Origin of the sequence: Prauserella isguenensis, from assembly GCF_014191605.1 — a bacterium.
In the GTDB taxonomy this organism is placed as follows: domain Bacteria; phylum Actinomycetota; class Actinomycetes; order Mycobacteriales; family Pseudonocardiaceae; genus Prauserella; species Prauserella isguenensis.
Genome location: NZ_JACHWU010000004.1, coordinates 172,778 through 401,674, shown reverse-complemented (window position 1 = coordinate 401,674; position 228,897 = coordinate 172,778). Strand labels below are relative to the sequence as shown.

Annotated in this window: 210 protein-coding genes, 3 tRNA genes and 3 pseudogenes (1 of these 216 running past the window's edge); 71 read left to right on the top strand and 145 right to left on the bottom strand. The window is 69.7% G+C overall.

The features are described 5' to 3' along the window. On the bottom strand, positions 1–783 hold the 5' portion of the coding sequence (locus tag FHS23_RS18150; protein WP_183657213.1) for a sulfurtransferase. 156 nt of this gene lie to the left of the window's left edge; 783 of the gene's 939 nt are visible here — the first part of the coding sequence; it begins with the start codon at positions 781–783; its stop codon lies beyond the left edge, outside the window. A 198-nt stretch (positions 784–981) separates the two neighbouring features. Between FHS23_RS18150 and FHS23_RS18145 the strand changes: the two genes are divergently transcribed. From FHS23_RS18145 to galE, 3 genes are all read left to right on the top strand, one after another. Next, positions 982–1,674, top strand: coding sequence for an iron-dependent transcriptional repressor DtxR (locus FHS23_RS18145; RefSeq protein ID WP_183657209.1), 693 nt, complete (start codon positions 982–984; stop codon positions 1,672–1,674). Beyond that, entirely contained in the window at positions 1,671–2,924 is a 1,254-nt protein-coding gene (gene galK / locus FHS23_RS18140; RefSeq protein ID WP_183657206.1) for a galactokinase, read from the top strand. The genes FHS23_RS18145 and galK overlap by 4 nt, the downstream gene beginning before the upstream one ends. Positions 2,925–3,006: 82 nt before the next feature. Then, on the top strand, positions 3,007–4,026 hold the full coding sequence (galE, locus tag FHS23_RS18135) for a UDP-glucose 4-epimerase GalE (protein WP_183657204.1): 1,020 nt from the start codon (positions 3,007–3,009) through the stop codon (positions 4,024–4,026). Here galE and FHS23_RS18130 read toward each other — a convergent pair. Together FHS23_RS18130 and FHS23_RS18125 are read right to left on the bottom strand one after the other, a co-directional pair. Further along, positions 3,992–5,122 (bottom strand): DUF4192 domain-containing protein, encoded by a 1,131-nt coding sequence (locus FHS23_RS18130; RefSeq protein WP_183657201.1) that lies wholly within the window; start codon positions 5,120–5,122, stop codon positions 3,992–3,994. The genes galE and FHS23_RS18130 overlap by 35 nt on opposite strands. Before the next feature lie 220 nt (positions 5,123–5,342). Continuing rightward, a complete protein-coding gene (locus tag FHS23_RS18125) occupies positions 5,343–7,112 on the bottom strand; it encodes a Xaa-Pro dipeptidyl-peptidase (protein WP_343054052.1) in 1,770 nt (589 codons plus the stop codon). Positions 7,113–7,318: 206 nt separating this feature from the next. On the opposite strand from FHS23_RS18125, the gene FHS23_RS18120 reads away from it, so the two are divergent. Together FHS23_RS18120 and FHS23_RS18115 are read left to right on the top strand one after the other, a co-directional pair. Beyond that, complete coding sequence (locus FHS23_RS18120) at positions 7,319–8,245, top strand: serine hydrolase (RefSeq protein ID WP_183657197.1); 927 nt, start codon at positions 7,319–7,321, stop codon at positions 8,243–8,245. A 28-nt stretch (positions 8,246–8,273) separates the two neighbouring features. Next, positions 8,274–10,310 carry a prolyl oligopeptidase family serine peptidase gene (locus FHS23_RS18115; protein ID WP_183657194.1) on the top strand — a complete coding sequence of 679 codons (2,037 nt, stop codon included), beginning with the start codon at positions 8,274–8,276 and terminating at the stop codon, positions 10,308–10,310. Positions 10,311–10,456: 146 nt separating this feature from the next. Here FHS23_RS18115 and FHS23_RS18110 read toward each other — a convergent pair whose 3' ends face one another. From FHS23_RS18110 to FHS23_RS22965, 4 genes are all read right to left on the bottom strand, one after another. After that, on the bottom strand, positions 10,457–11,035 hold the full coding sequence (locus FHS23_RS18110) for a hypothetical protein (RefSeq protein ID WP_183657191.1): 579 nt from the start codon (positions 11,033–11,035) through the stop codon (positions 10,457–10,459). Positions 11,036–11,381: 346 nt separating this feature from the next. Then, complete coding sequence (locus tag FHS23_RS18105; protein WP_183657188.1) at positions 11,382–14,243, bottom strand: vitamin B12-dependent ribonucleotide reductase; 2,862 nt, start codon at positions 14,241–14,243, stop codon at positions 11,382–11,384. A gap of 79 nt (positions 14,244–14,322) precedes the next feature. Further along, the gene (gene nrdR, locus FHS23_RS18100) at positions 14,323–14,784 is read right to left on the bottom strand and encodes a transcriptional regulator NrdR (protein WP_183657185.1); all 462 of its coding nucleotides are present in this window, start codon (positions 14,782–14,784) and stop codon (positions 14,323–14,325) included. A 455-nt stretch (positions 14,785–15,239) separates the two neighbouring features. Continuing rightward, the gene (locus FHS23_RS22965; protein ID WP_221219711.1) at positions 15,240–15,515 is read right to left on the bottom strand and encodes a hypothetical protein; all 276 of its coding nucleotides are present in this window, start codon (positions 15,513–15,515) and stop codon (positions 15,240–15,242) included. Between the two features lie 669 nt (positions 15,516–16,184). Here FHS23_RS22965 and lexA point away from each other — a divergent pair. Next, positions 16,185–16,889, top strand: a complete 705-nt coding sequence (gene lexA / locus FHS23_RS18090) for a transcriptional repressor LexA (RefSeq protein ID WP_183657182.1) — start codon at positions 16,185–16,187, stop codon at positions 16,887–16,889. Positions 16,890–16,985: 96 nt separating this feature from the next. Here lexA and FHS23_RS18085 read toward each other — a convergent pair whose 3' ends face one another. Continuing rightward, the gene (locus FHS23_RS18085; protein WP_183657179.1) at positions 16,986–18,113 is read right to left on the bottom strand and encodes a hypothetical protein; all 1,128 of its coding nucleotides are present in this window, start codon (positions 18,111–18,113) and stop codon (positions 16,986–16,988) included. Positions 18,114–18,300: 187 nt separating this feature from the next. Next, on the bottom strand, positions 18,301–19,746 hold the full coding sequence (gene hflX, locus FHS23_RS18080) for a GTPase HflX (protein WP_246382435.1): 1,446 nt from the start codon (positions 19,744–19,746) through the stop codon (positions 18,301–18,303). 430 nt (positions 19,747–20,176) lie between these two features. Here hflX and FHS23_RS18075 point away from each other — a divergent pair, with 430 nt between their 5' ends. Both FHS23_RS18075 and FHS23_RS18070 read left to right on the top strand, forming a co-directional pair. After that, positions 20,177–21,040 carry an urea carboxylase-associated family protein gene (locus FHS23_RS18075; RefSeq protein WP_183657174.1) on the top strand — a complete coding sequence of 288 codons (864 nt, stop codon included), beginning with the start codon at positions 20,177–20,179 and terminating at the stop codon, positions 21,038–21,040. A gap of 134 nt (positions 21,041–21,174) precedes the next feature. Further along, the gene (locus tag FHS23_RS18070) at positions 21,175–22,170 is read left to right on the top strand and encodes an SGNH/GDSL hydrolase family protein (protein WP_183657171.1); all 996 of its coding nucleotides are present in this window, start codon (positions 21,175–21,177) and stop codon (positions 22,168–22,170) included. A 102-nt stretch (positions 22,171–22,272) separates the two neighbouring features. Here the strand turns inward: FHS23_RS18070 and FHS23_RS18065 are convergent, their stop codons facing one another. The 5 genes from FHS23_RS18065 to FHS23_RS18045 all read right to left on the bottom strand — a co-directional run bounded on the left by FHS23_RS18065 (position 22,273) and on the right by FHS23_RS18045 (position 30,090). Beyond that, positions 22,273–24,954 (bottom strand): valine--tRNA ligase, encoded by a 2,682-nt coding sequence (locus FHS23_RS18065; RefSeq protein ID WP_183657168.1) that lies wholly within the window; start codon positions 24,952–24,954, stop codon positions 22,273–22,275. A gap of 89 nt (positions 24,955–25,043) precedes the next feature. Further along, entirely contained in the window at positions 25,044–25,715 is a 672-nt protein-coding gene (locus tag FHS23_RS18060; protein ID WP_183657154.1) for a GOLPH3/VPS74 family protein, read from the bottom strand. A gap of 120 nt (positions 25,716–25,835) precedes the next feature. Next, positions 25,836–28,370 (bottom strand): M14 family zinc carboxypeptidase, encoded by a 2,535-nt coding sequence (locus FHS23_RS18055; RefSeq protein ID WP_183657152.1) that lies wholly within the window; start codon positions 28,368–28,370, stop codon positions 25,836–25,838. A 150-nt stretch (positions 28,371–28,520) separates the two neighbouring features. Next, complete coding sequence (locus tag FHS23_RS18050) at positions 28,521–28,676, bottom strand: MFS transporter small subunit (protein ID WP_183657150.1); 156 nt, start codon at positions 28,674–28,676, stop codon at positions 28,521–28,523. 46 nt (positions 28,677–28,722) lie between these two features. Next, entirely contained in the window at positions 28,723–30,090 is a 1,368-nt protein-coding gene (locus FHS23_RS18045; RefSeq protein ID WP_183657148.1) for an OFA family MFS transporter, read from the bottom strand. Between the two features lie 106 nt (positions 30,091–30,196). Here FHS23_RS18045 and fdhD point away from each other — a divergent pair, with 106 nt between their 5' ends. Together fdhD and FHS23_RS18035 are read left to right on the top strand one after the other, a co-directional pair. After that, positions 30,197–31,024, top strand: a complete 828-nt coding sequence (fdhD, locus tag FHS23_RS18040; RefSeq protein ID WP_183657145.1) for a formate dehydrogenase accessory sulfurtransferase FdhD — start codon at positions 30,197–30,199, stop codon at positions 31,022–31,024. Then, complete coding sequence (locus FHS23_RS18035) at positions 31,002–31,877, top strand: alpha/beta hydrolase (RefSeq protein WP_183657142.1); 876 nt, start codon at positions 31,002–31,004, stop codon at positions 31,875–31,877. The genes fdhD and FHS23_RS18035 overlap by 23 nt, the downstream gene beginning before the upstream one ends. Before the next feature lie 4 nt (positions 31,878–31,881). On the opposite strand, the gene FHS23_RS18030 is transcribed toward FHS23_RS18035, so the two are convergent. From FHS23_RS18030 to FHS23_RS18000, 7 genes are all read right to left on the bottom strand, one after another. Beyond that, a complete protein-coding gene (locus FHS23_RS18030) occupies positions 31,882–32,811 on the bottom strand; it encodes an anti-sigma factor RsbA family regulatory protein (RefSeq protein ID WP_183657445.1) in 930 nt (309 codons plus the stop codon). A 103-nt stretch (positions 32,812–32,914) separates the two neighbouring features. After that, positions 32,915–33,283: a hypothetical protein gene (locus tag FHS23_RS18025; protein ID WP_183657139.1), complete on the bottom strand. Its 369-nt coding sequence runs from the start codon at positions 33,281–33,283 to the stop codon at positions 32,915–32,917. Positions 33,284–33,300: 17 nt separating this feature from the next. Then, complete coding sequence (gene clpX / locus FHS23_RS18020) at positions 33,301–34,596, bottom strand: ATP-dependent Clp protease ATP-binding subunit ClpX (protein ID WP_183657136.1); 1,296 nt, start codon at positions 34,594–34,596, stop codon at positions 33,301–33,303. 222 nt (positions 34,597–34,818) lie between these two features. Continuing rightward, complete coding sequence (locus tag FHS23_RS18015; protein ID WP_183657134.1) at positions 34,819–35,448, bottom strand: ATP-dependent Clp protease proteolytic subunit; 630 nt, start codon at positions 35,446–35,448, stop codon at positions 34,819–34,821. 25 nt (positions 35,449–35,473) lie between these two features. Then, the gene (locus tag FHS23_RS18010) at positions 35,474–36,085 is read right to left on the bottom strand and encodes an ATP-dependent Clp protease proteolytic subunit (RefSeq protein WP_183657132.1); all 612 of its coding nucleotides are present in this window, start codon (positions 36,083–36,085) and stop codon (positions 35,474–35,476) included. Positions 36,086–36,193: 108 nt separating this feature from the next. Beyond that, positions 36,194–37,603, bottom strand: coding sequence for a trigger factor (tig, locus tag FHS23_RS18005; RefSeq protein WP_183657130.1), 1,410 nt, complete (start codon positions 37,601–37,603; stop codon positions 36,194–36,196). 222 nt (positions 37,604–37,825) lie between these two features. Further along, on the bottom strand, positions 37,826–38,236 hold the full coding sequence (locus FHS23_RS18000; RefSeq protein ID WP_183657128.1) for a DUF3040 domain-containing protein: 411 nt from the start codon (positions 38,234–38,236) through the stop codon (positions 37,826–37,828). 374 nt (positions 38,237–38,610) lie between these two features. Between FHS23_RS18000 and FHS23_RS17995 the strand changes: the two genes are divergently transcribed. The 8 genes from FHS23_RS17995 (at position 38,611) to FHS23_RS17960 (ending at position 46,720) form a co-directional block, all read left to right on the top strand. Then, positions 38,611–39,696 (top strand): sensor histidine kinase, encoded by a 1,086-nt coding sequence (locus FHS23_RS17995; protein WP_183657126.1) that lies wholly within the window; start codon positions 38,611–38,613, stop codon positions 39,694–39,696. After that, on the top strand, positions 39,693–40,508 hold the full coding sequence (locus FHS23_RS17990) for a LytR/AlgR family response regulator transcription factor (protein ID WP_343054048.1): 816 nt from the start codon (positions 39,693–39,695) through the stop codon (positions 40,506–40,508). Before FHS23_RS17995 ends, FHS23_RS17990 begins: the two co-directional genes overlap by 4 nt. Further along, entirely contained in the window at positions 40,505–40,972 is a 468-nt protein-coding gene (locus FHS23_RS17985) for a hypothetical protein (RefSeq protein WP_246382377.1), read from the top strand. The genes FHS23_RS17990 and FHS23_RS17985 overlap by 4 nt, the downstream gene beginning before the upstream one ends. Beyond that, positions 40,969–42,753: a sodium:solute symporter family transporter gene (locus tag FHS23_RS17980; protein WP_183657123.1), complete on the top strand. Its 1,785-nt coding sequence runs from the start codon at positions 40,969–40,971 to the stop codon at positions 42,751–42,753. Before FHS23_RS17985 ends, FHS23_RS17980 begins: the two co-directional genes overlap by 4 nt. Before the next feature lie 93 nt (positions 42,754–42,846). After that, the gene (locus tag FHS23_RS17975) at positions 42,847–43,188 is read left to right on the top strand and encodes a DUF485 domain-containing protein (RefSeq protein ID WP_183657121.1); all 342 of its coding nucleotides are present in this window, start codon (positions 42,847–42,849) and stop codon (positions 43,186–43,188) included. Then, a complete protein-coding gene (locus FHS23_RS17970) occupies positions 43,185–44,795 on the top strand; it encodes a sodium:solute symporter family transporter (RefSeq protein ID WP_183657119.1) in 1,611 nt (536 codons plus the stop codon). The genes FHS23_RS17975 and FHS23_RS17970 overlap by 4 nt, the downstream gene beginning before the upstream one ends. Positions 44,796–44,879: 84 nt before the next feature. Next, positions 44,880–46,091: a cysteine desulfurase-like protein gene (locus FHS23_RS17965; protein ID WP_183657117.1), complete on the top strand. Its 1,212-nt coding sequence runs from the start codon at positions 44,880–44,882 to the stop codon at positions 46,089–46,091. A 182-nt stretch (positions 46,092–46,273) separates the two neighbouring features. Next, positions 46,274–46,720, top strand: a complete 447-nt coding sequence (locus tag FHS23_RS17960; RefSeq protein WP_183657115.1) for a lamin tail domain-containing protein — start codon at positions 46,274–46,276, stop codon at positions 46,718–46,720. 111 nt (positions 46,721–46,831) lie between these two features. Here FHS23_RS17960 and FHS23_RS17955 read toward each other — a convergent pair. Beyond that, positions 46,832–46,905: transfer RNA gene (locus tag FHS23_RS17955), tRNA-Pro, on the bottom strand. 75 nt (positions 46,906–46,980) lie between these two features. Here FHS23_RS17955 and FHS23_RS17950 point away from each other — a divergent pair. Beyond that, positions 46,981–47,051, top strand: a tRNA-Gly gene (locus FHS23_RS17950). Between the two features lie 273 nt (positions 47,052–47,324). On the opposite strand, the gene FHS23_RS17945 is transcribed toward FHS23_RS17950, so the two are convergent. Both FHS23_RS17945 and FHS23_RS17940 read right to left on the bottom strand, forming a co-directional pair. Next, on the bottom strand, positions 47,325–48,647 hold the full coding sequence (locus FHS23_RS17945; RefSeq protein ID WP_221219709.1) for a cytochrome P450: 1,323 nt from the start codon (positions 48,645–48,647) through the stop codon (positions 47,325–47,327). 51 nt (positions 48,648–48,698) lie between these two features. Then, positions 48,699–49,307 carry a TetR/AcrR family transcriptional regulator gene (locus FHS23_RS17940; RefSeq protein WP_183657113.1) on the bottom strand — a complete coding sequence of 203 codons (609 nt, stop codon included), beginning with the start codon at positions 49,305–49,307 and terminating at the stop codon, positions 48,699–48,701. Between the two features lie 327 nt (positions 49,308–49,634). Here FHS23_RS17940 and FHS23_RS17935 point away from each other — a divergent pair, with 327 nt between their 5' ends. The 3 genes from FHS23_RS17935 (at position 49,635) to FHS23_RS17925 (ending at position 51,704) form a co-directional block, all read left to right on the top strand. Further along, positions 49,635–49,994: a hypothetical protein gene (locus FHS23_RS17935; RefSeq protein WP_221219708.1), complete on the top strand. Its 360-nt coding sequence runs from the start codon at positions 49,635–49,637 to the stop codon at positions 49,992–49,994. Beyond that, positions 49,991–50,935: an NAD-dependent epimerase/dehydratase family protein gene (locus tag FHS23_RS17930; protein WP_183657109.1), complete on the top strand. Its 945-nt coding sequence runs from the start codon at positions 49,991–49,993 to the stop codon at positions 50,933–50,935. Before FHS23_RS17935 ends, FHS23_RS17930 begins: the two co-directional genes overlap by 4 nt. A 67-nt stretch (positions 50,936–51,002) precedes the next feature. Then, positions 51,003–51,704 carry a hypothetical protein gene (locus FHS23_RS17925; RefSeq protein WP_183657106.1) on the top strand — a complete coding sequence of 234 codons (702 nt, stop codon included), beginning with the start codon at positions 51,003–51,005 and terminating at the stop codon, positions 51,702–51,704. Between the two features lie 29 nt (positions 51,705–51,733). Here FHS23_RS17925 and FHS23_RS17920 read toward each other — a convergent pair whose 3' ends face one another. Continuing rightward, a complete protein-coding gene (locus FHS23_RS17920; RefSeq protein ID WP_221219707.1) occupies positions 51,734–52,834 on the bottom strand; it encodes an aminotransferase class V-fold PLP-dependent enzyme in 1,101 nt (366 codons plus the stop codon). A 221-nt stretch (positions 52,835–53,055) separates the two neighbouring features. Here FHS23_RS17920 and FHS23_RS17915 point away from each other — a divergent pair, with 221 nt between their 5' ends. Continuing rightward, on the top strand, positions 53,056–53,550 hold the full coding sequence (locus FHS23_RS17915) for an Lrp/AsnC family transcriptional regulator (RefSeq protein WP_183657103.1): 495 nt from the start codon (positions 53,056–53,058) through the stop codon (positions 53,548–53,550). A 174-nt stretch (positions 53,551–53,724) separates the two neighbouring features. On the opposite strand, the gene FHS23_RS17910 is transcribed toward FHS23_RS17915, so the two are convergent. From FHS23_RS17910 to FHS23_RS17890, 5 genes are all read right to left on the bottom strand, one after another. After that, a protein-coding gene (locus FHS23_RS17910; RefSeq protein WP_183657099.1) for an IS3 family transposase occupies positions 53,725–54,905 on the bottom strand; the annotation gives its coding sequence in 2 pieces (ribosomal slippage) (positions 53,725–54,618 and positions 54,621–54,905; 1,179 coding nt in all). Positions 54,906–55,117: 212 nt separating this feature from the next. Then, positions 55,118–55,624: a GNAT family N-acetyltransferase gene (locus FHS23_RS17905; protein ID WP_183657096.1), complete on the bottom strand. Its 507-nt coding sequence runs from the start codon at positions 55,622–55,624 to the stop codon at positions 55,118–55,120. A gap of 185 nt (positions 55,625–55,809) precedes the next feature. Further along, positions 55,810–56,484, bottom strand: coding sequence for a class I SAM-dependent methyltransferase (locus tag FHS23_RS17900; protein WP_183657433.1), 675 nt, complete (start codon positions 56,482–56,484; stop codon positions 55,810–55,812). Between the two features lie 199 nt (positions 56,485–56,683). Then, on the bottom strand, positions 56,684–57,139 hold the full coding sequence (locus FHS23_RS17895) for a nuclear transport factor 2 family protein (protein WP_183657093.1): 456 nt from the start codon (positions 57,137–57,139) through the stop codon (positions 56,684–56,686). A gap of 13 nt (positions 57,140–57,152) precedes the next feature. Next, positions 57,153–58,022, bottom strand: a complete 870-nt coding sequence (locus FHS23_RS17890) for a TIGR03619 family F420-dependent LLM class oxidoreductase (RefSeq protein WP_183657089.1) — start codon at positions 58,020–58,022, stop codon at positions 57,153–57,155. Between the two features lie 230 nt (positions 58,023–58,252). Here FHS23_RS17890 and FHS23_RS23335 point away from each other — a divergent pair, with 230 nt between their 5' ends. Together FHS23_RS23335 and FHS23_RS17880 are read left to right on the top strand one after the other, a co-directional pair. Continuing rightward, complete coding sequence (locus FHS23_RS23335) at positions 58,253–59,044, top strand: C40 family peptidase (RefSeq protein ID WP_343054047.1); 792 nt, start codon at positions 58,253–58,255, stop codon at positions 59,042–59,044. Positions 59,045–59,155: 111 nt separating this feature from the next. Continuing rightward, a complete protein-coding gene (locus FHS23_RS17880) occupies positions 59,156–59,932 on the top strand; it encodes a hypothetical protein (RefSeq protein ID WP_183657086.1) in 777 nt (258 codons plus the stop codon). Positions 59,933–59,971: 39 nt separating this feature from the next. Here FHS23_RS17880 and FHS23_RS17875 read toward each other — a convergent pair whose 3' ends face one another. Together FHS23_RS17875 and FHS23_RS17870 are read right to left on the bottom strand one after the other, a co-directional pair. Continuing rightward, complete coding sequence (locus FHS23_RS17875; protein ID WP_183657082.1) at positions 59,972–60,781, bottom strand: Fpg/Nei family DNA glycosylase; 810 nt, start codon at positions 60,779–60,781, stop codon at positions 59,972–59,974. Beyond that, complete coding sequence (locus FHS23_RS17870) at positions 60,781–61,254, bottom strand: ribose-5-phosphate isomerase (RefSeq protein ID WP_183657078.1); 474 nt, start codon at positions 61,252–61,254, stop codon at positions 60,781–60,783. Before FHS23_RS17870 ends, FHS23_RS17875 begins: the two co-directional genes overlap by 1 nt. 59 nt (positions 61,255–61,313) lie before the next feature. Here FHS23_RS17870 and FHS23_RS17865 point away from each other — a divergent pair, with 59 nt between their 5' ends. Both FHS23_RS17865 and FHS23_RS17860 read left to right on the top strand, forming a co-directional pair. After that, the gene (locus tag FHS23_RS17865) at positions 61,314–62,036 is read left to right on the top strand and encodes a 2-phosphosulfolactate phosphatase (protein ID WP_183657075.1); all 723 of its coding nucleotides are present in this window, start codon (positions 61,314–61,316) and stop codon (positions 62,034–62,036) included. Continuing rightward, a complete protein-coding gene (locus FHS23_RS17860) occupies positions 62,029–62,838 on the top strand; it encodes an MBL fold metallo-hydrolase (RefSeq protein ID WP_183657072.1) in 810 nt (269 codons plus the stop codon). Before FHS23_RS17865 ends, FHS23_RS17860 begins: the two co-directional genes overlap by 8 nt. A 9-nt stretch (positions 62,839–62,847) precedes the next feature. Here the strand turns inward: FHS23_RS17860 and FHS23_RS17855 are convergent, their stop codons facing one another. Continuing rightward, the gene (locus tag FHS23_RS17855; RefSeq protein WP_183657069.1) at positions 62,848–64,014 is read right to left on the bottom strand and encodes a fatty acid desaturase family protein; all 1,167 of its coding nucleotides are present in this window, start codon (positions 64,012–64,014) and stop codon (positions 62,848–62,850) included. Between the two features lie 118 nt (positions 64,015–64,132). Here FHS23_RS17855 and FHS23_RS17850 point away from each other — a divergent pair, with 118 nt between their 5' ends. Beyond that, positions 64,133–65,548 (top strand): ethanolamine ammonia-lyase subunit EutB, encoded by a 1,416-nt coding sequence (locus tag FHS23_RS17850; RefSeq protein WP_183657066.1) that lies wholly within the window; start codon positions 64,133–64,135, stop codon positions 65,546–65,548. Further along, the gene (gene eutC / locus FHS23_RS17845) at positions 65,545–66,267 is read left to right on the top strand and encodes an ethanolamine ammonia-lyase subunit EutC (RefSeq protein WP_183657063.1); all 723 of its coding nucleotides are present in this window, start codon (positions 65,545–65,547) and stop codon (positions 66,265–66,267) included. Before FHS23_RS17850 ends, eutC begins: the two co-directional genes overlap by 4 nt. Positions 66,268–66,285: 18 nt before the next feature. Here eutC and FHS23_RS17840 read toward each other — a convergent pair whose 3' ends face one another. Continuing rightward, a complete protein-coding gene (locus FHS23_RS17840) occupies positions 66,286–66,897 on the bottom strand; it encodes a mycothiol-dependent nitroreductase Rv2466c family protein (RefSeq protein ID WP_183657060.1) in 612 nt (203 codons plus the stop codon). Positions 66,898–67,112: 215 nt separating this feature from the next. Here FHS23_RS17840 and pepN point away from each other — a divergent pair, with 215 nt between their 5' ends. Then, on the top strand, positions 67,113–69,674 hold the full coding sequence (gene pepN, locus FHS23_RS17835; RefSeq protein ID WP_183657426.1) for an aminopeptidase N: 2,562 nt from the start codon (positions 67,113–67,115) through the stop codon (positions 69,672–69,674). Positions 69,675–69,870: 196 nt separating this feature from the next. Here the strand turns inward: pepN and FHS23_RS17830 are convergent, their stop codons facing one another. Continuing rightward, positions 69,871–70,368: a DUF5130 family protein gene (locus FHS23_RS17830; protein WP_183657049.1), complete on the bottom strand. Its 498-nt coding sequence runs from the start codon at positions 70,366–70,368 to the stop codon at positions 69,871–69,873. After that, a complete protein-coding gene (gene ctaJ / locus FHS23_RS17825; RefSeq protein ID WP_183657047.1) occupies positions 70,355–70,576 on the bottom strand; it encodes an aa3-type cytochrome oxidase subunit CtaJ in 222 nt (73 codons plus the stop codon). The genes FHS23_RS17830 and ctaJ overlap by 14 nt, the downstream gene beginning before the upstream one ends. A gap of 294 nt (positions 70,577–70,870) precedes the next feature. Between ctaJ and FHS23_RS17820 the strand changes: the two genes are divergently transcribed. Then, on the top strand, positions 70,871–71,272 hold the full coding sequence (locus FHS23_RS17820; protein ID WP_183657044.1) for a hypothetical protein: 402 nt from the start codon (positions 70,871–70,873) through the stop codon (positions 71,270–71,272). A 150-nt stretch (positions 71,273–71,422) separates the two neighbouring features. On the opposite strand, the gene FHS23_RS17815 is transcribed toward FHS23_RS17820, so the two are convergent. Then, complete coding sequence (locus FHS23_RS17815) at positions 71,423–72,157, bottom strand: HNH endonuclease (RefSeq protein WP_343054044.1); 735 nt, start codon at positions 72,155–72,157, stop codon at positions 71,423–71,425. A 218-nt stretch (positions 72,158–72,375) separates the two neighbouring features. Here FHS23_RS17815 and FHS23_RS17810 point away from each other — a divergent pair, with 218 nt between their 5' ends. The 3 genes from FHS23_RS17810 (at position 72,376) to FHS23_RS17800 (ending at position 74,358) form a co-directional block, all read left to right on the top strand. Further along, positions 72,376–73,368, top strand: coding sequence for a mechanosensitive ion channel domain-containing protein (locus FHS23_RS17810; protein ID WP_183657040.1), 993 nt, complete (start codon positions 72,376–72,378; stop codon positions 73,366–73,368). A 110-nt stretch (positions 73,369–73,478) separates the two neighbouring features. Continuing rightward, positions 73,479–73,883 carry a globin domain-containing protein gene (locus FHS23_RS23330; protein WP_183657037.1) on the top strand — a complete coding sequence of 135 codons (405 nt, stop codon included), beginning with the start codon at positions 73,479–73,481 and terminating at the stop codon, positions 73,881–73,883. A 211-nt stretch (positions 73,884–74,094) separates the two neighbouring features. Then, entirely contained in the window at positions 74,095–74,358 is a 264-nt protein-coding gene (locus FHS23_RS17800) for a hypothetical protein (RefSeq protein ID WP_183657034.1), read from the top strand. A gap of 195 nt (positions 74,359–74,553) precedes the next feature. Here FHS23_RS17800 and FHS23_RS17795 read toward each other — a convergent pair whose 3' ends face one another. The 7 genes from FHS23_RS17795 to FHS23_RS17765 form a co-directional block, all read right to left on the bottom strand. After that, entirely contained in the window at positions 74,554–75,189 is a 636-nt protein-coding gene (locus FHS23_RS17795) for a DUF8010 domain-containing protein (RefSeq protein ID WP_183657031.1), read from the bottom strand. After that, positions 75,182–75,619, bottom strand: a complete 438-nt coding sequence (locus tag FHS23_RS17790) for an acyl-CoA thioesterase (protein WP_183657028.1) — start codon at positions 75,617–75,619, stop codon at positions 75,182–75,184. The genes FHS23_RS17795 and FHS23_RS17790 overlap by 8 nt, the downstream gene beginning before the upstream one ends. After that, positions 75,616–80,556, bottom strand: coding sequence for an NAD-glutamate dehydrogenase (locus FHS23_RS17785; RefSeq protein WP_183657025.1), 4,941 nt, complete (start codon positions 80,554–80,556; stop codon positions 75,616–75,618). Before FHS23_RS17785 ends, FHS23_RS17790 begins: the two co-directional genes overlap by 4 nt. Before the next feature lie 108 nt (positions 80,557–80,664). Continuing rightward, complete coding sequence (locus tag FHS23_RS17780; RefSeq protein WP_183657022.1) at positions 80,665–83,583, bottom strand: hypothetical protein; 2,919 nt, start codon at positions 83,581–83,583, stop codon at positions 80,665–80,667. Between the two features lie 224 nt (positions 83,584–83,807). Beyond that, complete coding sequence (gene ettA / locus FHS23_RS17775; RefSeq protein WP_183657020.1) at positions 83,808–85,484, bottom strand: energy-dependent translational throttle protein EttA; 1,677 nt, start codon at positions 85,482–85,484, stop codon at positions 83,808–83,810. A gap of 129 nt (positions 85,485–85,613) precedes the next feature. After that, complete coding sequence (ssb, locus tag FHS23_RS17770) at positions 85,614–86,054, bottom strand: single-stranded DNA-binding protein (protein ID WP_183657018.1); 441 nt, start codon at positions 86,052–86,054, stop codon at positions 85,614–85,616. Positions 86,055–86,208: 154 nt separating this feature from the next. After that, entirely contained in the window at positions 86,209–88,170 is a 1,962-nt protein-coding gene (locus FHS23_RS17765; protein ID WP_343054065.1) for a bifunctional copper resistance protein CopD/cytochrome c oxidase assembly protein, read from the bottom strand. A 338-nt stretch (positions 88,171–88,508) separates the two neighbouring features. On the opposite strand from FHS23_RS17765, the gene FHS23_RS17760 reads away from it, so the two are divergent. The 4 genes from FHS23_RS17760 (at position 88,509) to FHS23_RS17745 (ending at position 92,027) form a co-directional block, all read left to right on the top strand. Then, complete coding sequence (locus FHS23_RS17760; RefSeq protein WP_183657013.1) at positions 88,509–88,985, top strand: peptidase inhibitor family I36 protein; 477 nt, start codon at positions 88,509–88,511, stop codon at positions 88,983–88,985. A 401-nt stretch (positions 88,986–89,386) separates the two neighbouring features. Continuing rightward, positions 89,387–89,460 (top strand) — tRNA-Arg (locus tag FHS23_RS17755). A 514-nt stretch (positions 89,461–89,974) separates the two neighbouring features. After that, positions 89,975–90,532: a hemerythrin domain-containing protein gene (locus tag FHS23_RS17750; protein ID WP_183657010.1), complete on the top strand. Its 558-nt coding sequence runs from the start codon at positions 89,975–89,977 to the stop codon at positions 90,530–90,532. 19 nt (positions 90,533–90,551) lie between these two features. Next, the gene (locus FHS23_RS17745) at positions 90,552–92,027 is read left to right on the top strand and encodes an FAD-dependent oxidoreductase (protein ID WP_183657007.1); all 1,476 of its coding nucleotides are present in this window, start codon (positions 90,552–90,554) and stop codon (positions 92,025–92,027) included. An 89-nt stretch (positions 92,028–92,116) separates the two neighbouring features. Here FHS23_RS17745 and FHS23_RS17740 read toward each other — a convergent pair whose 3' ends face one another. Continuing rightward, entirely contained in the window at positions 92,117–92,425 is a 309-nt protein-coding gene (locus FHS23_RS17740; RefSeq protein ID WP_183657004.1) for a hypothetical protein, read from the bottom strand. Next, on the bottom strand, positions 92,389–93,225 hold the full coding sequence (locus tag FHS23_RS17735) for a hypothetical protein (protein WP_183657001.1): 837 nt from the start codon (positions 93,223–93,225) through the stop codon (positions 92,389–92,391). Before FHS23_RS17735 ends, FHS23_RS17740 begins: the two co-directional genes overlap by 37 nt. A gap of 354 nt (positions 93,226–93,579) precedes the next feature. Between FHS23_RS17735 and FHS23_RS17730 the strand changes: the two genes are divergently transcribed. Then, positions 93,580–94,461 carry a manganese catalase gene (locus FHS23_RS17730; RefSeq protein WP_183656998.1) on the top strand — a complete coding sequence of 294 codons (882 nt, stop codon included), beginning with the start codon at positions 93,580–93,582 and terminating at the stop codon, positions 94,459–94,461. 77 nt (positions 94,462–94,538) lie between these two features. Continuing rightward, positions 94,539–95,315: pseudogene (locus tag FHS23_RS17725) on the top strand (alpha/beta hydrolase fold domain-containing protein); the annotation flags it as partial. Between the two features lie 171 nt (positions 95,316–95,486). Here the strand turns inward: FHS23_RS17725 and FHS23_RS17720 are convergent. The 4 genes from FHS23_RS17720 to FHS23_RS17705 form a co-directional block, all read right to left on the bottom strand. Beyond that, entirely contained in the window at positions 95,487–97,520 is a 2,034-nt protein-coding gene (locus FHS23_RS17720; RefSeq protein ID WP_183656995.1) for a CocE/NonD family hydrolase, read from the bottom strand. Between the two features lie 93 nt (positions 97,521–97,613). Continuing rightward, positions 97,614–98,882 (bottom strand): ATP-grasp domain-containing protein, encoded by a 1,269-nt coding sequence (locus tag FHS23_RS17715; protein ID WP_183656993.1) that lies wholly within the window; start codon positions 98,880–98,882, stop codon positions 97,614–97,616. Positions 98,883–99,020: 138 nt separating this feature from the next. Continuing rightward, on the bottom strand, positions 99,021–100,169 hold the full coding sequence (locus tag FHS23_RS17710) for a M20 family metallopeptidase (RefSeq protein ID WP_183656991.1): 1,149 nt from the start codon (positions 100,167–100,169) through the stop codon (positions 99,021–99,023). A 54-nt stretch (positions 100,170–100,223) separates the two neighbouring features. Next, complete coding sequence (locus FHS23_RS17705; RefSeq protein ID WP_183657420.1) at positions 100,224–101,732, bottom strand: AbgT family transporter; 1,509 nt, start codon at positions 101,730–101,732, stop codon at positions 100,224–100,226. Between the two features lie 224 nt (positions 101,733–101,956). On the opposite strand from FHS23_RS17705, the gene FHS23_RS17700 reads away from it, so the two are divergent. Beyond that, positions 101,957–102,958, top strand: coding sequence for an Lrp/AsnC family transcriptional regulator (locus FHS23_RS17700; RefSeq protein ID WP_183656989.1), 1,002 nt, complete (start codon positions 101,957–101,959; stop codon positions 102,956–102,958). A 13-nt stretch (positions 102,959–102,971) separates the two neighbouring features. On the opposite strand, the gene FHS23_RS17695 is transcribed toward FHS23_RS17700, so the two are convergent. Then, a complete protein-coding gene (locus tag FHS23_RS17695; protein ID WP_183656987.1) occupies positions 102,972–104,393 on the bottom strand; it encodes a sugar porter family MFS transporter in 1,422 nt (473 codons plus the stop codon). 87 nt (positions 104,394–104,480) lie between these two features. Next, entirely contained in the window at positions 104,481–105,242 is a 762-nt protein-coding gene (locus tag FHS23_RS17690) for a DeoR/GlpR family DNA-binding transcription regulator (protein WP_183656985.1), read from the bottom strand. Between the two features lie 626 nt (positions 105,243–105,868). Between FHS23_RS17690 and FHS23_RS17685 the strand changes: the two genes are divergently transcribed. Continuing rightward, complete coding sequence (locus FHS23_RS17685; protein WP_183656983.1) at positions 105,869–107,458, top strand: glycoside hydrolase family 32 protein; 1,590 nt, start codon at positions 105,869–105,871, stop codon at positions 107,456–107,458. A 141-nt stretch (positions 107,459–107,599) separates the two neighbouring features. Here FHS23_RS17685 and FHS23_RS17680 read toward each other — a convergent pair whose 3' ends face one another. The 7 genes from FHS23_RS17680 to FHS23_RS17650 all read right to left on the bottom strand — a co-directional run bounded on the left by FHS23_RS17680 (position 107,600) and on the right by FHS23_RS17650 (position 115,854). Beyond that, positions 107,600–108,832 (bottom strand): cation:proton antiporter, encoded by a 1,233-nt coding sequence (locus FHS23_RS17680; protein WP_183656980.1) that lies wholly within the window; start codon positions 108,830–108,832, stop codon positions 107,600–107,602. 69 nt (positions 108,833–108,901) lie between these two features. Then, a complete protein-coding gene (locus tag FHS23_RS17675) occupies positions 108,902–109,876 on the bottom strand; it encodes a sugar kinase (RefSeq protein ID WP_183656977.1) in 975 nt (324 codons plus the stop codon). Beyond that, positions 109,873–110,520, bottom strand: coding sequence for a bifunctional 4-hydroxy-2-oxoglutarate aldolase/2-dehydro-3-deoxy-phosphogluconate aldolase (locus tag FHS23_RS17670; protein ID WP_183656974.1), 648 nt, complete (start codon positions 110,518–110,520; stop codon positions 109,873–109,875). Before FHS23_RS17670 ends, FHS23_RS17675 begins: the two co-directional genes overlap by 4 nt. 20 nt (positions 110,521–110,540) lie before the next feature. After that, positions 110,541–111,785, bottom strand: a complete 1,245-nt coding sequence (manD, locus tag FHS23_RS17665) for a D-mannonate dehydratase ManD (RefSeq protein WP_183656971.1) — start codon at positions 111,783–111,785, stop codon at positions 110,541–110,543. A gap of 86 nt (positions 111,786–111,871) precedes the next feature. Beyond that, positions 111,872–113,272, bottom strand: a complete 1,401-nt coding sequence (locus FHS23_RS17660; RefSeq protein ID WP_183656966.1) for an MFS transporter — start codon at positions 113,270–113,272, stop codon at positions 111,872–111,874. 49 nt (positions 113,273–113,321) lie between these two features. Continuing rightward, positions 113,322–114,326 carry an L-idonate 5-dehydrogenase gene (locus FHS23_RS17655; protein WP_183656963.1) on the bottom strand — a complete coding sequence of 335 codons (1,005 nt, stop codon included), beginning with the start codon at positions 114,324–114,326 and terminating at the stop codon, positions 113,322–113,324. Between the two features lie 52 nt (positions 114,327–114,378). After that, positions 114,379–115,854, bottom strand: coding sequence for a mannitol dehydrogenase family protein (locus tag FHS23_RS17650; protein WP_183656960.1), 1,476 nt, complete (start codon positions 115,852–115,854; stop codon positions 114,379–114,381). A 148-nt stretch (positions 115,855–116,002) separates the two neighbouring features. Here FHS23_RS17650 and FHS23_RS17645 point away from each other — a divergent pair, with 148 nt between their 5' ends. Further along, positions 116,003–116,821, top strand: coding sequence for an IclR family transcriptional regulator (locus FHS23_RS17645; protein ID WP_183656957.1), 819 nt, complete (start codon positions 116,003–116,005; stop codon positions 116,819–116,821). 150 nt (positions 116,822–116,971) lie between these two features. Here FHS23_RS17645 and FHS23_RS17640 read toward each other — a convergent pair whose 3' ends face one another. The 8 genes and pseudogenes from FHS23_RS17640 to FHS23_RS17610 all read right to left on the bottom strand — a co-directional run bounded on the left by FHS23_RS17640 (position 116,972) and on the right by FHS23_RS17610 (position 123,370). Next, positions 116,972–117,817, bottom strand: coding sequence for an SDR family NAD(P)-dependent oxidoreductase (locus FHS23_RS17640; RefSeq protein ID WP_183656954.1), 846 nt, complete (start codon positions 117,815–117,817; stop codon positions 116,972–116,974). A gap of 32 nt (positions 117,818–117,849) precedes the next feature. Then, on the bottom strand, positions 117,850–118,449 hold the full coding sequence (locus FHS23_RS17635; RefSeq protein ID WP_183656951.1) for a carboxymuconolactone decarboxylase family protein: 600 nt from the start codon (positions 118,447–118,449) through the stop codon (positions 117,850–117,852). A gap of 4 nt (positions 118,450–118,453) precedes the next feature. Further along, positions 118,454–119,362 carry an alpha/beta hydrolase gene (locus tag FHS23_RS17630; protein WP_183656948.1) on the bottom strand — a complete coding sequence of 303 codons (909 nt, stop codon included), beginning with the start codon at positions 119,360–119,362 and terminating at the stop codon, positions 118,454–118,456. A gap of 12 nt (positions 119,363–119,374) precedes the next feature. Continuing rightward, positions 119,375–119,446: pseudogene (locus FHS23_RS23940) on the bottom strand (twin-arginine translocation signal domain-containing protein); the annotation flags it as partial. Positions 119,447–119,680: 234 nt separating this feature from the next. Next, positions 119,681–120,445, bottom strand: a complete 765-nt coding sequence (locus FHS23_RS17625) for an SDR family oxidoreductase (RefSeq protein ID WP_183656945.1) — start codon at positions 120,443–120,445, stop codon at positions 119,681–119,683. A 13-nt stretch (positions 120,446–120,458) separates the two neighbouring features. Beyond that, positions 120,459–121,850, bottom strand: coding sequence for a TRAP transporter large permease subunit (locus tag FHS23_RS17620; protein ID WP_183656942.1), 1,392 nt, complete (start codon positions 121,848–121,850; stop codon positions 120,459–120,461). Further along, positions 121,847–122,359 (bottom strand): TRAP transporter small permease, encoded by a 513-nt coding sequence (locus FHS23_RS17615; RefSeq protein ID WP_183656939.1) that lies wholly within the window; start codon positions 122,357–122,359, stop codon positions 121,847–121,849. The genes FHS23_RS17620 and FHS23_RS17615 overlap by 4 nt, the downstream gene beginning before the upstream one ends. Before the next feature lie 3 nt (positions 122,360–122,362). Continuing rightward, complete coding sequence (locus tag FHS23_RS17610; RefSeq protein WP_221219703.1) at positions 122,363–123,370, bottom strand: DctP family TRAP transporter solute-binding subunit; 1,008 nt, start codon at positions 123,368–123,370, stop codon at positions 122,363–122,365. A 140-nt stretch (positions 123,371–123,510) separates the two neighbouring features. Between FHS23_RS17610 and FHS23_RS17605 the strand changes: the two genes are divergently transcribed. The 5 genes from FHS23_RS17605 to FHS23_RS17585 are packed head-to-tail and all read left to right on the top strand — an operon-like array spanning position 123,511 to position 128,855. Beyond that, positions 123,511–124,425, top strand: coding sequence for an IclR family transcriptional regulator domain-containing protein (locus FHS23_RS17605; protein WP_183656936.1), 915 nt, complete (start codon positions 123,511–123,513; stop codon positions 124,423–124,425). Next, positions 124,422–125,594, top strand: a complete 1,173-nt coding sequence (locus FHS23_RS17600; RefSeq protein ID WP_183656933.1) for an acetyl-CoA acetyltransferase — start codon at positions 124,422–124,424, stop codon at positions 125,592–125,594. Before FHS23_RS17605 ends, FHS23_RS17600 begins: the two co-directional genes overlap by 4 nt. After that, a complete protein-coding gene (locus FHS23_RS17595) occupies positions 125,591–127,144 on the top strand; it encodes an acyl-CoA synthetase (RefSeq protein WP_183656931.1) in 1,554 nt (517 codons plus the stop codon). Before FHS23_RS17600 ends, FHS23_RS17595 begins: the two co-directional genes overlap by 4 nt. Beyond that, positions 127,141–128,052 (top strand): PCC domain-containing protein, encoded by a 912-nt coding sequence (locus FHS23_RS17590; protein ID WP_183656928.1) that lies wholly within the window; start codon positions 127,141–127,143, stop codon positions 128,050–128,052. The genes FHS23_RS17595 and FHS23_RS17590 overlap by 4 nt, the downstream gene beginning before the upstream one ends. Further along, positions 128,049–128,855, top strand: a complete 807-nt coding sequence (locus tag FHS23_RS17585; protein WP_183656925.1) for an SDR family NAD(P)-dependent oxidoreductase — start codon at positions 128,049–128,051, stop codon at positions 128,853–128,855. Before FHS23_RS17590 ends, FHS23_RS17585 begins: the two co-directional genes overlap by 4 nt. 128 nt (positions 128,856–128,983) lie before the next feature. On the opposite strand, the gene FHS23_RS17580 is transcribed toward FHS23_RS17585, so the two are convergent. Next, entirely contained in the window at positions 128,984–130,003 is a 1,020-nt protein-coding gene (locus tag FHS23_RS17580; RefSeq protein WP_425501137.1) for a YeiH family protein, read from the bottom strand. Positions 130,004–130,073: 70 nt separating this feature from the next. On the opposite strand from FHS23_RS17580, the gene FHS23_RS17575 reads away from it, so the two are divergent. After that, on the top strand, positions 130,074–131,009 hold the full coding sequence (locus tag FHS23_RS17575) for a LysR family transcriptional regulator (RefSeq protein WP_183656922.1): 936 nt from the start codon (positions 130,074–130,076) through the stop codon (positions 131,007–131,009). 48 nt (positions 131,010–131,057) lie between these two features. On the opposite strand, the gene FHS23_RS17570 is transcribed toward FHS23_RS17575, so the two are convergent. From FHS23_RS17570 to FHS23_RS17555, 4 genes are all read right to left on the bottom strand, one after another. Beyond that, the gene (locus tag FHS23_RS17570) at positions 131,058–132,140 is read right to left on the bottom strand and encodes an acetate/propionate family kinase (protein WP_183656919.1); all 1,083 of its coding nucleotides are present in this window, start codon (positions 132,138–132,140) and stop codon (positions 131,058–131,060) included. Positions 132,141–132,163: 23 nt separating this feature from the next. Beyond that, positions 132,164–134,545, bottom strand: a complete 2,382-nt coding sequence (locus FHS23_RS17565) for a phosphoketolase family protein (RefSeq protein ID WP_183656916.1) — start codon at positions 134,543–134,545, stop codon at positions 132,164–132,166. Between the two features lie 128 nt (positions 134,546–134,673). Next, a complete protein-coding gene (locus FHS23_RS17560; RefSeq protein WP_183656913.1) occupies positions 134,674–134,886 on the bottom strand; it encodes a hypothetical protein in 213 nt (70 codons plus the stop codon). A 45-nt stretch (positions 134,887–134,931) separates the two neighbouring features. Continuing rightward, positions 134,932–135,669, bottom strand: a complete 738-nt coding sequence (locus tag FHS23_RS17555) for a GntR family transcriptional regulator (protein ID WP_183656909.1) — start codon at positions 135,667–135,669, stop codon at positions 134,932–134,934. A gap of 149 nt (positions 135,670–135,818) precedes the next feature. Between FHS23_RS17555 and FHS23_RS17550 the strand changes: the two genes are divergently transcribed. The 4 genes from FHS23_RS17550 (at position 135,819) to FHS23_RS17535 (ending at position 140,384) form a co-directional block, all read left to right on the top strand. Then, positions 135,819–137,045, top strand: coding sequence for a CoA transferase (locus FHS23_RS17550; protein WP_183656906.1), 1,227 nt, complete (start codon positions 135,819–135,821; stop codon positions 137,043–137,045). Positions 137,046–137,095: 50 nt separating this feature from the next. Next, positions 137,096–137,836, top strand: coding sequence for a 3-oxoacyl-ACP reductase FabG (fabG, locus tag FHS23_RS17545; protein ID WP_183656903.1), 741 nt, complete (start codon positions 137,096–137,098; stop codon positions 137,834–137,836). Then, positions 137,836–139,065 carry an acetyl-CoA C-acetyltransferase gene (locus tag FHS23_RS17540; RefSeq protein ID WP_246382373.1) on the top strand — a complete coding sequence of 410 codons (1,230 nt, stop codon included), beginning with the start codon at positions 137,836–137,838 and terminating at the stop codon, positions 139,063–139,065. The genes fabG and FHS23_RS17540 overlap by 1 nt, the downstream gene beginning before the upstream one ends. A 101-nt stretch (positions 139,066–139,166) precedes the next feature. Further along, entirely contained in the window at positions 139,167–140,384 is a 1,218-nt protein-coding gene (locus FHS23_RS17535) for an acyl-CoA dehydrogenase family protein (protein WP_183656900.1), read from the top strand. Between the two features lie 11 nt (positions 140,385–140,395). Here the strand turns inward: FHS23_RS17535 and FHS23_RS17530 are convergent, their stop codons facing one another. Continuing rightward, complete coding sequence (locus FHS23_RS17530) at positions 140,396–140,932, bottom strand: pyridoxamine 5'-phosphate oxidase family protein (protein WP_183656897.1); 537 nt, start codon at positions 140,930–140,932, stop codon at positions 140,396–140,398. Between the two features lie 96 nt (positions 140,933–141,028). Between FHS23_RS17530 and FHS23_RS17525 the strand changes: the two genes are divergently transcribed. After that, a complete protein-coding gene (locus FHS23_RS17525) occupies positions 141,029–141,526 on the top strand; it encodes a winged helix-turn-helix transcriptional regulator (RefSeq protein ID WP_183656894.1) in 498 nt (165 codons plus the stop codon). A 39-nt stretch (positions 141,527–141,565) separates the two neighbouring features. Here FHS23_RS17525 and FHS23_RS17520 read toward each other — a convergent pair whose 3' ends face one another. The 5 genes from FHS23_RS17520 to FHS23_RS17500 form a co-directional block, all read right to left on the bottom strand. Continuing rightward, on the bottom strand, positions 141,566–142,615 hold the full coding sequence (locus FHS23_RS17520; RefSeq protein ID WP_183656892.1) for a zinc-dependent alcohol dehydrogenase family protein: 1,050 nt from the start codon (positions 142,613–142,615) through the stop codon (positions 141,566–141,568). Positions 142,616–142,687: 72 nt separating this feature from the next. After that, positions 142,688–143,167, bottom strand: a complete 480-nt coding sequence (rraA, locus tag FHS23_RS17515) for a ribonuclease E activity regulator RraA (RefSeq protein WP_343054038.1) — start codon at positions 143,165–143,167, stop codon at positions 142,688–142,690. Positions 143,168–143,267: 100 nt separating this feature from the next. Continuing rightward, positions 143,268–143,498 carry a hypothetical protein gene (locus tag FHS23_RS17510; protein ID WP_183656888.1) on the bottom strand — a complete coding sequence of 77 codons (231 nt, stop codon included), beginning with the start codon at positions 143,496–143,498 and terminating at the stop codon, positions 143,268–143,270. Between the two features lie 30 nt (positions 143,499–143,528). Next, positions 143,529–144,647: a fatty acid desaturase family protein gene (locus tag FHS23_RS17505; RefSeq protein WP_183656886.1), complete on the bottom strand. Its 1,119-nt coding sequence runs from the start codon at positions 144,645–144,647 to the stop codon at positions 143,529–143,531. Positions 144,648–144,657: 10 nt separating this feature from the next. Further along, the gene (locus FHS23_RS17500) at positions 144,658–145,755 is read right to left on the bottom strand and encodes a ferredoxin reductase (protein WP_183656884.1); all 1,098 of its coding nucleotides are present in this window, start codon (positions 145,753–145,755) and stop codon (positions 144,658–144,660) included. 124 nt (positions 145,756–145,879) lie between these two features. On the opposite strand from FHS23_RS17500, the gene FHS23_RS17495 reads away from it, so the two are divergent. Beyond that, complete coding sequence (locus FHS23_RS17495; protein ID WP_183656881.1) at positions 145,880–146,497, top strand: TetR family transcriptional regulator; 618 nt, start codon at positions 145,880–145,882, stop codon at positions 146,495–146,497. Positions 146,498–146,623: 126 nt separating this feature from the next. On the opposite strand, the gene FHS23_RS17490 is transcribed toward FHS23_RS17495, so the two are convergent. From FHS23_RS17490 to FHS23_RS17480, 3 genes are all read right to left on the bottom strand, one after another. Next, positions 146,624–148,846: a heavy metal translocating P-type ATPase gene (locus tag FHS23_RS17490; protein WP_246382412.1), complete on the bottom strand. Its 2,223-nt coding sequence runs from the start codon at positions 148,844–148,846 to the stop codon at positions 146,624–146,626. A gap of 131 nt (positions 148,847–148,977) precedes the next feature. After that, positions 148,978–149,184 carry a heavy-metal-associated domain-containing protein gene (locus FHS23_RS17485; RefSeq protein WP_183656874.1) on the bottom strand — a complete coding sequence of 69 codons (207 nt, stop codon included), beginning with the start codon at positions 149,182–149,184 and terminating at the stop codon, positions 148,978–148,980. Between the two features lie 42 nt (positions 149,185–149,226). Further along, positions 149,227–149,508 (bottom strand): metal-sensitive transcriptional regulator, encoded by a 282-nt coding sequence (locus FHS23_RS17480; protein WP_183656871.1) that lies wholly within the window; start codon positions 149,506–149,508, stop codon positions 149,227–149,229. Between the two features lie 195 nt (positions 149,509–149,703). Between FHS23_RS17480 and FHS23_RS17475 the strand changes: the two genes are divergently transcribed. Both FHS23_RS17475 and FHS23_RS17470 read left to right on the top strand, forming a co-directional pair. Continuing rightward, positions 149,704–150,144 (top strand): Hsp20/alpha crystallin family protein, encoded by a 441-nt coding sequence (locus FHS23_RS17475; RefSeq protein WP_183656868.1) that lies wholly within the window; start codon positions 149,704–149,706, stop codon positions 150,142–150,144. A 169-nt stretch (positions 150,145–150,313) separates the two neighbouring features. Beyond that, positions 150,314–150,526 (top strand): Rho termination factor N-terminal domain-containing protein, encoded by a 213-nt coding sequence (locus FHS23_RS17470; RefSeq protein WP_183656865.1) that lies wholly within the window; start codon positions 150,314–150,316, stop codon positions 150,524–150,526. A 56-nt stretch (positions 150,527–150,582) separates the two neighbouring features. Here the strand turns inward: FHS23_RS17470 and FHS23_RS17465 are convergent, their stop codons facing one another. The 5 genes from FHS23_RS17465 to FHS23_RS17445 form a co-directional block, all read right to left on the bottom strand. Further along, positions 150,583–150,981, bottom strand: a complete 399-nt coding sequence (locus FHS23_RS17465) for a hypothetical protein (protein ID WP_183656862.1) — start codon at positions 150,979–150,981, stop codon at positions 150,583–150,585. Positions 150,982–151,604: 623 nt separating this feature from the next. After that, complete coding sequence (locus FHS23_RS17460) at positions 151,605–152,738, bottom strand: NAD(P)/FAD-dependent oxidoreductase (protein ID WP_183656860.1); 1,134 nt, start codon at positions 152,736–152,738, stop codon at positions 151,605–151,607. A gap of 82 nt (positions 152,739–152,820) precedes the next feature. Then, positions 152,821–153,699: an RNA polymerase sigma-70 factor gene (locus FHS23_RS17455; protein WP_183656857.1), complete on the bottom strand. Its 879-nt coding sequence runs from the start codon at positions 153,697–153,699 to the stop codon at positions 152,821–152,823. Positions 153,700–153,719: 20 nt separating this feature from the next. Next, positions 153,720–156,314 (bottom strand): ATP-dependent Clp protease ATP-binding subunit, encoded by a 2,595-nt coding sequence (locus tag FHS23_RS17450; protein WP_183656854.1) that lies wholly within the window; start codon positions 156,312–156,314, stop codon positions 153,720–153,722. 751 nt (positions 156,315–157,065) lie between these two features. Continuing rightward, positions 157,066–157,989 carry a cupin domain-containing protein gene (locus FHS23_RS17445; RefSeq protein WP_183656851.1) on the bottom strand — a complete coding sequence of 308 codons (924 nt, stop codon included), beginning with the start codon at positions 157,987–157,989 and terminating at the stop codon, positions 157,066–157,068. 82 nt (positions 157,990–158,071) lie between these two features. On the opposite strand from FHS23_RS17445, the gene FHS23_RS17440 reads away from it, so the two are divergent. Beyond that, positions 158,072–158,512 (top strand): pyridoxamine 5'-phosphate oxidase family protein, encoded by a 441-nt coding sequence (locus tag FHS23_RS17440; protein WP_183656848.1) that lies wholly within the window; start codon positions 158,072–158,074, stop codon positions 158,510–158,512. A 175-nt stretch (positions 158,513–158,687) separates the two neighbouring features. Here FHS23_RS17440 and lpdA read toward each other — a convergent pair whose 3' ends face one another. The 7 genes from lpdA to FHS23_RS17405 form a co-directional block, all read right to left on the bottom strand. Beyond that, positions 158,688–160,088 carry a dihydrolipoyl dehydrogenase gene (gene lpdA / locus FHS23_RS17435; protein ID WP_183656844.1) on the bottom strand — a complete coding sequence of 467 codons (1,401 nt, stop codon included), beginning with the start codon at positions 160,086–160,088 and terminating at the stop codon, positions 158,688–158,690. 109 nt (positions 160,089–160,197) lie between these two features. Further along, a complete protein-coding gene (locus FHS23_RS17430; RefSeq protein ID WP_183657407.1) occupies positions 160,198–160,602 on the bottom strand; it encodes a nitroreductase/quinone reductase family protein in 405 nt (134 codons plus the stop codon). A gap of 50 nt (positions 160,603–160,652) precedes the next feature. Beyond that, positions 160,653–161,603 (bottom strand): threonine ammonia-lyase, encoded by a 951-nt coding sequence (locus tag FHS23_RS17425; protein ID WP_183656842.1) that lies wholly within the window; start codon positions 161,601–161,603, stop codon positions 160,653–160,655. A gap of 24 nt (positions 161,604–161,627) precedes the next feature. Next, positions 161,628–162,782, bottom strand: a complete 1,155-nt coding sequence (locus tag FHS23_RS17420) for a Gfo/Idh/MocA family protein (RefSeq protein ID WP_183656839.1) — start codon at positions 162,780–162,782, stop codon at positions 161,628–161,630. Between the two features lie 100 nt (positions 162,783–162,882). Further along, positions 162,883–163,659, bottom strand: a complete 777-nt coding sequence (locus FHS23_RS17415; RefSeq protein WP_183656837.1) for an ABC transporter ATP-binding protein — start codon at positions 163,657–163,659, stop codon at positions 162,883–162,885. A gap of 94 nt (positions 163,660–163,753) precedes the next feature. After that, positions 163,754–164,776: an ABC transporter substrate-binding protein gene (locus FHS23_RS17410; RefSeq protein WP_183656835.1), complete on the bottom strand. Its 1,023-nt coding sequence runs from the start codon at positions 164,774–164,776 to the stop codon at positions 163,754–163,756. Between the two features lie 39 nt (positions 164,777–164,815). Then, positions 164,816–165,697, bottom strand: a complete 882-nt coding sequence (locus FHS23_RS17405; protein ID WP_183656833.1) for an ABC transporter permease — start codon at positions 165,695–165,697, stop codon at positions 164,816–164,818. A gap of 202 nt (positions 165,698–165,899) precedes the next feature. Between FHS23_RS17405 and FHS23_RS17400 the strand changes: the two genes are divergently transcribed. From FHS23_RS17400 to soxR, 4 genes are all read left to right on the top strand, one after another. Further along, positions 165,900–166,937 carry a LacI family DNA-binding transcriptional regulator gene (locus FHS23_RS17400; protein ID WP_183656831.1) on the top strand — a complete coding sequence of 346 codons (1,038 nt, stop codon included), beginning with the start codon at positions 165,900–165,902 and terminating at the stop codon, positions 166,935–166,937. 253 nt (positions 166,938–167,190) lie between these two features. After that, positions 167,191–168,360, top strand: coding sequence for a DUF993 family protein (locus FHS23_RS17395; RefSeq protein WP_183656828.1), 1,170 nt, complete (start codon positions 167,191–167,193; stop codon positions 168,358–168,360). Further along, on the top strand, positions 168,357–169,172 hold the full coding sequence (locus tag FHS23_RS17390; RefSeq protein WP_183656825.1) for a sugar phosphate isomerase/epimerase family protein: 816 nt from the start codon (positions 168,357–168,359) through the stop codon (positions 169,170–169,172). The genes FHS23_RS17395 and FHS23_RS17390 overlap by 4 nt, the downstream gene beginning before the upstream one ends. Before the next feature lie 168 nt (positions 169,173–169,340). After that, positions 169,341–169,808: a redox-sensitive transcriptional activator SoxR gene (soxR, locus tag FHS23_RS17385; RefSeq protein ID WP_183656823.1), complete on the top strand. Its 468-nt coding sequence runs from the start codon at positions 169,341–169,343 to the stop codon at positions 169,806–169,808. A gap of 42 nt (positions 169,809–169,850) precedes the next feature. Here soxR and FHS23_RS17380 read toward each other — a convergent pair whose 3' ends face one another. Together FHS23_RS17380 and FHS23_RS17375 are read right to left on the bottom strand one after the other, a co-directional pair. Then, on the bottom strand, positions 169,851–170,969 hold the full coding sequence (locus FHS23_RS17380; protein WP_183656821.1) for an alkaline phosphatase family protein: 1,119 nt from the start codon (positions 170,967–170,969) through the stop codon (positions 169,851–169,853). Positions 170,970–171,054: 85 nt separating this feature from the next. Further along, positions 171,055–171,630: a TetR/AcrR family transcriptional regulator gene (locus FHS23_RS17375; protein ID WP_343054033.1), complete on the bottom strand. Its 576-nt coding sequence runs from the start codon at positions 171,628–171,630 to the stop codon at positions 171,055–171,057. 90 nt (positions 171,631–171,720) lie between these two features. Between FHS23_RS17375 and FHS23_RS17370 the strand changes: the two genes are divergently transcribed. After that, on the top strand, positions 171,721–172,620 hold the full coding sequence (locus FHS23_RS17370; protein WP_183656811.1) for an alpha/beta fold hydrolase: 900 nt from the start codon (positions 171,721–171,723) through the stop codon (positions 172,618–172,620). Continuing rightward, complete coding sequence (locus FHS23_RS17365; RefSeq protein ID WP_246382372.1) at positions 172,617–173,354, top strand: VC0807 family protein; 738 nt, start codon at positions 172,617–172,619, stop codon at positions 173,352–173,354. Before FHS23_RS17370 ends, FHS23_RS17365 begins: the two co-directional genes overlap by 4 nt. Here the strand turns inward: FHS23_RS17365 and dhaM are convergent. The 6 genes from dhaM to nucS form a co-directional block, all read right to left on the bottom strand. Beyond that, positions 173,320–174,048, bottom strand: coding sequence for a dihydroxyacetone kinase phosphoryl donor subunit DhaM (gene dhaM / locus FHS23_RS17360; protein ID WP_183656806.1), 729 nt, complete (start codon positions 174,046–174,048; stop codon positions 173,320–173,322). The two genes, FHS23_RS17365 and dhaM, sit on opposite strands and share 35 nt — an antisense overlap. Further along, the gene (dhaL, locus tag FHS23_RS17355; protein WP_183657400.1) at positions 174,045–174,674 is read right to left on the bottom strand and encodes a dihydroxyacetone kinase subunit DhaL; all 630 of its coding nucleotides are present in this window, start codon (positions 174,672–174,674) and stop codon (positions 174,045–174,047) included. The genes dhaM and dhaL overlap by 4 nt, the downstream gene beginning before the upstream one ends. After that, entirely contained in the window at positions 174,674–175,675 is a 1,002-nt protein-coding gene (gene dhaK / locus FHS23_RS17350) for a dihydroxyacetone kinase subunit DhaK (protein ID WP_183656803.1), read from the bottom strand. The genes dhaL and dhaK overlap by 1 nt, the downstream gene beginning before the upstream one ends. Positions 175,676–175,821: 146 nt before the next feature. Beyond that, on the bottom strand, positions 175,822–176,103 hold the full coding sequence (locus tag FHS23_RS17345) for a hypothetical protein (RefSeq protein WP_183656800.1): 282 nt from the start codon (positions 176,101–176,103) through the stop codon (positions 175,822–175,824). Positions 176,104–176,113: 10 nt separating this feature from the next. Then, on the bottom strand, positions 176,114–177,811 hold the full coding sequence (locus FHS23_RS17340; protein WP_183656797.1) for a sodium:solute symporter family protein: 1,698 nt from the start codon (positions 177,809–177,811) through the stop codon (positions 176,114–176,116). 247 nt (positions 177,812–178,058) lie between these two features. Then, positions 178,059–178,718, bottom strand: coding sequence for an endonuclease NucS (gene nucS, locus FHS23_RS17335; protein ID WP_183656794.1), 660 nt, complete (start codon positions 178,716–178,718; stop codon positions 178,059–178,061). 35 nt (positions 178,719–178,753) lie between these two features. Between nucS and FHS23_RS17330 the strand changes: the two genes are divergently transcribed. Continuing rightward, entirely contained in the window at positions 178,754–179,293 is a 540-nt protein-coding gene (locus FHS23_RS17330) for an NUDIX domain-containing protein (RefSeq protein WP_183656791.1), read from the top strand. A gap of 9 nt (positions 179,294–179,302) precedes the next feature. Here FHS23_RS17330 and FHS23_RS17325 read toward each other — a convergent pair whose 3' ends face one another. The 5 genes from FHS23_RS17325 to ehuB form a co-directional block, all read right to left on the bottom strand. Next, positions 179,303–180,019, bottom strand: a complete 717-nt coding sequence (locus tag FHS23_RS17325; RefSeq protein WP_246382408.1) for an enoyl-CoA hydratase-related protein — start codon at positions 180,017–180,019, stop codon at positions 179,303–179,305. 241 nt (positions 180,020–180,260) lie between these two features. Then, positions 180,261–181,040: an ectoine/hydroxyectoine ABC transporter ATP-binding protein EhuA gene (gene ehuA / locus FHS23_RS17320; RefSeq protein ID WP_183656784.1), complete on the bottom strand. Its 780-nt coding sequence runs from the start codon at positions 181,038–181,040 to the stop codon at positions 180,261–180,263. Positions 181,041–181,054: 14 nt separating this feature from the next. Then, positions 181,055–181,720 (bottom strand): ectoine/hydroxyectoine ABC transporter permease subunit EhuD, encoded by a 666-nt coding sequence (gene ehuD, locus FHS23_RS17315; RefSeq protein ID WP_183656781.1) that lies wholly within the window; start codon positions 181,718–181,720, stop codon positions 181,055–181,057. An 85-nt stretch (positions 181,721–181,805) separates the two neighbouring features. Continuing rightward, positions 181,806–182,489 (bottom strand): ectoine/hydroxyectoine ABC transporter permease subunit EhuC, encoded by a 684-nt coding sequence (gene ehuC / locus FHS23_RS17310; RefSeq protein WP_183656778.1) that lies wholly within the window; start codon positions 182,487–182,489, stop codon positions 181,806–181,808. Positions 182,490–182,499: 10 nt separating this feature from the next. Beyond that, entirely contained in the window at positions 182,500–183,408 is a 909-nt protein-coding gene (gene ehuB / locus FHS23_RS17305; protein WP_183656775.1) for an ectoine/hydroxyectoine ABC transporter substrate-binding protein EhuB, read from the bottom strand. Between the two features lie 445 nt (positions 183,409–183,853). On the opposite strand from ehuB, the gene FHS23_RS17300 reads away from it, so the two are divergent. Then, positions 183,854–184,477, top strand: a complete 624-nt coding sequence (locus FHS23_RS17300) for a LysE family transporter (protein WP_183656772.1) — start codon at positions 183,854–183,856, stop codon at positions 184,475–184,477. Between the two features lie 72 nt (positions 184,478–184,549). On the opposite strand, the gene murA is transcribed toward FHS23_RS17300, so the two are convergent. Then, positions 184,550–185,827: a UDP-N-acetylglucosamine 1-carboxyvinyltransferase gene (gene murA, locus FHS23_RS17295; RefSeq protein ID WP_183656769.1), complete on the bottom strand. Its 1,278-nt coding sequence runs from the start codon at positions 185,825–185,827 to the stop codon at positions 184,550–184,552. Between the two features lie 142 nt (positions 185,828–185,969). Here murA and FHS23_RS17290 point away from each other — a divergent pair, with 142 nt between their 5' ends. Further along, the gene (locus FHS23_RS17290) at positions 185,970–186,542 is read left to right on the top strand and encodes a cob(I)yrinic acid a,c-diamide adenosyltransferase (RefSeq protein ID WP_183656766.1); all 573 of its coding nucleotides are present in this window, start codon (positions 185,970–185,972) and stop codon (positions 186,540–186,542) included. A 119-nt stretch (positions 186,543–186,661) separates the two neighbouring features. Here FHS23_RS17290 and FHS23_RS17285 read toward each other — a convergent pair whose 3' ends face one another. From FHS23_RS17285 to FHS23_RS17230, 12 genes are all read right to left on the bottom strand, one after another. After that, positions 186,662–187,096, bottom strand: a complete 435-nt coding sequence (locus FHS23_RS17285; RefSeq protein WP_183656763.1) for a DUF2550 family protein — start codon at positions 187,094–187,096, stop codon at positions 186,662–186,664. Positions 187,097–187,124: 28 nt separating this feature from the next. Next, positions 187,125–187,490 carry a F0F1 ATP synthase subunit epsilon gene (locus FHS23_RS17280; RefSeq protein ID WP_183656760.1) on the bottom strand — a complete coding sequence of 122 codons (366 nt, stop codon included), beginning with the start codon at positions 187,488–187,490 and terminating at the stop codon, positions 187,125–187,127. Between the two features lie 135 nt (positions 187,491–187,625). Further along, positions 187,626–189,050: a F0F1 ATP synthase subunit beta gene (gene atpD / locus FHS23_RS17275; RefSeq protein ID WP_183656757.1), complete on the bottom strand. Its 1,425-nt coding sequence runs from the start codon at positions 189,048–189,050 to the stop codon at positions 187,626–187,628. A gap of 3 nt (positions 189,051–189,053) precedes the next feature. Next, positions 189,054–189,992: a F0F1 ATP synthase subunit gamma gene (locus FHS23_RS17270; protein WP_183656754.1), complete on the bottom strand. Its 939-nt coding sequence runs from the start codon at positions 189,990–189,992 to the stop codon at positions 189,054–189,056. A gap of 12 nt (positions 189,993–190,004) precedes the next feature. Further along, complete coding sequence (atpA, locus tag FHS23_RS17265; RefSeq protein WP_183656752.1) at positions 190,005–191,645, bottom strand: F0F1 ATP synthase subunit alpha; 1,641 nt, start codon at positions 191,643–191,645, stop codon at positions 190,005–190,007. A 61-nt stretch (positions 191,646–191,706) separates the two neighbouring features. Continuing rightward, on the bottom strand, positions 191,707–192,528 hold the full coding sequence (locus FHS23_RS17260) for a F0F1 ATP synthase subunit delta (protein WP_183656749.1): 822 nt from the start codon (positions 192,526–192,528) through the stop codon (positions 191,707–191,709). Positions 192,529–192,540: 12 nt separating this feature from the next. Beyond that, positions 192,541–193,080 carry a F0F1 ATP synthase subunit B gene (locus tag FHS23_RS17255; protein ID WP_183656746.1) on the bottom strand — a complete coding sequence of 180 codons (540 nt, stop codon included), beginning with the start codon at positions 193,078–193,080 and terminating at the stop codon, positions 192,541–192,543. A gap of 49 nt (positions 193,081–193,129) precedes the next feature. Then, positions 193,130–193,366 (bottom strand): ATP F0F1 synthase subunit C, encoded by a 237-nt coding sequence (locus FHS23_RS17250; protein WP_308216334.1) that lies wholly within the window; start codon positions 193,364–193,366, stop codon positions 193,130–193,132. 130 nt (positions 193,367–193,496) lie between these two features. Continuing rightward, complete coding sequence (gene atpB, locus FHS23_RS17245) at positions 193,497–194,279, bottom strand: F0F1 ATP synthase subunit A (protein WP_183656742.1); 783 nt, start codon at positions 194,277–194,279, stop codon at positions 193,497–193,499. Positions 194,280–194,520: 241 nt separating this feature from the next. Beyond that, positions 194,521–195,198, bottom strand: a complete 678-nt coding sequence (locus tag FHS23_RS17240; RefSeq protein WP_425501135.1) for a Cg1360 family ATP-synthase-associated protein — start codon at positions 195,196–195,198, stop codon at positions 194,521–194,523. Positions 195,199–195,253: 55 nt separating this feature from the next. Beyond that, on the bottom strand, positions 195,254–196,417 hold the full coding sequence (locus FHS23_RS17235) for an MraY family glycosyltransferase (protein ID WP_183656739.1): 1,164 nt from the start codon (positions 196,415–196,417) through the stop codon (positions 195,254–195,256). A gap of 117 nt (positions 196,418–196,534) precedes the next feature. Continuing rightward, complete coding sequence (locus FHS23_RS17230; protein WP_183656736.1) at positions 196,535–197,185, bottom strand: L-threonylcarbamoyladenylate synthase; 651 nt, start codon at positions 197,183–197,185, stop codon at positions 196,535–196,537. A gap of 118 nt (positions 197,186–197,303) precedes the next feature. On the opposite strand from FHS23_RS17230, the gene FHS23_RS17225 reads away from it, so the two are divergent. After that, a complete protein-coding gene (locus FHS23_RS17225; RefSeq protein ID WP_183656733.1) occupies positions 197,304–197,645 on the top strand; it encodes a hypothetical protein in 342 nt (113 codons plus the stop codon). Positions 197,646–197,718: 73 nt separating this feature from the next. Here FHS23_RS17225 and prmC read toward each other — a convergent pair whose 3' ends face one another. After that, positions 197,719–198,582 (bottom strand): peptide chain release factor N(5)-glutamine methyltransferase, encoded by an 864-nt coding sequence (prmC, locus tag FHS23_RS17220; RefSeq protein ID WP_183656730.1) that lies wholly within the window; start codon positions 198,580–198,582, stop codon positions 197,719–197,721. Between the two features lie 146 nt (positions 198,583–198,728). Between prmC and FHS23_RS23810 the strand changes: the two are divergent. Then, a pseudogene (locus tag FHS23_RS23810) lies at positions 198,729–198,824 on the top strand (hypothetical protein); the annotation flags it as partial. 89 nt (positions 198,825–198,913) lie between these two features. On the opposite strand, the gene FHS23_RS17210 reads toward FHS23_RS23810, so the two are convergent. The 17 genes from FHS23_RS17210 to FHS23_RS17130 form a co-directional block, all read right to left on the bottom strand. Further along, a complete protein-coding gene (locus tag FHS23_RS17210) occupies positions 198,914–200,062 on the bottom strand; it encodes an ABC transporter permease (RefSeq protein WP_183656727.1) in 1,149 nt (382 codons plus the stop codon). Then, on the bottom strand, positions 200,059–201,249 hold the full coding sequence (locus FHS23_RS17205; RefSeq protein ID WP_183656724.1) for an ABC transporter permease: 1,191 nt from the start codon (positions 201,247–201,249) through the stop codon (positions 200,059–200,061). Before FHS23_RS17205 ends, FHS23_RS17210 begins: the two co-directional genes overlap by 4 nt. 22 nt (positions 201,250–201,271) lie before the next feature. After that, positions 201,272–202,210, bottom strand: a complete 939-nt coding sequence (locus tag FHS23_RS17200; RefSeq protein ID WP_183656721.1) for an ABC transporter ATP-binding protein — start codon at positions 202,208–202,210, stop codon at positions 201,272–201,274. Beyond that, positions 202,207–203,253, bottom strand: coding sequence for a right-handed parallel beta-helix repeat-containing protein (locus FHS23_RS17195; RefSeq protein ID WP_183656718.1), 1,047 nt, complete (start codon positions 203,251–203,253; stop codon positions 202,207–202,209). The genes FHS23_RS17200 and FHS23_RS17195 overlap by 4 nt, the downstream gene beginning before the upstream one ends. Continuing rightward, the gene (locus FHS23_RS17190) at positions 203,250–203,750 is read right to left on the bottom strand and encodes a holo-ACP synthase (protein ID WP_183656715.1); all 501 of its coding nucleotides are present in this window, start codon (positions 203,748–203,750) and stop codon (positions 203,250–203,252) included. The genes FHS23_RS17195 and FHS23_RS17190 overlap by 4 nt, the downstream gene beginning before the upstream one ends. Next, positions 203,747–204,520 carry an alpha/beta fold hydrolase gene (locus tag FHS23_RS17185; RefSeq protein WP_183656712.1) on the bottom strand — a complete coding sequence of 258 codons (774 nt, stop codon included), beginning with the start codon at positions 204,518–204,520 and terminating at the stop codon, positions 203,747–203,749. The genes FHS23_RS17190 and FHS23_RS17185 overlap by 4 nt, the downstream gene beginning before the upstream one ends. Positions 204,521–204,526: 6 nt before the next feature. Beyond that, the gene (locus FHS23_RS17180) at positions 204,527–205,378 is read right to left on the bottom strand and encodes an ester cyclase (protein ID WP_183656708.1); all 852 of its coding nucleotides are present in this window, start codon (positions 205,376–205,378) and stop codon (positions 204,527–204,529) included. Then, a complete protein-coding gene (locus FHS23_RS17175) occupies positions 205,375–205,866 on the bottom strand; it encodes a holo-ACP synthase (protein ID WP_221219698.1) in 492 nt (163 codons plus the stop codon). Before FHS23_RS17175 ends, FHS23_RS17180 begins: the two co-directional genes overlap by 4 nt. Beyond that, entirely contained in the window at positions 205,863–206,768 is a 906-nt protein-coding gene (locus tag FHS23_RS17170) for an acyltransferase domain-containing protein (RefSeq protein ID WP_183656707.1), read from the bottom strand. Before FHS23_RS17170 ends, FHS23_RS17175 begins: the two co-directional genes overlap by 4 nt. Before the next feature lie 20 nt (positions 206,769–206,788). Beyond that, a complete protein-coding gene (locus FHS23_RS17165) occupies positions 206,789–207,670 on the bottom strand; it encodes an alpha/beta fold hydrolase (RefSeq protein ID WP_183656704.1) in 882 nt (293 codons plus the stop codon). Beyond that, positions 207,667–208,911 (bottom strand): NAD(P)/FAD-dependent oxidoreductase, encoded by a 1,245-nt coding sequence (locus FHS23_RS17160; RefSeq protein WP_183656701.1) that lies wholly within the window; start codon positions 208,909–208,911, stop codon positions 207,667–207,669. Before FHS23_RS17160 ends, FHS23_RS17165 begins: the two co-directional genes overlap by 4 nt. Then, positions 208,908–209,627, bottom strand: coding sequence for a nitroreductase family protein (locus FHS23_RS17155; protein WP_183656698.1), 720 nt, complete (start codon positions 209,625–209,627; stop codon positions 208,908–208,910). The genes FHS23_RS17160 and FHS23_RS17155 overlap by 4 nt, the downstream gene beginning before the upstream one ends. Next, positions 209,624–211,813: a beta-ketoacyl-[acyl-carrier-protein] synthase family protein gene (locus FHS23_RS17150; protein WP_183656695.1), complete on the bottom strand. Its 2,190-nt coding sequence runs from the start codon at positions 211,811–211,813 to the stop codon at positions 209,624–209,626. Before FHS23_RS17150 ends, FHS23_RS17155 begins: the two co-directional genes overlap by 4 nt. A 28-nt stretch (positions 211,814–211,841) precedes the next feature. Next, the gene (locus FHS23_RS17145) at positions 211,842–212,918 is read right to left on the bottom strand and encodes a glycine cleavage T C-terminal barrel domain-containing protein (protein ID WP_183656692.1); all 1,077 of its coding nucleotides are present in this window, start codon (positions 212,916–212,918) and stop codon (positions 211,842–211,844) included. Positions 212,919–212,925: 7 nt separating this feature from the next. Next, positions 212,926–213,399: a 3-hydroxyacyl-ACP dehydratase FabZ gene (gene fabZ / locus FHS23_RS17140; RefSeq protein ID WP_183656689.1), complete on the bottom strand. Its 474-nt coding sequence runs from the start codon at positions 213,397–213,399 to the stop codon at positions 212,926–212,928. Positions 213,400–213,469: 70 nt separating this feature from the next. Next, the gene (locus tag FHS23_RS17135) at positions 213,470–213,784 is read right to left on the bottom strand and encodes a phosphopantetheine-binding protein (RefSeq protein WP_183656686.1); all 315 of its coding nucleotides are present in this window, start codon (positions 213,782–213,784) and stop codon (positions 213,470–213,472) included. A gap of 41 nt (positions 213,785–213,825) precedes the next feature. Beyond that, the gene (locus FHS23_RS17130) at positions 213,826–214,572 is read right to left on the bottom strand and encodes a 3-oxoacyl-ACP reductase family protein (RefSeq protein WP_183656683.1); all 747 of its coding nucleotides are present in this window, start codon (positions 214,570–214,572) and stop codon (positions 213,826–213,828) included. A 141-nt stretch (positions 214,573–214,713) separates the two neighbouring features. Here FHS23_RS17130 and FHS23_RS17125 point away from each other — a divergent pair, with 141 nt between their 5' ends. Next, positions 214,714–216,336: an FAD-dependent monooxygenase gene (locus tag FHS23_RS17125; protein ID WP_183656680.1), complete on the top strand. Its 1,623-nt coding sequence runs from the start codon at positions 214,714–214,716 to the stop codon at positions 216,334–216,336. On the opposite strand, the gene FHS23_RS17120 is transcribed toward FHS23_RS17125, so the two are convergent. Together FHS23_RS17120 and FHS23_RS17115 are read right to left on the bottom strand one after the other, a co-directional pair. Beyond that, complete coding sequence (locus tag FHS23_RS17120) at positions 216,320–217,831, bottom strand: AfsR/SARP family transcriptional regulator (protein ID WP_246382370.1); 1,512 nt, start codon at positions 217,829–217,831, stop codon at positions 216,320–216,322. The two genes, FHS23_RS17125 and FHS23_RS17120, sit on opposite strands and share 17 nt — an antisense overlap. Continuing rightward, positions 217,831–219,039, bottom strand: coding sequence for a macrolide family glycosyltransferase (locus tag FHS23_RS17115; protein ID WP_183656677.1), 1,209 nt, complete (start codon positions 219,037–219,039; stop codon positions 217,831–217,833). Before FHS23_RS17115 ends, FHS23_RS17120 begins: the two co-directional genes overlap by 1 nt. A gap of 273 nt (positions 219,040–219,312) precedes the next feature. Here FHS23_RS17115 and FHS23_RS17110 point away from each other — a divergent pair, with 273 nt between their 5' ends. After that, positions 219,313–220,422 carry a DegT/DnrJ/EryC1/StrS family aminotransferase gene (locus FHS23_RS17110; protein ID WP_183656674.1) on the top strand — a complete coding sequence of 370 codons (1,110 nt, stop codon included), beginning with the start codon at positions 219,313–219,315 and terminating at the stop codon, positions 220,420–220,422. Between the two features lie 16 nt (positions 220,423–220,438). Here the strand turns inward: FHS23_RS17110 and FHS23_RS17105 are convergent, their stop codons facing one another. The 6 genes from FHS23_RS17105 to rpmE all read right to left on the bottom strand — a co-directional run bounded on the left by FHS23_RS17105 (position 220,439) and on the right by rpmE (position 228,728). After that, the gene (locus tag FHS23_RS17105) at positions 220,439–221,878 is read right to left on the bottom strand and encodes an NDP-hexose 2,3-dehydratase family protein (protein WP_183656671.1); all 1,440 of its coding nucleotides are present in this window, start codon (positions 221,876–221,878) and stop codon (positions 220,439–220,441) included. A gap of 114 nt (positions 221,879–221,992) precedes the next feature. After that, positions 221,993–222,973: an NAD-dependent epimerase/dehydratase family protein gene (locus FHS23_RS17100; RefSeq protein ID WP_183657483.1), complete on the bottom strand. Its 981-nt coding sequence runs from the start codon at positions 222,971–222,973 to the stop codon at positions 221,993–221,995. Then, complete coding sequence (locus FHS23_RS17095; RefSeq protein WP_183656668.1) at positions 222,970–224,196, bottom strand: methyltransferase domain-containing protein; 1,227 nt, start codon at positions 224,194–224,196, stop codon at positions 222,970–222,972. The genes FHS23_RS17100 and FHS23_RS17095 overlap by 4 nt, the downstream gene beginning before the upstream one ends. 49 nt (positions 224,197–224,245) lie before the next feature. After that, positions 224,246–226,918 carry an AAA family ATPase gene (locus FHS23_RS23805; protein ID WP_183656666.1) on the bottom strand — a complete coding sequence of 891 codons (2,673 nt, stop codon included), beginning with the start codon at positions 226,916–226,918 and terminating at the stop codon, positions 224,246–224,248. Positions 226,919–227,266: 348 nt separating this feature from the next. After that, complete coding sequence (gene prfA / locus FHS23_RS17085; RefSeq protein ID WP_183656663.1) at positions 227,267–228,337, bottom strand: peptide chain release factor 1; 1,071 nt, start codon at positions 228,335–228,337, stop codon at positions 227,267–227,269. A 163-nt stretch (positions 228,338–228,500) separates the two neighbouring features. After that, the gene (gene rpmE, locus FHS23_RS17080; protein ID WP_183656661.1) at positions 228,501–228,728 is read right to left on the bottom strand and encodes a 50S ribosomal protein L31; all 228 of its coding nucleotides are present in this window, start codon (positions 228,726–228,728) and stop codon (positions 228,501–228,503) included. Positions 228,729–228,897: the final 169 nt, after the last annotated feature.

Genomic DNA, 228,897 nt, shown 5'->3' with positions numbered 1-228,897 from the left:
CACCCCCGTGTCTCGCGCAGGGGTGCCGGGCCCGTGCCCGGATCCATGCCGGGGGACGTCGACGCCGACGCGCGCGAAGTGCTCCCGCAGCTGCTCCGGGGAGCGCCAGTGCCCGTCGGGCTCGACGTGCGCCGCGAACGGTGCGTTGCGGGCACCGGGGACGTGGCCGCCCCGCGGGTCGACCGGCTCGTGATCGCCGGTGTAGCGCTCGTGGGCACGCGCGTCGAGGAGCACGCCGTCCCGGGCCAGCGCCGCCGCCCCGTCGGCGTCGAGAACGGGCAGGTGGCCGGGCTCGACGGTGAACTCGCCCGGCTGCGGGTCGGGGACCTCCGCCGTCACGGGCCTGCCCTCGGCCCGCCAGGCCTCGAACCCGCCGTCGAGCACCGCCACCCGGTCGTGGCCCGCCCAGCGCAGCAGCCACCACGCACGCGCCGCGACGGAGGAATCGGCGTCGTCGTACGTGACGACCGGGCGGTCGGCACGCACCCCGGCGGCGCGCAGCACGCGCTGCAGGTCGGCGGGGTCCGGCAGGGGGTGCCTGCCCGCGGGCCCCGGAGCACCGGCGAGGTCGGTGTCGATGTCGAGGAACACGGCTCCGGGCAGGTGCCCGTCGCGGTACGACTCCACGCCGGGCGGGCCCAGGAGCCGCCACCGCACGTCGAGCACGACCGGCCGCCGGTCGATCGGCCCGGCGAGCGCGTCCGCGAGGTCAGCGGTGGTCACCACCGGTCCGAACGGCGCGGGCTGTGCACCTGGCTGCGTTTCGGGGATGGTTTCGGGCATCAGTGGCGTTCCTTACCTCGAGAGCGGTGCCGGAGTCCGGCTGGCCGGATGCAAGCCCGTCCGCCGCGGCGGACGGGCTCCTCGTCGGTCGTCGGTCGGTGATTACCACACCACCGGTGCCCGATGACGGCACGTGACGGCCGACCGCGACGTCGGGGGCGAGGACTACCATGAGTTCGGCGAACAAAGGGGACAGGCGTGAACGATCTCATCGACACCACAGAGATGTACTTGCGCACCATCTTCGAGCTCGAAGAGGAAGGTGTCACCCCGCTGCGCGCGCGGATCGCGGAGCGGCTGGAGCAGAGCGGTCCGACGGTGAGCCAGACGGTGGCGCGCATGGAACGGGACGGCCTGGTCGTCGTCGCGGACGACCGGCACCTGCAGCTGACGGAGCACGGGCGTGAGCTCGCCATCGCCGTGATGCGCAAGCACCGGCTGGCCGAGCGGCTGCTGGTCGACGTCATCGGCCTGGAGTGGGAACACGTCCACAGCGAGGCGTGCCGCTGGGAGCACGTGATGAGCGAGGCCGTGGAGCGCAAGCTCGTCACACTGCTGAACCAGCCGACCACCTCGCCGTACGGCAACCCGATCCCGGGCCTGGACAAGCTCGGCGACGGCGGCGAACCCGCCCCGCCCGCCGAGTCCGACCTGGTGCGGCTCGACGACGTGGCACGTTCGGGCGGCGGCAAGGTGGAGATCCGCCGCATCGCCGAGCACGTGCAGAGCGACGAGAAGCTCATGGCGCAGCTCAAGGCTGTCGGCATCGTGCCGGGCCGGACGGTCCACGTCGGCAAGAACGCGGGCACCTCCGTGGAGGTGTCCGACGACGCGGCCTCGGGCACGGTGAACACGACCGTGCTGCACGCCGTCCTGGCTCAGACCCGGTGACGGCCGCGGACCAGGCGACGACGGCGAACCCCGCCGACACCGCCGACGACGCGTTCCGTTCCGTCCACGGTCGTGCGCCCGCGGGCGTGTGGTCGGCCCCGGGCAGGGTGAACCTCATCGGGGAGCACACCGACTACAACGACGGGTTCGTGCTGCCGTTCGCGCTCCCCCACCGTCTCGCCGCCGCGGCCGCACCCCGTGAGGACGGCAAGCTGACCTTCGCCACCGTCGGCTCGGACGGCCGGGTCCATGCCGAGACACCCGTGGCGGTGGCCGACCTGCAGCCCGGTACACCGGACGGGTGGTCCGGCTACCCGGCGGGCGTCGCCTGGGTGCTGCGCCAGGCCGGTGTCCGCGGCCACGGCACGACCGGCGACGGCGGCACGGCCGACGCGGGGGGATGGAGCGTCGACCGGGGAGCCGACCTCGTGATCGCGGGCGACGTGCCGACCGGTGCCGGCCTGTCGTCGTCGGCCGCCATCGAGTGCGCCACGGCGATGGCGCTGCTCGGCCTCGCGGGCGAGCACGACCAGGACGCCTCCCGGCGCGCCGAGATCGCACGATGGGCTCAGCGCGCCGAGAACGAGTTCGTCGGCGTCCCGACCGGTTCGCTCGACCAGACGGCGTCGATGTGCTGCGTCGACGGCCACGTCCTGTTCCTGGACTGCCGGTCCGGGGAGACCGAGCAGGTGCCGTTCAACGCCACGGGCGCGGGCCTGTCGGTGCTGGTGATCGACACGCAGGTCAAGCACTCGCTGGGCGGATCCGAGTACGGCGACCGACGGGAGGGCACGGAGAAGGCGGCGCGCCTGCTGGGCCTGCCCGCGCTGCGCGACGTCACTCCGGACACGCTGGCCGACGCCCTCGACCGGCTGCCTGCTGACCTCGTTCCGCTCGTCCGGCACATCGTCACGGAGAACGCGCGGGTCCTCGAAGCGTCCCGGTACCTGCGGGACGGCCGGATCGCCGACATCGGTCCCGTGCTGGACGCCTCGCACGTGAGCATGCGCGACGACTACCGCATCTCGTGTCCCGAGCTCGACCTCGCCGTCGACACGGCCCGCACCGCGGGCGCCCTCGGCTCCCGCATGACGGGCGGCGGCTTCGGCGGCTCGGCCATCGCGTTGGTCCGCGAGAACGATCGGCACGCGGTGGAGGCCGCCGTGACCACGGCGTTCGACGCCGCCGGGTACCGCAGGCCGCGCATGTTCGTCGCCGTTCCCTCCGCCGGGGCGGGCCGGGACCGGTGACCACCTCGCCGCAGGGTCACGCGAGGACTGCGGCACACTGTCACCGCCCCACCGCGCTCCCCCGATCAGGAAGGCCCGGAACATGCCCACCGACCCGGCCCCGACCCGCAGTCCGATGAAACTGGTCGTCACCGGCGGCGCCGGCTACGTCGGCAGCGTGTGTGCCGCCCGGCTCGTGGAGGCCGGGCACGACGTCACGGTCGTCGACGACCTGTCCACGGGCCACGCCGACGCGGTTCCGGACGGAGTCCGTTTCATCCAGGGCGACGCAGCCGACGTCGCGCAGACCCTGCTCAGCCAGGGTTTCGACGGTGTGCTGCACTTCGCGGCGAAATCGCTGGTCGGCGAATCCATGCAGGATCCGGGCCACTACTGGCGGGGCAATGTCCTCACCTCCCTGCGGTTGCTCGATGCCATGCGCACGCACGGCACACCGCGGCTGGTGTTCTCGTCGACGGCCGCGACCTACGGCGAGCCGGACGTCAGCCCGATCCCGGAGACGGCTCCCACCGGGCCGACGAACACCTACGGCGCCACCAAGCTGGCCATCGACTACGCGATCACCAGCTACGCCCGCGCGCACGGCCTCGCGGCGACGAGCCTGCGGTACTTCAACGTCGCCGGTGCCCACGGGGAGTTCGGGGAGCGCCACGCCACCGAGACGCACCTGATCCCGATCGTGCTGCAGGTCGCCACCGGCGACCGCGACCAGGTGCAGATCTTCGGCGAGGACTACCCCACCGCCGACGGCACCGCGGTCCGCGACTACATCCACGTCACCGACCTCGCGGACGCGCACCTGCTCGCCCTCGAGCACGCCCGCGAAGGCCGGCACGGGATCTACAACCTGGGCAACGGCACCGGGTTCTCCGTACGCGAGGTGATCGACACCTGCCGCCAGGTCACCGGGCACGAGATCCCGGCAGCCGTGGCACCGCGGCGCGACGGCGATCCGGCCGTGCTGGTGGCCTCGGCCGAGAAGGCTCGTGCGGAACTGGGCTGGAAGCCGGTGCACACCGACCTGCACGGCATCGTCGCCGACGCGTGGCGGTTCACCCAGGAGCGGCTCACCCGGGGCGGTCGTTCCACGACTCGCCGCTGACCGTTCGGCCGGTGGCGGGGTCGGCCCGGTCGGCGACGGTCGAGAACGCGCCGGTGCGATCCTGCGCGAGGCGGGCCATCGTCTCGGGCGGCACAGCGTGCGCCAGCGCCTGGTCGAGGAGCTTCGCCAGGGTGTGCCCCGGTTGGGCCTCGAGTGCCTTCGTCACGGCGACACCGGCCAGTGGGCCGTCGCCCCGCAGGTAGGCCGTGTAGGCGAGCAGCGACGCCGGTTCCGCCCGTTCCGGGGCGGGAACACCGCGCACCAGAACGGTCCACAGCTGTTCGGCCGCCGCGGCGAGATCGGTTCGCGGCGGCCAGCATGCGCCGAACGCCAGGTCCCGCACCTCGTGGTGGGACAGCGCACGAGCCAGCTCGACGATCTCGCGGTCGGACAGTGCCGGTGACGTTCCGGCGCTCTGACCGCTGCGGAACCTCGTCACCGTGTCGTGCACGAGCGCGCAGGCGTGTTCGATCTCCTCGTCCCGGCCGACCCGCCTCGACTCGTCACGGGAAGCGGCCAGTTCCAGTAACGCCGCGCGGCGGGCCAGCGCCTCGTCGGTGTCCGGGTCGAGTGCACGTTCCATCGCCTCGCGGCTCGGATAGGTCAGCTGCCCGGCGTGGGTCGTCACCGCCGCCATGGTCGAGGCCGCCGGATCCGGCAGCTCGCCACCGCACCCCTCGTCTCCGTAGCACCCCCAGCGGGCGCCGAACCGGATCTCCGGTGTCCACAGGGCGTGGTTGATCGGCACCTCGATGTCGGTCAGGACGGTGGCCAGCGCGGCCATCACGTCGCGGTGTGCGGGTCCGTCACCGGTCGGGTCACCGCCGACGAGCACCACGGTCACGGCGGCGGCGCCCGACAGCGGAGCGCGCAGCAACGGCACCAGTTCGGGGACCGACCTCGCGTCCGGGAGGTCGACGCGCATGACGTGGCCGACGGTGTGAGCGTCGGGGCCGTCGGGTGCGTGCACGAGCAGCACGAGCGAATCCGCGGGCGTGAAGCCCAGGAGATAGGGGACGGACGCGATGAGCCGTTCCGGTCTGCGCAGGTCCACCTGGTTACCGAGGTCTGGAGGGGTCGTCGATGAAGTGGTCATGCCTCCACGATGCGGCCGGGCGAGGGCCTGCGGCGGCACTGCGCGAAATCTGTGGACACGCTCGTCCGATGTGGACAACTCGCCGCCCGCGCGGGCAGGAGGAGCGGAACCGTCGGTGGCGGGCGCTATCCTGCCGCGCCCGCCACCGGCGTCCGTGCCTCACCGCCTGCACTCCGGGCGGAGCGGCGAACGACCCGGACGCCGGGCGGCGAGCCGTCACCTACCGCATCGCACCGTCTCCACCGACGACCGGCACGGTGACCGACGAGTGCTTCACGTCCACCGCGACACCGGTACCGGGCCGTGGCCGCAACGTGAAGTCGTGATCGCTCGAAAGCACGACGAACTCGAGCCGGTGCCCCTCGTCCACCACGTAGTCCTGCGGCTGCAGGTCGAACGACAACCGGTACGGCTGCCCCGGCCGTACCGGCCGTGTCGACGCGCGGTCGTGCCGGTTCTGCGGATCGGCCCAGCCACGCGTGACGACGTGGGAGGTGCCGTCGGGAGCACGATCGACGAGTACGCCGGTCACGTTCGCCGCGGGTCGGTCGAACCGCATGCGCAGATCGACCGACGGGGTTCCACTCACTCGCAGCGGCTCCGTGACGGCCTCCGTGGTGTACCGCAGCCGGTGCGGCGAAGTATCGGCATCGACGAGCTGTTCCACGGTCTTCGACGCGTCGTCGGTCAGCTTCTCCGTCACCGGCCTGCCACGCGCCGCACCGTCCTGTGACAGCCCGCCGATGCCGTCACCCCCGGGCCGCAGGTGCAGTTCCGCGTCGTCGGCACCGGCCGCGGGCCAGTCCGCCTCGTCGTGCCACGACTCGTCCTCGCGCTGGATCGTCGCGCGCGGTTCCGTCTCGACGCCGTTGTCGACGTCGTAGAGATAGTGGGAGAACCAGCGGTTCAAGGTGCGCAGCCACTCGTCCTTGCGCACCCCGTAGGGATCCGTGTGCGCGAACTGGTGCAGCCAGATCTTCCGCTCGACGCCGTGATCGGCGAGCGCCTCGTACCAACGGGCGGTCTGGCTCAGCGTCACGTTCCAATCGGACAGGCCGTGCACCGCGAGTACGGAGGCATGCACGTTCTCCGCATCGTCCAGGTAGGACCGTTGCTGCCAGAATTCGCTGTCGTCGCCGGTGATCCGGTCCTGACTCCTGGCAAGTTCGTCGATCACGGGACGGCAGATCTCGCTGTCCTGCCGGGTGTAGACGTACTCGGCGAGCACGTCGGCGTCCTCTCCCTGATACCCGCCGGGTGCGACGACCGCACCGTTCTCGCGGTAGTAGTCGTACCACTCGGAGATCGCCGCGATCGGCACGATCGTTTCGAGTCCTTCGACGCCGGTACTCGCCACGGCGTTCGGCAGCGTTCCGTTGTAGGACACGCCCATCATCGCCGTCTTGCCGGTGGTCCAGTCCGCCTGCACCGCCTCGCCGTCACCGGTGCGCGCCGGTGTACGGCCGTTGAGCCAGTCCACCACCGACTTGGCGCCGATCGTCTCGTTCTCGCCGCCCGTCGTCGGACAGCCGGTCGATGCGCCGGTCCCGAGCGATTCGGCGTACACCACCGCGAATCCTCGCGACAGCAGGTAGTCCTCGTACCGGGACGTCATCTCCGCGCGCGGTACGTACAGTTCGACGTCGACGTCGTGGTTCTGCACGTCGTTGCCGCCCGAGAAGTACGGGCTGGCGGTGTAGACCACCGGCACACGCAGCCCCTGTTCGGTTTCCGCCGGACGCACGACCCGGACGTGCACCTCGTCGTCGGCGCCGTCCCGGTCGCTGTCCACCGGCGCGCGAACCCACAGGTCCTCCCGTACGGCCTCGTCGGGATCGAATACCGGCTGCGCCTCCCCGCCCGTGAAAACGGGACGTTGGAGGGATCCCGCCGAATCGGCGGCCGCCGCGGGCGCGAACAACGGCAACGCGACGACGGCTGTCAGCAACGGGGCGAACAGCCGTGCGGATCTCCACGTGGCTCTCGACACGGAAACACCTCGATCGGTTCGTGGGAACAGGGACGGGGGTGCACTCGGTGCCGCGCACACGAGCGGCCTGACTTTTCCGCCGATCCGCCGGACTGTCAAGATCGTGCGGAATCGGCTTCCGGCTGGGAAATCACCGACGGTGGGCCGGTCGTCCCACTCGGAGACGCAACGCGGCGAAACCGGCCGGGACGTGGTCGGATGGAGCCATGGGACATCGCGCCGTCGCAGCGGGTGTCGTCGCCGGGGCGGTGCTGGCCGCCGGAATCACGCTCACCTCCGGCGCCCTCGGCACGGGCGGGGCGTCGAACGGGCCCACTCCCGGAGACACCCGCGGCAGCCTGACCGCAGCCGCCCCCGGACGCGACGGGAACGGCAGCGCACTCGAACCGCCGGCCACGCCCCGTGACCGCGAGCGGGCGGCCACGGCGGTCGTCCACGCCGTCGACCGTGTCGTACCGGGTTCGACCGCCGGACTCGTGGTCCACGACCGGCGGACCGGGGCCGCGGTCGTCGGCGCCCGCGCCGACGAGCCCTTCTACACGGCGTCCGTCGTCAAACTGCTGATCGCGATCGACGTCCTTCGGGGCCACGACTGGCGTCCACCCGGCGGCACCACGGGATCCGACCTGACGGCGATGCTGTCGGCCAGCGACGACGGCGCCGCGACGAGGCTGTGGGACGAGTTCGGCGGCACCGCCGTCGTCGAGCGCACCGTCCGGCTCATCGGCCTCGACGCCACGACCCCGCCCACCGAGGCCGATGAGTGGGAACTCACCCGCATGAGCCCCCGTGACATCGTGCGCACCTACACGTACCTGCACCACGACCTGCCGCGGCCTGCGCGCGAAGCGGTGCTCGGCAGCCTCGGCGACTTCGACGCGACCGCCGCCGACGGCTTCGACCAGCGGTTCGGGCTGCCCGCCGCGTTCGGCGACCGCACCGTCGCGGTCAAGCAGGGCTGGATGCCGGTCGGTGACGACGTCGTGCTCAACACGACCGGCGTCGTCGGCGACGGTGGCCGCTTCGTCATCGCGCTGCCCGTCGTCATGCCGGGCGACACCGATTTCGCGACGGCACGGGACGCGGTGACGGCGGGCGCACGCGCCCTGGCCCGCGCCCTCGGCGGCGGTTGACCTCCGCACCTGCTGGCAGACTGGGCTCATGACCGACGTGCCCGACCCCGCCACGCCCACCGACGATCCGTACCTCTGGCTCGAGGACGTGACCGGCCGGCGCGCCCTCGACTGGGTCCGCGCCCGTAACGACGAGACGACCGCCGCGTACACGGACCGTGCCCGGTTCGCGACCCTTCAGCAGGAGCTGCGGGAGGTTCTCGACGCCGACGACCGGATCCCGTACGTCGTGCGCCGGGGCGAGTTCCTCTACAACTTCTGGCGCGACGCCCGGCACCCGCGGGGGTTGTGGCGCCGCACGACCCTCGACGAGTACCGCACGCCCGATCCGGACTGGGATGTGCTCATCGACGTCGACGCGCTGGCCGAGGCCGAAGACGAGAACTGGGTGTGGCAGGGCGCGACCGTGCTGCGGCCGTCGCTGGACCGCTGCCTCGTGGAGTTCTCGCGTGGCGGGGCGGACGCCGCGGTCGTGCGCGAGTTCGACCTGGAGCGCCGCGAGTTCGTCGCCGACGGCTTCCACCTGCCCGAGGCGAAGAGTTCCGTCAGCTGGATCGACGCCGACACCGTCTACGTGGGTACCGATTTCGGCGAAGGGTCGCTCACCACGTCGGGCTACCCGCGGGTGGTGAAACGCTGGCGCCGTGGCACCTCTCTCGACGACGCCGAGACCGTCTTCGAAGGCAAGCCCGACGACGTCGCGGTCCGCGGTGTCCACGACCCGACGGAAGGCTGGGAACGCGACCTCGTCCGGCGGAGCATCGAGTTCTACCGCAGCGAACTGCACCTGCGCACCGCCGACGGCCTCGTGCGCATCGACGTCCCCGACGACGCCGTGGCCTCGCTGCATCGGGAGTGGCTGCTGGTGCGCACGCGCAGCCCGTGGGGCGAACACCCCGCGGGCGCGCTCCTGGCGGCCCGCCTCGACGACTTCCTCGGCGGGGACACCACGATGACGGCCCTGTTCACCCCGGACGCCCACACCTCCCTCGACTACTACGCCTGGACGCGCCACCATCTCGTCGTCGGAACCCTGAGCGACGTGAGCACACGGTTGCGTGTGCTCACCCCCACCGAGAACGGCTGGCACGACGAGCCTCTCGCCGGCGTGCCGGACATCGGCAGTGTCGACCTGGTCGACACCGAACCGGACGTCGACGACGAGATCCTGGTGGAGGTCACCGGATTCACCCAGCCGTCGTCACTTCTCCACGGCGTCGTCGGCGACGGGCGGTACGAGACGCTCAAACAGGCACCGGCACGGTTCGACGCGACCGGACTGACGACCGAGCAGTTCTTCGCCACGTCCGACGACGGCACGAGAATCCCGTACTTCGTGGTCCGCAAGGCGGGTGCCGAACCCGGACCCACGCTGCTCGGCGGTTACGGCGGGTTCGAGGTCTCGCAGACGCCGTACTACAGCGGTGTCGTCGGCCGGGGCTGGCTCGCGCGCGGCGGCACGTACGTACTCGCCAACATCCGCGGCGGCGGCGAGTACGGGCCGGATTGGCACAACCAGGCGATCAAGCAGCACCGACACCGCGTCTACGAGGATTTCGCCGCTGTGGCACGGGATCTGACCGAGCGCGGCATCGCCACCCGCGACCGGCTCGGCATCCAGGGCGGCAGCAACGGCGGGCTCCTCATGGGCGTGATGCTCACGCGGTATCCGGAACTGTTCGGCGCGATCGTGTGCCAGGTGCCGCTGCTCGACATGCGGCGTTACCACCTGTTGCTGGCGGGCGCCTCCTGGATGGCCGAGTACGGCGACCCCGACGACCCCGAGCAGTGGGTCCACATCGGGGCCTACTCGCCGTACCAGAACGTCCGGAGTGGACAGCCCTATCCGCCGCTGCTGATGCTCACGTCGACCCGCGACGACCGCGTCCACCCCGGCCACGCGCGCAAGATGGTGGCACGGCTGCTCGAATCCGGCTACGCGCCGGACAGCGTGCGGTACTACGAGAACATCGAAGGCGGCCACGGCGGTGCGGCCGACAACGCACAGTTGGCGTTCAAGACCGCACTGGCCTACGAGTTCCTCTGGGAGCAGCTCGGCGGGTGACGCCGAGGCGGGACACACGCGGGCCCGCGGCGAGCCGTTCCGCAGAACGACGGGCCGGAGACGTCGTTGGTCTCCGGCCCGTCGCCGCGATGGTCACGACCGGTTCTTCCGGTGCGATCGGCGACCCCGCCACGTCGTTGCGCGTGTCAGGCGCCTGCGGAGTCCGGGTCCAGTTCCTGGGCACGGTCCTGCAGCTCGAGCGCGATGGGTTCGGCCTCGTCGTACCGGTCGGGGTAGGCCGACCGCTGCACGGATTGGGCGACCTGGCCCGCGGTGAAGTCGGGATTCGCCGCGTCGATCTCGATCGCCCCCGCCGTGCCGTCCGACGGGTTGCCGTGCAGGAAATCGTACGTCGCGAGCTCCGGGTCCCCGGCGTTGACCCAGCCGAAGTCCGGCCGCTGTTGGAACACGCCGATGGACGAGGCGTGCCCGCAGTCGAGATCGTTGGCGTGCGACTCGACCCACGCGGCCTCGTAGGTGGCCAGCCGCACCTTCTCACTGGCGTCCTGGTCGTCGAGGACGTTCTCGATGATCACCAGAACGTCGTCGTCGGCTTCCGCGGGCACCTCGCAGTTGATCTGCACGGGAGCCTCGGCTGCCGGAATGTGTCCGCCCGGCCGCAGCAGCGCGTCGTAGCCCTCGTCCGCCGCTGCAGGTGCCGCGATTCCCAGTGTCAGCGCCGACACGGCGAGGCCGGTCAGCATTCCTGTCCTCAAGGTGGTCATGCCGTCCCTTCCATAGGTGGTCGTCCTACGAGCAGGTGAAGTGACGTGCTCCGGTCGTGCACCGGGCGACCACTCCTCGGAGTCGGCTCGCCGATGCGACGACCGCGTTCACGTTAGAAGCACCCACAGGTAGACACCTACGGCCGAAAGTTCCTTACGCAGTGAACCGGACAGGCGCAAATATCGCACGTCGTGCCATTTCGGACACCGCACAGTCGGGTGACGACGACATGGGGCCCCGGCGCGCACGGACGAGGGCCGGGGATCGGCGTGATCCCCGGCCCTCGTGATCACCGGTGTGAACCGGCCTCCGGAGGGTCTCCGGAGGCCGGTCCCGACCCTCGGGTCAGCTGCAGCCCGATGTGGCGCCGCAGCCTTCGCAGGCGTAGCAGGAACCGGCGGGGCGCATCTTCGTCCCGCAGGTCATGCACAGCGGGGCGTCCGCGGCCTTGCCGAGCTGCAGTTCCACCAGCTCGGTGGTCGTGTGCGCATGATCCCCGGACTCGGTTCCCTCGTCGGCCGACTGCTCGGCCACCTGGGTACCGCCGAAGTCCACGGTGCTGCGCAGCGTCTCCAGGTCGACACCCTCGCTCTCGGAGGAGCCGCCGCCGTTGTAGTCGGCCTCGACCTGTGCCGCGCGCTCGTCGGCGGTGAAGATGCCGAGCTGGGCGCGCTTGTCGTACGGCAAGTAGTCGAGCGCGAGCCTGCGGAACAGGTAGTCGAGCACGCTCGTCGCCATGCGCACGTCCGGGTCGTCGGTCATGCCCGCGGGCTCGAAGCGCAGGTTCTGGAACTTCTGCACGTAGAACTCGAGCGGAATGCCGTACTGCAGGCCCACCGAGATCGACATCGAGAAGGCGTCCATCACGCCGGCGAGTGTCGAACCCTGCTTGCCGAGCTTGACGAAGATCTCGCCGAGCCCGTCGTCCGGGTACGAACCGGCCGTCAGATAGCCCTCGGCGCCGGCGACGGTGAACGACACGGTCTGGCTCGGCCGCTTCTTCGGCAGGCGCTTGCGCACCGGGCGGTACTCGACCACCTTCTCCGGCTCGGCCTCGCTCTTCTCCTGCTTGCCCGTGGACAGGGGCTGGCCGACCTTGCAGTTGTCGCGGTAGATCGCCAGTGCCTTCAGGCCGAGCTTCCAGCCTTCGAAGTAGATCTCGGCGACCTCGTCGACGGTCGCCGACTCCGGCATGTTGACGGTCTTCGAGATCGCGCCCGAAATGAACGGCTGTACGGCCGCCATCATCCGCACGTGGCCCATTGGGGCGATGGACCGTTCGCCGACCGCGCAGTCGAACACCTCGTAGTGTTCGCTCCGCAGCCCCGGCGCATCAATGACGTGGCCGTGCTGTGCGATGTAGTCGACGATCGCCTCGACCTGCTCCTCCTGGTAGCCCAGGGCACGGAGCGCACGCGGCACCGCGTTGTTGACGATCTGCATCGACCCGCCGCCGACGAGCTTCTTGAACTTCACCAGCGAGAAGTCCGGCTCGATTCCGGTGGTGTCGCAGTCCATCATGAAGCCGATCGTGCCCGTGGGCGCGAGCACGCTGGCCTGCGCGTTACGCCAGCCGGAGCGCTCACCGACCTCGATGCCGCGCTTCCACTCGTCCGTGGCGAGCGCCCGCACGTTCGCGTCGTTGCTGTGCAGCGTCCGCACGAGCTCGTTCGCCGCGGCGTGCTTGCGCATGACCCGCTGGTGCCCCTCGGCGTTGCGGGCGTAGCCCTCGTAGGGCCCGACGACCCCGGCCATCTCGGCGGAACGGCGGTACGACACCGCGGTCATCAGCGACGTGATCGACGCGGCGAGCGCACGGCCGCCGTCGGAGTCGTAGGCGTGGCCGGTCGCCATGAGCAGGGCGCCCAGGTTGGCGTAGCCGATGCCCAGCTGGCGGAACTTCCGGGTGGTGTCGCCGATCGCCTCGGTCGGGAAGTCGGCGAAGCAGATCGAGATGTCCATCGCGGTGATGACCAGCTCGACGGCCTTCGCGAACAGCTGCGCGTCGAACGAGCCGTCGTCGGACAGGAACTTCAGCAGGTTCAGCGACGCCAGGTTGCAGCTCGAGTTGTCGAGGTGCATGTACTCCGAGCAGGGGTTGGACGCGGTGATCCGGCCGGACTCGGGGCAGGTGTGCCAGTCGTTGATGGTGTCGTCGTACTGCAGGCCCGGGTCGGCGCACTCCCACGCGGCCTGCGCCATCTTGCGAAACAGCGGCTTCGCGTCGGTCTGGTCGACGACCTCACCGGTGGTGCGGGCACGCAGGCCGAACTTGTCGTCGGACTCCACCGCTCGCATGAACTCGTCGGACACACGCACCGAGTTGTTCGCGTTCTGGTACTGCACCGACGCGATGTCGCTGCCGCCCAGGTCCATGTCGAACCCGCCGTCGCGGAGCACCCGGATCTTGTGCTCCTCCTTGGCCTTGGTCTCGATGAACTCTTCGACGTCGGGGTGGTCGACATCGAGCACGACCATCTTCGCCGCGCGGCGCGTCGCGCCGCCGGACTTGATCGTGCCCGCCGAGGCGTCGGCGCCGCGCATGAACGACACCGGACCGGACGCCGTGCCACCGGAGGAGAGAAGCTCCTTCGAGGAACGGATCCGCGAGAGGTTCAGACCGGCACCGGAACCGCCCTTGAAGATGCGGCCTTCCTCCTTGTACCAGTCGAGGATCGACTCCATCGTGTCGTCGACCGACAGGATGAAGCACGCCGAGACCTGCTGCTTCGACGTGGTGCCGACGTTGAACCAGACCGGCGAGTTGAAGCTGAACACCTGGTGGAGCAGCATCCAGGTGAGTTCGTGCTCGAAGATCTCCGCGTCGGCTGGCGAGGCGAAGTAGCCGTGCTCGGTACCCGACGTGACGTAGGTCTTCACGACGCGGTCGATCAGCTGCTTGAGGCTGCTCTCCCGCTCCGGGCTGCCGACGGCACCCCGGAAGTACTTGCTGGTGACGATGTTCGTGGCGTTGATCGACCAGGCCTCGGGGAACTCGACACCGCGCTGTTCGAAGTTCACCGTCCCGTCGCGCCAGTTGGTCATGACGACGTCACGCTTCTCCCACGTGACCTCGTCGTACGGGTGCACCCCCTCGGTCGTGAACACACGCTGGACCCGCAGGCCCTTCCGTGCGCCACCGCCGCCACCGGACCGCTTCTTCGACGTCTTCGAGGCCTCGGCGCCGGCTCCGACCGTTTCTGTCATGACTCCCACTCCCGCGATTGGCACCAAGCGGCGACGCCGTGGCGTCGTCCGCATCTACTCCCACTGCCGACTGAGGACCTCAGTCGACTGAATCCGCAATCGCCTGACGAAGGTCCGTGATCTCCTTCTCGAAGTCCTCGATGGAGGAGAACGCGCGGTAAACGCTCGCGAACCGCAGATACGCCACAGCGTCGAGTTCCCGCAGGGGCCCGAGAATCGCCAGTCCGACCTCGTGACTCGGGATCTCCGCCACGCCCGCTGCCCTGATCGACTCCTCGACGCGCTGCGCGAGCTGTTGCAGCGCGTCGTCGTCGACCGGGCGGCCCTGACAGGCCCGGTGCACGCCCCGGATGACCTTGTCCCTGCTGAACTGTTCCGTGACCCCGGAACGTTTGACGACGGCGAGCACCATCGACTCCGAGGTCGTGAACCGGCGACCGCACTTCGAGCACGAACGCCGACGCCGGATCGCCTGCCCTTCGTCCACCTCACGAGAATCGACGACACGGGAATCGGCATGCCTGCAGAACGGGCATCGCATGACCGAACCACCTCCCCTTCTCCGGCGCCTGCGCACTGTGCGCCGCGGCCATCGCCGGACCACGTCCCGTGGCACCGGCTACGGGTGCGTTCCGACGCACCGTCGACGACTCTCGATCACCCCGCCGATCCCGGGGACCGGTGACGAGACCGGTCGTGACGGTGCGGCGAGGACTGTCGATCACCAGGTCGTCCTGGTGATCAATCTGTGGATACCCGGTGGGCAAAGGCCGACGAGCTGTGGATAACCCTGTCCGAGTTTACCCCAATTTGTGGACCAACTACAGCCGTGTAACTACTAGATGTGGGGGTTGACTGTAGGAGCGCACCCACCCGCCACGCAAGCTGACACAGCCATCCGACGAGTGATCACCGACATAGCTCACCACCCCGGGGGAGCCGGTCCGGGCAGCGTCTACGGAAAACCGCAGGAGACCTGCCGGACGGCCGACACGGTCACGACCCGACGGGAACCACCAACGGGGTACCCGCCCTCACCGCACCACTCGCCAGATCGTTGAGCTCCCGAATGCGCGACACGACAGCGGCCGGGTCCGCCTCGGGTGCCGCAGACGCCGCGACGTCCCACAGCGACTCCCCCGCACCGATCGACACGACCGCCGTGTCCGCCGGCACCACGGAGTCTGCGGTGCCACCGGAGCCGCCGGTCGCAGCGAGTGCGTTGGCCAGCAACCCGCACATCACCGCGAAGGAGAACACGCCCGCCGCCACGGCGGTCAGGAGCCACCCCTGTGTTGTGATCCGTGTCCGCGAGCACGCACGCACCGGGACGCGGGTACGCGGCCGCACCGGCCCACTCCGCGTCGGCGGTCGGCGCGATTCGGCAGGCACCACCCGGACCCAGCGGGTCGTTCGCCGATCGCGAACGCCTCCCCTCACCGACGCCGGCACCGGGCGCAGTCCGGACATGCCGTCGACACGCTCGGGAGCGACGTGCTCCCACCCCCGTCGGCCGCGACCGCCGTCCCCGGTCGCGGGAACGCGGGCCGAACCGGAGCGCCCGCCAGGCCGCCCCGACCTGCTATACCTCGCATGCCCACCCTCCAGCGGCCGCTCCCGCTGCAGTACGATCGACATGGTCACCTCCTCGAACATCCGATCGATCGAACGCCTGTACGATGTGTACCACCCGGGTCCGACAAAATCGATACCTGTACGGCGTGTCCCTCGAACAGATGTTTGAGATTCGCGGGCGGGGAGGCTAGCGTCGGAGATGTACGGCGTGCCACCCGGTCATCACGGCCTGTCGCGGCTCGCCGGACACGACCGAGCACACGACGACATCGACCAGACGACACAGCACACGACGAGACGCGGTGCCGGGCGGCACCGCGATCACCGGGCAGTCGTATCCACTGCCCGCGACTGGGAGGCGACACGGTGGCACGCAAGACCCACGACGAGACCGGCGGCAAGCGCGGTCCCGGCAGCACTGTTCACGACCTGCCGGAGGTCACCGAAGAAGGCCTCACCCCGCGACAGCAGCGCGTCCTGGCCGTCATCCGCTGGTGGGTGGACCGCTACGGCTACCCGCCGAGCGTCCGCGAGATCGGCGAGGCCGTCGGCCTGACGTCGACCTCGTCGGTGCACCATCAGTTGGGAGCACTGCAGCGCAAGGGCTACCTGCGACGAGACCCGAACCGCCCGCGTGCGGTGGGCATGCTGACGACCGAGTCGATCTCGAAGCTGAACCCGTCCGAGGACAGGCCCACCCCTGCGTTCGTGCCGATCCTGGGCCGCATCGCGGCCGGTGGCCCGGTGCTGGCCGAGCAGGCCGTCGAGGACGTCTTCCCCCTCCCCAAGGACCTCGTCGGCGAGGGAAACCTGTTCCTGCTCAGCGTCACCGGTGATTCGATGGTCGACGCGGCCATCACCGACGGGGACTGGGTCGTCGTCCGTCAGCAGGAGGACGCCGAGAACGGTGAGATCGTCGCAGCCATGATCGACGGCGAGGCGACCGTCAAGACGTTCAAGCGCAAGGACGGCCACATCTGGCTGCTCCCGCACAACGAGGCGTACGAGCCTATCCCCGGTGACGACGCCCAGATCCTGGGCAAGGTGGTCGCGGTCCTGCGCCGGCTGTGACAGCGGCGGCACCGACATGTGGGCGGGCCCCGCGTCACCGGGGCGGTGGCGTCGGCCGCATGTCATCCCCGCCCCGGCCCGACGTCGGAGCCGATGTCACCGCCGACGCCGGCGGACGGCCACGACCGACGCCGCCATCAGCGCGACCGCGGCAAGTCCTGCCCCGACCGGTATGAGAGGGAAGCCCGCGGAATCGTCCTGCCGTCGGGTGTCAGCCGTAGCCTCCCGGTCCTGCTGGTCGGCGCCGGTGGACCCGGACAGGCCCGCTCCGTGTTGCGAGTCGGCACCGGTTCCGTTCCCCGGCGTGCTCGACGTTTCGTCTCCCGGCCCGCCCACACCCGGGCGTCCTCCGACCAGTCCGGTCGCTCCCGGCACGACGCGCACCGGATTGCCGACGCCTTCGCTCACGGACACGAGCGCTCCGTCGGGCGCGAACGCGATCGCCTCTCCCTGCGGTTCGCCGGGCAAGGGCACGCGCACCGGGTCGCGCTCCAGCGCGGCGACGACGTCGCCGTCCGGCGCGGGATAGAGGTACGCGTCCGTGTAGGTGCGCAGCGCGATGACCCGGCCGTCGTGGCTCGTCGCGCCGCCGGTGATGAGCACGGATCCGGCGGCACCGACCGGGCCGCCCTGCGTCGCGGTCGGCGAGACGCTCACGGTGCCGACCTTCTCGAGCGGCGTCGGCCCCGGGCTGCGCAAGCGCGCGGCCGGGCGGTACACGGCCGACATGCCGGTCATGCTCTTCGTGACGATGTGCGGGGTGCCGTCCCGGTCGAGGATGAGAGCCTCGGCGTCGCGCGCACCGTCGGGGTAGGACAACCGGTACAGGGTCGACCCGTGTCCGGGTCGCAGTGCGTGCAGCGCCACGGTGTTCCGCTGGCCACGGTTGTCGCCGACGTCTGCCAGCCAGAACGTGCCGTCGGCCGCCCGCCCTAAGTCTTCGACGTCGTACGGGTCGGTCGGATCGGTGAGCACGTCGGACACCGCGCAGTTTCGGTCGACCACATGGACCCGCACTTCCGTCCCACCGTCGTTGACGACGTACCACCGGTCGTCGTCGGCGACGAGCCCCGAGGCCTCGGCAAGAGTGGGGTCGTCGAGGCGACACACCGGTTCGGGAACCGGCGGGGTACGGCCGGGGTGCCTGGCTTGGGCCACCGGCGCGGCGTCCGTGACGGCCGGCCCGACGGCGGCGCTCAGGGCGATGACCGAGATGGCCACCACGATCGCGCCGACGAGCCGTCCCGCCCGAGACTCCGCCGTTCGGCGGCGCTGTTCTCCCCCGCCGATACCCCGACCTGCTGCCCCGCCGACGCCGCGACGGCGTGCCGCTCCCCGACGGCCCCTCCGACGACGCTCCGGTCGACGGTTCGGTGTACGAAGACGCACTGTCCCTCGGGGAGCGGTGCCGTCAGGAGGCCGGCTCGGCGGCGCTGTCGGCCGCGGTGCGGTAGGGCTCGAGCGCGCCGGCCAAGTCCGCGTGCACTCGCGCACACATGCGGGTGCCGTCGGCGGTGTGGTCCTCGGTCAGCACCTCACCTTCGGAGTGCGTCCGTGCGACGAGTTCGCCTCGCGCGTAGGGCACGAGCACGTCGACGAGCGTCTCCGGCCGCGGCAGCCTGTCCGCGATCGCGGCGACCAGCTTTTCGACACCCTCCTGGGTGCGGGCCGACACGACGTGTGCGTCGGGCAGCAGGTGCCGCAGGCGTGCCAGTGACACGGCGTCGGCGGCGTCCGCCTTGTTGATGACGATCAGCTCCGGCGGCAGCGATTCGGACCGTTTGCTGCCGATCTCGGCGAGCACCGTCCGGACGGCCTGCACCTGCTCCTCGGGTGCCGGGTCGGAACCGTCGACGACGTGGAGCAGCAGGTCGGCGTCGGCGGCCTCGTCGAGGGTCGAACGGAACGCGTCGACGAGTTGGTGCGGCAGGTGCCGGACGAACCCGACGGTGTCGGTCAGCGTGTAGGCCCTGCCGTCGGGGGTGACGGAGCGACGGGTCGTGGGGTCGAGCGTGGCGAACAGGGCGTCCTCGACCAGCACGCCGGCGTCGGTCACCGCGTTGAGCAGGCTGGACTTGCCGGCGTTGGTATAGCCGACGATCGCCACGCTCGGCACGTCGTTCGCCATGCGGCGCCCGCGTTTGGTCTCGCGGATGGTGTCCATCGCCGAGATCTCACGCCGCAGCTTGGCGACGCGCTTGCTGATGCGCCTGCGGTCGATCTCGAGCTTCGTCTCACCCGGTCCGCGCAAGCCCACGCCGCCGTTGCTCCCCGCGCGACCACCGGCCTGCCGGGACAACGTGTCACCCCAGCCACGCAGCCGCGGGATGAGGTACTGCAGCTGTGCGAGCTCGACCTGCGCCTTTCCTTCCTTCGACCGCGCGTGCTGGGCGAAGATGTCGAGGATCAGGGCCGTGCGGTCGACGACCTTGATGTTGAGCTTGTCCTCGAGCTGACGGAGCTGGCCGGGCGAGAGCTCACCGTCGCAGATGACGGTGTCCGCACCGGTGGCGACGACGACGTCGGCGAGTTCGCGGACCTTCCCCGAGCCCACGTACGTCGCCGGGTCCGGCCGGTTGCGCCGCTGCACCAGACCTTCGAGCACCGTGGAGCCCGCCGTTTCGGCAAGCCTGGCGAGTTCCTCGAGGGAGGCTTCGGACTGGGCGGCCGTGCCTTCGGTCCACACGCCGACGAGCACGACGCGTTCGAGCCGCAGCTGCCGGTTCTCTACCTCGGTGATGTCGGACAGTTCGGTGGACAGCCCGGCGACCCTGCGCAGCGACGCGCGGTCCTCGAGCTCCAGTTCGCCGGTCGACGGTGCGTCGTCGAACACCTCGTCCAGCGTGTCGGCGGGCAGGTCCGCCTGCGACGTCAGCACGTCGCCGCGATTCCGGTTACTCACAAGCCTCCATGTCGGATGTCGTCGCCGCGCTCGCGGCGCCTTCACGTCCATCGTCCCACGTTCCGCCGGATTCGCCGACCCGTTTAACCGCTCGGCTACGGAAACGGCCCGTGACGGACGTGCCAGGCTCCCGGTCTCAGCCGTCCGGGTGTCGGATCCCGCCTTCGCGGCTGCCTGACGCACCGCGGATGGGAATGTGTCGAACGGCCGCCTACCGGCCGTGCCCTCCGCCGGTCGGCGCCTCATCGAGGTCAACGGGCCGATCAGCGGGCCTATTCCCGGTCACACCCGCCCAGGGCGTGCGGCGAGCTCGCGGCGGTCGGTCGGGAAACCCGTACCGTGACCGCCGAACGCGGACGGCGGCGACGAGGAGGCGGAGCGCGACATGGTGGAGGCGGCGTACCAGGGCACGGCGCTGGAGGTGGACCGCGCGTTCTACCGGGGCATCGCCGGTGGCGAGCGCGAGAAGGTCGACGACTTCGAGATCCCGATCCGGTCGGGCCGCGCGTGGGAGGTGCCTGCCGGGCACGTGTGCCGGCTCGTGACGGTCGACGGTCCGCAGGTCGGCGACCTCAACGTGTGGAACCGCCGCAACCCCCGCGAACGGCTCTGGGCCTCGCGAACCCGGCAACTGCAGCGAGCACACGTCTCGACGTTCGACCGGTTGTGGTCGACGCTGCCCTACCTGCGGCCGCTGCTGACCGTCACCTCCGACACGCTCGCCGACCACGGGCCCGACTCGGACGGCGGTCGGGTGCACGACCTGCTCGGCACCCGGTGCGATCCGTACGTCAACCGCATGCTCACCGGCGAGGACTTCGACTACCACTGTCATTCGAACCTCGTCCGCGCCGTCGCACCGTACGGGCTCACCGAGTTCGACGTGCACGACGTGCTCAATGTCTTCCAGTGCACCGGATTGACCGCCGACGACCGTTACTTCATGAAGGCCTGCCCCGCCCGGCCCGGCGACCACTTCGAGTTCTTCGCCGAGCAGGACCTGTTGTGCGCGCTCTCGACGTGTCCGGGCGGTGACCTGTCCGTGCCGCTGTGGGGCCCGGACGCCCGTGACCCGATCGACGTCTGCCACCCGATCGGCGTCGAGGTGTACGCCGTCGACTCCGCGCTGCTGGCGGGCTGGCGGCAACCGGACGTCGCCGCCTACGCGGGCGGGCACGGGCTCACCGCACCCGAATGGGACTCCACGACCACGGAGTGTCACGACCCGGCCGGCCACGACGGCTACTGACCGCGGTGTCGGTCACGGATGGTGATCACTGCGTCCTCAGGTCGGGCGACAGCGTCCACACGTTCGCCGTCTGGCCACCGCCGTTCGAGACCGGATAGGACATAACAGACCTGTCCGACGGCGATCGGGGACGCATGCGGACATCGCTAACCGACCACACCGACCTCCACGCACCGCGTCGTGACCTCACCGCACCGCACGCCCGCTCAGGCGCGCGCCGGGTGAGGCGGCTGTCGGCCACGCTCGGCGCACTGCTGCTGTGCCTGACCTCGACGCTCGCGGTCGCCCCGCCGGCGTCGGCATCGGGGCAACCGCGGTTCGACCACTACGTCGCGCTCGGCGACTCGTACACCTCGGGACCGTTGATCCCGCTGCCGAAACCCACCGCGCCGCTCGGTTGTGCCCGGTCCACGGCGAACTACCCGACGATGCTCGCCGCCCAGCTCCACCTCGGATCGTTCCGCGACGTCAGCTGCGGCGGGGCGACCACCGGCGACATGACCGAGCCGCAACGCACCCCGCTCGGCACGAACCCGCCCCAGCTCGACGCCCTGCGGCCCGGCACGGACCTCGTCACGCTCGGCATCGGCGGCAACGACGAGGGCGTCTTCGGCGACATCATCGGCACATGTCCCGGCCTGCGCGCCCAGAACCCGTCGGGAAGCCCGTGCCGGGACCACTTCACCGAGTCGGGCACCGACACCCTCGCCGAGGCCGTCGCCCGCACCGGGAAGCGGGCCGGAGCGGTGCTCGACGAGATCGCGGCCCGTTCACCGCACGCCACGGTGCTCGTCGTCGGGTATCCGCGGATCACGCCCGCGCCCGGCACAGGCGTCACCTGCCCGGACGTCCTGCCGTTCGCCGACGGGGACCTCGCCTGGGCCGACGACATCGAATCGTCGCTCAACGACGCGCTCCGCACCGCGGCCGAGCACCACGGTGCGTCCTTTGTAGACATGTATCCGGCTTCCTACGGTCACGACGCGTGCGCCGGCCCGCAGGCGTGGATCCAGGGCAAGCACAGCAATCCCCTGGTCGCGATGTCGTATCACCCGAACGCCGCCGGTATGTACGGCGTCGCCACCGAGATCCGCCGCACCCTGAACGCGGCACGCGCACCGACACGCTGAGCCCGGCAACACCGCACTCCACCCGGCCACCCCGCAAACAGCCGTGGCCCGCTGCTCCGCCGGACGCGGAGCCGCGGGCCACGGCGGATGCGGCGGCTGCGGTCAGGAGGCGGGCAACGACTCCAGCCGCGCGGTGATGCGTTCGATGTCGGCGGCTGCCGTGTCACGGCGCACGCGGATCTTGTCGACCACGTCGGCGGGCGCCTTGTCGAGGAACGACTGGTTGCCCAGTTTGCCCTCGGTCTGCTTGAGCTCCTTCTCGGCCGCCGCCAGGTCTTTCTCGAGCCGCTTGCGCTCGGCCGCGACGTCGATGGTGCCCGACGTGTCGACCTCGACCACCGCGGTGCCACCGGCGAGCACGACTTCGATCGACGCCGTGGCCGTGAACTCGTCGCCGGGCTCGGTCAGCTTCGCCAGCGACCGCACCGCTTCCTCGTGCGCCGCGACAGCGTCGAAACCGGGCCCGGACAGTCGGGTCGCGACCTTCTGCCCCGGCTTGAGGCCCTGATCGGAACGGAATCGGCGCACCTCGGTGACAAGCTTCTGCACATCCTCGATCCGGCCCTCCGCGGCCGGATCGGCGGCGGGCAGCAGGTCGCCCTTCGGCCACTCGGCCACGACCAGCGAAGCTCCCCCACCGGCTACGCCCTCATTGGTGGGGGCACCCCCACTGCCGGTCAACGTCGTCCACAGGCGTTCGGTCACGAACGGGACGAACGGGTGCAGCAACCGCAGCACCGTGTCCAGCGCGTGTCCGAGGACGGCCCGGGTGTCGTCGGCCTTCTCCCCGGACAGCTGCACCTTGGCCAGCTCGATGTACCAGTCGCACAGCTCGCCCCACGTGAAGTGGTAGAGCAGGTTCGTGGCCTTGGCGAACTGGAACTCCTCCAGCAGCTCGTCCACTTCGGACAGCACCGTGGACAGGCGGCCCAGGATCCAGCGATCCGCCTCGGTCATGTCCTCGACCGCCGGGAGCGGGCGCGCGGTCGTCGCGCCGTTCATGATCGCGAACCGCGCCGCGTTCCACAGCTTCGTGCAGAAGTTGCGCGACCCGGCGGCCCAGTCCTCGGCCAGCGCCAGATCAGTCCCCGGGTTGGCACCGCGCGCCAGAGTGAAGCGCGTGGCGTCGGCGCCGTAGTTGTCCATCCAGTCGATCGGGTCGAGGACGTTGCCCTTCGACTTCGACATCTTCTTGCCGTGCTGATCGCGGATCAGCCCGTGCAGGTAGATGTGCTGGAACGGCACGGACTGTTCGGCGCCGCGCTGCCCCATCCCGTGGAGGCCGAACATCATCATCCGCACGACCCAGAAGAACAGGATGTCGTAGCCGGTGGACAGCACCGTCGTCGGATAGAACTTCGCCAGGTCCGCGGTGTCGTCCGGCCAGCCCATCGTGGAGAACGGCCACAGGCCCGAAGAGAACCACGTGTCGAGCACGTCGGAGTCCTGATACCACCCCTCGCCCGACGGCGGCTGGTCGTCCGGGCCGACGCAGACCTTCTCGCCGTTCGGGCCGTACCAGACCGGGATCCGGTGCCCCCACCACAGTTGGCGGGAGATCGTCCAGTCGTGCATGTTGTCGACCCAGTCGAAGTAGCGCTTCGCCAGCTCCGGCGGATGGATCTGCACCCGGCCGTCGCGCACCGCGTCACCCGCGGCCTGGGCGAGCGGGCCGACCTTGACCCACCACTGCAGCGACAGCCGCGGCTCGACGACCGTGTCGCAGCGCGAACAGTGTCCGACGGCGTGCACGTACGGCCGCTTCTCCGCGACGATCCGGCCGTCCTCCCGCAGGGCCGCCACGATCGCGGGACGGGCCTCGAACCGGTCCATGCCCTCGAACGGACCGGACGCGGTGATCACCGCCCGCTCGTCCATGATCGACGGCATCGGCAGGCCGTGGCGCCTGCCGATCTCGAAGTCGTTCGGGTCGTGCGCCGGTGTCACCTTCACCGCGCCGGTGCCGAACTCGGGGTCGACGTGCTCGTCGGCCACGATCGGGATGCGCCGTCCGGTGAGCGGCAGCTCGACCTCGGTGCCGACGAGGTGCCGGTACCGCTCGTCCTCCGGATGCACCGCGACGGCCGTGTCACCGAGCATCGTCTCCGCACGCGTCGTGGCGACGACGACCGACGCGTCACCCTCGCCGTAGCGGATCGACACCAGCTCGCCGTCGTCGTCGGAGTGGTCGACCTCGATGTCCGACAGTGCTGTCATGCACCGCGGACACCAGTTGATGATGCGCTCGGCCTGATAGATCAGCCCCTCGTCGTAGAGGCGCTTGAACATGGTCTGCACGGCACGCGAGAGGCCCTCGTCCATCGTGAAGCGCTCACGGGACCAGTCGATGCTCTCGCCGAGCCGCTTCATCTGGCCGAGGATCTTGCCCCCGTACTCGTTCTTCCACTCCCAGACACGCTCGACGAAATTCTCGCGGCCGAGGTCGTGGCGCGAGGCGCCTTCCTTCGCGAGTTCACGCTCGACGACGTTCTGCGTGGCGATACCCGCGTGGTCCATTCCCGGCAGCCACAGCACCTCGTAGCCCTGCATGCGGCGGCGCCGGCTCATCGCGTCCATGAGCGTGTGGTTCAGGGCGTGGCCCATGTGCAGCGTGCCGGTGACGTTCGGCGGCGGCAGTACGATGGAGAACGGCGGCTTGTCAGACGACGCGTCGGCCGTGAAGTAGCCCGCATCTACCCAGCGCTGGTACAGGACGGCCTCTTCGTCGGCCGGGTTCCAGGCGGTGGGAAGGTCCGTGTGCTGCTGGTTCGCGTTCTCCGTCACAGCCGGTAAGTCTACGAACCCGCTCTCGGCGGTTCGTCACCGGCGTACCTCGATCGCGGACGGCCTACGAGGTGGTCACCACGATCGGCCTACGAGGTGGTCACCACGACGGCCGCCATCACCGCGACCATCACGGCCGCCGTCACCTCGTCGATCGCCTTCCGCACGGCGTCACTGCCCCAGTTGCCCTCGGCGACCTGCTCGGCGCGTTTCCTGGTCGCCTCGGCGTCGTCGGTCGGGAACGCGTGCCCGACCGACTTCGTCGCGACGAGCAGTGCGATCACCGCGGCGGTACGGTCGTCGGGCTCCCCGCCCTCCACCAGCACGTGATGCAGCTCGGCACGAAGCCGCTGCTCGTGCCGGCCGTCTACCGCGGGCCAGCGTGTGACGGGGAACAGCTTGAGCACCTTCCTGCTCTCCCGCCGCAGCACGCCGCGATCGGCCAGGCCGGACAACAGCCGGTCGACCGGGCTGTCCTTGGCGAGCCGTGCGACGGCGTCCTTCGGTTTCGCACCCACCTTCTCGGCGAGTGCCGCCAGCGCCCCGTCCAGTTCGGCGTCACCCACGGGGCCGGTGTCGCGCAGCACGATGCGACCTGCCCCGGCCTCGTCGGCCTCGCCGGTGACGTCGACCTTGCCGAGCAGCGTCAGTTCGAGCAGGAGCGCCCCGGCCACGGCGTGGTCGAGGTTCTCGACCCCCGAGACCGGGGTGCCCTCCGTGTCGTCGAACGCCAACAGCAGCAGGTCCTCCGCGATGAGCATGGCCGCACCCTAGCCGCGGCGGCAGGCCCTCACCACCGATTCGCCGCGAGGCGCCCCGCGCACGCCACCGTGCACCGCGGCGCATCCACGGTGCATCCGCGGCGCACGGCCGCCGGAGCCTCAGGAAGTCCAGAACACCGCATCGGCTACCTGCGCGTACAACCCCTTCGGATGGTCGCGGAACATCGGCTCAGTACCGAACAACACCGCCCGCGTGCCGTCGTCCGTGACGCCGGAGACGACGGACGCCTCGCCCGCGGCCTCGGCGGGGCCACCCACGTCCTCACCCGGCCGCCAATGTCCCGAGACGAGCGGGTCCCGGGTGTAGCGCTGCTCGGCAGTCACGGCCTCACCCAGGCCGGTGAACCACAGCGGCGCGTAGACGAACGAATGCCCGGGTGCTCGATCGAGCACGCCACCCTCACCGTCGGTCACCGACACGACACCGTTGGCGTCACCCCGCCCTTCGACCGCGGTGACGGGCAGTAGGCCGGCGGCCTCGTTGAACGCCGCGCCGCCCGCACCGCGGGCCACGACTCCGCCTCCCCCGTCGAGGAACGCCTGCAGCCTGCGCTTCGCGTCCGCCGTCAACGCGTCGTGGTCGAGCCCCGTGGAGACCACCAGCGCGCTCACGCCGTCGAAGTCGAAGCCGTCGTTGAGGACCGCCGTCGACACCGGGCGAACGTCGAAGCCGAGTCCGCGCAGCACGGCGAGTTCGTCGGCGGACGCGGCGGCGGCGATCACCGGCGCCGCCACCGGTGTCCCGGACGAATCCTTGCCCGCCCGGGTGAAGGACACACCGAACCGGTCGGCCGCCGTCGCCGCCTCGCTGCGCGCCGACGCGGGGACGACGAGCGTGCCGTCCTCACCGCGCGTCACCTCGACCCCGCGCTCGAGCAGGTACGTCGCGGCCTGCACGTCGGCACCGTCGGTGAGGGTCAGCGCCAGATCGGCGTTCGGCGACGGCGGGAGCGAACCCGTCGGCCCGGCCGCCGCGACCGGTGCCGTGCGCACCGCGGGCGCCTCGTCGGTGGCGACGTCGACCGTCGCGCCCCACAGCAGGCCGAGGCTCCAGCCGGAGATGTCGTACATCCGCGGGACGTCCCCGGAGATGTCCTGGCCCGCCGACAACATGGCGTTGGCGAGGCCGCGCTTGGGCTGGTGCATGTCGACGACGTACGAACCCTTCCGGTAGCGCTGTCCGTCGAGGTGGAAGGTGTGCTGTGCCCGGGACACGCGCACATCGTGCGCGACGAGGTGGTCGACGAGCCGGGCCGCGGCGGGTGCCGACCGCTGGCCCTCGCCTGCCGGGATGACGTAGGCGCGCGGGAACTCCGCCGAGTAGCGGTCCTCCTCGCCGAACCCGGGGACGTACTCGTCCGGGATGTCGCGCTGCGGCTCGCCCGCCCAACCGCGGCGGTACGTCTCGATCTGGTCGGCGAGCAGCTCGCCGCGATGCTCCTCGGCGTACTCGACGGCCGACGTGATCGTCGCGTCGGCCACGTCGCGGTTGACGCTCGACCGTCGTCGCAGTTCTTCGACCGGCAGCTGTTCGTACTCCGCACGGTTCACCCGCAACGGCACCTCGACGGTGTGTCCCACCGCGCCGTGATAGATCGAGTACATCGGCGTGAAGATGGGCGGCCAGTCGTCCCACTCGCCCGGTGCGAAGTCGCGGAACGGGATGTCGGCCCGCGCGGTCTCCTCGTGACCCAGTTCGCCGATGGCGCGTTCCATACCGAGCGCGTTCTCGTAGGCGTGCTTGATGTACAGGTCGTACTCGTAGTCCCTGCCGTGCGGCGGCGTGCCCGGTTCGATGAGCGTCGTACCCGTGTAGCCGTGCTCGTCGATCATCACCAGCGGCTGCGTCTCGAGCAGCACGTCCCGCACGGCCCGCGACTCCGGCTGACTCGAGGTGAGGTGGTCACGGTTGACGTCGAAACCCGCGGCGTTCGCCCGAGTACCGGCCACGCGACCGTCGGGATTGTTGGTGACGGTCAGATAGATCCGAGTGGACTCGAGCAGCGCGGCCTCGGCCGGGTCGTCGCCGGTGGCGAGGCGCTCGATGACGTCCAGCGCGCCGTCGGTGCCCTCCCACTCGTCGCCGTGGATGTTGGCGTTGATCCACACCGGGGCCTTGTACTCCCGCGCCAGCCGTTCGTTGTCGGCCGCAGCCGTCGGGTCGTCCTCGATCAGCTCGCGCCAGCGCGCCTGCCGTGCCGCTTCCGCGGGCGATTCCGGGGCGGTGAGCGTCACCAGGTACAGGTCGCGGCCCTGCGTGCTCTGCCCGACGACCTCCGCCGAGACCCGGTCGCTGCGTTCCTGCAGCTCGTTCAGCTGCGGCGCGATGTCGTGGTACGGCGTCAGTCCGAGTTTGATCGCCTTGTCGTCGGGGTTCTCGGGGAACTCCCGCAGGCTGGTCTGTCGCGGATAGCCCGCCTGCTGTCCGACCGGCCGGTTCTCCCCCGCCGCCGTGGCCCGCCCGGGTGTGGCCGCGTCCGCGCTCCGACCGGGAAGGCCGGATTCGCGGTAAGTCGTATCTCCGGTCCCGCCCGGGGGCGGCTCCTGCGCCCCGGCGGGTGTCGTCAGCGCGGATACCGTCACGAGGACGGCGAGGGCGGCGAGTCCACGGCGGACGGAGCGGGATACGGCCACGAGAACCTCCGGTCGGCAGCTGCGCCCCTGTCGGGGTCGGCCGCCCAGCCTTTCGCACGGCTAACGACCGCCGCAAGACTCTGCGGGTAACGCGGACGTAAAACCACCCGGCCGCCGCAATCTCCCACCCCGACGGCCGGGCGCGACCGGTCAGCCGCCGAAGAGCTGCACCATCTTCCGCGCCAGTTCGAACGCTCCGTAGGCGAACGGCAGTCCGACCCACAGCCACGCCAGGATCAGCAGGCCCCTGCGACGCTGTGCCGTCCCGTTCGCCCCCTCCGTCGCTCCGTTCGTACCCTCTGCCATTCGATTCACCTCTCCGCCGCTTCGGTCCACACCTCTGCAGCCCGGGTCATCGCCTCTCCCGCGCGGGGTCGCCGGCCTCGGAATCGTCGGACTGACCCTCACCGGGCTCGTGGAAACGTGGATGCACGGGCCGAACGAACTCGTTCGCGACGAAGCCGACGATCAGCAGACCCATCATGATCAGCAACGACATGGAGTACAGACTCGGCCCTTGTTTGCCCGCCGCCTCCTGACTGTCGGCGATCGCGTTGACGATCAGCGGGCCCAGCACGCCGGCCGTCGACCACGCGGTGAGCAGCCTCCCGTGGATCGCGCCGACCTCGTAGGTGCCGAACAGGTCCTTCAGGTACGCCGGGATGGTGGCGAACCCACCGCCGTAGAACGACAGGATGAGCGCCGCGCACAGCACGAACAGCAACGTCGAGGAGTTCGTCGTCAGTGCGATCGTCAGGTACAGCAACGCACCCACACCGAGGTACAGCCGGTAGATGTTCTTGCGGCCCACGATGTCCGACGTGGACGACCACACGAACCTGCCCAGCATGTTCGTCAGCGACAGCACACCGACGAAGCCGGCGGCCGCTGCGACGCTCACGGGCATCGCCGTGTGACGGAAGAACTCCCTGATCATCGGCGAGGCCTTCTCGAGGATGCCGATGCCCGCCGTCACGTTGAGGCACAGCACCAGCCACAGCAGCCAGAACTGGGGCGTGCGCAGCGCGTTGTTGGCCGACACCGCGACCGTGCGGCCACCGGCCTGCTGCACCGGCGCTCCCGGCGGGGTCCAGTCCGGTGCGGGCACGCGCACCAGCACCACCCCGAGGCCCATGAATCCGAAGTAGACGACACCGTGCACGAGCATCGTCGTCGCGATACCGCCGCTGCCGGTGCCGAACCACGCCAGCATCTGGGCCGACCACGGCGACGCGATCAGCGCGCCGCCGCCGAAGCCCATGATCGCGATGCCGGTGGCCATGCCCGGCCGGTCCGGGAACCACTTGATCAGCGTCGACACCGGAGAGATGTACCCGATGCCCAGACCGACGCCGCCGACGACGCCGTAGCCGAGCACGACCACCCAGAACTGTTCCGTGGCCACACCCAGCGCCGAGATCAGGAAACCCGACGAGAAGCACGTCATCGACACGAACATCGCCCAGCGGGGGCCGTTACGCTCGACGACCGTCCCGCCGAAGGCCGCCGACAACCCCAGCATCACGATGGCCAGCTGGAACGGCAGCGCGCTCTGCGTACCGGTCAGCCCCAGGGAGTCCTCGAGCGGAGGCTTGAACACACTCCACGCGTAGACCTGCCCGATCGCCAGGTGCACGGCCAGGGCCGCGGGCGGGACGAGCCAGCGGCTCCAGTCCGGCGGCGCGACGGTCCGCGAACGGTCGAGGAAACCGAGGGCCATTCGCTCATCTCCTACGCTGGAGTCATGGTGCACGCGCCACAGTAGGCCACCCGGCCGTGACGTCGCACCCCCGAATCCCCGAACCACGTCTGGAGTGGACGCACCGATGGGCCGAGTGACGGTACGCAGGCCGGTACGCATGCTCACGCCGAACGGCGAACGCACCCGCCCGGACGCGCTCGCCGCCGAGGAACCCCTGGAACTGCGGGTGGCGGGCACGCCGCTCGCGGTCACGATGCGCACGCCGGGGCACGACGTCGAGCTCGCGCACGGGTTCCTGCTGTCGGAAGGCGTCGTCGGCGGCCGCGAGGACGTCATGACGGCCCGGTACTGCGCCGGTACCGACGACGAGGGCCGGAACACCTACAACGTCCTCGACGTCGCGCTCTCCCCCGGCGTGCCGGGGCCCGACCCCGGTGTGGAGCGCAACTTCTACACGACCTCGTCCTGCGGGGTGTGCGGCAAGGCGGCGCTGGACGCGGTGAAACTCAGCACCCGCTTCTCCCCCGCCGAAGCCTCGTTCCCCGTGACCCCCGAGACCCTGTCGGCCCTGCCCGACGCGCTGCGCGAACGGCAGAAGGTGTTCGCCAGCACCGGCGGGCTGCACGCCGCGGCGATGTTCACCGCAGACGGAACGTTGCTGGACGTGCGTGAGGACGTCGGCAGGCACAACGCCGTCGACAAGGTTCTGGGCAAAGCCCTGCTCGACGGTGCCATACCCGCAGCCGACCGCGGTCTGCTCGTCTCCGGCCGTGCCTCGTTCGAGTTGGTGCAGAAAGCGGCGATGGCGGGTATCCCCATGCTGGCCGCCGTCTCCGCGCCGTCGTCGTTGGCCGTGGAGCTGGCCGCCGAACAGGGCATGACACTCGTCGGGTTCCTGCGGGGGGCCAGCATGAACGTCTACACGAGGGGTGATCGGGTTGCCGGGGACTGATCGCCGTTCCGCGGTGCTCGGCGGGGCCGCGGTTCTGGCGACGGCGGGGATCGCCGCGCTGACGGGGTCGTCCGCGGCGCATCGGTCCGTCGTCGCGACCGCCCCGGACATCCGTTCCGAATCGGTGTTCTCGCGGGCCCGCGGGCAGTACGTCGACCTCGTGCTGATCCTGCCGTCCGAGCGCCCCGCGCACGGACTGCCGATGGTGACGATGCTGCACGCGCGCGGCGGGTCGGCACGCGGAGCGGCGCCGAACGGGATGGCCCGGTACCTGTCGCAGGCCGTCGCGACCGGCCGAGTACCGCCGTTCGGTCTGGCCGCGGTCGACGGCGGCCCGTACGCCTACTGGCACGAGTCGGACCCCGGCGACGACCCGATGGCGATGCTGCTCGAGGAGCTGCCGGTGTGGCTGGCCGACCACGGCCTCGGCGACGACTCCGGACACCCGTTCGCGGCCGCCGGGACGTCGATGGGCGGATTCGGTGCACTGGTCTACACCCGCAGGCGACGCGAACGCGGCAGGCCGCTCGCCGCCACCGGTGTGCTCGCCCCGGCACTGCTGACCGACTGGGAGGAGATGCGCGAACGCGAGGCGTTCCGCGACCGGCGGGCATGGGCGGCTCTCGATCCGCTGCGGCATCCGGAGACACTCGACGGCACGCCGCTCGGAGTCTGGTGCGGCACGTCGGATCCCTTCGTGGCCGGGACGCGACGATTCGTGCGCCGCGCCGACCCGGACGTGGCGGTGTTCAGCGACGGCGGGCACACCGGGGACTTCTACACCTCCGCCATGCCCGGCCTCGTCGCGTTCCTCGGCAGGCACACGCCGATACCGGCAGAGCCCCGTACCTGAGCGACTACCGGTCGAACCACACCCGGGTGGCGGTGTGGCCGGCGCCGCGATAGGTCCGCACGAGATCGGCCAGCCGGTTCACCAGCAACAGGCCGCGTCCGCCGATGCGATCCGGCGGCACGGGAACCCGGCCCGCGAGCAGGTCGGTGTGGCAGCCTGAGTCGTCCACCTGGAAGACGACCGCACCGGTCGAGGCTTCCTGCCACACGCACAGCGTTCCGGTGCCGCCACCGTGTTGCACGCTGTTCGCGGTCAGTTCGCCGACGACGAGCGCGATGTCCTCGAACCTGCCGCGCGGGGCACCGAGGCATTCCGCGTGCGCGATCGCGAAGCGCCGTGCCTCGGCGAGCGTGTGCAGGTCGAACCGGAACGCGGGCCCCGAGGACGGTACGGGCAACGGCCGGTTGCAGCCGTCGATCACCGCGTGCGGATCGTAGGCGGTGCTGTGATGCCTGCCCGTCTCGTCGACGAGGTCCGGGTGCGTCGCCACGGCGTCGTCCAGCACGCCCCGGCCCAGCCGCGTCGCGTCGTAAGGGCAGAGGATCACCGCGGGCTTCCCGGCGAAGGCCTTGTTGATCAACGCCTCGTGCTCCACAGCCGCGACGTACTCGACGGCGGAACGCTCGGGCCAGATCGGTTCGCCGACCACCCGCACGCGGCCGCGATGACTGTCGGCGAAGGCGCCCAGCACCCCGCTCAGGATCGCGCCGGGGTTGCGTCCGGCCGCACTCATGTTCACGAGCTCCACCTCGCGGGCGGTGTCACCGAGGGCGCGGGACACCGTCGCGAGTTTGTCGGCCGGCAATGCCAGCGCGACGGGCTCGCCGTTGGCGACGCCGTCCACCGCGAACGTCGTGATCGCCTGTACGTAGGCGGCCTCGTCGCGGTAGAGCAAGGCCTCGTGCGAGAACTCGCCGGTGGCGAGCTCGCCCATCGTGGTCACAGCGTGACGTCCTCTTCGCGTCGGCACACACCCTACCGGGACGGGCTAGCCACGACGTGAGCCCGCGAAACCTCGTGAGGACGAGTGCGGGCCCTCACCACACCCGGTTGATCATGCCGAGCAGCCAGAAGCCCAGCGCCACCCCACCTGCCATGACCACGAGCCATGCGAAGGCCTGCCGGTCGTCGTCGGCGGTGCGTACCCGCCAGGCCGCGACCGAGGCCCCGGCGAACGACACGAGCGGCAGCAGCGGCCACAACGACATCCTCGTGATCGTGGCGATCACGCACACCACCATGAACACGATCAGGCAGCCTGCGATCGCCAGCTGTACCCGCGGCTGCCGCAGGCGCAGGGCCGCGACCAGACGTGCCGCCACGTCGTCGGATTCGTTCACCATGTCCCCAGCCGTCCGCTGCGACGTCGACGTCTCCCACACGGGCAGGTCCTGCGACGTCGTCATCGGCGGCGTCCGCCCGGTCAGGCGGACTTCTCCCCGCGCTCACCACCGCGGCGCCGGGACGGCTGCCGCGACACGATCGTCGGGTTCACGTTCTCGCGCACCGTCTGCTCGGTGATGACGACCTTCGCCACGTCCTCGCGGCTCGGGATGTCGTACATGACCGGCTGCAGCACCTCTTCCATGATCGCCCGCAGCCCGCGCGCACCGGTGCCGCGCAGCAGCGCCTGGTCCGCGATCGCCTCGAGCGCCGTGTCCGTGAACTCGAGCTCGACGTTGTCCAGCTCGAACAGCTTCGTGTACTGCTTCGTGAGCGCGTTCCGCGGCTCCGTGAGGATCTGCACGAGCGCGGCCTTGTCCAGGCTCGTCACGCTGGCCATGACCGGTACCCGGCCGATGAACTCGGGGATGAGCCCGAACTTGATCAGGTCTTCCGGCATCGTCTCGCTGAAGACGTCGCTCTGCTCGATCTCCTGCTTCGTGCGGATCTCCGCGCCGAAACCGAGGCCGCGCTTGCCGACGCGCTCGTTGACGATCGCCTCGAGCCCCTGGAACGCACCGGCCACGATGAACAGCACGTTCGTCGTGTCGATCTGGATGAACTCCTGGTGCGGATGCTTGCGGCCGCCCTGCGGCGGCACCGCCGCGGTCGTTCCCTCGAGGATCTTCAGCAGAGCCTGCTGCACGCCCTCGCCCGAGACGTCCCGCGTGATCGACGGGTTCTCCGACTTGCGGGCGATCTTGTCGACCTCGTCGATGTAGATGATGCCCGTCTCGGCGCGCTTGACGTCGTAGTCCGCGGCCTGAATCAGCTTCAGTAGGATGTTCTCGACGTCCTCGCCGACGTAACCGGCCTCGGTGAGCGCCGTGGCGTCGGCGATCGCGAACGGGACGTTGAGCATCTTCGCGAGCGTCTGCGCGAGATAGGTCTTGCCGCAGCCCGTCGGGCCGAGCATGAGGATGTTCGACTTGGCGAGCTCGACCGGCTCGTCCTTCGAATCCTTCGGGCCCGCCGACCCCTGCGACTGGATGCGCTTGTAGTGGTTGTACACCGCGACGGCCAGCGAGCGCTTCGCCTCGTCCTGGCCGATGATGTACTGCTCGAGGAAGTCGTGGATCTCCGCGGGCTTCGGCAGCTCGTCGAGCTTGACGTCGCCGGCCTCCGCCAGTTCCTCTTCGATGATCTCGTTGCAGAGATCGATGCACTCATCGCAGATGTAGACGCCTGGTCCGGCGATGAGCTTCTTCACCTGTTTTTGGCTCTTCCCACAGAACGAGCACTTGAGCAGGTCTCCGCCCTCGCCGATGCGTGCCATGGCCGCTGACCTCGTCCCCTCCGGTGCGTCAGGTGCACCTGACTCGTTCTCGGTGCCGCCTGGTGGACACTGTGAACAGGCGCCACGCGCTGTCTCTTGACGGTACCCGCCGCGCGGTACCGATGGGAGTCCGCCGCCCGTGTCGACGGCCTTCCCGACACCATAGCCCGCCGGGCGGGAACCTGTCGGGTGACGACACGCTCCCGCCCGGCGGCGGGTCGATCAGTTCGAGCCGGTGCCCTTGCGGTACGGCAGTACCTCGTCGATGATCCCGTACTCCTTGGCGTCCTCGGCCGTCAGGATCTTGTCACGCTCGACGTCCCTGCGGACCTCTTCTTCGCTCTTGGCCGTGTGCTGGGCGAGCGTGGACTCCATGAGCCGGCGGATCCGCTGGATCTCGGCGGCCTGGATCTCCAGGTCCGACACCTGGCCGTAGGTGCCCTCGGTGGCGGGCTGGTGGATCAGCACGCGGGCGTTCGGCAGCGCGTACCGCTTGCCCTTCGTGCCGGCGGCCAGCAGCACGGCCGCGGCCGAGGCGGCCTGGCCGAGGCACACCGTGGCGATGTCGGGACGCACGAACTGCATCGTGTCGTAGATCGCCATCAACGCGGTGAACGAGCCACCGGGCGAGTTGATGTAGATCATGATGTCCCTGTCCGGGTCCTCGTGCTCGAGGTGGAGCAGCTGGGCCATCACGTCGTTGGCCGACGCGTCGTCCACCTGCACGCCCAGCATGATCTGGCGCTCTTCGTAGAGCTTGTTGTACGGGTTCGACTCCTTGATCCCGTAGCTGGTGCGCTCCACGTAGGAGGGCATCACGTACCGGGACTGAGGAAGCTGGAAGTTGCTCATCGATCGTCTCCTTCTCGGGTCCCGGTCAGTTCGAGTTCGAGCCCGGTGCCGGGTTCTCACGCGTCAGCACCTGGTCGACGAAGCCGTAGTCCAGGGCTTCCTGCGCGGTGAACCAGCGGTCGCGGTCACCGTCGGCCAGGATCTGGTCGACCGTCTGGCCGGTCTGGTCGGCCGTGATACGAGCCAGCTCCTGCTTCCACTTGCCGAAGACCTCGGCCTGGATCGCGATGTCCGACGCCGTACCACCGACCCCCGCCGACGGCTGGTGCATCAGGATGCGCGCGTGCTCCAACGCGTAGCGCTTGCCGGGCGTACCCGACGACAGGAGGAACTGGCCCATGGAGGCCGCCATGCCCATCGCGTAGGTGGCCACGTTCGGCTCGATGAGCTGCATCGTGTCGTAGATGGCGAAACCGGCCGTGACCGAGCCACCCGGCGAGTTGATGTAGAAGCGGATGTCGGACTGCGAGTCCTCCGCCGACAGCAGCAACAGCTGCGCCGTGATGCGGTTGGCGACCTCGTCATTGACCTCGGAGCCCAGCACCACGATGCGTTCCTGGAGCAGCCGCTCGTACACCGAGTCGGTCAGGTTCAGTCCCGCGGTGCTGGTGCGCCCCTCGGGCATGTGCTGCGTCACGTCTGCCTGCCTTTTTTCGAAGTCTCAGATCTTGCAACCGACCCTAACGAACTCGGGCGGCGCAGAAGTCCTGACACCGCCCGAGTTCGCTCAGAGCATGAAGAGAAATCACTTGTCCGAGGACGTGTCCGTCTCCTCGGCCGTGGTCTCCTCCTGCGTCTCGTCGGCACCGGTCTCCGCGTCGGCGGCTTCGTCCTCGTCCTCACCGAACAGCTCGGCCAGGTCGAGCGCCTCACCCGACTCGTCGGTCACCGTGGCGCCGCGCACGACGACGGCGAGCGCCTTGCCCCGGCGGACGTCGGCGAAGATCGCACCCAGCTGACCCGACTGCTGGGCGCGCTGGATGTACTCGTCCGGGCTGACGCCGAAACGCTGGGCCTGGTAGATGATCCGCTCGGTCAGCTCCTGGTCGCCGACCTGGACGTCCTTCTCGTCGGCGAGCGTGTCGAGCAGCAGCTGCGTGCGGACCGACTTCTCGGCCTCGGTACGGACGCCGTTCTCCCACTCCTCGGGGTCGGTGCCCTGAGCCTCGAGGGCCTTCTTGTAGGCCTCCTCGTCGTGGTCGTACGGGTGGATCGCGTCGTGCTTGGCGTTGTCGATCTCGCCCTGCAGCACCTTCTCCGGCACCGGAACGTCGACGCGCTCGAGGAGCTGCTCGAGCACCTTGTCGCGCGCCTCGACGCCCTGCTGCATGCGCTTCGACCGGGCGAGGCGCTCACGCAGGTCGGTCTGCAGCTCGTCGATGGTGTCGAACTCGCTGGCCAGCTGCGCGAACTCGTCGTCGGCTTCCGGCAGCTCGCGCTCCTTGACGCTGCCGAGCGTGACGGTGACCTCGGCGTCCTTGCCCGCGTATTCACCGGCGAGGAGCTTCGTGGTGAAGGTGGCCGACTCGCCCTCGGACAGACCGATCAGCGCGTCGTCGATGCCGTCGATGAGCTGGCCGGAACCGATCTCGTACGACAGGCCGGACGTGGAGGCCTCGGAGACCTCCTGGCCGTCGACCGTCGCGGACAGATCGATCGAGGTGAAGTCACCGTTCGCGGCGGGCCGGTCGACGCCGATCAGCGTGCCGAAGCGCGCCCGCAGGTTGTCGAGCTCCTCGCTGACCTCGTCGTCGGTGACCTCCACGTCGGACACGGTCACACTGAGATCGTCCAGATCCGGGATCGTGATCTCGGGCCGGACGTCGACCTCGGCGGTGAACTCCAGGACGTTCTTGTCCTCGAGCTTGGTGACCTCGAACTCGGGCTGGCCGAGCGTGCGGACGTCACCGGTCTGCACGGCCTCCATGTACTTGGCCGGAATGGCCTCGTTGACGACCTCGTCGAGCACGGGGGCACGGCCGATCCTGCTCTCGAGGACGGGGGCCGGTGCCTTGCCGGGGCGGAAGCCGGGGATCCGGACCTGCTGAGCGATCTTGCTGTAGGCGCGGTCGAAGTTCGGTTTGAGCTCGTCGAACGGCACCTCGACATTGATCTTCACGCGCGTCGGGCTCAGCTGCTCGACGGTGCTCTTCAACGTTTTCTCCTAGCCGGGACAGTGGTATCGGTCGGTATTTCGGACTCATGTCGCACGCGCGGGTCCGTACCCGTGGGCGCGGCGGCGTGCGTATGGTTCACGGGCTCGCCCACGGGCACCGCAGGTGACGATGGGGAACCGATGTCCGAGTCTAAGTCAGCGGGCCGCCGGCGGCGGGGCCGCCCCTCACGGACCGTGCGCGCACCGTCTCGCGCCGGGCGGTCAGTCGGCGGGCCCGCGGCCCCCGTCCGGGCCGTCACCGGCCCCACCGGCCCCACCGGAGCCTCCCTTGCCCTTGCCGGAGCCCTTGCCAGGCGTGCCGGCAGCGTCGTCGGAGCCGTCACCGATACCGTTGCCGAGCTTGCGCAACCACAGTCGCCAGATGACGGCGGTGGGAACCCCGGCGGCGACGATCACCCCGATCGCCACCACGACGGGCGCACCGGCTCCCGCACCGAGTGCAATGACGACGCCGCCGACGACGAAGAGGCCGATCAGGCCCACGACCGTCCACAGCGTCCGCGACGTGCCGGGCCGCAGGGTGGCCAGGCGCCGGTCCAGACGCGGATCATCCTCGCCCAGGCGGCGTTCGATCTCGGCGAGCTGTCGCCGTTCCTCGTCCCGCAGGCCCATACGGCATCACCACCTCCGATTATGGATCAACCCGGCCGTTACGGACAGTCCCGACCGGCATCGATTTTCACGTGTTTCCCCGGTGCGGTACCGCCGTCGGCCGCCGGTACGTACGCGGCGCCCTGGGGCGACCCCGGCGCACGCGGTGCACGGGCTTCACGCTCGGTACGCCGGGCCGCTAGATTCACGCTGTCGGTCGTCCGCATCGGTGAACCGCCCAGGGCCTACCTGGAAACGCACGACCTGGAAACGTAGGACGTGGAAACGCAAGACGCAGGACGTGGGACGCAGGACGTGGGACGCAATCGTCATGCAGGACGCACCAGGTAGAACACACACGTAGGACACAGTCGTCGGCGCTACCGGGAGTTCGCATGTCCGTTCCCGCGCAGCAGGAGTCCGTGGGCGGGCTCGCCTGGCCGCGCAGGCTGCGCGACCCGGCGGCGATCCTGCGCACGGCCCGACACATCGCCGACGACCTCGTCGACGGCCTCAGCGGCCCGCGCGTCCGCTCCGCCGTCCGCGGCATCCGTCGGCTGCTGGCGTCGGACGGCGTGGGTCTGTCCGACCTGTCGGGTGAGCTCACCGTCGCGGGTTCGCTCCCCCGGGACGTCGACATCGCGGCGATCGTCGACGACGTGCTGCACACCGAGCACCGGCGCCGCCGGGCGGAGGTCGTCGCCGAGCCGCTCGTGGTCCACGACGAACTGGCCGGGGTGCTCGTGGTCGCCGGAACGACGAGGATGTCGGCCCTGCGCGAGGTGAGCGGTGTCCTGGTCGCCGCGCTGGAGCGCGGCAGGCTGGAGGCGTCCGCGGAGGAGGCGGCAGAGGCCGAGCTGCGGGCGCTGCGGGCCGAGATCTCCCCGCACTTCGTCTACAACGCGCTCACCGTCGTCGCGGGACTGGTACGCCCCGACCCTGCGCGTTCCCGGGAACTGCTGCTCGACTTCGCCGACTACATCCGATACAGCCTTGCCGGCCACGGTGAGTACACGACCGTGGCCGATGAGTTCCACGCGATCGAGACGTACCTGGCGTTGCAGCGCGCGGTACTCGGCGACCGGTTGAAGGTGCAGGTCCGGGTCGCACCCGAGGTCCTCGCCGTGGCGATCCCCTACCTTGTGCTGCAACCGCTGGTGGAGAACGCTGTTCGCCACGGCATCGAACGCCGCACCGGGGGTGGGGCCGTCCACGTGCTCGGCGAGGCGGAAGGATCGGACTGCGTCATCAGCGTCGAGGACGACGGGGCGGGCATGGACCCCCGCGACGCCGAGCGCCTGCTGGCGACGGGCGGCGCCGCCGACACACGGGATACCGGAGGCATGGGACTGGCCAACGTGGACCGGAGACTGCGCAACGTGTACGGGCCCTGGTTCGGGCTCGTGGTGGAGACCGCCGAGAACGAGGGCACGCGCGTCGTGATGCGGGTGCCGCGGTTCCAGCCGGGGGTCGTGCCGTGACGGTGCAGGAGAACCCCCAGCCGCTGCAGACGTCGGCCCCCGGGCTCCGGGTGCTGGCCGTCGACGACGTGCCCGCCGCGCTCGACGACCTCTGCAGCCTGCTGCGCGAGGCCCCCGAGGTCGCCTCGGTGACCGCGGCAGCGGATCCGCTCGACGCGCTGCGTTCCATCCGGGGCGGCGAGTACGACGCGGTGTTCCTCGACATCGCGATGCCGGGGCTCGACGGGCTCGAACTGGGTGAGCTGCTGCGTAAGCTCGCCACGCCACCGGTGATCGTCTTCGTGACCGCCTACGACGAGCACGCGATCGCCGCGTTCGGCATCGGGGCGGTCGACTACCTGCTCAAACCCGTGCGCGCGGAACGCCTCGCCGACGCGCTGGGCAGGGTCGCGCGCATGGCGAGCGCCGACGAGCAGCCCCCGCGGGCGGGCGCGGACGCACCGGTGCCGGACGCGATGGCCGCCCTGCCGGTCGAGGTCGGGGGTCGGACCCGGTATGTGCAGCGCAGTGAGGTGCGTTTCGCCGAGGCGCACGGCGACTACGTCCGATTGCACGCACCGTCGGGTGTGCACCTGGTGCGCATGCCGATCTCGCGGCTCGAGGAGTACTGGGAGGGTGCCGGATTCGTCCGGACCCACCGCGGGTTCCTCGTCGCACTGTCGGCCGTCCGGGAGCTGCGGAGCGATTCGGTCGGAGGGGTGCTGGCCCATACCGATCTCGGCGACGTGCCCGTGAGCAGGAGGCACGCACGCCAGCTCCGGGAACGGCTCCTGAAGGCCGCGCAGCAGGGCGAGTTCGAACGGCCGACATGACCGGCCGCCGTGTCGCCGTCACGAGCCCCCAGACCCGCCTCGCGCACGCTCGGAGGCGTTACCGCGGCCCGTGGCGGCCGACGACGCTCGATCCGGCGGAGATGCCGCGCGCGATCGCGTTGTACCGGGAGGGGCGCAGTCGCGCCGTCGCCGCGCTCGCCGCGCTCGGGGCGTTGATCTTCGGGCTCCCGTTCCTGTTGTGGCTGTGGCCGACGCTGGACGACGTGCGGGTGGCCGGAGTGCCCGTGTCATGGGCGGCGATCGTGCTCGTACCGTTCCCGGCGATGGTCGCCATGGCGTTCTGGCAGCTCCGACGCGCGGAGCGGGCGGAACGCGACCTGCTCGACGCGGATGCGGACCAGGGCATCGGCGCCGACGCCGACGCTGATGTCGAGACCGCCGGTTTCGGCACAGTTGACAAGACCACTGGTCCTGACAAGCCGGCGGGCGAGGGCGCCTCGTGATCGTCGCCCTCGCCGTCGCGCCGGTCGTGCTGGTGACGATGCTCATCGGCCTGCGCGGCGTCGCGGCGATGCGCACCACGTCGGACTTCCTCGTCGCGTCCCGGCGTGTGTCGCCGTTGCTCAACTCGGCGGCGGTGTCCGGCGAGTACCTGTCGGCCGCGTCGTTCCTCGGCGTCGCGGGCCTGGTGGTCAAGGACGGCATCGGCTCGCTCTGGTACCCGGTCGGTTTCACCGCCGGGTACATCGCGATGCTGGCGCTGGTCGCCGCGCCGATGCGCCGATCCGGCGCGCTCACCGTGCCGGACTTCGCCGAGGCCAGACTCGGCTCCGCCGCGCTGCGCAGGCTGGCGGCGGTGGTCGTGCTCGTGATCGGCGTGCTGTATCTGGTGCCGCAGTTCCGCACCGCAGGGCTCGTGCTCAGCGTCGTCACCGAGACGCCCTACTGGGTCGGTGTCGTCCTCGCGGGCGGCGTCGTCAGCGCCACGCTCGCGCTGGGCGGCATGCGGGCCGCGACGTACGTGCAGGCGTTCCAGTTCGTGTTCAAGCTGGTGTTGTTCATCGTGCCCGCGATGTGGCTGCTCATTCAGGCGGGACCGGAAGTGCGGACCGAGGCCGTGCAGCCCAGTGAGTTCACCCACTTCAGCGACGACACCACGGTCACGTTCCGGGTGGGTGCGACCCTCGACGTCCCGCCGGGGGCCGAGGTGGTCGACCGCGAGGGCGGACCGCGTGCGCTCCGGCCCGGCGCCTGGGAAGTGCCGCCGGGAACGACCGTCACATTCGCCGACGGCACGCCGGTGCCCGAGGTCCGAGGGGAGGCCGTGCCCGGCTCCGACGGCTGGGAACGGCCGCTGCTCGACTTCGACGACGAGGGCTATCCGCTGCTGGGCACGTGGTCCGTGCTGATCGCGACCATGCTCGGCACGATGGGGCTGCCACACGTGATCATGCGCTTCCACACCAGCCCCGACGGACGCGCCGCGCGCCGCACGGCCGCGTTCACCGTCGCCCTGTTGAGCGTGTTCTACCTGTTCCCCGGCATCTACGGCGTGCTCGGCCGGGTGCTCGTGCCGCACCTGTACCTGACGGGCGCGACCGACAGCGCGGTCGTCGCGCTGCCCGCTCAGGTCGACGACGGCACCGCGGGCACCGTGTTCACCGGGTTGCTCACCGCGGGCGCCTTCGCCGCGTTCCTCGCCACCTCCCTGGGGTTGCTGCTCGTGGTGTCGGGTGCGATCTCCCACGACCTCGTCCCCGGCGGGCTGAGACAGCTGCGGCTCGCCGTCATCGGCGCGGCGGCGGTGATCGTCCTCCTCGCGCTGCCCGCGGCCGCCTTCGACGCGGGCACGCTCGTCACGTGGGGGTTCACGGTCGCGGCCTCGACGTTCTGCCCCCTGCTCGTGCTGGGAATCTGGTGGCGCAGACTCACGGCCGCCGGCGCGCTCAGCGGCGTCGCGGCCGGCCTCGTGTCCACCATCGGCTCGTTCCTGGTCAACGTCGCAGGGCCGGATCTGCACGGCTGGGTGGCGATCCTCGTCGCCCAGCCCGCACCGTGGACGGTGCCGCTCGCGTTCCTCACCATGGTGGTCGTGTCGCGGCTCGGCAGGCCCGCGCCGTGGGCGACCGCCGCGATGCTGCGACTGCACCTTCACGAACACCGCCTGTCACCGTTCGTGGCCCGCCCTCAGAGCGACAGCGCGGCGCGTGACCTGGGCCACTCGTCGTGGCCCGCACGCCGCTCGTCGGCCGTTCGTCGCATCACACGCCGGTTGGGCCGCTGACCGGTTCACCCGGGTCCGGCCCGTGCTTACGGTGTCGCGCACAGCACACTCCCCGTGCCTTTTCGAGGCGTGCACCGTGACAAGGAGGTCACCGTGAATTCCACCGAGCCTCAGCCACCTGAGGCTGAAACGTGGGCGCGAGTCCATGCGAGCGAGGATTTCCAGCGGCTGCGCAAACGGCTGCGGAACTTCGTCTTCCCCATGACCGCGCTGTTCCTGGTCTGGTATCTGACCTACGTACTGCTGGCCGACTACGCCCACGACTTCATGTCGATCAAGGTGATGGGCAACATCAACCTGGGTCTGATCCTCGGCCTGCTGCAGTTCGTGTCCACGTTCGTCATCACCGGGCTCTACGTCCGCTACGCGAACCGCAAGCTGGACCCGATCGCCGAGAGCGTCCGGGCCGAGGTCGAAGGTGGTGACAAGCAGTGAACACACTTGCCCAGGGCAGTGTCGAAGGCAGTAACCCGCTGGTCAACATCGGCATCTTCGCCCTCTTCGTGATCATCACGCTGGTGATCGTGTTCCGTGCCTCCCGGAACACCAAGACCGCGTCCGACTACTACGCGGCAGGACGCTCGTTCTCGGGGCCGCAGAACGGCACCGCGATCGCCGGTGACTACCTGTCGGCGGCGTCGTTCCTCGGCATCGCCGGCGCCATCGCCGTCTACGGCTACGACGGCTTCCTGTACTCGATCGGCTTCCTGGTGGCCTGGCTCGTGGCCCTGTTGCTCGTCGCGGAGCTGCTGCGCAACACGGGCAAGTTCACGATGGGCGACGTGCTGGCGTTCCGCATGCGGCAGCGTCCGGTCCGCGCGGCGGCCGCCACGTCGACGCTGGCGGTGTCGTTCTTCTACCTGCTGGCGCAGATGGCCGGTGCGGGCGCCCTGGTGTCGCTGCTGCTCGGTGTCGAGGGCGACGTCGGCCAGAGCGTCGTCATCGCCGTCGTCGGCATCGTGATGATCATCTACGTGCTGGTCGGCGGCATGAAGGGCACCACGTGGGTGCAGATCATCAAGGCGGGCCTGCTGATCGCCGGTACGGCCGTCATGACGGTGTGGGTGCTCGGCAAGTACGGCCTGAACCTGTCGGAGCTGCTCGGCTCGGCGTCGCAGGCAGCGGGCGGCGGCGACGCGCTGCTGAACCCGGGTGAGCAGTACGGCGAGAGCGGCACGACACAGCTCGACTTCCTGTCACTCGGTATCGCGCTGGTCCTCGGTACGGCGGGCCTGCCGCACGTGCTGATGCGCTTCTACACGGTGCCGACGTCGAAGGAGGCGCGGCGCAGCGTGGTGTGGGCAATCGCCTGGATCGGTCTGTTCTACCTGTTCACGCTGGTGCTCGGCTACGGTGCCGCGGCGCTGGTCGGTACGGACACGATCACCAACGCACCGGGTGGCGAGAACGCGGCGGCACCGCTGCTGGCACTCGAGCTCGGCGGACCGGTACTGCTCGGCTTCATCGCGGCCGTGGCGTTCGCGACGATCCTCGCGGTCGTGGCGGGCCTGACGATCACGGCCTCGGCGTCGTTCGCACACGACGTCTACGCCAACGTGATCAAGAAGGGCAAGGTCGACAGCAAGACCACCGAGGTGAAGGTCGCCCGGATCACCGCCTGCGTGATCGGTGCCGTCGCGATCATCGGCGGCATCCTCGCGAAGGAACAGAACGTGGCGTTCCTCGTGGCGCTCGCGTTCGCGGTCGCGGCGTCGGCGAACCTGCCGACGATCCTGTACTCGCTGTTCTGGAAGCGGTTCAACACCCGCGGTGCGCTGTGGTCGATCTACGGCGGTCTGACGACGACGCTCGTACTGATCGTGTTCTCCCCCGCCGTGTCGGGCAGTGACGACGCGATGATCCCGGGCGCGGACTTCGCGTGGTTCCCGTTGTCGAACCCGGGCATCGTCTCGATCCCGTTGTCGTTCCTGCTCGGCGCCATCGGCACGCTCACGTCGAAGGAGCACCTCGAGGAGAAGCACAAGGAGATGGAGGTCCGCTCGCTCACGGGCGCAGGCGCCGAGAAGGCGACCGCGCACTAACGAGCAGTCCCGCACCGCAGGAAGGGCCGCCCGGCGCGTGTTGCGCCGGGCGGCCCTTCGCGTGGACTGGTCCATACTCGGGGCATGGCCGGTTTCGACGTCACCCAGTTCCGCTCCCACTTCCCCGCTCTCGCCGAGGGCGCCGTGCACTTCGACGGGCCCGGCGGCTCCCAGGTGCCACGGCCGGTCGTCTCGGCCGTGGCGGACACGCTCTGCTCGGCGATCGCGAACCGCGGGCGGAACACAGCCGCCGAGCGGCGCGCCGACGCGATTGTGCTCGACGCGCGCCGCGCCGCGGCCGACCTCGTCGGAGGCGCGGCCGACGGGATCGTGTTCGGGCGCAGCATGACTCAACTGACCTACGACCTCGCGCGCACGCTCGCGAAGAACTGGGGTCCCGGCGACGAGGTGGTGGTGACGACGCTGGACCACGACGCGAACATCCGGCCGTGGGTGCAGGCCGCCGAGGCCCGCGGCGCCACGGTTCGGTGGGCGGATCTCGACCCCACCTCCGGGGAACTCGATGCCGCCGCGGTGACGGGGCTGCTGTCCGAGCGCACGCGGGTGGTCGCCGTGACCGCCGCGTCGAACCTGCTCGGCTCCCGCCCGGACGTTCCCGCGATCACGGCCGCCGCCCGTGAGATGGGCGCGTTGTCCTATGTGGATGGCGTGCATCTCACACCACACGCGCTCGTCGACGTCGACGCCCTGGGCGCGGATTTCTACGCGTGCTCCCCGTACAAGTTCTTCGGGCCGCACCTCGGATTCGTCGCCGCGCGGCCGGAACTACTCGAGACGCTCGGCCCGGACAAGCTCGCGCCGTCCACCAACGCCGTCCCGGAACGGTTCGAACTCGGCACGCTGCCGTACGAACTGCTGGCGGGCACCACGGCGGCGATCGACTTCGTCGCCGGCGTCGCACCGGACGCGGAGTCGCGCCGTGCTGCGCTCGCCACCGCGTTCGACGCCGTGGCACGACACGAGGACGCGCTCATGGCGAGCCTGGAGGACGGCCTCGCCGCGACCCGCCGTGTCACGCTGCACGGTTCTCGGGCGCGGCGGCGGACGCCCACGGTGCTGTTCTCGGTGGATGGCCTCGCACCGGCGGATGTCTACGCCCGGCTGGCCGAGCGCGGGGTGAACGCACCGGCGGGCACGTTCTACGCGCTGGAGTGTTCGCGGCGACTGGGCCTCGGCGACGCGGGAGCGGTCCGCGCCGGAATCGCCCCGTACACCACGGAATCCGAGGTGCAGCGGCTCGTGACCGCGGTCGAGGACATCGCGGCGGCAGGCTGACTCGTCCCGTTCGCCGCAGCCCGGTCCGCCGCCTGCCGGGGCGGGCCACGCAGCAGTGCCGACGGTCGCAGTGCGGATGCGCAGCGCGGAGCTGTAACAACCACGCCCCGCGCTCCGACGTCAAGGCACATTCCTCGGCCGGCCCCGGGTCACCCCGGGCCGCGGTCCCGAAAGGTTTCGCCATGCGACGTTCCCTCAGCACAGCCCTGCTAGCCGTCGGCATCATGACGTTCAGCCTCGTCACGGCGCTTCCGGCGGAGGCGGCGGCACGGATGCAGATCGCTGCTGTCCAGTACGACTCGCCCGGACAGGATCGCGGCGGCAACGGCAGCCTCAACGCCGAGTGGGTGAAGCTCCGGAACACCTCCCGGGTGCCGGTCAACATCACTCGGTTCCGGCTGCACGATCGCCAGGGACACACGTATCGCTTCCCGCAGACGACCGTGATGCCCGGCAAAGAGATCACGGTGCACACCGGCCGAGGGAAGAACAACCCGTGGCATCGCTACTGGGGCCGCACCTCGTATGTCTGGAACAACATCGGCGACGGGGCCACTCTGCGCGATGCCCACGGTCGATGGCTCGACGGGTGCGGCTGGGGCAACGGCCGCGGCTGGGTCAGATGCTGAACGCGGCCCGCGGTCGCTCCACTACCGACGCCGGGCACGTACCGGGCACAGCAACGGCGAAACCGCCCCCGCCCCGCAGGGTTCCTGCAGGTCAGAGGCGGTTTCCGACGGTCGGGGCGACAGGATTTGAACCTGCGACCCTTCGCTCCCAAAGCGAATGCGCTACCAAGCTGCGCCACGCCCCGTCCACCACGCGGGGTGGTGTGCACTCACCATAGCGCTACCGGTAGACTGCCCACGCAGCCGGTCACCGGCGGCATGCGGGCGTAGCTCAATGGTAGAGCCCCAGTCTTCCAAACTGGTGGTGCGGGTTCGATTCCCGTCGCCCGCTCAAAGCACGAATCCCCAGGCCAGGCGCCCATCAGGGCCCTGGCCTTTCGTCTGTTTCGGCGACGAGCATGTCGTGACGCCACGAGCCTCTCGCGATCAAGGGCGGCCCGCCGTTCGGCGGCGGACGACACACTCGGGCCGGCGGATCCCGATGGCATCGAGTGAGCAGCGCACGCGCTGGGCAACGCCGCGTTCGGCAATGCGTCCGCCGGCGCAGCTGGTTGCCGCACAGGGACGGCTTCCGCAGCGTGTGCCCGAAGCTCGATTCGCCGTGCTACTCGCAGATGTCGACGAGCAGACCGTGTTTCGGCCGCATGGCTGCGAAGCTGGTCGGTCGAATATCTTGCTCGGGAAGGCAGAGGTCCCTCCGGGCGAGAAGCCGGGCAAGCATCACAGTGAGCTCGGTCGTGGCCAACGTCGCGCCGATGCACCGGTGGGCGCCTGCGGAGAACGGCAGGTACTCGTGCAAGCCCCGTTTCGGATGGTCGGGATCGGTCGTCATCCAGCGTTCCGGTCGGAAGCGCAGGGGCTCGGACCACAGTTCGGGGAGTCGGTGCGTCACGTACGGGCTGTAGAGCAGCATGCTTCCGGCCCGAACCTCCCTCCCACCGAACTCGAACCCGGTCGCGACCTTGCGCGCGGAGACGACCGCCGGTGGGTACAGCCGCAAGGTCTCGTGGACGACACCGTCCAGATAGGTGAGCCGTGCCAGATCCTGACGACCGGGCGGTCGGTCGCCGAGCACCTCACTCACCTCGGCAGCGGCGCGCTCCCACACTCCGGGCGTCGTGAGCATGGCGTAGACCGCCCAGGCCGCCGCTGCACTAGTGGTCTCGAAGCCCGCGGCGATGAGCGTCACCACCTGATCGCGGACCTCCTCGTCACTCAAACCGTCACCCGTCTCGTCCCGACCGTGCACGAGCGAGGCCAACACGTGGTCGTCGTCATCGATCGAGCCGCTGCGCGCTCGCGAGATCTCGCTCGCGATTCGTTCGTCGACTCGGGCTCGCGCGCGCATCGCGCGCCGCCACTGCCGTGTGCGCAACCGACGCTGCCAGGTCACGACCTGTGGCAGATGGTCCACCAGGTCGAGCAGCGCCTGTAGCTGCGCTCCGAAGAACGCAGACTCCGCCGCGAGGCGTCTGCCGAACAACGATTCGATCGTGCTGCGTCGGATCGCAGAGCGGAACTGCCGGTAGAGATCCACTCGCTGCCCCGGCCTCCACTCGTCGACGGTGGCGTCGGCGTTGTCGGCCATGATCTCCAAATAGCTCTCGACCTGCCGGTGATGCAGCGCGGGTTGGACCAGCCGCCGTCGGCGCCGGTGCGCAGACCCGTCGCTGACGATCAGCGACGTCGATCCGTCCACGGGGATCAAGCCCTCGAAGGCCTCGCGCCAACGAAACAACTCGGAGTGTGCGAAAACGAACCGATTCGCCTCGGGACCGAGCAGGTACACGTACCGGCCGATGCCGGTTACCGGTCCGCGTCGTCGATACGCGGCCAGCAGGATCTCACCGGGCGGGTACGACACCGTGTGGCCACTCCACCGCGCGACAGCACGCGCGGTATGGGCGCTCTCGGGCACGGGGTCCATGCACCCTCCTCTCCCACTCCGATAGCAACGTACTACACCTGTAGCAACTTTTCAGGTGGTCCGGGGGATGGCGCCGTCGACCGCAGCTTCGACGGCCCGCCGCAGCCTGGACGGGTGATCACCGCCGAGAAACGGACGCGCGAGGGCGTCGTAGAGCACGCCGTCGAGCCCTGCGAGCAGCAACCGTGCCGTTTCTTCCGGAACGGGAGCTCCGGAGGCCCCTATCGCCGCGCTCGCACGATCAAGGAAACGCCGGTTCGCCGCTTGGAGCGCATCGCCCAGCTCCGGGCGCCGGGCCGCGTCCAAGTACAGCTCCAGCCGAGCGCGGGTACGCGAACGTGCCGGCCCGAGCCAGTAGGTGAGCAGCTCAGTCAGGCGCTCGACCAGCCGGTCCCGATGTTCGATCGAACGGCTGTCCCAGCCGGTGGTTGGCAGCTGCTCGAGCACCGCTTCGTCGAGCTCCACGAGCCGGTCGAGCACTCCACCGAGCAGCGCGAGCCGCGTCCGAAAGCAGCTGCTGGTACTACCGGCAGGCAAGCCCGCCTCCATATCTACCGCCCGATGGGTTAACCCTCGCATCCCGTCCGTGGCGATGACCTCGATCGCTGCGTCCGTGACGCGCCGCTGTCTGGGGGTGCGGCCTCCTCCGACCATGTGCATGACGATCAACCTGCTGCGTCGGTGCACAGGCGCGCAAGCCGGCATCCTTCCCGACCACCAGGGGTGGCCGCTCTGCGCAGCTGCGCTGGTGGCGACCGCCGACGAAAAGCCTGACCACCCGACGACCCACGCACACGGGTGAGGCCCCACTCGATGTGCCATATATGACCGGAAACACACGGTTGTCACACCGACTCCGGCCGCCCCGTCAGGTGGATGACGGGGCTCGCTGCCGCCCCGTCATCGGAACGCATGCGAGCGGGAGGGTGATGGACAGTGCGCAGTTCCTGGGCCGTCCGCGCGACTGTGGTCGTGACGGCGTCGTCGATGCTGGCGTTCGGCATATGGGCACGATGGGACCCGGTCGGTTTCGCCGATTTCGCAAATTGGCCACACCACGCACACTTCCTGCACGACGCAGGGGTGTTCCAGATCGGCATCGGATTGACGATGCTGGCCGCGCTGTTATGGCGGGACACGATCGCCGTCGTGCTGGCCGGATTCGTGGTGACCAACACCTTTCACGCCGTCAACCACGTCCTTGATCTGCATCGCGGCGGTAACACCGCCGACCCCTGGCTGTTGCTGGCGCTGTCCGCCGTGGGCGCGGTCGGAGTGGTGCTACGCGTCCGCCAGCTCGGCCGGCGAAGCCGGATGCAGGAGACGACGGGAGGGGGTCGACCGTGAGAACTGTCCTTGCCGGTGCCACCGGTGCCATCGGCCGTCACTTGGTGCCCCAGCTGCTCGCCGCGGGCCACAGCGTGGTCGGACTGACCCGTTGCGCACACGGCGCCACGCAGCTCGCAGCAGCGGGCGCCGAGGCGGTACGTACCGATGTACTCGATGGCGAAGGACTGTTGAGGGCTTTGGCGGGACGCCGAGCTGACGCCGTGATCCATCAGGCCACGGCAATCGAGGGCGTACCGCTGCGGCACCGTGACCTCCACGCCACCGACAGGCTGCGCGATCGCGGCACGACGAACCTGCTGCGCGCTGCCGAGCTCGTCGGCGCCCACCGATTCCTCACCCAGTCGTTTTTCCTCGGCTACGGCTACCGCGACCACGGCGACGCTTCGATCACTGAGGACACCGCCTTCGCCGAACCGACCGGTCACCGGGCATTCGATCGGCACATGGACTCGATGCGCTCCAACGAGCATCAGGCACTCAACACGGCTGGCATCGACGGGATCGCCCTGCGCTACGGCATGTTCTATGGGCCAGAACCAGCAACTCGGCGGCTGGCCACACTCGTCGCTCGGCGTAGGCTTCCGGTACCTCACCCTTCGGGCACCACCTCCCTGATCCACATCCACGATGCCGCATCGGCGACCGTCGCCGCGCTCGAACGCGGACACGCCGGAGAGGCGTACAACATCGTCGACGACCAGCCGGTGGACTTCGGCGCTTACGTTGCTGCAATCGCGGACCACGTTCACGCGCCTGCACCACCGACCATCCCCGGTTGGCTACTCACCCCAGTGCCCTACATGCACGCGCTCATGGTGGCCACCCGAATCAGCTTGTCCAACGCCAAAGCCAAACGCGAACTCGACTGGACACCCCACTACCCGTCGTACCGGGATGGACTGGGTGCGCTGCGCTTCGACGACAGCGAGCGGCGATGACCGCCCTGAAGCCGCGCCGGGCGGGCAGGGCTACCCCCGCAGGTGACACGACACAGAAAGGGCCACCATGACGAGCACACCCACCGTCGTCCTTGCACACAGCCCGTTTCTTGGGCCGAAGAGCCTGGAAGCACTGGCCGACCACGTGGCCGCCTGCGGCGTCACGGCACTCGTGCCCGACCTGCGCCCCGCGGTGACCGACGCACCAGTGCATCAACGGCTCGTCTCCGAGTTCGCCAGTGCCGTGTCCAGCGCACCCGCGACGGCCTCACTCGTGCTCGTCGGACACAGCGGTGCCGGACCGCTGCTGCCGGCTTTCGCCGCGTCGGCCGGTCATCCGGTAGCCGCACTCACCTATGTGGATGCCGAACTACCCACGCCGGGACACAGCTGGGAGGAAACGGCACCCGTCGAGCTGGTCGATCAATTGCGGTCACGGGTACGGGACTCGCGGTTGCCGCCGTGGCACCGGTGGTTCGACGGCGACCTGCTGGCCGGCCTGGTACCCGACGACGTACTACGCACAACCCTCATCGACGAGGAGCCCGAGGTGGCGGCGGCGTTCCTGGCCGAGCCACGACCGGCAGCGGATTGGGCCGGGCCGGCCAGCTACATCCAACTCAGCCGGGCCTACGCGACAGCCTCCGCACGAGCCGCGCAGCGCGGCTGGCCAATCCATCGCATCGATACCCATCACCTGGCCCCCGTGACCGAGCCGGCGACGATCGCCGACATCCTGCTCGACTCCATCACAGCGTTGACCCCGTAGGACCCGCCCTGCACTCCGTCCACGGCCGCTCACCGTCCTCGCACGACTGTTGTGAGAGCATCGAGCAGCTGGTCGATATCGGTGTCCGTGACGTGCAGGTGGGGCGCCAGCCGCAACGATCGCCCCCGGACCGAGGCGTAGCAGTTGGCTGCGGCCAGCGCAGGTAAGACCTCAGCCAGAATCGTGTCGGGCAGCGCGACCCCGAGCATGTGCCCACCGCGCTGATCGGTCGGCGACGGGGCAAGGCCGAGTTGGAAAACCCGGGTGGCGATCTGCCCCGTGACCGCGGACAACGCGGCCAGGACCTCGTCGATTCCCCAAGCGTGGAGCTGCTCAAGGGCGGCGACAGCCATCGGTACCAACTCGAACTTGGTCCGCTCCCCGACATCGAACCGGCGCGCGCCGGGCTGATACTCGTCCCGGTAGTCGGTCAGGCGCGCGAAATCCTCCGCACCATGCCGTAGAATCCAGTTGTGCTCGATCGGTCGGCCTGACCGATGTTCTTCCGCCGCGTAGAGGTACCCGACTCCGAACGGGCCGAGCAACCACTTGTAACCCACGCTGATGACAAAGTCGGGCCGGATGGCGGCCACATCGAACGGCATCGCCCCGATCGATTGGCTACCGTCGATGACCAGGTAAGCACCGACCTCTCGCGCCCGCGCGCCGACCGCGACCAAATCCACCAGCGCACCATCAATCCAATGCACCTGCGGGACCGAGACCACCGCGACGCGGTCGTCGAGACCCTCCAACACAGCCTCGGTCCAGCTCTGTCCCGAGCCTCGGTGCACGGTAAGCATCTCGGCGCCCACCGCGCGCGTTGCGGCCTGCCACGTGTACACACCTGACGGATACTCCTCAGCCAGCACCAGCACGCGCTGGCCGGGGCGGAGGGCGATGTTGTTCGCAGCGACCGCAAACCCATAGCTCGTTGCGGGGATCAACGCGACGCCGCCTGCACTGCCGCCGATCAGCGCGGCGAACAACGATCGAAGGCGTTCCACGTCCGCGAACCAATCGTGCGCCGTGATCGTCCATGGTCGCGCGCGGCGCTGCAAAGCCTCCTCGCCCGCAACCCGCACCGAATGCAGCAAGGGAGAAAGGTTCGCGGTGTTGAAGTACGCCACCTCGGGAGGCATCTCGAACGCCGCTCGCTGCCCTGATAGGACCACTCCCGTTGATGCGTCCGCATTCACCGCGCGTGTAGCACCGTCCATTGCCACGTCGCCATCGCCACACTCTCGGGCATCGCAGTCTACCGCTCGGGCCGCCGGGGATCCGCTCATGACTCTAGACTGCATCAGATCCATCGACCACGCTTTATCATTCAGAGCAATCGGAGCCAACGATGTTTACTGATCCGAAAGCGGCAGCAGCGAGCGAGAGCATTTCGGCAAACAGCGTTATCGATGATGTCGATCGCACGCTTCTTGCCGCGCTCAACGAGGACCCACGGTTGTCGAAATCTGCGCTGGCTCGTCGATCCGGCTTATCCACTCCGACTGTGTCCAGCCGGATCGCCCGACTCGAACGTCTCGGAGTAATTCGCGGGTACCGTCTCGAACTCGATCCCGCCGCACTGGGTTACCTGATCTCCGCGTGGGTTCGGGTGCGACCTGGGCCCGGGCAGCTTCCCAAAGTTATCGAGCTCGCCGAGCACACTCCCGAGATCAGCGAGTGCCACCGCGTCACCGGCGACGACTGCTTCCTTCTCCATGTACACGCGCCCTCGCTCAGTAGCTTGGAACGCATACTGGATCGTTTCCTGCTACACGGTCAAACCACCAGCGCGATCAGCGTCTCCACCCCGGTTCGCCCACGCAATCCCCCCGTCGTTCAGTGAACCGAGACACCCGCTCCACGAGCACCGCGCCGGAGCTTGTCCATGCGCACGCACCCGAAGGTCGCTTGTGGACAAAGCTGTTGCTCAGTCGATCCGGCGGTCTACCCGTGCCAGCGTTCACGGCTCGAGCCAGGCTGACGATAGGGGGCTGCTGAAGGAAACTGTGACAGTGGTTTAGGCCGCCGGGGTGGCGGTGTGGCTCATGATGGTTTCGTATTCGATGGGGGGCAAGCGGCCGAGGCGGGCTTGTCTGCGGCGTCGGTGGTAGGTGCGTTCGATCCAGGTCACGATCGCGATGCGGAGCTCTTCGCGTGTGGCCCATGTGCGGCGGTTGAGCACATTGCGTTGCAGGAGGCTGAAGAAGCTCTCCATGGCGGCGTTGTCACCGGCTGAGCCGACCTGGCCCATCGAGCCGCGCATGTGGTGGCGCCACAACGCTTGTTGCAACTTCGTGCTGCGAAACTGACCTCCGCGATCGCTGTGCAGCGTGCAGCCGGCGACGTGGCCACCACGGCGGGCGACGGCCGATTCCAGCGCGTCCAGGGCGAGCTGGGAGGTCATCCGGTCGGCGATGGAATGGCCCACGATCCGGTTCGACCACACGTCTTTGACCGCGGAGAGGTAGAGCGTGCCCTCACCGGTGGGGTGTTCGGTGATATCGGTCAGCCACAGGCGATTCGGTCTGTCAGTGGTGAACTCGCGGCGCACGAGATCGTCGTGCGCGGGCGGACCGGGCCGGGCCTTGCGGCTGCGGCGTTTCTTCCCGAACACGCACCACCACTCGTTGTCCGAGCAGATCTTCCACACCGTGCGGTCCGACACCTCGACGCCCGTGGCGGTGACCGCGTCGTGCAACAGGCGATACCCGAACTCGGGGTCCTCGCGGTGAGCGTCGAAGATCGCGTTCGCCGCGTAGGCCTCGTCGTACTCGGTGTCGGTGACCGGCCTGCGCAGCCAGGCGTAGTAGTGCTGGCGGTCGAGCTTGAGCACCCGGCACGCCACCGCCACCGGCACCCGAATCGGGGCATCGGGGGCGGCCAACTCCCTTACGAGCGGGTAGAGCCTTTTCCCGGCAGGTTGCCCTGCGACAAGTACGCCGCAGCCCGACGCAACACCTCGTTCTCCTGCTCCAACAGCCGGTTACGGCGCTTGAGCTCACGCAACTCAGCCGCCGCATCCGAGGACACACCCGGCTTGGCGCCGTCCTCGACATCAGCCTGACGCAACCACTTCTGCAACGTCATCTCGTGAACACCGAAGTCCGCGGCGACCTGCGCCAAAGTCACACCAGACTCGCGGTTACGCGCGACCCGGACGACGTCCTCACGGAACTCACGGGGATACGGCTTGGGCACAACAACATCCTTCCACGCCCACCTCTCGGCAAGCGAACTCAGATGTCACACACCCCTTCAGCAGCCCCTAGCAACAGCCATAGCTACCGACTACGCCTGGCGAACTCGGTGAATCGCCTCCGGTGGAGCCGCCGACCTCAAGTCAGACGGGAACGACATCGCATCGGTGGAAGAGCACCGTGAGCGATGACCTTTCCGCCCATCGGCACCGGTCAGATTCCAAAAGGTGCTGCGTAGCGGACCTGACCGCCAGGCAGCGGACTCCCGTCGAGCGACATCGCCATCAGGGCGTCATCGGGAACATCGATGGAAAGACGAATGCCGTGCACGCTCGCCCTGCCGAACCCGAATCTCGGGTAATAGCTCGGATGCCCGAGGACGACAACGTACTTCTCGCCCCGATTACGGGCCCGGAGCAACGCGCTTTCAATGGCAGCGGATCCAGCGCCGGTCCGCTGATGCTGTGGCCAAACGGCGCACGGTCCCAGACACAGTGCCGGCGTTTCGCCGATGTGGCACCTGGTCAGCAGGGCGCACCCCATGACGATACCTAATTCGTCCGTGGCGACGATCGACAGTTCGGGAATCCAGTGCGGGTCGTCGCGCAAAGCATCGACCAGATGCGCCTCATCCGTAGTCGTGAAAGCAGCGCTGTTGATCTCGTGGACGATGGGGATGTCCGCGCCGCTCTCCACGCGGGTGATCCAGTTACTGGACATAATCGCTCCGTGCTCGGTGTCGTGTGGCCGATCGTTTCCAGAACCCTCGTTCGGTCTCCACAGCACTGACCTGTGCCTCTCACCGATCTGCACAGTGCCGTAACAAGGATCCCCCACGTCAAGGCAACGGTCCGGCGATCGGCGTCGGCCGGGCTCAACCGCGGAGCCGGCTCGTCACCGTCCCGTCACCTCGGCCGGCCGCGTGTCACGAGTCGAAAACCGACATCCAGTTCTTCCCGAGTCAACAGGTCGCTGTGGCGTTCGTACCAGCGACCGGACGCCAGATCCTCACGCAACCGCTCGACGCCCCGTGCGACCGCCGTGGGGTCGGTCTGAGCCAAAGCCGAACAGTTTCGGCGGACCCCCGCGTCAAGATAGCCCTCGGGACGTCTCCAATGCGCAGGAAATACACCATCGGCGAAATCCCACGGGACAGGCAACACGGTGACGGCGTCGGCGCCGAGCTCGTCGGCGATGTCCGTCGCCGACGGCCGTGAGGCCTCCAGCTCGGCGACCTCGGGAACGTAGTCACGAGTCAGCCAGAACTCGGCGTGCAGATCGGTTTCGTATGCCACCACCACCTGCCGGTGGGAAGTGCGCCGCAGTTCGGCGAGACCGCGACGCCAGTCGCGCCAGTGATGCACCGTGAGTACCGCCAACGTGACGTCGGCAGCCCTGTCTCGCAACGGCAGGTGCTCGGCGACGGCCTGCACGGCGGGAACCGGGCCGATTCGCTGCGCGAGCATGCGACGTGACGGCTCGACCGCCAGCACGGTCGACCCTTCCGGCTCGTACGAACCCGTACCGGCGCCGACATCGACGACGGTGCCGTGCCCCACGGCACCGGAGATGTGCGCCATCCACCGAGGATCGGTGCGCCGGCCCCGGGCGTAATCGGTGCCGATGCGGTCGTACAGGTGAGACGACACCGACACCTCCGCATGCCCTGCCCCGCTGGCTCGCGACCGAGGCGTTCCCGGAAGGAGATCACTCCGGTGACAGTCCGTCCAGCCGCCACCGGGCCACGTCACAGCCAGGCGTCACGGGTCACAGCGAGCATCACGGCGACGTGTCGTCGTCCTGCCGTGCTGTGGCCGCCGCGCGTTCGGGCTCCCAGAACGCGCGCACCGACAAGAGACGTCCGTCCGAGCCTGCCTTGTAGACGATCACGCAGTCGGTGTCGACACGGTATCCGCCGTCGAACAGCGTCGTGATCGTCGCGACGTTCGCGACCTCGTCGCCACCCGCGTGCGAATCGTGGACGACGAACCGGAACCGCTGCACATTCGCTATCGTGAGGTCCCAGAACGCCGAGATGCCGTCCGCGCCGTGATGGCCCTTGCCCTCCTCGTCGAACCCCGAGGGGCCGACCGGGTCCTCGATCACCGCCGTCGGATCGAACAGGTCCAGCCAGCGCTGCTTGTCCCCCGCCGCGACGGCCTCCATGGATCGCAACGCCGCCACCCGGGCAGGCGGCTGCTGCGCGTCGACGTCCCAGCACACGGTGACACTCATCCGGCGGACCTCCTCAGAACCGTGCGATGACGTCGGCGGCGAACTTCTTGATCGAGTCCTTCTTCTGCTCCACCGGGGCGTCGAAACCGAGGCCGTCGAACACCCACGGCACCGTGATCACGTCGGTGACGCCGACGTCTGCCTGCTCGCGATAGCCGTCGAGGCCGAACCGGTCGATGCACACGGCCTGGAACTCGAAGGGCTCGTCGGCGCGGCCGTACTCGGCGCGCAGCGTGTTCAGCCGTGCGATCGTGTCGCGCAGGTCGTCCAGCTTCATCATCGCCGACGCCCAGCCGTCGCCCACGCGCGCGGCGCGGCGCAACGCCGGTTCGCTGTGCCCGCCGACGTAGAACGGCACGTGCCGCTTCGGGGCCGGGCTCATGCACAGCTTGTCGAAGTCGTAGAACTCGCCGTGGTACTCGACCATTCCGCCGTCGAGGATCAGCCGGAGCACGTCGATCGCCTCATCGACCCGCTTGCCACGCCGCCGGTACGGCACCCCGCACCACTCGAACTCCTCCGGCGCCCAGCCGACGCCGAGACCGAGCCCGAACCGGTCGCCCGTGAGGTTCGCGACCGAACCCACCTGACGAGCCAACAGCACCGGATTGCGCGAGCCGAGTTTCAGCACCGACGTGTAGAACGTGATCTCTTTCGTGGCGGCCCCCATCGACGCCGCCGCGATCAGCGGGTCGACCCACGGGGTGTTCTCGTCCCAGAACCGACTTCCGTCCGGAGTGTACGGATAGTCCGCGGACACCTGCTCGGAATAGAAAAGCGAGTCGGGAAGGGCGATCGAGGAGAACCCGCACTCCTCGGCCGTGACGGCCAGTTCGGTCAGCTGATCCAGCGGGGTCAGGGCCACCGACAGTGTGAACCTCATACCGCAAAACAGTAACGTGTTCTAGTTTGTTGCGCCAGGCTCGACGACGATCCGGTGCCGTTCGCGGTTTCACTGGTGTGGGTGCTCTCGAGTCGCGGCCGCCACGAAACCCGTGTTTACGGTCGTCACGGCAGGTGGGTCACCCCATCGGCCGAGCACGGTGCCGATGCCACGAGGGCCTCGGCGAGGTCGGGGGACCGGACGTGCGAGCTCCTTACTGGAGGATCAGCGTGTCCACACCGTGGAAGCGCACAGCGGTCATCGGACTGGTCGGCGGCACGGCCCTCGTGGCCTTCGCGGGCAACGCGGCGGCCGTCGCACCCAGCGAGCAGTCCCTGCACGACACACCGGACAGCGTCGAGAAAGGAACCGAGGTCGCCCTGTCGGGCACCCTCACCGGACTGCGGGACCGGCCGGTGAGCGACCAGCGGGTCGCGCTGGAGCGCCGCGCGGGTGACGGGGGCTGGCAGACCGTCGACACCGCGACCACCGGCGACGACGGCACCGTCACGTTCCGACGCACCCCGCAGCGAACCGCCGAGTGGCGAGTGACCTACGACGGCAGCACGTTCCTCGACCCGTCGGCCTCACCGCCGCAACGGGTCGACGTGCGTCTTCCTCCTCCTCCGCCACCACCGCCGAAGCCGGCACGGCCCGAGCAGTCCGCGAAGCCGAGCGGCAAGCAGATCGTGGACGTCGCGGCGTCCCACGCGGGCAAGCCGTACGCCTACGGCGCCACGGGGCCGCAGCGCTTCGACTGCTCCGGTTTCGCGCAGTTCGTGCACCGTCAGGTCGGAATCCAGCTTCCGCGCACCTCCAGTGCACAGCACCGGGCCGTGCGACCGGTCGCCAACCACGCGAAAGTGGCCGGCGACCTGGTCTTCTTCCACCAGGGCGGCTCGGTCTACCACGTCGGCATCTACGCGGGAGGCAACCACGTCTGGGCCGCCCCGGAGAGCGGCGACGTCGTTCGCAAGCAGCGGATCTGGACGGACACGTACTACACCGGCCGCGCCTGGTGACCATGATCATGCCGGGAACTCCCCGGGCGCCGCGGGCGTTGTCCGGTTCGAAGGAGTCTGTCCGGTCCCCGGCGGACTCCGCCGGAACCGCGTACGCCCCGGGAGTACCTCATGGAGCTCGTCCTCGTCGTCCTCGTACTGATCATCGTCGGTGGCGGGTACTACCTGTTGCGATCCCACCAACAGGCCAAACGCAACCGGCTGGAGGACGCGAAGGCCGACGCCCGCCGGTGGGTGGAGCGGCTCGGCGGCCAGGTGCTCAACCTGACCGGCACCGACACGGCGTCGCAACAGGCACTGGCGGACGCCTCGGAGCGCTACAACGCCGCCGGATCGCAGATGGAACAGGCGCAGACCGAGGAGCAGGCGAAACTCGTCAAGGACACCGCGCTCGAAGGCCTTTACTACGTCCGGGCCGCGCGGGAGGCCATGGGCCTCGACCCGGGGCCGGCACTGCCGGAGGACCGTGAACGGCAGGCCGCGGGCAAGGTCACCGAGCACCGTTCCGTCGACGTCGAGGGCAGGCACTACGAGGCCTCGCCCGAGCCCGGCGCCGACACCCCGCACTACTACCCGGGCGGCCGCGTCGCGGGCAGGCCCGTGCCGCAGGGCTGGTACAGCGAGCCGTGGTGGAAACCGGCGCTGGTCGCGGGCGCATGGGGCCTCGGGTCGATGATGCTGTTCAGCGCGATGTTCTCCGGCATGGCGGGTGTCCCCGCGGGCGCCATGGGCGACGGCGGCGACATGGGCGGCGACGGCGGCGATGCGGGCGGTGACGGCGGCGACGCCGGAGGCGACGGCGACATGGGCGGCGACGCCGGTGGCGACATGGGCGGCGATTTCGGCGGCGATATGGGCGACATGGGCGGGTTCGACTTCGGGTTCTGACCGCCCCGGCTCGTCACTCCGTGGGCCGTGATCGGTCCGTCACGCGGGCTGGCAGGTCGGGCACCAGTAGAGGTGCCTGCCCGCCAGTTCGGTGTGCGCAACCGAAGTGCCGCAGACCAGGCACGGCTGCCCGGCGCGCCGGTAGACGTACACTTCGCCGCCGTGCCGGTCCTTCCGCGGCGCGCGGCCGGTGACTTCGGGCAGGTGTTCGTCGGCGACCGTGTCGATCCGTCCGCTCCGCACGCCCGCCCGCATGAGGGCGACGAGGTCGTCCCACATCGCCTTCCACACCGTCTCGTCGAGGTCGCGGCCCGCGAGCATCGGGGTGAGGCCGTGGCGGAACAGGACCTCGGCGCGGTAGACGTTGCCGACCCCCGACAGCACCTTCTGGTCCATCAGCAGCGCCGCGATCGACGTGCGGGACCGCGTGATCCGCTGCCAGGCGGGCTCCGGCCGGGCGTCGCGGCGCAGCGGGTCGGGGCCGAGCCTGGCGATGATGGCGTCGGCCTCGGGCTCGGTGAGCAGTTCGCACCGCGTCGGACCGCGCAGGTCCGTCCAATGTGTCCGTCCGGACAGTCGCAGCCGAACCTGGCCGACCGGCTCGGTCTCGGGGAGCTTCGACTCGGTGAATGTCCCGTACAGCCCCAGGTGGACGTGGACGACACCGAGCGGTCCGTAGTCGTGGAACAGGTGCTTGCCGTGGGCGTCGGCACGCAGGAACGTGGCGCCGTCGAGCTGTGCCGCCTCGGTGGCGAACCGGCCCTGAGGGCTGCTCACCCGCACCGGCGCGCCCGCGTAGCGCCGCTGATGCAGCCGGGCGAGCCGGTGCAGGGTGTGCCCTTCGGGCATCAGGCCTCCGGCAGCGCGGGGGCGTCGCCCGTCTGTTCGAAGTCGGTCAGCTGCTGCACCCGGCGCGTGTGCCGCGGGCCGTCGTCCACCGGCGTGTCCAGGAACGCCTCGACGATGCCCGTGGCCTCCTCCGTGCTGTGCATGCGCGCACCGACGCCGACGACCTGGGCGTGGTTGTGCTGACGCGTGAGCTGGGCGGTCTCCACGCTCCACGCCAGGCCCGCCCGGCAGCCCGGCACCTTGTTGGCGGCGATCTGCTCGCCGTTGCCGGAGCCGCCGATGACGATGCCGAGGCTCCCCTCGTCGGCGACGACCCGGCGCGCGGTCTCGATGCAGAACGGCGGGTAGTCGTCGGCGGCGTCGTAGACGTGCGGGCCGACGTCGGTGACGTCGTGGCCCTGCTTCTCCAGATGGGCGACGAGGTGATTCTTCAGCTCGAAGCCGGCATGGTCGGATCCCAGATAGACACGCACAGCGGCAGTGTGCCATCCCCGCTGCACATGGCCTCGGGCCACCCGGCAGGGTGTGAGCCATGACGGATGTGACTCCGACGCCGACGCAACCGGCCCCCGCGAGCGCCCAGGCCCCGACGCTGACGCAGGACGGTCACGCCGTGCGGTTCGACTGGGGCGAGTCCGGGCTGGCGGCCCTGGGCGGTGCCTGCGCGGTGCTGGTGATCGTCGACGTCCTCTCCTTCTGCACCCGAGTGGACCTGGCGCTCACCGCGGGCGGCGCGGTGCGACCGGTCCGGTGGGCCGATCCGCTGCCCGAGACGGACGGCGGCGACCCCGAGCCACTGCGGTCACCGAACGGCGCGACACTCACGGTCGAGGCCGGTACGACCGGCGCGCACGTGCTCACCGCCTGCCTGCGCAACGCGGACGGCGTGGCGAAGCTCGCCGCGGAGCTGGCGGCGGGCGGGCCGATCGGCGTGCTGGCCGCGGGCGAACGGTGGGGCGTACAGGCCGGCACGACGGCGGGGTCCGACGGTCCGCTGCGCCCGTGCCTCGAGGACCAGCTCGGCTCCGGCGCGGTCGTCGCGGGGCTGCAGTCGTACGGCGACATCTCCCCCGAAGCGGTCGTGGCGGCCCAGGCCTTCGCCGTGGCCGACGTACCCGCGGCGGTACGCGGCTCGGCCTCGGGCCGCGAGCTGGCCGCACACGGCGACGGCGAGCTGCTCGAACGCGCCGTCGAGGTCGGCGCGTCGCCGTGTGTGCCGAGACTCGGCGCCGACGGAGTGCTCACCGGTGCCTGACTGGGCCGAGCAGGCCTGCGGCGTGTACACCCGCCGGTACGCCGAACTGGACCTGACCGTCGGCCTCGTCGTCGGGTCGCAGCGTTGCCTGATCGTCGACACCCGTGGCTCGCGCGGTCAGGGCGAGGAGCTGGCCGCCGCGGTCCGCGAGGTGACGTCGGCGCCGCCCGAGATCGTGCTGACGCACGCCCACTTCGACCACGCCTTCGGCGCCGCAGCGCTGTCCGCGGCGTTCGGGGACCGTCCGATATGGGCACACACCGGATGCCGGAGGGCCCTCACGAACCACGGCGAGCACGACCGCCGGGAATGGATGGAGCGGTACCGCGCCTGCGGCGAGCACGCCCTGGTCGACGACCTCTCCGCGACCCCGATCGCCGCCCCCACGCACACGTTCGAGCGCAGCGCACGGGTGGACCTCGGCGACCGCACCGTCGAGCTCGTTCACCCGGGGCCCGGGCACACCGACCACGACGTGATCGCCGTCGCCGGTGACGTGCTGTTCGCGGGCGACCTCGTCGAACACGTACCCGGCGGCTCGTTCACCGAGGAGTCGTTCGGGCCCGACGCCCATCTCGACGCGTGGCCGACGGCACTCGACCACGTGCTCACCCACCGGCCACGCGTCGTCCTACCCGGCCACGGCGACCCCGTCGACGCCCCGTTCGTCACGCGCGCCCGGGACGATCTGCGCACCCTCGCGGACCTGCGCACAGCAGTCCGGGCCGGCACGCTCACCCCCGCCGGCGCCCTCGAGGCCGCTCCCCTGCCACCGGAGGTCAGCCGGGCCGCGCTGACCTGACACACCGGGTCAGGGCACGTCGCCGGGGCGCCCTGGCTCCGCGGGATCCGCCGTGTCCACGCCGCCCAGAGACCCGCCGCTGCGCAGAGACTCGCCGCTGCGCAGGGGCTCGCCGACCCGGTGGAGGTGGCCGAGCGCCTCGCGCCACGACGCGACCAGGCCGGTCTCGTGATACGGCACGTCGATCTCCTCGCAGTAGCCGCGCACGATCGGCTGCGCCTTGCGCAGATGCGGCATCGGCAGGTGCGGGAACAGGTGGTGTTCGATCTGGTAGTTCAGGCCGCCCATCAGGTTGTCGACCAGCACGCCGCCGCGGACGTTGCGGGTCGTCAGCACCTGTTTGCGGAGGAAGTCGAGCTTCTCCCCCGCCTTCAACGTCGGCATGCCCTTGTGTCCCGGCGCGAACACCGATCCCATGTAGACACCCCAGAGCGCCTGGTGCACCAGGAGGAACGCGAGCGCCTTCTCCGGCGACAGGACGAGCAGCAGTGCACCGAGGTAGCAGGCGAAGTGGGCGGCGAGCAGCAACGCCTCGACACTCCGATGCTTGATGCGCCGATTCGCACGCCGGCCGATCACCGCTCGCACGCTGGAGAAGTGCAGGTTGAACCCTTCCAGCGTGAGCAACGGGAAGAACAGCACCGCCTGCCTGCGTCCGATGATCCGGGGCAGTCCCCTGCTGGCCACGGCCTGCTCCCGGGACCACACCAGGATGTCCGGCACCACGTCCGGATCGTGTTCCTCGTGGTTCGGGTTGGCGTGGTGCCGGGTGTGCTTGTCCATCCACCAGCCGTAGCTCATGCCGACGCCGAGGTTGCCCGCGAGCAACCCGGCGATCTCGCCCGCCCTCCGAGTGCGGAACACCTGCCGGTGCGCCAGGTCGTGCGAGATCAGCGCGACCTGCGCGAACACGACAGCGAAGAACGCGGCGACGAGCAGCTGCCACCACGTGTCACCGAGCAGGACGAACGCGGCGATGCCGCCGCCGTACAGAGCGGCGACGATGCCCGCGCGGGCGGCGTAGTAGCCGGGGCGCCGGGCGAACAGCCCCGCGGCTGCGATACGCCGGGACAACACGGCGAAATCGCTGCCACGCCGGGTCTCGGCGGATTCGTCGGGCGCGGATGCGGAGGCCGTGTCGGATGCGGAGGCCGTATCGGCCGAGGTGGGCGTCATGCCCCCACACTGGCCCGCGTCGCCGCCGCGGCGACATCCTGCGCTCCCCCGACGTCCCGCTGGTGCAAGCCCCCGTTTCCACGCCGACAGGGCGCCTCCGGACGATTACCCTTGCCGCATGCGGTACTCGCACACTGTCCGCGATCGCACCTACACCTTCGACGGACTGGTCGATCTGTTGGCCAAGGCCGCGCCCGACCGTTCCGGCGACCGGCTGGCCGGATGCGCCGCCGACTCCGACGCCGAGCGCGTCGCGGCGCGGTGGGCACTGGCCGACGTACCGCTGACCACCTTCCTCACCGACCCCGTCGTGCCGCCGGAAACCGACAACGTCACCCGGCTGATCTGGGACACGCACGACGGCGACGCCTTCTCCCTCGTCCGCCACCACACGGTCGGCGAGCTGCGCGACTGGCTGCTGGACACCGCGGCGGGGCCCGACGCAGCCACCCGGCTGTCCGCCCTCGCACCGGGACTCACCCCCGAGATGGTCGCCGCCGTCTCGAAGCTGATGCGGAACCAGGACCTCGTGTCGGTCGCCGCCGCCACGTCGGTGACCACGGCGTTCCGGACCACGCTCGGACTGCCCGGCAGGCTGGCGACACGACTGCAACCCAACCATCCCGCCGATGACCCCACGGGCGTCGCCGGAGCGGTGCTCGACGGGTTGCTGCTCGGCGCGGGCGACGCCGTGATCGGGGTGAATCCGGCCTCGGACAACCCCCGCACGGTCCGCGACCTGCTTCATCTGCTCGACGACATCCGGACGCGCTACGAGATCCCCGTCCAATCGAGCGTCCTGACCCACGTGACGACGACGATCGACCTGATCGCGCAGGGCGCACCCGTCGACCTCCCGTTCCAGTCCATCGCGGGCACCCAGCGTGCCAACGACGGATTCGGCGTCACCCCGGCGATGCTGGCCGAGGCGAACGACGCCGCACGCGGGCTCGCGCGCGGTTCCGTCGGCGACAACGTCCTGTACTTCGAGACGGGCCAGGGAGCCGCCCTGTCCGCCGACGGGCACCACGGCACCGGCGGGCGCCCTGTCGACCAGCAGACCCTCGAGGCCCGCGCCTACGGTCTGGCGCGGGTGTTCGATCCGCTCATCGTCAACACCGTCGTCGGCTTCATCGGGCCGGAGTACCTGTACGACGGCAAGCAGATCATTCGCGCCGGGCTCGAGGACCACTTCTGCGGCAAGCTGCTGGGACTGCCGATGGGGGTCGACGTCTGCTACACGACCCACGCCGAGGCCGACCAGGACGACATGGACACGCTCCTGCTGTTGCTGACCGCGGCGGGCTGCACGTTCGTGATCACCGTTCCGGGCGCCGACGACGTCATGCTCGGCTATCAGTCGGCCTCTTTCCACGACGTGCTGACCACGCGCCGGGTCACCGGCACCCGACCCGCACCGGAGTTCGAGGCCTGGTTGGAGGGGCTGGGAATGCTCGATGACGCCGGCAGAGTGCGCGCCGTCGATCCCGGCGACTCTCCCTTGCGGGAACTGACGGCGAAGGCGGGCGCGTGAGCACGTTCTGGGATCCGCTGCGGCACCGCACACCCGCCCGCATCGGGTTGGACCGGGTCGGGGACGCGGCGCGGACCCGTCACGTACTCGAATCGGCGGAGGCTCTCGCACTGGCCCGCGACGCCGTGCACGGGAGCCTCGACGTCGACCGGCTCGGGGACGAGCTGCGCGCGTTGGGAATCGGCGAGCCGGTCCACGTGCCGTCGGCGGCACCGGACCGTGCGACGTACCTGAGCCGTCCCGACCTGGGACGCCGTCCTGCCGACGTGCCGGTGCTCGCTCCTGCGGACCTCACGCTCGTCGTCGCCGACGGGCTGTCCGCGGAGGCCACGGCGTTGCACGCTGCCGGCGTGCTCGCGGCACTGCTTGCGGAGCTGCCCGGCGACCTGACGGTCGGGCCGCCGATCATCGCGACGCAGGCTCGGGTGGCCCTCGCCGACCACATCGGCGCCGCCCAGGAGGCCAGGCTGTGTGTCGTGGTGATCGGGGAACGCCCCGGGCTGTCGGCACACGACAGCCTGGGTGCCTACGTGACCTGGGCCCCGGCACCGGGAACGGCGGACTCGGCGCGCAACTGCGTGTCGAACATCCGCCGCCCGCACGGTCTCGGCCACGCCGACGCGGCCCGCACCCTGGCCCGGCTCATCGCCGGAGCCCGCCGCATCGAGGCCACCGGCGTGCAACTGAAGGACACGAGCGGGCGACTCACCGACGGGTGAGCGGGGCACGCTCCGTGCTCAGTCGAAGTTGAGGTCTCCGGTGCGGGTCCGCTTGAGCTCGTAGAAGTCGGGGTAGCTCGCCATGGCGACGGCGCCGTCGAACAGCTTCACCGCGTCCTCACCGCGCGGGATGGACGAGAGCACCGGGCCGAAGAACGCGACGCCGTCGACGTGCAGGGTCGGCGTACCGACGTCCATGCCCACCGGGTCCATTCCCTCGTGGTGGCTCTTGCGCAGGGCCTCGTCGTAGTCGCTCGACGTCGCCGCGTCGAGCAGCTCCGGTGGCGCCGACACCTCGGCGAGCGCCTCCTTGAGCACCAGGTCGATGTCCTTGTTGTCCTGGTTGTGATACCGCGTGCCGAAGGCCGTGTAGTAGTCGCGCAGCACCTGCTCTCCCTGCTGCTGCGCCAGCGCGACGGCGACCCGCACCGGGCCCCACGCCTTGTTCATCAGCTCGACGTACTCGTCGGCCAGGTCGCGCCCGGAATTCAGCACGGCCAGGCTCATCACGCGGAAGTTGAGGTCGATGTCCCGACGCTTCTCCACCTCGAGGATCCAGCGCGAAGTGATCCACGCGAACGGGCAGATCGGGTCGAAGTAGAAGTCGACGCGGGTGCGGGACTCGGTCATGGAACGTAACTCCTCGGTCGGCCTGGTGGGTCCGTCCGGGGCAACACCGCGCCAAGGCGGGTTGTTCCCGCGCGACGGGCCGTGCGGACGCGTCACGCCGGGCCCCACGGCCCGCCGCCCGCACACCTGGCGATTCCCCGTGCGCGCGCGGCGGCGGCCATGATTGGATCGGCGGACGTCCTGTTGCCCATCCACGACCGATGACCGAGGTGTCCGTGCCCGCGCCCAACCTGACCCGGGACGCCGCGCAGCAGCGCGCCGACCTGCTCGACGTCCAGTCCTACGACATCCTTCTCGACCTCACCGACGGCCGGGGCCGTCCCGGGGAGAAGACGTTCGACTCCAGGACCACGATCACCTTCGCGGCCGCGCGGCCCGGGGCGGAGTCCTGGGTGGACATCGTCGCCGAGGGCGTGCGGTCGGCGACGCTCAACGGTGCCTCGCTCCCGGTCGACGGGTACGTCGAGGACGACGGCCTCACCCTGCCGGATCTGGCGGAGACGAACGAGCTCACGATCGAGGCCGACTGCCGGTACATGAACACCGGCGAGGGGCTGCACCGCTTCGTCGACCCGGTGGACGAGTCGGTGTACCTGTACTCGCAGTTCGAGACGGCCGACGCCAAGCGCATGTTCGCCTGCTTCGACCAACCGGACCTCAAGGCCACCTACCGCCTCACCGTCATCGCGCCGAAGGGCTGGAAGGTCGTCTCCAACGCGCGGGTCGAATCCGAGTCCGAGACGCCCGAGGGTGCGGTGCGACTCGTGTTCGCCGAGTCCGAGCGCATCTCGACCTACCTGGTCGCCCTCGTGGCGGGCCCGTACGCCGAGTGGCGCGACGAGTACCGCGACGAGCACGGCACCATCCCGCTCGGCATCTACTGCCGCGCCTCGCTGGCCGAGTACATGGACGCCGACCGGCTCTTCACCGAGACGAAGCAGGGCTTCGGCTTCTACCACGAGAATTTCGGCGTGACCTACCCGTTCTCGAAGTACGACCAGCTGTTCGTGCCCGAGTTCAACGCCGGGGCCATGGAGAACGCGGGCGCTGTGACGTTCCGCGAGGACTACGTCTTCCGCAGCCGCGTCACGCGCTACTCCTACGAACGCCGCGCCGAGACGCTGCTGCACGAGATGGCCCACATGTGGTTCGGCGACCTCGTCACCATGCGCTGGTGGGACGACCTGTGGTTGAACGAGTCGTTCGCGACGTTCGCCAGCGTTCTCGCCCAGGCCGAGGCGACCGAGTACACCGGCGCGTGGACGAGTTTCGCCAACATCGAGAAGTCGTGGGCCTACCGGCAGGACCAGCTGCCCTCGACGCACCCGATCGCCGCCGACATGGTCGACCTTCAGGCGGTCGAAGTGAACTTCGACGGCATCACCTACGCCAAGGGTGCCAGCGTCCTGAAGCAGCTCGTCGCCTACGTCGGGCAGGACAACTTCCTGTCGGGACTGAGGCTGTACTTCGACCGCCACGCGTGGGGCAACGCGACTCTGGCCGACCTGCTCTCCGCGCTCGAGGAGGCGTCCGGCCGCGACCTGTCGTGGTGGAGCGCCCAGTGGCTCGAGACGACGGGCCTCAACTCCCTGCGCCCCGTGTTCGACACGGACGCCGACGGCAGGTTCACCTCCTTCACGATCCTGCAGGGCGGCGCCAAGCCGGGCGCGGGCGAGCTACGCACTCACCGTGCGGCGGTCGGCATCTACGACGACGTCGACGGCAGGCTGGTGCGTACCCGGCGCGTCGAACTCGACATCGACGGCGAGCGCACCGACGTGCCCGACCTCGTCGGCGCCGACCGCGGCAAGCTCGTGCTGGTCAACGACGACGACCTGACCTATTGCACGATGCGCCTCGACAACGACTCGCTCGTGACGCTGATCGACCGCATCGGCGACATCACCGACCCGCTTCCCCGCACCCTGTGCTGGTCGGCCGCGTGGGAGATGACCCGCGAGGCGGAGCTCAAGGCGCGCGACTTCGTCACGCTCGTGCAGCGCGGCATCGGTGCGGAGACCGAGGTCGGCGTCGTTCAGCGGCTGCTGATGCAGGCGCAGACGGCGCTCAACTCCTACGCGGAGCCCAGCTGGGCCGCAGAGCGGGGTTGGCCCGCCTTCGCCGCGCGACTGCTGGAGTTGGCACGCACCGCCGAGGCCGGTTCGGACCACCAACTGGCGTTCGTCAACGCACTGGCGTCGGCGGTACTCGACGAGCAGACTGTGTCGGTGCTGGCGGGCTGGCTCGACGGTTCGGCATCTCTCGAGGGCCTCGTCGTCGACACCGACCTGCGCTGGCGACTGCTCCACGCACTCGTCGCCCACGGCAAGGCGGGCGAAGCGGAGATCGCGGCCGAACACGAACGGGACAACACCGCCACGGGCCGCCGCCATGCCGAGCGCGCACGCGCGCTGCGGCCGACCGCCGAGGCCAAGGCGGAGGCGTGGGAACGCGCGGTGCACGACGACGAGCTGCCCAACGCGGTGAACGAGGCGATCATCGCCGGCTTCTCCCATCCAGGGCAGAAGCACCTGCTCGACGGCTACGTCGCCACGTACTTCGCCACGATCGACGAAGTGTGGGCACGCCGTTCCAGCGAGGCCGCCCAGCCCACCGTGGTGGGTCTGTACCCGTCGTGGTCGGTCACGCGCGAGTGCATCGCCGCGGCCGACGCGTGGCTGGAAGGCGACCACGCGCCCGCGCTGCGCAGGCTCGTCTCGGAAGGCCGCGCAGGCATCGTGCGTGCGCTCGCGGCGCGGGAGTTCGACGAGAGCTGACGGTCACCGCCGGTGCCCGGCCCGCCCGGGCACCGGCGAGCCCGCACCCGCGTGCGTGAAGGCAGACTCCGGGAAGACACACACGGACAGACTCCGGAGACACAGCGCCCCGGCACCGAACGGATCGGTGCCGGGGCGCTCGTTTCGGTCACGCCACGCGGCCGCGCGCGGCGATGTCGGCCCAGGTGATCGGCCGTCAGTGCGCGGGATTGCTCCCCGCCTGGTCGGCCAGCATGCGGAGGCCGCTGACGAAGCCACCGATCAGGTCGCCTTCCTTGAACGAGGCGACCATGCTCATGACGGCCAGTTTCACGGCACGGTCGGGCACTCGCTGCGTCGTGTTGGCGCCGGTGACGACCTCGACGACCCGCTCCCCCGGAGACACGGCGATCAGCACGGCGTCATCACCCTGCTCACCAAGCCGATCGTGCAACTGCTCCGCCGCGGCGCGAGTGTCCTCGGAACCGAGCGGACCGAGGTAGATGCTGAATTCGATGCCGGTGTCGCGCGTCGCCAGCGCGAGCGCCTCGTCGATCCGGCTCAACTGCTGCGTCGAGAATGGGCCTTTCGGAGTATCGGGTGCATACTCCTGGGCGCGGGAGATGCGTCCGCTCGTCGTAACCGCGGCGCCGGACGGCAGGTCCGCGGGATCGACGTCGGAAGCACGGTCGTGCACCAGTTCACCAGTTGCCACGGGCACCTCCTCGGTCCGTAGACGGGCTGCCGGCCGTACCGGCACTCACCGGGTTGGCACTCCACCATGTCGCGGGGTGGTCCCATTCCTGCCCCGGGCGATACCGTGGCCGGCCCGCGAACTTCGAACGCAGGGTGACCAGGGCGAATACGCCGCAGATGGCGAGCGGGACCACCGCGAAGACCAGGGTCGTCTCGAGGATGCTCACGAGCGAAGGGTATCCGACGAGTCCCCACGTGTGACCACCTGCCGTGCCGCCACGCCGCCTTGATCCGCGCCGCTCGCCGCATCCCGACCACCGTCCGCCGCTTGCCGGAGACGTAATGGCACGTTGAGCCGAAGCGCTCCTGGCAGACGGTTGCAACTCGACGTACACCCGGACTCACCGACCGCATCGTGCTTGTCACAGGTGAACGGCCCTCGTACGTTTTTCACACGTACGGGTTCTTGCGCCCCGATGTTCCCAACCGCCACTGATTTCCGCCTGTCACAGGAGGCCCACATGTTTCACGTCCTGAGCCCCGCCGCGACGAGCGACAACGCGACGTCGACGGACGTCGCCCGCCCCGCCGAGCTCGGAACGCGAGTCACGCGCGGTACCCGCGTCACGTGTGGCACCCGAGTGACAGCAGGCACGCGCGTCACGCGCGGTACACGGGTGACCCGCGGCACCCGCGTCACCATGGGCACACGGGTGACCCGCGGCACCCGCGTCACCATGGGCACCCGAGTCACCCGCGGCACCCGCGTCACCATGGACACCCCCGCCACCATGGGCACCCGAGTCACCCGCGGCACCCGCGTCACCATGGACACCCCCGCCACCATGGGCACCCGAGTCACCCGCGGCACCCGCGTCACGATGGGCACTCGCGTGACGATGGGTACCCGCGTCACCGTCTGATCTCCTACGACCCGGCACGCCGCCGCGCCGTTCCCGCATCGGCGACGTGCACGACGAAAGTCGCAGACATCGCTCCGGCGGCCGCGTTCCACGCCGCCGGAGCTTCTGCGTGCGCCTGCCCGACTACTCAGTGCCGGGACGGCCGACACGCTAGGCGGCCGGCGCTCCGAGGTACGGCCGCCATTGCGGATCGGTCTCCTTCGCGTGCGCCAGCAACCGCCAATGCGGCCCGTGCGGGGCACGCGGAATGGTCCGCATCGTCCAGCCGAGCTCCGAGAGCAGGTTGTCCGCCTTGCGGTGGTTGCACTTGGCGCAGCAGGCCACGCAGTTCTCCCACGAGTGTTCGCCGCCGCGGCTGCGCGGCTGGACGTGGTCGATCGTCTCGGCCCGGCCGCCGCAGTAGGCGCAGCGGAAGCGATCGCGATGCATCAGACCGGCACGCGTGAGCGGCACCTGCGCTCGATAAGGTACCCGCACATAATTCGACAACCGGATCACCGAAGGCACGTCCACGGTCATCGTCGCGGCGTGCAGCGTGAGTCCCGAGGGATCTTCGTGCACGACTTCGGCCTTGCCGCAGACCAGCAGGACGATCGCCCGGCGTAACGGCAGCGCCGTCAGCGGTTCGAACGTCGCGTTCAGCAACAGGACCCGGCGTTTGCCCCAACCAGGACCGGACGAACCAGAGCCGGCCTCACGGGAACGCCATGCCCCCGGCGTTCGAGGAACCCTGCCCGCGCGCGGCGGGCCGGTGGGATGCGGCCCCGTCGGAGCCGTTCCACCGCGGTTCGCGCCGGACGCCGGCGCGCACAGCATGACCTCCGACGCCGTCCCGGCCGGCTGCCGGGGGTGAGCGCCGTGAGGGCTCGGTTGTCGGTCTGGCACGCGACCACCTCCACCGGTGCTGCCCTAGTCGACCACACATCGCCCCTGGAACGCACGTGTGTTAACGCACGTGTCCACTCCGAGTACCGTGGCTGTGGAGTTCGACGTGGCCAACATGCCTTACCCGTACCCCGACGGGACCACTGAAGTGGGCGGCATCACACCCCCTCATGATCATGTTCGCCACGCCCATGTTATGGAAGGAAACGCTTCTCCCCGTGGACCAGTTGCTCAGCGAACCCCCGTCCTGCATTCAGGAGGCGGGCACCTGGTGCCAGCAGATCTGGCAGCTCACCGGTAACGAATGGCTGGCCGGTTCGGCGAACTGGCTCATCGCCAAACCGTTCACCATCCTCGTCATCGCGGTCATCGCGTTCACCGTGCGGCTGTTCATCCGCAGGCTCATCGACCGAATGACCCGCACGCCGGAAGACGACGGCAAGGACAAGACCAGGACCCCGGCCCTGCTGAAGCCGCTCAAGGAGAAGGCCCCCGATCTCGTCGGGCCCGGCATCCTCGAGCGCCGCAGGCAGCGCGCCAGGACCATCGGCTCGGTGTTGAAGTCGATCACGACCGTCGTCGTCTACACGATCGCCGTGGTGCTCATCCTCGGCGAGTTGGGCATCAACCTCGCGCCGATCCTCGCGTCGGCGGGCATCGTCGGTGTCGCCGTCGGGTTCGGTGCCCAGAACCTCGTGCGCGACTTCCTGTCCGGCATCTTCATGATGCTGGAGGACCAGTACGGCGTGGGCGACGTCGTCGACGTCGGAGAGGCCATCGGCACCGTCGAAGCCGTCGGCCTCAGGATCACGACGTTGCGCGACCTCAACGGCACCGTCTGGTACGTGCGCAACGGCGAGGTGCTCCGCGTCGGCAACTTCAGCCAGGGCTTCGCGGTCGGTGTCGTCGACATCCCGGTGGCCTACGACGCCGACCTGGACCGTGCGACGAGGATGCTCCAGGAGGTCCTCGCCACGTCTGCCGAGCGGGAGGACCTCGCGCCGGACATCCTCGAACCCCCCACGGTGCTGGGCGTCGAGAGCGTCACCCCCGAGGCGGTGCTGCTGCGCCTGACCGTGAAGGTCCGGCCCGGCAAGCAGTGGGCCATCCAGCGCGCGCTGCGTGCCGACGCGATGGCCGCCTTCGAGCGGGCCGGCTTCCAACCGCCGCTGAAACGACTGTTCCAGAGCGGCGGCGGCACGGGTGCCTGACCCACGAGGACAATGGACCGCAGCCCTGTCATCGTCCGAGACGTCCCGGGGTTCGAAAAGCCCCCCGGGGTCGAAAAGCCCCCGAGTTCGAAAAGCCGAGGTATTCCGAAGTGTCTGAGGCCAGCGACGGATCCGCCGACCCCCGCACGTTCTACGACGCGGTGGGCGGTGAGGAGACGTTCCGGAAGCTGGTGGCGCGGTTCTACGCCGAGGTCGCCGACGACGAGGTGCTGCGCCCGCTGTATCCCGAGGAGGATCTCGGCCCGGCCGAGGACCGGTTGCGGCTGTTCCTCATGCAGTACTGGGGCGGGCCGCAGACCTATTCCGAGCAGCGCGGCCATCCGCGGCTGCGGATGCGGCACGCGCCGTACAAGATCGGGCCCATCGAACGTGACGCTTGGTTGCGGGCGATGCGCATCGCCGTCGACGAGACCGGAATCGCCGAGCCGTACCGCACACAGCTGTGGGACTACCTCGAGATGGCGGCCCAGTCGATGATGAACAGCTGGGTCTGATCAGCGGGCGTGATCGCCGGCGCCACCCCTCGATCGCCGCCGTTGACGGTTCGCCACTTGGCCTGGTTCGCACCGTGCGTAACCGTCTGCGGCGTCGAAAACGGCGTTGCGACGTCCCACGCCACTGGTACCGTCCGGCACAGGAGCCGAACCGTAGCGTCGTGCTCCGGAACGGCGCCACGTAAAGGGCACGATGTACGAGGGGTTATCGATGCCACGCGACCCAGGTCGTGACGATCCCGAGGGTGAACAACCGGGCGTCTGGGAAATTCGCATCGGCGTCTACGCCACCGAAGCCGAAGCGAACGAGCTCAAAGAGCGGTTCGTCCGGCTGCTGTGCCCCGATCCGGAGCACGAGCCTCCGTGCCCTGTTCCGTGGTCTTCGTGGGTCGTCCACGAATCGGACCTCGAGGATCCGCACTTCTACGCCGAGCTCACCAAACAGGGCGAAGCGGAACGACACCTCCGGACGTGACGCCCTGATCGGCGAGCGCCTCGAGTCCGGTGAGCAGGGCTCGCGGTCAGCCTTCCGCGCCCATGCCCATGTCGCCGATCCCATCGGGGTCGAAGGACTGGTCGGCGTGCTCGTCGTACGCCTGTCCTCCGACCATGACACCGGAATCGGTCCGTGCCGGCGATTCGCCGCCGGTCACCCGGCCGGCGAGTGCGCTCAGAACAGCAGCGGCAGCAGGGCGTGCCTACGGCGGACGACCGCACCGTAGCGGCCGTCGAGCCGCAACCACGCGTCGGTGGCCGCCACGCGCACGACGTCGCCGGAGACCGACGAGTCGACGAAACCCATGCCGGACATCGCGAACAGGCACCGCATCGGCACCTCGAGCTCGGTGTCGTCGCCGGACACGGTGAGTACCGTCTGATCCATCAACGACGCGGGTGGGGTTCCCTGCGGGCCGACGTTCTCCCTGGCGAGCGCGACGCCGCGGTCGGCCAGGTCGGCGACGACGGCCGCGGGCAACGTGTCGACCTGTCGCCATCCCTTGCCTGCAGGCAACTCGGACCGCCACAGCAGGTCCCGGGACGGTCCCGGGTCCATCCGCTCGCCGGGTGCGACGGTCAGCGCCGCGAGGAGCTCCGATCCGGACACGGTCACGTCGCCCGGCTCGACGTCGCCCTCCACCGCCCGCGTCACGAGCACCTCGAACGGTGTGCTCGCCCAGGCCTCGAGCACACCGGGTGCGCGCATGCGCAACCGCACGATCGCCTGCGCGTCGAGCCGCACCGCCCTGGCGATGAACGCGCCCAGCGACTCGCGGTCCGCGGGATCGGGGATTCGCAGCTCAGGCACCGTCGGCCTCCGGGATGTGTTCCGTCAAGAAGTCGCGTTCCTGCGCGACGAGCCTGCGCGGCCGGGCCGCACCGACGTCGTACGGCGCCAGCAACGTCCACGCCGTCACCGCGACCGGGTCCGATGCGGACGGTCCGTTGTGGACACGGTAGGCCAGGGTGAACGAGGCCTGCCGCAGTCGCGGCATCGTGATGCCGACGCGCAGCTGTTTGCCGTCGACGATCACCGGCGCCTTGTAGTCGACGCCGAGCTTGACCACGACCGTGCCCTTGGCGAACTCGCCCAGGCCCCGCGCGGTCGCGTCGTCGAACAGCAGCGGCACACGCGCCTCCTCCAGGAGTGTCACCATGCACGCGTGGTTGACGTGCCCGAAGGCGTCCATGTCGGACCAGCGGGGCCGCACGTGTGTCACGTATTCCGCGGCACTCATCCGACGGTGCTCCGGATCTGGCGTGCAGCGACCGACAGCGTCGCGAGGTCGATCCGCCCGGACCGGGAGATCTCGTCGAGCGTGACCCGCGAACGCGCCAGCCGGGAGGCGTTGGCCTCCTCCCACTTGGCGATCTTGTCGTCGACCGAGTCGCCGGGGTCGCTGTGCCGCAACGCATCCAGGGTGATCGCGCGCAGGGAGCCGTACAGGTCGTCGCGCAGGGCGAGCCTGGCCAGCGCGTGCCACCGGTTGTCGCGCTCGAGCTGGTTCACCGACGCCAGCATGTGGTCGAAACCCAGGTGGTCCGACAGCGCGAGGTACAGCTCGGCGACGTCCACGGGCGTGCCGTCCCCGTCCGGCTCGGCGAGCTCCGCGACCTCCGTGATGTCCAGCAGGGCGTAGCCGAGCAGCAGCTCACTCACGCGCTCGGCGAGCTCGGTGGGCACGCCTGCCTCGGTCAGCCTGCCGACCTCGGCGCGCACCTTCTCGGACTCTCGCCCGCGCACGAGCTTGCCCAACTCACCGGTCAGCGCACGCACCGGTTCGCCGAACCGGTTGATCTCGGCCCCGACGGGCAGCGGCTGCGGCCGGTTGGTCAGGAACCACCGCGATGCCCGATCGAGCAACCGGCGGGTCTCCAAGGTCATTTCGTCGGCGATCTCGGTCGCCACGACGTTGTCGAGCTCGGCGATCGCCTGCCACACCTCGGGTAGACCGTAGACGTTCGTGACCACCGAGTAGGCCCGCACCGCGTCGGTCGCCGTCGCGTTGAGCTCCTCGGCCAGGCGGAACGCGTACGTCAGCCCCGCACCGTCGACGACCTCGTTGACCAGCCATGTCGTCGTGATCTGCCGCAGCAGCGGATGCTTGGCCACCGAGGCGCCGAACCGGTTGCGCAGCGCCGACGGGAAGTACTCGACGGCGCGGCGGCTGAACACCTCGGCGTCGGGCAGTTCGCTGGCGAGGATCTCGTCCTTCAGGTCCAGCTTGACGTGCGCCAGTACCGTGGCCAGTTCGGGCGAGGTCAGCCCCTCCTCAGCCTGTTCGAGCTCGCCGAACCCGGCGTCGGTGGGCAGCGCCTCGAGTTCGCGGTCCAGCGCACCCTTCGCTTCGAGCGCGCCGACGAGCCTGCGGTGCACCGACACCATCGAGTCGGTGTGATGGCGGGAGACGCCGAGCACACCGTTCTGCGTGTAGTTGTCCCGCAGCACGAGTTCGCCGACCTCGTCGGTCATCACTTCGAGCAGCGCGTTGCGCTCGGAGACGTCCAGCTCCCCCGTCTCGACGAGCTTGTCGAGCAGGATCTTGATGTTGACCTCGTGGTCGGAGCAGTCGACGCCTGCCGAGTTGTCGAGCGCATCGGTGTTGACCTTGCCGCCGGCGCGGGCGAACTCGATCCGCCCGCGCTGGGTGAGCCCGAGGTTGCCGCCCTCACCGATGACCTTGGCGCGCACCTGGGAGCCGTTGACCCGGACGGCGTCGTTGGCCTTGTCGCCCGCGTCGGCGTGCCGTTCGTCGGACGCCTTCACGTACGTGCCGATACCGCCGTTCCACAGTAGATCGACCGGTGCCTGCAGGATCGCGTGGACCAGTTCGGCGGGCGACATGCTCTCGACGCCGGGTTGCAACCCGAGCGCCTGCGCCACCTGCGGCGTGATCGGGACGGTCTTCGCACTGCGAGGGTAGATCCCTCCACCCTCGCTGATGAGCGACCGGTCGTAGTCGTCCCACGTCGAGCGCGGCAGTTCGAACAACCGCGAGCGCTCGGCGAACGCACTGGCCGCGTCGGGGTTCGGATCCAGGAAGATGTGCAGGTGGTTGAACGCGGCCACGAGGCGGATGTGCTCGGACAGCAGCATGCCGTTGCCGAACACGTCGCCGCCCATGTCGCCGATGCCGACGACCGTGAAGTCCTGGCTCTGCGTGTCCACCCCGAGTTCGCGGAAGTGCCGCTTGACGCTCTCCCACGCCCCCTTCGCCGTGATGCCCATGGCCTTGTGGTCGTAGCCCACGGACCCGCCCGAGGCGAACGCGTCGCCCAGCCAGAAGCCGTAGCTCTTGGCGACCTCGTTGGCGATGTCGGAGAACGTCGCCGTCCCCTTGTCCGCCGCGACGACGAGGTAGTTGTCGTCGCCGTCGTAGCGGACGACGTCACGCGCGGGCACCGTCACGCCGTCGACCAGGTTGTCGGTGAGGTCCAGCAGGCCGGAGATGAACATGCGGTAGCAGGCGACGCCCTCCGAGTGGTGCGCCTCCCGGTCGAGACCCGCGTCTCCCGTCGCGACCGGCGGCCGCTTGACGACGAACCCACCCTTCGCGCCGACCGGCACGATGACCGCGTTCTTGACCGCCTGCGCCTTCACCAGGCCCAGCACCTCGGTGCGGAAGTCCTCCCGACGGTCCGACCAGCGCAGCCCGCCCCGGGCCACCGAACCGAACCGCAGGTGGACACCTTCGACCCGCGGCGAGCAGACGAAGACCTCGTACGCCGGGCGCGGTTCGGGCAGGTCGGGAACCTGTTGGGGGTCGAGCTTGAACGCGAGGTACCGGCGCGGGTTCCCGTCGGCGTCGGTGACGCGGTAGTTCGTGCGCAGTGTCGCCACGATCACCGACAACAGCCTGCGCAGGATCCGGTCCTGGTCGAGACTCGTGACCTCGTCGATCATCGAGTTGATCTCGTCGACCTGTTCGCTCGCACGGTCCTCGCGGTGCGCGTCGTCCGGACCGAACCGGGTTTCGAACAGCCGCACCAGCGCCGTGGCGATGTCGGTGTGCGCCAGCACCGTCGTCTCGATGTAGTCCTGCGAGTACGGCGAACCCGCCTGGCGCAGGTACCGGGCGTACGCGCGCAGCACCGCGACCTGCCGCCAGTCGAGTCCGGCACGCAGCACGAGGGCGTTGAACCCGTCGACCTCGGCGTCACCGCGCCATTCGGCCGCGAACGCGTCCTGGAACCGCACCTGCAGGTCGTCCTCGGATTCGACCGCGGCGAGCACGTCGGCATCGATGCGCAGGCCGAAGTCGTAGATCCACAGCCGGGCACCGTCCTCCCGCGACAGTTCGTACGGCCGCTCGTCGACCACCTCGACGCCCATGCGCTGCAGCAACGGCAGCATCGTCGACAGGGTCACCCCGTCGCCCTGGGTGTAGAGCTTGAACCGGCGCTCGCCCGGCGCCGCGTCGGGCGGCAGGTAGAACGACATCCGCACGTCGCCGCGCCCGTCGAGGGACTCCAACATGCGCAGGTCGCGCAACGCCGACTCGGCGTCGAAATCCTCTTTGTACGCCTCCGGGAACACCGTGGCGTAGCGATGCGCCTGCTCGGTGGCCGACTCCTCGCCCGCGAACGTGACGGCTTTGCCGTCCCCGGCGCGCTCGCGCCGTTCCGCGAGGATCGCCTCGACCATCAGGTCGTCCCAGCTGCGCATGGCCTCGGAGAGCCGCTCCTGGATGCGCAGGGTCTCGGGCTCGACGGTCGCGGCCGGGTCGGTGTGGACGGTGAAGTGCACCTGCGCGAGCTGCGTCTCTCCCAGCCGCGTCGCGTACTCCAGATGGGTGCCCTCGAGCTCGTCGAGCAGCACCTGCTGCATCGCCAGCCGCGACCGGGTCGTGTACCGGTCGCGCGGCAGGAACACCAGGCACGAGTAGAACCGGCCGTACGTGTCGCGCCGCAGGAACAACCGCAGCCTGCGGCGGTCGGCCAGCGTGATGGCGCCCGTGGCCGTGGCGTACAGCGAATCCGGATCCGCCGAGAACAGATCCGCGCGCGGCCAGTTCTGCAGCACCTCGAGCATCCGCTGACCGGAGTAGGACTGCATCGGGAACCCGGCGCGGTGGATGACCTCCCGCACTCGGCGCTCGACGACCGGGATATCGAGCACGTCCTCGTGCAGGGCGGTCGTGGTGAACATGCCGAGGAACCGGTGCTCCCCGGTGACGTTGCCGTCGGCGTCGAACGTCTTGACGCCCACGTAATACGGGTAGATCGGACGGTGCACTGTGGACGGTGCACCGGCCTGTGTGAGCACCAGCAGTTCCGGTTTCAGCGCCTGCGCCGTCGAATCCGGTCCCGCGGTGAGGTTGCGCGCGGCGAGACTGTCCTGTCGCAGCACGCCGAGGCCGGACGCGAGCACGGCACGCAGCGCAGGCTCGCCGCCGTCGTCGATCACCTCGTAGTGCCGGTAACCGAGGAACGTCAGGTGGCCGTCCGCGAGCCAGCGCAGCAGCTGCGCACCGTCGTGGACCTCCTGCTCGGGCCGTGGCGGAGGCGTGTTGTCGAGTTCGTCGGCGAGCGACAGCGCGGCCGCGGCCATGCGATCGGTGTCCTCGACGACCTCGCGCACGTCCTCGAGCACCGCCAGCAGCCGGTGCTCACAGTCGCGCGCACGGTCCACATCGGTGATCGTGTCGATCTCGAGGTACATCCACGACTCGACGATCGCGCCCGTAGGCGGCCGCTCGACGTCGCCACCGGGGTGGAGCTGCTGCAGACCGCCGGACATGTCGCGCGTGACCAGCATGATCGGGTGGACGATGCGCTGCACCTGCACGCCGCCGCGCGCCAGCTCGGCCACGACCGAGTCGACCAGGTACGGCATGTCGTCGGTGACGACCTGGATGACGGTCGATTCGCTGGACCAGCCGTCCTCCGCGGTCGTCGGGTTGAACAGCCGCAGCGCCGGCCTGCCCGGTACACGGTTGCGCGCCAGTTCGAGGTGCGAGCGCACGGCGCCCACGAGATCGCCGGGGCTCTCACCGATGATCTCCTCGGCGGGAATCAAGCGGTAATAGTGACCGATGAGATCGGCGATGTCCGGGGCCTGCGCCGCCGCGCTGGCGACGAGGTCGTCCCGGAGTTGTTCCGGGCTACGCCGGCTGGGCGTGGGGCCTTCCCGCACCGCGTCCTGTGGACGGGCCTGGACACCGGTCGAGCTCATGTCGGGCAACGCAACTCTCCAACTCTGGCGATGACAGCGCGGACGTGCCGTTCGGTCGTCGCCACTGTATCGGGACGCTGCCCTACGGGTCGCCGGATGGCGCAGGTCTTATCGATCGTGACGCCGACCGCGGGTGTGGGCGTGTGCACTGCCGTTGCGGCGGCTGCCGTTCACGCCCGCCCCGCTGCCAACGGTGTGGTTCTCCCGATCGTGCCCGCCCGGCGTCGACGCGAGGGCGGCACCGGACGCGACCTGGTGTTCCGCGAGCGCGCGGGCGAGCAGTTCCGCCAGCCCGGCGTCCTCCGGTGGCTCGTCGAGCGGGAGTTCGTGCCGCGGCAGGTCGGGAACACCGCCCGCGGGCTGCGCGTCGGCAGACTGCACGTCCGCGGGCTCGGCGTAGGAGGGTGCGGCCTCGGCGGGTTCGGATTCCGCCGGTTCGGGTGCGGAGACCGACGGGGCAGAGCGGGTTCCCGCGGAGTCCGCGGGCGCGAACTCCGCGGCGCCCGTGTCCCCTACCGCGGGTTCCGGTGTGGCGGGTTCCGAGACCGCTGGTTCCGACGCCGCCGGCTCCGGCGCGGTCGGTCCCGGCTCGGCCGCACGGGTGTGGCCGCCGACCGGGTCCCCGTCCGCGGTGAACCCGTCAACGGGCAGTAACGGCGGGGGCAGTTTTACCCGTGGCAGCCAGGGATCGGCCACGGATTCGCCGACCGGCGCATCGGAGTCGTCGGCGGACCTGTCCCTGCCGGAACCGGCGGTATCGACCTGAGCCGCCGACGGATCCCGGATGTCGTCGTTGACGGCGGGCAGGATCGCCGTCGCGTCGTTCTGCGGCGCGGAGGCGGTCGCGGCGGCCAGGATCGGTTCGACACTCGCCCCGGCGGTCCCCGAATCGAGGACGTCGGGCGACGCGGGCTCGGTCGGCGACGACTCCGGCGACGCCGGTTCTCCGGACGACACCGGCTGCGATGCCGCCTCGCTGGTGCCCCCGGTGTCGGTCGAATCGGGGCCGGAGGCGTGACGCCGGCCGCCGCTACGCGACGGGGAGATGCCCAGTCGGTCCAGCACGGAGCGCGCGGTGACCGAGCCGTGTTCGACGTCGTGCCGTCGCCGCTTCCGTGAGCCGGACTGTTCGGATGCTGCGCTGTCGTGCCCGGACGAGTTCTCGTCCACCGACGCGCCCGCCTCCGCGACGGACGCGGGCCCAACGGGTTCGGCGACAGGGGGCTCGGACGCGGGGGGCACGGACATACGGGGCGCGGACACCGAGTGTGAGGACACGGTGGGTGCCGACACGGTGGGGCCGGCCGCGGCGGGTTCCGAAGCCGTGGGTTCGGACGCGAAGCGTTCGTACGTGCTGGGTTCCTCGGCGGCGGGTGCGGTGGCACCGGCTTCCGTGGTCACGGGCTCGGCGGCTGCGTGCCCCGCAGCCGCGGAAGCGCCGTCGATCGCGCTGCCGCCGGCCTCCGCCCGAGCACTCGCCTTCGCTGCCGCGGACCGGGTGCTCGCTTGTTCGTCGAAGCGCGGGATCACGGGCATGACCATCGTCGACTCGGCCGCGCCCTCGGCCGGTTCGGTCGTCGGTGTCTCCTCGTCCGCCGCTGGCCCCGGAGCGTTCGCGTGCGCACGGTCGGTATCGGCGCCCGACGCCGCAGAGCCGGCGACGGCCGCTCCGTTGCGCATGGCCGCACCGTGGCCGTTGATCGGTGAATGACCGTTCGCGAGAGCGCTACCGTTGACCCCGGCCGGAGCGGCTGCCGCTGCCCGGCGGCCGGAGGCTCCGTTGGCCGGCGCGAAGTTGGCCGGCGCGAAGTCGGCCGGCGCGGACCGCTCGCCGCCTGCCGACGGCACGCCTGTATGTCGCACGGCGCCGTTGACGGCGGTCGTCTCCGCGGCGGCCTGTGCGGTCTGCTGTGGGCGTGCCGAGGTCACGATCTCCGCCAGATCCACCGGCGCCTGTTCCCCGGAGCCGAACTCGCCGTGCAGCACCGCGCGCGCCTGGCTGCGTGCGCGTGCGTACCGCTGTTCGGCAGCCCGTGCGTTGTGCAGGCACGTCACGGCTTCGGAGGGGTTCCCGATGCGTTCCTCGACGTTGGCCAGTTCGAGCCACAGTCGTGACACCACCGCGTCGAGGTCGTGGCGCACGACGCTGTACAGCGCGTCGCGCAGCATCGTGGCGGCGGATTCGGCGACACCGTTGGTCAACAGGGCCCGGGTGGCCAACGCGGTTCGCAGCCACGCCGTCGGTGCGACGGCGGCGGCACGTTCGGGTTCGTCGAACAGGGGCTGAGCGGCTTCCAGGGCGGGTTCGCCGTCGCCACGGTCCAGTAGTGAGCACACGAGTTCGAGGACGAGCCGGACCCTGGCGACACCGCCGTCGCGTGAGGGATCCGCCATGCGGTCCAGAAAACCGATGCCGGTTCTGGCCGCGTCGGCGGCACCCATCGTGTCACCGTGTCGCCTGCGGTGCGCGGAGACGCCGAGGCGGATCATGCCACGCGCCATGAGCTTGTCGTCGTCGTGGAGCGTGGCGTCCCCGGCCACGAGCCGGTCGCCTTCGAGCAGCACGCGGTCGAGCTCGGCCTTGCGTCCCAGCGTGCCGAGACAGCCGACGAGGTGGCACAGCGCGGTCGCGCGGCGCACGGTCGACAGGCCGCTGACGGTGAGCACGGGCCGCAGGATCGCCAGCCCGGTGAGCGGCGCACCGACACTGCGCGCACACACCGCCAGGTCGGTGCGGACCTGCGCGGCGATCACCGGCAGTTCGGCGTCCTCCGCGGCCCGCAGCGCGGCCACCGCGCGACCAACAGTCGACGCCCGGTGGCCGAGCAGGACGTGCGCATGGACGACCGTGGCCTCGGCACGGACCCACAGCGCGTTCGCGCCCGCGGCCTCGGCCAGGCTCGCGGCCCGTTCCCCGAGGATCGCCGCGAGTTCCGGCGCACGCCATTCCATCGTGTCGGCACGGTCGAGGAGCTGTTCCACCGCGGCCAGGTCGCCGACACCGGAGGTGAGGTCGTCTCGGTGCACACCACGAGGAACCGCAGTGTCGCGGCCGTTGACCGCGTGCGTACCGGCCGACTCAGTGGCAACCACGGGGACTCCGCTCTGTGAGGCCTTCCATTCCTGCAGACGGGCGTGCCGACGAGCCGGCGGTCCCGAACCGGGTACCCGTACGCGGGTGACGCGGCCCGGCCGCCGACTCGTGAGAGACCGACCCTATCCAACGTTGCAGCGGTCCCTGGCCCGGGTGATCAGTCCCGGGTGAGCTTGCGGTGGGTCACGCGGTGCGGGCGCGCCGCGTCCGGACCCATGCGCTCGATCTTGTTCTTCTCGTAGCCTTCGAAGTTGCCCTCGAACCAGAACCACTTCGCCGGGTTCTCCTCGTCGCCTTCCCACGCCAGGATGTGGGTCGCGACGCGGTCGAGGAACCACCGGTCGTGGGAGATGACCACGGCGCAGCCCGGGAACTGTTCGAGCGCGTTCTCCAGCGAACCGAGCGTCTCGACGTCCAGGTCGTTGGTCGGCTCGTCCAGCAGGAGCAGGTTACCGCCCTGCTTGAGGGTCAGCGCCAGGTTGAGGCGGTTGCGCTCACCACCGGAGAGCACGCCTGCCTTCTTCTGCTGGTCGGGTCCCTTGAATCCGAACGCGCTCACGTAGGCGCGCGACGGCATTTCGACCTGGCCGACGTTGATGTGGTCGAGCCCGTCGGAGACGACCTCCCACACGGACTTGTTCGGGTCGATACCGGCCCGCGTCTGGTCCACGTAGGCCAGCTTCACGGTGTCGCCGATCTTGACTTTGCCTTCGTCCGGCTCCTCGAGCCCGACGATCGTCTTGAACAGGGTCGTCTTACCGACGCCGTTCGGGCCGATGACGCCGACGATGCCGTTGCGCGGGAGCATGAACGACAGGTCGTCGATCAGCAGGCGGCCGTCGAAGCCCTTCTTGAGGTGCTCGACCTCGACCACCGTGTTGCCCAGCCGCGGGCCCGGCGGGATCTGGATCTCCTCGAAGTCGAGCTTCTTGTTCTTCTCCGCCTCCTCGGCCATCTGCTCGTAGCGCTCGAGACGCGAGCGGGACTTGGTCTGCCGCGCCTTGGCGTTGGAGCGCACCCATTCCAGCTCAGACTTGAGCCGCTTCGCGAGCTTGGCGTCCTTCTTGCCCTGAACCTCGAGGCGCTCCCGCTTCTTCTCGAGGTACGTCGAATAGTTGCCCTCGTAACCTTCGACGCTGCCCCGGTCGAGCTCCATGATCCACTCGGCGACGTTGTCCAGGAAGTACCTGTCGTGCGTCACGGCGAGGACGGCGCCCGGGTAGTTCGCGAGGAACTGCTCGAGCCACAGCACGCTCTCGGCGTCCAGGTGGTTGGTGGGCTCGTCGAGCAGCAGCAGGTCGGGCTTGGACAGCAGCAGCTTGCACAGCGCGACACGGCGCCGCTCACCGCCGGACAGGTGTTCCACCGCCTCGTCTCCGGGCGGGCAGCGGAGCGCGTCCATGGCCTGTTCGAGCTGCGAGTCGAGCTCCCACGCGTCGGCGTGGTCGAGATCCTCCTGCAGCTTGCCCATCTCGGCCATGAGCTCGTCGGTGTAGTCGGTCGCGAGCTGCTCGGCGATCTCGTTGAACCGGTCGAGCTTGACCTTGATCTCGCCGAGGCCCTCCTCGACGTTGCCGCGCACGGTTTTCTCCTCGTTCAGCGGCGGCTCCTGCTGGAGGATGCCGACGCTGGCGCCCGGCTGGATGAACGCCTCGCCGTTGCTGGGCTGGTCGAGTCCCGCCATGATCTTCAGGACCGTCGACTTGCCCGCACCGTTCGGGCCCACGACGCCGATCTTCGCGCCCGGGAAGAACGCGGTGCTGACATCGTCGAGAATCACCTTGTCCCCGACGGTCTTGCGCACCTTCTTCATGGTGTAGATGAACTCGGCCATACCGCGATCGTAGAGCCGAGCCGCGAACCGACTGACGGCGCCTCGCCTTGTCGCGGGCGACACGGGGTCGTCCGCGAGCCGAGGCGAGGCGACGGTCCGCGGCCCGGCGCTCCGCGGTGGCGGACGCGATCACGCCGCCGAGGCGGCCGCGACCACCGGCTCCGCCGCGTTCCCGGCTCCGTGACCAGTCTCGGGACGGTTCCTGTCGCGGGAAGGCCGCCGGACACTGCTGGTGCACCACGACAGGTTCGGGCCCACGGCCTGCGCGTCGAGCTCGGCGACCGTGCGTGATTGCCCGTCCGTGACGAACTCGGTCGTGTACAACCGGCCGCTCACCACGACGGGGTCGCCTTTGGCGAGCGAGTCCCGCACGTTCTCGGCGAGCCGCCGCCAGCACGACACCCGCACGGCGAGGGAGCGGCCGTTGCACCACTCCCCCGACTCCTTGTCGTATCGCCGTTCGTTGCTGCGCAGCCAGAATCCGGCCACCGGGCCGCTGTGGGTGTCCTTCACGACCACGTCGCTGGAGATGTTGCCCACCACGGTCACCGTGGTCTCACCGATCGCCATTGCCGTTCCTTTCTCGCGGGGTTTCGGTGGGTTCCACCGTGCCCTGCGAGAGCGCAGCGCAGCGCCGACGCGGCGAATCTGTGGACAGCCGGTGGCGCTGTGGACGAACGGCGCCGACGAGGAGGCATCACGCGGATGTCGTCGGTGGGCCGTGCTATTCGCGCCGGTTCCCGCTCGCGAGTTCCTTGAGCATCGCGTTGTAGGCGGCCAGATCCTGGTCGCCGGTGACGTCCTCGCGCCGGTCGCGGCGGCGCGCCTCGCGGTCGTCGGCTCTCGCCCACTGCACGAGCAGGGCGACCATCACGATCACCACCGGGATCTCGCCCGTAGCCCACGCGATGCCGCCGCCGGTCCGCTGATCCAGGAGCAGGTCCTCGACCCAGGGCAGACCGAGTCCCCGGTAGAACGGTTCGCCGATCACGGTCTGCATGTTCATCAGGGTCACGCCGAAGAACGCGTGGAACGGCATGGACGCGAACACCATGCCGAGCTTGGCCAGGTGCGGCAGTCGGCGCGGCGACGGATCGATCCCGATCACCGGCCAGTAGAAGACATAGCCTGCCAGCAGGAAGTGGGCCTTCATCGCCAGGTGCGCCCAGTGGTAGTTGAGCGCCGAGTCGAACATCCCCGAGTAGTAGAGCCCGTAGAACGACCCCACGAACAGCAGCGTCGCGACCACCGGGTTGGTGAGGACGCGGGTCACGGGCGAGTGGACCAGGGCCAGCAGCCACTCTCGCGGCCCAGGTGGGGCGTCCCTGCCTGCGGTCTGCAGCGCCCGCAGCGCGAGCGTGACCGGCCCGCCGAGCACGAGCAGCACCGGCACACCCATCGACAGGAACATGTGGCTGACCATGTGCATGCTGAACATCGACGGCGAGTAGCGGCCGATCCCGGACGAGGTCGCCACGAGCAGCATCGCGCAGCCGAGCACCCACGCCCACGTGCGGCCGACGGGCCACGCGTCACCGCGCCGCCGCAGCCGCAGTACGCCCGCCAGGTACAGGCCCGCGAGCACGATCGCCGCGGTGCCGTAGATCAGGTCGAACCGCCACGCGGTGAGCAGCGTCCAGAATGTCGGTTCGCCGGAGAGTTCGTAGCCGAGCAGAAGCTCGACGGTGGACGGTTGCGCCGCGATCTCCGCAGGTGGTGGGGTCCGTGCGAGTGCGGCGGCCAGTCCGATGGTGGCGAGCATGATCAGCACTTCGACGCCCGCCAGCCGCAGCAGTTGGCCGCCGCCCTCGCCGTCGCGCAGGCCCGTGATGCTGCGGCTCCGCTGTTGCTGTCCGAACACCCCGAGCATCAGCAGAAGGACCACCTTCGCCAGGACCAGAAGCCCGTAGTCGGTGGTGAGCAGGTCCCCGGGTGCGACGCGGACGAGTGCGTTCACGACGCCGGACAGTGCCATGACGATCCAGGCGACCAACGCGATCTTCGAGAATCGGGTGGCGGCGAGTGTCAGGTAGGCCCCACGCCTGCGCCCGTGCGCGAGCAACGCGATCAGTCCGCCGACCCACAGCGCCGCGCCGAGCAGGTGGTAAAGGAGGCTGTTCGTGGCCAGGTCGTGGGAGCCACCACTGGCCGAATGCCCCGTCACGGCGACCGGGATGAGCCCGAAGACCGACACGAAGAACAGCACCGTCGTCCATCCCCACGTGAGGACCACGCGACAGCCGACGACCAGCAGCAGGGCGATGCCCGAGGTGATGAGCCAGGCCTTCGGCTGTTCGATGGCGCCGACGAAGTTGATCAGGACCTCGGGGGCGAGCAGCTCGGTGACGGGGCGGCCCGCACCGTCGGCGGCCACGAAGAACACCGAGGTCAGCGCAAAGACGAACCAGGCCCATGCGGCGCGACCGGCCGTGCGGACGGCGGCGTAGCCGTCGACGGCGAGCGTCCCGGACCGCTGTGGTGGCACGAGGAACGCGGCGAGCAGCAACGAACCGATGCACACCGCCGAGGCGAGGTCGGCCGCGACGCGCACGACCGTGATGCCGTAGGTGGTGAGCGGGCCGGGGTCGGAGATGCCGGCGACCGCGCCGAGTCCGCCCGTCATGGCGACCAGTCCGACGGCGACGACGATGCCGAGGAGTGCACCGACGGTCAGCAGGGGTGCGATTCCAGCCCCGCGTGAGGCGCGGACGCCGGGCTCTGGGTCGGCTTCGGTGGACACGTCTACGAGGGTAGGCCGACGGCCTGCGCCCGGATCCGCCGGTCGGAACGTGACGCCCGGCACGCGCCCGGACCGCGCTTCATTAGCAGCAATCGACACCCGCGACAAGGCGTTTCCCGAAAACTGTGGACAACCGCCGAACGTGAGTAGGTACCCGTAACTCGAACGAGTCGTTCTGGGCGAGTTGTCCACAGAATCCCGTTTTCGTGCTGACATTCCACTCGACGTTCGCCATCGTGACACCAGACCCGAACACGACGATTCACACATGGGGGAGAAAACCGATGACCCGACGCCACGTCGCCTTCCGCACGGCCCTGCCCGCCGTTCTGCTCAGCACCGTCGCGACCGTCGCCGGCCTCGCGGCACCTGCCGCCGCGGAAACCCCGAGCGGCATGTCGACGCACCGCATGTCCTCGTCGGCGCCCTCGCTCGCAGTTGCAGCGCCGGGCTCCGACGAGTCGCCGAGCCCCCAGCATCCGGAATTCGTCTGCAACTCGGGAGAGTTCTGCGCCTGGCAGGAGGAGTTCTACGGCGGGAAGCTCCAGCGGTTCGACCTTCGCAACACGCACACGGAACAATGCGTCACACTCGACAATGCCATGGAGGCACATTCGTTCGCCACCAGAATGGAACGGCACGTGACGGTCTATCAGGACCGGGAATGTGCGACCCATGCGGATTTCAGCACCTACCCGGGGCCAGGAACGTTCGTTCCACAGGCGCCGTACGTCGTACGTGCGATTCAGATCTGGGAGTGACGCCTCCGCCGACCCCAGGCCCGGTCGGCTCGCGCGAGCGTCGCGGAGGGGGAACCCGCGGCGCCGCGAGGGCAGGCCAGGGCGCGGTCACGCCGCCCCGAACGTGACCGCGTCGCCGTGGGGGCGCCGTCTGGCGGAGCGTGCTCCCCGCGCTCCGTCCCGCGCCCGGCGCCCCCACGGCCCTCCTCGTTCGCGGACGGGGGCCGTCGCCGTATCCTGGGCCCACGTCGCGGCGCCCCGGAGTTCGCCGCGACAGTGATGCGGACAACGCGGCCCGCCCACGGTGCGAATGTGATCCACGTAGCACCATGAGACACGAGTGAAACGAATCGGGCACATCGCGCGATCACATACACGGCGATGACTAAGCTGGCTCACCGCGGCCGGCGAGGTCGCGCCGAGCCTCCGTAGCTCAGCTGGATAGAGCAAGAGCCTTCTAATCTCTAGGTCGCAGGTTCGAGTCCTGCCGGGGGCACCCTCTCTGGCCTGCAGGTCAGCTGCAGGACACGGGGCACGCCCCCTCGGTCGGACGGTCATGCCCCGGGTCGTTGCCCCGGCGATTCATCTCCTCCCGCAACGGTGCGCGCAGCCACGGTTCGAGTCGCGCGTAGGTGTCTGCGACAACGACTCGTCTTGCCGGCGCCGGTCGTGCCGCCGCCGTAGGACCCGGCACCTTCGGCGGCCTCGCGCGGGCGCCTCCACCGGGACGCCCGCGCGTTCGGGTACGTCCGCGCGGCGAGCACCTGGGCACCGTGGGCGGTCGACGACCACACCGCCGTCGTGGTGCGAGTCGTGGTGCGAACTCACGGCGACAACGACCGAGTCGGCCACGAGGGGCCGCGCCACCTCCCCGACATTGGGCTCGACGGTGCCGGGGCGGTGGCACGGACGGCGGCGTCCACCGCAGCCGCGCGGCGGATCGTTAAACACTGCGCTCCGTGGGTACGCAGGCGAAGACCGGAGCTGACGACCGTTGACGGAGGTAACTCATGACCACCACGCAGCAAGCCGATCTGATCGAGGTCATCACCGCCGACCACCGGGCCGTGGAATCGGTCTTCCGCGAGCTGGAGTCGCACGACGGCTCGCCCGAGCACCGCAGGAAGCTCGTCGACCACGTCATCACCGAGCTGGTGCGGCACTCTGTCGCCGAGGAACAGTGGATGTACCCGGCGGCGCGGGAGCATCTCGACAACGGTGACGAGATCGCCGACCACGAGATCGAAGAACACTCCGGCGCGGAACGGCTCATGAAGGACCTCGAGGACGTCGAGCCGACCGACCCGCAGTTCGACGCGCTCGTGGGCCAGCTGATGGACGACATCCGGCACCACATCGAGGACGAGGAGAACGACCTGCTGCCCAAGCTCCGCAACGCATGCTCGGACGAGCAGCTCCGCGAGCTCGGACAGCGCGTCCTGGAAGCGAAGAAGACCGCGCCGACCCGGCCGCACCCCTCCGCACCGGACACTCCGCCCGCGAACCGCATCATGGATCCCGGCGCGGGCCTGATCGACCGGCTCCGCGACGCGCTCACGACGCGCTGAGCCTGCGTGGAGCGAACCCATGACATCACTGTGGCTGCGAGACCACAGACCTGAGCCGGCCTCGGCGCCCCGTCCCGGCGAGAAATACGACCACGTCGTGGTGGGCGCGGGGCTGACCGGCCTGGTCACCGCCCTACTGCTCGCTCGGGCCGGTGGGTCCACGGCGGTGCTGGAAGCCCGCCACCCGGGTGCCGTGGCCACCGGCAACACGACCGGCAAACTGAGCCTGCTGCAGGGCACGCGCGCCTCGGGGATCGCGGCACGCCACGGGCGGGAGACCCTGCGCGCCTACGTCGACGCGAACCGGGAAGGCCAGTCCTGGCTTCTGCGGTACTGCGAGTACCACGGGGTTCACGTCGACCGGGAATCGGCCGTCACGATCGCCACCGAGCGCGGGGACGCCGGCGCCGTCGACGCCGAGTTCCGCGCCTGCCGGGCGGCCGGACTCCCGGTGCGCAAGGCGGCGCCCACCGAACTGCCGTTCCGTACGGCCGACGCCGTCGAGCTGCCCGACCAGGCGCAACTCGACCCGATTCTGCTGCTGAGCACACTGATCTCCGACCTCCGGGAACACGGCGGGGAGCTCTACGCGGGCACTCGGGTGCGTGACGTGCGTCCGAGAACGACCCTCGGCAGCCGCGGCCCACTCCGGGTGCGGCTCGACGACGACGTGACACTCGAGGCCGACAGCGTGGTCCTGGCGACCGGCACGCCGCTGCTCGACCGGGGCGGCTTCTTCGGCCGTCTCCGAGCCCGCAGGTCGTACTCCGTGGCGTTCGATATCTCCGAACCGGTTCCGCGTTCGATGTACCTGCGCGCCGGTGATCCGACCGTGTCGCTGCGCTACGCGTGGCGCGATCGGCAGCGGGCACTGCTCGTCGGCGGATTCGGGCACGACGTGGGCCGGACCGGCTCCGAACAGGACCACGTCGACGCCCTCATCGACTGGGCCACGACGCACTTCCCGTCCGCGGTGCCACGCGAGCAATGGTCCGCACAGGACTACGACTCGATCGACCGGCTTCCCTACGTCGGTCAGCTACTGCCCGGCGACGACCGGATCCTCCTCGCCACCGGCTTCGCGAAGTGGGGACTGACCAACGGCACGGCCGCGGCACTCGCCATGGCGGGACGGCTGCTCGGGGGACACCAACCGTGGGCGCATCCGCTTCGTACGTGGCGCCCGTCGGAGTTGACGTCCCTGCCCTCGGCGGCGTCGCTCAACGCGGCCGTCTCCTACCGCATGGCCTCCGGCTGGACACGACTGGCGGTGCGGAATCTCCGCCGCACCGATGCGAAACCCTACCCGGTTCATCCGGTGTGCACGCACCTCGGCGGGGTGCTCGAGTGGAACGACGCCGAGTCCTCATGGGACTGCCCTCTGCACGGTTCGCGGTTCGCCGCCGACGGCCGTGTTCTCGAAGGCCCGGCGACCCGGCCGCTGCACACGACACGATCCCCGGAAGCCGTTCCACACTCCGGGCGCTCGGGGTGACGGACGTCCGCCACCGTCGACGGGTGTCACCGTCGACGTGTGCCGCCGTCTTGCCTCGCCGGGCCGGGCACGTGTCGGCGCGGCGCCCGTCATCCCTCCTCTTCCGCGGTTCGGCGCCGCTCCCGCTCACGGTGGGCGTAGGTCGCCTCGCGCACGTTGACGTCGTCCTCCAGCCCCGATCCGACCGCTCCGGCCACGGTGCCGAGGATGCTCGCCATCAACGCGATGGCGAAGTAGTCGGAAACCGTCGACGGCCGGCCGAGGTTGCTCGCGAGGAAATCGGGCGGGATCACCACGGCGGCCGCGATCAGGCTGAGGAGGTACAGAGCGGCGGAGAAGACGAGCGTGCCCATGGCGACCGTCACGACGGTCCCGGCATTGCGGAGTTTCCGTTCCATTCCACCGAATCCGGACCGTGGCTCTCCCACAGACTGTGGCCGACGATGGTCCAGCCGGCGAGCACCACGACAGCGGCCGACGCTGCGACGGCCAACCGCACCGGCCCCATCACGGTGGCGAGTAGCCAGACGCTGTAGTAGAGGACACCGAAGGACGCTCCCGTCAACGCCCCGGCGAGCGCGGTCGACATGCCCACCACCAGCCGCCACGGCCGGTTGGCGCGCACCATCCCGGCCAGCAACCGGGGAACCCCGGATCTTCCGTGACAGGCGATCTCCAGCTCGTCCGTGTCGTCGTCCACATGCACCCGGAAGGAGCCGAGCTCGCGTTGCAGTTCCTCGGCAGCCGCCCCGCAACTCGCCACGTCCGTGCGTCGCAAGTGCACCACGAGAGCGACGACCAACCGTCGCAGCCGTCGCAGCACGTTCACGCCGCCCAGCGCGGGTACCGAGATCAGGATCACCTGCTGTGGCGGCTTCACCTCCGCGAGGACGACTCGTCCGGTCGCTCGGCGCAACGGAAGGTCGGTCAACGCGACGGACAGGTCCCATCCCGTCTCGCGGACGCGTTCGTATGCCTTGTCGACGAACCGGTCGACGTCAGGGAACATCGACTCGAACGGATCGCGCGCACGGTCGACGGTCCACTCCGCCTCACCACTGAGACGCTCGCCCAGTCGGCCGGGCATGATGTCCGCAAGCGATCGTGCCAGATCGGACGGCAGATCCGGGTCCGCGAGCACACCGATCGTCGTCCGGCTCAAGTCCTGCCCGCTGTCTGCGGCTACGCCCATGGTCACCCGTGGCCTCTGCTCGTCGATGGTCGGCCGTGACGTGAAGTGCCGGCCGTGCCGGGCACACCGTCAGCGCACCGGCCGCCGCGGGCCGGAAACCCGCCGCACGTCGCCGCCACCCGAGGCGCGTCCTGGTTATCCGTTGCGTGCCGAGGGGTAGCCGATCCGTGCCTCCCGGCGAGGCCGCGCCCCGTCCGGGAGGGAGCGGCGCGGTCCCGCGACCGCGGTCGCCGTCCACGCGTCCGGCGCCGGAATCCGCCCGGCCGGAGCACGACGGTTCTCTTCGGGGCGCCGGTGGCTTCGGGGTGCCAGACGCAACCACGTCCGTCCGAACACACCGATCCCGTGAGGAGCGAGCCGATGTTCTTTCACAAACAGGAACTGCAGTTCCAGGCCACCCCGGACCAGCCCGATGCCGTGTACGGCCGGAAACTCCAGGAGGTTCTCGGAGGCCAGTACGGCGAGATCACCGTGGCGATGCAGTACATGTTCCAAGGGTGGAACATGCATGTCCCCGGCAAGTACCGTGACCTGGTTTTCGGCATCGGATCCGAGGAGTTCGGTCACGTCGAGATGCTCGCGACGATGATCGCGCAGCTGTTGGAGAAGGCGCCGTTGGGTGTGACCGAGGACGCCGTCCAGGCGGACCCGACCGTGGCTGCCGTCGTCGGTGGCACGGACGTCCAGCATGCGATCGTCGCCGGTGCGGGAGCGCGCCCCGTCGACAGCATGGGGAACCCGTGGCAGGGCAACTACGTCACCGCGAGCGGCAACCTGCTGGCCGACTTCACGTCCAATGCGAACGCCGAAATGCAGGGCCGGACCCAGGTGTCGCGGCTGTATCACATGACCGACGACGCCGGAGTTCGCGAACTGCTCTCGTTCCTGCTCGCGCGTGACACCATGCATCAGAACCAGTGGCTCGCCGCGGCCGCGGAACTCCGGGAGCAGGGAACCGAGCAGCTGCCGGTACCGAGCAACTTCCCGCAGAATTCCGAACACACCCCGGTGTCCTACCAGTACCAGAACTTCAGCGACGGCGATGCCGCGAGCGACGGCCCGTGGGCGTCGGGGCCGACGCCCGACGGCAACGGTACGTTCAGCTACCACGACGGTCCGACCACGAGCGCTCCCATGCCGCCACCGACGCATCCCCACTCCCGCCTGTACGGAACCACGAACATGCCCGACGTGGTCGAGAAGGGCGCGGGTGCGGTACAGGACAAACTGCGCAGGGAATAACATTCTGACAGCCGGTCGGCGCGGGTAACGCCGCGTCGACCGGATTCGTCCGTGAGCTGGCGGGTACACCGTGGGCGATGACAGCGACAAGCCTGCGTGCCCGCCTGCTGATCGCGCAGTTGCGGCTGACCGGCGCCAAACGCACCTACGACGACCTCGACGCACTGCGGCGGAGTATCCGACGCAGAACGAACGCGAACGACGTCGAACCGCCCGCACGGGTGCGGCGACGGCTGGTGGTCGATCACGCCACCGCGGGCGGCGGGCCGTGCTACACGTTGTCACCCGTGGCTCCGAGGAGCGCCAAGCACGTTCTGTACTTCCACGGCGGCGCGGCCATCCACCAGATCCAGAAGGACCATTGGGCGTTCCTGGAGCGGCTCGTCGACCGGGTCGGCTGCACCGTGACCGTGCCGATCTACCCGCTCGCGCCCGAGCACCACGCGACCGAGACCGTCGCGGTGATCAAAGACGTCTACGACAGGTTCCTCGCCGACCGCGATCCCGGCGAGCAGGTCATCATGGGCGATTCCGTCGGCGGCGCGCTCGCGCTCGTGTTGTCGGAGGCGTTGGAGGATGCGCGACGTCCCCAGCCCAAGGAACTCGTACTCATCTCGCCATGGCTCGACCTCACCATGTCCGACCCGGCACAACCGCAGCTGGACAGGCGCGACCCCTACCTGGCCGTCGCCGGGCTCGACGAGGCGGGCCGCATGTACGCCGGCGCAATCGACCGTGCGGACCCCCTCGTCAGTCCGCTCTTCGGTCCCCTCTCCAACCTCGGGCGCGTGAGCGTGTTCGTCGGGACCAGGGACATCCTGCTGCCCGACGCCCGCAGACTGCGCGATCGCGCGCGGGCCGACGGTGTCGAGCTCGAATACTACAAGTATCCGGGCATGTTCCACGCGTGGTGCCTGACCGACATCCCCGAAGGCCGCCAGGCCGCGCACTCGCTCGCGACGATCGTCCGCCGCCCCGGCACGTGGGCACGCTGCCGGGCGCGGCGGCGGGACGACCGAGCAGCCTCACACGTGATCCCGAGGGATCATCGAGCTCCAGTTGAGCGAGGTGACCCGTTCCCCGTTGTGATACGCATCGAGCTGGGCGTGCAGCACGAAGTGTTCCGGGGTGGAGGTCAACACCGTGCGCGTGTCCGTTTGCACGTGCCAGCCCTCCCTGGCGAAGCTGACCCGCCAGACCGTCTCACCTCGCACGGACGAGAAGTCGTCGCCGACCCACCGGTAGCGTTCCTCGCCGCGTTGCGAGATCTCCAGGTCGATGTCCTCGTAGCGTTCCGTGCCGGAGTCCTTGACGACCTCCAGTTGCGACGCGTAGTCGACGAGGTCCCGCGACACCTGCCACCGATGATCGCCCGGCTGCAGCGTCGTCGTGCTGAGACGGGGCGCCCCTTCCGGCGGGTCGAACGGCCGCAGCGTGACCTCGTCGGGCTCCTCGACCGGACGCGTCGGCAGGGTCAACGTACTGGTGTCGGGGTACACGGTCAGCTGCACCGGTTTCGGCGGCGGCCAGGCCAACGGCCAGTACGATGTGGACAGTGACAGCCGGATGCGGTGCCCCGCCGGGAAGGTCTGGGCGACACCGTTGAGCGCCAGCGACACCCGATACCGTTCGCCGGGTTCGAGCACTTCCGGCTGGTCGTGCGAATTCCGGTGGGTGAGGTTCAGCAGGCCGTACGTCACTCGGGTCGCCCTGCCGTCCTCGGCCACATCGGACAGCCGCGCCGCGAGCATCGCCACCGGACGGTCCACGGAGACCTCGAGTTCCACCTCGGCGGCGCCGAGAATCTCCCACGGTTCGCTCAGTGTCTCGGTGTCGAACACCAGCGAGCCGCCGTCCTCCTCTCGCTGGTCGTACGGCAAGTCCGGCGGGGCGCTGTAGGAACACCACTTCCCCGCGAACTGGCCGACCGACAGCGGCGACTGCAGGACCAGACCGTCGGGCGAGGTCGGCCCGCCGCTGTCGTCGCCGGTGAGAATCCTGTGGCGGCGCAACGGAAGCCGCTGCGATCGCACGTGCGTCGACGGCCACGACGGTTCGCCGACCCACCGGCCGGGCCGCTCCTCGTACGCGGTCGACGGCGGCACGCTGTCCTGCATCCACACGCGCAGCATCGGCTCGTCCATCACCGCGTTGTCCTCACCCTTGAGCCAGTGGTCCCACCAGCGGACCAGCTCCTGCAGGAAACCGATCGCCGGGCCGGGGTTGCCCAGGTGCGGATACTTGTGCGACCAGGGTCCGACCAACCCCTTGCGGGGCACGTCGAGGTGCTCCATCAACCGGAACACCGCGTTCGAGTAGCCGTCGGCCCAACCGCTGACGGCGAGCACCGGGCACTGCAGTGAACCGGGCTCCTCACAGATGGAACCGTGGCGCCAGAAGTCATCTCGCCGCTGATGGCGCATCCAGTCCTCGAGCCAGAGGCCACTGCCGTGCAGGCGCTGCTGCCACATGTCGAACCAACCATCGCCCACCAGCTTCGGATCCGGCGGTGTGGAGGTCTGGGCGAACATCGTCGACGCCCACGACAGGTTGTCCCCGAGCAGGCATCCGCCCATGTAGTGCACGTCGTCGGCGTAGCGGTCGTCGGTCGAGCACACCGTGACAACGGCGCCGAGACTCTCGGGCCTGCGCGCGGCGACCTGCAGCGCGTTGAAGCCTCCCCAGGAGATGCCCATCATGCCGGTGTTCCCGTCGCACCAGGGCTGCGCCGCCAGCCAGGCCAGCACGTCCTCAGCGTCGACGAGTTCCTGTTCCAGGTACTCACCGGTGAGCACACCCTCGGAGTCGCCGCTGCCGCGCAGGTCCACGCGCACGGAGGCGTAGCCGTGGCCTGCCAGGTAGGGGTGGTGGATCGAGTCGCGTTTGGCCGTTCCGTCCCGTTTGCGGTACGGGATGAACTCCAGGATCGCGGGGACCGGGTCGTCGTCCGAGGACGACGGCCGCCACAGCCGTCCTGCCAGCCGCGTCCCGTCCGAGACCGGGATCCAGAAATGCTCCTCCTCGGTCACCGTGTGGGGCAGGCTGGTCACTTCACGCATCGCAAGGCACTCCCTTCCGGTCGGGTGCGCTGTCGCTTCGGCCGGGGCCGGTCTTCGCGGACGAGGCGAGCTGCCGCTTCCCGTGCATGCCGCTCAGTCGGTGAACTCGAACGGGAGGAACTCGAGGCAGCGCTCGTACTTGTCCTTCAACTCCCGTTCGTCGGCGGCACCCACGTGGACGGTGGCGTAGGCGTAGCTGTAACTGTCCTGCTCGCGCAGATCCGAGAGTCGTTCGCCTTCGCTCACCATCAGTTCGGCCCGGCAGCCGGGCACCTCGCGCTCCACGGTGGCCAGTTCCTCCGGGGTCGGCACCCGCCGTGCGACCCCGTCCGAGAACCGCCGGACGAACCACTTCGCCGCCACTCGGTACGGTCCCTGCCGATAGGGCAGACCGGGGTCGGCACCGACCGCGAGCCGCAGCACGCACTGGTGATTGGGCACACCGTCGACCAGGTCGAAGAGGATGGCGTGCGACTGGGAGTGCCGCGGGTTGATCTCCAGCAGGGTGATCGCACCGCTGTCGGGGTCCCAGAAGTACTCGATGTTGAACGGCACCGAACGCAGCCCGATGTGCTCGATCACGCGCCGCGAGATGTCGGCCAGGCGCGTCTGCACGTGCTCCGGCAACGAGGACGGGTACTGATAGCGCTGGAAGCTCGAGGTGTCGGGGTAGTCGTGCGAGTCGACGATGCCGTACACGTGCACGCCGTCGCCCGCGTCGTAGCCCTCGACGGTGACCTGCTTGCCCCCGACGGCCTCCTCCGCCAGGCACGTCTGCCCACCGAGCCGGCCGATCTCCTCGGGCAGATCGGCGTGCTCGAGGACGAAGTCGAACGGCTCACCGACGCGCTCGATGCCCTCGCGGATGCGGGCGAGCGCATCGGTGAAGCCGGCCGTGTCCTCGATTCGAAAGGCCAACTGGGACGAGAACGCCTTCACCGGTTTGAGCCAGAACGGAAATCCGAGGTTGCCGGGTGGCTCTGTCGCGTCCAGCGGCACGGCGGCGAACCGCGGATGTTCGTCGACGACCTCGGACTGGACCACACGGCTCCAGTACTTGTGTTCGCATTTGAGTACCGACTCCAGCGTGGCCGAGCGTAGGCCGCGCTCGCGGCACAGGATCGGCACCATCGAGCTCACGGGGAAGTCCCAGTAGCCCACGATCGCGTCGACCGTGTCGTCGAACTCGGACAGCTGCCTGCGCGCCTTGTCGAGCAACGACCGCATCGGCAGATTGTCCGCTTCCACCAGCTCCTCGACCGACAGCAACGGTCGGAACCGGTAGTCCGCGAAACCCGCGACGTCGTGCAAGGTGCGCATGTTCCGCTCGTCGAGCCCGAGCACGAAGATGTTTCCGGCCATGCTCGCCGGATACCCGGTACGGGCCGCAGCACACCATGCGCCGCCACGCCGCTGAGCCGGCCCGCCGAACCGCAGCCGACTCCACCGCGTGCGGCACGGGCGCACGCGGTTGGAGTGGACTGGTCCGGTCCTACGGGTTCAGCTGTCCGCCAACGCCATGAGCAGCCCCGCGATCAGCGCCGTCCGGCCGGGGACGTGGCTGAGCAGCACGTGCTCGTGCCGGGCATGGGCGCCGCCGCCGACCGCGCCGAGCCCGTCCAGCACGGGCCTGCCCAGCGCGGCCACGAAGTTGCCGTCGCTGGCACCGCCGACGCTCACCTGCCCGAGGTCCCAGCCCGCGTCGGCGGCGATGCGTTCGGCGATGTCGAACAGCTCGTCCGAACGGGCGTTGCGCACCATCGGCGGCCGGTTCCACTCACCCTCGACGGTCACGCTCGCCCGGCCGTCGACCGTCCGCAGCCCCGCGAACGCCGCGTCGATCCTGGCCATTTCACCGGGTTCGGAGACCCGAACGTCGATGCCGCACGTCGCGGACCCGGCGACGACGTTGCGGCCCGTACCGCCTTCGACGAGACCGACGTTGACGGTGGTACCCCGGTCGCGGTCGCCCAGCGCCGCGATCTGTTCGACCAGCCGCGCGAGCTCGTGGATCGCACTGGCGCCCGCGTCGGGATCGAGGCCCGCGTGCGACTCGACGCCGGTGACCGTGACGTCGAACAGCCCCACACCCTTGCGTACGGTTTTCAGAGCTCCGTCCGCCGAGGCCTCGCACACCAACGTCGCCAGGGTGTCCTTGCTGAGCCGTTCGATGATCGGCCGTGCGACCGGGCTGCCGATCTCCTCGTCACCGTTGAGCAGCAGGCGCACCGTCGGGCGCGGCATGCCCAGCTCTCCGAGGCACCGCAGCGCCCACACCGCCTGCACGAGACCGAGCTTCATGTCGAACGCGCCGGGCCCACTCGCGCGGTCGCCGTCGACGGTGAACGGCCAGTCGGTCAGCGTGCCCTCCGGCCAGACGGTGTCGTAGTGGCACAGCACCAGCACGGTCCCGGGTGCGGTACCGGGATAGGCGACCTCGAGCGCGTCCCCGTACTTGGCACCGTCGTGCAGGCGCCGCTCGCCCGGTTCGCCGAGCCGTTCGGTGAGCCAACGCTCGATCGCCGTGATCCCCGAACTCAGCAACGTCGTGTCGTCGCTGGGGGTTTCTAGCTCGACGAGCCTGCGCAGGTCTGCGGTCATCTCCGGCAGCGCACGCTCGACCCAGCTGTGCACGGTCAACTCCGACATGTGTTCTCTCCCTTGTCATCGGCACGGACTCTTGTCGTCGCACGGTGTTCGTCGTCAGCGCACGGGCGCGCCGGGGCCGAGCGGAATGCCGATCCCCCACCAAATCAGGAACAACACCGTCCACGCCGTGATCACGCTCAGAGCGATCGGCAACGTCAGCGACATCAGCGTTCCGATGCCCGCCTGCTTCCGGTACCGCTGCAGGAAGCCGAGAGCCATCGCGAAGTACGGGCTCATCGGGCTGATCAGGTTGGTGCCCGAGTCCGCGATGCGGTACAGCGCGAGCGTCGTCTCCGCCGGAACGTTCAGCAGCAGGAACATCGGCACGAACACGGGCGCGATCAGCGTCCACAACGCGGACCCGCTGGTGAGCAGCACACCCATGACGCACGCCGCGACCAACATCCCGAGGAACATCACGATCGTCGGCACGTCGGCATGGTCGAGCAGCTCCGCGCCGCGGATCGCCACGACCTCGCCCATGTTCGTCCACTTGAAATAGGCGATGAACTGGCTCGCCGCGAAGAACAGTACGATCACCGGCGCCAGGTCGCGCACGCCCTGCCCCATCGCGGCCGGGATCTCGCGGGCCCTCGACAGGCTCCCGGTGGTGCGGCCGTACACGTATCCCGTGAGCAGGAACGTCAGCCCGAGCACGACGGCGATGCCGGTCACCACGGCCGAGTCGAGCAGCCCACCGTCGTCACCGCGTGCGGGCGAACCCGGCGGGATCAACGCGCCGGCCACCACGACGGCGATGCCGAGCAGCATCCAGCCCGCGTTGCGCAGGCCCTTCCGCTCCGTGTCGGACAGCGTCATCGAGCCGAGCTCCTCGTCGAGCCCGTCGCCGTCGACCTCGATGCTCTGCGCGCGCCGGGTGAGCACGAACTCGGTCACGGCGGTGATCACCAGTGCGAGCACGATCGCCGAGGTGGCGGTGAAGAAGTAGTTCGCCAGCGGGCTGACGACGTGCCCGGGCGAGACGAGTTCGGCGGCGCTGGTCGTGATCCCGGCGAAGAGCACGTCGCCCGCGGTGATGAACACCGAGGCGTCGTACCCCGCGGCGATCGACGCGTACGCCACGACCAGGCCGAGGATCGGGCTGCGTCCGGCCGCCTTGAACACGAGCGCACCCAGCGGCACCAGTACGACGTAGGCGGCGTCGGAGGCCACGCTCGCGGAGATCCCGGCGAGCGCCAGCGCGAAGGTCAGATACTTCGGCTGCACCCGGGTGACCGTGCGCCGCAGCAACGCCGTGAGCATGCCGCTGCGCTCGGCGACCGCGACGCCGAGCATCACCACGACGATCAGCGCCAGCGGCGGGAACGACGCGAAGTTGTCGACGGCGTCGCCGAGCATCATGTGCAGGCCTGCCTGGGACAGCAGGCTCGTGATCTCGACCCGCTCGCCGTCGGCGGGCGAGACCGCGAAGGCGCCGAGGGCGTCCAGGACCGCGCTGGCCGCGATGACGACGCCCGCCATCAGCACGAACAGCCAGAAGGGATGCGGCAGCTTGTTGCCGACACGTTCGATGACGCCGAGCAGCCGCAACAGCAACCGCATCGGCCGCGAGGTCGCGGACGGAACCGCGTTCGTCTCCGTGGAAGTCACGAAGGCCCCCGTTCGCCGTAGGTGACAAGTTGCTTGATTAGAGATCCTAACGAATGGTTCGGTCAAGTTACGAGTTCGTTTCGCATGTTTTGCTCGTCATGCCCCGGACGGCTGCTAGGTTCATGCAGACGGCGCCGGATTCGGCGAGCAGAACGGGTGACGCGTAGGGGCGGTCGATGGGCACGGGATGGCCGGCGGGCACAGCGGAGTTGGAGCCGGACGACCTCGATCTCGTGGCCGCGCTGCAGGTCACGCCGCGGGCCCCGCTGGCCGCGATCGCCTCGGCACTCGGCGTCTCGTCCAGCACCGTCAGCAGGCGGATGGCACGTCTGGAGTCCGACGGGGTGCTCCGCGTCATCGGGCAGCTCGACTGGTCTGTCACCGGGAACGGCAACCCGTGGCACGTGTGGATCAGCGCGAGCGCGGGCCGTGCTCGCCAGGTGGCCACGGCCATCGCGGAGCTCCCGGAGTCTCAGCTGGTGGCCACCACGGCGGGCCGCGCCGACGTCTACTGCGCCGTGCAGGCCACGGAGCGGCTCGCCGTGCAGGACCTGCTCGTCGAGCGGATCACCACGATCCCCGGCGTGGAGTCTGCGCACAGCGAGCTGGTGTTGCGCGGCGTCGCCCTGGCCGACTCGTGGCGGCTGCCCCGGCTGTCCGGCGAGCAAGTCGACCTGCTGCGTTCACACGCCGAGCCGGAGGTGCCGCCCGCCGCTCCGCAGGCCGAACCGACCGAGGAGGCCCTCCGCGTCGCGCGGTTGCTGCGCGAGCACGGCAGAATCACCGCGGCCCAGGTGGCCAGGGAACTCGGCAGCACCCAGTCCACCGCCTACCGCCTGCTGCACACGGTCCTGGAACGCGGCATCGTGCGACCACGCGTCGAGATCGAACCCCGGCTGCTCGGCTACGGACTGGAAGCGGTGGTCGCACTGACCGTGGCTCCCGGCTCCATCCGCGCCGTCAGCGAATCGCTCGCGCGCCACACCTCGGCGCGCTACGTCTCCATCGTCGCCGGCAACTCGTCGGTGATCCACCAGGGCGTGTTCCGTGACGAGGACGGACTCGCGGAGTTCCTGACCACCGACCTCGGTGCCCTGCCCGGCGTGTCGACGTTCGACGTGTCGGTACTGCTCGACGTGCGCAAACGTTACTGGCGCGACCGCACGACCGTCCGATGAGGACCATCCGGTCCTAGCGGCCGGAGTCCGGGTCGACACGGCGACGATCGCCGACTCCGAGCACGCGTTGCAGCTTCTCCAGCGGGACACCCTTGGTCTCCGGCATCAGCACGAGCACCCAGACGAGCTGGCCGACCATGCACAGGAAGAAGAACGCGAACGCCGTGCCACCGCCGACGACGTCGGCCAGCAACGGGAAGACCCAGGAGACGGCCGCCGCGAAGCCCCAGTGGACCAGGGATCCGAACGCCTGCCCCCTGGCCCGGATCGAGGTCGGGAAGATCTCCGAGATGAAGACCCAGATCACCGCGCCCTGGCCGAAGGCGTGTGCGGCGACGAACAGCATCACGAGGACGACCACCAGGAGGCTCGCCGCCCCGGAGAAGTCCGTCCCCTGGCTGAAGAACGTTCCCGCGAGAAGGCCGAGCGTGATCAGGTATCCGATCGACCCGACGAGCATCAGCCTGCGCCGCCCGAGCCGGTCGATCACGACCAGTGCGAGCATGGTCGAGACCAGGTTGATCAGCCCGACACCACTGCTGCTGAGGAACGACGCACTCTCGCCCATCCCCGCCGACGAGAAGATCGAGGGAGCGTAGTACAGCACAGCGTTGATGCCGGACAACTGGTTGAACGCCGCGATCGCGAGCGCCAGGAGAATGACCTTCCGGTGTCGGCGGGCGAAGAACGGGACCCGCTGCTCCGCGTCATCGGTCTCGAGCGCCTCGGCGATCTCCGTGTGCACACGGCGCGCCTCGTCCGGGTCCGGAGCGAGCGCCTCGATCACCCGACCGGCCTCGGCCGCCCTGCCCACCTTCATCAACCATCGCGGGCTCTCCGGCACGAGGATCAGCAGGAACACGAAAGCGAGCGCGGGCAGCGCCTCGACACCGAACATCCACCGCCACGCCGTCGCCTCCGGTGCCAGCTGCAGCGTGACGTAGTTCGACAGGTACGCCAGCAGAATGCCCAGCACGATGTTGAACTGGAACAAGCCCACCATGCGACCGCGGAGCTTGGGCGGGGACACCTCGGCGTTGTAGATCGGCGCGACGGCGGCCGCCGCACCGACCCCGATTCCGCCGACGAACCGAAGCACCATGAAGGTCACCCAGTCCGGGGCGAGCGCCGAACCGACCGCGGACACGAGGTACAGGACGCCGATCGCGTAGAGGACCTTCTTGCGCCCGAACACATCGGCCGGTTTCCAGATACCGGTCACGGCGGCGCCGATGATCGTGCCGATCAACGCGGTCGCGACGGTGAAGCCGAGCCCGCCTGCAGTCAGGGAGAACACGTCCTGCAACGCGTCGGTGGTACCGGAGATCACGGCGGTGTCGAAACCGAACAGCAGTCCGCCGAGCGCGGCGATGACGGCGCTCCGCAGTGCCAGTCGATTCCCGGGGTTGCCCACCCGGGTCGGTACGTTCTGCATGTCGGGCACCTTCCTCGTTGAAGGATTCGGGGGACGTGTCGGATACGAGCGGATCGAGCCGGTCTGTTGTGGATGGTCAGTGCCGACTCATGCGAGTACCACCTCGATCGCAGCCTCGTTGAGTTCGGCCACGGCTCGTTCGTCCAGGCCGCTGTCGGTCACCACGACGTCGATCTCGCCGAGCGTGGCGAACCGGGCGAACTGGTCGTCGCCGTACTTGCTGTGGTCGCTGAGCAGCACGCGACGACGACAGGCTCCGACCATCGCCGCCTTCACCGCGGATTCGGCGGTGTCCGGCGTGGTACATCCCCGTGCGGCCGAGAACCCGTTCGTCCCGAAGAAACCGACGTCCACGGTCAATCCGGCCAGGACGTCGAGGGCCCAGGACTCGACCGCCGCCAGTGTCGTACCCCGAATTCGGCCGCCCAGCATGTGCACGCCGACATCGCTGCGTGTGGCGAGCTGGGAGGCGATGGGCAGCGAGTTCGTGACGATCGTCAGGTCCCGGCCCTGCGGCACCAAGGCCGCCAGGCGACTGCTCGTGGTACCCGCGTCGAAAAGCACGGTTCCTCGTTGCGGCAGGAGATCGAGCGCGGCGCGCGCGATCCGGTCCTTCTCCTGCGAACGGGTTCGGTCGCGGTCGCCGACCGCGGGTTCGGAGTGCGATCGTTCCAGGAGGATCGCACCGCCGTAGACACGGCGGACAAGCCCCTGCCGCTCCAGGGCTGCGAGGTCGCGTCGGATGGTCTCGGGCGCCACGCCCAGCTCCTCGGACGTGACGGTGACGTCGATCCGCCCAGCCGTGCGCACCTGCTGTGCCAGCAGCTGCTGACGCTCGGCACCGTACATGCCCGTTTCCCTCCGGTGCGTTCTGGTATTGCCTGATTCTGACGGTTGTTGCGTTCTTGTCAACCCTCCCAACCGGACCACAGGGCGGGCCGCACGGCCCGCCCATCCGACGATGATCGGCCCCCTCTGCACTTACGGAGAGCAGCCACGACTTCGAACGGCGAACGGAAGATTCGAGTCCGCGCCGCGCCACACTCCGCCACACGAGCCTGGCCGAGTCGAGTCCACCAACTCCAAGGTTGACAACCCCGCAGCAACAAGCACAATCAGTCGACACCAAAGCGACATCGGACACAATCGGGCACCAGTTCAATCGGATACCACGCGACAGCCAGGCGCCGAGAGGCCCGGCGCATGAGCCGGGAACACACGAAGCTCCCCGGTAGCTCCGAACGGCTCTCCGAACAGGCCGGAGCACTGCGGAGCGGCAGCTCGGCAGGGTCGTCATTTCCCGATCAAGGAGGATCGCGTGACCGCAGGCGCGCCGCCATCGACCCGGCCTGTTCCGACTCCGGCCCCTGCTCCGGCTCATGAGCACCGGTACCGCCCCGTTCTGACGTCCGCAGAACCCCACCCATGCACTGCCGCGGGCCTACCGGGCGGCAGGAACAGACGAGGAGGCAAACATGGAACACTCCGCTGACGGCACCGCCACTTCCCGGCATCCACTGACACGGGGATTCGGACGCCGCAACTTCCTGGCCGGGGCCGGCGCGCTGGCCGGGCTGGGGTTGACGGCGTCGCTACCCGGCTCACCGGCCGCCCGTGCCGAGACGACCGGATCCGCCTCGGAAACGTCGCAGTGGCGTCCCTCGGTGTGCTTCACTCCGGAGCGCAACTGGATGAACGATCCGAACGGGATGGTCTACTTCAAGGGCGAGTACCATCTGTTCTTCCAGCACAACCCGTACGGCGACCAGTGGGGCAACATGTCCTGGGGGCACGCGGTGAGCACCGACCTCGTGCACTGGAAGCACCTGCCGGTGGCACTCGAACCCGACGAGCTGGGCGACATCTTCTCCGGCTGCGCAGTCGTGGACCACCACGACACCAGCGGTCTCTTCGGCGGCCGTCCCGGCCTGGTCGCGCTCTACACCAGTGCGGGCGACACACAGCAGCAGAGCCTGGCCTACAGCAGCGACCGCGGTCGCAGCTGGACCAAATACTCCGGCAATCCGGTGATCCCCAACTCCGGCGAGGCCGATTTCCGCGATCCCAAGGTCTTCTGGCACGCAGCGACGAACCGGTGGGTGATGTCGCTGGCCGTGGGCGACCGCATCCGCTTCTACGGCTCGCCGAACCTGCTGCAGTGGGAACAGCTCAGCGAGTTCGGCGCGAACCACGGCGCACACGGCGGCGTGTGGGAGTGTCCCGATCTGTTCCGGCTTCCGGTGGATGGCGACGACCGCCGTGGCAAGTGGGTCCTCATCGTGAGCATCAATCCGGGCGGACCGGCAGGTGGCTCGGGAATGCAGTACTTCCTGGGCGATTTCGACGGCACCACGTTCACCCCCGACGCAGCTCCCGACGACGTCCTGTGGGCCGACGAGGGCGCAGACTTCTACGCCGCGGTGTCGTGGTCGGACGTTCCCGACGGCCGCCGACTCTGGCTGGGTTGGATGAGCAACTGGTCGTACGCGGCCGACGTCCCCACATCGCCGTGGCGGGGCGGCATGTCCGCCCCGCGCGAACTGGAACTGGTCTCCACCGCGGCCGGCACGCGGCTCGCGCAGCAGCCGGTCACAGAGCTGGAACGAGTGCGCCGCAACCGGCGCGCCTGGAGCGGAACCGTCTCCGAACAGGGCGGAGCTCCCAACACCGAGGGGACGGCGCTCGACGTTGTCGCCGAGTTCCAGCTCGCGGGTGCGACGGCGACGTCGTTCGGATTCGACGTCTTCGCGAATGACTCCTACCGCACTCGCATCGGATACGACGTCACGAGGCAGGAACTGTTCGTCGACCGGCGCAGTTCGGGCCGGACGACCGTCCACTCGAGCTTCCCGGCACGCCACACCGTCCCCCTGCCACCGACCGACGGTGTCCTCCGCCTCCGCATCGTTCTCGACCGAGCCAACGTGCAGGTGTTCGGGGACCGCGGCCAAGCCGTGATCACCGACCTCGTCTTCCCGGACGACGGCAGCACCAGGGCGAGCACGTTCGCCATCGGCGGTGAGGTCACCGTGCAGGCGCTCGAAGTCTTCGACCTGGACGCGTGAGGTTCGGTGCCGCCCCGCACCCGACAGCGGGGCGGCACCGAACCTACGGCGTCCCGGTTTCCGGTCGGCTGTCCGTTCCGGCGACGGCGAGTACGGGGCCGGCGGGCACGCGCCGTGTCGCCCGTCGCAGAGTCACGCCGTTCATCGCGGGCGGCGTGCCGTCCCCGGAGACCTGACCTTCCCACCGGCGACGATCCGGCTCGCCGCCATCGGGAAGACCAGCACGGTGACGGCACCGGCGGTGACCATGATCGACGCCGTCGCCGCCGTGATCAGCTTCGTCGACACGGCGACCTGCGTCACCGCCACGATGATCGGCAGCCCGGTGGCCGCGTAGAGACCGAGGGCGAGGCGGTCGCGGGTCGCCGTGACGTTCGAATGGGTCGTCGTCCACATCTCGCGGGCGAACACGGGCAGCCCGCGCACGACGAGGATCACCGCGACGAACGCGAGGAGCAGCGGCCACTCCGCCGCGACCGCGCCCGGATCGATCGTCATCCCGCTCGTCACGAAGAACACCGGGATGAGCAGGCTGAACCCCACGATCTCCAGCTTGTGTGCGATCTCCCCCGCATGGCCGGGCGCGACCGCGCGCAACATCGCGTTCGACAACAGCCCTGCGGAGAACGCGCCGAGTGCGACGTCGAGTTCCAGCACGGCCGTCAAGAGCATCAACGTCACCAGCACGAGGACGGTGATGCGCGCCGTGGTCTGCATCGTCGTGTTCGCCGCGCCCATCACCGCGCGGCCCAGCAGCGGAACCCTGCGCAGGATGCGGGCCGGCAGCACCACGACGACCACAGCGGCTGCCGCGAACGCCAGCAGCACCACGGCCGCCTGCCAGGTGGCACGCGTCGACAACAGCACCGACATCGCCACGATCGGCAACAGCTCGCCGTACGCGCCGTGGGTCATCGCCGCCCTGCCCAACGGCGTCGCCAGCGCACCGGAGTCCTTGAGAATCGGCAACAGCGTGCCGAGGGCGGTCGACGTCGACGCGATCGCGAGCACGATCGCCACCTCGCTGTCGCCCTGCACGACCAGCAGGCCGGCGCCCGCGCCGAGGACGGCACACACGAGCCACGTCAGTGCCGCGTGCCGGCCCTGTCTGCCGTGGAGGTCGGCGACCCGGACCTCGAACCCGGCCAACAGGAAGAGGAACCCGAGCCCGAGTTCACGCAGGAACCCGACGGCGTCGGTCTCGGCCGCCAGCCCGAGCGCGTGGGGACCGATGAGCGCTCCGAACACCAGCAGCCACACCACGTCGGGAATCGTGCGCCGGGTGGTGAGCGCCAGCACGGGCCCCAACGCCGCGGCGAGCGCGATCCACCACACCGACAGCAGATCCGCGACCAGCGCATGCCCCTCGCCCATGGCGGCAACGCTAGCCCGCCCCGGCCGCCTGGGCAGGTCGAACCGTCGGCGAGGCGGAGCGGACACGGTTCATCGCCGGACCGGATCCCCTCCGGTGCCCAGGAACGCCTCGAGCTCGGCGGGCGTGGGCGCCGCCTCCCAGTCACCCGGCATCGTGCACATCACCGCGCCGCAGGCGTTGGCGCGGGCGAGCTTCTTCTCGACGCTCCACCCGTGGATGTCGCCGCTGAGGTACCCGGCCACGAACGCGTCACCCGCGCCGACCGTGTCGACCACCTCGACGCGGTGGCCCGGGGCGTCGACGACGATGCCGTCGCGGTAGGCGCTCGCACCGTCTGCACCGCGCTTGACGACGATCTCCCGCGCGGCCTCGGGGTCGAGCGCGCGGACCAGCGCGCCGACGTCGGCCCCGTCCCCTTCCACGGCACCGGCGGGCACGACGTGTGCGAGTTCCTCCGGAGAACCGAACACGAGGTCGGCCTCCCCGACCAGTTCGCCGAGCACCTCGGCCGCCACCGGCACCGGCGCGAGCGTCGACCGGTAGTTCACGTCGACGCTCACGCGCACGCCGGTGTCCCGCGCACGCCGCACCACCGACCGGCACGTCTCCCGCGCCGACTCCGACAGCAGTGGCGTGATTCCGGTCAGATGCACCAGTCCCGCGCTCTCGACCAGGCCAGCGGGTACGTCCGATGGCGCCAACCGGGAACCGGCCGAGCCCGAGCGGTAGTAGTACACCCGCGCGGTGCCCCGCCCCGTGAGCTCCTTGAGCATGAGTCCCGTCGGCGCATCGGGGTCGACCTGCGCCCGTACGTCGACGCCCTCCCCACGCACCTCGCGTACGATCCGCCTGCCCAACGAGTCGTCGCCCACGCGGCCGAGCCAGGTGACCGGAACGCCGAGCCTGCTCAGGCCCACGGCGACGTTCGTCTCGGCACCACCGATGCCGACGTGTGCCTCCGACACGTGGGCGAGCGACCCGATCCGGCCGCCCGTGATCAGGCCCATCGTCTCGCCCAGCGTCAGGACCGCAGAGCCGCTCATGCGTCCCCACTCCCCGCACACACCTCGACGAATCGACGAGCTCGAGCCGCGAGCGCAGCGAGATCCCCGCCGGCGAGTGCGTCCCCGAGCAGCGGCCCGCCGACGCTGACGGCCGCCGCGCCCGCCGCGAGCCACGCCTGCGCCGCCTCGAGATCCACCCCGCCCGACGGCATGACCGCCAGGTCCGGGAACGGACCACGCAGGTCCTTGAGGTACGACGGTCCCACCTGACCTGCGGGGAACAGCTTCACCGCCGGCACCCCGCGGCGCCACGTGGACCACAGTTCGGTCGGCGTGAGCCCGCCGGGTACGACCGCGACGGCCCGTTCCAGCGCCCGGTCGACGACGTCCGCGTCCGAGACCGGGGTGACCAGGTAACGCGCTCCTCCGTCGGCGGCGATGTCGACCTCGTCCGAGCGGGTCACCGTGCCGACACCGACGTCGGCCGTGTCGCCGTACCGTTCGACGAGCCCGGGCAGCGCGTCGAGAGTGCCCGCCGTGGTGAGGGTGAGCTCGAAACTCCGCACCCCCGCTTCGACCAGGGTGTCGATCACCGGCACGTAGTCGCCTGCACGCTCGCCTCGGAGGACGACGACGAGCCGCGACTCGGCCGTCCACCGGGGCAGTGCCGGACGTTCACTCATCGCGTGTGTCCTTTCCCGACTCACCAGTCGTGCACGGTGCCGTCGAGCAGGCGGTTCACCGGAAGATAGGCGGCGGTGTAGGGATGGCGCGCCGCGACTTCCTCGTCGAGCTCGACACCGAGGCCGGGAGTGTCACCGGGGTGCAGGAAGCCGCGGTCGAACGTGTACGAGGTACGGAACGCCTCGAGCGTGAGCTCGCTGTGCGGCATGTACTCCTGGATGCCGAAGTTGTGGATCGCCAGATCGAGATGCAGGGCGGCGGCCATACCCACCGGCGAGACGTCGGTCGGCCCGTGGATGCCCGACCGGATGCCGTAGATGGCAGCGAAGTCGAGCAGCTTCTTCATACCGGTGACACCCCCGGTGTGCGTGGGTGCCGACCGCACGTAGTCGATGAGCCGCTCGGTGATCAGAGTCCGGTAGTCGTGCACCGAGTTGAAGACCTCGCCGGTCGCCAACGGTGTCGTGCTGTGCTGCCGGACGAGCCGGAACGCCTCCTGGTCCTCGCCGGGTGTGGCGTCCTCGAGCCAGAACAGGTCGTACGGTTCGAGCGACTTGGCCAGGCGCGCCGCCTCGATCGGCGACATACGGTGGTGCGCGTCGTGGAGCAGCCGCGGTTCGGGGCCGAACTCCTCACGCACCTTCTCGAAGATCGCGGGCACATGCCGCAGGTAGGCGGGCGTGTCCCAGTCCTCCTCCTCGGGCCGGGTCGCCGCGCTCCCGTCGGCGGCGCGGTGGGCGGGCTCGTAGTCGTAGCGTTCACCGGGCTCAGCGCTGTCGGACACGCCGTACACCCGCTCGAGACCGGGGACACCCGTCTGGATGCGCACCGCCGTGTAGCCCTCGTCGAGGTAACCGCGGATCGCGCGCGCCAGCGCCGGGTAGTCGTTGCCCGAGGCGTGGGCGTACACGCGGATCTTGTCGCGGCTCGCCCCGCCGAGCAGCTGGTACAGCGGGACGCCCGCCTTCTTGGCCTTGATGTCCCACAGCGCCATGTCGACGGCTGCGATCGCTGCCATCGTCACGGGGCCGCGCCGCCAGTAGGCCCCGCGGTAGAGGTACTGCCAGGTGTCCTCGATGCGGTCCTCGTCGCGGCCGACGAGGGTGCTCGCGAGGTGGTCCCGTAGGTACGAGGCCACGGACAGTTCCCGCCCGTTGAGCGTCGCGTCGCCCCAGCCGACGACGCCGTCGGAGGTGACGATCTTGAGGGTGACGAAGTTGCGTCCCGGACTGGTGACGATGACGTCGGCGGTCGAGATGCTCACGAGGGCGGGCTTCCTTCCGGGTCTATGTGTCGATAGTGGACGGTGGAGACGGTCCCCGGGCGCCTGTGCACCAGGGGACCGCCGGCTCAGACCGCGTTCCGCGGATCCCGCAGGTCCCGTCCCGCGACCTCGGGCATGAGCAGCGTGCCGATGAGCGGGCAGAGCGTGAAGAACCCGAGCAGCACCGCGACCGGGATCCAGGACCCGGTGGTCGCCGCGACCCACGCGGCCGCGACGACGGGGCCGATACCGGTGGCGATCATCGCGGCGATCTCCCGGATGACACCGGTCGCGGCATAGCGGTGCCGGGAGCCGAAGATCTCCGGCAACGTGAGGTTCTCCAGCGAGGCCAGCGCCATCACCGAGACGTTGTGCATCACGATGTAGCCGACGAAGACCTTCGGCACGTCCGCACCGGCGATCAGCATCATCGTCGGAACGATGAGCACGAGCGAGATCACGCTCATCACCTGGTACATGCGGCGGCGGCCGAACTTGTCACCGAGTGCACCGACGATGGGAACGGTGGCGAACGCGCACAGCGACGAGACGATCACGACGCTCGTGCCCACCGACGCCGACATGGCCAGCGTGACGGTGATGAACGAGACCATGTAGGTCTGCAGGATCCCGGAGTTGCCCGCCTGCCCGAACCGCAGCAGGAACGCGGGCACCATGGCGCGCCACTTCTTCTGCTCGAGCGCCTCGAGCATCGGCGTGTCGTTCTCCCGTTCGGCCTTCGCCCGGACCTCGTCGGTCGAGAGCGCCACGCCGCCGGAGACGTGGGAGCTCTCCTCGAACACCGGACTCTCCTTGAGCCGGAACCGGATCCACACGGCCAGCAGCAGGATCACGGCGCTGCCGAGGAACGGGATGCGCCAGCCCCACGCGAGCAGCTGCTCCTCGGGCATGACTGCGACGAGGATGCCCCAGATCGCCGAGGCGCCGAGCGTGCCGCAGTTCGTGCCGAGCGCGACGAGAGAGGCGATGATGCCGCGCCGCCTGCGCGGTGCGTACTCGGCGAGCATGACGCCCGCACCGGAGATCTCCGCACCGGCGCCGAAGCCCTGTCCGAGACGCAGCACCACGAGCAGGATCGGCGCGAGGATGCCGATGTCGTGCACCGTGGGCAGCGCACCGATGAGCGTCGTCGAACCGCCCATGAGCGCGATCGTGATGAACAAGACCTTCGTACGGCCCACCCGGTCGCCCAGGCGGCCGAAGTACCAGGCGCCGACGGGGCGGGCGACGTAGCCGACGGCGTAGGTCGCCATCGCGGCGACGACGGCGAGCGCGGGGCTGTCGCCGACGAAGAAGAGCTGGCCGAACACGAGCCCGGCTGCGAGCGAGTACAGCTGGAAGTCCATGAACTCGAGCGCGGTGCCGAGCCAGCCGGACATCGCGGCGCGCGTGAGGTCGCCGGTGCTGCGTTCGGCGCGGCCGTCGGCGACGGTGCCCGTGTCGGGCGGCGGTGCTGAAGTGGACATCGTTGTTCCTTCTGCGATCTCGGACGGGGAGGTGACGGGTGGGGAAGGATCAGAATTCGATGAGGACCTTGCCGGAGGCGGCGGAGTCCTTCGCCGTGGCGAAGGCCTCGACCGCCTCGGATGCGGGCAGGACGTGTGTGACGACCCCGGCGATGGTGGGGTGGGCGGCGAGAAGGTCGACGGCTTCGTCGATCTCCGTCGAGAACCGGAACGTCCCGCGCAGGTGCAGTTCCTTGGACACCAGGGGTGCGAGGTTCACACCGATCGCGGTGTCGGCCAGCATGCCGACCTGCACCACGACGCCGCCCCGGGACGCCGACGCGACCGCCTGGGTGAGCGACGCCGGCACCCCCGAGCACTCGAACACGACGGGGTACGAGGTCGTCGGCACCTCGTCGCGTCCGATGAGGAAGGTCTCTCGGGCTCCGAGTGAGCGAGCCCGGTCGAGGGCCGATTCCTGCACGTCACCGACCGCGACGTGCTCGACTCCGCGTGCGACGAGCGCCGCGACGGTGAGGAGACCGACGGGCCCGGCCCCCAGCACGACGGCACGGCCCGCCAGGTCGTCGCCGGCGATCGTGAGGGCGTGCAACGCGACACCGAGTGGTTCGGCCAGCGCGGCGTCCCGTAGCGACAGCCCGTCGGGCAGACCGCGGAGCATGGACTTCTCCACGAGCACGTACTCCGCCGCCGCGCCCTGCCGGTGCGGGAAGTCCGCGGCGCTGCCGAGGTAGTCCCCGCCGGGCCACAGGTGCGGCCGGTCCTCGATCCCGGCGACCGGGCTGCCGTACCGGGCGGGATGCACGGTCACCGGCGTGCCCGGCGACCACTCCCCGCTCGGGTCGGCCTCGACGAGCGCCGAGAACTCGTGTCCCGGCGCGAAGGGTTCCCGAACGAGGTTCTCGCCGTTCTTGCCGTGGAAGTAGTAGTGCAGGTCCGAACCGCAGATGCCGACGTACCGCACGCGCAGCAGCACCTCGCCGTCGCCGGGTTCGGGCGCGGCGACGTCCTCGAGGCGCATGTCCTCCGCGCCGTGGATGAACAGGCCTTTCATCGGTGATCAGCTCCTGGGTGGGGGCTCGTGGCGTCGGACGGGGACGGCGGGTTCAGCGGGAGGCCGCCACGTCGGCGGCCGCGGCGCGCACGCCGTCGCGGGTGATGGTCGTCAGCAACTCGGCGACCCGGGCGGTGAAGTCGTCCCGTTCGGCGAGCGCCTCGGGGAAGAAGCCGCCCGCCATGACGCGGCGTACGTGGTCGTGCACCGTCACGGCCCCGTCGACCGTCGCGGCCAACCGTTCGCGGGCCGGTTCGGCGATCCGTTCCGACAGCGGGTCCGGGGCGAAGCCCGAAGGCGGGGCGACGCAGGCGAGCCACGCGGCGGTGCACAGTGCGAGGTGATGCGGCATCCGGCCCTGCCGCAGGTGGAACAACGCCGCGTCGGGGATGCGCTGCAGCAGCTTGACGGAGCCGTCGGAACCGACCTGTGTGGTCGCGTGGCCGATGAGCGGGTTGCGCCACCGAGCGTCCAGTTCCGACACGTACGCGTCACAGTCGAAGCCGGTGGGCGGAGTGAACGTCGGCAGATAGTCGTGGGCGATGCCGCCGAGCACCGCCTCCCGCACGAAGTCCTGCCCCCATGCGGCGTCGATCGTCGGCGCGCCGCACAGGATGCCGAGGTAGGCGATGAGCGAGTGCGACCCGTTGAGCAGCCGCAACTTCACCATCTCGTACGCCTCGATCTCGGTCGAGAACGTGACGCCCGCCAGGTCCCACGCCGGGCGGCCGCCCACGAAGTCGTCCTCGAGGACCCACATGCTGAAGTCCTCGGCGGGCACGGGACAGCGGTCGGTGACGCCGAGCAGGTCCGCGACACGCCGCGAGTGCTCGTCGGTCGTCTTCGGCACGATGCGGTCGACCATGCCGTTCGGGAACGACACCGATGAGGACACAAAGGACAGAACGTCGTCGCCGGCACCCGCCTCCCCCAGGAACTCCTCGACCACGGCACGCGTGACATCGCCGTTGGACTGCAGGTTGTCGCACGAAACCACGGCCAGCGGCTCACCGGACGCGGCCCGACGCTCGAGACCGCGCGCGATCATTCCCATCGCGGTGCGCGGCGTCGCGCCGCCGGCGAGGTCCGCGGCGACGTCGGGCCGGTCGAGCGCCAGCCTGCCGGTCGCCGGGTCGCGCGTGTAGCCGACCTCGGACACCGTGAGCGAGACGATCCGATGGGCGGGATCCGCGATCGCGGCCACGACGGCCTCCGGGTCCTGGGCCGCGACCCCGGTGCCGCGGTGGACGTCGACGACGCCTGCGCGCGTGCCGCCTTCCGTGAGCTGCAGGATGGAGTAGACGTTGTCCTGAGCGCGCATCGGCGCGACGACACGGTCCGAGGAGTGCGCGAACCCCCGAATCCCCCAGTCGCCACCGGCCGCGGCCATCGCCTGCGCCGTGTAGACGGCACCGTGCGCGCGGTGGAAGTTGCCCAGGCCGAGGTGGACGATGCCCGTCCGGTCCGGTGCGGCCGCTCCGATGAGCGATCCCGCGGGCACGCTGCTCCGCCCGAGTGGCTGTGTCATGACGTCCTTGTCCTTCCGCGACCCGCGGCCGGTGGTCACACCTCCGCGCACTGCGTTTCACATCGCGAACCGATCGTTTTGTATGTCGGACCATAAGCTAAACTCGGACTGAACGCGACGCAATACCGACCCCGGCGACAATGGAGCCATGGAGACCGAACCCACATCGGAGACGCCGCCCGTGACGAGCCTCGACCGCGCGCTCGTCGTGCTCGAGACGGTCGCCGACGCCGGACCGGAGGGCATGGCGCTCGGCGAGATCGCGGCCCGCACCGGCATCAACAAGGGATCGGTCCACCGTCTGCTCCGCGGCCTCGCGCATCGTGAGTACGTGATGCGCGACGGCGACGATCGCAACTACGTCCTCGGCGAGGCGCTGCGGCGGATCGTGCGGACCTTCGGGGCGGAGGAGAACCTGCCGCTGCTGTTCAGACCACTGCTGCTGGAACTCTCCCGCCGCACGGAGGAGCTCGTCCACCTGGGCATGCTGGACGGACGCCGCGTCGTCTACCTCGACAAGATCGAACCCGAACGTTCGGTCCGCGTGTGGTCACGCATCGGCAGGCGCGCGCACATCGCGAGCACCGCACTGGGACGCGCGCTCGTCGCCGCCGCTCCCCCGAGCGACTCGCTGCTGGCGAGCTACGTCGAGGAGGCCGACCCCGAAGGGCGGCACGCCACGCTCGCGGAACGGTTCCGCGCCGCGGTGGATTCCGCGCGCACTCTGGGGTGGGCCGTCGAGAACGAGGAGAACGAGCCCGGCATCGCGTGCGTCGGCGTCGCCCTCACGTCGGGGACCGGCCAGGACGTCGCGATCAGCGTCACCGGCCCCGCGGACCGCATGACCGGCGACCGGCTCGACGAGGTCGGCGCACTGGTACGCCAGCTCGCAGGCGACCTCGCTCCGGAGGAATACACCCTCGCCCCGGCCACGGGATGGAGGCCGCAGGACGAGGGCGCGAGGTGACGCCGGCACGGCCGGCCGGACCGGTGGTCGAGACCGCCGGATACCGGCCACGTTGCCGAGACGGGGACGCGAGAACGATCGCAGCCGTGAGGTGGCGCCCCTCGGCGTGCCGGCAACAGTGACCGGTGCCGGCCGGCCGTATCGGTGCGCCTACCGCTTCGCCGTCGTCCGCGTCGCGCGTGCGCGCATCAGGCGAAGACTGACGCGATGGAATCGACCGGACAACCACGGGGAGACGCGTTCGAACCACCAGCCGATCCGGCCGTAGAACGGAATGATCACGCGTTCACGGCCCCGCGCGACACCGGCCAGCAGGGTGCTGACCGCACGGTCGGTCGACAGCGGCGCGATGGGGACGATCGCCCGCGCATCGATGCCTTTGAGAGACCCGCGGAACGTGTTGTTGACGAACATTCCGGATTGCACGAACGCCGGGCAGAACGTGGTGACCCGGACCCCGTGCTCGGCGGCCTCGAGTCGCAGCGTCTTGTCCATCCCGACGATCGCGTGCTTCGTCGCGCAGTAGTGCGCTTGCAGCGGGACCGGAACCAGCCCGGCCACCGACGCGGTGTTGACGATGTGACCGGAGCCCTGCTGGACCATGCGCCGGTACGCCAGGGCCGAGCCGTGCGCCACGCCGCGCAGGTTCACGTCGATGATCTTGTCCCAGTCGTCGAGTGTCACCTCGTCGAACTCTCCGAAGATCGCGACCCCGGCGTTGTTGAAGACGTAGTCGAGCTTGCCGTACCGGTCGACGACGGTGTCGATCGCCTCGGCCAGTCGGGCACGGTCGGTGACGTCCACGACCATCGCCTCGGCGCGGCCGCCGCGTCCGGTGATCTCCGCGGTCACGTCCCGGATCGCGTCCTCGGTAACGTCGGTGACCAGGACCTTCGCGCCGTGTTGCCCGAGCTGTCGTGCGATCTCGGCGCCGATGCCGCTGGCCGCGCCCGTGACGAGCGCGGTCTTACCCGAGAACGCGGTGTCGACGTCCATGTTAACGGTCCCTTCCTGGTGCCCCGTGCGGTTCAGTCGCGCCGCCTCGCCGCCCATGTTGCCAGTGCACGTCCGATGCGGGACGTGGGCTCGGCGACCTCGTCCGGCTGCACCCGCAGCGTGTTGAGCGTCATCGCCAGCATCTCGTAATGCCCGACCAGCATCGGCAGTTCGATGAGCTGTCGACGGCCGAGGAACTCGGCGAGCTCGGCCCACGTCTCGTCGTCGAGCGTGTGGGTGCGGTGCAGCTCGTCAGTGGCCCGCAACAGAGCCGCGTGCCGCGCCGACCAACCCCCGCCCGCAGGTCCGTCCTGGACTCGCGCGATCTGTTCCGGGCTCAGCCCCGCCTTCAGGCCGAGCGACTCGTGGTGGCGGCGTTCGTAGGTGCATCCGGTCAGGTGCGCGACACGCAGGATGATCAGTTCGCTGTCCAGGCGTGGCAACGAGCCGCCCGGCATCAGGGACCCCGCGAACGCCAACCACGGCCGGTACATGCGCCGGTGCCGGGCGAGCGTGGTGAACAGGTTCGGAGGCCCGCTGCCGCTGGCGATCCCCAGCAGCTTCGCGGTGCCCATGTTGAGCACTCCGATGTCCTTGCGGGTCCCCGGCGGGATGCGTGGCGATACCGACATGCACTCAGGCTCCGCGCAGCGTGGCGACCACGCCATCGATGTCGGCCTGCAGCAGCTCGGGCCTGACGAAGTGGCCACCGGGCGCCTCGTGCGAGTCGTGTGCGATACCGGCGTTGTCCAGAGCGGCCTTGAACTCGCGTTGCCCGGCGAGCACGTGGGTCTCGTTGATGGAGTCACCCGGGTTGATGTGGATCGGTTCCGGACTCGTACCGGCCGCGAGGAAGACGCGTTTGCCGCGGTAGCGCTCGATGTTCTCCACCGCGTTGTCCGCACTCACCCGGGCCTCGTCCCACGGCACCCCGTACACGGTCCCGGTGCCGAGCTCGACCGCCGCCGACGACAGATTCGCCCAGTGCGCCACCGCGCCGAAGTCCCGTCGCAGACTCGCGGGACCCGAGTGGGCGCTCACCGAGCCGAAATGACCGTGGTACTTGGCCGCATACTTGAGGGCTCCGAAACCGCCCATCGAGAACCCGGACACCGCCCGTCCGTCCATCGACGTGTGGGCGCGGAAGGTCGACTCGACCCACGGCAGCAACTGGTGGATGTGGAAGCTCTCCCAGTTGCGCGGCCCGGTGTGCGACGTGACCGGGTTCGAGTACCAACCGGCGCTCCCGCCGTCGGGCATGACCACGATCAGCGGCCTGCCGGCCGTCTTCTCGCGGATGCCAAGGGCGTCGAAGGCCGTGAAGTTCTGCCCGATGCCGCCGCCGTGCAGCAGATACAGCACGGGATACGTCCGGCCGCTCGTGTGGTAATCGTCGGGCAACAGCACATTGACGCGCGGATTCCATCCGATCTCGGACGTCGCGAACTCGTACCACCACATGCGCGGGTCGTCCTGGTTGCTGTCGACGACGGCGAGATCCGCCGCCGGCCTCGCCGCGGCCGCCGACGAGGCCCCGACAGCCATCGCAGCTCCGCCCAAGGCCGCCGTCGCGGCCAGGCCGCCCGCACCCTTGAGGATATTGCGCCTGTTCAGCCCGCGGTCAAACACGATGTCCCTCCAGTGCCGTCGAAGTGGATGTGAGAGAAGTACCAGATATTCACCCCACGAGTCACTGATTGACAGACCTTCGTAGTGTGCAGCGGGCGCTGCGATCACACACGACGTCGTGCCGCACCCACGCCGGCTTTCGCCGCGTCGGCGAGCCGGAGAGCGCACCCGTTCGCCACCCGCGTCGCTGACCGGTGTCGGCTTTCGCCGCGTCGGCGGCCGGGTCTGCGGGCGTCATCCGATGGCCGCGCCGCCGCAGACCTTCAGGACCTGCCCCGTCACGTATCCCGCGCCCGGCCCGGCCAAGTAGCCCACCGCCGCCGCGACTTCCTCCGGTGTACCCATACGCTTGATCAGCTGGTCGTCCAGCGCGTAGTCGACATCGGCGGTCAACGCCGTCGCGATCGGGCCAGGGGCGACCGAGTTGCAGGTGATCCCCTCGACACCGAGCTCCTTGGCGAGCCACTTGGTCAACGCGATCACGCCACCCTTCGACGCCGCGTATGAGGGACCCGAGCGGCCGCCGCCCTCACCCCCGGAGCGCGGTCCGCCCATGACCCCGGAGATCGAGCTGACGTTGATGATCCGTCCATGGCCCTGAGCCCGCATGTGCGGTCGGGCGGCACGGCAGTACAGGAACATCCCGCGCAGATTCGTGTCGAGGTCGCGGTACCACTCGTCGTCGGTGAGCGTGTCCAGCCCGCTCCGGCTGGCCGTACCCGCGTTGTTGACGAGCACATCGAGCGAGCCGAGTTCTCCGACGGCCGCATCGACCGAGACGCCCACCGCCTCCTCGTCACGGACGTCGACCTTCCGATACAGCACCCGTTGCTGCGGGAAATCCTCGGCCAGCGCCGTCACGTCCGCCGGCTGGTCGGCCAGGTCGGCCACCAGCACGTGAGCGCCCTGCGCGGCCAGACCCCGCGCCACGGCCAGACCGATACCGCGCGCACCACCGGTGACGAGCGCGGCGCGACCGGTGAGGTCGAATGGGTTCACGGCATGTTCCCTTCTAGAAGCCCAACAGGTCCGGCAGCCAGTTCGACAACTGGGGGACGTACGAGACGAGAAGCAGCACGATCAGGCCCGCGGCGAAGAAGGGCCGGATTCCCTTGACGACCTCGATCAGTGGCACCTTGGCGATCCCGGCCGCGACGAACAGGTTGACACCGACCGGTGGTGTCACCAGCCCGAGCGCCAGGTTCACGACCATCATCACGCCGATGGTCGTCACGTCGACACCCGCTTCGAGCAACACCGGCGCGATGATCGGGACGAAGAGGTACAGCGCGGAAACGGCGTCGATGAACGCGCCGACGATCAACAGCACCACAATGGCCAGCAATACGATCAGCACGGTGTTGTCGGTCAACCCCAGCAGCGCGTCGGAGAGGTCCTCCGCGATCTGGTTCACGGTCACCACGTAGGCGAACACCGATGCCGCACCCACGATCAGCATCACCACGGCCGACTGCGCCGAAGCGGTCACGAGGATGCGGTAGAGCTGCCGCGGGCTGATCTCCCGGTAGACGAACAGGCCGACGAGCAACGCGTAGACCGCCGCGACCACCGCCGATTCGGTCGGCGTGACGATACCGCCGTAGATGCCGCCGAGAATGATCAGCGGTACCAGCAGACCCGGAATCGCCTTGCCGAAGGACGCGGCGAATCCCTGCGATGCGGTCGCATCGAGAGCCTCGCCGGACGGGGGCGTGCCCGCGTCGCCACCGTCGGCCGTGCCACCGTGATCGCCGGTGCCGCCCGCATCGCCGCCGGATCCCCCCGCCGCCACCTTGACCGGTTGTGTCCGTGGCAGGAACAGACTGGCCGCCACGAGCGCGACCGCCAGCAGGATGCCGGGAACGATGCCCGCCACGAACAGACGAACGATCGACACTCCCGCGTAGTCGCTGACGACCACCGCGAAGACGATGAACGCGACACTCGGCGGCACGATGATGCCCATGGAACCCGCGCTGGCGAGCAAGGACGTCGCATGCCGGGCGGCGTAGCCATGGCGGATCAGGGCGGGAATGAGGATCGAGCCGATCGCCGCCACGGTCGCCGGGCCCGACCCGGAGATCGCGGAGAAGAAGAAGGCGGCGACGATCACGACGATCGCCAGTCCGTGCTTGCGACCGCCCACGCAGGCGTGCGCGAGGTCCACCAGCCTGCGGGAAATGCCGGCGTATTCCATGATCACGCCGGCGAGGATGAAGAACGGGATCGCCAGCAACGTCTCCGACGCCACGGAGGCGGTGAAGACGTTCGGCACGATCGACAGTTCGCCGAAACCGCCCATGGCCACCAGCGAGATGCAGGCCGCGACACCGAGCGAAAACGCCACGGGAACACCCAGCAGCAGCAACACGAAGAAGCTGCCGAACAGCACGCCACCGATCACCGGTCGGCCTCCTCACTCGGCTGTGAATCCACTGTGGATCTGTGGAAACCGGCCCGGCTCGCCTGCAGTGTGCGGTACACGCCGAACACCGCGCCCACGGGGAGGGCGGCGGTGAACAACCACTGCGGCACCCCGATCGACGGTGTCGCCCTGCCGCTGTCGATCTGCCCGATCATCATGTCGATGCCGAAGTACAGCAGCACAGCCAGGAACACGAGGATCGCGGCTGTGATCAGTATCGTCATGACCTGCCGCAGGAGCCCGGTGGCCTTGTCGTGAAGAGCACTGAATCCCAGGTGGGCACCTTCTCGCAGCCCGATCACGGCACCCATCGTCACCATCCACACCGCGAGATTCACGGTCAGTTCGGAGGTGAAGGCCAGCGAGGCGTTGAGGAAGTACCGGCTGAAGACGTTGACGAACGCCACCACCGCGACGACTGCGAACGGGACGGCCGCCAGTACGTTCTCCGCGACCGTGAGTACACGTTCCGAAGTGGACCTGTGCATGGTTCAGCGCTCCGGGCTCACGGCACGGACCATGTCTGGTCCCCACACCGATTCGTAGGCTTCGTACAGCGGCCGCACCGCCGCACGGAAGCGGGCGATCTGTGCATCGGTGGGCACGGTCGTTGTCATCAGCTTCGACTGCTCGTCGATCTGCTGTTGCTCGAGCCCACGGTTCGTCTCGATCTGGAACGCGTTCGCATCGGCCGCGGCCTGCTCCACGATGTCCCGGTCCTCGGGACTCAGCGAGCGGAACAGGTCCTGGTTCATCCCCAGGATCAGCGGGTCGTAGACGTAGTTCCAGACCGTCAGATGCCGCTGGACCTCGGCGAGCCCTGCCGACGAGATGACGTCCATCGGGTTCTCCTGCCCCTCGATCGTGCCCTGCTGGAGCGAGGTGAACACCTCGGAGAAGTTCATCGTCGTCGGGTTGGCACCGAGCCTGCGGAAGATGTCGGTGAACATCCCGATCCCGGGGATGCGCACCTTGATCCCGGCCAGGTCCTCGGGCTTGCCGACCGGGCGGACGTTGTTGGTCAGCTGACGGAAGCCGCTCTCACCGAAACCGAGCATCTTCACGCCGAACTCGGAGGACAACTTCTCGTAGGCCTCCACCGCGCCGCTGTTGAGCGCGCGATCCGCCTCGTCGTAGTCCCGGTACAGGAACGGGGCGTTGATCGCGCCGAACCGCGGGTCGATGCCCGCGTAGATGATGGTGGAGTTGTACGAGAAGTCCTTGTCGCCGTTCATCAGCTGTTCGACGCCTGCGGCCGGGTCTCCCGCCGACAACTGTTCGCCCGTGAACACGCGGAGTTTCATCCGCCCACCGGACTCGCGCGACAGCGTCTCGGCGAACCGCTGCGCAGCCTTGTACCAGGTGGAGGACTCCCCGACCGTGACGGTCATGTCCCAGGTGTAGACCGGTGCGTTCGGCGTGGCCGTCACCGAGCCGCATGCGCCGAGCACCAGGCAGGCCAGCAGTGCGACGGCGCCGCGAAGGCGCTTCGACATCATTGTCCGTTTCTCCTCGTCCGCCCCGGAGGGGCTCACCGATATTGAGAGAAGCCGATCAACGATGTCAATGCAGGCTCGAGATCCGTGGTCCACAATATGGACCGTTGCGAAACCGTTTCGACAGACTCATGATGGCTGGTGTGAGCGCCAATGCCGACGCGCAGCGATCCGCCGCGCCGCCCCCCGAGCTCGGACGAGCGGCTCGTAGGTCCGCATCATGGACCATCGCTCACACCGCGGATGAGGCCGACCGGCCGTCCGGTTCGCAGAGCATCCAGCGGGCACTCGTGCTGCTGAACCTCGTCGGCGTGCTGGCACGCGACCGCCCGGAAGGGGTGTCGCTCGCCGAACTCACGCGCGTCAGCGGACGTCCCAAAGCGAGCGTGCGCCGCGTACTCGTCGCACTCGTCGCAGAGGGATACGTCGAACAGGATCCGGGCACGGCCTGCTACCGCCTCGGACTGCAGGCGGGCGTGCTCGGCGAACTGGCGGGCCATCGGGCCGACGACCTCGGCGAGGCGAGCACCGACAGCCTCATCCGGATAGCCGACACCTCCACCGACACGACGTTCCTGACCGTGCGCCACGGCAGCTACGGCGTGTGCACGCGCAGGCAGGAGGGGCCCGGCCCGATCCGCAACTACGCACTGGCGGTCGGCGACCGGCATCCGCTGGGCATCGGCGCGGGCAGTCTCGCCGTCCTCAGCGCACTGTCCGATGACGACATCGACGACGTACTGGCCTCCACTGCCACGACCCGCGGCCACTATCCCGGGTTCGACGACGAGACACTGCGCGGTCTCGTTCGCCGGTCGCGCCGGGACGGATACGCACTGAACGACGGCCGGGTCATCGCCGGGTCGTGGGCACTCGGCGTCCCGGTGCACGACGCCGCGGGCCGGCCGGTCGCCGCGCTCAGCGTCGCCGGTATCGCCGAGCGCTTCGACCCGCCGCAGTGCGACGAGCTCGCCGCCCTGCTGCACACCGAGGCCCGGTCGATCCACGCCGCACTCACCCGTTCCCAGGAGTCTCGACCCGTGAGAGGACGACCATGACAGCCACCCCCGCGATCATCGGCTGGGCGCATTCCCGGTTCGGCAAGGCGTCCGAACCGGACGTCGAGGCGCTGCTGGCCGGCGTCACCGGCGCGGCCGTCGACCATGCGGGCATCGCGCCCGGTGACGTCGACGGGCTCTTCGTCGGCGTGTTCAACGGCGGTTTCTCCCGCCAGGGGTTCGAGGCGGGTCTCGTCGGGGCGGGCCGTCCCGAACTGGCGACCGTGCCCGCCGTGCGCACCGAGAACGCCTGCGCAACCGGGTCCTCGGCGCTGTTCACGGCACTGGACTTCGTGCAGTCGGGCCGCGGCCGGATCGCACTCGTCGCCGGCGCGGAGAAGATGACGGCCGCCGAGGCCGAGGTGGTGGGCGACGCGCTGCTGACCGCCTCCTACCGCAAGGAGGAGGAACAGGCGGGCAGCTTCGCGGGCGTGTTCGCCGGGATCGCCCGTGACTACTTCGAGCGGTACGGCGACCACCGCGACACGCTCGCCCGCATCGCCGCGAAGAACCATCGCAACGGCGTCGGCAATCCGTACGCGCACCTGCGCAAGGACCTGGGCTTCGAGTTCTGCGCCGAGGTGTCGGACCGCAATCCGTTCGTGGCCGATCCGCTCCGCCGCACGGACTGCTCGCTGGTCTCCGACGGCGCCGCCGCACTCGTCGTGGCTTCGCCGGACGTCGCGGCGACCGCACCCCGCGCCGTGGGCTGGCGCGGCCGGGCCCACGCCAACGACCACCTGCCGCTGAGCCGCCGGGACGACGTGCTCGCCTTCGCTGGTGCCAGGGCGGCGTTCGCCGGGGCCACGAACGAGGCGGGTGCCGCACTGTCCGATCTGGACCTCATCGAGACGCACGACTGCTTCACCGTCGCCGAACTGTTGCAGTACGAGGCGTTCGGGCTCGCCGAGCCGGGCAAAGGCGCCACGGTCATCGACTCCGGACGCACGGAACGCGACGGCGAGCTGCCGGTCAACCCGTCCGGGGGGCTCAAGTCGAAGGGACACCCCATCGGCGCGACGGGGGTGTCGCAACACATCATGGCCGCGCTGCAGTTGACCGGCGAAGCGGGCGACATGCAGGTTCCCGGTGCCGAACTGGCCGCGGTGTTCAACATGGGCGGCGTCGCGGTCGCCAACTACTGCTCGGTGCTGGAGCGGGTGCGATGACGCTGCGAGCAGTCAACCTGGCCCACCTGCTGACCGCCGCCGCCACCAGACTGCCCGGCCGGGACGCCGTCGTCTCGGGCCCGACCCGCCTCTCCTGGCCGGAACTGGACGCGCGGGCCTCCGCGGTCGCCGCCGAGCTGCGGCGCCGCGGCATCGGCCGTGGTGACGCGGTGCTGGTGCACTCCCCCAACCACCTCGAATTCGTCGCGGTGATGTTCGGCGTGTGGCGTGCGGGCGCCGTGTTCGCTCCGGCCAACTTCCGCCTGACCCCGTCCGAGGTGGCGGGACTGGCCGAGCTGACGACGCCGAGCGCGCTGATCTGCCACGCCGACTACGCGGACCACGCCGTCGCCGTCGCCGAGGCCGCGGACCTGACCGGCGGCACACTGTGGATCGGCGCCGCGGCCGACGCCGACGGTGCCGTGGCCGGTCTGCCCGATCCGGCCGGGCGCGAACCGGACGAGCCGGTGTGGAACGGTGACCACGCCTGGTACTTCTTCACCTCCGGCACCAGCGGCAGGCCCAAGGCGGTCGTGCTGACCCACGACCAGCTCGGGTTCGTCGTCAACAACCACCTCTGTGACCTGATGCCCGGCCTCGGTGCCGACGACGCGCAGATCGTCGTGGCACCGCTGTCGCACGGTGCAGGCGTCCACCTGCTGCCGCAGGTGGCGCGGGGCGCGAAGACGGTGCTGCCGACGTCGACGCGGCTGGACCCCGCGGAGATCTGGAGACTCGTCGAGGCCGAGCGGGTCACCAATGCCTTCACCGTGCCGACGATCCTCACGACGTTGACCCAGGCGCCCGAGGCGTCGCGCCACGACCTCGGTTCGCTTCGTTACGTCATCTACGCGGGCGCGCCGATGTACCGCGCGGACCAGCAGCACGCCCGTGACGTGCTCGGCGACGTGCTCGTGCAGTACTACGGCCTGGGCGAGGTCACCGGCAACATCACCGTGCTGCCGCCGGACGAGCACGACCGCCCCTCGCCCGACGGGGTCGAGTACGGCACCTGCGGCTACCCGCGCACCGGGATGCAGGTCAGCATCCAGGACTCGGACGGCACCGAGCTGCCCACCGGCGGCCAGGGTGAGATCTGCGTGGCGGGTCCCGCGGTGTTCCCGGGCTACCTGCGCAACGACGTGGCCAACGCCGAGTCGTTCCGCGACGGCTGGTTCCGCACCGGAGACCTGGGCATGGTCGACGCCGAAGGCTACGTCTACGTCACGGGCAGGGCGTCCGACATGTTCATCTCGGGTGGGTCCAATGTGTATCCACGGGAGATCGAGGAACGGTTGCTGCACCATCCGGCGGTGGCCGAGGTCGCGGTCGTGGGCGTGCCGGACCCGAAGTGGGGTGAGGTCGGCGTCGCGGTGTGTGTCGCCTCCGACGGCCAGGACGCCGACGAGGACGAGCTCCGGTCGTGGCTCGGTGACTCGCTCGCGCGGTACAAGATCCCGAAACGCTTCGTGTGGTGGGACGAGATCCCGAAGTCCGGATACGGCAAGGTCGTCAAACGCACGATCAAGCAACGATTGGCGACCTCGTGACGGCGCAGCGGGCCGGAGTCCCGCTGCAGCATCCCGGCCCCCGAACGCAGGAACGCATCGCGGCGGTGCCGACCGGGGTGACGGTGGTGCGGGCCGAGCTGCCGCCCGGAGCGAACATCGTCGACGAACTGTGGCGGATCACCGAGACCGCGGGGTACCGCGCGGCGTGTGTCGAACTGGCGCACGGGAGTTTCGGCACGCTGCGGTACGTGCACCCGGCCGTCGGCGCCGAACGGCCCGCGTTCTACAGCGACACGGTCGAACCCGCGGGGCCGTGTTTCGTACTCGGCGGCTCCGCGACGGTCGGCAACCGGGACGGACGCGCGTTCGCGCACCTGCACGCCACCTGGCTGGACGAACACGGCCGGATCCGCGGCGGTCACCTGTTGCCGGAGACGACGGTCGGCGACGTGCCGATCGAGGCGACGGCGCGGTTGCTGCACGATGCGGAGTACGTCAGCGACACGTGCCCGGAGACGTCGATGCCGGCGTTCACCCCGCACGCGCTCGCGCGGCCGGCCACGACGCAGGCCGTCGCCGCGCGGATTCTGCCCGGCGAGGACCTGCACGACGCGGTGGCGACCGTCGCGGCACGTGCGGGGTTCGACTCCGCCGTGGTCCGCGCGAGCCTCGGCAGCGCAGTCGGCGCGCGTCTGCGCACCGGTCCCGGACGGATCACCGAGGCGGACTGGCCCGCGACCGAGTTCACGTCGCTCACCGGCACCGTCCGCGGCGGTGACGTCGTGCTCACCGCGTCACTGGTGGACCGCAACGGCGACGTCCATTCGGGACTGTTGCTGCCGGGACAGAATCCGGTCGCGGTGACCTTCGAGCTGTACGTCGAGCGCGCCGACCCCGGCGGCGCGGCCCGCGACGTCACCCACACCGCCGAGGAGGCGCAGGCATGACCGGCAGTCCGAGACTCGCAGGCAGAACGGCACTGGTGTTCGGCGGAGGCGGCGGGACGGACGGCGCGACCAACGGCCAGGCCGCGGCGGTGACCTACGCCCGCCACGGAGCGTCGGTCGCCGTGGTCGACGTCAACAGGGAGGCCGCGCAGCACACCGTCGAGGCGATCCTCGCCGAGGGCGGCGCGGCGACGGCGATCACCGCCGACGTCACCGACGGGGACCAGGTCGCCGAAGCCGTGGACCGTGCCACCGAGGCGTTCGGGCCCGCGGACGTCCTGCACAACAACGTCGGTGTCACGGTGTTGGGCGGTCCGATGGAGTTGAGCCTGGAGGAGTGGCGCCGTGCGTTCGCGCTCAATGTGGACGGGGTGTTTCTGGCCTGCAAACACGTGCTGCCCGCGATGCTCGACCGTGGCAGCGGGGCGATCGTCAACGTCTCGTCGCTCGCCGCGCTGCGGCACGTCGGCTACGAGTACCCGGCGTACATGTCGGCGAAGGCCGCGGTGAACCAGGCGACCGTGTCGTTGGCGCTGACGTACGCCGAGCGGGGCATCCGTGCCAACTCGGTCGCGCCGGGTTTCATCGAGACGCCGCTCGTGCGTCAACAGTTGGCGTCGCAGGCGGGGTCGATCGACGAGCTCATGGCGGCCCGCCACGCGGCGAGCCCCACCGGACGCATGGGGACACCGTGGGACGTCGCCCACGCGAGCCTGTTCCTCGCCTCCGACGAGGCCGCCTACGTCAACGGGGTGTGCCTGCCCGTCGACGGTGGCCTGGCCATGACCTGCGCACCGAGCTGACCCGCGATTACTGTTCACCCGCCGGCGGTGCGGGGAAGCCTCCGACGGCCTGTTCGAAGGTGTGGGGTTCGGCTCACGAAGCCGTACCGCACCGCATAAGAGCTCCGGGCCGTGCGGTGCGTTCCGTCCTAGACCGCGCCGACCACGGCCAAGGCGAGGTAACCGACCGTGGCGACCACCGTGGTGGCGAGGGCACCGAGCACGAGGCCTCGTCGTCCCGTCCGCACCAGCGCACCCAGGTCCACGCCCGTACCCAGGCCGAACAACGCTGCCGCGAACAGCAACGTCGTGACCACATCGGAGGCCGAAAGCAGCGCCGTCGGAACGGTGCCCGTGCTCCGTAGCGCCATCATCGCGAGAAAGCCCACTACGAAGAGCGGGATCAGGGGTGGACGCTTCGCCGTCGCCGAACCGGATGCAGCACTGTTGCGGCGGTGCGCCACGCTCACGCCGGCCACCATCGGAGCGAGCAGAACGACACGGGTGAGCTTCACGACCACGGCCACCGCGACCGCCGCCGCACCCGCCGGTGAGGCCGCGGCCACGACCTGCGCCACCTCATGGATCGACACACCCGCCCAGGCGCCGAGCTGTTCAGGAGCCGCCCCGAACCACCGGCCCAGTAACGGGATCGCGGCGATCGCCCCGCTGCCGTACAGCGTCACCAGCGTCACACCGGTCGCGACGTCCTCCTTGTCGTTCTCGGTCACGCTGTCCATCGCGGCGATGGCCGAGGCCCCGCAGATCGAGAATCCCGTGGCCACCAACAGGTTCAGCCCCGGCGACACACCGAGGAGCCGGCCCATGCCCATCGTGCCGAAGAACGTCACGAGAACCGTGACCACGACAGCCGCTACGACTCCCGGCCCCAGGTCCAGGACTTCGCCGAGGCCGAGTTGCAGGCCGAGCAGTACGACGCCCAGGCGCAAGAACCGCTTCGTCACCCACTCCAGGCCGCCGCTGGCCCACTCCGGTATCCAGCGGCCGACCGCGACACCGAGTACCACCGCGACGGTGAGTGCGCTCACCGACGACCACAGGAGCGACACGCCGAACGCCGCAGCCGTACCCGCCGTCGCCACGACGATGCCCGGCGCCAGGGCTTGCCGTCGTGCGGCGCCGTCCACCGTCGACCGTTGTCCACTCACGTCCTCATCGTCGTTCCCGGGAACCTGACGGCGGTACCGTCAACTCGTTGGGACGTCATAACCTCTGGGAATGACAGAACTGCCGGACATCGATTCCCTGCGGCTTCTGGTTCTGGTGGGTGAACACCGGAGCCTGACGACCGCGGCCGAGCAGGCGGGAACGACTCAGCCCGCGGCCAGCAAGCGCATCTCCGCGCTGGAACGCCGACTCGGTGTCCGGCTGCTCGACCGATCCCCGACTGGCTCGACCCTGACAGCCGACGGGCGGCTCATCTGCAGCTGGGCCGAACGGGTACTCGAAGACGTCCATCTCCTCGTCGAAGGTGTCAACGCACTGCGGCGCGAGCGCACCGCACAACTGTCGTTGGCGGCGAGCCTGACGGTCGCCGAGCACCTGCTCCCGACGTGGATCGGGGACCTGCGGCGGCGACTTCCCGATCTGCATGTCGGGCTGCAGGTCCTCAACTCCACGCGGGTCTGCGAGCTGGTGCAGCACGGCGAGATCGACCTCGGGTTCATCGAGTCGCCCCGGCGGCTCCGGGGACTGCGCTCACAGATCGTCGCGAGGGACAGGCTGGTGCTCGTCGTCGCACCGGGCCACCGTTGGGCACGCAGGCGGACGCCGGTCGGCGCCGCCGAGCTGGCCGCCACCGCGCTGATCAGCAGGGAGAGCGGATCGGGCACCCGCGACACAGTCGAACAGGCCCTGCTGGCGACGGGGCTCACCCCCGTGGAACCGCTGGTGGAACTGGGCTCGGCCACGGCGGTGCGCAGTTCTGTCGCCACCGGAGCGGGACCGGCACTGCTGAGTGAGCTGGTCGTCGCTGCCGACCTCGCGGCGGGCACCCTGCGGGAGGTCGCCACGACCGGCGTCGATCTGCGCCGCACGTTGCGCGCCATCTGGCACACAGGCGCCGCCCCGTCCGGCGCCGCGGCGGAGCTGCTCACTCTCGCCGCGCGTACGAGTTCCGGACGCCGCAGGAAATCCGGCAACCAGCACGACTGAACCACCGAACCCGGGGCCCGCGTCAAGGGCGGCAACATCGTCACGGATTCATTCACCGAGCGTGCGGCGGGTGTGGGCGGCGATCTCGACGTCCTCCCGCGCACCGACCACGAGGGTGCGCACGCCGGTGCTGGCCGCGGCGATGTCGGCGTCCTCGGCGACAGTCTCGTTGGCCCGCTCGTCCAGCTCCACACCGAGGTAGGCGAGCCCGTCGGCCACCTCCGCGCGCACGCGGGGGTTGTGCTCCCCCACGCCGCCGGTGAACGCCAGGACGTCGATCCCGCCGAGGCTGCCCGTCATCGCCGCGATCTCCCGTCGCAGCCGGTGGGTGTAGACGTCGAACGCCAGCCGCGACGACTGGTCACCCGAGTCCATCCCGGACATGACCTCGCGCATGTCCCCGCTGCCGCCCGCGAGTCCCGCGAGTCCGGACTCGAACTCCAGCGCATGCGACAACGAATCGGCGTCGAAACCCGCCTCCTGCTGCAGCCACAGCACCAGACCCGGATCGACACTGCCGGTACGCGTCGCCATAACCAGCCCCGCCAGCGGCGTGAACCCCATCGTCGTGTCGACCGACCGGCCCCCGGACACCGCGGCGAGCGACGCACCCGCCCCGAGGTGGCACGACACGATCCGCAACCGCTCGGCAGGCGTGCCGACCAGCTGCGACGCGCGTCTGGTCACGTAGGCGTGGGACAGACCGTGGAATCCGTACCGGCGCAGTCCCCATCGGCGGTTCCACTCGGCGGGCAGCGCATACGTGGCGGCCGGCTCCGGGATCGTGGCGTGGAACGCCGTGTCGAAACACGCCACCGCGGGTGTTTCCGACAGGACCCGCCGCAATGCGTCGACACCCGCCACCCCGCGCGGCTGATGCAGCGGCGCCAGCTCGGCCAACGCTGCGACCTCGTCGCGCACCTCGTCGTCGATCCGCACCGGCTCGTGGAAGCGCCGCCCACCGTGGACCATCCGGTGCCCCACGGCGTCCACCGCGGACAGTCCGTCGACGAATCGTTCCAGTTCCGTCGTCTCCTCCCCGTCCCAGTCGTCCAGGTCGAGGGTGTCGACCACGTCGTCGCCGGCGTCGAGCAGCCGAACCTTCAGACTCGACGATCCGGCGTTGACCACCAGGACATGCTCGGGCCGTCCCGTCACGACGACCAGACCCAGTCCCGCACCTCGGGCAGGTCGTCACCGTGCGCCCGCGTCCACGCAGCGTGCCGCGTGCGCGTGTCGGCCATGTCCTGCCGCAGCCACGCCGTGCGCGTCCCGAGGTCCGGCACCCGGTCGAGCACGTCGATGACCAGCCGGAACCGGTCCATGTCGTTGAGCACCAGCATGTCGAACGGCGTGGTGGTCGTGCCCTCCTCCTTGTAACCGCGGACATGGATGTTCCGATGGTTGTTCCGCCGATAGGTCAGCCGGTGGATCAACCACGGATATCCGTGATAGGCGAACAGCACCGGCCGGTCCGTCGTGAACAACGCGTCGAACTCGGCGGACGTCATCCCGTGCGGGTGTTCGCTCGCCGGCTGCAGCCGCATCAGATCGACGACGTTGACGACCCGGACCTTCAACTCGGGCAGCCGCTCCCGCAGGATCGACGTCGCGGCCAACACCTCCAACGTCGGCGCGTCACCGGCGCACGCCAGCACCACGTCCGGCTCTCCTCCGTCGTCGGAACTGGCCCACTCCCAGATGCCCGCACCGCGGGTGCAGTGCAGCACCGCCTCGTCCATGTCGAGCCACTCCGGCGACTGGTTCTTGCCCGCCACGACGACGTTGACGTAGTCACGGCTGCGCAGACAGTGGTCCGCCACCGACAGCAACGTGTTCGTGTCCGGCGGCAGGTACACGCGGATGATCTCGGCCTTCTTGTTCATCACGTGGTCGATGAAGCCCGGGTCCTGGTGCGAGAAACCGTTGTGGTCCTGCCGCCACACGTGCGAGGTCAGCAGGTAGTTCAGCGAGGCGACCGGCCGGCGCCAGTCGAGCCGCTTGCTCGTCTTCAGCCACTTCGCGTGCTGGTTGAACATCGAGTCCACGATGTGGATGAACGCCTCGTAGCACGAGAACAACCCGTGCCTGCCCGTGAGTAGATAGCCTTCGAGCAGGCCTTGGCACACGTGCTCGGACAACATCTCGATGACCCGACCGTCGCGAGCCAGGTGTTCATCGGTGTCCAGCAGCTCGCCGAGCCACTGCTTCCCCGTCTCCTCGTAGGTCGCGTCCAGCCGGTTCGACGAGGTCTCGTCGGGGCCGAACAGGCGGACGTTGCGGCGGTCGTCGTTGTCGCGCAGCACGTCGCGCAGCCAACGGCCGAGCACCCGCGTCGGCTCGGACGTCGTCGCGCCCGGTGTCGTGACCTCGGAACCGTAGTCGCGGAAATCCGGCAATCGCAACGGCTTCAACAGCCGACCACCGTTGGCGTGCGGATTCGCGCCCATGCGTCGATCGCCCGCGGGAGCCTGCTCGGTCAGCTCGGGACGCGGCGTGCCGTGTTCGTCGAACAGCTCGTCGGGCCGGTACGACCGCAGCCACGACTCGAGCTGCTCCCGGTGCTCGGGGTTGTCCCGCACACCGGCCAACGGAACCTGGTGCGACCGCCACGTGTCCTCGATCGGCACACCGTCCACCTCGGACGGACCGGTCCAGCCCTTGGGCGTCCGCAACACCAGAAGTGGCCACTGTGGACGTCCGGCGAACTCTCCCTGTCTCGCGCTGTGCTGAATGATCTCGATCTCGCCGAAGATCCGGTCGAGCGTGGCGGCCATGTCCCTGTGCATCGTCGTCGGATCGTCACCTTCGACGTAGTAGGGCACGTAGCCGTAGCCGCGCAGCAACGCGTCGAGCTCCTCCCGCGGGATGCGCGCGAGGATCGCCGGGTTGGCGATCTTGTAGCCGTTGAGGTGCAGGATCGGCAGCACTGCGCCGTCGGTGGCGGGGTTCAGGAACTTGTTGATGTGCCAGCTCGTCGCCAACGGTCCGGTCTCGGCTTCCCCGTCGCCGACCACGCACGCGACGAGCAGGTCCGGATTGTCGAGCACCGCACCGTAGGCGTGGGCGAGCGAGTAGCCGAGTTCACCGCCCTCGTGGATCGACCCCGGCGTTTCCGCCGCCACGTGACTCGGCACGCCGCCGGGAAACGAGAACTCGCGGCACAGCCTGCGTATCCCGTCCTCGTCCTGCCCGACGGCGGGATACGCCTCCGTGTAGGTGCCTTCCAGCCACGTGTTCGCAAGCAGCCCCGGGCCGCCGTGACCAGGGCCGATGACGTACATGACGTTGCTGTCGCGCTGCCGGATCACCCGGTTCAGATGCGCGTAGACGAAGTTCAGCCCGGGCGTGGTGCCCCAGTGTCCCAGCAGCCGCGGTTTGATGTGTTCGACGCGCAGGGGCTCCCGCAGCAACGGGTTGTCGAGCAGGTAGATCTGCCCGACGGACAGGTAGTTCGCCGCGCGCCAGTAGGCGTCCAGTGCGGTCAGGTCGTCGTGCAGCGAATGGACGTCGGTCGCGATCGCCTGTCCGGCCATGTCGGGTCCCCCTCGCGGTCGGGTTCAGCCAGGTCGCCGCCGGATACCCGCACGCCGCCGCGACTCAACCCGAGAGGCGGCGGGCGTGGCCCGATCGGAGGCCGCCGCGCCCCGCCCGGCCGGGGGGGTCAGTCGTCGCCGCCCTCTCCCTCGCCGCCCTCGTTCTCGCCGCCCTCGTCCTCGCCGCCGCCTTCGCCGCCGCCCTGGTTGCCGTCGCCGTACTGGCCGCCGCCGTTCTCTTCCTGCTGGTTGCCGTCCTCCTCGGCCGGTTCGTCGCAGGCGGCCACCGCACCCAGCGCGCTCACCGCGGCCAGCGCGGCGAGAGTCTTCCTGATCCTCATGCGGGCCAGCGTACGGCCATCACGGCCGTTTCACAGGGTTCGCGGTCATTCCTCGGGGCGACGGTCGACGTGCCTGCCGAGGAGTTCCCCGGCGTGCCGGATGTGCTCCTGCATCGCGATGCGCGCCGCCTCCGGGTCACGCGCGTGCAGTGCTTCGAGGATCGGATAGTGGTCGTCGACGGAGGCCTGCACCCAGCCGTCGATCGTCTCGTAGTACCGCGACGGCGTGTGCTTGACGGCCTGGCCGAGGAACCAGGTCAGCTTCGGCGACCGGCCCGCCATCGCGAGCAGGTGGTGGAACCGGTGGTTGAGGTCCTCGATCTCGTCGAGCCTACCGTCGGCGAGCGCGCCGGCGAGCCCGCGCTGCAGCTCGTCGAGAGTGGCGAGATCGTCGTCGGACAGCCGCGGCGTGGCACGCGCCGCGAGTTCGCCCTCCAACTGGGCCTGCACCCAGAACAGGTCGCGCACGTCGTCTCCCGACAGCGGGGCGACCATGAACCCGCGGCGCGGTTCCAACTGCAGCAATCCCTCGGCGCGCAACGTCAACAGCCCCTCGCGCACCGGCGTGACGCTGATGCCCAGGTCGCCCGCCACCTGGTCGAGCCGCACGAACTCGGGGAACCGCAACTGCCCGGACATGATCAGCTCCCGCACGTGCGCCGCGACCTGGTCGGGCAGCGACCGCTTCCCCCGGGTGCGCTGCGCCCGCTCCCCCGCCGCAGGCTCCCCCTTCGACGTCTTCCTTCGCGACGTGTCCGCCTGCGACGTGTCCGCCTTCGCCATGGCCCGCCTCACTCACATCCGTCGAGCTTCCACCCTTCCCCAGATCATATATTTGGGATATAAAAAATGGAAAGCACGCCGCCTGCTCCGTTGGAGGTAGAGCACATGCCCAGTGCGCCCCCGCGCCCGGTCGACACAGGATCACCGGCATGACGGCACCCGACCCGGCGTCCCGGCCGCTCGACGGACTCCACGTGGTCGAATGCGCGAGTTTCGTCGCGGGCCCCTCCGGAGGCATGGCGCTCGCCCGGCTCGGCGCCGACGTCCTGCGAGTCGACCCGCCCGGCGGCGGGGGCGACTTCCACCGCTGGCCCGTCGACTCCCACGGCACGAGCCTGTACTGGGCTAACCTCAACAAGGGCAAGCGCTCCCTCGCCCTCGATTTCCGCTCCCCCGAGGGCCGCGAGCTCCTCCTCGCACTGGCCACCGAGCCGGGCCCCGATGCCGGGATCTATCTCGACAACGTCGCGGGGCGCACCAGGCTCACCTCCGACGAGCTGTCGGCCCGCCGGGCCGACGCGATCCACGTGCACGTCGAAGGCATGGCGGGCGGCAGGCCCGGCGTCGACTACACCGTCAACGCCGCCGTGGGAGTTCCCGACCTCACCGGCCCGACCGATCACGCCGGACCGGTCAACCACGCCCTGCCCGCCTGGGACTTCCTGTGCGGCCAGTACGCGGTGACGGCGATCCTCGCGGCACTGCACCGCCGCGCGCGCACGAACGAGGGAACGTCGTCGACCATCGCGTTGTCCGACGTGGCCCTGTCTGCCGTCGGCGACCTCGGCTGGCTCGCCGAAGCCCACCGGACCGGCCGCGCGCGGGACCGCATCGGCAACCACACCTACGGCAGCTTCGGCGTCGACTTCCCCACGGGCGACGGCCGGCGGGTCATCGTCGTCGCACTCACCACGGGCCAGTGGCGCGCACTCTGCACCGCCACCGGCACCGCCGAGGTGTTCGCCGCGCTCGAACCCGCACTCGGCGCCGACCTGTCCGACGAGTCCGACCGCTATCGGTTCCGCGAGACGATCGAGGCGATCCTGCGGCCGTGGTTCGCCGCTCGCCCGTACGACGAGGTCGCGCGCCTACTGGACGAGTCCCGCGTGCTGTGGGGCCCGTACCGCGACATGGCCGAGGCGACCCGCCTGGCGCTCGACGACCCCACGTCGGTCGTGCGGGAGATCGACCAGCCCGGTATCGGCCCGATGGCGGCCGCGGCCGGCCCCGTCCGCACCGCCGGTGAGCCCGCGCCGCCGCAACCGGCGCCGGCGCTCGGAGCCGACACCGAGGCCGTTCTGAGCGAGCGACTCGGCCTGGGCTCCGCCGAGATCGGCAGACTCCGCGACGCCGGGATCGTTGCGGGCCCCGCGTGAACGCCGCGCCACCACCCCCACCGCCCGAACAGAAGGGACACCGCAACCACATGGGTCTGCTCGACGGAAAGGTCGCCGTGATCACCGGCGCCGCACAGGGCATCGGCTTCGCCATCGCCGAACGGTTCGCCGCCGACGGAGCACGCGTGGTCATCGGCGACATCGACGAGGCCGCGGCCACGACCGCGGCGGAGAAGCTCGGCGGCTCCGCCGTCGCCACGGGTGTGCGCTGCGACGTCACGTCGGCCTCCGACACCGATGCGCTCCTCGCCGCCGCCACCGAGCGGTTCGGCGCACTCGACGTGCTGGTCAACAACGCGGGCATCACCCGCGACGCCACGATGCGGACGATGACCGAGGAGCAGTTCGACCAGGTCATCGACGTCCACCTGAAGGGCACGTGGAACGGTCTGCGGAAGGCGTCCGCGATCATGCGAGCCCAGCAGCGCGGCGCGATCGTCAACATCTCGTCGCTGTCCGGCAAGGTCGGCATGGCGGGCCAGACCAACTACTCCGCGGCCAAGGCGGGCATCGTCGGGATGAGCAAGGCCGCGGCCAAGGAGATGGCCCACCACGGCGTGCGCGTCAACGCGATCCAGCCGGGACTGATCCGCTCGGCGATGACCGAGGCCATGCCCGAACACGTGTGGGAGGGCAAGATGGCCGAGATCCCCATGCAACGGCCCGGCGAGGTGGCCGAGGTGGCGAGTGTGGCTCTGTTCCTCGCCTCCGACCTGTCGTCCTATATGACCGGGACCGTCCTCGAGGTCACCGGCGGGAGGTTCATGTGATGAGCACCGGAATGCCCCGCGAGGCCGTGGTCTGCGAACCGGTCCGCACCCCGATCGGCCGGTTCGGCGGCTCCCTTCGCCCGATGAGCGCCGCCGACCTCGGCGAAACCGCGCTGCGAGGCCTGCTGGAACGCAGCGGGGTCGCCCCGGATGCGATCGACGACGTCGTGCTGGGGCACTGCTATCCGACCAGCGAGGCGCCCGCCATCGGCCGCCTGGTCGCGCTCAACGCGGGACTGCCGATCACGACCGGCGGCATGCAGGTCGACCGCCGCTGCGGCTCCGGGCTGCAGGCGGTGCTGCAGGCCGCGATGCAGGTGCAGAGCGGCGCGAGCGATGTGGTCGTGGCCGGCGGTGCCGAGAGCATGAGCAACGTCGCGTTCTACTCCACCGAGATGCGCTGGGGCGTCAAGGGATCCGGCGTGATGCTGGAGGACGGGCTCGCGCGGGGCCGCATCACCGCGGGCGGCCGGAACCATCCTGTACCGGGTGGCATGCTGGAGACCGCCGAGAACCTGCGCCGGGAGTACTCGATCCCGCGCGAGGAGCAGGACCGGCTTGCACTGACCTCCCACCGACGGGCGGTGGCGGCACAGCGATCGGGCGTGTTCGCCGAGGAGATCGTTCCCGTGACGGTCCGCACCCGCAAGAGCGAGTCCGTTGTGGACAACGACGAACACCCGCGTGCCGACGCCTCCCCCGACACGCTGGGTGGACTCAAACCCGTCCTCGGCAACCAGGACCCGGACGCGACCGTCACCGCGGGCAACGCCAGTGGGCAGAACGACGCGGCCGCGATGTGCCTCGTCACGCACCCCGACAGAGCCGCCGAACTCGGCCTGCGTCCACTGGTGCGCATCGTGTCCTGGGCCGTCGCCGGGGTACCGCCGGAGACGATGGGCATCGGCCCCGTTCCCGCCTCGCAGCAGGCACTCGACCGCGCCGGGCTCGCGATGTCCGACATGGACCTCATCGAACTCAACGAGGCCTTCGCCGCACAGGTGCTCGCGTGCACCCGCGAATGGAAGTTCGGCGACGGCGACTTCGACCGCCTCAACGTCCACGGATCCGGCATCTCCCTCGGCCACCCCGTCGGCGCGACAGGTACGCGCATCCTCACCACGCTCGCCCGCGAGATGGACCGGCGCGAGGTGCGCTACGGCCTGGAGACGATGTGCATCGGCGGCGGGCAGGGCCTGGCCGCGGTCGTCGAACGCGTGACCGGCTGACAACGGCGGGCCGGTGGCCGCCGCACCCTCGGGCCGCCGCCACCGGCCCACCCTGCCCCGCGGCACGCGAAACCCGCACCCACGCTCGGAGAGGAACGGCCATGGCCCGCCTGGCACAGACCGCAGGACTGTCCGAAGTGCAGTCCGAGATCCTGGCCACGGTCAGGAAGTTCGTCGACAACGAGATCATCCCGCGGGCTCAGGAGCTCGAGCACAGCGACACGTATCCGGCCGAGATCGTCGACGGCATGAAGGAGATGGGGCTGTTCGGCATCACCATCCCCGAGGAGTACGGCGGACTGGGCGAGTCTCTGCTGACCTACGCACTCGTGGTCGAGGAGATCGCGCGCGGCTGGATGAGCGTGTCCGGCGTGATCAACACCCACTTCATCGTGGCGCACATGATCGCCCGGCACGGTACCGAGGCGCAGAAGCGGCGGTTCCTGCCGCGCATGGCGACCGGCGAGGTCCGGGGCGCGTTCTCGATGTCCGAACCCGACCTCGGCTCCGACGTCGCCGCGATCAGCACCAAGGCCACCCGAGACGAGAGCGCCGCCGCAGAAGGCGGTGGCGACTACGTCGTCGACGGCACCAAGATGTGGCTCACCAACGGCGGCACGTCGACGCTCGTCGCCCTGCTGGCGCGCACCGACGAGGGCGCGGACAGTCCACACCGGAACCTGACGACGTTCCTCGTCGAGAAACCCGAGGGCTACGGCGAGGTACTGCCGGGCCTGACGATTCCCGGCAAGATCGACAAGATGGGCTACAAGGGCGTCGACACCACCGAGGCGGTGTTCGACGGCTTCCGTATCGGTGCCGACATGGTCCTCGGCGAGGCGCCCGGTCACGGCTTCTCGTACATGATGGACGGCATCGAGGTCGGCCGGGTCAACGTCTCGGCGCGCGCGTGCGGCATCGCGATCCGCGCCTTCGAGTTGGCGATCGAGTACGCCCAGCAGCGCGAGACGTTCGGCAAACCCATCGCGCACCACCAAGCGATCGCCTTCAAGCTCGCCGAGATGGCCACGAAGGTCGAGGCCGCTCACCAGATGATGGTCAACGCGGCACGGCTCAAGGACTCCGGCACGCGCAACGACGTGGAAGCGGGAATGGCGAAGCTGATCGCCAGCGAGTACTGCGCCGAGGTCACCCAGGAGGCGTTCCGCATCCACGGCGGCTACGGCTATTCCAAGGAGTACGAGATCGAACGCCTCATGCGCGAGGCACCGTTCCTACTCATCGGCGAGGGCACGAGCGAGATCCAGAAGACGATCATCAGCAAGGGATTGCTCAAGGAGTACCGGCTGCGCCGCTGATCCTCAGGACCTCAGGGGAAGCGCCACCGGGTCGGCAGGAACGTGCCCTCCAGTGGGAACGCGAAGGCCTTGTCCGGGACGATCTCGAACACCGCGTACGGCGGCCCGCCGGACGTCGGCGCCCCGAACGGCGCGTCCAGCACGTCGCCGGTCACGGTCGTCGGCCAGCCGTAGACGTCCGCGACCCCCTCGGACGCGCGCCGGAGAGTGTCCTGATCGGACAATCGAGTGCCGTGGCCCTCAACGACGACGTGCGCCGCGTCGACGTCGGTGCTGACCACGCAGCGACCGTCCGCGACGAGGTTCCGGCTCTTGCGGGCGGTGTCCTTCGAGCAGACGAACAGCCGGGCCTCCGAGCACACCGCGAACAGCGGTGCCACATGCGGCGCACCGTCCGGTCGCACGGTGGCGAGCCAGCAGAACGCGTCGGTGTTGAGCCGGCGCTCGACCTCGTGCCAGGGCAGTGGTTCGAGCTCGGCCTGCGCGTCGGTCAGTTCCGTGCCGCGCCCGACGGTGGGAATCGCCTCGACGATCGGTGGTCCGTTCATCGATCCTGCTCCGATCCATACCGATGCAACTTTGCAAGCAGTTGTAGACTAGCGGCAACCGATGCGAAAACACAACCGGTTGGAGGCTCGCAGCCGATGTCCACGGCCCCGCGCTCCCACTGCCCGATCAACCTGTCACTCGAGATCTTCGGGGACCGGTGGACGCTGCTGGTACTGCGCGACATCGTCTTCGCGGGCAAGCGCCACTACCGCGACCTGCTCACCTGCGACGAAGGCATTTCCACCAACATCCTGGCCGACCGGCTGAAGACCCTCCTGCACCACGGACTCCTCACCCGAAGCGAGGATCCCGGCCACAAGCAGAAGGCGATCTACAGCCTCAGCGAACGCGCCATCGACCTGGTCCCCGTGCTCGTCCAGATCGGGGTATGGGGCAGGCGGCATCTCGGCGCGGACGAGGACCTGAGCCTGTACGCCGACGTCCTCGAACGCGGCGGGCCCGCACTGTGGGAGAGCTTCATGGACGACCTCCGCGAGACGCACCTCGGCGCGGCGGCACGCCACCATGCGCCCGGCCACGGACCCTCGTTCGCGTTGGCCGTCGAACAGGCCACCGCCGCACCCCGCAGCTGACCCGCCCTGACGGCGCGGCACGGGCGTTCGGCCGGCGACTCAGCCCGGCAGGTCGACGACGGTCATACCCGTACCCGCGGTCGGCGCATCCATGGCGGCCAGCGCGGCGGGCGCCTCCGCCAAGCCGATGGTCTCGCCGATCAACTCCTCGGGCCGCAGCCCGCCGTCGGCGAGCATGCCCAGCAACTGCGGATAGTCGCGTGCAGGCATCCCGTGCGAGCCGTAGATCTCCAGCTCCTGCGCCGTGACGACGTCCATCGGGATCGGCGGCGTCGCACCCTCGCCGAACAGCAGGCCGACCTGGACGTGCCTGCCCCTGCGGCGCAGGCCGCGCACCGACGAGATGCAGGTGTCGGCCGAGCCGAAGGCGTCGAGCGACACGTGGGCGCCGCCACCGGTCAGTTCACGGACGGCCGCCGCGGTCTCCGCGGGCCCGGAAGCCGCCGAGTCGACGACCGCCCGCGCGCCGAGACTCCGCGCCGCCTCGAGGGGCGCATCGGCCACGTCGACGGCGAGGACCCGCGCGCCCAGCGCGACCCCGATCTGCACCGCGGACAGGCCCACGCCACCACAGCCGTGCACCGCCAGCCACTCCCCCGGCCCGACCCTGCCATGGGCCGTCACCGCGCGGAAAGCCGTCGCGAACCGGCAGCCGAGCGATGCCGCCGCCGTGAAGCCGACGGCATCGGGCAACGCCACCAGGTTCAAATCCGCCGCGTGCAGCGCCACCCGCTCGGCGTGCGACCCGGGCCCGGTGAATCCCGGCTGTGTCTGGTGCGGGCACACCTGCGCCTCACCGGCGGCGCAGTACTCGCACCGGCCACAACCGCACACGAACGGCACCGTCACGCGCGCTCCGGGCTGCCACCGGGTGACCTCCGGGCCGACCTCCGCGACCACACCGGCCAGTTCGTGGCCGGGGATCTGCGGCAGCGGCACCTGCTCGTGGCCCTTCCAGGCGTGCCAGTCCGACCGGCACACCCCGGTGGCACGCACCGCGACCACCACCCCGTCCGGCGGGCACTCCGGCTCCGGGACGTCGGAGAGCACGGGCGGTTCGCCGTAACCGGCGTAGACGACGGCCTGCATGCCGCCAGTCTGACCGCACCACGACGCCACGTCGCGAGCGGCCCACCCGGCGGTGCTGGATCCCGAGGCCGGTCAGGACCGCGGCAGCAGCACCACGCCGTCGTCGTCGGCGTACAGCGTGTCACCGGGGTGGAAGGTGATGCCGCCGAAGCCGACCGGGATGTCGACCTCGCCGACGCCGTCCTTGCTGCTCTTGCGCGGGTTCGTGCCGAGCGCCTTGACGCCCAGCGGCAACCCGCCCAGCACCGCCGAGTCCCGCACCGCGCCGTTGATGACCAGGCCCGCCCAGCCGTTGCGCACGGCCGCCCCGGCGATCAGGTCACCCGTCAGCGCCGTCTGCAACGACCCACGGCCGTCGACGACGAGCACGCAGCCCTCACCGTCCGAGTTCAGCAGCTGCTTGACCAGGCCGTTGTCCTGGTGGCACGACACCGTTCGCACCCTGCCCGAGAACTCCCGGTGCGAACCGAACTGCCGGAACTGCGTATCGCACACGCGCAGCGCCTCGCCGTACTCGTCGACGAGGTCTGCCGTACTCCTCACGTCACTCACGCGAAACATCATGACCACCGCCCGCGCGCCCGGTCCGCCCGGGGAGGCGCACGCCACACGCCGCCCGCGGCGGGCCCACCGCCGACGCTCCGCGGTGTCGTCAGTGCTCCGCGGTGTCGTCAGCGCTCCGCGCGGTGTCCCGCTCGTCGTCGGCCACGGCCTTCCCGGACGCCTCGCGCATCTCGATCAGCTCGGTCATCCAGTCGCCCGTCTCGCGTGCGACGTCGCGCACCGCGCCCGTGATGATCCCGGCGATGTTGCCGACGTGCGACGCCGCCTGTTCGGTCAGCACCTGCACCGTGTCCTTGCCCGCTTCGAATCGGCCGACCATGTCACCGCTCCTTCGTCGTGTCTGCGGGCCTCACGCCGCAGCAGGTGTCCGGTCGCGCTCGACTGTAGCCGGTTCCGGCGTGGAGTCCCCGCTGCCGGGAAGCGCGAACTTGACGATCTTCCTCGCCACGGACCACAACTGCTTGTGCAACGGACCGGTGTGGTACGGCAGGCCGTATTTCGCGCAGATCGCCCGCACCTCACCGGCGATCTGCGGATACCGCCGGGCCGGGATGTCCGGGAACAGGTGATGCTCGATCTGATGCGAGAGGTTGCCGGACAGGACGTGGAAGAGCTTGCCGCCGGTGATGTTGGCCGAGCCGAGGATCTGGCGCAGGTACCACTGCCCCCTGGTCTCGTTCTCGGTCTCCTCCTCGGAGAAGCTCTCGACGTCGGCAGGGAAGTGCCCACAGAAGATGATGCCGAAGGCCCACAGGTTCCGCGTGAGGTTGGCCGCGGCGTTGCCTGCGAAGGTGAGCGGCGCCAACGGCCCGGTCAGCAGCGGGAACAGCACGTAGTCCTTGCCGATCTGCGTACCCATCTTCCGGCCGATGCGGCGGCGCTCCTCGCGGAACTCCGACCACTTCCGCTCCCCTTTGACGAGCCGGTCGACCTCGAGGTCGTGCAGCATGACGCCCCACTGGAAGAAGATCGCCAGCAGCGTCGCGTACACCGGGTTGCCGAGGTAGTACGGGTGCCACTTCTGCGCCGGGTCGATGCGCAGGATGCCGTACCCGACGTCGCGATCCTTGTCGACGATGTTGGTGTAGGTGTGGTGGATGTAGTTGTGGGAGTGCCGCCAGTTCTCGGCGGGCGCCACGTTGTCCCATTCGAACCGCTGCGAACTCAGCGCGGGGTCACGCGTCCAGTCGTACTGGCCGTGCATGACGTTGTGGCCGATCTCCATGTTGTCGAGGATCTTCGCCAGCGACAGCGCTCCCACTCCCGCGAGCCAGGCCGGCGGGAAGAACCCGGCGTACATCAGCGCGCGTCCGGTGACCTCGAGGCCGCGCTGGGTCTTGATGACGTTCTGGATGTACTCGACGTCGTCGGCGCCGAGGTCGGCGACGATCCGCGCGCGCAGCTCGTCCATCTCGCGGCCGAACTCCTCGACCTGTTGCGGCGTCAGCCGGTCCTGCAAGCCCGTCATGGGGTGGCTCCTAACAGTCGATGTCGACGTCACCGGCCGCGGCCGTGACGCACAGCTGGATTTCTTCGCCGTCCTCGGCGGACTCCTCGCCGGAAGCCGTGCGCACGACGCCGGAGACCTTCCGCTGGGTGCACGAGAAACAGATGCCCATGCGGCAGCCGTGTTCGGGCGACAGTCCGGCGTCCTCCGCCTGTTCGAGGAGGGTTCTGCCGTCGTTCTCGACGTCCACGCCGCTGCGCGCGAACCGGATGCGCCCGCCGACCTCGGAGGTGTTGACCGTCAGCACCGGCGGCGTGAACTCCTCGGTGTGCAGGTGTTCACTGATCCCCGTGTCGGCGTAGAGCGCGCGCACGGACTCCATCAGCGACGGCGGGCCGCAGAGGTACGTGGTGGCGCGGGCGAACCACGGCGCGACCCGGCGGAGATGCTCAGCGGTGAAGTGACCGTCGGCCGCCGTGTACCGCACGTGGATGCGCACGCCGCGGCGCGCCGCGAGCTCGTCCAGCTCCTCGACGTACGGCACGTCGGCCGGGGTCCGCGCGTAGTACAGCAGCGATACCTCGCCGGGGTACCGTTCGTCGACCAGCGTCCGCAGCATCGACAGCACCGGCGTGATACCGCTACCTCCCGCGATGAGCACGATCGAGTCCGGCCGGCGCTCGGGCAGCGCGAACGTGCCGTCCGCGGACGAGAGTCCCAGCACCATGCCCACGTGGCCGCGTTCGTGCAGGTGACGCGAGACGAGCCCGCCCTCGTGGGCCTTGACGGTGAACTCCAGTTCGCCGTCGCGATGCGCGCTGCCTGCCGGCGAGTAGCACCGCGTGCGCCGTACGCCGTCGATGTCGACGGTGACGCGCACGAACTGGCCGGCGGCGAACCCCTGCCACGCCCTGCTCGGACGCACCGTGAGCGTGATCGAGTCCTTCGTCGGCCTGCACAGGGCCACGACCTCGCCGCGGATCTCCCTGCGCACCAGCATCGGATCGATCAGCTCGAGGTAGCGGTCGACCCCGTGCGGGGTCAGCAGCCGCTCTGCCAGCGACGCGAGCGAGGAGGGCAACGTTCCCGGCCGGGTCGCCGCACGCCGCACCACTGTGCGCATCGCCATGTCACGCCTCCGTTTTCAGTGAACGACTGTACACTCAATCTTGGAGACGATCACGGGGAGGCGCAAGGTGGACAGGGCGGATGTGAACGGGGTTACAGCACGGGCCGACGTATGCTCGACGGCCATGACGGCCCCGGAGACCCGCAACGAGCGCAAGGAACGCACCCGCCGCGCGCTGCTCGACGCCGCGCTGCGCCAGGCGTCCGAGCGGGGATTCGCAGCGTTGAGCCTGCGGGAGATCACCAAGCAGGCCGGTGTGGTGCCGACGGCGTTCTACCGGCATTTCGAGTCGATGGACGAACTGGGCGTCACGCTCGTCGAGGAGTCCATGCGCACGCTGCGGACGATGATCCGCGGTGCACGCAACACCCCCGGTGGCTCGGCCGACCTGATCCGCGCGTCGGTACGCACGTTGTCGGAGCACGTGCGTTCACACGGGGAGCACTACTGGTTCCTGGTGCGGGAGCGCTACGGCGGCACCGGAGCGGTGCGCCAGACCATCGGTGTGGAACTGAAGCTCCTCACGGGCGAGCTGGCCGTCGACCTCGCACGCTTCGAGGGGCTGCGCGACTGGTCCACCGACGACCTACGCATGCTGGCCGATCTCATCGTGTCCGCGATGCTCGCGACCGTGCTCGAACTACTGGAGGCACGACCCGGCGCGGATGCGGAGATCACGGCTGACGCCGAGCGCAAACTGCGCCTGATCTTCCTCGGCGTACCGCACTGGCGCAGCCGCTGAACTCCCCACGCCCGAGCACCCTTCACCGGCTCGCTGACGCGTGCCTGTACCTGAATGCCCCCAAGGTGCCCTTGCGGGCGCACCGCCGTGGGGCGCCCGGGGCATCTCGGGGGCATGCGAAGCCGCTCAGGTGAAGCGGCGCAGGCGCAAGCTGTTCGTCACCACGAACACCGAGCTGAGCGCCATCGCCGCACCCGCGAGCATCGGGTTCAGCAGCCCGGCCGCTGCGAGCGGCAGCGCCGCGACGTTGTAGCCGAACGCCCAGAACAGGTTGCCCTGGATGGTGCGCAGGGTCCGGCGGGACAACCGGATCGCGTCGGCCGCCGCGGTGAGGTCGCCGCGCACCAGAGTCAGGTCGCCCGCCTCGATCGCGACGTCCGTGCCGGTGCCCATCGCCAATCCGAGGTCGGCGCGGGCCAGCGCGGCGGCGTCGTTCACCCCGTCGCCGATCATGGCGACGACGCGGCCCTCGGACTGCAACCGCTGCACGACGGCCACCTTGTCCTCGGGCAGCACCTCGGCGATCACGTCGGCCGGGTCGTCGATGCCCACCTGCGTGGCGACGGCCCGCGCCACCGCCTCGTTGTCACCGGTCAGCAGCACCGGACGCAGACCCAGCGACCGCATCCGGCGGACCGCTTCGGCCGAGGTCGCCTTGATCTCGTCGGTGACGACGAGCACGGCACGGGCCTCGCCGTCCCATCCCGCGATCACCGCGGTGCCGCCGGCACGCTCCGCGGCCTCCTTGGCGGCCACAAGCTCGTCCGGCAGTGTCAGACTCCACTCCCGGGCCAGCGCTTCCCTGCCGACGACGACGGCGTGCCCGTCGACGACACCGTGCACACCGAGTCCGTTGGTCATGGCGAAGTCGCTCGCCTCGGGCAGGTCGCCGACGTCGCGTGTCGCCGCGTCCGCGATCGCACGAGCGATCGGGTGCTGCGAGGCGTTCTCGACGGCACCCGCCAGCCGCAACGCCTCAGCCCGGTCGGTGCCCTCCGCGACGTGCACGGCGCCGACGGTCATCGCCGCAGTGGTGACGGTGCCGGTCTTGTCGAGCACGACCGTGTCGACGCGCCGCGTGGATTCGAGCACCTCGGGGCCCTTGATGAGGATGCCGAGCTGCGCCCCTCGGCCGGTTCCGACGAGCAACGCGGTCGGGGTCGCCAGACCCAGCGCACACGGGCAGGCGATGATCAGCACCGCGACGGCCGCGGTGAACGCCGCCTCGACGGCGCCGCCTGCGACCAGCCAGCCGACGAGGGTGCCCACGGCGAGCACGACGACGATCGGCACGAACACCCCGGAGATGCGGTCGGCGAGCCGCTGCACGGCGGCTTTGCCCGCCTGGGCGTCCTCGACGAGCCTGGCCATCTGGGCCAGGCGGGTGTCCCCGCCGACACGGGTCGCCTCGACCACGAGCCTGCCGCCCTGGTTGACGGTCGCCCCGACGACGGTGTCCCCCTCGGTGACCTCGACCGGCACGGACTCGCCGGTGAGCATGCTCGCGTCGACCGCCGAGACGCCGTCGACGACGACACCGTCGGTGGCGATCTTCTCCCCGGGCCGCACGACGAACCGGTCCCCGACACCGAGATGGTCGACGGGGATGCGCTCCTCGTGACCGCCCCGCAGCACGCCGACGTTCTTGGCGCCGAGGTCCAGCAGCGCCCGCAGCGCCGCGCCGGCCCGCCGCTTGGCGCGCGCCTCGAAGTAGCGTCCCGCCAACAGGAACGTGGTGACGCCCGCGGCGACCTCGAGGTAGATGTTGGCACTGCCGTCGCCACGTTCGATCGTGAACTCGAACGCGTGCGTCATGCCGGGCATGCCCGCGTTGCCGAAGAACAACGCGTACAGCGACCAGGCGAACGCCGCGGACACGCCCATCGACACGAGCGTGTCCATCGTCGCCGCGCCGTGCCGCAGGTTGACGAGCGCGGCACGGTGGAACGGCCACGCCGCCCACACCACGACAGGCGAGGCCAGCGCGAGCGAGGCCCATTGCCAGTTCGCGAACTGCAGTGGCGGCACCATCGCCAGCACGATCACCGGCAGCGACAGCACGACCGCGCCGATGAGCCGCTGCCGCAGCGTGTCCGCGTCCCGGACCGCGGGTTCGGCCGTCGCCCGCTCGCCGTCGGACCCGGCGGCCTCAGCGGCCTCGGCCTGCGGCGGCGCGGGCAGCGCGGCCTGGTAGCCCGCGGCTTCGACCGCCTCGACCAGCCGGTCCGGTGATACCCCTGCGGGGTAGGTGACGCGTGCCTTCTCGGTCGCGTAGTTGACCGACGCAGCCACGCCGTCGAGCTTGCCCAGCTTGCGTTCGATGCGGTTCGCGCACGAAGCACACGTCATGCCACTGATCGCGAGCTCGATCTGCTGCTCCGCCGCCGGGGTCTCCCCGGCGGCCGCGGCGCCCTCCGGCGCCCGAGATGCGGCCGTCATCACCGCCTCCTTCTCAGGTCATCCCTCGCGGGCGTACGGCCTCACGCGGTCAGCGTGTACCCGGCTTCTTCCACCGCGGAGCGCACCGCGTCGTCCGACAGTTCGGCGTCACTGCTCACCGTCACGGCCCCGGTCCCGAGGTCGACGTTCACGCCCTGCACCCCATCGAGCTCGCCGACCTCCTCGGTCACCGACGCCACACAGTGCTGGCAGGTCATTCCGGTCACGGTGTAGGTCTTCTCGAACATCTCGCCTCATCCCTCCTGCGGAGATCCCCTGTGGTTTCGCGGTCACGAGCGCACGAGGCGGGCGATCGCCTCACTGGCCTCGCGGACCTTCTCGTCGGCGGCGTCGCCGCCCTCGGCGACGGCTTCGGCGACGCAATGCTTCAGATGCTCGTCCAGCAGGCCGAGCGACAGTGACTGCAGTGCCTTCGTCGCAGCCGAGACCTGCGTGAGGATGTCGATGCAGTACTCGTCGTCGTCGACCATCCGCTGCAGCCCGCGGATCTGCCCTTCGATCCGGCGCAGCCGCTTGAGGTAGGCGTCCTTGTCGCCGCTGTAGCCCCGCATGACGTCACTCCTTCGTTCGGACGCCACCACCGTATACCCCCTACCCCTATGCGGCAACTGCGGGGGCGCTGATCTGCCGAGACACCACCTTGAGTAGTCGGGGCTCAACTTTGGGAACAAAGGACGCCGCAACTGTCGTTGGACGAGACGACAGGCCCGAGTCGCGGGCCTCGAGCCCGAGAAGGGATGAGCGACATGGCATTCCCGGTTCTGCACACCCGCGCCCCGCGCCGGCTGCACACCACGATCCCGGCCTGGAGCCCGCTGCGTGAGCTCGACGAGCTGCAGCGGCTGCTGACCGCCGACGCGGACGGCGCACCGCAGGCGTGGTCACCCGCGGCCGATGTCCGCGAGACCGACGAGGAGTACGTCGTCGAGATCGAGGTGCCGGGCGTGAAGCGCGAGGACATCGCGGTCGACCTGGCCGACGGAACCTTGACCGTCACGGGCGAGACCACCGAGCGCGAGGGTCACTTCCGGCGCCGCACGCGCCGCACGGGCCAGTTCCGGTACGCAGCCACCCTGCCCGAGGGCGTCGACACCGAGCAGGTTGGTGCCGAACTCGCCGACGGCGTGCTGACCGTGCGCGTGCCGAAACGACCCGAGGACACGGCGCGCCGGATCGAGATCACGTGACCGAGACGACGTGAGCCACAGTCGGGGCCGGAATCCGCGATGCGGTTTCCGGCTCCGCGCGTGGCCGATCCTGTGCCACCGCTCACAACGACAACGCCGGTTTCGTCCTCAGTGGACGATCACGGAACGCGGTCGGTTTGGAAACCGCGCCGCCGGGTACGTGCCTAATATGGTGCACATTCCGGAACAGCAGAACGATCTCGACGCGAGCATGGCCGAACTCGCCGAAGCGGCGCGAGCCGTCGGCATTCCCTCCACGGCCCACATGAACAAGGCGGAACTGATCGAGGCGATCAGGCAGCAACACGAGACGAACGCCGTGCTGAGGGTCGACCGGCAACGCACCGACGAGCAGCGACCGACCGCGGGGACGGCTCCGTGACATTCCGCCCGGCCCGTCGACCGGGCGAGGGCGTCACCGTACGACGGTGAACGGCGTCACTGGGTGACGAGCGAACGACTGGCCAGCTCCGCGGTGTGGAGCTCGCGGCCGAGCTGGGCCGCCATCCGCTGCGCGCGCGCCAGTGCCGCGGCCGCTTCGAAGGTCGACTGCGCCAACTCGCCGTAGGCCGCGTCCTCACCGACGTTTCCCGACCACAGCTGCTGCTCGAGCCACGTGCCGGACTCGGGGAGGAACCGAGCCAGATTCTCCGCGAGTTGGCGGAGCGAACCCAGCACCTCGTGCAGCTCCGCCTCGTTCTCGGCGCGCGGGTGACTCCCGCGGCGCGCCGCCCACTGCTGCAGGGTGCGCGTCGCGTCCTCCGCGCGGGCGGCCAGCACGCCGGGGTCGGCCGTGGCGCCCACGTTCGTCTGGTCGGCGTTGCCGGATGCGGTCATGGCTGTTCCCTACGGTCTCGACACAAAGATCGGTGAAAGCACGAACACGAGTGACTCGGGGCCGGAAAACCTCCGGGAAGAATCCGCGCTTGCACCCACGTTAACGTCCAGTAGTCACGGTTTCTGCCGCGATGTGGCGAAGCTCAAGTTTCGCCGGCCCGCGGCCGGCGAAACCGATTCCGGCCTTTCCCGGCGGCGGACGAAGATCGAATTCAGCGGAAACCACGCGCATCGTCGGATTCGTACCAGCTCGGAACGGTGTCGCACGGCCCGCGGTGGGCGAGCCGAGCGAGCACCCCGACTGCTGGGTCATCCCCGGAGCAGTCCGGCATGATTCGTGGCGCGATGCGTTTCGGACAGGCTGTCCACCATGATCGTGTATTCCGAAATGTGGTCGGCCGAGCGCGCTTCGTCACGGAGGAGTTCTGTCACCCGCTACCCGATCACCCGAACCCGCGGTCGCGAACGACCGCGGGCGAGCGCCCCTTTTTCCTCTCGTGCTAGCTCGTCGATTCGAGCGGATTCTGCACCGCGGAACCGGACCTACGCGGCATCGCCCCGTGGCCGGGCGATGCCGCCTTCACGACACCGTGCGGCACTCCTCGGAGGCCGGACCGCCGAGCTCACATCGAGACGGTGCGCGCAGGGCGATACGGCCCTGGGTGCGCCGAGAACCATGACGCGCCCCGCACCACGGCCTCCTTGTACGACGCGGCCGCCCGCCCGGTCAGGATCATCCGATGTGGACGGTCGTCGCCGTCGACGGCCTGGATCACGCCGTTCCTTCTGCCGAGGCTGATGCATTGGTTGACGTACCGGAAACGCAGGCTTGCAGGCTTACGTTCCGCCAGTCGGTCGGCGATCGCCGTCCCCGTGACCGCACTCATCGGCAACGCCGTCGCGCACGCCATGCGGAAGGAACGTCCGTTCGGCAACTCCGGCACAGCCGCGTCTCCGACCGCGTAGACGTGCGGATGGGACACCGAACGCAACGTCCCGTCCACGCGGATCCGGCCCGTGTCGTCGACGGCCAGTCCGGCTCCGGCCGCCAGCGACGGCACGGCGAAACCCGTGCACGCCAGGGTGAGGCCCGCGCCGACGGCCCGGCCGTCGGTCAGCCGCACCGCACCTCCCCGGACGTCGGTGACCGAGCCGCGGACGACCTCGATTCCGAGCCTCGCGAAGACGCGCCGGAGATGCCGCTGAGCCCGGTGCGACAACCACGCCCCCGGGTCTACATCGGACACCATGCGTACGCACGCTGCCGGATACCGTTCGGCGAGCTCGGTCGCGGCCTCGATACCCGTCAGCCCGCCGCCGACGACCGCCACGGTGCCGTGTTCGGCCGCCAGTTCGCCGACGCGATCGCGCACCCGCCACGCGTCGTCCACCGTGGCCAGCGTGACGGCGTCGTCCGGTGCGGGCGCCGCGTGGCTGCCGAGCGCGTAGACGAGCGTGTCGTACGGCAGCCGCCCCGCATCGGACGCGGCGTCACCGTCCAGCACGACCTCCCGCCGCTCGAGGTCGATGCCACCGGCTCTGGCCACGACGACGGTGACATCGGGACGCAGCCGCTGCCCGAGCGGCTGCAGGGCGATCGACTCCCCTGCCGCGACCTGATGCAGCCGCACCCGTTCGACGAACGTGGCGCGTTCGTTGACCAGCGTCACGTCGGCACCGTCGAGCCTGCGGGCCAGGCGGTTCGCCGCGGTCACGCCCGCGTAGCCGCCGCCGAGGATCACGATCCGATGGGCCATGAGGAACTCCTTCCAACCGAGGACGTCACCTCATGAACCGCACAGCGGTGCGAGAACTGACAGCGAGCCACCGTGGGGCGCGTCACACTCCAGACCGCGGCGCGGCGAGCCGGGTGAGCTTGTCCGGGTTGGCGACGAGGTAGACGTCCGCGATCGCACCGTCGACGATGTGCAGCGATACGGCGAGCATGTTCGCCCCGTCGACCGACGCCACCAGGCCCGGCATCCCGTTGATCTCGAGCACGTCCACTTCGAGGCCCGGGATGTCCCTGCTCATCCAGGACAGGTAACGCGTCACGCGCTCGGCGCCCGACACCGGGTTCCGGGCGGCCGACACCTTGCCGCCGCCGTCGGCCCACGCGACGACGTCGTCGGCGAACATGCTGCGCAACGCCTCCTGATCACCGCCGCGGGCCGCGAACAGAAAGCGCTCGGTGATCCGCCGACATTCGTCGACCGAGGTGGTGAACCGGGCCCTGCCGTCGGCCACGTGCCCGCGCGCCCTGCGGTACAGCTGCTGACTGGAGGCCTCCGTGATGCCGAGCTTGTCGGCGATCTCGGCGTGCGCGTGGCCGAACGCCTCCCTCAGCACGAACACCGCCCGCTCCGGCGGCGTCAGCCGTTCGAGTATGTGGAGCATCGCCATCGACACGGACTCGCGTTCGGCGACGGTCGTCAGCGGCTGTTCGGTGACGACCGGCTCCGGCAGCCAGGGCCCCACGTACTCCTCGCGTCGGGCCCTGGCCGACGTGAGCCGGTTCAGGCACACGTTGGTCAACACCCTCGTCAGCCAGGCGACCGGTTCGCGGACCTCGCCGTGAGCGGCTCCCGACCAGCGGACGAAGGTGTCCTGGACGGCGTCCTCGGCATCGGCCACGGTGCCGAGCATGCGGTAGGCGATGGCCAACAGTCGGCCACGCGCCTCCTCGAAGAGGCCTGCGTACTCGTCGGCGAGGGACACGCCGTCACCGTAACCGGTGTTCAGACCTCGGCGCGGGCGACGGCGTCGAACGTCAGGCCGTCGTCCCCGACATCGACACGCACCGTTGCTCCCTCGGTGATCTCCCCGCCGAGCAGCATCCGCGACAGGACGTTGTCGACCTCACGCTGGATCGTGCGCCGCAGCGGACGGGCACCGTACTCGGGCTGGTAGCCGGCGTCGGCCAGCCAACGCACGGCCTCCTGGGTGACGTCCACCTCGACGTCCTGCGCCCGCGCCTTGCGCCGCGTCTCCTCCAGCAGCAACGAGGTCACCTGCTCCAGCTGGTCCGAGGTGAGCTTGCGGAACACGATGATCTCGTCGATGCGGTTGAGGAACTCCGGCCGGAAGTTGTCGCGCAACCTGCGCATGAGCCGTTCGCGGAGCGGCTCGTCGTCGTTGTCGCCGCCGCCAGCCGCGGCGAACCCGAGCGCTCCCTGGGTGCCGCTGAGCACGAGTTCCGACCCGATGTTGCTCGTCATGATCAGTACCGTGTTGGTGAAGTTCACCGTGCGCCCGCGGCCGTCGGTGAGCCTGCCGTCGTCGAGGACCTGCAACAGGACGTTGAACACCTCGGGGTGGGCCTTCTCGATCTCGTCGAGCAGCACCACGGAGTACGGCGTGCGCCGGACCGCCTCGGTGAGCTGGCCCGCCTCCTCGTAACCGACGTACCCCGGCGGGGCGCCGATCAGCCGGGAAACGGTGTGCCGTTCGCCGTACTCCGACATGTCGAGCCGGATCATGCGGTGGTCGTCGCCGAACAGTGCCTCGGCGAGGGCTCGGGCGAGCTCGGTCTTGCCCACGCCCGTCGGCCCGAGGAACAGGAAGCTGCCGGACGGCCGGTCTGGTTCGGCGAGACCCGCCCGGGTACGGCGGACGGCCTCCGAGATCGCCTCCACCGCCTCGTCCTGGCCGATGACGCGGCTGTGCAGGTGCTGTTCCAGGTTGAGCAGCCGCTCGCGTTCCTCCTGGGTCAACTGCGCCACCGGAATGCCGGTCAGCCGCGACACGATCTCCGCGATGTCGACGGAGCCGACCTCGGCCTCGCCGGACGGCCGGTCCTCGTTGCGCGCCTGCTCGATGCGTTCCCGCAGGTCGTTGATCTCGTCCCGCAACGACGACGCACGTTCGTAGTGCTCCTCGCTCACCGCCTGGTCGCGGTCGCGGGACAACTGCTCGAGACGGTCCTGCATCTCCGTCAGGCCCTCGGGGCGCCGCGCCGAGCGCATGCGTACCCGCGCGCCCGCCTGGTCGATGAGATCGATCGCCTTGTCCGGCAGGTAACGGTCGGTGACGTACCGGTCGGACATCGTGACCGCGGCGCTGAGCGCCTCGTCGGTGAACCGCACCTGGTGATGGGCCTCGTACTGGTCACGCAGGCCGTGCACGATCTTCAGCGCGTCCTCGACGGTCGGTTCCGCGACGAGGATCGGCTGGAACCGGCGTTCGAACGCGGGATCGGTCTCGATGTTGGTCCGGTACTCGTCCAGCGTCGTCGCCCCGACGATGTGCAGCTCGCCTCGGGCCAGTGCCGGCTTGAGCATGTTGCCCGCACCCATGGACCCTTCCGACGAGCCCGCGCCCACGACCATGTGCAGCTCGTCGATGAACACGATCAGCTCGTCACGGTGTTCGCGGATCTCGTTCAGCAATGCCGTCATCCGCTCCTCGAAGTCGCCGCGGTAGCGCGTACCCGCGACCATCGCCGTGAGATCCAGCTGGACCACCCGGCGGTCGCCGAGGATGTCCGGCACCTGCCGGTCGCAGACGCGCTGGGCGAGACCCTCCACGATGGCGGTCTTACCGACACCCGCCTCGCCGATGAGCACCGGATTGTTCTTGGTCCGGCGCGACAGCACCTCGATGGTCTGCTCGATCTCCGTGTCCCTGCCGACCACCGGGTCGAGTTCGCCGCCGGCGGCCAGCGCGGTGAGGTCGCGGCCGTACTGGTCGAGCGTCGGCGTGTTCCCCGAATCGCCACTGCTCGACGCCCCAGAGCCGCCACCGCGGGCGGTGGTCTGCCCGGGCTGCGACGCCGTGGAGGCTCCGCCCGGCTCCGGCCCCGCCAACGCGCGGCGGATCGTCTCGGGCGTCACGCCCGCGTCGCCGAGCATCCGCCCCGCCGGGGAGTCCTGGTGCGCCACGAGCGCCAGCAGCACGTGCTCGGGGCCGATGTAGCTCGAGCGCAACTGCCGGGAGATCTGATGGGCGTCCATGAGGATGCGTTTGGCACCGGGCGTGAGGATCGGTGCGGTGGTCGGACCGCTCTGCGGACGACTCTGATCGTCGACGGCCCGCTCACCGATCCGGCTCGCGAGCGCGTCGGGGTCGCCGCCCGCACGCTGGACGAGTTCGCGGCTGCTCGGCACCTGTGTCGCGCCCCAGAGCAGGTGGGTCGAGTCGAGCTCGCCGCGGCCCTGCTTGCCGACCTGTTGCACCGCGGCCGACAGCAGCGCCAGCGCCTGCTCGCTCATCAACCGCGTGATGCCCAACGGAGCCTGCCGCCCGGGAACCGCGCCGCGGCTCGACCCGCCGAAGAACTGGGCGAGAAACTGATCGAACGGGCTCGAACCGGGTTCGCCGAAGAAGCCGGACATCGACAGCATCCTCCTAACCGATGGCGCAATCTGCCCGGCACGGCTACCCACAGAGCCGAGGTGTCAACCAGCCCGTCCGCGCCGCACCCTCCGGCCCCCGCGTGTTGCAGATCCCGGGGCCCGTGTTGCGCCCTCCGGGGCCCGTGTTGCAGATCCCCGGGCGCGTGTTGCGTTCTCCAGGGACCGTGTTGCAGATCTCCGGGCGCGTGTCCTGCACTCGGGCACGCGTGTTCTGCACGAGGCGTTCGCCAGGCGCAACCGGTCACCCGCGTGACGCCGAAGCTCGTGACCGCACACCGGAACGGCACCGTGCAGGGCTTTCCACCGAGCATGGTGGGCGGCCTGCCACACGCTCGCCGCCCACGCGACCTCCTGTTCAGCGGCTGTGAACCGGCGACCGCGCACGCGCCGGTACCGGTCGAGGAACGCCTGCGAGCTGTCGATCGGCGCCAGCGTCGCAGGCCGTGCCCGGCGGCGGCGAATCCGCCACTCGCTGCACCGGCCAGCGCCGCCTCGGGTTGCCGGGCGAGGCTGTCCCAGTCGTGCACGACGGAAATGCCCGCTTTCCGTCCAGCGGAGGTTCTGGGCTCGTGCACGTCCTGAGGCACGTCGTCCTGATCCCGACCATCGAGGCCCGCAACGGAAGGCCACAGCCCCGGAGCGCTCTGCCACATCCGGCGTGTTTCGCGGCTCGGCGCGCTGCGGCTCGCGAGCGCACAGGACCGCAACACCGGCTGGGAGTACGTCCGCGCTAACCGGTCGCCGCTCTGCGGAAATCGCTGGGGTTGACGCCGCGGACCCGCTTGAACGCCGCGCTGAACCCGAACGGATCGGAGTAGCCGACCGCGTGCGCCACGTCGGCGATCGTCGCCGAACTGCGCTCGACCAGCATCTCCGCGGCGAGCGTCATCCGCCAGCGAATGAGATACGCCAACGGCGGTTCGCCCATGATGTCGGCGAACCGTTTGGCCAGGGTGGACCGTGAGACGCGGGCGCGTTCGGCAAGCGCGGCGACCGTCCACGGCGCCGCGGGTTCTGCGTGTATCCACCGCAACGACTCGCCGACGACCGGGTCGTGCTGCGCCGCCCACCACGCCGGCGGGTCGGTGTCGGGCCGGTCGAACCACTCACGCAACGTGCAGACCAACATCCAGTCGAGCAGCCGGTCGAGGACCACCTGCTGGCCCGGCCGGTCGATCGACACCTCGTCCGCGACGTGGTCCAGCACACCGTCGCCGGTACCGCCACCGTCCACACGCAACACGTCGGGCAGTGTTTCCAGCAGCATGCGGCTGATCTCGCCATGTACCGGGTAGGCGCCGACGATCAACGTCACGCCGCCCTCGCCGGTGTCGTGCCACCCGCGGCGATGCCGTGTTCCGCCCTCGCCGGGGACCGCACACTGCTGCCCGCAGTCGACCGGCTCGGCGCCGGTGTCGACGTCGTCGACGAAGCGGAACGGCTCCGGACCGCGGACAACGACCGTGTCGCGATCACGCAGCGGCACCGGCCGCCCGCCGTCCGGGACGATCCACCCCGCTCCGCCGAGCACTGTGCACAAGGTCAGCGGTGCACCGTCGACGAACCGCAACGACCACGGCGGTGTCAGGACCGAGCTGCCGAAGAGCGATCCGTGTGCACGCACGCCGCGGATCAGATCGTCGAAGACATCCACCCTGCCGACAGTAGACGAATACACAGGCGATTCGGCGTTCTGCCTATGGGATCGTCCGAGAGACTGGGCTTCACTGGGGTACATGAGCATGGACACCGCGTCACCCGCATCGTCTTTGACGGCCGACGACTTGGCATTCCTTCGGCGCCCACTGCAGGGGTTCTTCACCGTTGCGGCCGGACCACTCCCGCCGCAGCCCCGACCGCTGTGGTTCGAGGCGGCCGACGACGGCACGATCCAGCTGTTCACCGACCCGGACGCACCCAAGGTCCGACGGCTGCGGCAGGACCCGCGCGCCTCGATCGTCGTCGCCTCACCGGTGGGCGAGCCCGAACACTGGGTGTCGGTGGCGGGCCCGGTCACGATCGAGTCGGAAGGTGCGCACGCGCTGCTGGAACGTCTCGCCGCCCGGTACTGGGATCTCGACGACCCCGCACGCGCCGCCCAGCTCGCCGAGATGCGCACGGCGGACTGGTTGCGGATCGCGGTCCACCCCGCGTCCGTCCGCCGCGTGGCCGGGTGACGACTCCCGGACGCAGCCGCACCTCACGCCGACGAGAAGCGACGGCCGGCGACGGGGCACCTTCGCTCCCCGGAACGCAACACCGTCTCCTGAAACCGCAACACCGTCCCCCGAAACCGCAACACGGCCACCCCGGAACGCAACACGGCCCCCCGCGGGTGCAACACGGCACCGGTCACATGTTGATCATGTGGCCCGCGAGGCCGTGGACGGCCTCCTTGACGGCTTCGCCGAGCGTCGGGTGAGCGTGCACGTTGCGGGCGACCTCGTGCACCGTCAGGTCCCACTGCTGCGCGAGCGTCAGTTCCGGCAGCAGTTCGGTGACTTCCGGGCCGATCAGGTGGGCGCCGAGGAACTCGCCGTGCTCGGAGTCGGCGATCACCTTGACGAACCCGACCGGTTCGGCGAGGCCGTGCGCCTTGCCGTTCGCGGTGAACGGGAACTTCTGCACCTGCACGTCGTGGCCCGCGTCGCGCGCCTCCTGCTCGGTGAGCCCGAAGGAGGCGATCTGCGGCTGGCAATAGGTCGCGCGGGGAATCATCCGGAAGTCGAGTTCCATCGTCTCGGCGTCGGCGATGGTCTCCGCGGCGATCATGGCCATCGACTCGGCGGCGTGGGCGAGCATCAGCTTCGCCGTCACGTCACCGATCGCGAAGATGTGCCCCACGTTGGTGCGGCCGCGGCCGTCGACGTCGATCGCGCCACGCTCGGTCAGCCGCACGCCGGCGTTCTCGAGCCCGAAGCCCTCGACGTTCGGTACGAAGCCCATGGCCTGCAGCACCTTGTCGGCCTCGAGCACCTGCTGCTGGCCCTCCTTCGACACGGTCACCCGCACTCCCGTGCCGTTGTCCTCAATGGACTCGACCTTCGTCGACGTCAGCACGTCGACGCCGAGCTTGCGATACCGGCGCGCCAGCTCGGCCGAGACCTCTTCGTCCTCGGCGGGCACCATGCGGTCGGCGAACTCGACGATCGTGACCTTGACGCCGTAGTTGTGCAGCACGTATGCGAACTCGACGCCGATCGCGCCTGCGCCGGCGACGACGATGCTGTCCGGCAGCTCCTCGGCGAGGATCTGCTCCTCGTAGGTGACGACGTTCTGGCTGCGCTGCGTGCCGGGCAGCAGCTTCGGGCTGGCGCCCGAAGCGATGATGCAGTGGTCGAACGTGACCGTGTCGGTCTCGCCGTCCGCGCGCCGCACGTCGATCGAGTTGGGGCCGGTGAACGAACCGCGGCCGTTGAACTGGGCGATGGCGTTCTTCTTCATCAGGTAGTGAATACCTTTGACGCGGCCGTCGGCGACCTTGCGGCTGCGCTGGTAAGCCGCACCGTAGTCGAAGGTGACATCGCCGGTCGTCTGGATGCCGAAGGTCTTGGCCTCGGACGTGAACAGATGGGCCAGCTCCGCGTTCCGCAGCAGCGCCTTCGACGGGATGCAGCCCACGTTCAGGCACACACCGCCCCAGTAGCGCTCCTCGATGACGGCGGTGTCGTACCCGAGCTGGGCCGCTCGGACGGCGGCGGTGTACCCGCCGGGACCGGCACCCAGGACCACAACGTCGAAGTGTTCGCTCATGGCGGCGATTATGCCCCGGACCACACCACCTCGCCCCCACCCCGGCCGCGGGCGTGACGTGGGTCGCTCTGCCGGGCGCACCACCGGCCCGGCAGAGCGTTTGCGCAGGTCAGGCGGGGTCGAGTAGCACCACGGGGATGTCGCGGCTGGTCTTGACCTTGTAGTCGTCGTAGGAGGGCCACACCGCGGCCATCATCGGCCACAGCTCGGCCTTCTCCTCGGCGCTCGCGGTGCGGGCCACGGCGTCGAACTTCTCGGCACCGACCTGCACCTTGACGTTCGGGTGGGCGACGAGGTTCTTGTACCAGCCCGGATCATCGGGCGCGCCGCCCTTGGACGCGACGACGACGTACGCATCGCCGTGCGTCTGGTAGATCAACGCGAACTTGCGCGGCTCGCCGGTCTTGCGCCCGGTGGTCGTCAGGATCAACGTCGGCACGCCGTCCTGCCACACGTGGCCGACCTCGCCGTCGGTCTCCTCGTACTTCTGGACGTGTTCATCGCCGAACAGCACGTCGCTCATCGTCGGCCCCTTCGTCACGCGTCGGCTGGGTCTGCTCCCCGTCAGCCTAGGACGTCGGCGAGCATCGCGCGGTCCACGTTGCCGCCGGACACCACCACGACGGTGCGACCGCGCGGCAACTCACCCGACCGGTGGAGGTAGGCGGCGAGCGGCACCGCGCCTGACGGCTCGGCGACCAGCCGGTTACGCGTGGCGAGGACGCGCATGGCTTCACCGATCTCGTCGTCGGAGACGGTGACCACGCCGTCGAGGACGGTCTGCAGGTGCGCGAACGTCAGCTCGGAGGGTTGTGCGCGCAGTCCGTCGGCGATCGTCCTGCCGCGGTCCTCGACGGGCCATTCGACGATGTGCCCGGCGCGCAGGCCGTCGGCGGTGTCGGCGGCGAGCTCCGGTTCGACGCCGATCACGGTGGCGTTCGGGCACAGCGCCGTCACCGCCGTCCCGATGCCCGAGGCGAGTCCGCCTCCGCTGACCGGCACGAGCACGAGCTCGACGTCCGGCAGGTCCTCGGCGATCTCCAAACCCGCCGTCCCCTGACCCGCGATGATGTCGGGGTGGTCGAACGGGGGCACGAGCACGGCCCCCAGCTCGTCGACCAGCCGATGGGCGGTCGTTTCCCGTTCGGCGACCGGCACCAGCACGACCTCGGCGCCGTAACGCCGCGTGCCGTCGATCTTCACCTGCGGCGTGCTGTCGGCCATGACGATGTGCGCGGGTACGCCGAGCAACTGCGCCGCGCGCGCCACCGCCTGGGCGTGGTTACCGCTCGAGTACGCGACGACACCCTTCCCCCGGGTGCGCTCGTCCAGCGCCGCGAGCGCGTTGGAGGCACCGCGGAGCTTGAAGGCGCCGGTCGCCTGAAGGTTCTCGGGCTTCAGCCACAACGGGCGGTCCGCGTCCGCCCACAGCGCGGGCAGAAGCGGGGTACGCAGGACCTGACCACGCACACGGTCGGCCGCGGTCCGGATGTCGTCGAGTGAAACGAGTTGCATACCCCGCAGTCTGCCCGTCCGGCGCTACAACGACAGCGTCGGGATCTCCACCCGGCGGCCTTCGCGTGCCGACCGCAGGCCCAGCTCGGCGAGCTGAACCCCCCGCGCACCGGCGAGGAAGTCCCACGGGAACGGCTCGTCGCCGGCGACGTGCCGCAGGAACATCTCCCATTGCACCTTGAAGCCGTTGTCGAACTCGCCGTTGTCCGGCACCTCCTGCCACTGGCCGCGGAAGTCCTCCGTGGCGGGCAGATCCGGGTTCCACACCGGCTTCGGCGTCATCGCCCGATGCTGCACGCGGCACCGCCGCAGGCCTGCCACGGCGCTGCCCTCGGTGCCGTCGACCTGGAACTCGACGAGCTCGTCCCGGAACACCCGCGTCGTCCACGACGAGTTCAGCTGCGCCACGATCCCGCCGCCGAGTTCGAAGATGCCGTACGCCGCGTCGTCGGCGGTCGCCTCGTACGTCCTGCCCTGTTCGTCCACACGCTTGGGGATGTGCGTGGCCGCGAGGGCCTGCACCGACCGCACCGGCGCGATGATGTCCTCCAGCACGTAGCGCCAGTGGCAGAACATGTCGACGATGATGCCGCCACCGTCCTCGGCCCGGTAGTTCCACGACGGGCGCTGGGCCTCCTGCCAGTCGCCCTCGAATACCCAGTAGCCGAACTCGCCGCGCACGGAGAGGATCTCGCCGAAGAACCCGCCGTCGACGAGGCGCTTCAGTTTGCGCAGGCCGGGCAGGAACAGTTTGTCCTGCACGACGCCGACCTTCACGCCGGCGCGGGCGGCCAGCCTGCCCAGTTCGAGTGCGCCCTCGGTGTCCTCGGCGATCGGCTTCTCGGTGTAGATGTGCATGCCCGCGTCGACGGCCTTGCGCACGCCCTCGGCGCGCCTGCTCGTGACCTGTGCGTCGAAGTAGATCTCGGCGCCCGAGCGCAGCGCCTCGTCGAGGTCGGTCGTCCACCGGTCGAGACCGTGTTCCTTCGCGATGGCGGCGAGTTTCGACTCGCTCCTGCCGACGAGGATCGGCTCCGGCCACAGCAGTGTTCCGTCCGGAAGGGACAGTCCGCCTTGTTCACGGATCGCCAGGATCGACCGGACGAGGTGCTGGCGGTAGCCCATCCGGCCCGTGACACCGTTCATGACGATCCCGACGGATCGCAGTTCGTTGACCATGACGCCCTTTCTGAGATTGACGTGCGGGGCCGAACGCCCGCGGCCGCGCACGCGGCCCGCGGTCGCCCGAGGGTTCTTCGGATGTCTCGACGGGGGGCGGCTACTCGGCCGCGGCGGCCGCGCCGAGGTGGTCACGGATGTGCCGGGTCGCCTTGGCGAACTCGGGCTCGGCCATCGTCGGGCCGTAGTCCCGCTCGACCGGCAGGTTCACGTCGACGACGCCCGCGACGGTGCCCGGCCGCGCGGAGATCATCACGACCTGGTCGGACAGATACACCGCCTCGGCGATCGAATGCGTCACCAACAGGACGGTCGTACCCGTCTCCTGCCAGATCCGGCGCAGCTCGACGTTCATCTGCTCGCGGGTGAGCGCGTCGAGCGCGCCGAAGGGCTCGTCCATCAGCAACACCGGCGGACGGTGCAGCAACGCTCGGCACAGCGCGACGCGCTGCTGCATACCGCCGGACAGCTCGTGCGGCAGCGCGTCCTCGAAGCCCGACAGGCCGGTCATCTCGATCAACTCGTCGGCGCGCGCGGCCGCCTCCTTCGCAGGCATCTTCCGCATCTCCGCCTGCAGCAGGATGTTCTTGCGGGCCGAACGCCACTCGAGCAGCGCCGCCTTCTGGAAGACGTAGCCGATGTCCTTGCGCGGCCCGTTCACCGGTTCGCCGAACAACCGGACGTCGCCCTTCGACGCCGGCAGCAGCCCCGACGACAGCTTGAGCAGTGTCGATTTGCCGCACCCCGACGGCCCGACGATGGAGACGAACTCCCCCGGTTCGACGTGCATCGTCACGTCGGCCAGCGCCGTCACGTCACGCTTCTTACTGCGGAATCGCACCGTGACGTCGTCGATCTCGACCGCGTAGCCAGCCATGTGCCTTCCCCACTCCTCGGACCTGTTCTCGGGTGGCGGTTGTCCTCCGGCGATGCGTGGCGGGCGTTTCGTGTTCGCCCGCCACGCGCCGCCGTCACTCCTTGGGTGCGATGTCGCTGTTCCAGTACTCGCCGGGCTCGCCGGCCTCCTCGATCACCCCCGCGTCGGCGAAGATGCCGATGGTCTTCTTCCAGTCCTCGGGTGTGTTGACGCCGGGCCGCTGGCCTTCGGTGGCGTCGGTGTGCAGCAGCTCGAGCGTCTCGCCGAACTGCTCGGTCAGCACCTGCTTCGACGGCAGTTGCTCCGACGCGCCTTCCATGGCGTCGACGGCCGCCTCGCGGTCCTCGCCCGCCTGCTCCCACGCCTCGGTGGTTGCGGCCACCATGCGCTGGGCGAGGTCACCGCGGTCGTCGAGCACCTCCTGCGCCGTGAGCAGACCGTTGCTGTAGAAGTTCAGGCCGTGCTCGGCCCAGCGGAGGTACGAGACCTCCTTGCCGGACTTCTCCTGCATCGTCGGCCCCTGGTCGGTGGCGTAGCCGAGCAGCGCATCGGTCTGCCCCTGCATCACCGCGGCCATCTTCCCCGCAGCGTCGGTGTTCTGCACATCGACGTCCTGTTCGGACATTCCGTTCGCCTCGAGGAACAACGGGAAGACGTTCGTCAGCGCGTCGCCCGCGGTGCTCGCCACGGTCTTGCCCTTGAGATCCTTCGGTTCGGAGATGCCCTGTTCCGAGAAGAACTGCACCGACGACGGCGTCGTCTGCAGGTAGACGCCGACGCTCTTGACGTCGAGCCCCTGCGACACACCGGCCAGCAGGGCCGGCGTATCCGCCCACCCGAAGTCGGTCTGCCCGGCCGCGGTGGCCTGCACCGTCTTCTGCGAGCCTTGGCCTGCGCGGATGTCCAGCGAGATCCCGTGTTCCTCGTAGATCCCCTGCTGCTTGCCGTAGTAGAACGGCGCGTGTTCACCGTACGGGTACCAGTTCAGGGTGAGCGTGACCTTGTCCAGCTGCTCGCCCTCGGCGTTGGTGACCGTCTCGACATCCGATCCGCCGCAGCCTGCGGCCAGCAGCAGGGCTGTGGCGGCGGTGCCTGCGGTGAGTGCACGTAGCTTCATTGCTCTCCTTCGACTCACTGGGCTCTGGGTGGGTACGGGTCAGAGGGTCGTGCTCGCGCCCTCGTCGCGGCGGCTCGCGTGCCAGGGCAGCAGCAGCTGTTCCAGCCATTCCACGAGCACGAACAGCAGCACGCCGAGCAGCGACATGATCAGCAGGCCCGCGAACAGCACCGGCGTGTCGAGATTGCCGTTGGCCTGCAGGATGACGAAGCCGAGACCGGCGTCGGCACCGACGAACTCGCCGACGACGGCACCGGTGACGGCCATCGTCGCGGCCACCTTCAGCCCCGAGAACAGGTGCGGCAGCGACGCCGGGAACCGGATCTTCCAGAACGTCTGCCCCGATTTCGCCCCCATCGTCGACGACAGCTGCAGCATCTCGGGGTCGACGGACTTCAGGCCCGTGACCATGGAGATGACGACGGGGAAGAACGCCATCAGCACGGCGACCAGGATCTTCGGCCCGAGCCCGAACCCGAGCCACACGACGAACAGCGGCGCGATGGCGATCTTCGGGATGACCTGTGCGAACAGCAGCAGCGGGTACAGCGTCTTCTCGAGCGTCGACGACTGCACCATGGCCACGGCCGCGACCACGCCCACAGCGATCGCGATGACGAAGCCGAGGACCGTCTCGTACGTCGTGGTCCAGGTGTGCTCCCAGAAGTACTCCGGGCGCGCCGCGATGGCGTCGAACGTGTTGCCCGGCGACGGAACCAGATAGGGCTCGACCAACTCGGCCGCCGTGACGCCCCACCACGCGACGAACAGCGCCGCGAGCAGCGCGAACGGCCGCCACGAGCGTTCCAGGAATCCGCCCAGCCGCTGCCCGAGGCCGGGGCGGCTGCGTTCGGCGATGCCGGAGGCTTCGCCCGCTCGCTCCCGCTGCCCGGTCCGTGCGGACTGTGTGTGCGTGACCATGACCCTCCGTTCACCGTCGAACGTGTCGTGCAAGAACCTGATCGAGACCCGGCACACGTTGTGTGAATGCGCTTTCTGAATGCGCTTTCACGCTAGGATGTGGACAGCGTATGCAGATCGGACAGAACCGGTCAAGCGTCGAGCGCCGAACCGAAGGGCCTACCCTGATCGGTGCTCAGGAAACGAGCAGGGAGAGTCGCGAATGGACGATCGGCCGCACGTCACGCTCGAGGACGTCGCGCGGGAGGCGCAGGTCTCCCTCGCCACGGCATCACGCGCCCTGAACGGCACCACAAAAGTACGCTCCGACCTGCGGGAACGCGTACTGGCAGCGGCCGAACAGCTCGCCTACACGCCGAACGCGCACGCCCAGGCGCTAGCGGGCGGTGCCCACCGCACGGTCGGCGTCATCTGCCACGACGTCAGCGACCCCTATTTCGCCGGCATCTCCCGCGGCGTCATGCGCGCAGCCGACGAGGCCGGTCTGCTCGTGATGCTGGCCAGCACGTTCCGCGATCCGCAGCGCGAGATCGCCTACATCTCGATGCTGCGCGCCCAGCGGGCCTCGGCGATCCTGCTGGTCGGCTCGGGATTCGAGGACAGGGAGTGGGAGCGGGCCCTCGCGGCCGAGATCGAGCCGTACCAGCGGGGCGGCGGCCAGGTCGCGGTCGTCAGCAGGCACCGCACGCTGCGTGTCGACAGCGTGCAACCCGAGAACCGCGAGGGCGCGGCACAGCTGGCCCGGACCCTCACCGCGCAGGGGCACCGCCGGTTCGCGGTGCTCGCCGGACCGCGCGCCCTGACCACCGTGGTCGACCGGATCCGGGGCTTCCGGGAGGGCCTCGCGGAGGCGGGCGTCGAGCTCGCCGAGCACGACATCGTCGAGGCGGCGTTCACTCGCGACGGCGGGCACGCGGCGATGTCCGAACTGCTGGCGCGGGGCTTCGATGCGACCTGCGTGTTCGCGGTGACCGACGTGATGGCCATGGGCGCGCTGGCCGCGCTACGCGAGGCGGGCAGGTCCGTACCCGAGGACATCTCCCTGGCCGGTTTCGACGACATCCCCGTGGTGCGTGACCTCGCTCCCCCGCTCACGACCGTCGCACTGCCCCTCGAAGAGCTGGGCGAGAAGGTCATGGAGTTGGCGGTCCGGGACAACCGCGGCAAGCGCAGCCGCATCCTGCGCATGCCGGGCACGGTCGTGGTTCGCGAGAGCACCCGTCCGATCGCCGACACCTGACGCGGCCGTCTTGTCGCGTGCGACGACGGCGTTTAGGGTGTGTGAAAACGCTTTCTACAAGCGCTTTCAGCAAGCATCACAGGTGATCGGACGTCTCGGATGAGCCGACGTCACAGGTCGGTCGGCGTCACCGGGGCGCCCTCCGGCCCGGCAGTGGCCACCGCGGCACCGCCGTACTCGCCTCCACCGGGTGCCCGAGTCCGGAGCCTTCCGCGTCGAATCCGTGGCCGGGTCCGGCCACAAAGGAGTGATCATGAGCTCGTTGCTGCTTCCGTCGCGCGACCGCACGCTCGAACAGTGGTCCCCGTCCGGGACGCCGGTCGGACCACCGGCGGCGGCGCAGGCGACCCCGCCTACCTCGCGGGTCGCCTACGCGGCCGCGCACGTGGTGGCCGACCCGTTCGCCCCCGGCGACCCGACGCACGTCGTCGAGGTCGACTGGGAGACGACGCTCGCCTTCCGTGAGCACCTCTGGTCGTGTGGACTCGGGGTGGCCGAGGCGATGGACACCGCCCAGCGCGGTATGGGCCTCGACTGGCAGGCGACGCAGGAACTCATCCGCCGCACGGGCGCGGCCGCCCGTGCCGGCAACCGGCCGTGGGTCGCGGGTGTGGGCACCGACCAGCTGCCCGCGGGCCCGGCGACGACCGACGACATCGTCGGCGCGTGGCAGGAGCAGCTCGCCCTGGTGACCGGGGAAGGTGCCGTGCCGGTCGTCATGGCGAGCCGTGCCCTGGCCGCGGCGGCCGACGGTCCGGAGCTGTACCGCGACGCCTACGGCAAGCTGCTGTCCGTCGCGGACGGTCCGGTGCTGTTGCACTGGCTGGGCGAACCGTTCGATCCCGCCCTGGCGGGTTACTGGGGACACTCGGACGTGCGCGCCGCGGCCCGTGAGCTCGCCGCGCTCTGCGCAGAGCATTCCTCGACCGTCGCGGGCGTGAAGGTGTCGGTCCTGGACGCCGACGTGGAACGGGAGTTCCGGCGCGCACTGCCGGAGGGCGTCGCCTGCTACACGGGCGACGACTTCAACTACCCCGAGCTGATCGCCGGGGACGAGCACGGACACAGCGAGGCGCTGCTCGGCATCTTCGACCCGATCGCGCCGGTGGCGGGCGCGGCGCTGGCCGCACTCGACCACGGCGACACGACCCGCTTCCACGACCTGCTGGCGCCCACCGTGCCGCTGTCCCGCGAGATCTTCCGCGCCCCGACCCCGCACTACAAGGTCGGCGTCGTGTTCCTCGCGTACCTGAACGGCCACCAGGACCACTTCCGAATGGTCGGCGGTCTCGAGTCGGCACGGTCGATCACGCATCTGTCCGACGTCCTGCGGCTCGCCGACCGGGCCGGGCTCCTCGCCGACCCGGAACTCGCCGTCTCCAGGATGCGTTCGCTGCTCGCGGCCGCGGGGGTGCACGCATGAACCGCCTCAGCTTGAACCAGATCACCACGAAGCGCTGGTCCGTCCCGGAGGCCGTGCGCGGCTGCGCCGACCAGGGCGTCGAATGGATAGGCCTGTGGCGGGACAAGATCGCCGAGGTCGGTGCCGCCGAGACCGCACGGCTGTTGGCCGAGCACGGCGTGCGCGCCTCGTCGGTGTGCCGCGGCGGGTTCTTCACGGGCGTGACGCCGGAGGGCGCCGCGGTCGACGGCGTCGGCATGACCAGGGAGGCGATCGACGAGACCGCGACGGTCGGCGCAGACGTGTTGGTACTCGTGGTCGGCGGAATCGCGGATGGCGACCTGCTCTCGTCCCGCCAGCGCGTCGCCGATGCGGTCGGCGAACTCGCCCCGTATGCCAGGGAGCGCGGCGTGCGGCTCGCGCTCGAGCCGTTGCACCCCATGCAGTGCGCCGAACGATCCGTGCTGTCGACGCTCGACCAGGCGTTGGAGATCGCCCAGGAGCACCCGTCCGACGCGGTCGGCGTGATCGTCGACGAGTTCCACGTGTGGTGGGACCCGCGTGTCGAGGAGTCGATCGCGAAGGCCGCGGGACGGATCGCCGGGTTCCACGTCTGTGACCAGCAGGTTCCGATCACCGACGGGCTGATGGCACGTTCGCTGCCCGGCACCGGGCCGATCGACCACCGCAGGCTGCGGTCCTGCGTCGAGGAGGCGGGCTACGACGGGCCCGTCGAGGTCGAGGTGTTCGACGCCGACCTGTGGCAACAGCCGGGCGACGAGGTTCTCCGGCAGGTGATCACCGCCTACGAGGAGCACGTGATCCCACGGTGACGCCTCGCCGCCTTGGCGGTCCGGGGTGGCGAGCCGACCCGGTGTGCACCGCCTGGATACGCGTGCCGCGGCGGCCTCCGTCGCGGCACGCGTGGTCGGCGAGCCGAACCGCCGCGCCGACTTCGAGTTAGGTGGAAGTCGGGGCGTGGGTTCGGATACCGTGGCGGGGTGACCACCAGGCTCGCCGATCATCTCACGATCGGGCAGGTCGCTCAGCGCAGCGGCGTGCCGCACACCGCGTTGCGGTTCTACGAGGACCGCGGACTCATCACGTCGCAGCGATCCAGCGGCAACCAACGCCGGTACCCGCGTTCGGTCCTGCGCCGCATCGCCTTCATCCGCGCCGCGCAACGTGTCGGGCTCAGCCTCGACGAGATCGGTTCCGCGCTCGACACGCTGCCCCACGACCACGCGCCGACGAAGGCCGACTGGGCACGGTTGTCCCGGGACTGGCGCGACGAGCTCGACGCCCGCATCGACGCCCTGCAACGTCTGCGCGATCAGCTCACCGGCTGTGTCGGTTGCGGCTGCCTGTCACTGAAGGCCTGCGGGCTCCACAACGTCGACGACCGGCTCTCCCAGTTCGGCCCCGGAGCGCCGCTGTTGAAACCCGCCAGCGAAGGCGGACTCAAGTAGGTCGACCAGCCCGCCCAGGCGTGTCCTGCGCCCGAGCGCTCCTCATCCCACCGTGTCGGCCACGGCCAGCGGGACGAGCTGTTCGGCATCCGTGAACGAGCCGTGGTGTCCCGTCAACGACGTCTCGGCGGGTTCGGCCGCGGCGCTCACGATGCCGTAGCGATCACGGGCCGCCGCGACGACGTCGCCGATCCGTGGCCGCACCCGGTCGTCGACGTACGGTCCGAACCAGCCGTCGGCGACCGCCTGGTCCCGCGACACGACCCATGCGCGCTCGCCGAGGGTCTCCCGCCAGGCCGCCAGCACGTCGTCGGCCGCGCCGGGCTCGGCGTACACGTGCCGGGCGCGCACCTCGCCGCCCAGCGCACGGACACCCTCCCGCAGCGTCGGAGTCGCATCGACGTCCATGGTCTCCCCGATCCGCACCATGCCGTGGTCGGCGACGACGGCGAGTACTGCGCCTGGCGGCAGCGCCTCGACCACGGACTCCACGAGCCGGTCGACCTGCCGTAACTGCATCCGCCACGCCACCGACCCCGGCCCGTACAGGTGGCCGAGCATGTCGAGTTCGCTGTGGTAGCCGTAGACGAACGCGTGCTCGGGCCGCAACGCCTCGGTGATCCGCATCGCGAGGTCTCCCAGCGCGTGCACGCCCACGTACCGACCGCCCCGCAGCACTGCCCGCGTCAACGGCGAGCCGTCGAACTGCGCCGCCGAGACGACGCTCGTCGCCACGCCTGCCGCGGCGGCGCGTTCGAACGTCGTAACCAGCGGCTGCACGTCCTCGGCGGCGAGTTCCTCCGACAGGTCGGGCCCGCCGGGGTGCCGGCACCAGCGCAGCGCGTTCACCACGCCCGTGCCCGGCACCTCGAAGCTGTACCCCGCCATGCCGTGCTCACCCGAGGCGCCGCCCGTACCGATCGCGGCCAGCCCGGCCGCGGTGGTGGCCGGATATCCGACCCGCAACGGCCTGCGGCACAGCTCCCGGATCACCGGTGCGCAGTCGGCGTGCTCGTGCAGAAGCTCCCAGCCGAGGCCGTCGATGAGCAGAACGCATGCCCGGGACGCTTCCGGCAGCTCGGGGATCGACCGTTCGTAACCGGGCACCCCCGACGCGGCCAGCATGGTCGGCACGACACGGGACAAGTGCGGATGATCCATACCGCCCAGGATCGCGGCCACCCCGGCCCCCGCGCCAGCGATAGTCGCTCCGCGACGCCACGCTCCCCCGGCCGACCCGACGCGCTCAGCGCGGCGCCAGCCGGGCCAACTGCCGATCGATCAGCGCCTCGGCCTGCCCGGGACTCCGCTGCCCCAGCAGCACCGCGTCCCCGAGACCCGACACGAGCGCCAGGAGCAGGTCCGCCTCGGGTTCGGGGTCCAGCGCCGCGTCCACCCGCGCCGCGTCCTGTTCGGCCACGACGAGCCCGGCGACCACCTTCCGGAGCTCCTCGTAGCCGTCGCGGAACCGTGCTCCGATCTCCGGATCCTTCATCGCGCGCGTCACGAACGCGTTCGCCACCAGGGCGTCGGTTCTCGCCGTCTCCTCCATCGGCAGCAGCGCCACCAGAAGCTCCCGCAGCGCGGGTCCGCCCGTGGTCATGCGCCGTTCGACCTGGGTGCGCAGGGTCGAGGTCGCGTAGCGCAGCATCTCGTCCTTCGTGGCGAAGTAGTGCTGCACGAGCCCCTTGGAGATCCCCGCTTCGGCGGCGACCTCCCCGAGACTCACGGCCTCGAGGCCCCGGTCGGCGGCGATCCTGCGGACGGCCTCGGCGATCAGGCGCCGGCGTTCGTCGTGATCGACAACCTTCGGCAATGCCACCTCCGATCTATTGCAATACGACCGGATTGCAAAACCCGTCCGCAGTCTTTATCGTCCGATCGTATCGTCAACAACTCCGGGGAGCGGTCGATGAAGGTGGGTGGATTCGTCTCCGACGAAGCGCGGGCCGAGTTCTGCGCCGCCTACGACCGCGGCATGGCCACACTGCCCACGCCCACCGACCAGTGGGACGTACCGACCGCGTTCGGTCACGCCCGCGTCTACCGGTTCGGCGAGGGCACCACCTCGACGGCGCCGATCGTCCTGCTCCCCGGAAGGGCCGGCACGGTCGTCATGTGGGAGCCGAACCTGCGTGCGCTCGCCGCACGACATCCGGTGTACGCACTCGACCTCCTCGGCGAGCCCGGCCGCAGCGTGCAGACCGCTCCTGTCCGCAGCAGCGACGACCAGGCGGCCTGGCTCGCCGCAGTGCTGTCCGAACTGGACCTCACCGACGTACACGTCGTCGGCTACTCGTTCGGCGGGTGGCTCGCCGCCAACCTGGCGGTGCGCCGACCGGACCGACTGGCCTCCCTCACGGCCCTCGATCCGGTGCAGACGTTCGCGCGGTTCCCCCTCGGGCTCGTCGCGCGCAGCACGCTGACCGTCGTACCCGGAATCCGTGGCCGTGCCCGCACCTCGTTCCTGAGCTGGATGTCCGGGGACGCCGACGCGGCGGCACGCGGTTCGAACGATCCGGTCGTGAACGTCATCGACACGGGCATGCGGACCTACCGGATCGCCCTGCCGACTCCCACCGTGTTCACGGACAAGCAGCTGCGCGGACTTCGGCTCCCCGTACTCGCGCTCATCGCCGGCCGCAGCGTCATCCACGACGGCCGCCGTGCCGCGGACCGAGCACGCCGCCTCGTCACGGAAGCCGACGTCGAGCTGTGGCCGTCGGCCACGCACGCGATCGCCGGCGAGTACGCCGCCGCCGTCAGCAACCGCATCCTGACGTTCCTCGCCCACCGGGAGACAACATCATGACCTCCGACCCGGCCCCCGACCCGACGAACGACGAGGGCGGAACCGAACAGCCCTCCGGCCACGGGAGCCTGCTCGGGCTGTTGCTCTGGGACGTGGGCGTTCCGCTCGCCGCCTACTACGGCCTTCGCGCCGCCGGTGTGAACGAGCAAGCGGCGCTGTTGGCAGGCGCGCTGCTGGCGGCCACGCGCATGGCCTGGGTCGGCGTGCGTTACCGGTCGTTCGACGGCTTCGCCGCGCTGCTCGCCTCGGTGCTCGGCGTCGGACTGATCCTGTCCCTGGTCTCGGGCGACGCCCGTTTCCTGCTGCTCAAGGAATCGTTCGCGACCGGCGTGGCTGCACTGCTCATCATCGCCAGCTGCGCGGGACGGAACCCGTTGGTTCTCGTCGCGGTACGAGCCGGTTCCAGCAGGTCCAAACGCGACGAGATCGAGCGGCTCCGCGCCGAGATCCCGGCGTTCCGTCGGGCGTTCGTACGGATGACGGCGGTGTGGGGTGTCGCCCTGCTCGCCGAGTCCGCGCTGCGCGTACCGCTCGTGTACCTCCTGCCCCCGGATGTGATGGTCGCCGTGTCCATCGCCCTCCTGCTGGCGGTCGTCGCCGCACTGTCGGGGTGGACGGCGTGGTACGCGGAGCGCGTCCACGCCCGGCACGCACCCACAGGGGCGCGGCCGGGCGCGGCGCCGGAAGACCGACGAGTCGCTACTCGTCGAAGTTGCGCTCCGCCAGCGCGGTGACGCGTGCGACCGCGTCCTCGGCCTGTGCACCCGTGGCCGTCACGACGACCGTGTCGCCCTTGCGGGCAGTGAGGGACATCAGGGAGAACACGCTCTTGGCGTCCGCATCGGTGTCACCGAGCGAGACCCGCACGTCCGCGTCCAGGTCGGCGACGCTCCTGGCGAGCAGCGCCGCGGGCCGGGCATGCAGTCCGACCTCGTTGACGAGGGTGATCTCCGCCCTGGCCCCGGCCCCACCGGACTCCGCCTCACCACCGGACTCCGCCTCACCACCGGGCTCCACCGCACCGGCCGTGTCGGCGACCTCGGGCCTGCCTGCCGCCGCACGGGCCGCGGTCGCCACCGCGGCGCGGTCGCCACCGCCCTGTGCGGACACCGCTGCCGCGATCGCGCCCTCGACGAGCGGAGCGTCGACGATGACGGCCGCATCCGGCTCCGGCAGCGATTCCACCGCCATCTCCGCCGTCATCTGCGCGCTGCCGAGGTCGTAGAGCACGACCGCGCCCGCACCCGTGGCGGCCTCGGTCACCGCCGCGAGTACGGCCTCGAAATCGGTGCCGACACCGCCGTCCGGCAGTCCGCCCGCGGGCTTGACCGTCACGTCGGGCGCCATCTGTGCGGCCACCTCGGCGACCCCCTCGGCGAGGCGGCCGCTGTGCGATACGACCACCAGCCCGACCAGCTCCCCGCTCATCGGGCCGACTCCGCGAACGCCCGCAACAACAGCGCCGTCGACGTCGCACCGGGGTCGGCGTGGCCGACGCTGCGTTCGCCCAGGTAGGAGGCGCGCCCCTTCCGAGCGGTCAGCGGCACCGTCGAGTCGGCGCCCTCCTTCGCCGCGTCGGCCGCGGCCGCGAGCACAGCGGCCGGGTCGCCGCCGTCGGACTGCGCGCGTTCGGCCGCGTCGACGGCGGGAGCGAGCGCATCGACCATCGTGGCGTCCCCGACCTCGGCCTTGCCGCGGGCGACCACGCCGTCCAGCGCGGCACGCAGGCCCGCCGCGACCGCGGCGGCGTCCAGTTCGGACGCATCGCCCAGCTTCGTCGCCGCACGCAGGAACGCCGTGCCGTACAGCGGTCCCGCGGCGCCGCCGACCTTCGAGATCAGCGTCGTGGCGGCGACCTTCAGTACCGCACCGGGAGTCTCCGGTAGTCCTCCGTCCAACGCGGTGAGCACCGCAGCGAAGCCGCGGTCGAGGTTCTCCCCGTGGTCGGCGTCGCCGATGGCGCGGTCCAGCTCGATCAGTTCGGCCTTGTGCTCGGCGACCGTCGCACCGCCCGCGCGCAGCACCTCGGCCACCCGTTCGGCGTTGCAGCCCATCAGACCCCCCATCGCAGCGACGGCGTGTGCACCGGGGCGTCCCACAGCTCGGTCAGTTCGTCGTCCATCCGCAGCAGCGTCAGGCTGATGCCCTGCATCTCCAGGCTCGTGATGTACGGCCCGACGAGCCTGCGCGTCACGCGGATGCCGCGGTCGGCCAGCAGCCGCTCGGCGATGCCGTGGGCCAGATACGTCTCCATTGGCGGGGTGCCGCCCATGGAATTGGTGAACAGCAGCACGTCGTCGCCCTCGCCGAACGGCAGGTCCTCGACGACGGCCGCGACCATCCGCTCGACGAGCGCGTCCGCGGACTCGGCCGGGATGCGTTCGCGGCCCGGTTCGCCGTGGATGCCGATGCCGAACTCGATCTCGCCCTCGCCGAGGTCGAAGCTCGGCTCGCCGGCGTGCGGCACCGTCGGCGGCGAGAGCGCCACACCGATCGACCGCACCTGCCCGACCACGCGCCGTGCCAACGTCTCCACGGCGTCCAGCCCGTCCCCGCGAGCGGCCGCGGCACCGACGAGCTTCTCCAGCAGCACCGTGCCTCCGACGCCGCGCCTGCCCGCGGTGAACGTCGAGTCGGCGACGGCGACGTCGTCGTCGATGACCACGCTGCGCACGTCCAGGTCCTCCGCGGCGGCGAGCTCGGCCGCCGTCTCGAAGTTCAGCACGTCACCGGTGTAGTTCTTCACGACCAGGAGAGCACCGGGCTGCCCGGTCGTCGCCGAGATCGCCGCCTGCACCGCATCCGGTGTCGGCGAGGTGAACACCGGGCCGGGAACCGCCGCATCGAGCATGCCCGCACCCACGAACCCGGTGTGCAACGGCTCGTGACCGGAACCCCCGCCCGAGATCACGGCCACCTTGTCGGCGACCGGCGCGTCGGCACGCACCACGTGGTCCGGGTCGTAGGCCACCCGCACCAGGTCCGCGTGCGCGGCCGCCAGTCCTCTGAGCGATTCGGCGACCACCGCCGCCGGATCGTTGATGATCTTCTTCACGACGTCCTACTTTCCCTGTCACCTTCGACTTCGCCCCACGAACGCGGCGCGTGCTGGAGCAACGCTAACGACAGAAGCAGGCCGGGCGCCACGCGAGATCTCCCGCGGGCGACGCCCGGCCTGCTTCGTCGATTCGTTGCTCGGCCCTACTCCGCCGAGGAGGACTCGTCGTCCTCCTGTTCGTCCTCGGGTGCCGGCACCCTCAGCGGACGGAGCTTCACCCACAGCAGGAACAACGCCGTGAACGCGAGCATGCCGATGCCCGCGATCAGGTTGATGTTCATGCCGCCGGCCTTGGCCAGATCCTCATCGGAGACGAACCCGATCCCGAGGACGGTGATCACCGCTCCGTACACGCCGGTCAGCAGTGCGATGACCAGCCGGACGTCGAACGCACCGGCGGTGCGCTTGCGCGTGTCGCTGCCCATTGTCCGCCTCCTAGAAGAAGATGTTCAGGACGATCGTGAGGACCAGGACGATGCCCGCCAGCAGGCCCGGGTTGCGGTACCAGCCCGCGTCCTCGCCCACCGTCGAGCGCTTCAGCTTCTCCTTCGGTGTCAGCGAGTAGACCAGGCCCACGAGCTGTGCCTCCGGCTTCGGCTTGGTCATCATCGTGACCACGACGCTGACCACGATGTCCACCACGAACGCCGCGCCGGCACCGATGAAGGACGCACCCTGGCCGGGCAGGTCCCACACCCCGGTCTCGGCGAGCAGGAAGACACCGATCGCGGCGCCCGTACCGGTGACGAGACCCGTCCACCCGGCGGTGGGCGTCATCCGCTTCCAGAACATACCGAGGATGAACGTCGCGAACAGCGGTGCGTTGAAGAACGAGAACAGCTGCTGCAGGTAGTCCATCAGGTTGCTGTAGGTGGAGGCGATGAACGCCGTGCCGATCGCCAGGATCGTGGCGCACGCCGTGACCACCCGGCCCGCCCGCAGGTAGTACTGGTCCGGCCTGTCCTTCTTGATGTAGGCCTGCCAGATGTCGTAGGTGAAGACGGTGTTGAAGGCGCTCAGGTTCGCCGCCATACCGGCCATGAACGAGGCCAGCAGACCGGCGATCGCGATGCCGAGCATGCCGTTCGGCAGCAGGTCGCGCATCAGCAACAGCAACGCGTCGTTGAACGTCGCGCCACTGGGCGCGGCCTCCCCCGCCATCAGTGCGGCCTTGTTCTCGCCCGACAGCTCCGTGACGCTGACACCGGCGATCATGCCGGGGATGATCACGATGAACGGGACGAGCATCTTCGGGAACGCACCGATGATCGGCGTGCGCTGTGCGGCCGACATGCTCTTCGAAGCCATCGCGCGCTGCACCTCGACGAAGTTCGTCGTCCAGTAACCGAACGACAGCACGAAGCCGAGACCGAACACGAGGCCGAGGACCGACAGGAAGTTGTCGCCGAAGCCGGTGAGCTGGTTACCCGGCCAGGAGCTGAGCTGTTCCTCGCCGCCGGGGCCGTTCGCGACCTTGTCGACGAGGCCTTCCCAGCCGCCGACCTCGTGCAGACCGACCAGCGTCAGCGGCAGCAGGGCCGCGACGATGACGAAGAACTGCAGTACCTCGTTGTAGATCGCCGCCGACAGTCCGCCGAGTGCGGTGTAGGCGAGCACGATGACCGCGGCGAGGACGATCGACAGCCACAGCGGCCAGCCCAGCAGCAGGTTGACGACGCTGGCCAGCAGGAACAGGTTCGCGCCCGCGATGAGGATCTGCGCCGCCGCGAAGCTGACGCCGTTCACCAGGTGCGCGGGCTTGCCGAACCGCCGGAGCATGAACTCCGGGACACTGCGCACCTTCGACCCGTAGTAGAACGGCATCATCACGATGGCGAGGAACAGCATCGCCGGGATCGCGCCGACCCAGAAGTAATGCACGGTCGGCAGGCCGTATTGAGCACCGTTCGCCGACATGCCCATGACTTCGATCGCGCCCAGGTTGGCCGCGACGAACGCCAGGCCGGTGACCCACGCGGGCAACGACCTGCCGGAAAGGAAGAAGTCCAGACTCGACGACACCTGTTTGCGCGCCAGGTAACCGATACCCAGCACCAGGGCGAAGTAGAACGCGAGCAACACGTAGTCGATCGCGTTCGCGTCGAGCCGTAGATCCTGGGCTAGGACGGTCATCGGCCCACCTCCGGAATCAACAGTAGTCAACAGAAATGATCACAGATCAAGCTGCGCGCGAACATTACCGCACGCAGATCCTCACCTGAATCCCACATGCTGAATCACGTACCGCCTCCGCTGACCTACGGACAGTGAGCGAGAAACGGCACAGCACGGGCCCGTCGCGGGTGTGATCGTCCCGGGTGGCAGGCGCGAGTCCGTGCCGTCGGTGGCGCGCCGACCGGTCGCGCCCACGCAGCCGGCGTCAGAAGAGGCGGAACTCGTCGGGCTCGATACCGCGCAGGGCGTCGTAGTCCAGCGTGACGCAGCGGATTCCGCGGTCCTCGGCGAGCGTGCGCGCCTGAGGCCGGATCTGTTGGGCCGCGAACACACCCTGCACCGGCGCGAGGAGTGGATCACGATTCAACAACTCCAGGTACCGCGTCAGCTGTTCGACACCGTCGATCTCGCCGCGCCGCTTGATCTCCACCGCCACCGACGCCCCGGCCGCGTCGCGCGCGAGGATGTCGACCGGCCCGATCGCCGTCGGGTACTCCCGCCGCACGAGCGAGTAGCCGTCGCCGAGCGTGGTGATGTGTTCGGCCAGCAGTTCCTGCAGATGCGCCTCGACGCCGTCCTTCTGCAGGCCCGGCTCGGCACCCAGATCGTGCGAGACCTCCTCGATGATCTGCTCGATCGTGATGACCAGCTTCTCGCCGGCCTTGTTCTCGACGATCCACAGGTTGCCGTCCTCGATGAGCCAACACGGCGGGCTCATCCAGTTCAGCGGCTTGTAGGCGCGGTCGTCGGAGTGCACCGACACCGAACCGTCCGACTTGACCAACAGCAGCCGGGTGGCCATGGGCAGGTGGGCGGTGAGACGGCCGGCATAGTCGACCTGGCACCGGGCAATGACCAATCGCACCCGGCAGAGATTAGGGGACTTGCGACACTCGTTGTGTGGACCCCATCGAACGCGTGTCGAGCCGCGAGGTGTACCGGAACGACTGGATGACGCTCCGCGAGGACGAGATCGTCCGCGCGGACGGGACACCGGGCATCTACGGCGTCGTCGACAAGCCTCACTATGCCCTGGTCATCCCGTGTGACGGCGACCGGCTGCACCTCGTCGAGCAGTATCGCTACCCCCTCGGGTTGCGCCGCTGGGAATTCCCTCAAGGCACGGCGCCGGGTCGCGCCGACGTCGACCCGGCCGAGCTCGCCGCGCGGGAACTACGGGAGGAGACCGGCCTACGGGCCGGCTCGATGGTCGCCCTCGGCACCCTCGACGTCGCCGCGGGACTGGCGAGCCAGCGCGGCACCGCATACCTCGCGACCGACCTGACCGAGGGGCGGCACGAACGCGAGCCCGAGGAGCAGGACATGGCCGCGGCGTGGTTCTCGCGCACCGAGTTCGAGAAGATGGTCCGAGCCGGCGAGATCACCGACGCCCAGTCGCTCGCCGCCTACGCCCTCCTTCAACTCCACGAGCGGGGCTGAGAGGCCCGCTCAGTCCGGCCACTCCGGCGGCCGCTTCTCCAGGAACGCCGCCATGCCCTCACGGGCGCCGGGCAGCTGCGAGGCCGACGCCATGACTTCCATCGCGATCGCGTAGGCATCGTCTTCCGGCCGGTCCAGCTGGGCGTACAGGGTCTGCTTACCGAGCGCCTTCGACGCCCTGCTCCCCCGTGTCGCGCGACCCAGCAGTTCTGCGACGGCGTCGTCCAGGTCGTCGTCCGGCACCACCCGGTTGACCAGTCCCCAGTCCAGCGCGGTCGCCGCGTCGATCGGATCGCCGGTGAGCGCCATCTCCATGAGACGTTTCCTGCCGATCGACCGCGCGACCGGCACCGCGGGCGTGTGGCAGAACCAGCCGCCCTTGCCGCCCGGCAGCGCGAACCCTGCCGATTCGGCCGCCACCGCCAGATCGCACGAGGCCACGAGCTGACAGCCCGCGGCGGTCGCGAGCCCGTGCACGCGCGCGAGGACGACCTGCGGCATCGAGTGGATCGTCCGCATCAGGTCGGTGCACACGGTCAGCAGCTCGCGCACCCCGGACAGATCGCGCGCGGCGACGTCACCGAAGTCGTGACCCGCCGACAACACCGGCCCGTCTCCCGCCAGCACCACGCCCGTGGCATCCGTTTCGCCGATCTCGCGCAGTGCGGTCAGCAGTTCACGCAGATGGTCCTCGGTCAGCGAGTTGCGACGCGCCGCCCGGTTCATCGTGACCGTGACGGTGTCGCCCTCGCGCTTGACGAGGATGTGCTCGAACTCGCCGTGGCCCGAAGGCCCGACGGCTCGTGAGGAACCAGGGAAGCCCGCCGTACCGGCGCCGTTGTCGGTCATGGCGCGACGGTAGCCCGCCCCGCCCCCTGCCGTCGATGCCGCGCCGACCGGCCCGCGCCGTTGAGGCCGACCCGAGCCGTCCCGCCGGCACCGGGCCGCCGGCCGCGGTGGGCCCGAGTCAGGTCTCGTCGATGACCGACCGCAGGAAGGCCTGCGTGCGCTCGTGCTCGGGCTCGTTGAACAGCTTCTCCGGAGAGCCGTCCTCGATGATCCCGCCCTCGTTGAACATCAGCACCCGGTGCGACACGTCGCGCGCGAACTTCATCGCGTGCGTCACGCACAGCATCGTGGTGTCGGTCGTCTTCGCGATGTCACGCAGGACGTCGAGCACCTCCGCGGCGATCTCCGGGTCGAGTGCCGAGGTCACCTCGTCGAGCAGCAGCACGTCCGGGTCCACGGCCAGGGCACGCGCGATCGCCACGCGCTGCTGCTGCCCGCCCGACAGCTGCGAAGGGTGGGCATTCAGCTTGTCGCCGAGACCCACCATCTCGAGTAGTTCCTTGCCCCGCTCCCGGGCCTCGTCCTTGGACTTGCCCAGCACGTGGATCGGCGCCTCGGTGACGTTGCGCAGCACCTTCATGTTCGGGAACAGGTTGAAATGCTGGAACACCATCGTGATGCGCTGGCGAACCTTGCGGATGTGCGCCTCGGACGCGGGAAGCAGCTCGTCACCGCGCTTCTCGTGGTACAGGTAGTCGCCGTCGACGCCGATCACGCCGCGGTCAGGGCGGGTCAGCGTCATCAGCATGCGCAGGATCGTCGTCTTGCCCGAGCCGCTCGGACCGATCAGGGTGACACGCTCACCCGACTTGACCGAGAACGAGAGGTCGTCGAGCACCACGTTCTTCCCGAAGGCCTTGTGCACGCCTTCGAACGTGATGAAGTCTTCGCCAGTCACGAACTATTCCTCTCCTAGACCCGAACCTGCCCGAACCGGCGCTCGACAATGCGCGCCAGCCAGGCCATCACCAGAGCAACGACCAGGTACACCAGACCCGCCGCGGCGACGGGTTCGGAGTAGCGGAAGGTCTCCGACCCGATCGCAACCGCCGCACCGAGCATCTCCACGACCGTGATGGCCAGTAGCTGCGGCGTGTCCTTGAACATCGCGATCACGTAGTTCGCCAGTGCAGGCACCACCCGCGGGATCGCCTGCGGCAGGATGATCGCTGTCCACGTGCGACGCCGCGAGAAGTTCAGCGCGCGCGCGGCCTCCCACTGTCCCGGTGGGACACCGTCGATGCCCGACCGGTACACCTCCGAGGTGTACGTCGCGTAATGCAGGCCCAGCGCGAACGCACCCGTGGCCAACGGCGACACGCTGACGCCGATCAGCGGCAGCACGTAGAAGAAGAAGAACAACTGCACCAGCAGCGGCGTCGAGCGGATGAACTCCACGACGAACCCGACGGGCATGCTCACCCACCGGCTGCCGCTGCGGCGCAGCAGTGCGAACGCCAGTCCGAGGATCAGGGCGATGACGTAGCCGATGAGGGTGGCCTGCAACGCGACGACGAGTCCGTCGAGCATCGCGGGCATCGCGTCCCAGACGCCGCCCCAGTCGAACACCTCGTTCACGCGGCCACCTCCTGCCGTGTCCTGCGGGACACCCGCACCCGGTCGGCCTTGGCGAACGAGGCTCCGCAGGCTTCGCGATGGTCGTTCACACGGCCTCCTTCCTGGCGAACAGCCCCGTCGGCACCTGGCGGCCCAGTCGCCGCGCCGCCAGACGCTCGAGCAGTCGCATGATCGTCGTCAGCACCAGCGCGATCAGCCCGTAGCCGACGAGCAGGCCGAGGAACACCAGCGTCGTCTCGCCCGTCGAGGCGCGCACCAACTGTGCGGCGAACGTCAGGTCGGAGATGTAGACCAGTGACACCAGCGATGTCGCTTTGAGCAGCTCGATCAGGTTGTTGGAGAACGGCGGGATCATCGCGACCACCGCCTGCGGCAGCACGACCTTCCGGAGGCGCTGCATCGGTGTGAAGTTCAACGCGACGGCCGCCTCCAACTGGCCCGGCGGCACCGACTTCACCGCGCCGCGCACAACCTCCGCCGCGTAGGCGCCGATGTTCAGCGCCAGCGCGAGGATGCCCGCGAACAACGTGTTCAGCTGATACCCGAACTGGGGCAGGATGAAGATCAGCGCGAACAACAGCACCAACGACGGGAAGCCGCGGAAGATCTCCGTGTACACCATCGCGGCCCCACGCACGACCTTGCGGTTGCTGGAGCGGCCCAATCCCGCGATGAACGCGAACACCAGGCCCAGCAACGCACCGAACACGGTGAGCATCAGCGTGACGCCCAGGCCCTCCCAGATATAGGCCATCAGGCCGGCAGACATGAATGGCCTCCTACGCGGTTCCGGCGCACAGATCGGCTGCCGTCAGATTCGTCATTTCCGCCTTCGCGAAGCCGAACGGCTCGGTCAGTTTCAGGATTTCGCCCGCCTGCTTCATCTTCGCGAGCTCCCGGTTGAACGCATCGACGATCGCCGTCTCACCCTTGCGGAAACCGAATCCCCCCGCACCGAACTTCTCCTCGCCGTGGACCGTCGGGATGAACGACTCCCCGATCTCCAACGGCATTCCTTTCCGCTGCTGCAACGCGGCATTCAGCGACAGGCGCGTCAGCATCAAGCAGTCCGAACGACCCGCTGCGACGCCGTCGATACCGGACGACTGGTCCGGGTAGACGACGATGCCGGGCAGGCCGAGATCCTCGGCGTAGCCCTCCTCCACCGAACCGGTCAGCACGCCGATGCGCGCCCCGGACTCCTCGATGCTCTGCAGGTCCGAGAGATTCTTCGGATTGCCCTGGGGCAGCAACAACGCGGCGGGCGCGTTGTAGTCGGGGTTGGTGAACTCGATCTCGGCGCAGCGGTCGGGCGTGATGTACATCCCTGCGGCGATGACGTCGAACAAACCCGCCTTGAGCCCCGGGATCAGCGAGCTGAAGTCCGCGAGCTTCGGCTCGAACGAGTCGACGCCCAGCCTGCGGAAGATCTCCTTGCCGACCGCGGGCGCCTCACCGGTGAGTTCGCCGCCCTGGTTGATGTAGCCGAAGGGCCGCTCGTTCGCGAAACCCATCCGCACCGTGCCGGAACTGCGGAGACGTTCGAGCAGATCGCCGCCTCCGCCGTCGGCCGACACGTTCACCGACGTGCAGCCCGCGGTCAGCGCACCACCGCCCACCGCGACACCGAGAGTGAGTCCGGAGGCTCCGCGCAGGAAACCCCGCCTGCTCAGCCTGGAGTTGTTCACGTGCTCGTCAGCTCCCGTCTGGACATCGGCGACACACGGAGACGGGTTTCCCGTATCGCCGCGGCCACCGCCGTCGCGATTGGCGGCTCACCCTATGCAGGTCACCCGATTGTGCGCAATCAACTCCGCAATTTTCGTCACGCCGAGTGACGTCGACACGGTCGGAATGGCATGCGTGACGTGGGAAAACAACAGTCCGGACACATGGATAGAATCCATGAGTCGTCGGCGTGTTCCCACCCATACTCAGTACTGTGGCACGAGCGTTTAAGAAATGCGCGTGCCACGCCGGGCCGCCCTGCCCACCACCGGGCGGAAACGCCGCCGCGAATGCATTCCCGGCCGCGCCCGGCGGCGGGGTTCACCCCGCGGCCGCGTGATGTTCGCGCCCACGCGCTCACCTGCACGGCGGGCTCCGGCGCGTCATGCCCTACCGTGGAACCTCGTGACGTGGAGTGCCTACAGCAGCTACCTGGTTCTGACGATCCTGGTCGTGATCGCGCCCGGCCCCGACACGGTCGTGACGCTCAAGAACGCGTTCGCGGGCGGCCTGCGGGGCGGCATGACGGCCACCTTCGGCATCGCCGTCGGCAACCTCGTGCAGGGCACGCTCGTCGCGCTCGGTCTGGGCACGCTCATCGTCCAGTCGCAGCCGGTGTTCACGACGATTCGGTGGGCCGGCGTCGCCTACCTCTGCTACCTGGGCATCCAGGCCCTGCGGTCGGCCTGGCGGGGCGACTACGCGGCGATGGACGCGCAGGGCGCCGACGTCAGCGCTTTCCGCCGGTGGCGCGAGGGCTTCATCTCCAATGTCACGAACCCCAAGGTGCTGGCGCTGTACCTGTCGGTGCTGCCGCAGTTCCTCGACCCCGTGACGAGCACGCCGCTGCACGCACTCCTGCTCGCCTACACCGTGGCCGTCCTCGGTGCGCTGTGGCTGGCGCTGCTCCTGATGTTCGTGCACCGCGTCCGTGCGTGGCTGCAGCGACGCCGCGTGCGCCGGGGGCTGGACGTCGCGACCGGCGGCACGCTCATCGGCTTCGGCGTGTCGCTCGCGGCGGGCGGCTGAGCCCGGACACGCGCCGACTCCCGCCGTCCGCGGAGCCGCCGGCCGCGGCTCCCGCAGCGGGGTGGCGGACCGTCAGTCGGATTCCGGGCCGGGAGTGCCGACCCGGTCGATACGCGCGCCGAGGCGGTTGAGGTTCTCCACGAAGTGCGGGTAGCCGCGGTCGATGTGGAACACGTCCCACACTTCGGTGACGCCGTCGGCGCACAGACCCGCGAGTACGAGTCCCGCGCCCGCACGGATGTCGGAAGCCCACACCGGCGCGCTCGACAGGGCCCCCACGCCACGGACGACGGCGTGATGCCCGTCCGTGCGCGCGTCCGCGCCGAGCCGCACCATCTCCTCGATGAACCGGAACCGCGCCTCGTAGACGTTCTCGGTGATCATCGACGTGCCGTTGGACACCGACGACAGGGCGACGGCGAACGGCTGCAGATCGGTCGCGAAACCGGGGTACGGGAGGGTGACGAAGTCGACCGACTCCGGACGCTCGGGCTGCCGGACGCGGAAGCCCTTGCCGTCGTAGGTCGTCACCTCGGCGCCCGCCAGGCGCAGCTTCTCCAGGACCAGTTCGAGATGGTGCGGGTCGACCCCCGTCACGGTGACGTCGCCGCGGGTCATGGCTGCGGCGAACGCCCAGGTGGCACCGACGATCCGGTCACCGATGACCCGGTGTTCGGTCGGCTTGAGCTCGGCCACGCCCTCGACGGTGAGCGTCGACGTGCCCGCGCCCGAGATCTTCGCGCCCATCTCCCCCAGCATCGCCGCGATGTCGGCGATCTCCGGTTCCCGCGCGGCGTTGTCGATCACCGTGGTGCCCTCGGCGAGGACGGCGGCCATGAGGATGTTCTCGGTGGCGCCGACGCTCGGGAAGTCGAGCCAGATCTGTGCGCCGTGCAGCCCGTCGGCCTCGGCGACGACACAACCGTGCTCGATGGCGCTCGTCGCGCCGAGCTTGCGCAGCCCGTTCTGGTGCATGTCCAGCGGCCGCGAACCGATCGCGTCCCCACCCGGCAGCGCCACGACCGCCTTCTTGAGCTTGCCGACCAGCGGGCCCAACACACACACCGACGCGCGCAGCTTGCTCATGGCGCTCGACGACGCCTCGTGCGACAGCTCCGCCGGCGTGGTGATACGCACCACATCGTCGTCGATCTCGACGTGGCAGCCGACGCTCCGCAACACGTCGGCCATCAACGGGACGTCGAGGATCCGGGGGCAGTTCGTGATCGTCGTGGTGCCCTCGGCGAGCAGCGCCGCCGCCATCAGCTTCAGCACGCTGTTCTTGGCTCCGACGACCTCGACCTCGCCGGTCAGGCGCGCCCCGCCATGTACGTCGAAGTGCTCGCTCATGCGGACATCTTGCCCGCCCGATCCGCGCACTCTACGCAGGGGCATGCTTACGGCAAGGGTGGTCACAATTCGACCACGACCGAAACGCACGATCTCCGTCCGACGATGTCCGCGCCATCGGTACCTGACGTAGCCTCGTCACATGTCTGTCCGGATCAACCGCGTGTACACCAAGGTGGGCGACAGCGGCACCACCGCTCTCGGCGACGGGTCCCGGGTCGCCAAGACCGACCCCCGGCTCGGCGCCTACGCCGACGTCGACGAGACCAACTCCGTCATCGGGGTCGCGATCGCCCTCGGCGGTCTGTCCGACGAGATCGCCGACGTACTCCGCGGCGTGCAGAACGACTTGTTCGACGTCGGCGCGGACCTGTGTTCACCCGTCGTACCCGACCCCGAGTATCCGCCGTTGCGCGTCACCGAGCCCTACATCGAGCGGCTCGAAGATTGGTGCGACGAGTTCAACGAGCGACTCGGCAAGCTGACGTCGTTCATCCTGCCCGGCGGCACGGCAGGCGCGGCCCTGCTGCACCAGGCACGCACCGTCTCCCGGCGTGCGGAGCGGTCGGCGTGGGAGCTCGCGGAGGCGGACCCCGACCGCACCAACACCCTCGCCGTGAAGTACCTGAACCGCCTGTCGGACCTGCTGTTCATCCTCGCCCGGTTGGCCAACCCGGACGGCGACGTCCTGTGGCAACCCGGCGGCGGCCGCTGAGCAGGACCGGAAACACGTCGAAGCCCCTGCCGTCGGCAGGGGCTTCGATATCACGATGGCGCGCGGCTTCGGAGTCGACACTCGCTGTCGAAGTGAAGAACACGCGAGGGTGGGGCTGCTCAGGAGGCGCGGCGCATGCGCCGGCCCGGCGGTGCCGATTCGAGCCAGGACAGGAAGCCGGTGAGCGCATCCGGGCCCATCGCGACCTCGATGGGTTCACCGCGTGCCGGCTGACAGCGCAGCACGGTCGAACCGGACGGCACGGCGTACGACTCGGTGCCGATGGGTTCACGGCGATCCGCGATCTCGAGACCGTCCCGGCCGAGCACGCGATCCGGCCCGGAACGCAGGCTCCACACGCGATACCAGAGGAACTGCTCACCGTGGTAGCGGGCGATCCCCAGGTGCCAACCGGAACGTTCGCGATCCGGATCCCAGCGCAGCGCCACGCTCACGCCGCCGCGACGGCGCATCGCGAACCAGCGGAGGCCGTACCAGCTCGCGAAGACGAGCAGCACCAGCAGGAGGGCGAAGACCACGATCGCTGCGTCCACGGCCACCCGCCTCTGCTGGTCTCGCCTGTCAGACCGTCTGGCCGGCCGCGCGGAGTTTCGCCGTCGCTCTCTCGCGCTCGACCTCGTCGGCATCGGTGAGCGCGGCACGCGCGGCGGCGACGTCGACTTCCTCGCCCAGCTCGGCGGATTCGGCCAGCACGCTGACGCGCTCGGCGGTCACCGAAAGGAACCCGCCGTGTACCGCGGCCGTGACGGTGTCACCGGCCGTCGTCGTCACCTTGACCACGCCGCCCTCGACCAGCTGGCCGAGCATCGGCTCGTGGCTCGGCATGATGCCGATCTCGCCTTCGGTGGTCTGCGCGACGACGAACGAGGCCTGGCCGGACCACAGCCGCCGTTCGACGGCGACCAACTCGACGGACATCTCAGCCACGTGGGGTCTCCTTCTCCATCAGCGCTGGCGCCAGTGTAACCGCCACGCTGTCCTTGGCAGGGGGTGAGTACGGCAGTGACGGGACCGGGAGGCCCGGTCCCGTCACTGCCGTGTGTGTCACTCGAGTTCAGCCGGTCACTTGCCGGTGAGCTCGTGGTACTTCTTCTCGAGGTCCTCGAGGCCACCGATACCCAGGAACGCCTGCTCCGGGTAGTGGTCGAACTCGCCCTGCGCGATCTTGTCGAACGCCTCGACGGTCTCGGTCACAGGCACGGTCGAACCGGGCTGACCCGTGAAGACCTCGGCCACAAGCATGTTCTGCGAGAGGAAACGCTCGATGCGGCGGGCCCGCTGCACCGTGAGCTTGTCCTCTTCGGACAGCTCGTCCATACCGAGGATCGCGATGATGTCCTGCAGCTCCTTGTACTTCTGCAGGATCCGGATGACCTCGGAGGCCACGCGGTAGTGCTCCTCACCGACGATCGCCGGGTCGAGGATCGTGGAGCTCGACGCCAGCGGATCGACCGCCGGGAAGATGCCCTTCTGGAACACACCACGCGACAGCTCGGTGGTGGCGTCGAGGTGGGCGAACGTGGCCGCCGGAGCCGGGTCGGTGTAGTCGTCCGCCGGCACGTAGACCGCCTGCATCGAGGTGATCGAACGGCCCTTGGTCGAGGTGATCCGCTCCTGCAGCACACCCATCTCGTCGGCCAGCGTCGGCTGGTAACCCACGGCCGAGGGCATCCGGCCCAGCAGCGTCGAGACCTCCTGGCCCGCCTGCGTGAACCGGAAGATGTTGTCGATGAACAGCAGCACGTCCTGGTTCTGGACGTCGCGGAAGTACTCGGCCATCGTCAGCGCGGACAAAGCGACCCGCATACGGGTGCCCGGCGGCTCGTCCATCTGACCGAACACGAGGGCCGTGTTGTCGATGGTGCCGTCCTCGCTCAGCTCGAGGAACATGTCGGTGCCTTCACGCGTGCGCTCGCCGACACCGGCGAACACCGAGCTACCACCGAAGTTCTTGGCGATACGGGTGATCATCTCCTTGATCAGCACCGTCTTGCCGACGCCGGCGCCGCCGAACAGGCCGATCTTGCCACCCTGCACGTACGGGGTGAGCAGGTCGATGACCTTCAGACCCGTCTGCAGCACCTGCGTGCGACCTTCGAGCTGGTCGAACGCCGGCGGGTTGCGGTGGATGCTCCAGCGCTCCATGTCGGAGCCGTAGCCCGGCTCGTCGAGGCACTCGCCGAGCGCGTTGTAGACGTGGCCCTTGACCTTGTCGCCGACCGGCACGGAGATCGCCGCACCGGTGTCGGTGACCTCGGCTCCACGGACGAGGCCGTCCTGCGGGGCCAGCGAGATCGCACGGACCAGGTTGTCGCCGAGGTGCTGTGCGACCTCGAGCGTCACCGTCTTGCTGAGGGCGGCGAACTCGATGTCGACCTTGAGCGCGTTGTTGAGCTCGGGGATGTGGCCGCGCGGGAATTCCACGTCGACGACCGGACCGGTCACCGAGACGATGCGCCCCTTGACGGCAGCTTCAGTGCTAGTCATAGCTCAGTCATCACTTCCTACTGCGGCGAGCGCATCCACTCCGCCGACGATTTCGCTGATCTCCTGGGTGATCTGGGCCTGGCGGGCCTGGTTCGCCTGCCGGGTGTAGGTCTCCACCAGCTCACTCGCGTTGTCCGACGCCGCCTTCATCGCGTTCCGCTGGGCGGCCAGCTCGGAGGCCGCCGATTCCAGCAACGCCGCGAAGATCCGCGTGTTGATGTACTTCGGCAGCAGGGCGCCGAGCAACGTCTCCGCGTTCGGCTCGAAGTCGTACGCCGGTGCGACCCCACCACCGGTCTCGGCAGCGCTGTCCTCACCGTCGGCGTACTCGACCTCCAGCGGGGCCATCCGCTTGGCGACCGGTGTCTGCGTCAGCATCGACCGGAACTCGGTGTAGACGATGTGGAGTTCGTCGACCCCGAGCACCCCGTCGGGGGTCGTGTCCTCGCCACCGGCGAGGAACGCCTCGATGAGGCTCTCTCCGACCTCGGCCGCGTTCTCGTAGCTCGGCTGCTGGGAGAACCCGGTCCAGCTGCCGGACAATTCCCGGCCGCGGAACGAGTAGTAGTTCATGCCCTTGCCGCCGATGACATAGAGCTGCGGATCCTTGCCCTGCTCACGCAGGAGCGACAGGAGCTCCTCGGTGGCCCGCAGAACGTTGGCGTTGTAGCCACCGCACAGCCCTTTGTCACTGGTCACGACGAGTACCGCGACCCGACGAACCTGCTCGCGCTCGACCAGGAGCGGGTGATCGAGGTTCGACGAGGCCGTCGCCATCGCGGAGAGCACCTCGGTGATTTCCGACGCGTACGGACGCGCGGCCTCGACCCTCGCCTGCGCCTTGCTGATGCGCGAAGTGGCGATGAGCTCCATCGCCTTGGTGATCTTGCCGATGTTCTTGGTTGACCGGATCTTCGACCGGAGCTCACGAAGCTGTGCCATGGCTACCGCCCACTACTTCTTCGGAGCCGGACGGTTCACCTTCACGGATTCCTGTCCGACCTTCTCGGCGTCCATCGCGTCGGCCTCGGCCTCATCGAGCTGCTTGCCCTCCGAGGTCGTGAAGCCCTTCTTGAACTCCGTGGCCGCGGCGGCGACCTTCTCGGCCAGCTCGTCGCTCCACTTGCCCGTGTCACGGATCTCCGCCAGGACGTCCGCGTGCTTGTGACGCATGTTCTCGAGCAGCTCGGTGTTGAACCGCGCGGTGTCCTCGACCGGGATGTCGTCGAAGTGCCCGTTCGTGCCGAGGTACACGGTGACGACCTGCTGCTCGACCGGCACCGGCGAGTACTGCGGCTGCTTGAGCAGCTCGTACAGGCGGACACCACGGTCCAGCTGGGCCTTCGACGCCGCGTCGAGGTCCGAGGCGAACGCGGAGAACGCCTTCAGCTCCTCGTACTGCGACAGGTCGATACGCAGCGTACCGGCGACCTTCTTCATGGCCTTGGTCTGCGCGTCACCACCGACTCGCGACACCGAGGTCGTCGTGTCGACGGCGGGGCGCTGGCCCGAGTTGAACTTGTCCGACTGGAAGAAGCACTGCCCGTCGGTGATCGAGATGACGTTCGTCGGGATGTAGGCCGAGATGTCGTTGGCCTTCGTCTCGATGACCGGCAGCCCCGTCAGCGAACCGCCACCCAGCTCGTCCGAGAGCTTGGCGCAGCGCTCGAGCAGGCGCGAGTGCAAGTAGAAGACGTCACCGGGGAACGCCTCGCGGCCCGGCGGACGACGCAGCAGCAGCGAGATCGCTCGGTAGGCCTCGGCCTGCTTGGTCAGGTCGTCGAAGACGATCAGGACGTGCTTGCCCTGGTACATCCAGTGCTGGCCGAGCGCGGAACCGGAGTACGGCGCCAGCCACTTGAAGCCGGCCGGGTCGGACGCCGGGGCGGCGACGATGGTCGTGTACTCCAGGGCGCCCGCGTCCTCGAGGGACTTGCGCACCGCGGCGACCGTCGAGCCCTTCTGGCCGATGGCGACGTAGATGCAGCGGACCTGCTGGTTCGGGTCGCCGCTCTCCCAGTTGGCCTTCTGGTTGATGATCGTGTCGATGCAGACCGCGGTCTTACCGGTCTTGCGGTCGCCGATGATCAGCTGACGCTGGCCACGGCCGATCGGCGTCATCGCGTCGATGGCGGTGATACCGGTCGCCAGCGGCTCGTCGACCGGCTGGCGCTCGACCACCGAGGCGGCCTGCAGTTCCAGCGCGCGACGCTCGTCCGACTCGATGTCACCGAGGCCGTCGATCGGAGTGCCGAGCGGGTCGATGACGCGACCGAGGAAGTTCTCACCGACCGGCACCGACAGGATCCGCCCGGTGCGCTTGACCTCCTGGCCCTCCTCGACCTTCTCGAAGTCGCCGAGGAGCACGACGCCGATCTCACGCGGCTCCAGGTTCTGCGCAACGCCGTAGACGCCACCGGGGAACTCCAGCAGCTCGTTGGCCATGGTCGACGGCAGGCCCTCGACGTGGGCGACACCGTCACCGGTGTCGACGACGACGCCGACCTCTTCCCGGTTTACCTCCGGGGAGTAACTCGAGACGTAGTTCTCGATCGCACTGCGGATCTCATCCGAGGAGATCGTCAGCTCCGTCATGTCGTTCCCGCTCTCACTTCGTGTCTTGCCACTGTGCAAAGTTTGTGTTGCGTGCGCGCCGTCAGCTCGCGAGCTGCCTGCGCAACGCCTCGATCCGACCCGCGACGCTTCCGTCGATGACCTCGTCACCGACCCGGATGACGAGCCCGGCACCCACCTTGTCGTCGACCTGGACGTGCAGGGCCAGGCTGCGCCGGTAGATCTGCTCGAGGCGCGCGGCCAGCTGGTCCCGCTGACCGCCGGTCAGCTCGGTCGCACTCTTGACGTACGCGACCGACTTCGAGCGGTACGCCGCGGCCTGCTCGACCAGCGTGTCGATACCGGCTGCGACACCTCGTCCACGCGGACGGGCCACGACCTGTTCGACGAGCACGAGCGTGACCGCGTCGACCTTCTCGCCGACCAGACCGCGCAACAGCGACCGTCGTCCGGAGGCGGAACGGACCTGGTCGCCCAGGGCCCGCTCGAGTTCCGGCTCTGCCTCGACGATACGGGCGAGATGGAACAGTTCCCCCTCGACCGTGTCGAGCTTCCCGGCCTTGTCGGCGCTGACCAGCAGCGCCTTGCGGGCGACGGTCTCCAGGCCGTCCAGCAGCTCACGCGGGCTGGACCAGCGGCTGCCCACCACGGTGTCGAGCACGCCGAGGGCGGGTTCGGACACCTTGCCTTGCAGCAACGACCTGACGAGCCGCTTGCGGGCCTCGGGATCGGACGAGCCGTCGCCGACGGCCCGCCGCAACCCCACCTCCCTGGTGAGCAGTTCCACCACGGAGAGCAGCTCTTCCCCGACGGCGGACGGATTCGTGCCCGCATCGCCGAGCACCTCGTCGAGACGGGTCTCGGCGAAGCCAAGAGCGTCCCGGCTCGCAGCATGCAGCGTCATGTGCGCCTACTCCTAGTTCCTGGCTCCGGCACCGTCGGCACCGGCGTCGAGTTCGGCGAGGAACCGGTCGACAGTGCCGCGCCTGCGGGCCTCGTCTTCCAGCGACTCACCGACGATCCGGCTGGCCAACGCCACCGAGTTCCGGCCGAGGTCGGCTCGCAGCTCAGCGACGAGCTGTGCACGCTGCTGCTGCAGCTGCGCCTCGCCTTGGGCGACGATCCGGCTCGCCTCCTGCTCGGCCTCGGCACGCAGTTCCGCCTTGATCGTCTCGGCTTCGAGCCGTGCGTCGTCGCGGATCTTGGCGGCCTCGGTCCGTGCTTCGGCCAGCTGCGCCTTGTACTGCTCCAGCGCCTGCTCTGCCTCGGCCTGAGCCTTCTCCGCCTTCTCGATGCCGCCTTCGATCTTCGCGGTCCGCTCCTCGTACAGCTTCTCGAAGCGCGGCACCACGAACTTGCGCAGTACCCACAGCAGAAGCAGGAACGCGATCAGACCGATGATGATCTCGGCAACGTGCGGCATCACCGGGTTGTACTCTTCAGCCGCCAGAATCATCGTCGTCTCCACTTCGTCCTGTCATTACCGGCGTCGGCGGTCGCCGACGTCAGGCGAGGAAGAAGAGAACGAAGCCCAGCAGCGCCAGAACCTCGACCAGGGCGAAGGTGGTGAAGCCGATGTTCATCAGCTTGCCCTGGGCCTCCGGCTGGCGGGCGGTGCCGCTGATGACGGAGGAGAAGATCATGCCGACGCCGATACCACCACCGATGGCACCGAGGCCGTAGCCGACGACGGCGAGGCCCGAGTTGATGCTGGTCTCTGCGGCCTGCTGGGCGAGAACAATGGAGCTCACGTGTTTTCCCTTTCCAACTTCGTCCGTATTCGGTAACGGATGTCTTGTCTGTGGGTTCGGACGGACGTTCTCGTCGCTCGCGCGTGAGCCGTCCGGGATCTGAGGGTCGGTGCGGTGGTTCCTAGTGCTCTTCGGCCATTGCCGCGCCGATGTAGTTGGCGGACAGCAGCGCGAAGATGAAGGCCTGGATCGACATGATCAGGACCTCGATGAACGTCATCGCGAGCGCTCCCCCGAACGAGAAGAGGGAGAAGATCTTCGTGATGCCGTCACCGTGGAGCAGCAGGAACTCCGCTGAGATGCCGAACAGCATGATCAGCAGGTGACCCGCGAACATCGCCGCGAAAACTCGGATCGCGAGCGTCAGCGGGTTCATGATGAACTTCGTGAAGAACTCGATCGGTGTCAGCAGGAGGTACACCGGCTTCGGCGCGCCCGGCGGAACCAGCTGGTGCTTCAGGTAGCCACCGAGGCCGTGCCGGCGGATGCCCGCGTAGTGGTACACGGGGTAGACCACCAGCACGGAGAGTGCGAGCGGGAAGCCGATGTGCGACATCGTCGGGAACTGCAGGATCGGAATGATCCCGAACAGGTTGTTCACGAGGACGAAGCTGAACAGAGCCAGAATCAGCGGTAAAAAGCGCAGGAAGTCCCTGGAACCGATCTGCTCCCGGGCGATGTTGTTACGCCCGAAGTCGTAGAACGACTCGACCAGGAACTGTCCCTTGCCAGGCACGACGCTCAGCTTCCTGCTGGAGAGCAGGAAGAACCCGATGATCAGGACGACCGACAGCACAACAAGCAGCATGGGTTTGGTGACCCAGCCGAAAATGGGAGGCAGATTAAACGCCTCGGCCGTCGGCGGCGTGAATTCGTCACCCGCGGCTAGTACCAGCGCGCCCAACTGGGCTCCTTCCGGTTCTCCCGGCCGGCGTTCACTCCGCCGGGGGAATCGATGCAACCTGGGCATAACGTACCGGACGCAGATCCGGTGCTATGCGGGGCGTCCCTTCGTGTGCAGCAAGGGCTACCTTGCCCGGGACGTTATCAGTCCCGTAACAGCCGCAGCCGTACGGGCATACTTCTTCGCTTCACAATGCCGCCGACCTGGAACTACGCAACGTCGTAGGGATTTGTGAAACGATTCAGTCCCGTTTCCCGGACCAGGTGTGTGCTGGGGCGCCCTCAACGGCCGTCGTGCCGGAAATGTCAGCAGCGTCACGTTCGGCGCGGGTGTCGCCCACCGCCTCGGCGTCGCCATCGTCGGCCCCGTGACCGGCGGATACGGCCGCGCCGGCCTCCGGCTCGGGCGACTCGGTGCCCGCGGGGCCGGCGTCGGCGGGATGGGCCGCCGACGGCGGAATGACCAGCGTCGGCGTCTTCGTCCGCTGGAAGGCGATGACCTCCCCCGCCGCCCACGCGACGACCACCACGAGCATGCCGAAGGCCAGCGCCGGTCTGCTGAACCCGTCGACGTCACGTAGGAGCACCATGACGACGAGCAGCGCCGTCATCTTCAGCGCGTATCCGCCCAGTGCGAAGCCCATCAGCGAGTTGGGACCGCGCGACGCGGCCAGCCGCATCATCGTGATCGTCACCAGCGCCGAACCCTGGCCCAGCACGACGCCGAAACCGCCGCCGACCAGCCCTTCGGTGCCCGCGGTCAGCACCGCGACACCGAGCGTGAGCAGGCTCAGCGGGAGGGAGATCCGCAGGCCCCAGGCGAGCATCGCGTCGGCCAGCCGGTGCACCGACCGCGCGTGCTCGGCGCGGACCGCGGCGTCGGCGTCGGCCGGGGGCTCGGACTCGGTCTCGGCATTCATCGGACGGCCTTCGGATCGTGGGCGGAGGGCGGGCGCGAGACGCCGTGGAGGCCGGTCACGACCTCGACGAGGGGCCTTCGCGCTGTCGTTTCAGTCTAGGGACTCCCGACACGAGTGCCGCGAGCAGCAGGCCCGCGCAGGTCAGCCAGAACACGACGCCGGTGTCGAAGAGGGTCACGGCGACCGCGCCGAACGCCAGCAGCCCGGCCCAGAGGTAGATCAGCAGCACGGCCCGCCGCTGCGAATGGCCGATCTCGAGCAGGCGGTGGTGCAGGTGCATCTTGTCGGCCGCGAACGGGCTCTCGCCCCGGCGGGTGCGCCGCACGACGGCCATCACCAGGTCCAGCAGCGGCAGGAACAGCACCGCGGCGACGACGAACAGCGGTGAGAGGAGCGCGACGACGTCGGTGGCGTCGAACGAGGTGTAGTTGATCTTCCCGGACGCCGACGTACTGGCCGCGGCGAGCATCAGGCCGATCATCATCGACCCGGAATCGCCCATGAAGATCTTCGCGGGCTGGAAGTTGTGGGGCAGGAAGCCGAGACATGCGCCCGCCAGCGTCGCGGCGATCAGCGCGGGCGGGTACGTCCCGACATCCCCGCCGGACGAGGCGAGCAGGCCGAGCGAGAACGCGCACGTCGCGGCGGCGGCGATGAAACCGAGACCGCCCGCCAGTCCGTCGAGACCGTCGACGAAGTTCATCGCGTTGACCATCACCACGACGAGCAGCACCGCGAGCAGTCCGCCCTGGTTGCGGTCGAGGATCAGCACCTGGCCGAGCGCTTCGCCCTCACCGCCCCACGGCACCCAGAACGAGACCCACTGCAGGCCGAACAGCACGAGGATGCCCGCGCACATGACCTGGCCCGCGAGTTTCGTCCAGGCGTCGAGCTCGAACCGGTCGTCGAGCGCGCCGATCAGCACGATCACCGCGCCGCCGATGAGCACGGCGAGCGGGTCGTAGGAGTACTCGAACGCGCGGCGCAGCACCGGCAGCTGGTGCGCGAGCGCCATCCCTCCGACGACGCCGAAGTACATCGCCAGGCCGCCCATGCGCGGGATGGGCACCACGTGCACGTCGCGTTGCCGTGGGACGGCGACGGCGCCCGACTTCATGGCGAACTTCCGCACGAGAGCCGTGAGCAGGAACGTCACGGCCGCGGAGACGAGCGCGACGAGGATGTACTCGCGGATGGGAAGACCCGCCGTGGGAGTCACGGGCGCCCCGTTCCGACGACACCCCGTGTCCCCGTCCGGCGGCTCCCGGGGACACGGTGGGTCCCGGCCAGTCGGTGGGAAGTCACGGCGGGTAACGCTATCGCCATACCGACGGCGTCACTCCTGCGGGCCGAGTTCGACGCCGAGCACCTCGGACACCGCGTCGGCGCTCACGGCACCTTCCCGCAGCATGACCGGCGCCGAGCCGGTCAGGTCGACGATCGTCGACGGCACCACCTCCCCGCTGGGGCCGCCGTCGAGGTACACCGACACCGACTCGCCGAGCTGGTCCTTCGCCTCCTGCGCGTTCGCGGCGGCGGGCTTGCCGGAGACGTTGGCGCTCGACACGGCCATCGGCCCGACCTCACGGAGCAGTTCGAGCGCCACCGGGTGCAACGGCATCCGCAGCATCACCGTGCCGCGGGTGGTGCCGAGGTCCCAGTTCAGGCTCGGCGCATGCGGCAGCACGATCGACAGGTCGCCGGGCCAGAACGCCTCGATGAGGGCGCGCGCCTGCTGCGGCACCCCGAGCACCAACCCGTCCACTGTGGACCACGAACCGACGAGCACGCCGACCGGCATGTCCGGTCCGCGGTGTTTCGCCTGCAGAAGTGCGCGCACGGCGGCGGAGTCGAAGGCATCCGCGCCGATGCCGTAGACGGTGTCGGTGGGCAGCACCACGAGGCGCCCCGAGCGGACCGATGCGGCCGCGGCCTTGAGTCCGTCGACGCGGGAATCCGGGTCGCTGCAGTCGTAGACCACGCTCATGACCGGCAGCTTAGACCCGCCCGTCTCCACCGCTCGCAGCGGCGGTCGGCGCACGTGCACTGCCGCGCATCGGCGGGCGGCGATGCGCGGCAGTGCACGCCGTGATGAACTTCTGCCGATGACGACACGGTCCGAGGAAACCGACGGGCAAGCGGGTGGCGCGCGATGGCGCGGTCCCGCCGGGCTCGGCCGGACGCTGCTGCTCCTGTTGCCGTTGCTCGTGGCGCACGTACTCATCGACGTCACGGCGCTGAGCGGAGGTCTCATCACGCTCGTGTTCTGGCCCGCACTGCTCGCCGGCTACGCCGCGATCTGCCTGCTCGTCTGGTTCGTCGGAACGCGCGCCGCGCGATGGTCCACGGGCAGGGCCGCCCTGACCGGAGTCGCCATCTACCTGTTCGCCGCGATCCCGCTCTCAGCCGCCGCGCTCGCGTTACTCAACGATGCGCTGACGCCGTAGCCGACACGCCAGTCGGGGCATCGGCCCACCGCATCTCGGCTCGACCGCATCTCGGACCCACAGGCCCGACCGCTCAGCCCCGCAGGGCGGTGGCGAAGCGGGCGCGGCCTGCCAGGTCCTGGTGGTCCCGGACGTCGGTGAGCACCTTTCGCGCGCGCAGCAGTTCCGGCACCGCGCCGCCGTGGGTGTCGTCGTGCTCCATGGCCACCCCGCCGCCGGGTTTGAGCAGCCGCGCGGCCATGCCGACGACGTGGCGGATGACGGCCAGCCCTCCCCCGGGCGCGAACACGGCCTGCGGCGGGTCGTGGTCCGAGACCTCGCGCGGGACCTCGGTGCCCTCGGGGACGTACGGCGGGTTGCACAGCACCAGGTCGACGAGGCCGTCGAGCTCGGCGAACACGGTCGGGTCGGTGACGTCGCCGGAGTACAGCCGGACCGGCGTGTCCCCCGCCTCGGCACGGGCGTCGGCGTTGTGCCGGGCCCAGGCCAGCGCGGTGGGGTCGTTGTCGACGGCGTAGACCACCGCGTCCGGGCGGGCGCGGGCCACGGCGAGCGCCAGCGCACCCGAGCCGGTGCACAGGTCGACGACCACGGGGTACTCGCGGCCCTTGAGAAGCTTGAGCCCCCATTCGAGGAGCAGTTCCGTCTCCGGGCGCGGCACGAACACGCCGGCGCCGACGTCGACGGTGATGTCCCCGAGCGCCGCCCATCCGGTGAGGTGCTGCAGCGGCACCCGTTTGGCGCGCTGTTCGACGACGCGCCGCATCGACTCGACGACGGGCGGATCGACCAGCGGGGTCAACGGGAGCCGACCACGGTCGATCCCCAGCACGTGAGCCGCTATGAGCTCCGCGTCGTTGCGCGGCGAGGCCACACCGGCCTGCTCGAGGATGCGCGTCGCCTCCAGGATCGCCAGGCGGAGAGGCTGTCTGTTCACCCTTCTACCCTGGCATATTCGTCAGCCATCGGGCGGGACGTACCCCGCGAGCGCGGCACGGGTACGCCGCATCGACGCGATCGACTCGGCCATGGCCGCCAGTTCCCGGCGAAGGGTCGCGACGAGCTCGGGGCACGGCGCGAGGTGTGGCTCGGCGTGTACGAACCCTGGTCACGCTGGCGCACCTCGCGGCGCACACGACGCGACTCCGACTGGGCACGTCCGTGCTGGTGCTGCCGCTGCGGGAGCCGTTCTCGGTCGCGAAACAGGCCGCGACGCTGCACCGCCTCTCCGGTGACCGGTCGGCGGGCCACCCACCACCGCCCGCCTGTCAGCTCACGAGCACCGCACGCTTGCGGAACACCACCAGTGCGAGACCGAGAACGACGACCGCCATGCCGCCGAGCACGAGCACCTCGGTCCACACGTCGGCGATACCGGTTCCCGGCTCGCTCAACGTCAGCAGCGCATCCATGCCCCACGAGTGCGGGAAGACGTAGCCGATCGTGTTCAGCGGCTCGCCCGCGACCTCCCTGGGCCACAGGCAACCGCCGAGCATGCCCAGCACGATGCCGAGAGGCGGTCCGATGGCGGGCGCCTGCTGGGGTGAGCGCACCCATGCACCGACCAGCATCGCGGCGCCGGTCGCGACCAGGCTGAACGCGCCCACGACCGCGGCGACGCCGAGCGGATCACCCCAGGCGACGTCGAACAGCAACGAGCTCACGCCGATGATCAACAGCGCTTGCGCCAGCGCGACGACGAACCGGCTCACCGCTTCGCCGAGCAGGATCCGCCCACCCGAGAGCGGCGCGGCGACGGACCGGCGCACCATGCCGAGGCGTTTGCTCTCGACCAGCGCAGCCGCCACGGCCATCGAATTGATGAACGTGAACAGCAGCAGGTTCGCCGGAGCCGTGTAGGCGAACCCCGTGGGCGTGTCGTCTCCGCCGCTCCCCCGGACGGTCACGGTGCCCTCGACGCCGCGCTCCTGCGCTTGCCGGACGAACCGTTCCGCCTCCTCGGGCGTGGCACCCGCCTTCTCCGCCGCGCTTTCGGCCTCGAGCACCGCCGCAACCTTGCCGATCGCCGCGTCGATCTCGCTGCGCGCGGCCATGCTCGTGCCCGTGTTCTGGGCCATGACGAGGTCGAGCTCGCGACCGTCCCGCGGAATCACCAGCCCGGCGGCCGCTTCGCCGGTGCGTACGGCGTCGCGCAGCGCCTGCTCCGAGTCCGGGGACACGACCCGCACGGTGCCTGCGTCCTCCAATTCGGAGATCACCGCGGTCCCGATCCGGTCGCCGTCGGCCGCGTGCACCGCGACGGGGAGTTCGTCGTCCCCCGAGGCACCGCCCATCGCCATGCCGACGAACAGGATCGTCACGAACGGCATGACGACCATGAAGAACAGCCCCACCCTGTCCCGGGCCTGGCGGAGCAGATTCGCCGCAACCAGCGCGACGACCGGACGTGGCCTCATGCGAACCGTCCCTTCGAGAAGCGCAGGAATGCGGGAATCCCGGCCGCGACGCCGATGCCGACGAGCACCAGCAGCGGCGTCGTCACGTCCGACACTCCCGTGCCTGCGGCCGCGAGCTGCCCGATTCCTTCCGACACCCAGCCGTTCGGTGTCACGAGCGCGGCCGTCTGCAGGAAGTCCGGAAGGTCGTAGACCGGCACGATGCTCCCGCCGAGCAGCGCCAGCACGAAGGCCAGTCCCAGCACGAAGCCGTCGACCTGGGCATCGGTCCGCGCCCTGCTCGCCACCAGCAGCACGAGCATCGTCGCGGCGAAGACGTGCGCGACGAGCAGGAGCAGCACCGCGACGGGATCTCCCCAGCTGACCCCAAAGATCAGTTCGGACGAGACCCATGTCGTGCACATGCTGACGAGGGCCAGCCCGAACCCCACCACGGCCTTGCCCGCCAGTGGCGTCCAGGCGGGCACGGGGCCCGCCCGGATGCGGTCGAGTGTGCCCAACTGCCGGTCGGTGAGCAGAGCCCGTGCCGACGTTCCCGCCACGAAGAAGGCGAACATCACCGCCATGCCCGCGCCGTAATGCACCGTCATCCCGACTTGCGCGCCCGCGACCGTGGCGTCGGAGAGCCGCAGCGCGGGCCCGTCGGCGCCGTTCTCCTCGACGAACTCGGTCACCCGCTCCGGGGGCACGCCCGCCGCCAGCGACACGTCCACCGCCAGGGTGCGCGAGGCGACCAAGGACGAGACCTGGTCGACGAGGCTGCGCGCCACGACGCCCGCGTACGGCGCCTCCGCCGATTCGAGGACGGACACCTCGCCGCCCTCACCGGCGCTCACGCTCTCGCTGAAGCCCTCCTCGAACACGATCGCCGCGCCGGCCGCACCGTCGTCGACCGCCTGCTGTGCCGCATCGACGTCCGGGAAGCGCTCGAACCCGATCATGTCACGCAGCTGTTCGCTGTCCATCGCTTCCCGCTGGACACTCGCGGGCACCTCGCCGCCGTCGTTGTCGACGATGCCGATCGTCGTGTCGAGCGCTTGTTCGTCGTCCCCGCCGAGTGCGACACCGAACAGCGTCGCCAGCAGCACCGGCGCCACGAAGGCGATCAGCACCGCCGTGCCGTCGCGCAGCCGCGCCCTGACCTCGTGCCCGGCGACGACCGCCAGTGCCGAGAGCTTTGTCAACACCTACCGACAACCCCTTGTTCGTTCAGTCGCGCAACGTGCTGCCGGTCAGGTGCAGGAACGCGGCCTCGAGGTCCGGTTCGATCACGTCGACACCGGTGACCTGGGCGAGTCCGTCCACCGCGCCGAGGAGTGCGGGCAGCAGGTGCCTTCCTCCGACGGCCAGCAGGCGCAGCGAGTTCTGGCCCGTCACGGCTGCTTCGGTGACGCCCTCGACCGCGCGGAGCTTCTCGGCCGCCGCGTGGACGTCGCCGTCGAGCACCAGGTCCACCTTGTCGGTCCCGCCCAGTTCCGCGACCAGTTCACGCCGGGTGCCGTCGGCGACGACGCGACCCTTGTCGATGATTCCGACCCTCGTGCAGACCCGTTCGACCTCCTCCATGTAATGGGAGGTGTAGAGCAAGCTCACGCCTTCCCCGACGAGCCGTTCGATGCTGTCGAGGATGGCGACCCTGCTCTGCGGGTCCACGCCGACGGTCGGCTCGTCGAGGATGAGCAGTTCCGGTTCGTGCAGCAGCGCCACCCCGATGTTGGCCCTGCGTTTCATCCCGCCGGAATAGGTCTGCACCTTGTCGTCACCGCGCTCGCTCAGGCCGACCGCGTCGAGGACCTCCGTGATCCGGGCGGCGAGTCTGCGCCGCCCGAGGCCGTAGAGCCTGCCGAAGTAGCGCAGGTTCTCCCGGGCGGTCAGCTCCGGATAGAGCGCGATCTCCTGCGGCACGTAACCGATAAGGCGTTTGGCCTCGACCGGGTCGGAACCCATCTCGATGCCGTTCACCTGCACGGAACCGCCGTCGGGACGCAAGAGGCCCACCAGCATCGAGATCGTGGTGGTCTTGCCCGCACCGTTCGGCCCGAGCAGGCCGTAGGCCTCGCCGGAGTCGATGTGGAAACCGACGTGGTCCACCACCGCCGTCCCGTCGTATCGCTTGACCAGGTTCTCGCAGGTCAGCGCAAAGGTCATACCGTCCCCTGTGGCGCGTGGTCGTCGAGTCGTTCCGGCTGGGAAGTGCCGATGACATTGTTGCGGAAACGCTGACCGGCCGGGTCCACCGCGACCAACGCGTCGAACGGCTCGTTTCCGGTGATCACATTCCATTCGAGGGAGTTGTCCGACGAGTCGGAGCCGCCCCAGTCGGCCGAGCTCGCCAGTACGACCGCCCCCGGCATCACCGTCTCGCCGGACGGCCGGTTGTCGTGCACCCGGTTGCCGACCACGGCGACCCGCTCCGTGCCGATGGCCGCGATGCCGACGCCCGAGATGGGAGGGCCCGCAGCGCCGAGATCGTCCGGCGCCTCACCTCCCGCGGCAAGAGTGTTCCCCGTGACGTCGTTGTCGGAGACGAGGCAGTCGTTCACACCACCCGGCAGTTCGCCCTCGTAGGTCTGGTGCAGCAGGAGGATGCCCGCAGCATTGCCGTGGCAACGGTTGCCGACGACCCGAACGGTGCTGGAGTTGTCGACGAACACACCGAAGGCCGACTCGCTGCATTCGCTGCCGGTGACCAGACAGCGCGAACCGGCCGGGCAGAACGCGAAGGCGACCCCCGCGTACTGGCTGCCGCGGGCCTGGCACGACTCGACCTCGACGTCGGCGGATTCGCGCACGTACAGCCCCCACACCCGGTTGCCGTCCGATTCGACGTCGGCCAGCCGGATCCCGCGGCAGCTGTGGGCGTACACGCCGGCACCGCTGAAGCCGCGCACGGTCATGCCTTCGATCGCCACGTCGGTCATCTCGTGCAGCGCGATCCCACTGATGACGTCAGCCGGGGCGTCGTGCAACGGCGGGATCGACGTCGGAGCGGGCGCTCCGGGCACGAGCACCGTGCGGCCCCTGCCCGCCCCGACGAGCGTGACGCCCGGCGTGGTGACCGACAAGTTCCCTTCGAACGTTCCTTCGGCGAGGCGGATGATCGTGCCCTCGGCCGCGGCGTCGAGCGCCGACTGCACCGATTCTCCTTCAGCGACGAGGACCTCGGTGGCCGACCGGGTGGACATGCTCATGCGGACTCCTTCGCGGTGGTCGTGACGAGAACGGCGAGGGCGACGAGCGTTTCCTCGCGCCGCCCCCAGCGGGCGGAGCCGACCGCGGACGCCCCGTCCCGGTCGGCGACGCCCAGGCGGGTGAGAGCCGCGTCGAGGCTCGCGCCGCGGACGCGGTAGCTGCAGTGTTCCGTGAGCATGACGTCGGTGACCTGGCCGAGCTGGGGCGTCGCGTCCTCGAGGAGGCGCCCCGCCGTCGCCGGAACCAGCGTGTCGGTGTCGGAACCGGCGAGGAAGTCGTGCCAGCTGAACCCGGGCGGACGTCCGCCGATGGCTTTGATCAGTGCCTCCTTGACGGCGACCGTGGCTGCCGTCGCCACCGCGCCGTCGGGATGCAGCCGCGGCTCCTCGTCCGCGGTCACGTGCCGAACGTACGAGCTGCCGCTGTAGTCGATGGCGCGCGACACCCTGCGGACGTCGAGCACATCGACCCCGAACAGGACGGCCCGCGCGGTCACGCCGCGATCCGGTCGACGAACCGGGTCAACCGCGCGGTGTAGAGCTCGCTGCGTTCGACCATCGGGATGTGCCCGCAGTCGTCGACGGTGACGAATTCCGCGTCGTCGTAGCCTTCGAGGAGTTCCTGCCACGGCGCGACCGGAGTCATCCGGTCACGGGCGCCCCACACGTACAACGACGGGCACTGCACGCCGTCCAGTCCCGCGGACACGGCGTAGTTCCGGGTCGCCCGCAGGCTGCGCGCCATCGCGACCATGGCGGGACCGGTGCTGAGCAGCGCGCCCGTCTCCTCGATCTGTTCCTCGGTGAACAGCGGTTCGCCGTGGAAGAGCGCTGCCAGCATGCGTTCGCGGAACTGGTCGGTCGCCAGTTTGACGCTGCCGCGCCGGTCCATGCTCAGGCCGACGTCGGGTTCGGTGGTCAGGCCCGGCGCGCCGCTGACGACGATTCCCTTGACCCGGTCGGGACGGCGGCCCGCCAGGTCGATGGACACGAGCCCGCCGAGCGAGTTCGCGCAGACCACGACGTCCTCGGCCCCGACCGCGTCGCAGGCGGCGATCAGCTCGTCACCGAGGCGTTCGATCGAACCGGCCACCTTGCTGTCGACCGCGCAGATGGCCTCGTTGATCCGCATGACCGGACGGCCCGCGTTGCCGAGCTCGGTGAACGGGTGGTCCCAGATCCACTTGCCTGCGAATAATGCGGACATGAACACGACCAGGGGGCCGTCTCCCGGCGTGTTGCGGTGTTCGGAGGTGAAGACGGGCACGGGTGCTCACTCCTCGGGTAGGGGGATCAGCGGACGGGCGGACGGTTCGTTGCCGCAGTCGCACGCCCGGTCGCCCGGCACGACCGCGGAACACCCGGCACAGCGCAGGTACACGCTGTCGCGTTCGAGGGACCACACGCTGGTGTAGGCGCCGGTGCACAACCCGCCGCGGAAGAACCGGCGCATCGCTCGCTGATGCGGTTTGGCATGCACCGCTCTGACCGCGTCGAGGGTGGTGAAGGCGCTCAGAGTGTAGCGGCGACCGCCGATCTCGAAGATCGCCGCGCCGAGGAATCCCTTGCTGTGCCTGAGGGATTTGACGACCTCGTACGTGAGCAGGTCCACGTCCGCGCCCTCCTCGTCGTCGTGGACGTCGAGCCAGGTCAGCGTCAGCGCACCCGGTGCCGCGGTGCGGGACGAACCCGCACCCATGCTGATGCCGTAGTCGACGACATCGGTCGACGGCGGCAGGAATCGGGCGTCGTAACCGAGTGACCGTGCGAGTGCGAGCCGGTCGAACCGGCGGGTGACCGACACCCGCCCGGCGCTGCGCGTGAGTACGTCGACCCCGCTGATGGTGGCGTCACCGCCCGCGGAGGGAATGCCCAGATACGGCGCGCGGTGCGCGGCGGTGACGGTCCACGTGAGCACGATCGTGTCGTCGGTCTCGGCCGTCGTCTCCGCGTCGAGGGGCCACCGGGGGAAGCGGCGCAACACTCCAGCCAGGTGTTCGGCCAGTTCCGCACCGGACACCGCGCCGTCGGTGTCCGGGTCCGAAAAGGATTCGGCGACGGCGGTCAGTTCGGTGACGCTGCCCGCACGCCACGCGTCGAGCCAGCGCTGAGCCGTGTCCCTCATCGCAGAGCCCCTTTCCCGGCCCGCGTCCGGTCCTCGTCGCACGTCCGGCCCTCGTCGCACGTCCGGCCCTCGTCGCCGTCCCCCGGAAGCCGCGCCGATTCCAGCGCGACCGCCACGGCCAGGCTCGCCGCGTGACTGATCGACACCCCGACACGGCGTTCCGGCCGGACCCGCGTCCACAATGTTCCCCGCAGCTGGACGGCCGGCGGATGCCCGTGCAGACACGCGGCACCGCTCCCGCAGATCGGCGACGGCCGCGGCAGGATCTCCACCTCGCCCAGGCTGTGTTCGTCCTCCTGCACAGTCAGCAGCCGGAGCACCGCGTACTTGGCCGCGAGCCGCCCTGCCCAGTGCTGGAGCGTCCTACCCTTCCCGGAGTGCAGTCGTTCGGCCCGGGTGAACACCCGCTCGACCGGCATCGGCGCAACGAGCGCCGCCGGACCACGAACCCCGTCGAAGGAGACGGCCGCGCTACCCCAGGACGTCATCGCACACCGCCTGCGGGCAGGGAACGCAGTACCGCGGGCGTGGACATGCTGACACAGCGCACGCCGACGGTACGGAACATCCCGGTGAGCGATTTGCTGTCCCCCACCTCGACGCACCCCTCCACAGTGGACAGCTCGTTCATCGTGCGCGTCCACTGGACCCGGGCCACCAGCTGTTCGATCAGCGCGTCGGTGATGGTGCCGAGATCGGTCGTCGGCTCGCCGGTCACGTTCGGCACGACGGGCAGCCGCGGCGGTTTCAGCGGTGCGGCCCGCACGGCCTCGGCCCACGCGTCGACCGCTCCCGCCATCAGCGGCGAGTGGAAGGCATGACCCACCTTCAGCGCAACGATGCTGCGGGCGCCGTCCGCCGAGGCTGCGAACCGTTCGAGCGCCTCCGGATGCCCCGACACGACGACCTGTTCCCGCGCGTTGTCGAGCCCCACGACCAGTGGCTGGCCCGGCCGGGACGACTCGGCCGCGAGTTCCTCGACCCGCTCGACGGGCAGGCCCAGCACCGAGCTCATGACCCCGTGGCCGGGCAGTTCGGCCATCAACGCCGACCTGGTGGCTACCAGCCGCAACGTCTCGGCCTCGTCCAGCACGCCTGCGGCGCACAGCGCGCTGAGCTCGCCCACGCTGTGCCCGGCGACGATGTCCGGCTCGTAGCCGCGGGCCCTGAGCACGGCGAGCCCGGCGAGGTTGCACACCGTCACGGCGGGCTGGGCATGCTCGGTGTCGACGAGCCGTGCGAGCGGACCCCGCGCGCACAGCCGTGCCACGGACTCGCCGAAGAGCTCCTCGGCGCACTCCCAGACCGGGGCGGCGGCTCCCTCACGGCGCAGCCAACCACCCATGCCGACCCGTACCGTCCCCTGGCCGGGGAACACGAACCCGATCACACCGATCCCTCCTGTCCGCGTCAGAGCCTGCGGCGGCGGGACGGCGCCGCGGCCGAACTCTGCGAACCCAGGAATCCGCGCAGCAGGTCCGTCGTCAGCTCGGGCCGGTCGAGCGGGATCCAGTGGCCGGCGTCCTCCACCCGTTCGTAACGCCACGGCCCCTTCACGAACTTCTGCGAACCGGTCATGCCTTCCTCCAACAACGCCTGGTCACCGGTCGACCAGACGCCCAATGTCGGAGCCAGCACCGGCGGGAAGTTGCGCTCGGTCCGCAGCTCGGCCTCGGGAGAACGGTTCGCCCGGTACCAGTTGAGGGCAGCCGTGAGCGCTCCCGGCTTGGCGAGTTCCCGCAGGTAGCGCCGGTGGTCGCCGTCGGCGCCGATGATCTCCTTGAACAACCGCCATCCGTTGCGACGCAACAGCTCCTCACTGACACCGGGGAACTGGTAGAACAGCATGTACCAGCTGGCCTTGCGCTGTTCGATGCTGGGCGTGGCGAACACCCCGGGATGTCCGACGGAGAACACCGCGAGATGGTCGACCCGGCGGGGCATCAGGAACGCGTACATCCACGCGATCGCGGCGCCCCAGTCGTGGCCGACCAGATGTGCCCTGCCGATCCCGAGCTGCTGGGTCAACCCGACGATGTCGTTGACCAGCGTCCGCATGTCGTAGGCCTCGATGTCCTGCGGTTTGCTCGACTCCCCGAACCCGCGCTGATCGGGCACGACGACCCGGTAACCCGCCTCCACGAGCGGGTCGATCTGGTTCCGCCAGAGATAATGCGAGTCGGGGAACCCGTGCAGCAGCACCACCGGGTCGCCTTCGCCCTTGTCGACATAGGCGATGTCGACTCCGTTGACGTGGACGGAATCGGTGAGCAGTGATTGCGTGGTGGTCATACCGTCTCCCTGAACAGACGCTCGACGAAGAACTCGCTGAAGCCGAACTCCGGGACTTCCTCCGGCGGCACCATGTTGAGCAGGCCGAGAACCTGTGCGGCCGGGTTCTCGTCCATGAGCGCACGGACCCGGCGCCTGCGCGCCGTCGCCTCGGGGCCGAACTCGCACTGCAGCTTGGCGATCACGGATGCGCCGAACACCAGTCGCTCCATGCGGAACGCTCGTTCCTCCCGGTACGGGAGGAAGGCCTCCGGCGTCCACTCCCTCTCCGAGAGCAGCACGTCGGAGACGATGCGCACGTCGCGCAGCGCACACGACAGACCCACCCCGAGCACGGTGTCCGATGTCCCCGCCTCGTCGCCGATCAGGACGACCCCGTCGGTCACGATGCCGTGCTGCGGGCGGTAGGTGATCGCGGGCCATTCCTTCAGCGGTCCGATGGGCCGTGCCGCGGCGTACACGGATCTGCCGTGGCCGGGCAGGGCCTCGAGCTCGAAGTCCGCGAGGAACCGCTCCGCGGCGCCGTCGCCCCGGTACTGGTGCCGGTGGCTCGTCGGGTAGTTGAGATACAGGCGTGCCATCCCGTCGCCCTGCGGGAAGACCATGAAGTTGCGTTCACCCTCGGTGCCCATCGCCTGCACGTCCATCGGCCAGTCCGTGAGGCCCTCGACCCGCAGTCCCGCGCCCCAGTGGTCCACCGACGTGTTCATCGGCAACCCCACCTGTCTGCCGACCCGGCAGTTGGTTCCGGTCGCACCGAGCACGATCCGGGCGCGCACCTCGACGGCCTCGTCGTCCTTGCGGTAGCGGACGATCGGCTCCTCACCCGCATCCACTTCGCAGTCTCGGGCGCCCATGACGATCTCGGCGCCGGATTCCTCCGCCTGTTCTGCGATCGCGTCGCACACGAGGTGGTGCGGAATGCCACGGGGGCCGCCCGCGCCGGGGACGAAGCTCGTCATGTCGACGGTCACGGCGTCCCCGGGAGCGACCACCTCGTCCCACTGGGTCCACTCGCGGATCTCCCACCCGCCGCCGACGGCGATGGCATCGTCGACACCGAGGCGTTGCGCCTCGGCGACGCCCCACGGGGCGAGCCACTCCCCCCGTACGAGGTCGCTGAATACCTCCTGCCGTTCGAGGAGCACGACCGACAGTCCGTTGGCGGTCAAGTACGCGGCGGCGGCCGTGCCCGCGATCCCGCCGCCGACGATCGCCACGTCACACGTCCGCACCGTCATGTCTGCCACCCCTCCCAACTCGTGCGCGAGGCCGCGGGACTCCGCTTCGCCGGGGAGAACTCCGTGCCGACGGTGTGGGCGACGGGAATCATGCACACCTGCGTCACTCCGCTCGGAATCCCGAGCAACTGCCCGACGCGGCGTTCGAACGGCAGGTGCATGCAGGTGATCGTGCTGCCGAGACCGCGGCTGCGGAGCGCGAGTTGGAACGACCAGATCGCGGGGAATATCGAGCCGTAGAACGTGCTGGCCCGCATCGCGCCGAGGCGCACGTCCTGCCGCTGCGTGTCGGCGTCCCGTGGCCTCGTGCGCAGCCACTCCGCGTCCACCTCACAGATGTCCGGCGGCCTGCCGAGCAGGCACGGGATCACCAGTACGGGCACCCTCGCGATATTGCGGGCGAGCAGCTCCGCGGACTCGTTGTTGCGCTGCGCGGACCGGTTCCTGCGCCGCCTGCCGGAATTGGTCCACGCCTCGTGACGGTGGAACCGCCACGAGATGTCGAACACCTCCGACAACTCCTGCTTCACGGCGTCGTCGGTGATCACCACCCACCGCCACGACTGCTGATCGTTGGCGTTCGGCGCCTGCACGGCGACGTCGAGGGACTCCTCGATGAGCTGCCGCCGCACCGGCCGGTCGAGGTCGAGCCTGCGCCGGACCGACCGGGTCGTGGTCAGCAGCCGGTCGGTCTCGGCGACGTCGAACACCGTCATACCGCCCCCAGCAGCGTCGCACCACGCACCGAGCCGGGGGACGAGCCGAGCACGACGGCGGTCGACACCGGAGCCACGCCCACCACGCTCACCTCACCCACGCCAGCTGCGGGCTCTCGCCGCACCGCGTCCGGCACGGCTCCGTCGCGGATCGCCAGTGCCCCCAGTGCCAGGTCGAGAGCGCCCGTCACCGAGCGCAGATCTCCGGTGACGGCGGCCGACCCCGCCAGCTGCGCCCCCGGCATCGTCGCGGTGACCGCAGCTCGCTCGCTCTCGTCCCCGACGTGGGCACCGGAGCCGACGACCAGATCCGCCGACCGCGCGTTCAACGCCCCGATGCCGTGTTCGATCAGCTGCTGTTCACCGGCGCCGATCACCGACGCGTGCGTCGAGCCGCGCACCCGTGCGTACGGCACGCCGCCGCGGGCGGCGCTGTGGGCGGCCGACTCCACCACCAAGCAGACCGATCCGGACCCGCCGGCGACCTCGTCGGCAGCGACCACGAGAACGACGTCCGCCTTGCCACAACGCACCGCCTCGACGGCGCAGTCCAGCGCGACCGAGGCCGACGCGTTGCCGTTGCAGATGGTGGTCGTGACACCACGCAGCCCCAAGGTCTGGCACACGGCGCCACCCGTCGCGTTGAGGACGACGTTCGAGAAACTCAGCACCGCGGGCTTGTTCGGGTTCGCCAGCACACTCTCGTCGAATCCGGCGGTGCTCTCGATCGACCCCGCGGCCGTCGCGAACACGACACCGACGTTCTCCAGCCCGGCCCTGCCGAGCTTCAGGCCCGCGTCGTCCCACGCGAGCCGGGACGCCGCGATCGCCGTGCGCGACAGCCGGTTCATGTGCCGCCATACCGACCGAGGCGCGAACGTCCGGCCTTCGAGCGAAGGGTGACCACCGGCTGCGGTCCGGCCTTCCGCCAGCGCCGCGGTCAGCTCGTCGACACCGACACCGAGCCCGAGCACCGGCCCCAGCCCGGTCACCACGACCTCCGCCTCCGGCAACGGTTCGAAGTCCCTGGCGGGTCCGGGTTTGCGCAGCACCAGCGACGCGTTGTTCCCGCCGAACGCGTAGTTGTTGGAGACGACGACGTCCATGTCCAGCTCGCGCGGCGCGTTGGGCACGAAGTCGAGCGTGGCCGTGGCCGCGTCCTCGTCGCTGAATCCGATCGTCGGCGGTGCCGTGCCGTTGCGGAGTGCCAGCACGCTCGCGACGGCTTCGACCGCACCGGCCGCGCCGAGCGTGTGGCCGATGAACGATTTGATGCTGCTGGTCGGCACCGACGCCGCACGCTCGCCGAAGACGGTCCGCATGACCTTCTTCTCCATGGCGTCGTTCGCGGGTGTGCCGGTGCCGTGGCCGTTGACGTAATCGACGTCGTCGGCGGTCAGGCCTGCGTCGACCAGCGCGCGGCGGACGGCGCTCGTGCCGCCACGCCCGGTCGGATCGGGTGCGGTCGCGTGATACGCGTCGGCCGACAGCCCGTACCCCGCCACCTCCGCGAGTGGCTGCGCACCCCTGGCGAGCGCAGCGTCGAGCGGTTCGACGACCACGAACGCCGCACCTTCACCCAGGTTCAGCCCTTCCGAGCGGCTGTAGGGTGCGCACGGTCCGGCGCTCAGCGCCTGCAGCCCCGCGAACCCCGCATAGGTGCCGAACAGCAACGGGTCGACCCCGCCTGCCAGCACGACGTCCGCTTCACCGGTGAGGATCTTGTCACGGGCGAGGCCGACCGCGTTGCCGCCGGCGGCGCACGCGGTCGACACGAGGATCCGCGGCCCCGCCGCCGAGATCCGGGCGGCGACGGTGTCCGCAGTGGCGTGCATCGGCTGGTAGGCGCCGTCCCCGGCAGGCGTCGCCTGGCATTTCCCGAGCACCAGGCCGAAACGCTCCGCGGGCGTGTCGCCGAGCCCGGCGTGCGTCACGGACTGCCTCGCCGCCACGAGCGCCAGCTTGGCCGTGCGGTCGAGTTCCCGCTCCGCCACGGGCAGCTGGTCGTCGATCCACGCGTCGGGTACCTGTCCGGCGAACCTGGCTTCGAACGCGGCGAACCGTTCGTCCCGTACGGCGGAGATCCCCGACTCGCCCGCGACGAGCGACCGCCAGAACTCGTCCGCGTCGCGGCCGGCCGCGCAGATGACCCCGACCCCGGTGATCACGACAGGGCGCAACACCATTGTGACTCCTCGATCCTTGGGAATCCCGTCAGATGATCGGGGTGCTCCAGCTCTTCGGCGTGACGTACGGACTGGTCAACGTCCTCACCTCGGCATCCCCGACGGTCAGCGTCAGGCCCGCGGCCGCGAGGTCGGGTGCGATGCGCGCGAGCCCGAGCGTGGTGCCGAGCGCGAGACTGTGCACCGCGTGCACGACCTCGCCGACGGCCTCGCCGTCCACCGTGACCTCCGTGCCCGCCTCCGGTACGGCCGAGCCGCCCGAGAATCCGATCGTGCGCCTGGTCTCGGCCGCGAACGCCGCCTGGACCGCGTCCTTGCCGACGAAGTCGTCCTTGGTGATGTCGACCAGCCAGCCGGCGCCCATCTCCACGACATTCGCGCCGGTGGCCTCGGCCCGGACGATCGGCTGCCGCACCTCGAGCATCGCCAGCTCGAGTGCCTCGTACCCCGCGGGCGTGGCTTCCTCGGTCGCACGCGCCCACAACTTCTCCGCGGCCTCGGCGGAGGCGAGGATCTTGTAGCCGTACTCGGCGGTCGATCCGGTGCGGGCGAAGACGATGTCCTCACCCTCCCAGGTCGCGTCGACGATGGACTCGAACGGCAACGCGGCCAGTTCGCCGTCGATCAGCCTGCCGACCACGCCCCACGCGTACGGTCCCTCGAACGCCAGCAACGCGAGTTCGCCGGTCCGGTCGGTGATCGTCACCCGGTCCGCTGCCTCGCTACGCAGATGCTCGAGGAGACGCTCGCCCGCTCCGACGGATCCGGCCAGCAGGAGGCCGTCCTCCCTGCCCCACACCTCGACCTGGTCGACGACCGTGCCGTCGGTTTCGAGCACCAGGCTCGTCATGCACCGCTCCGCGGTGAGGAACTCCACGTCCCGGCCCAGGATCCGCTGGGCGACGTCGTTCGCTCCGGAACCGCTGATCTCGATCAGCGGTGTACCCGCCAGGTCGAACACCGCGGAACGATTCCGGATCGCGTCGTACTCGTCCTCGATCTCCGAGAACCGCAACGCCACGACAGCATCACCGACGGCGCCGTACACCGTGGACTCCGGATACGCCGCGTGCAGCCGCGACGTCGGGGTTTCCGTCTGGGTCATGGGTTTGTCACACCTTTCCGTTCGTCGCGGACGGATCGGCGACGGTGATCGAACCTTCGGCGACCACCGAGCCGTCCACACGCGCGCTGACCTTGTACTCGCAGAAGCCGCGTCCGCCCGCCGAGCGCTCGGTGGACAGGCGCAGCGAATCCCCGGGCCGCACGGGCCTGCGGAACCGCATCGACCGCACACCTGCGAGGTAGCCGATAGGGCCCGCGCCCGCGAGGGCGAACACGACACCGGACAACTGGGCCAGCGCCTCGGTCACCAGCACTCCGGGCAGCACGGCCTCGTCCGGAAAATGCCCCTGGAACCAGGGTTCGGTCGCCGACACGTTCTTGACGCCGGTGGCACGCAGGCCCGGCTCGACCCGGTCGACTCTGTCGATCATGAGCATCGGCCACCGGTGCGGCAGGATCTCGCGGATCCGCTCGTGGCCGAGGTCGGTCAGGGCCTCGGGGGAGGCCGGTGTCTCGCTCATGACTCCGCCTTCTTCACACCGGAAGACACGGCGGAAAACACAGCCTTCACGGCCGCAGGCGTTCCGGTGGTCATGCCGCGCCGTCGGCCGTCGCGGGCTCGGTCTTCGGCAGCGACGGGTCGACGTGCTCCGCGAGCCGGGAGACCGAACCGAAGACCGACATGTCGCTGTCGTAGAGCGCGACGTCGAACTCGGCCTCGATGGCGACGTAGAGTTCCAGCACGTCCAGGCTGTCGAGTTCGAGGCCCCGTCCGAACAACGGCTGGTCGTCGGTGATCCAGTCCGGCTCGATGGGCAGGTCGAGTCGCGAGACGATCATCTTCTTGATCCGCGAGCACGTCTGCTGCCGTGCGGCCGCGGCGGCACGGAGTTCGTCGATGGTCACAATCTCCTCCGAAGGTGCGAGCTGATCGGATACCGAGGTACTCAGCCGAGTCCCCCACCGTTGGCGATGAAGGTCTCGCTGGTGATGTACGAAGCCCGCTCGGACGCCAGGAACGTCACCACGTTGGCGATCTCCTCCGGCTTGCCCATCCGGCCGAGCCGGATCCGCGAGGCGTAGGTTTCCCTGAGTTTCGCGGGGATGGCCTTCGTCATGTCGGTCTCGACGAATCCGGGCGCGACCGCGTTGACCCGCACGCCGTACGGCGCGGCCTCGTACGACAGCGCCTTGCTGAACGCGATGATGGCGCCTTTCGAGGCGACGTAATTGGTCTGACCGGGAAAGCCGCCGTCGAGTCCGCTGGCCGAACTGAGCGTGACGATGGACCCGCTCCGCTGATGCTGCATGATGCGCATCGCTTCGCGGCACGCGTGGAACGTGCCCTTCATGTTGATGTCCATCGTCTCGTCGAACATCTCACCGCTCATCGCGACGAGGTGCCGATCGCGCGTGACTCCCGCACTGGTCACCAAGACGTCGAGCCGCCCGTGTTCCGAACGCACGGAGCGGAACATCTCACGCACGGCGCTTTCGTCCGTGACATCGGCCTGCACGGCCGACGCCGAACCACCGTCCTGCTCGATCCGGGAGACCAGCTCCTGCGCCGCCTCCTCCGATCGCGAGTAGTTGATCACCACGTGATTCCCGTGCGCTGCCAGGTCCAAGGCGACCGCCTTGCCCAGCCCGCGGGAACCTCCGGTGACGAGTGCCACCGAACCAGCTGCGAACATTCACGTCTCCACGGGTCACCCGGTACCGGACGTACCTCTTCCCGATGTGCACGGCCAACGTACTGCGCCCGGTTTTCACCGCGTTATCACGCGAATATCAGCGTCTTGACCCCGTCGATGCGCCTCCGACAGGCTCGCCTCATGGCTGACATCGAGGTGGACGTCCTCATCGTGGGCGGAGGCCCGGTCGGGCTCAGCGCAGCGCTGGAATGCTCCCGGCACGGGCTGACCTCGTTGCTGGTCGAGCGGCACGCAGGGACCTCCATCTTCCCGAAGGCCCGGCTGGTGTCCACCCGCACAATGGAACTCCTACGGGCGTGGGGACTTCAGGAGGAGGTCGAACGTGCCGGCCTGCCGCGGGAGGACAGCCTCGCCGTCGGGGTGGGCACGTCCCTCACCTCCGGGGACCTCCACCGCGAGGTCGCACCGATCGAGGAGGACGCGGCCCAGAGCCCGACGTACGCCTACATCTGTGCCCAGGACGTGCTCGAGGTGATCCTCAAGCGCACCGCGGAGACACTCCCGGGGTGCGACGTCCGGTTCGGCACGACGATGACGTCCCTGACGCAACGCGACGGCGGCGTGACGGCGGAGATCGAGTCGGAGGACGCCGTGGCACAGGTCCACGCCTCCTACGCGATCGCCGCGGACGGTGCACGCAGCGGCATCCGTGGGCAGCTCGGCATCGACGTCGAAGGCCCTCCCCCGATCGGCCACATGATCAGCATCATGTTCGAGGCCGACATCGCCGATGCACTCCGCGACCGGATGTGCGCCCTGTACTTCCTCCGCAGCACCATCCCGTGTGCCGTCGAAGCGGTCGACAACGACCGCAGGTGGATCGTCCAAACCGGATACGACCCGGCCGAGGGCGGCAGCCCGGACGACTTCACGCCGGAGCTGTGCACCCGGATCGTCCGGGAGGCCGTCGGCATCCCGGAACTGGACGTGAAACTCGTCGCGACGATGCCGTGGCTGCAGCAGGCCGTCACGGCCGGCACGTTCCGGGATCGCCGGGTCTTCCTCGCGGGCGATTCCGCACACGTCAGCACCCCGCAGGGCGGGTTCGGGATGAACTGTGGCATCCAGGACACCCACAATCTCGTGTGGAAGCTCGCTGCCGTCCACAAGGGACTGGCGGGTCCCGGGCTGCTCGCGACCTACGACGCCGAGCGCAGGCCGATCGGCGAGCGGACGGTGTCGGAGAGCCTGACCAACGCGCTGATCACCTTCCGCATGATGGAGGGTGAGCTCACGATGAAGGAGGCCATCTCGCTGCAGGCGGGCAGGCGTAGCAGCGAGGGACTGGTACTGGGCTTCCACTACGAGTCGACCGCGGTCGTGCCGGACGGCTCCGCCGCACCTGCACCTGCCGATCCGTACCGGACGTACGTCGCAACCGCGCGCCCGGGACACCGCGCGCCGCACGTGACGGTGCACCGGGCCGGCGCACGAATGTCCACACTGGATCTGCTCGGCACCGGCTTCACCCTGTTCACCTCACCCGGCAGTGACTGGGCCGGCATCGCCGGCGACGTCGCGGCGCGGACGGGCGACCACCTGGTGCCCATCGAACTCGACCCCGCCGAGCCCACCGGCGCAGGCCTCAGTGCCCCCGGCTGGTCCGACACGTACGGCGTCGGCCGGTCCGGTGCTGTGCTCGTCCGCCCCGACGGTCACGTCGCGTGGCGCACCACCGACGCGGCCGACGGGCATCACCGGCTGACGGCCGCCCTCGACACGGTCCTCAACCGCGCGGGCTGAGCGACGACATCCCGGCCGCCGCTCGGCGCAGCGACAGGGGATTCCCTCCGGACATCCCGGCGATGCGCCCCGCCGCGCGCGGGCTGCTGTCCACCCAGCTCCTGCCGAGCAGCAGCGAGAGCAGCTCCCGCGATTCGGCGGGCGGCAGCGGCCCGACGGGCAACCGGGTGGCGCCCTGGCGCACCGCGAGTTCGTCGAGCCCGCCCCGGCTCGTCACGAGTACCCGGCAGGCGGAACAGCCGGGCAGCAATGGCAGCACCTGACGTTCGTCTGCCGCGTCGTCGAGCACGACGAGCATCTCCCTGCGGGCCGCGGCACTGCGGTACAGCGCGATCCGTTCGTGCGGGTCGGACGGGATCTCGTCCTCGGCGACCCCCATCGCCCGCAGGAATCGCTCCAGGATCCGGCCGGTCGCCACCGGTTCACCCTGTTCGTCGCGCAGCGACGCGAACAGCTGCCCTCCCGGGAAGCGGTCGGCCCGGCTGTGCGCCCAATTCAGGGCCAGTGCGGTCTTGCCGACGTCGGCGGGGCCGGTGAGCACCACAGTTCCGGACGAGTCCGCGGACCCGCACAGTGCACGGTCCACCTCGTGCAGCTCCGCACCACGACCCGCGAACGGCGCGGGACACCGTGGCAGCTGCGACGGAACCGGACCGGCGGCCCGCGATGTCCGTGCCGGGACCGCACCGTCCGTGCGCCGGCCGCGGGCCGCCGCACGGCTCTGCGCACCGGCGTTCGCGGGCCGGGCCAGCGTGGGCTCGTCACGCAGGATGCGCTCGTGCAGTTCGCGCAACTGGGGCCCCGGCTCCAACCCGATCTGCTCGACGAGGACACGGCGCGCGTCCTGGTAGGTGCGCAACGCCTCGGCCCTGCGGCCGGAGCGGTACTGCGCGAGCATGAGCTGTCCCCTGGCGCGTTCGCGCAACGGCTGGTCCTCCACCACAGCGGCGAGGTCGGCGACGACCCGATCGTGCCTGCCGAGTTCCAGTTCCAGTTCGGCACACGCCTCCGTCGCGTCGAGCCGCGCCTCGTGCAGCCGGTGGGCATCGATGCGCAGACCGGGAAGGTCGTCGAAAGGCATGCCCTCCCACAGGCTCAAGGCCTCACGCAACAGGGCCACGGCTGCGAGCCGGTCGCCCGCGGTGGTCTTGGCCGCCGCCCGTGCCGTCAACGACCCGAACCGCAGCCAGTCGGCCGTGTCGTCCTCGATCCGGAGGAGGTATCCGGGGCTCGCCGTGGTGACCGCGGTGTCGAGCCCGGCCTCCCTGAGGGCCCGGCGCAACCGGGACACGCAGATCGCGACCTGGGTTCTCGCGCTCGACGGAGGGTCCCCGCCCCAGAGCGCGCCGATGAGCCGGTCGACGCTGACGACCCGGTTCGCCTCGAGTACGAGGCTGGCCAGCACGGCCTTCTCCCTGGTCCCACCGACCCGGATCTCCTCGTTCCCCCGGAGGACACGCACCGGGCCCATGATGCGGATCTGCGCCGCCGGCATCAGCGTGTCCCGTCCGGCGCGGCTTCGATCACGTCCGCTGCGCGCGACGCCCCGCCCGCATCGGCCACGGCCGTGGCCATCCGCCGGGCCGCCGCTGTCACCGCCGGATCGGCCAGCACACCGTCGACGGTGTCGGCCAGCACTTCCGGTTCGACGTCCCCGGGGTTCAGCAGCGCGCCGAGTCCGAGATCGCGAACCCGCCACCCGGTCGGCCTGTCCAGCGCCGACGTCGGCACGCACACCAGGGGCGTTCCCGTGCTCAGCGCTTCCATGACGGTGCCCATCCCACCGTGGGTCACGCACAGGGCCGCCTCCCGCAGCACCGTGACGTGCGGAACCCAGCGGTGAACCTCGACGTTCGGTGGGAGCTCGCCGAGCTCGGCGGGGTCGATCCCGTCCCCCACCGTCACGACCGCGTGCCAGTCCCGTCCGCGGAAGGCCTCGACGCAGGTGGCGAAGATGTCCTTGTGCGCGTTGAACACGGCCCCGAGCGACACCAGCACGACCGGGGCCGATCCCCCTGGCGGGCTCCAGTCGCCGAGGAACCCGCGTTCGCCGATGCAGGGGCCGGTGAACACGAACCGGTCGTCGAACGACTCGCCCGCGTACTGGAATTCCCTCGGGACCGTCACGATGCTGCGGGCGGGGATCTCGAACCACAGCTCGTCCGGCGCGACGTCGACGCCGTGCTGTGCGCTCAGGGCACCGATCCGGGCCATCGTGGTGCCCACCCATTCCGGCAGTTCGGCGGGCGTGGCCTCCGCGGGGCGCTCACCACCCTCGTCGTTGTACATCGCATTCAGGTACGAGAAGTGCTCGTTCGACGCGAAGAACGGCACGGTCTGCGCCGAGGCACAGTCCCAGCGGCGCGCGAGGATCCGTCCCGCGTAGAGCACCGACGTGTCGTACACCACGCAGTCGACCGGGTCCAGTTCGGACACCGCGGCGTCGAGCATCGCCTCGCTCTCGTCGAGCAGCACCGACATGAGATAGCCCGGATCGTTCTCCAGTTCGGCGAAGTCGGCATCCCGGTAGCGGGACCGGTAGGTCGCCACCCCGGCGCCGGTTCCGGCGACGATCTCCCGCATCACCGGGGCCGTCAGGTATGTCACGTCGTGCCCGCGCCGCACCAGTTCCGCGGCGATCGCCAGTGTCGGCACGACGTGCCCGTGATCCGGATGGCAGAGAAACAGAAACGTGCGAGTCATGCGGAAACGCCCTCAGCTCGGCTCGGGTGGTCGGGGACCGGATGCGGATTCACCACGAGCGGTTCCGTCACGTTAGAAGTCACGCCGAGAAGGCGAACACCCCTAACCGGGCCCGGGGCTCCCGAGCATTCCGGACTGGTCGAACCGGCCTAACGGGCTGAACCGTCCGGACCGATCCCGGACGGGACCCCGCCGCGACGGGTTAGGGGTTCCCCGATCCCCCGGACGCTCCTAGGCTGACGCCGCACCGCGCGCGAGCACGTGAGGACGACGATGGCAACGCTGGTCTGGGATTACCTGAACGAGTACCACGCAGAGCGTGATGACATTCTCGACGCGGTCGAGACGGTGTTCTCGTCGGGCAGGCTCGTGCTCGGCGAGAGCGTGTCGTCGTTCGAATCGGAGTTCGCGGCCTACCACGGTGTTTCCCACTGCGTCGGGGTCGACAACGGCACCAACGCGGTCGCGCTCGGTCTCCAGGCACTCGGCGTCGGTCCCGGCGACGAGGTGATCACGGTGGCCAACACGGCCGCCCCGACCGTCGTGGCCATCGACGCCGTCGGAGCTGTTCCCGTGTTCGTCGACATCGACCCCGCGACGTACCTCATGGACCTCGACCTGCTCGAGGCCGCGATCACACCGCGGACCCGCTGCCTGCTGCCCGTGCACCTGTACGGCCAGTGCGTCGACCCGCGGCCGCTGCGGGAGGTCGCGGACCGGCACGGGCTGGTCGTCCTCGAGGACTGCGCGCAGGCCCACGGCGCGCGAACGCACGGCGCGCCCGCGGGCTCGCTCGGTGACGCGGCCGCCTTCTCGTTCTATCCCACGAAGGTCCTCGGCGCCTACGGCGACGGCGGAGCGGTCATCACCTCGTCCGCCGAGGTCGATGCCAATCTCCGGCGGCTCCGGTACTACGGCATGGAGAAGACGTACTACGTGGTCGACACGCCCGGCCACAACAGCAGGCTCGACGAGGTACAGGCCGAGATCCTGCGCAGGAAGTTGGGACGGCTCGACGAGTACATCGCCCGCAGGCAGGCGGTCGCCGACCGCTACGCCGAAGCGTTGTCGGACACCGACCTCACCCTCCCCGCCGCGGCCACGGGCAACAGTCACGTGTACTACCTCTATGTGGCACGCCACCCCCGGCGCGACGACATCCTCGCCGCCCTCGCGGAACACGACATCAGGCTGAACGTCAGTTACCCGTGGCCGGTGCACACGATGAAGGGATTCGCCCATCTCGGCTACAGCGAGGGTTCGCTGCCCGTGACGGAACGTCTCGCGGGCGAGATCTTCTCCCTGCCCATGTACCCGTCGCTGCCGCGGGACACGCAGGACCACGTCATCGACACGCTGCGGTCGGTGCTGGGGTCCCTGTAACGCTCGCCGCCTGCGGCTATTGCCGGGCCGCGAGCCCGCGCAGGCACAGCACCAGGGTGCGGGCCTGGATGTTCACGTAGAAGCTGTGCCGCAGCAGGTCGTCGAACTGTGCGAGGGTCAGCCACCGGTACTCCGGATCGTCGTCGGCGACCTCGACGTCGGCCTCCACGACGAGATACCGATTGCGGGCTTCCAGGAAACGGCCGCCCTCCTCGGACAGCACGGTATCGAACCGGACGCGGGCGGCGGGCGAGAGCACGGTGTCGAGGTAGCGCGGCCGCGCCTCCTCCGGGAGTACCTCGTAGTTGCCAGGGGCGCACTGGACGGTGGGCGCCAGCTCCACCACGTCGGCGTAGCCGGGTTCGCTTCTCGCGTGGACGAGTACGTGCAGCACGCCGCGGATGCGCTTCAGCACGAAGGCGATGATTCCCGGTCCCGCGGGTTCGATCATGGGCTGCGACCAGTCACCGACCTCGCGACCCTCCGCCCGCACCTGCACACCGACGACGGAGAAGAACCGTCCACTGTGGTGCGAGATCGCGCCGTCGGCCTCGCGCCAGCCCGGCAGTTGCCGCAGCGGACGCGACGCGACCCGCAGCTCGGTGCGGGTCCGGGCAGCGGTGATCCAGCTCAGCACCTCGTCCGTCGTGTGCACCGCCGGGGACGTCGGATCGCCCGAACGGGCGAGAGCGCCGGCGAAGCCGTCCACCGGGTGCTGCGGCACGGCCCGTGCGAACGCCGCGCCGCCGCCCGGCAAGCAGGCCAGCACCGTCCGCGTGTCCATGTTAACCAGGTCGGGGATCTCGAGCACGGCGGCGATCTGGCCGAGCGTCAGCCAGCAGAACCCTTCCGCGGCCTCCACCTCCGCCCCGGCCTCGACGACCATGTTGCGGTTGCGCTTCCGGTAGAACCACGCGCCCTGCTCGGATTGCCGGATGTCGACGATCGCCCGGGACACGGGGTCGCGGAAATGTTCCAGATAGGGAATCGGGCGGCCCCTGTGGACTCCCGTGTAGTTGCTGCGCGTCGCCTGCACCGTCGGGGACAGCTGCACCGCACCGCCGGGGTTACCGGGCTCCTGCTTGGCCTGCATGAGAAAGTGCAGGACCCCGTCGAACTCCCGGACGAGAATCCCCAGGATGCCGATCTCCGGCTGGTTGATGATCGGCTGGCACCAGCGCGACACCGCACCGCCGCCCAGTTCCACGTTGACCGATTCGACGCTGAAGAACCGTCCCGTCTCGTGCCACAGGTAGCCCGTGTCCTCGTCCCGGTGCCATCCGGCCAGCTCGTCCAGCGGGATGCGTGTCGTCTCCATCCATCGTCCGCGCGCGGCATCCGCAAGCCACGAGTGCACCGCGTCGAGCCCGCCGAGCACGCCGTGCCGCGACAACAGCGACGTCACGACCCTGGCCTCGGCCGCACTGCGTGCCGGAACGCGGGATGGGGCGACCACAGAACAACTCCTCAGCCGAGTCGGCCAGTCCGGTGGCGGTCACGCGGAGAATGCAGGCGACGGCACGTCTCAGCTTCACGACGCACCCACGGGCCGGTCAATCGGCGCTTGCCCCTAATCCGCGGAATAGGGGTACTCGTACCGACCTCCCTGCCGCGTTCGGCCTGCCACCGCCGCGACCGTCGTCTCGATACCGTCGTCCAGGCCCACTCGTGCCTCCCAGCCGGTCGAATCCCGAAAAGCGGCGGGATCGGCGACGAGACCGCGCATGTCCATCGCAGTCGCGTGCGCAGGCGGGGCCACGGACACGACCGGCACCGGCGCTGCGCCGCTGCGCCGGGCCACCACGCGCGCCACGCGCACGAACAGTTCGCGCACGCTCACGCCGGCGCCGCTGCCCAGCAGCCAGTGCCGTCCCGTGAGCTGCCGGGCGCCCCCGGCGGCCGCCGCGAAGGCACGCGACACGTCGTCGACGTGCAGCAGATCCCGTTGCATACCACCGTCCCCCCACACGGTCAGGGGTTCGCCCGCGAGAGCTCTGCGCGTCATGGCCGTGACCACGCCGCGATCGAGCCCCGCGGGGCCGCAGCCGTACACGGTCGGCAGTCTCAGCGTGATCCCGCCCGCCTCGGAGACGACCCGTTCGGCTTCGCACTTCTGCCGGTCGTACTCGGTGACGGGTGCGTCGGTCTCGGTGCCGTCGATCCGATCGTGATCGACCACGCCGACCTGGGACGTCGACCCGGCGAACAGCAGGATCCGGTCACGGGCCGCGGCGGCGACGGCTTCGGCCACGCCGACGTTCACCTCGGCCGCTTCCCGTGCTCGGTCCGGGCCGACCCGGTAACCGCCGCTGCCGGTGTACAGCACGAGGACCACCACCACGTCGGCACCGGCAACGGCCTCGGCGACCACGCCCGGCCGTGTCAGATCCGCTCCGACGGCGTCCACTCCGGACACCGGATTCCCGCCACTGCGCGACACGGACCGCACGCGCGCCCCCTCTGCCAGGAACCGGGCAGCCACCGCGGACCCGACGAAGCCCGACCCGCCGAGCACCACGACCCGCCGTCCGGACAGCCCTTCCGCGCTCACACGACACGCACCGTCGGCACGTACAGGATCCACGAGCCGCCCGCATCGCGGAACGCCTGTTCCTTCGCCATGATCTCCTCGGCGTGGTTCCACGCGAACAGCAGCGCGTACGGCGGATAGTCGTCGCTGAACCATTCCGGCGGCCGCACCGGGATGTGCGAACCCGGGGTCAGCTTGCCCTGCTTCGCGGGCGTCGTGTCGCAGACGAAATCGATCAGTTCGGGTCCGATGCCGCAGAAGTTGGTGACCGTCGCGCTCTTGGCGGTCGCGCCGTACCCGACGACACGGTGTCCTTCCTCCCGCAGTCGCGTGAGCAGCGCCACCAGGTCGTCACGGACGGCGTGAACGTTCGCGGCGAACTGCTCCAGTACCTCCTGTTCCCCCAGGCGCGCGGTCCTCTCCTGCTCGAGGAACTGTGCGACGGCGGCACCGCGCTGCCTGGCTCCCGGGAGCGCGAGCGTGTACCGCAGTTCGCCCCCGTGCACGGCCAGTCGTTCGACGTCGACGAGTTCGAGGCCGTGCCTGCGGGCCATCTCGTCGACACTCTGCGCGCTGAACAGGAAGAAGTGCTCGTCGTAGATCTGATCGAACGAGGTGCGTTCGACGATGTCGCCGAGATACGGGTCCTCGAACACGAACACGCCGCGCGGCTGGAGCAGCGCCCGAACGCCCGCGAGGATCGAATCCATGTACGGGATGTGACACAACGTGTTGGCGGCGTAGATCACGTCGGCCCGGCCGTCGGTTTCCGCGATCTCCAGCGCGGTCGGCTCCTCGAAGAAGTCCTTCCTCACCCGCACCCCGGCGGCCGCGGAGAGATCGGCGACGTCTCCCGACGGTTCCACGCCGAGGTGGCGGACGCCCGCCTCGGCGACGGTCGCGAGCATCGTCCCGTCGTTCGATCCCAGTTCGACGATGAACGGGTCGTCCCCGGACAGCTCGGTAGACAGGAATCCGTGTGCGAGCGAGCGGAAATGCTCCCGCATGACGGACGAGCCGCGCGAGACGTACGGATAGTCGTCGTGGAACATCGCCTCCCTGGGCACCTCGTTCATGAGCTGCACCATCGCGCACGTGCCGCACTTGCCCACCGCAAGCCGGTAACTGAACTCCTCGGTGGTGTCGGACGGATCGCGGAACGCATCCGACAACGGCTGGGTTCCGAAATCGAGGAACTCGGACACCGTGTCGCCACAGATGCGACAGCTGGACTCGGATGTCACGCCTAACTCCTTCTGTGTGCTTCCATCTGTGACCGGCACGTCGCGGCGGTCACGTCCCCACCGGCATGCCGCCGGTCCCGGTTTTCCGATCCAACACCTCGCGGAGGCGGGCTCGGCCGGAGATCCCGAACTTGCGGTAGACGCGGGTCAGATGCTGCTCGACCGTGCTGACGGTGATGTACAGCGTGCGGCTGATCTCCCGGTTGGTCCTGCCTGCGATCGCCAGTTCCACGACCTTGCGTTCGGAGTCGCTCAACGTCGGCGAGCCGTGGACACCACCGCCCACTTCCACGCCCTCGATCGCGTACTGGACCGGGCCGCCGCGGGCGCACCGCTTACGGGTTTTCGCCAGTTCGAACCCGTCACCCACCGCGGACAGCAGCGCAGTCGATTCGGCCAGCATCACCCGACGATCGTCGACGGGACTCACCTCGGCCAGGATCCTCAGTGCGATGCCCCGCGTACGCCCGTCGGTCCCCGGACGTTCGAGCTGATCGGTCACGAGGTCGCGTGCGGTGTCGTAACGCCCGAGCGCGACACTGGCCTCGGCGAGGTCGAGCCGCCACGGCGCCACGAGCGGAACGTCGGCCCCGTGCCACTCCATCCGTGCCCCGCATTCGCGAAAATCGCTGACGGCAGCCAGCACTCGTCCCTGTGCGAGGTGGGCGTGCCCGCGCGCCCGCAGATGGAACAACGACATGACGTTGTCGAACACGGCGTCCGGAACGGACATCCGGAGCGCCTCATCCAGCGCCTCGTGGTCGCCGAGCAGGGACGCCGCCATCAGCAACACGCCGGCGGGGTAAGCGATCGACGCTCCCCAGCTCTGCGCAGGCAGCAGGCCCAGGGCTGACTCCACGAGCCGGGACGCCGTCACCGCGTCGCCACGCCGCAGCACCAGCTGTGCCCTGACCACCTCGAACAGCGCCTGCCACGTCACGGCGCCCCGGCTCCGGGCGTCGTCGATCACACGCGCGCACCACTCGTCCGCCGGCGACGCCGGCTCCCCGGCGTACGCCAGAACCAGCAACGCCGTCGCTGACACCTCGGGGGCCGTCTCCCCCGGCCGGGTACTTCGCAACACGTGCTCGGCGGCGTGGACGGAGCGGGAATCGAACACGCCGGTCCAGAACCCGCCGAGAGCCTCCGCCACATCGATCCACGGGTCGGCGGGAAGGTCCGTGCCGCCCGGTTCGGAGGGCGAATCCACCGCCGCATCCACTCCGTGGAACCGGCACAGTACCCGCAGCTCGGCAAGAGCCTGCGGGTCGAACACGTCCGAATTCTCCCGGCATCGCGTCAGAACCCGGTCGACCAACTCGCCGTCTCCCATCCCGAAGGCGAGCCAGAGGAGGACCAGCAGATCACGACCGCAGCGCGCACCGTCGCACAACTCCGTACGTACGGGCTGGACCAGCGCCGTCGAAGCCGAAGGGTTGGTCAACCACAGCGCACGGACGAGCTGGCGCGTCACGTCGAGCACCTCCGACTCGTCGGCGAGCATCCTGACAAGTTCGAACGAGGAGACCGCCGTGCTCACTCGGCCGGCGCGCAAGGCCTGCTCGCCCGCGGTGCGCAGCACAGTCACCGCCCACGGCAGTTCGGCCAGAGCAGGTTCGTCGAGCGCGCGGAGCTGCCGCGCCACGTCGGCCGCGGCGGCTCCGCGGCGATGGAGCTCCTCGGCGGCCCGCCGATGCCAGCCTGCCCGTTCAACGGCACCCATCGCGTCGGCGGCGACGGCGGCCACGGCAGGATGTCGGAACCGGCCCTTCTCCACGATCCCCGATTCGCGGAGGAACTCCTGGACCTGCCGGACCTGATGGGTCCGAATTCCGCAGAGCCGCGCGACGAGCTCGGGATCGACCACTTCGGCATCGCAGTTCTCGTCCAGCACCGCCATCGCCTTCACGACCCGTTGGGTGACCGGGTCGACATGCTGAAACGCCGTCAGCGCCAGCGCAGCCGTCGCGGGGCCGGGGCGAGGGGACTCGTCCGGGCACGACTCCTGCAGGTCGTCGAGCAGCGCGCGAACCAGGGCCGGGTTTCCTCCGGTGACGCGATGCCATTCCGGCGCGTGTTGCTGCGCCGACTGCTCGGAACGGTTCTCGGCCAGTTGCTCCGCAATGTCGCTCACGCTCAGCAGTCCCAGGTGGATGCGCGTACCGGCAGTGGCTCCTGCGTGCGAATGGAGTCGTGGTGACAGCTCGTACGGTCGGTCCCACTCACCCAGGACGAGCAGCAGTCGCGCCGACGAGAGCCACCGTCTCAAGTGGAGGACGAAGCGCTGGGACAGCCCATCGGCGAACTGCAGGTCGTCGACGGCCAGCACCACGGGCGCGTCACGTGACAGTTCGATCAGGATCCCGGTCAGTTCACGGAAGAACCGCGTCTCGGCGTTCACGCCACGTGCCGACGTGCCGGCGTCCTGCCGTTCGAGGTATCCGGTCACCAGGCGGGCGATCCGCTCGGCGGGGCCCGGCAGGATCTTCGCCCCGCGGAAGAGCTGGTCGAGAACTCCTCCCTCCAGCGGCTGTTCGCTGCGGACGGCCGTGGCGACGAGAGTGACGGCACCGCTGCGTGCGGCCTCACCGACGAAGCGCTGCACCAGGTCGGTCTTCCCACTTCCGAGGCCGCCGGTGATCACCGACAGAGCGCCGGTACCCGCAGCGCAGTCCGACAGCAGACCGGCGAGTTCGTCGAGCTCCGCCCGGCGGTCCCGCACAACTGCTCACGCCCCTTCCCACGTAGGGCTCCACGCAACACCCGCAAACGCATCACGTGCGACGTCCGATTCGGCGCAAATGATGCCCGACCTCGCGGCGAAAAACTTCGAAAACGGGCAGTTTCGCCGTCATCAAGACCAATTCGTGATCGGCATGTTCGCCACGTGTCACGAAACCGGCGACTCGGTGAACATCGCCACCACGGGGACGAATCGAACGTCGCCGCGACGTACGCACCCGCATCGACAAACGGGGAGACCGGCGCGCTCGACGGCGTCAGCCGAGGAACCTGAATATGCGGGAAAAATGTAGGGTAGTTCGAATTCGTCAACCCTACTTTCGTCGCGTCAGGCCTGCGATTCGGCCATGCGTTCCTCGCGGTCGGCGGCCTGCAGCGCGTCGAGCACCGCGTCGAGTTCGCCGTCGAGAACCTGGTCGAGGTTGTAGGCCTTGAAGTTGATGCGGTGGTCCGAGATGCGGTTCTCGGGGAAGTTGTAGGTGCGCACCCGCTCGGACCGGTCGACGGTGCGGACCTGCGAGCGGCGCGTGTCGGCGGCCTTCGCCGCGGCCTCCTCCTCGGCCATCGCCTGCAGCCGTGCCTGCAGCACCTGGATCGCCCGCGCCCGGTTCTGGATCTGCGACTTCTCGTTCTGGCAGGACACGACGACGCCGGTCGGCAGGTGCGTCACGCGGATCGCGGAATCGGTCGTGTTGACGCTCTGCCCGCCGGGACCGGACGAGCGGAACGCGTCGATACGCAGGTCGTTCTGGTCGATCTCGACCTCGACCTCTTCGGGTTCGGGGTAGATCAGCACGCCCGCGGCCGAGGTGTGGATACGGCCCTGCGATTCGGTCGCGGGCACCCGCTGCACCCGGTGCACACCGCCTTCGAACTTCAGCCGCGACCACACGCCGTCGGCGGTCGGCTCCTTGGTCTTCAGCGACACGGTGACGTCCTTGTACCCGCCCAGGTCGGACTCGGTGGAGCCGAGCACCTCGGCCTTCCAGCCGTAACGCTCGGCGTAGCGCAGGTACATGCGCAGCAGGTCGCCGGCGAACAGCGCCGATTCCTCGCCGCCCTCGCCGGACTTGATCTCCATGACGACGTCGGCGCCGTCGTGCGGGTCGCGCGGCAACAGCAGCTCGGTCAGTTTCGCCTCGAGTGTGGGGATGCGCTGCTCGAGCTGTTCGGCCTCCTCGGCGAACGCCGGGTCGTCCGAGGCGAGTTCCTTCGCTGCGGCCAGGTCCGACTTCGCGCTCTCGAGTTCACCGACCGTCTTGACGACCGGCGCGAGCTCGGCGTACCGGCGGCCCAATTTCCGTGCTCGCACCTGGTCGGCGTGCACGGCGGGGTCGCCGAGAGCCTCTTCGAGCTCGGCGTACTCGTCGAGCAGCCCCTTCAGGGACGCTGATTCCACTGCACTGCTCCTTCGTCGATCACCTCGCCGGGCGAACGGCCCCGCCGCAGGTCGGCGAATCGCGGGCTCACCGGGGCGCGGGGCCGGCGGACGGCCGGACCCCGGAAACACGAAACGGCGCCCGTACCCGCCGTTCGAGCAGGTACGGGCGCCGTCGGTGAAGCTACTTGGCGTCGGCCTTCTTGCCCCGCTTGCCGTAGCGCGCCTCGAAGCGGGCGACGCGGCCACCGGTGTCCAGAATCTTCTGCTTGCCGGTGTAGAACGGGTGGCACGCCGAGCAGATCTCGACGTAGATGTGGCCGGACTCACGCGTGCTGCGCGTGGTGAAGGTGTTGCCGCAGCCGCAGACGACCTCGGTCACGACGTAATCGGGGTGAATACCGCTCTTCATGGTGTCCTCTCTTCGTGGCCCCGGGTCCTGGCCCGCCGGTGCGGGAAAGGTGAACCGGAACCGGACGTCAGCGGGTCGATTCTGCCAGACGGCCCGTCACCACCTGCAACGCGGTCCGAGCCGCCCGCATTCCCGCCACGGTGACGCCCCCAAGGGCACTTTGGTCGCG

What these genes read in the sequence shown, in the direction of transcription:
- FHS23_RS17800 (WP_183657034.1), top strand. Translation starts at nt 74,095, where the DNA reads ATGCCACGCGACCCAGGTCGTGACGATCCCGAGGGTGAACAACCGGGC.
- FHS23_RS18025 (WP_183657139.1), bottom strand. Translation starts at nt 33,283, where the DNA reads ATGACGACGTCGCAGGACCTGCCCGTGTGGGAGACGTCGACGTCGCAG.
- FHS23_RS17400 (WP_183656831.1), top strand. Translation starts at nt 165,900, where the DNA reads ATGGACGATCGGCCGCACGTCACGCTCGAGGACGTCGCGCGGGAGGCG.
- nrdR (WP_183657185.1), bottom strand. Translation starts at nt 14,784, where the DNA reads ATGCGATGCCCGTTCTGCAGGCATGCCGATTCCCGTGTCGTCGATTCT.
- FHS23_RS17985 (WP_246382377.1), top strand. Translation starts at nt 40,505, where the DNA reads ATGACCGGCCGCCGTGTCGCCGTCACGAGCCCCCAGACCCGCCTCGCG.
- FHS23_RS17410 (WP_183656835.1), bottom strand. Translation starts at nt 164,776, where the DNA reads ATGAAGCTACGTGCACTCACCGCAGGCACCGCCGCCACAGCCCTGCTG.
- FHS23_RS17720 (WP_183656995.1), bottom strand. Translation starts at nt 97,520, where the DNA reads ATGCGTGAAGTGACCAGCCTGCCCCACACGGTGACCGAGGAGGAGCAT.
- FHS23_RS17660 (WP_183656966.1), bottom strand. Translation starts at nt 113,272, where the DNA reads ATGTCCACTTCAGCACCGCCGCCCGACACGGGCACCGTCGCCGACGGC.
- FHS23_RS17565 (WP_183656916.1), bottom strand. Translation starts at nt 134,545, where the DNA reads ATGGCCGGACAGGCGATCGCGACCGACGTCCATTCGCTGCACGACGAC.
- FHS23_RS17150 (WP_183656695.1), bottom strand. Translation starts at nt 211,813, where the DNA reads ATGGTGTTGCGCCCTGTCGTGATCACCGGGGTCGGGGTCATCTGCGCG.
- FHS23_RS17965 (WP_183657117.1), top strand. Translation starts at nt 44,880, where the DNA reads ATGGCCGGTTTCGACGTCACCCAGTTCCGCTCCCACTTCCCCGCTCTC.
- FHS23_RS17460 (WP_183656860.1), bottom strand. Translation starts at nt 152,738, where the DNA reads ATGGCCCATCGGATCGTGATCCTCGGCGGCGGCTACGCGGGCGTGACC.
- FHS23_RS17420 (WP_183656839.1), bottom strand. Translation starts at nt 162,782, where the DNA reads ATGGTCAACGAACTGCGATCCGTCGGGATCGTCATGAACGGTGTCACG.
- FHS23_RS17960 (WP_183657115.1), top strand. Translation starts at nt 46,274, where the DNA reads ATGCGACGTTCCCTCAGCACAGCCCTGCTAGCCGTCGGCATCATGACG.
- FHS23_RS17865 (WP_183657075.1), top strand. Translation starts at nt 61,314, where the DNA reads ATGACGGATGTGACTCCGACGCCGACGCAACCGGCCCCCGCGAGCGCC.
- FHS23_RS17995 (WP_183657126.1), top strand. Translation starts at nt 38,611, where the DNA reads ATGTCCGTTCCCGCGCAGCAGGAGTCCGTGGGCGGGCTCGCCTGGCCG.
- dhaL (WP_183657400.1), bottom strand. Translation starts at nt 174,674, where the DNA reads ATGGGCTGCAACGCCGAACGGGTGGCCGAGGTGCTGCGCGCGGGCGGT.
- FHS23_RS17340 (WP_183656797.1), bottom strand. Translation starts at nt 177,811, where the DNA reads ATGACCGTCCTAGCCCAGGATCTACGGCTCGACGCGAACGCGATCGAC.
- murA (WP_183656769.1), bottom strand. Translation starts at nt 185,827, where the DNA reads ATGAGCGAGCACTTCGACGTACATGGCGGGGCGCGCCTGACCGGCGAG.
- FHS23_RS17895 (WP_183657093.1), bottom strand. Translation starts at nt 57,139, where the DNA reads ATGAGTGTCACCGTGTGCTGGGACGTCGACGCGCAGCAGCCGCCTGCC.
- FHS23_RS17230 (WP_183656736.1), bottom strand. Translation starts at nt 197,185, where the DNA reads ATGAGCGTGGTCTACGACTGCAGCGACCCGGATTCCCGCGTCGACGGA.
- FHS23_RS18060 (WP_183657154.1), bottom strand. Translation starts at nt 25,715, where the DNA reads ATGCTCATCGCGGAGGACCTGCTGCTGTTGGCGTTCGACGACACGGAG.
- FHS23_RS17450 (WP_183656854.1), bottom strand. Translation starts at nt 156,314, where the DNA reads ATGTCCGGCTTCTTCGGCGAACCCGGTTCGAGCCCGTTCGATCAGTTT.
- FHS23_RS18105 (WP_183657188.1), bottom strand. Translation starts at nt 14,243, where the DNA reads ATGACAGAAACGGTCGGAGCCGGCGCCGAGGCCTCGAAGACGTCGAAG.
- dhaM (WP_183656806.1), bottom strand. Translation starts at nt 174,048, where the DNA reads ATGAGCGGGGAGCTGGTCGGGCTGGTGGTCGTATCGCACAGCGGCCGC.
- FHS23_RS17940 (WP_183657113.1), bottom strand. Translation starts at nt 49,307, where the DNA reads ATGCACATGGTCGGAGGAGGCCGCACCCCCAGACAGCGGCGCGTCACG.
- FHS23_RS17820 (WP_183657044.1), top strand. Translation starts at nt 70,871, where the DNA reads ATGTTTCACGTCCTGAGCCCCGCCGCGACGAGCGACAACGCGACGTCG.
- FHS23_RS17695 (WP_183656987.1), bottom strand. Translation starts at nt 104,393, where the DNA reads ATGCAGAACGTACCGACCCGGGTGGGCAACCCCGGGAATCGACTGGCA.
- FHS23_RS17390 (WP_183656825.1), top strand. Translation starts at nt 168,357, where the DNA reads ATGAACCGCCTCAGCTTGAACCAGATCACCACGAAGCGCTGGTCCGTC.
- FHS23_RS17225 (WP_183656733.1), top strand. Translation starts at nt 197,304, where the DNA reads ATGACGACACGGTCCGAGGAAACCGACGGGCAAGCGGGTGGCGCGCGA.
- FHS23_RS17675 (WP_183656977.1), bottom strand. Translation starts at nt 109,876, where the DNA reads ATGAGCGGCTCTGCGGTCCTGACGCTGGGCGAGACGATGGGCCTGATC.
- FHS23_RS17155 (WP_183656698.1), bottom strand. Translation starts at nt 209,627, where the DNA reads ATGACGGTGTTCGACGTCGCCGAGACCGACCGGCTGCTGACCACGACC.
- FHS23_RS17130 (WP_183656683.1), bottom strand. Translation starts at nt 214,572, where the DNA reads ATGTTCGCAGCTGGTTCGGTGGCACTCGTCACCGGAGGTTCCCGCGGG.
- FHS23_RS17160 (WP_183656701.1), bottom strand. Translation starts at nt 208,911, where the DNA reads ATGACGGTGCGGACGTGTGACGTGGCGATCGTCGGCGGCGGGATCGCG.
- FHS23_RS17740 (WP_183657004.1), bottom strand. Translation starts at nt 92,425, where the DNA reads ATGGAACGGAAACTCCGCAATGCCGGGACCGTCGTGACGGTCGCCATG.
- FHS23_RS17540 (WP_246382373.1), top strand. Translation starts at nt 137,836, where the DNA reads ATGAGCACCGGAATGCCCCGCGAGGCCGTGGTCTGCGAACCGGTCCGC.
- FHS23_RS17635 (WP_183656951.1), bottom strand. Translation starts at nt 118,449, where the DNA reads ATGTCGGTATCGCCACGCATCCCGCCGGGGACCCGCAAGGACATCGGA.
- FHS23_RS17165 (WP_183656704.1), bottom strand. Translation starts at nt 207,670, where the DNA reads ATGACCACCACGCAATCACTGCTCACCGATTCCGTCCACGTCAACGGA.
- FHS23_RS17700 (WP_183656989.1), top strand. Translation starts at nt 101,957, where the DNA reads ATGGGCACGGGATGGCCGGCGGGCACAGCGGAGTTGGAGCCGGACGAC.
- FHS23_RS17195 (WP_183656718.1), bottom strand. Translation starts at nt 203,253, where the DNA reads ATGAGCATGTCCACCCGGTCGGCCACCGAGGTCCTCGTCGCTGAAGGA.
- FHS23_RS17745 (WP_183657007.1), top strand. Translation starts at nt 90,552, where the DNA reads ATGACATCACTGTGGCTGCGAGACCACAGACCTGAGCCGGCCTCGGCG.
- fabZ (WP_183656689.1), bottom strand. Translation starts at nt 213,399, where the DNA reads ATGAGCGAGACACCGGCCTCCCCCGAGGCCCTGACCGACCTCGGCCAC.
- FHS23_RS17595 (WP_183656931.1), top strand. Translation starts at nt 125,591, where the DNA reads ATGACGCTGCGAGCAGTCAACCTGGCCCACCTGCTGACCGCCGCCGCC.
- FHS23_RS17470 (WP_183656865.1), top strand. Translation starts at nt 150,314, where the DNA reads ATGGTGCACATTCCGGAACAGCAGAACGATCTCGACGCGAGCATGGCC.
- FHS23_RS17900 (WP_183657433.1), bottom strand. Translation starts at nt 56,484, where the DNA reads ATGGCGCACATCTCCGGTGCCGTGGGGCACGGCACCGTCGTCGATGTC.
- FHS23_RS17945 (WP_221219709.1), bottom strand. Translation starts at nt 48,647, where the DNA reads ATGGACCCCGTGCCCGAGAGCGCCCATACCGCGCGTGCTGTCGCGCGG.
- FHS23_RS17485 (WP_183656874.1), bottom strand. Translation starts at nt 149,184, where the DNA reads ATGTTCGAGAAGACCTACACCGTGACCGGAATGACCTGCCAGCACTGT.
- FHS23_RS18070 (WP_183657171.1), top strand. Translation starts at nt 21,175, where the DNA reads ATGCGGACATCGCTAACCGACCACACCGACCTCCACGCACCGCGTCGT.
- FHS23_RS17750 (WP_183657010.1), top strand. Translation starts at nt 89,975, where the DNA reads ATGACCACCACGCAGCAAGCCGATCTGATCGAGGTCATCACCGCCGAC.
- FHS23_RS17125 (WP_183656680.1), top strand. Translation starts at nt 214,714, where the DNA reads ATGGCTGACATCGAGGTGGACGTCCTCATCGTGGGCGGAGGCCCGGTC.
- FHS23_RS17395 (WP_183656828.1), top strand. Translation starts at nt 167,191, where the DNA reads ATGAGCTCGTTGCTGCTTCCGTCGCGCGACCGCACGCTCGAACAGTGG.
- FHS23_RS17730 (WP_183656998.1), top strand. Translation starts at nt 93,580, where the DNA reads ATGTTCTTTCACAAACAGGAACTGCAGTTCCAGGCCACCCCGGACCAG.
- FHS23_RS17855 (WP_183657069.1), bottom strand. Translation starts at nt 64,014, where the DNA reads ATGACGCCCACCTCGGCCGATACGGCCTCCGCATCCGACACGGCCTCC.
- FHS23_RS17685 (WP_183656983.1), top strand. Translation starts at nt 105,869, where the DNA reads ATGGAACACTCCGCTGACGGCACCGCCACTTCCCGGCATCCACTGACA.
- FHS23_RS17115 (WP_183656677.1), bottom strand. Translation starts at nt 219,039, where the DNA reads ATGACTCGCACGTTTCTGTTTCTCTGCCATCCGGATCACGGGCACGTC.
- FHS23_RS17670 (WP_183656974.1), bottom strand. Translation starts at nt 110,520, where the DNA reads ATGAGTGAACGTCCGGCACTGCCCCGGTGGACGGCCGAGTCGCGGCTC.
- FHS23_RS17650 (WP_183656960.1), bottom strand. Translation starts at nt 115,854, where the DNA reads ATGACACAGCCACTCGGGCGGAGCAGCGTGCCCGCGGGATCGCTCATC.
- FHS23_RS17560 (WP_183656913.1), bottom strand. Translation starts at nt 134,886, where the DNA reads ATGAGGATCAGGAAGACTCTCGCCGCGCTGGCCGCGGTGAGCGCGCTG.
- FHS23_RS17380 (WP_183656821.1), bottom strand. Translation starts at nt 170,969, where the DNA reads ATGGATCATCCGCACTTGTCCCGTGTCGTGCCGACCATGCTGGCCGCG.
- FHS23_RS17290 (WP_183656766.1), top strand. Translation starts at nt 185,970, where the DNA reads ATGTCTGTCCGGATCAACCGCGTGTACACCAAGGTGGGCGACAGCGGC.
- FHS23_RS17550 (WP_183656906.1), top strand. Translation starts at nt 135,819, where the DNA reads ATGACGGCACCCGACCCGGCGTCCCGGCCGCTCGACGGACTCCACGTG.
- FHS23_RS17500 (WP_183656884.1), bottom strand. Translation starts at nt 145,755, where the DNA reads ATGGCGATGCGCACAGTGGTGCGGCGTGCGGCGACCCGGCCGGGAACG.
- FHS23_RS17210 (WP_183656727.1), bottom strand. Translation starts at nt 200,062, where the DNA reads ATGAGGCCACGTCCGGTCGTCGCGCTGGTTGCGGCGAATCTGCTCCGC.
- FHS23_RS17935 (WP_221219708.1), top strand. Translation starts at nt 49,635, where the DNA reads ATGCTGGCGTTCGGCATATGGGCACGATGGGACCCGGTCGGTTTCGCC.
- FHS23_RS17575 (WP_183656922.1), top strand. Translation starts at nt 130,074, where the DNA reads ATGACAGAACTGCCGGACATCGATTCCCTGCGGCTTCTGGTTCTGGTG.
- FHS23_RS17655 (WP_183656963.1), bottom strand. Translation starts at nt 114,326, where the DNA reads ATGAAAGGCCTGTTCATCCACGGCGCGGAGGACATGCGCCTCGAGGAC.
- clpX (WP_183657136.1), bottom strand. Translation starts at nt 34,596, where the DNA reads ATGGCACGCATCGGCGAGGGCGGAGACCTGCTCAAGTGCTCGTTCTGT.
- FHS23_RS17505 (WP_183656886.1), bottom strand. Translation starts at nt 144,647, where the DNA reads ATGACGGGCTTGCAGGACCGGCTGACGCCGCAACAGGTCGAGGAGTTC.
- FHS23_RS18075 (WP_183657174.1), top strand. Translation starts at nt 20,177, where the DNA reads ATGGTGGAGGCGGCGTACCAGGGCACGGCGCTGGAGGTGGACCGCGCG.
- FHS23_RS17520 (WP_183656892.1), bottom strand. Translation starts at nt 142,615, where the DNA reads ATGCAGGCCGTCGTCTACGCCGGTTACGGCGAACCGCCCGTGCTCTCC.
- FHS23_RS17610 (WP_221219703.1), bottom strand. Translation starts at nt 123,370, where the DNA reads ATGATGTCGAAGCGCCTTCGCGGCGCCGTCGCACTGCTGGCCTGCCTG.
- FHS23_RS17480 (WP_183656871.1), bottom strand. Translation starts at nt 149,508, where the DNA reads ATGCGGGGCTACAGCGGCGACAAGGACGCCTACCTCAAGCGGCTGCGC.
- FHS23_RS17255 (WP_183656746.1), bottom strand. Translation starts at nt 193,080, where the DNA reads ATGATTCTGGCGGCTGAAGAGTACAACCCGGTGATGCCGCACGTTGCC.
- FHS23_RS18050 (WP_183657150.1), bottom strand. Translation starts at nt 28,676, where the DNA reads ATGGCAGAGGGTACGAACGGAGCGACGGAGGGGGCGAACGGGACGGCA.
- FHS23_RS17325 (WP_246382408.1), bottom strand. Translation starts at nt 180,019, where the DNA reads ATGAACCGGGCGGCGCGTCGCAACTCGCTGACCGAGGACCATCTGCGT.
- FHS23_RS17535 (WP_183656900.1), top strand. Translation starts at nt 139,167, where the DNA reads ATGGCCCGCCTGGCACAGACCGCAGGACTGTCCGAAGTGCAGTCCGAG.
- FHS23_RS17760 (WP_183657013.1), top strand. Translation starts at nt 88,509, where the DNA reads ATGACCCGACGCCACGTCGCCTTCCGCACGGCCCTGCCCGCCGTTCTG.
- FHS23_RS17925 (WP_183657106.1), top strand. Translation starts at nt 51,003, where the DNA reads ATGACGAGCACACCCACCGTCGTCCTTGCACACAGCCCGTTTCTTGGG.
- FHS23_RS17705 (WP_183657420.1), bottom strand. Translation starts at nt 101,732, where the DNA reads ATGCGGTTGCTGTTGCGGCTGCTCGGCGTCATCGAACGTGTCGGCAAC.
- FHS23_RS17875 (WP_183657082.1), bottom strand. Translation starts at nt 60,781, where the DNA reads ATGCCCGAAGGGCACACCCTGCACCGGCTCGCCCGGCTGCATCAGCGG.
- FHS23_RS17495 (WP_183656881.1), top strand. Translation starts at nt 145,880, where the DNA reads ATGACGGCCCCGGAGACCCGCAACGAGCGCAAGGAACGCACCCGCCGC.
- lpdA (WP_183656844.1), bottom strand. Translation starts at nt 160,088, where the DNA reads ATGAGCGAACACTTCGACGTTGTGGTCCTGGGTGCCGGTCCCGGCGGG.
- FHS23_RS17890 (WP_183657089.1), bottom strand. Translation starts at nt 58,022, where the DNA reads ATGAGGTTCACACTGTCGGTGGCCCTGACCCCGCTGGATCAGCTGACC.
- FHS23_RS17440 (WP_183656848.1), top strand. Translation starts at nt 158,072, where the DNA reads ATGAGCATGGACACCGCGTCACCCGCATCGTCTTTGACGGCCGACGAC.
- FHS23_RS17615 (WP_183656939.1), bottom strand. Translation starts at nt 122,359, where the DNA reads ATGCACAGGTCCACTTCGGAACGTGTACTCACGGTCGCGGAGAACGTA.
- FHS23_RS17425 (WP_183656842.1), bottom strand. Translation starts at nt 161,603, where the DNA reads ATGCAACTCGTTTCACTCGACGACATCCGGACCGCGGCCGACCGTGTG.
- FHS23_RS17630 (WP_183656948.1), bottom strand. Translation starts at nt 119,362, where the DNA reads ATGGCTGTCGGGGCCTCGTCGGCGGCCGCGGCGAGGCCGGCGGCGGAT.
- FHS23_RS17585 (WP_183656925.1), top strand. Translation starts at nt 128,049, where the DNA reads ATGACCGGCAGTCCGAGACTCGCAGGCAGAACGGCACTGGTGTTCGGC.
- FHS23_RS17270 (WP_183656754.1), bottom strand. Translation starts at nt 189,992, where the DNA reads ATGGCACAGCTTCGTGAGCTCCGGTCGAAGATCCGGTCAACCAAGAAC.
- atpD (WP_183656757.1), bottom strand. Translation starts at nt 189,050, where the DNA reads ATGACTAGCACTGAAGCTGCCGTCAAGGGGCGCATCGTCTCGGTGACC.
- FHS23_RS17915 (WP_183657103.1), top strand. Translation starts at nt 53,056, where the DNA reads ATGTTTACTGATCCGAAAGCGGCAGCAGCGAGCGAGAGCATTTCGGCA.
- FHS23_RS17465 (WP_183656862.1), bottom strand. Translation starts at nt 150,981, where the DNA reads ATGACCGCATCCGGCAACGCCGACCAGACGAACGTGGGCGCCACGGCC.
- FHS23_RS17145 (WP_183656692.1), bottom strand. Translation starts at nt 212,918, where the DNA reads ATGACCCAGACGGAAACCCCGACGTCGCGGCTGCACGCGGCGTATCCG.
- FHS23_RS18130 (WP_183657201.1), bottom strand. Translation starts at nt 5,122, where the DNA reads ATGACCACTTCATCGACGACCCCTCCAGACCTCGGTAACCAGGTGGAC.
- ettA (WP_183657020.1), bottom strand. Translation starts at nt 85,484, where the DNA reads ATGGCCGAGTTCATCTACACCATGAAGAAGGTGCGCAAGACCGTCGGG.
- FHS23_RS18000 (WP_183657128.1), bottom strand. Translation starts at nt 38,236, where the DNA reads ATGGGCCTGCGGGACGAGGAACGGCGACAGCTCGCCGAGATCGAACGC.
- FHS23_RS18045 (WP_183657148.1), bottom strand. Translation starts at nt 30,090, where the DNA reads ATGGCCCTCGGTTTCCTCGACCGTTCGCGGACCGTCGCGCCGCCGGAC.
- FHS23_RS17525 (WP_183656894.1), top strand. Translation starts at nt 141,029, where the DNA reads ATGTCCACGGCCCCGCGCTCCCACTGCCCGATCAACCTGTCACTCGAG.
- ssb (WP_183657018.1), bottom strand. Translation starts at nt 86,054, where the DNA reads ATGGCGATCGGTGAGACCACGGTGACCGTGGTGGGCAACATCTCCAGC.
- FHS23_RS17790 (WP_183657028.1), bottom strand. Translation starts at nt 75,619, where the DNA reads ATGAGTGCCGCGGAATACGTGACACACGTGCGGCCCCGCTGGTCCGAC.
- FHS23_RS18120 (WP_183657197.1), top strand. Translation starts at nt 7,319, where the DNA reads ATGGGACATCGCGCCGTCGCAGCGGGTGTCGTCGCCGGGGCGGTGCTG.
- FHS23_RS17110 (WP_183656674.1), top strand. Translation starts at nt 219,313, where the DNA reads ATGGCAACGCTGGTCTGGGATTACCTGAACGAGTACCACGCAGAGCGT.
- FHS23_RS17640 (WP_183656954.1), bottom strand. Translation starts at nt 117,817, where the DNA reads ATGGACGTCGACACCGCGTTCTCGGGTAAGACCGCGCTCGTCACGGGC.
- FHS23_RS17715 (WP_183656993.1), bottom strand. Translation starts at nt 98,882, where the DNA reads ATGGCCGGAAACATCTTCGTGCTCGGGCTCGACGAGCGGAACATGCGC.
- FHS23_RS17850 (WP_183657066.1), top strand. Translation starts at nt 64,133, where the DNA reads ATGCGGTACTCGCACACTGTCCGCGATCGCACCTACACCTTCGACGGA.
- fdhD (WP_183657145.1), top strand. Translation starts at nt 30,197, where the DNA reads ATGGGCCGAGTGACGGTACGCAGGCCGGTACGCATGCTCACGCCGAAC.
- FHS23_RS17880 (WP_183657086.1), top strand. Translation starts at nt 59,156, where the DNA reads ATGGAGCTCGTCCTCGTCGTCCTCGTACTGATCATCGTCGGTGGCGGG.
- FHS23_RS17180 (WP_183656708.1), bottom strand. Translation starts at nt 205,378, where the DNA reads ATGAGGGACACGGCTCAGCGCTGGCTCGACGCGTGGCGTGCGGGCAGC.
- FHS23_RS17345 (WP_183656800.1), bottom strand. Translation starts at nt 176,103, where the DNA reads ATGGGCAGCGACACGCGCAAGCGCACCGCCGGTGCGTTCGACGTCCGG.
- FHS23_RS17510 (WP_183656888.1), bottom strand. Translation starts at nt 143,498, where the DNA reads ATGGTCGGCCGATTCGAAGCGGGCAAGGACACGGTGCAGGTGCTGACC.
- FHS23_RS18015 (WP_183657134.1), bottom strand. Translation starts at nt 35,448, where the DNA reads ATGAGCAACTTCCAGCTTCCTCAGTCCCGGTACGTGATGCCCTCCTAC.
- FHS23_RS17240 (WP_425501135.1), bottom strand. Translation starts at nt 195,198, where the DNA reads ATGAATGCCGAGACCGAGTCCGAGCCCCCGGCCGACGCCGACGCCGCG.
- FHS23_RS17710 (WP_183656991.1), bottom strand. Translation starts at nt 100,169, where the DNA reads ATGTCGGAGTTGACCGTGCACAGCTGGGTCGAGCGTGCGCTGCCGGAG.
- FHS23_RS17600 (WP_183656933.1), top strand. Translation starts at nt 124,422, where the DNA reads ATGACAGCCACCCCCGCGATCATCGGCTGGGCGCATTCCCGGTTCGGC.
- FHS23_RS17645 (WP_183656957.1), top strand. Translation starts at nt 116,003, where the DNA reads ATGGAGACCGAACCCACATCGGAGACGCCGCCCGTGACGAGCCTCGAC.
- FHS23_RS17690 (WP_183656985.1), bottom strand. Translation starts at nt 105,242, where the DNA reads ATGTACGGTGCCGAGCGTCAGCAGCTGCTGGCACAGCAGGTGCGCACG.
- FHS23_RS17555 (WP_183656909.1), bottom strand. Translation starts at nt 135,669, where the DNA reads ATGGCGAAGGCGGACACGTCGCAGGCGGACACGTCGCGAAGGAAGACG.
- FHS23_RS18110 (WP_183657191.1), bottom strand. Translation starts at nt 11,035, where the DNA reads ATGACCACCTTGAGGACAGGAATGCTGACCGGCCTCGCCGTGTCGGCG.
- FHS23_RS17905 (WP_183657096.1), bottom strand. Translation starts at nt 55,624, where the DNA reads ATGTCCAGTAACTGGATCACCCGCGTGGAGAGCGGCGCGGACATCCCC.
- FHS23_RS17365 (WP_246382372.1), top strand. Translation starts at nt 172,617, where the DNA reads ATGACCTCCGACCCGGCCCCCGACCCGACGAACGACGAGGGCGGAACC.
- FHS23_RS17370 (WP_183656811.1), top strand. Translation starts at nt 171,721, where the DNA reads ATGAAGGTGGGTGGATTCGTCTCCGACGAAGCGCGGGCCGAGTTCTGC.
- FHS23_RS17530 (WP_183656897.1), bottom strand. Translation starts at nt 140,932, where the DNA reads ATGAACGGACCACCGATCGTCGAGGCGATTCCCACCGTCGGGCGCGGC.
- rpmE (WP_183656661.1), bottom strand. Translation starts at nt 228,728, where the DNA reads ATGAAGAGCGGTATTCACCCCGATTACGTCGTGACCGAGGTCGTCTGC.
- FHS23_RS17260 (WP_183656749.1), bottom strand. Translation starts at nt 192,528, where the DNA reads ATGACGCTGCATGCTGCGAGCCGGGACGCTCTTGGCTTCGCCGAGACC.
- FHS23_RS17175 (WP_221219698.1), bottom strand. Translation starts at nt 205,866, where the DNA reads ATGACGTCCTGGGGTAGCGCGGCCGTCTCCTTCGACGGGGTTCGTGGT.
- FHS23_RS18115 (WP_183657194.1), top strand. Translation starts at nt 8,274, where the DNA reads ATGACCGACGTGCCCGACCCCGCCACGCCCACCGACGATCCGTACCTC.
- FHS23_RS17680 (WP_183656980.1), bottom strand. Translation starts at nt 108,832, where the DNA reads ATGGGCGAGGGGCATGCGCTGGTCGCGGATCTGCTGTCGGTGTGGTGG.
- FHS23_RS17405 (WP_183656833.1), bottom strand. Translation starts at nt 165,697, where the DNA reads ATGGTCACGCACACACAGTCCGCACGGACCGGGCAGCGGGAGCGAGCG.
- ehuC (WP_183656778.1), bottom strand. Translation starts at nt 182,489, where the DNA reads ATGTCTGCCGGCCTGATGGCCTATATCTGGGAGGGCCTGGGCGTCACG.
- FHS23_RS18030 (WP_183657445.1), bottom strand. Translation starts at nt 32,811, where the DNA reads ATGGGCGAGCTCGCCACCGGCGAGTTCTCGCACGAGGCCTTGCTCTAC.
- FHS23_RS17840 (WP_183657060.1), bottom strand. Translation starts at nt 66,897, where the DNA reads ATGACCGAGTCCCGCACCCGCGTCGACTTCTACTTCGACCCGATCTGC.
- galE (WP_183657204.1), top strand. Translation starts at nt 3,007, where the DNA reads ATGCCCACCGACCCGGCCCCGACCCGCAGTCCGATGAAACTGGTCGTC.
- FHS23_RS17490 (WP_246382412.1), bottom strand. Translation starts at nt 148,846, where the DNA reads ATGACGTGTGCTTCGTGCGCGAACCGCATCGAACGCAAGCTGGGCAAG.
- FHS23_RS17200 (WP_183656721.1), bottom strand. Translation starts at nt 202,210, where the DNA reads ATGACCTTTGCGCTGACCTGCGAGAACCTGGTCAAGCGATACGACGGG.
- FHS23_RS17785 (WP_183657025.1), bottom strand. Translation starts at nt 80,556, where the DNA reads ATGAGCTCGACCGGTGTCCAGGCCCGTCCACAGGACGCGGTGCGGGAA.
- atpA (WP_183656752.1), bottom strand. Translation starts at nt 191,645, where the DNA reads ATGACGGAGCTGACGATCTCCTCGGATGAGATCCGCAGTGCGATCGAG.
- FHS23_RS17475 (WP_183656868.1), top strand. Translation starts at nt 149,704, where the DNA reads ATGGCATTCCCGGTTCTGCACACCCGCGCCCCGCGCCGGCTGCACACC.
- fabG (WP_183656903.1), top strand. Translation starts at nt 137,096, where the DNA reads ATGGGTCTGCTCGACGGAAAGGTCGCCGTGATCACCGGCGCCGCACAG.
- FHS23_RS17120 (WP_246382370.1), bottom strand. Translation starts at nt 217,831, where the DNA reads ATGCCGGCGGCGCAGATCCGCATCATGGGCCCGGTGCGTGTCCTCCGG.
- FHS23_RS17415 (WP_183656837.1), bottom strand. Translation starts at nt 163,659, where the DNA reads ATGGCTGGCTACGCGGTCGAGATCGACGACGTCACGGTGCGATTCCGC.